This window comes from uncultured Clostridium sp. (assembly GCF_910588715.1).
Classification (GTDB): domain Bacteria; phylum Bacillota; class Clostridia; order Clostridiales; family Clostridiaceae; genus Clostridium.
The window spans coordinates 464,101-694,786 of the sequence record NZ_CAJURG010000001.1; the positions used below are offsets into that span (position 1 = coordinate 464,101).

212 protein-coding genes, 4 tRNA genes, 1 other RNA gene, 3 pseudogenes and 1 CRISPR repeat array (1 of these 221 cut by a window edge) are annotated in these 230,686 nt (G+C 26.7%); of the genes and pseudogenes, 34 read left to right on the forward strand and 186 right to left on the reverse strand.

The window, feature by feature from the left end:
- Nucleotides 1–208: 208 nt before the first annotated feature.
- From cas2 (QZ321_RS02335) to cas6, 8 genes are all read right to left on the reverse strand, one after another.
- Nucleotides 209–487, reverse strand: a complete 279-nt coding sequence (gene cas2 / locus QZ321_RS02335) for a CRISPR-associated endonuclease Cas2 (RefSeq protein WP_291746156.1) — start codon at nt 485–487, stop codon at nt 209–211.
- Between the two features lie 13 nt (nt 488–500).
- Nucleotides 501–1,493: a type I-B CRISPR-associated endonuclease Cas1b gene (cas1b, locus tag QZ321_RS02340; RefSeq protein WP_291746159.1), complete on the reverse strand. Its 993-nt coding sequence runs from the start codon at nt 1,491–1,493 to the stop codon at nt 501–503.
- A 25-nt stretch (nt 1,494–1,518) separates the two neighbouring features.
- A complete protein-coding gene (cas4, locus tag QZ321_RS02345) occupies nt 1,519–2,013 on the reverse strand; it encodes a CRISPR-associated protein Cas4 (RefSeq protein ID WP_291746160.1) in 495 nt (164 codons plus the stop codon).
- 11 nt (nt 2,014–2,024) lie between these two features.
- Nucleotides 2,025–4,253 carry a CRISPR-associated helicase Cas3' gene (cas3, locus tag QZ321_RS02350; RefSeq protein ID WP_291746162.1) on the reverse strand — a complete coding sequence of 743 codons (2,229 nt, stop codon included), beginning with the start codon at nt 4,251–4,253 and terminating at the stop codon, nt 2,025–2,027.
- 63 nt (nt 4,254–4,316) lie between these two features.
- Nucleotides 4,317–5,402: a CRISPR-associated protein Cas5 gene (cas5, locus tag QZ321_RS02355; RefSeq protein ID WP_291746164.1), complete on the reverse strand. Its 1,086-nt coding sequence runs from the start codon at nt 5,400–5,402 to the stop codon at nt 4,317–4,319.
- A gap of 22 nt (nt 5,403–5,424) precedes the next feature.
- Complete coding sequence (gene cas7i / locus QZ321_RS02360; protein WP_291746166.1) at nt 5,425–6,327, reverse strand: type I-B CRISPR-associated protein Cas7/Cst2/DevR; 903 nt, start codon at nt 6,325–6,327, stop codon at nt 5,425–5,427.
- On the reverse strand, nt 6,320–7,699 hold the full coding sequence (cas8a1, locus tag QZ321_RS02365; protein WP_291746168.1) for a type I CRISPR-associated protein Cas8a1/Csx8: 1,380 nt from the start codon (nt 7,697–7,699) through the stop codon (nt 6,320–6,322). The genes cas7i and cas8a1 overlap by 8 nt, the downstream gene beginning before the upstream one ends.
- A gap of 13 nt (nt 7,700–7,712) precedes the next feature.
- A complete protein-coding gene (cas6, locus tag QZ321_RS02370) occupies nt 7,713–8,456 on the reverse strand; it encodes a CRISPR-associated endoribonuclease Cas6 (RefSeq protein WP_294196105.1) in 744 nt (247 codons plus the stop codon).
- 808 nt (nt 8,457–9,264) lie between these two features.
- Here cas6 and selD point away from each other — a divergent pair.
- The gene (selD, locus tag QZ321_RS02375) at nt 9,265–10,302 is read left to right on the forward strand and encodes a selenide, water dikinase SelD (RefSeq protein WP_291746174.1); all 1,038 of its coding nucleotides are present in this window, start codon (nt 9,265–9,267) and stop codon (nt 10,300–10,302) included.
- A gap of 118 nt (nt 10,303–10,420) precedes the next feature.
- On the opposite strand, the gene yedF is transcribed toward selD, so the two are convergent.
- From yedF to QZ321_RS02405, 6 genes are all read right to left on the reverse strand, one after another.
- The gene (gene yedF / locus QZ321_RS02380; protein WP_291746177.1) at nt 10,421–11,017 is read right to left on the reverse strand and encodes a sulfurtransferase-like selenium metabolism protein YedF; all 597 of its coding nucleotides are present in this window, start codon (nt 11,015–11,017) and stop codon (nt 10,421–10,423) included.
- 15 nt (nt 11,018–11,032) lie between these two features.
- Nucleotides 11,033–11,827 carry a selenium-dependent molybdenum cofactor biosynthesis protein YqeB gene (gene yqeB, locus QZ321_RS02385; RefSeq protein WP_291746180.1) on the reverse strand — a complete coding sequence of 265 codons (795 nt, stop codon included), beginning with the start codon at nt 11,825–11,827 and terminating at the stop codon, nt 11,033–11,035.
- A gap of 25 nt (nt 11,828–11,852) precedes the next feature.
- Nucleotides 11,853–12,599 (reverse strand): selenium cofactor biosynthesis protein YqeC, encoded by a 747-nt coding sequence (gene yqeC, locus QZ321_RS02390; protein ID WP_291746183.1) that lies wholly within the window; start codon nt 12,597–12,599, stop codon nt 11,853–11,855.
- Nucleotides 12,600–12,666: 67 nt separating this feature from the next.
- Complete coding sequence (locus QZ321_RS02395) at nt 12,667–12,831, reverse strand: hypothetical protein (protein WP_291741544.1); 165 nt, start codon at nt 12,829–12,831, stop codon at nt 12,667–12,669.
- A gap of 60 nt (nt 12,832–12,891) precedes the next feature.
- Entirely contained in the window at nt 12,892–13,089 is a 198-nt protein-coding gene (locus tag QZ321_RS02400) for a hypothetical protein (protein WP_291741542.1), read from the reverse strand.
- Nucleotides 13,090–13,103: 14 nt separating this feature from the next.
- Nucleotides 13,104–13,730, reverse strand: a complete 627-nt coding sequence (locus tag QZ321_RS02405) for an HAD family hydrolase (protein WP_291746186.1) — start codon at nt 13,728–13,730, stop codon at nt 13,104–13,106.
- 136 nt (nt 13,731–13,866) lie between these two features.
- On the opposite strand from QZ321_RS02405, the gene QZ321_RS02410 reads away from it, so the two are divergent.
- Nucleotides 13,867–14,346: a hypothetical protein gene (locus QZ321_RS02410; RefSeq protein WP_291746189.1), complete on the forward strand. Its 480-nt coding sequence runs from the start codon at nt 13,867–13,869 to the stop codon at nt 14,344–14,346.
- A 162-nt stretch (nt 14,347–14,508) separates the two neighbouring features.
- On the opposite strand, the gene glgA is transcribed toward QZ321_RS02410, so the two are convergent.
- A complete protein-coding gene (gene glgA / locus QZ321_RS02415) occupies nt 14,509–15,957 on the reverse strand; it encodes a glycogen synthase GlgA (protein WP_291746191.1) in 1,449 nt (482 codons plus the stop codon).
- Between the two features lie 298 nt (nt 15,958–16,255).
- Here glgA and QZ321_RS02420 point away from each other — a divergent pair, with 298 nt between their 5' ends.
- A complete protein-coding gene (locus QZ321_RS02420) occupies nt 16,256–16,450 on the forward strand; it encodes a hypothetical protein (protein WP_291746193.1) in 195 nt (64 codons plus the stop codon).
- Between the two features lie 55 nt (nt 16,451–16,505).
- On the opposite strand, the gene yjeM is transcribed toward QZ321_RS02420, so the two are convergent.
- From yjeM to QZ321_RS02435, 3 genes are all read right to left on the reverse strand, one after another.
- Complete coding sequence (gene yjeM / locus QZ321_RS02425; RefSeq protein WP_291746194.1) at nt 16,506–18,026, reverse strand: glutamate/gamma-aminobutyrate family transporter YjeM; 1,521 nt, start codon at nt 18,024–18,026, stop codon at nt 16,506–16,508.
- Between the two features lie 357 nt (nt 18,027–18,383).
- Nucleotides 18,384–21,524 (reverse strand): DEAD/DEAH box helicase, encoded by a 3,141-nt coding sequence (locus QZ321_RS02430; protein ID WP_291746196.1) that lies wholly within the window; start codon nt 21,522–21,524, stop codon nt 18,384–18,386.
- Nucleotides 21,525–21,745: 221 nt separating this feature from the next.
- Nucleotides 21,746–24,082, reverse strand: a complete 2,337-nt coding sequence (locus QZ321_RS02435) for a TIM-barrel domain-containing protein (RefSeq protein ID WP_291746199.1) — start codon at nt 24,080–24,082, stop codon at nt 21,746–21,748.
- Between the two features lie 135 nt (nt 24,083–24,217).
- Here QZ321_RS02435 and QZ321_RS02440 point away from each other — a divergent pair, with 135 nt between their 5' ends.
- Together QZ321_RS02440 and ytaF are read left to right on the forward strand one after the other, a co-directional pair.
- Nucleotides 24,218–25,114, forward strand: a complete 897-nt coding sequence (locus QZ321_RS02440; RefSeq protein WP_291746202.1) for an AraC family transcriptional regulator — start codon at nt 24,218–24,220, stop codon at nt 25,112–25,114.
- 206 nt (nt 25,115–25,320) lie between these two features.
- Nucleotides 25,321–25,956 carry a sporulation membrane protein YtaF gene (ytaF, locus tag QZ321_RS02445; protein ID WP_291743765.1) on the forward strand — a complete coding sequence of 212 codons (636 nt, stop codon included), beginning with the start codon at nt 25,321–25,323 and terminating at the stop codon, nt 25,954–25,956.
- A gap of 48 nt (nt 25,957–26,004) precedes the next feature.
- Here the strand turns inward: ytaF and QZ321_RS02450 are convergent, their stop codons facing one another.
- Nucleotides 26,005–26,646 (reverse strand): pentapeptide repeat-containing protein, encoded by a 642-nt coding sequence (locus tag QZ321_RS02450; protein ID WP_291746206.1) that lies wholly within the window; start codon nt 26,644–26,646, stop codon nt 26,005–26,007.
- 149 nt (nt 26,647–26,795) lie between these two features.
- On the opposite strand from QZ321_RS02450, the gene QZ321_RS02455 reads away from it, so the two are divergent.
- Nucleotides 26,796–27,338 (forward strand): NADH peroxidase, encoded by a 543-nt coding sequence (locus QZ321_RS02455; protein WP_291746210.1) that lies wholly within the window; start codon nt 26,796–26,798, stop codon nt 27,336–27,338.
- A 30-nt stretch (nt 27,339–27,368) separates the two neighbouring features.
- Entirely contained in the window at nt 27,369–27,686 is a 318-nt protein-coding gene (locus tag QZ321_RS02460) for a DUF1540 domain-containing protein (RefSeq protein ID WP_291746212.1), read from the forward strand.
- 53 nt (nt 27,687–27,739) lie between these two features.
- Here QZ321_RS02460 and QZ321_RS02465 read toward each other — a convergent pair whose 3' ends face one another.
- From QZ321_RS02465 to QZ321_RS02495, 7 genes are all read right to left on the reverse strand, one after another.
- Nucleotides 27,740–28,630, reverse strand: coding sequence for a tetratricopeptide repeat protein (locus QZ321_RS02465; RefSeq protein WP_291746215.1), 891 nt, complete (start codon nt 28,628–28,630; stop codon nt 27,740–27,742).
- 107 nt (nt 28,631–28,737) lie between these two features.
- A complete protein-coding gene (locus tag QZ321_RS02470) occupies nt 28,738–29,517 on the reverse strand; it encodes a PHP-associated domain-containing protein (protein WP_291746217.1) in 780 nt (259 codons plus the stop codon).
- A 113-nt stretch (nt 29,518–29,630) separates the two neighbouring features.
- The gene (truA, locus tag QZ321_RS02475; protein WP_291744151.1) at nt 29,631–30,380 is read right to left on the reverse strand and encodes a tRNA pseudouridine(38-40) synthase TruA; all 750 of its coding nucleotides are present in this window, start codon (nt 30,378–30,380) and stop codon (nt 29,631–29,633) included.
- Nucleotides 30,381–30,458: 78 nt separating this feature from the next.
- A complete protein-coding gene (locus tag QZ321_RS02480; protein WP_291746220.1) occupies nt 30,459–31,415 on the reverse strand; it encodes a patatin-like phospholipase family protein in 957 nt (318 codons plus the stop codon).
- 32 nt (nt 31,416–31,447) lie between these two features.
- Nucleotides 31,448–32,458: a dipeptidase gene (locus QZ321_RS02485; protein WP_291746223.1), complete on the reverse strand. Its 1,011-nt coding sequence runs from the start codon at nt 32,456–32,458 to the stop codon at nt 31,448–31,450.
- Between the two features lie 95 nt (nt 32,459–32,553).
- Entirely contained in the window at nt 32,554–32,961 is a 408-nt protein-coding gene (locus QZ321_RS02490) for a UDP-N-acetylglucosamine pyrophosphorylase (RefSeq protein WP_291746226.1), read from the reverse strand.
- 94 nt (nt 32,962–33,055) lie between these two features.
- Nucleotides 33,056–34,750 carry a M56 family metallopeptidase gene (locus tag QZ321_RS02495; protein ID WP_291746229.1) on the reverse strand — a complete coding sequence of 565 codons (1,695 nt, stop codon included), beginning with the start codon at nt 34,748–34,750 and terminating at the stop codon, nt 33,056–33,058.
- Between the two features lie 199 nt (nt 34,751–34,949).
- Between QZ321_RS02495 and QZ321_RS02500 the strand changes: the two genes are divergently transcribed.
- The gene (locus QZ321_RS02500; RefSeq protein ID WP_291746232.1) at nt 34,950–35,336 is read left to right on the forward strand and encodes a BlaI/MecI/CopY family transcriptional regulator; all 387 of its coding nucleotides are present in this window, start codon (nt 34,950–34,952) and stop codon (nt 35,334–35,336) included.
- A 159-nt stretch (nt 35,337–35,495) separates the two neighbouring features.
- Here QZ321_RS02500 and QZ321_RS02505 read toward each other — a convergent pair whose 3' ends face one another.
- The 14 genes from QZ321_RS02505 to QZ321_RS02570 form a co-directional block, all read right to left on the reverse strand.
- Nucleotides 35,496–36,551: an ATP-binding cassette domain-containing protein gene (locus QZ321_RS02505; protein ID WP_291746235.1), complete on the reverse strand. Its 1,056-nt coding sequence runs from the start codon at nt 36,549–36,551 to the stop codon at nt 35,496–35,498.
- A gap of 2 nt (nt 36,552–36,553) precedes the next feature.
- Nucleotides 36,554–37,231 (reverse strand): molybdate ABC transporter permease subunit, encoded by a 678-nt coding sequence (gene modB, locus QZ321_RS02510; protein WP_291746237.1) that lies wholly within the window; start codon nt 37,229–37,231, stop codon nt 36,554–36,556.
- Nucleotides 37,232–37,245: 14 nt separating this feature from the next.
- Nucleotides 37,246–38,022: a molybdate ABC transporter substrate-binding protein gene (gene modA / locus QZ321_RS02515; RefSeq protein ID WP_291746240.1), complete on the reverse strand. Its 777-nt coding sequence runs from the start codon at nt 38,020–38,022 to the stop codon at nt 37,246–37,248.
- 200 nt (nt 38,023–38,222) lie between these two features.
- Nucleotides 38,223–39,512: a family 10 glycosylhydrolase gene (locus QZ321_RS02520; RefSeq protein ID WP_291746243.1), complete on the reverse strand. Its 1,290-nt coding sequence runs from the start codon at nt 39,510–39,512 to the stop codon at nt 38,223–38,225.
- A gap of 99 nt (nt 39,513–39,611) precedes the next feature.
- Nucleotides 39,612–40,943 carry an FAD-dependent oxidoreductase gene (locus tag QZ321_RS02525; protein ID WP_291746246.1) on the reverse strand — a complete coding sequence of 444 codons (1,332 nt, stop codon included), beginning with the start codon at nt 40,941–40,943 and terminating at the stop codon, nt 39,612–39,614.
- Between the two features lie 305 nt (nt 40,944–41,248).
- Complete coding sequence (locus tag QZ321_RS02530; RefSeq protein WP_291746249.1) at nt 41,249–41,626, reverse strand: TIGR04086 family membrane protein; 378 nt, start codon at nt 41,624–41,626, stop codon at nt 41,249–41,251.
- A 54-nt stretch (nt 41,627–41,680) separates the two neighbouring features.
- Entirely contained in the window at nt 41,681–41,956 is a 276-nt protein-coding gene (gene yajC / locus QZ321_RS02535) for a preprotein translocase subunit YajC (protein WP_291744107.1), read from the reverse strand.
- A 152-nt stretch (nt 41,957–42,108) separates the two neighbouring features.
- On the reverse strand, nt 42,109–43,248 hold the full coding sequence (gene tgt / locus QZ321_RS02540; RefSeq protein ID WP_291746253.1) for a tRNA guanosine(34) transglycosylase Tgt: 1,140 nt from the start codon (nt 43,246–43,248) through the stop codon (nt 42,109–42,111).
- A 30-nt stretch (nt 43,249–43,278) separates the two neighbouring features.
- On the reverse strand, nt 43,279–44,304 hold the full coding sequence (gene queA / locus QZ321_RS02545) for a tRNA preQ1(34) S-adenosylmethionine ribosyltransferase-isomerase QueA (protein WP_291746256.1): 1,026 nt from the start codon (nt 44,302–44,304) through the stop codon (nt 43,279–43,281).
- A 12-nt stretch (nt 44,305–44,316) separates the two neighbouring features.
- A complete protein-coding gene (gene ruvB / locus QZ321_RS02550; protein WP_291746259.1) occupies nt 44,317–45,348 on the reverse strand; it encodes a Holliday junction branch migration DNA helicase RuvB in 1,032 nt (343 codons plus the stop codon).
- A 10-nt stretch (nt 45,349–45,358) separates the two neighbouring features.
- Nucleotides 45,359–45,964, reverse strand: coding sequence for a Holliday junction branch migration protein RuvA (gene ruvA / locus QZ321_RS02555; protein ID WP_291746262.1), 606 nt, complete (start codon nt 45,962–45,964; stop codon nt 45,359–45,361).
- 260 nt (nt 45,965–46,224) lie between these two features.
- Nucleotides 46,225–46,644, reverse strand: a complete 420-nt coding sequence (locus QZ321_RS02560; RefSeq protein WP_291746264.1) for a hypothetical protein — start codon at nt 46,642–46,644, stop codon at nt 46,225–46,227.
- A 193-nt stretch (nt 46,645–46,837) separates the two neighbouring features.
- Entirely contained in the window at nt 46,838–47,479 is a 642-nt protein-coding gene (locus QZ321_RS02565; RefSeq protein ID WP_291746266.1) for a hypothetical protein, read from the reverse strand.
- A gap of 96 nt (nt 47,480–47,575) precedes the next feature.
- Nucleotides 47,576–47,806, reverse strand: coding sequence for a hypothetical protein (locus QZ321_RS02570; RefSeq protein ID WP_291746269.1), 231 nt, complete (start codon nt 47,804–47,806; stop codon nt 47,576–47,578).
- A gap of 673 nt (nt 47,807–48,479) precedes the next feature.
- Between QZ321_RS02570 and QZ321_RS02575 the strand changes: the two genes are divergently transcribed.
- Nucleotides 48,480–48,980, forward strand: a complete 501-nt coding sequence (locus tag QZ321_RS02575; protein ID WP_291746271.1) for a QueT transporter family protein — start codon at nt 48,480–48,482, stop codon at nt 48,978–48,980.
- 66 nt (nt 48,981–49,046) lie between these two features.
- Here QZ321_RS02575 and QZ321_RS02580 read toward each other — a convergent pair whose 3' ends face one another.
- From QZ321_RS02580 to hflX, 9 genes and pseudogenes are all read right to left on the reverse strand, one after another.
- Nucleotides 49,047–50,423 (reverse strand): dicarboxylate/amino acid:cation symporter, encoded by a 1,377-nt coding sequence (locus QZ321_RS02580; RefSeq protein ID WP_291746274.1) that lies wholly within the window; start codon nt 50,421–50,423, stop codon nt 49,047–49,049.
- Between the two features lie 256 nt (nt 50,424–50,679).
- On the reverse strand, nt 50,680–52,623 hold the full coding sequence (locus tag QZ321_RS02585; protein WP_291746277.1) for a 5'-nucleotidase C-terminal domain-containing protein: 1,944 nt from the start codon (nt 52,621–52,623) through the stop codon (nt 50,680–50,682).
- 254 nt (nt 52,624–52,877) lie between these two features.
- The gene (locus tag QZ321_RS02590; RefSeq protein WP_291746281.1) at nt 52,878–53,162 is read right to left on the reverse strand and encodes a GIY-YIG nuclease family protein; all 285 of its coding nucleotides are present in this window, start codon (nt 53,160–53,162) and stop codon (nt 52,878–52,880) included.
- A 119-nt stretch (nt 53,163–53,281) separates the two neighbouring features.
- Entirely contained in the window at nt 53,282–54,022 is a 741-nt protein-coding gene (locus QZ321_RS02595) for a YebC/PmpR family DNA-binding transcriptional regulator (RefSeq protein WP_291746283.1), read from the reverse strand.
- A 140-nt stretch (nt 54,023–54,162) separates the two neighbouring features.
- A complete protein-coding gene (locus QZ321_RS02600) occupies nt 54,163–54,810 on the reverse strand; it encodes a YigZ family protein (RefSeq protein ID WP_291746284.1) in 648 nt (215 codons plus the stop codon).
- Nucleotides 54,792–56,210, reverse strand: coding sequence for a PLP-dependent aminotransferase family protein (locus tag QZ321_RS02605; RefSeq protein ID WP_291746287.1), 1,419 nt, complete (start codon nt 56,208–56,210; stop codon nt 54,792–54,794). Before QZ321_RS02605 ends, QZ321_RS02600 begins: the two co-directional genes overlap by 19 nt.
- 132 nt (nt 56,211–56,342) lie before the next feature.
- A complete protein-coding gene (locus tag QZ321_RS02610; RefSeq protein WP_291746289.1) occupies nt 56,343–57,455 on the reverse strand; it encodes a polymer-forming cytoskeletal protein in 1,113 nt (370 codons plus the stop codon).
- 42 nt (nt 57,456–57,497) lie between these two features.
- Nucleotides 57,498–58,952: pseudogene (locus QZ321_RS02615) on the reverse strand (alpha-amylase).
- 38 nt (nt 58,953–58,990) lie between these two features.
- Nucleotides 58,991–60,787 carry a GTPase HflX gene (hflX, locus tag QZ321_RS02620; protein ID WP_291746291.1) on the reverse strand — a complete coding sequence of 599 codons (1,797 nt, stop codon included), beginning with the start codon at nt 60,785–60,787 and terminating at the stop codon, nt 58,991–58,993.
- A 321-nt stretch (nt 60,788–61,108) separates the two neighbouring features.
- Between hflX and hpt the strand changes: the two genes are divergently transcribed.
- Entirely contained in the window at nt 61,109–61,636 is a 528-nt protein-coding gene (hpt, locus tag QZ321_RS02625; protein WP_290459384.1) for a hypoxanthine phosphoribosyltransferase, read from the forward strand.
- An 82-nt stretch (nt 61,637–61,718) separates the two neighbouring features.
- On the opposite strand, the gene QZ321_RS02630 is transcribed toward hpt, so the two are convergent.
- The 7 genes from QZ321_RS02630 to QZ321_RS02655 all read right to left on the reverse strand — a co-directional run bounded on the left by QZ321_RS02630 (nt 61,719) and on the right by QZ321_RS02655 (nt 66,203).
- Nucleotides 61,719–62,249 carry an N-acetylmuramoyl-L-alanine amidase gene (locus tag QZ321_RS02630; RefSeq protein WP_290459385.1) on the reverse strand — a complete coding sequence of 177 codons (531 nt, stop codon included), beginning with the start codon at nt 62,247–62,249 and terminating at the stop codon, nt 61,719–61,721.
- A gap of 192 nt (nt 62,250–62,441) precedes the next feature.
- Nucleotides 62,442–63,170 carry an ABC transporter ATP-binding protein gene (locus QZ321_RS02635; protein ID WP_291746294.1) on the reverse strand — a complete coding sequence of 243 codons (729 nt, stop codon included), beginning with the start codon at nt 63,168–63,170 and terminating at the stop codon, nt 62,442–62,444.
- Nucleotides 63,171–63,180: 10 nt separating this feature from the next.
- Nucleotides 63,181–64,074: a glycine betaine ABC transporter substrate-binding protein gene (locus tag QZ321_RS02640; protein ID WP_291746296.1), complete on the reverse strand. Its 894-nt coding sequence runs from the start codon at nt 64,072–64,074 to the stop codon at nt 63,181–63,183.
- A gap of 19 nt (nt 64,075–64,093) precedes the next feature.
- Nucleotides 64,094–64,729, reverse strand: a complete 636-nt coding sequence (locus QZ321_RS02645) for an ABC transporter permease (protein WP_291746299.1) — start codon at nt 64,727–64,729, stop codon at nt 64,094–64,096.
- 3 nt (nt 64,730–64,732) lie between these two features.
- On the reverse strand, nt 64,733–65,596 hold the full coding sequence (locus QZ321_RS02650) for a nitroreductase family protein (protein ID WP_291746302.1): 864 nt from the start codon (nt 65,594–65,596) through the stop codon (nt 64,733–64,735).
- Nucleotides 65,593–65,733, reverse strand: a complete 141-nt coding sequence (locus QZ321_RS12470) for a 4Fe-4S binding protein (RefSeq protein ID WP_366512900.1) — start codon at nt 65,731–65,733, stop codon at nt 65,593–65,595. The genes QZ321_RS02650 and QZ321_RS12470 overlap by 4 nt, the downstream gene beginning before the upstream one ends.
- The gene (locus tag QZ321_RS02655; RefSeq protein WP_366512901.1) at nt 65,670–66,203 is read right to left on the reverse strand and encodes a pyridoxamine 5'-phosphate oxidase family protein; all 534 of its coding nucleotides are present in this window, start codon (nt 66,201–66,203) and stop codon (nt 65,670–65,672) included. The genes QZ321_RS12470 and QZ321_RS02655 overlap by 64 nt, the downstream gene beginning before the upstream one ends.
- A gap of 183 nt (nt 66,204–66,386) precedes the next feature.
- On the opposite strand from QZ321_RS02655, the pseudogene QZ321_RS02660 reads away from it, so the two are divergent.
- Nucleotides 66,387–66,703 (forward strand): annotated as a pseudogene (locus QZ321_RS02660) (helix-turn-helix domain-containing protein).
- 204 nt (nt 66,704–66,907) lie between these two features.
- Here the strand turns inward: QZ321_RS02660 and yunB are convergent.
- Nucleotides 66,908–67,588: a sporulation protein YunB gene (gene yunB, locus QZ321_RS02665; protein WP_291746305.1), complete on the reverse strand. Its 681-nt coding sequence runs from the start codon at nt 67,586–67,588 to the stop codon at nt 66,908–66,910.
- Nucleotides 67,589–67,679: 91 nt separating this feature from the next.
- Here yunB and QZ321_RS02670 point away from each other — a divergent pair, with 91 nt between their 5' ends.
- Nucleotides 67,680–70,403 (forward strand): transglycosylase domain-containing protein, encoded by a 2,724-nt coding sequence (locus tag QZ321_RS02670; RefSeq protein WP_291746307.1) that lies wholly within the window; start codon nt 67,680–67,682, stop codon nt 70,401–70,403.
- Nucleotides 70,404–70,703: 300 nt separating this feature from the next.
- Entirely contained in the window at nt 70,704–72,128 is a 1,425-nt protein-coding gene (locus QZ321_RS02675) for an alanine/glycine:cation symporter family protein (protein WP_291746311.1), read from the forward strand.
- 167 nt (nt 72,129–72,295) lie between these two features.
- Here the strand turns inward: QZ321_RS02675 and QZ321_RS02680 are convergent, their stop codons facing one another.
- The 12 genes from QZ321_RS02680 to QZ321_RS02735 all read right to left on the reverse strand — a co-directional run bounded on the left by QZ321_RS02680 (nt 72,296) and on the right by QZ321_RS02735 (nt 84,391).
- Nucleotides 72,296–73,192 carry a dihydroorotate dehydrogenase gene (locus QZ321_RS02680; RefSeq protein WP_291746314.1) on the reverse strand — a complete coding sequence of 299 codons (897 nt, stop codon included), beginning with the start codon at nt 73,190–73,192 and terminating at the stop codon, nt 72,296–72,298.
- 18 nt (nt 73,193–73,210) lie between these two features.
- Nucleotides 73,211–73,948: a dihydroorotate dehydrogenase electron transfer subunit gene (locus QZ321_RS02685; protein ID WP_291746316.1), complete on the reverse strand. Its 738-nt coding sequence runs from the start codon at nt 73,946–73,948 to the stop codon at nt 73,211–73,213.
- 14 nt (nt 73,949–73,962) lie between these two features.
- Nucleotides 73,963–74,835, reverse strand: a complete 873-nt coding sequence (gene pyrF, locus QZ321_RS02690) for an orotidine-5'-phosphate decarboxylase (protein ID WP_291746318.1) — start codon at nt 74,833–74,835, stop codon at nt 73,963–73,965.
- 42 nt (nt 74,836–74,877) lie between these two features.
- Entirely contained in the window at nt 74,878–76,074 is a 1,197-nt protein-coding gene (locus QZ321_RS02695) for a dihydroorotase (RefSeq protein ID WP_291746320.1), read from the reverse strand.
- 4 nt (nt 76,075–76,078) lie between these two features.
- Complete coding sequence (locus QZ321_RS02700) at nt 76,079–76,510, reverse strand: aspartate carbamoyltransferase regulatory subunit (RefSeq protein ID WP_290459393.1); 432 nt, start codon at nt 76,508–76,510, stop codon at nt 76,079–76,081.
- Nucleotides 76,511–77,431 (reverse strand): aspartate carbamoyltransferase, encoded by a 921-nt coding sequence (gene pyrB / locus QZ321_RS02705; protein ID WP_290459394.1) that lies wholly within the window; start codon nt 77,429–77,431, stop codon nt 76,511–76,513. It lies immediately after the preceding gene.
- A gap of 191 nt (nt 77,432–77,622) precedes the next feature.
- Complete coding sequence (locus tag QZ321_RS02710; RefSeq protein ID WP_291746322.1) at nt 77,623–78,402, reverse strand: serine hydrolase; 780 nt, start codon at nt 78,400–78,402, stop codon at nt 77,623–77,625.
- Between the two features lie 221 nt (nt 78,403–78,623).
- Nucleotides 78,624–79,724, reverse strand: a complete 1,101-nt coding sequence (locus QZ321_RS02715) for a 6-phosphofructokinase (RefSeq protein ID WP_290459396.1) — start codon at nt 79,722–79,724, stop codon at nt 78,624–78,626.
- Between the two features lie 234 nt (nt 79,725–79,958).
- Entirely contained in the window at nt 79,959–81,599 is a 1,641-nt protein-coding gene (locus tag QZ321_RS02720; protein WP_291746324.1) for a tetratricopeptide repeat protein, read from the reverse strand.
- Nucleotides 81,600–81,771: 172 nt separating this feature from the next.
- Nucleotides 81,772–82,566 carry an ABC transporter permease gene (locus QZ321_RS02725; RefSeq protein WP_290459435.1) on the reverse strand — a complete coding sequence of 265 codons (795 nt, stop codon included), beginning with the start codon at nt 82,564–82,566 and terminating at the stop codon, nt 81,772–81,774.
- The gene (locus tag QZ321_RS02730) at nt 82,559–83,326 is read right to left on the reverse strand and encodes an ABC transporter ATP-binding protein (RefSeq protein ID WP_290459398.1); all 768 of its coding nucleotides are present in this window, start codon (nt 83,324–83,326) and stop codon (nt 82,559–82,561) included. Before QZ321_RS02730 ends, QZ321_RS02725 begins: the two co-directional genes overlap by 8 nt.
- A gap of 42 nt (nt 83,327–83,368) precedes the next feature.
- Nucleotides 83,369–84,391 carry an ABC transporter substrate-binding protein gene (locus QZ321_RS02735; protein WP_291746326.1) on the reverse strand — a complete coding sequence of 341 codons (1,023 nt, stop codon included), beginning with the start codon at nt 84,389–84,391 and terminating at the stop codon, nt 83,369–83,371.
- Nucleotides 84,392–84,699: 308 nt separating this feature from the next.
- Here QZ321_RS02735 and QZ321_RS02740 point away from each other — a divergent pair, with 308 nt between their 5' ends.
- Both QZ321_RS02740 and QZ321_RS02745 read left to right on the forward strand, forming a co-directional pair.
- Nucleotides 84,700–85,089: a CidA/LrgA family protein gene (locus tag QZ321_RS02740; protein ID WP_291741368.1), complete on the forward strand. Its 390-nt coding sequence runs from the start codon at nt 84,700–84,702 to the stop codon at nt 85,087–85,089.
- A gap of 4 nt (nt 85,090–85,093) precedes the next feature.
- Nucleotides 85,094–85,795 (forward strand): LrgB family protein, encoded by a 702-nt coding sequence (locus QZ321_RS02745; protein ID WP_291741370.1) that lies wholly within the window; start codon nt 85,094–85,096, stop codon nt 85,793–85,795.
- Nucleotides 85,796–85,991: 196 nt separating this feature from the next.
- A CRISPR array of direct repeats spans nt 85,992–86,357; the repeat unit is 36 nt; unit sequence GTTATAGTTCCTATTAAATTCTCGATATGCTATAAT.
- A 51-nt stretch (nt 86,358–86,408) separates the two neighbouring features.
- On the opposite strand, the gene cas2 (QZ321_RS02750) is transcribed toward QZ321_RS02745, so the two are convergent.
- The 6 genes from cas2 (QZ321_RS02750) to QZ321_RS02775 all read right to left on the reverse strand — a co-directional run bounded on the left by cas2 (QZ321_RS02750) (nt 86,409) and on the right by QZ321_RS02775 (nt 94,429).
- A complete protein-coding gene (cas2, locus tag QZ321_RS02750) occupies nt 86,409–86,732 on the reverse strand; it encodes a CRISPR-associated endonuclease Cas2 (protein WP_291741372.1) in 324 nt (107 codons plus the stop codon).
- A 167-nt stretch (nt 86,733–86,899) separates the two neighbouring features.
- Nucleotides 86,900–87,034, reverse strand: a complete 135-nt coding sequence (locus tag QZ321_RS02755) for a hypothetical protein (protein WP_290459402.1) — start codon at nt 87,032–87,034, stop codon at nt 86,900–86,902.
- The gene (gene cas9 / locus QZ321_RS02760; RefSeq protein ID WP_294196151.1) at nt 87,031–90,231 is read right to left on the reverse strand and encodes a type II CRISPR RNA-guided endonuclease Cas9; all 3,201 of its coding nucleotides are present in this window, start codon (nt 90,229–90,231) and stop codon (nt 87,031–87,033) included. Before cas9 ends, QZ321_RS02755 begins: the two co-directional genes overlap by 4 nt.
- Nucleotides 90,232–90,449: 218 nt before the next feature.
- Entirely contained in the window at nt 90,450–92,618 is a 2,169-nt protein-coding gene (locus tag QZ321_RS02765; protein ID WP_294196154.1) for a type IA DNA topoisomerase, read from the reverse strand.
- A 243-nt stretch (nt 92,619–92,861) separates the two neighbouring features.
- Nucleotides 92,862–93,416 carry a TspO/MBR family protein gene (locus QZ321_RS02770; protein WP_291746332.1) on the reverse strand — a complete coding sequence of 185 codons (555 nt, stop codon included), beginning with the start codon at nt 93,414–93,416 and terminating at the stop codon, nt 92,862–92,864.
- Nucleotides 93,417–93,478: 62 nt separating this feature from the next.
- The gene (locus QZ321_RS02775) at nt 93,479–94,429 is read right to left on the reverse strand and encodes an alpha/beta hydrolase (protein WP_291746335.1); all 951 of its coding nucleotides are present in this window, start codon (nt 94,427–94,429) and stop codon (nt 93,479–93,481) included.
- Nucleotides 94,430–94,777: 348 nt separating this feature from the next.
- On the opposite strand from QZ321_RS02775, the gene QZ321_RS02780 reads away from it, so the two are divergent.
- Genes QZ321_RS02780 through QZ321_RS02790 form a run of 3 tightly spaced genes read left to right on the forward strand, consistent with a single transcriptional unit; the run spans nt 94,778 to nt 98,190 of the window.
- Nucleotides 94,778–96,136 carry a Mur ligase family protein gene (locus tag QZ321_RS02780; protein WP_290459436.1) on the forward strand — a complete coding sequence of 453 codons (1,359 nt, stop codon included), beginning with the start codon at nt 94,778–94,780 and terminating at the stop codon, nt 96,134–96,136.
- A gap of 14 nt (nt 96,137–96,150) precedes the next feature.
- Entirely contained in the window at nt 96,151–96,876 is a 726-nt protein-coding gene (locus tag QZ321_RS02785) for a type 1 glutamine amidotransferase (protein ID WP_290459407.1), read from the forward strand.
- Nucleotides 96,877–96,909: 33 nt separating this feature from the next.
- Entirely contained in the window at nt 96,910–98,190 is a 1,281-nt protein-coding gene (locus tag QZ321_RS02790; RefSeq protein WP_291746339.1) for a serine hydrolase, read from the forward strand.
- Nucleotides 98,191–98,253: 63 nt separating this feature from the next.
- Here the strand turns inward: QZ321_RS02790 and QZ321_RS02795 are convergent, their stop codons facing one another.
- From QZ321_RS02795 to glsA, 6 genes are all read right to left on the reverse strand, one after another.
- Nucleotides 98,254–99,114: a 50S ribosomal protein L11 methyltransferase gene (locus QZ321_RS02795; RefSeq protein WP_291746341.1), complete on the reverse strand. Its 861-nt coding sequence runs from the start codon at nt 99,112–99,114 to the stop codon at nt 98,254–98,256.
- 15 nt (nt 99,115–99,129) lie between these two features.
- A complete protein-coding gene (locus QZ321_RS02800) occupies nt 99,130–99,912 on the reverse strand; it encodes a flavin reductase family protein (RefSeq protein ID WP_290459410.1) in 783 nt (260 codons plus the stop codon).
- A 108-nt stretch (nt 99,913–100,020) separates the two neighbouring features.
- Nucleotides 100,021–100,563: a lytic transglycosylase domain-containing protein gene (locus QZ321_RS02805; protein WP_290459411.1), complete on the reverse strand. Its 543-nt coding sequence runs from the start codon at nt 100,561–100,563 to the stop codon at nt 100,021–100,023.
- A 24-nt stretch (nt 100,564–100,587) separates the two neighbouring features.
- Nucleotides 100,588–101,184: a dephospho-CoA kinase gene (gene coaE / locus QZ321_RS02810; protein ID WP_291744454.1), complete on the reverse strand. Its 597-nt coding sequence runs from the start codon at nt 101,182–101,184 to the stop codon at nt 100,588–100,590.
- A gap of 9 nt (nt 101,185–101,193) precedes the next feature.
- Nucleotides 101,194–103,806 carry a DNA polymerase I gene (gene polA, locus QZ321_RS02815; RefSeq protein ID WP_291746344.1) on the reverse strand — a complete coding sequence of 871 codons (2,613 nt, stop codon included), beginning with the start codon at nt 103,804–103,806 and terminating at the stop codon, nt 101,194–101,196.
- Between the two features lie 64 nt (nt 103,807–103,870).
- On the reverse strand, nt 103,871–104,791 hold the full coding sequence (glsA, locus tag QZ321_RS02820; RefSeq protein WP_291741260.1) for a glutaminase A: 921 nt from the start codon (nt 104,789–104,791) through the stop codon (nt 103,871–103,873).
- Nucleotides 104,792–105,012: 221 nt separating this feature from the next.
- Between glsA and QZ321_RS02825 the strand changes: the two genes are divergently transcribed.
- Complete coding sequence (locus QZ321_RS02825) at nt 105,013–106,242, forward strand: aminopeptidase (protein ID WP_291746347.1); 1,230 nt, start codon at nt 105,013–105,015, stop codon at nt 106,240–106,242.
- Nucleotides 106,243–106,341: 99 nt separating this feature from the next.
- On the opposite strand, the gene QZ321_RS02830 is transcribed toward QZ321_RS02825, so the two are convergent.
- From QZ321_RS02830 to QZ321_RS02850, 5 genes are all read right to left on the reverse strand, one after another.
- Complete coding sequence (locus tag QZ321_RS02830) at nt 106,342–106,518, reverse strand: small, acid-soluble spore protein, alpha/beta type (RefSeq protein WP_291746351.1); 177 nt, start codon at nt 106,516–106,518, stop codon at nt 106,342–106,344.
- 153 nt (nt 106,519–106,671) lie between these two features.
- A complete protein-coding gene (locus QZ321_RS02835; protein WP_291746353.1) occupies nt 106,672–107,868 on the reverse strand; it encodes an NADP-dependent isocitrate dehydrogenase in 1,197 nt (398 codons plus the stop codon).
- A gap of 111 nt (nt 107,869–107,979) precedes the next feature.
- Nucleotides 107,980–108,252 (reverse strand): hypothetical protein, encoded by a 273-nt coding sequence (locus QZ321_RS02840; protein ID WP_290459418.1) that lies wholly within the window; start codon nt 108,250–108,252, stop codon nt 107,980–107,982.
- Nucleotides 108,253–108,392: 140 nt separating this feature from the next.
- A complete protein-coding gene (locus tag QZ321_RS02845) occupies nt 108,393–109,853 on the reverse strand; it encodes an amino acid permease (RefSeq protein WP_291746356.1) in 1,461 nt (486 codons plus the stop codon).
- A 76-nt stretch (nt 109,854–109,929) separates the two neighbouring features.
- Entirely contained in the window at nt 109,930–110,943 is a 1,014-nt protein-coding gene (locus QZ321_RS02850; RefSeq protein ID WP_291746358.1) for a pyruvate kinase, read from the reverse strand.
- Nucleotides 110,944–111,153: 210 nt separating this feature from the next.
- Here QZ321_RS02850 and QZ321_RS02855 point away from each other — a divergent pair, with 210 nt between their 5' ends.
- Nucleotides 111,154–111,645 (forward strand): DUF4883 family protein, encoded by a 492-nt coding sequence (locus tag QZ321_RS02855; protein ID WP_290459421.1) that lies wholly within the window; start codon nt 111,154–111,156, stop codon nt 111,643–111,645.
- A 74-nt stretch (nt 111,646–111,719) separates the two neighbouring features.
- Here the strand turns inward: QZ321_RS02855 and folK are convergent, their stop codons facing one another.
- The 7 genes from folK to QZ321_RS02890 all read right to left on the reverse strand — a co-directional run bounded on the left by folK (nt 111,720) and on the right by QZ321_RS02890 (nt 117,207).
- A complete protein-coding gene (gene folK / locus QZ321_RS02860; protein WP_290459422.1) occupies nt 111,720–112,523 on the reverse strand; it encodes a 2-amino-4-hydroxy-6-hydroxymethyldihydropteridine diphosphokinase in 804 nt (267 codons plus the stop codon).
- A gap of 9 nt (nt 112,524–112,532) precedes the next feature.
- On the reverse strand, nt 112,533–113,342 hold the full coding sequence (folP, locus tag QZ321_RS02865; RefSeq protein WP_291746362.1) for a dihydropteroate synthase: 810 nt from the start codon (nt 113,340–113,342) through the stop codon (nt 112,533–112,535).
- Nucleotides 113,343–113,355: 13 nt separating this feature from the next.
- Nucleotides 113,356–113,829 (reverse strand): HD domain-containing protein, encoded by a 474-nt coding sequence (locus QZ321_RS02870; RefSeq protein ID WP_290459424.1) that lies wholly within the window; start codon nt 113,827–113,829, stop codon nt 113,356–113,358.
- A 102-nt stretch (nt 113,830–113,931) separates the two neighbouring features.
- Nucleotides 113,932–114,486 (reverse strand): GTP cyclohydrolase I FolE, encoded by a 555-nt coding sequence (gene folE / locus QZ321_RS02875; RefSeq protein WP_290459425.1) that lies wholly within the window; start codon nt 114,484–114,486, stop codon nt 113,932–113,934.
- Entirely contained in the window at nt 114,476–115,231 is a 756-nt protein-coding gene (locus QZ321_RS02880; protein ID WP_291746365.1) for an aminotransferase class IV, read from the reverse strand. The genes folE and QZ321_RS02880 overlap by 11 nt, the downstream gene beginning before the upstream one ends.
- A gap of 8 nt (nt 115,232–115,239) precedes the next feature.
- A complete protein-coding gene (pabB, locus tag QZ321_RS02885) occupies nt 115,240–116,583 on the reverse strand; it encodes an aminodeoxychorismate synthase component I (protein ID WP_291746368.1) in 1,344 nt (447 codons plus the stop codon).
- 27 nt (nt 116,584–116,610) lie between these two features.
- Complete coding sequence (locus QZ321_RS02890) at nt 116,611–117,207, reverse strand: aminodeoxychorismate/anthranilate synthase component II (protein WP_291746372.1); 597 nt, start codon at nt 117,205–117,207, stop codon at nt 116,611–116,613.
- Nucleotides 117,208–117,409: 202 nt separating this feature from the next.
- On the opposite strand from QZ321_RS02890, the gene QZ321_RS02895 reads away from it, so the two are divergent.
- A complete protein-coding gene (locus QZ321_RS02895) occupies nt 117,410–118,240 on the forward strand; it encodes a PHP domain-containing protein (RefSeq protein ID WP_291746375.1) in 831 nt (276 codons plus the stop codon).
- A 109-nt stretch (nt 118,241–118,349) separates the two neighbouring features.
- Here QZ321_RS02895 and QZ321_RS02900 read toward each other — a convergent pair whose 3' ends face one another.
- From QZ321_RS02900 to QZ321_RS02940, 9 genes are all read right to left on the reverse strand, one after another.
- Nucleotides 118,350–119,738 (reverse strand): aminopeptidase, encoded by a 1,389-nt coding sequence (locus QZ321_RS02900; protein ID WP_291746381.1) that lies wholly within the window; start codon nt 119,736–119,738, stop codon nt 118,350–118,352.
- A gap of 13 nt (nt 119,739–119,751) precedes the next feature.
- A complete protein-coding gene (gene hprK / locus QZ321_RS02905) occupies nt 119,752–120,666 on the reverse strand; it encodes an HPr(Ser) kinase/phosphatase (protein WP_290459430.1) in 915 nt (304 codons plus the stop codon).
- A gap of 13 nt (nt 120,667–120,679) precedes the next feature.
- Entirely contained in the window at nt 120,680–120,874 is a 195-nt protein-coding gene (locus tag QZ321_RS02910) for a DUF896 domain-containing protein (protein WP_290459431.1), read from the reverse strand.
- A 597-nt stretch (nt 120,875–121,471) separates the two neighbouring features.
- Nucleotides 121,472–121,650: non-coding RNA, 6S RNA (gene ssrS, locus QZ321_RS02915), on the reverse strand.
- A gap of 61 nt (nt 121,651–121,711) precedes the next feature.
- Nucleotides 121,712–122,113, reverse strand: a complete 402-nt coding sequence (locus QZ321_RS02920; RefSeq protein ID WP_290459432.1) for a hypothetical protein — start codon at nt 122,111–122,113, stop codon at nt 121,712–121,714.
- Nucleotides 122,114–122,132: 19 nt separating this feature from the next.
- On the reverse strand, nt 122,133–122,405 hold the full coding sequence (locus QZ321_RS02925; RefSeq protein WP_290459433.1) for a DUF1292 domain-containing protein: 273 nt from the start codon (nt 122,403–122,405) through the stop codon (nt 122,133–122,135).
- A gap of 189 nt (nt 122,406–122,594) precedes the next feature.
- Entirely contained in the window at nt 122,595–123,035 is a 441-nt protein-coding gene (locus tag QZ321_RS02930) for a VanZ family protein (protein ID WP_291746379.1), read from the reverse strand.
- A 156-nt stretch (nt 123,036–123,191) separates the two neighbouring features.
- On the reverse strand, nt 123,192–124,784 hold the full coding sequence (locus tag QZ321_RS02935) for a cell shape-determining protein (protein ID WP_294196172.1): 1,593 nt from the start codon (nt 124,782–124,784) through the stop codon (nt 123,192–123,194).
- 117 nt (nt 124,785–124,901) lie between these two features.
- Nucleotides 124,902–126,065: a clostripain-related cysteine peptidase gene (locus tag QZ321_RS02940; RefSeq protein ID WP_291749413.1), complete on the reverse strand. Its 1,164-nt coding sequence runs from the start codon at nt 126,063–126,065 to the stop codon at nt 124,902–124,904.
- Between the two features lie 268 nt (nt 126,066–126,333).
- Between QZ321_RS02940 and QZ321_RS02945 the strand changes: the two genes are divergently transcribed.
- Both QZ321_RS02945 and QZ321_RS02950 read left to right on the forward strand, forming a co-directional pair.
- Complete coding sequence (locus tag QZ321_RS02945) at nt 126,334–126,609, forward strand: putative Se/S carrier-like protein (protein WP_291749411.1); 276 nt, start codon at nt 126,334–126,336, stop codon at nt 126,607–126,609.
- A 21-nt stretch (nt 126,610–126,630) separates the two neighbouring features.
- Nucleotides 126,631–127,767 (forward strand): aminotransferase class V-fold PLP-dependent enzyme, encoded by a 1,137-nt coding sequence (locus QZ321_RS02950; RefSeq protein ID WP_291749408.1) that lies wholly within the window; start codon nt 126,631–126,633, stop codon nt 127,765–127,767.
- 206 nt (nt 127,768–127,973) lie between these two features.
- Here the strand turns inward: QZ321_RS02950 and QZ321_RS02955 are convergent, their stop codons facing one another.
- Nucleotides 127,974–129,842, reverse strand: a complete 1,869-nt coding sequence (locus QZ321_RS02955) for a hypothetical protein (protein ID WP_291749405.1) — start codon at nt 129,840–129,842, stop codon at nt 127,974–127,976.
- A 170-nt stretch (nt 129,843–130,012) separates the two neighbouring features.
- Between QZ321_RS02955 and QZ321_RS02960 the strand changes: the two genes are divergently transcribed.
- On the forward strand, nt 130,013–130,942 hold the full coding sequence (locus QZ321_RS02960) for a hypothetical protein (RefSeq protein ID WP_291742553.1): 930 nt from the start codon (nt 130,013–130,015) through the stop codon (nt 130,940–130,942).
- An 84-nt stretch (nt 130,943–131,026) separates the two neighbouring features.
- On the opposite strand, the gene QZ321_RS02965 is transcribed toward QZ321_RS02960, so the two are convergent.
- From QZ321_RS02965 to QZ321_RS03055, 19 genes are all read right to left on the reverse strand, one after another.
- Entirely contained in the window at nt 131,027–132,007 is a 981-nt protein-coding gene (locus QZ321_RS02965; protein ID WP_291742551.1) for a calcium/sodium antiporter, read from the reverse strand.
- A 29-nt stretch (nt 132,008–132,036) separates the two neighbouring features.
- The gene (helD, locus tag QZ321_RS02970; RefSeq protein ID WP_291749401.1) at nt 132,037–134,319 is read right to left on the reverse strand and encodes an RNA polymerase recycling motor HelD; all 2,283 of its coding nucleotides are present in this window, start codon (nt 134,317–134,319) and stop codon (nt 132,037–132,039) included.
- 230 nt (nt 134,320–134,549) lie between these two features.
- Nucleotides 134,550–135,905, reverse strand: coding sequence for a PFL family protein (locus QZ321_RS02975; protein ID WP_294196178.1), 1,356 nt, complete (start codon nt 135,903–135,905; stop codon nt 134,550–134,552).
- Between the two features lie 28 nt (nt 135,906–135,933).
- The gene (locus QZ321_RS02980) at nt 135,934–136,203 is read right to left on the reverse strand and encodes an ACT domain-containing protein (protein ID WP_291742542.1); all 270 of its coding nucleotides are present in this window, start codon (nt 136,201–136,203) and stop codon (nt 135,934–135,936) included.
- Between the two features lie 202 nt (nt 136,204–136,405).
- The gene (locus tag QZ321_RS02985; RefSeq protein ID WP_291742539.1) at nt 136,406–136,861 is read right to left on the reverse strand and encodes an S-ribosylhomocysteine lyase; all 456 of its coding nucleotides are present in this window, start codon (nt 136,859–136,861) and stop codon (nt 136,406–136,408) included.
- Entirely contained in the window at nt 136,858–137,751 is an 894-nt protein-coding gene (metF, locus tag QZ321_RS02990) for a methylenetetrahydrofolate reductase [NAD(P)H] (protein ID WP_291749394.1), read from the reverse strand. Before metF ends, QZ321_RS02985 begins: the two co-directional genes overlap by 4 nt.
- Before the next feature lie 231 nt (nt 137,752–137,982).
- Nucleotides 137,983–138,936, reverse strand: coding sequence for an MraY family glycosyltransferase (locus QZ321_RS02995; RefSeq protein ID WP_291749391.1), 954 nt, complete (start codon nt 138,934–138,936; stop codon nt 137,983–137,985).
- Between the two features lie 153 nt (nt 138,937–139,089).
- Nucleotides 139,090–139,734: a V-type ATP synthase subunit D gene (locus QZ321_RS03000; protein WP_291741850.1), complete on the reverse strand. Its 645-nt coding sequence runs from the start codon at nt 139,732–139,734 to the stop codon at nt 139,090–139,092.
- 3 nt (nt 139,735–139,737) lie between these two features.
- Entirely contained in the window at nt 139,738–141,120 is a 1,383-nt protein-coding gene (locus QZ321_RS03005; protein WP_291741848.1) for a V-type ATP synthase subunit B, read from the reverse strand.
- On the reverse strand, nt 141,113–142,888 hold the full coding sequence (locus tag QZ321_RS03010) for a V-type ATP synthase subunit A (protein ID WP_294196180.1): 1,776 nt from the start codon (nt 142,886–142,888) through the stop codon (nt 141,113–141,115). The genes QZ321_RS03005 and QZ321_RS03010 overlap by 8 nt, the downstream gene beginning before the upstream one ends.
- A 17-nt stretch (nt 142,889–142,905) precedes the next feature.
- On the reverse strand, nt 142,906–143,217 hold the full coding sequence (locus tag QZ321_RS03015) for a V-type ATP synthase subunit F (RefSeq protein ID WP_291741842.1): 312 nt from the start codon (nt 143,215–143,217) through the stop codon (nt 142,906–142,908).
- On the reverse strand, nt 143,210–144,211 hold the full coding sequence (locus tag QZ321_RS03020; protein WP_291749387.1) for a V-type ATP synthase subunit C: 1,002 nt from the start codon (nt 144,209–144,211) through the stop codon (nt 143,210–143,212). Before QZ321_RS03020 ends, QZ321_RS03015 begins: the two co-directional genes overlap by 8 nt.
- Before the next feature lie 11 nt (nt 144,212–144,222).
- Nucleotides 144,223–144,807 (reverse strand): V-type ATP synthase subunit E family protein, encoded by a 585-nt coding sequence (locus QZ321_RS03025; RefSeq protein WP_291741836.1) that lies wholly within the window; start codon nt 144,805–144,807, stop codon nt 144,223–144,225.
- A gap of 49 nt (nt 144,808–144,856) precedes the next feature.
- Complete coding sequence (locus tag QZ321_RS03030) at nt 144,857–145,339, reverse strand: V-type ATP synthase subunit K (protein ID WP_042396194.1); 483 nt, start codon at nt 145,337–145,339, stop codon at nt 144,857–144,859.
- A gap of 12 nt (nt 145,340–145,351) precedes the next feature.
- Complete coding sequence (locus tag QZ321_RS03035) at nt 145,352–147,301, reverse strand: V-type ATP synthase subunit I (protein ID WP_291749385.1); 1,950 nt, start codon at nt 147,299–147,301, stop codon at nt 145,352–145,354.
- Nucleotides 147,288–147,614, reverse strand: coding sequence for an ATPase (locus QZ321_RS03040; protein WP_291741825.1), 327 nt, complete (start codon nt 147,612–147,614; stop codon nt 147,288–147,290). Before QZ321_RS03040 ends, QZ321_RS03035 begins: the two co-directional genes overlap by 14 nt.
- 220 nt (nt 147,615–147,834) lie before the next feature.
- Nucleotides 147,835–149,511, reverse strand: coding sequence for a B12-binding domain-containing radical SAM protein (locus QZ321_RS03045; protein ID WP_291749382.1), 1,677 nt, complete (start codon nt 149,509–149,511; stop codon nt 147,835–147,837).
- A gap of 20 nt (nt 149,512–149,531) precedes the next feature.
- Nucleotides 149,532–150,029: a hypothetical protein gene (locus QZ321_RS03050; protein WP_291741818.1), complete on the reverse strand. Its 498-nt coding sequence runs from the start codon at nt 150,027–150,029 to the stop codon at nt 149,532–149,534.
- A gap of 211 nt (nt 150,030–150,240) precedes the next feature.
- Nucleotides 150,241–151,518, reverse strand: a complete 1,278-nt coding sequence (locus QZ321_RS03055; RefSeq protein ID WP_291749379.1) for a hypothetical protein — start codon at nt 151,516–151,518, stop codon at nt 150,241–150,243.
- A 181-nt stretch (nt 151,519–151,699) separates the two neighbouring features.
- Here QZ321_RS03055 and spoVB point away from each other — a divergent pair, with 181 nt between their 5' ends.
- The gene (gene spoVB / locus QZ321_RS03060; RefSeq protein ID WP_291743723.1) at nt 151,700–153,199 is read left to right on the forward strand and encodes a stage V sporulation protein B; all 1,500 of its coding nucleotides are present in this window, start codon (nt 151,700–151,702) and stop codon (nt 153,197–153,199) included.
- Between the two features lie 96 nt (nt 153,200–153,295).
- On the opposite strand, the gene QZ321_RS03065 is transcribed toward spoVB, so the two are convergent.
- The 5 genes from QZ321_RS03065 to QZ321_RS03085 all read right to left on the reverse strand — a co-directional run bounded on the left by QZ321_RS03065 (nt 153,296) and on the right by QZ321_RS03085 (nt 159,718).
- Complete coding sequence (locus tag QZ321_RS03065) at nt 153,296–154,897, reverse strand: polysaccharide biosynthesis protein (protein WP_291749377.1); 1,602 nt, start codon at nt 154,895–154,897, stop codon at nt 153,296–153,298.
- Between the two features lie 21 nt (nt 154,898–154,918).
- Nucleotides 154,919–155,887: an RluA family pseudouridine synthase gene (locus QZ321_RS03070; protein WP_291749374.1), complete on the reverse strand. Its 969-nt coding sequence runs from the start codon at nt 155,885–155,887 to the stop codon at nt 154,919–154,921.
- A gap of 82 nt (nt 155,888–155,969) precedes the next feature.
- A complete protein-coding gene (locus tag QZ321_RS03075) occupies nt 155,970–157,154 on the reverse strand; it encodes a M20 family metallopeptidase (protein WP_291749371.1) in 1,185 nt (394 codons plus the stop codon).
- Nucleotides 157,155–157,273: 119 nt separating this feature from the next.
- On the reverse strand, nt 157,274–157,666 hold the full coding sequence (locus QZ321_RS03080; protein WP_291743558.1) for a hypothetical protein: 393 nt from the start codon (nt 157,664–157,666) through the stop codon (nt 157,274–157,276).
- Between the two features lie 57 nt (nt 157,667–157,723).
- Complete coding sequence (locus QZ321_RS03085; protein ID WP_291747681.1) at nt 157,724–159,718, reverse strand: ATP-dependent helicase; 1,995 nt, start codon at nt 159,716–159,718, stop codon at nt 157,724–157,726.
- Between the two features lie 124 nt (nt 159,719–159,842).
- Here QZ321_RS03085 and QZ321_RS03090 point away from each other — a divergent pair, with 124 nt between their 5' ends.
- Nucleotides 159,843–161,309 carry a nicotinate phosphoribosyltransferase gene (locus tag QZ321_RS03090; RefSeq protein WP_291743569.1) on the forward strand — a complete coding sequence of 489 codons (1,467 nt, stop codon included), beginning with the start codon at nt 159,843–159,845 and terminating at the stop codon, nt 161,307–161,309.
- Nucleotides 161,310–161,353: 44 nt separating this feature from the next.
- Here QZ321_RS03090 and QZ321_RS03095 read toward each other — a convergent pair whose 3' ends face one another.
- Nucleotides 161,354–161,578 (reverse strand): hypothetical protein, encoded by a 225-nt coding sequence (locus tag QZ321_RS03095; protein ID WP_291743571.1) that lies wholly within the window; start codon nt 161,576–161,578, stop codon nt 161,354–161,356.
- A 219-nt stretch (nt 161,579–161,797) separates the two neighbouring features.
- Nucleotides 161,798–162,127, reverse strand: a complete 330-nt coding sequence (locus QZ321_RS03100; RefSeq protein ID WP_291747678.1) for a hypothetical protein — start codon at nt 162,125–162,127, stop codon at nt 161,798–161,800.
- 220 nt (nt 162,128–162,347) lie between these two features.
- Here QZ321_RS03100 and QZ321_RS03105 point away from each other — a divergent pair, with 220 nt between their 5' ends.
- Entirely contained in the window at nt 162,348–162,755 is a 408-nt protein-coding gene (locus tag QZ321_RS03105) for a Fur family transcriptional regulator (protein WP_291747675.1), read from the forward strand.
- 77 nt (nt 162,756–162,832) lie between these two features.
- Nucleotides 162,833–163,756 (forward strand): hypothetical protein, encoded by a 924-nt coding sequence (locus tag QZ321_RS03110; protein WP_291747672.1) that lies wholly within the window; start codon nt 162,833–162,835, stop codon nt 163,754–163,756.
- Nucleotides 163,757–163,907: 151 nt separating this feature from the next.
- Here QZ321_RS03110 and QZ321_RS03115 read toward each other — a convergent pair whose 3' ends face one another.
- The 12 genes and pseudogenes from QZ321_RS03115 to QZ321_RS03170 all read right to left on the reverse strand — a co-directional run bounded on the left by QZ321_RS03115 (nt 163,908) and on the right by QZ321_RS03170 (nt 176,162).
- Nucleotides 163,908–164,402, reverse strand: coding sequence for a hypothetical protein (locus QZ321_RS03115; RefSeq protein WP_291747669.1), 495 nt, complete (start codon nt 164,400–164,402; stop codon nt 163,908–163,910).
- Between the two features lie 109 nt (nt 164,403–164,511).
- Nucleotides 164,512–164,805 carry a hypothetical protein gene (locus QZ321_RS03120; RefSeq protein WP_291747666.1) on the reverse strand — a complete coding sequence of 98 codons (294 nt, stop codon included), beginning with the start codon at nt 164,803–164,805 and terminating at the stop codon, nt 164,512–164,514.
- Nucleotides 164,806–164,828: 23 nt separating this feature from the next.
- Entirely contained in the window at nt 164,829–165,170 is a 342-nt protein-coding gene (locus tag QZ321_RS03125; protein ID WP_291742799.1) for a hypothetical protein, read from the reverse strand.
- Between the two features lie 247 nt (nt 165,171–165,417).
- Nucleotides 165,418–166,017 (reverse strand): ribosome biogenesis GTP-binding protein YihA/YsxC, encoded by a 600-nt coding sequence (gene yihA / locus QZ321_RS03130; RefSeq protein WP_291742797.1) that lies wholly within the window; start codon nt 166,015–166,017, stop codon nt 165,418–165,420.
- Nucleotides 166,007–168,337, reverse strand: coding sequence for an endopeptidase La (gene lon, locus QZ321_RS03135; RefSeq protein ID WP_291747664.1), 2,331 nt, complete (start codon nt 168,335–168,337; stop codon nt 166,007–166,009). The genes yihA and lon overlap by 11 nt, the downstream gene beginning before the upstream one ends.
- 151 nt (nt 168,338–168,488) lie before the next feature.
- Nucleotides 168,489–170,141 carry an ATP-dependent protease LonB gene (gene lonB / locus QZ321_RS03140; RefSeq protein WP_291747661.1) on the reverse strand — a complete coding sequence of 551 codons (1,653 nt, stop codon included), beginning with the start codon at nt 170,139–170,141 and terminating at the stop codon, nt 168,489–168,491.
- Nucleotides 170,142–170,305: 164 nt separating this feature from the next.
- Entirely contained in the window at nt 170,306–171,601 is a 1,296-nt protein-coding gene (gene clpX / locus QZ321_RS03145; protein ID WP_291742788.1) for an ATP-dependent Clp protease ATP-binding subunit ClpX, read from the reverse strand.
- 36 nt (nt 171,602–171,637) lie between these two features.
- A pseudogene (gene clpP / locus QZ321_RS03150) lies at nt 171,638–172,240 on the reverse strand (ATP-dependent Clp endopeptidase proteolytic subunit ClpP); the annotation flags it as partial.
- Nucleotides 172,241–172,392: 152 nt separating this feature from the next.
- Nucleotides 172,393–173,676: a trigger factor gene (gene tig, locus QZ321_RS03155; protein WP_291747658.1), complete on the reverse strand. Its 1,284-nt coding sequence runs from the start codon at nt 173,674–173,676 to the stop codon at nt 172,393–172,395.
- A gap of 290 nt (nt 173,677–173,966) precedes the next feature.
- Nucleotides 173,967–174,158: a hypothetical protein gene (locus QZ321_RS03160; protein ID WP_291742783.1), complete on the reverse strand. Its 192-nt coding sequence runs from the start codon at nt 174,156–174,158 to the stop codon at nt 173,967–173,969.
- Between the two features lie 417 nt (nt 174,159–174,575).
- Nucleotides 174,576–175,817 (reverse strand): hypothetical protein, encoded by a 1,242-nt coding sequence (locus tag QZ321_RS03165; RefSeq protein WP_291747655.1) that lies wholly within the window; start codon nt 175,815–175,817, stop codon nt 174,576–174,578.
- A gap of 6 nt (nt 175,818–175,823) precedes the next feature.
- The gene (locus QZ321_RS03170; RefSeq protein ID WP_291747652.1) at nt 175,824–176,162 is read right to left on the reverse strand and encodes a hypothetical protein; all 339 of its coding nucleotides are present in this window, start codon (nt 176,160–176,162) and stop codon (nt 175,824–175,826) included.
- A gap of 225 nt (nt 176,163–176,387) precedes the next feature.
- On the opposite strand from QZ321_RS03170, the gene QZ321_RS03175 reads away from it, so the two are divergent.
- Both QZ321_RS03175 and QZ321_RS03180 read left to right on the forward strand, forming a co-directional pair.
- Nucleotides 176,388–176,978: an ECF transporter S component gene (locus QZ321_RS03175; RefSeq protein WP_291744240.1), complete on the forward strand. Its 591-nt coding sequence runs from the start codon at nt 176,388–176,390 to the stop codon at nt 176,976–176,978.
- A gap of 230 nt (nt 176,979–177,208) precedes the next feature.
- Nucleotides 177,209–177,391 (forward strand): alpha/beta-type small acid-soluble spore protein, encoded by a 183-nt coding sequence (locus QZ321_RS03180; RefSeq protein WP_133015732.1) that lies wholly within the window; start codon nt 177,209–177,211, stop codon nt 177,389–177,391.
- Between the two features lie 77 nt (nt 177,392–177,468).
- Here the strand turns inward: QZ321_RS03180 and QZ321_RS03185 are convergent, their stop codons facing one another.
- The 15 genes from QZ321_RS03185 to QZ321_RS03255 all read right to left on the reverse strand — a co-directional run bounded on the left by QZ321_RS03185 (nt 177,469) and on the right by QZ321_RS03255 (nt 190,187).
- A complete protein-coding gene (locus tag QZ321_RS03185) occupies nt 177,469–178,263 on the reverse strand; it encodes an endonuclease/exonuclease/phosphatase family protein (RefSeq protein ID WP_291744242.1) in 795 nt (264 codons plus the stop codon).
- Between the two features lies 1 nt (nt 178,264).
- Nucleotides 178,265–179,932, reverse strand: a complete 1,668-nt coding sequence (locus QZ321_RS03190) for a PTS transporter subunit IIBC (protein ID WP_291747649.1) — start codon at nt 179,930–179,932, stop codon at nt 178,265–178,267.
- Nucleotides 179,933–180,275: 343 nt separating this feature from the next.
- The gene (locus QZ321_RS03195) at nt 180,276–181,292 is read right to left on the reverse strand and encodes a LacI family DNA-binding transcriptional regulator (protein ID WP_291747647.1); all 1,017 of its coding nucleotides are present in this window, start codon (nt 181,290–181,292) and stop codon (nt 180,276–180,278) included.
- A gap of 127 nt (nt 181,293–181,419) precedes the next feature.
- Complete coding sequence (gene asrC / locus QZ321_RS03200; protein WP_291743006.1) at nt 181,420–182,478, reverse strand: sulfite reductase subunit C; 1,059 nt, start codon at nt 182,476–182,478, stop codon at nt 181,420–181,422.
- Nucleotides 182,479–182,491: 13 nt separating this feature from the next.
- Nucleotides 182,492–183,283 carry an anaerobic sulfite reductase subunit AsrB gene (gene asrB, locus QZ321_RS03205; RefSeq protein WP_291743004.1) on the reverse strand — a complete coding sequence of 264 codons (792 nt, stop codon included), beginning with the start codon at nt 183,281–183,283 and terminating at the stop codon, nt 182,492–182,494.
- Nucleotides 183,283–184,320 carry an anaerobic sulfite reductase subunit AsrA gene (asrA, locus tag QZ321_RS03210; RefSeq protein WP_291747644.1) on the reverse strand — a complete coding sequence of 346 codons (1,038 nt, stop codon included), beginning with the start codon at nt 184,318–184,320 and terminating at the stop codon, nt 183,283–183,285. The genes asrB and asrA overlap by 1 nt, the downstream gene beginning before the upstream one ends.
- Nucleotides 184,321–184,935: 615 nt before the next feature.
- Nucleotides 184,936–185,727, reverse strand: coding sequence for an ABC-2 family transporter protein (locus QZ321_RS03215; RefSeq protein ID WP_291747641.1), 792 nt, complete (start codon nt 185,725–185,727; stop codon nt 184,936–184,938).
- Between the two features lie 6 nt (nt 185,728–185,733).
- Nucleotides 185,734–186,552: an ABC-2 family transporter protein gene (locus QZ321_RS03220; RefSeq protein WP_291742986.1), complete on the reverse strand. Its 819-nt coding sequence runs from the start codon at nt 186,550–186,552 to the stop codon at nt 185,734–185,736.
- A gap of 1 nt (nt 186,553) precedes the next feature.
- Nucleotides 186,554–187,552, reverse strand: a complete 999-nt coding sequence (locus QZ321_RS03225; RefSeq protein ID WP_291747634.1) for an ATP-binding cassette domain-containing protein — start codon at nt 187,550–187,552, stop codon at nt 186,554–186,556.
- 331 nt (nt 187,553–187,883) lie between these two features.
- Nucleotides 187,884–188,213 carry a hypothetical protein gene (locus QZ321_RS03230; protein ID WP_291747632.1) on the reverse strand — a complete coding sequence of 110 codons (330 nt, stop codon included), beginning with the start codon at nt 188,211–188,213 and terminating at the stop codon, nt 187,884–187,886.
- Between the two features lie 357 nt (nt 188,214–188,570).
- Nucleotides 188,571–189,443: a MerR family transcriptional regulator gene (locus QZ321_RS03235; RefSeq protein WP_291747630.1), complete on the reverse strand. Its 873-nt coding sequence runs from the start codon at nt 189,441–189,443 to the stop codon at nt 188,571–188,573.
- Between the two features lie 418 nt (nt 189,444–189,861).
- A tRNA-Lys gene (locus QZ321_RS03240) sits at nt 189,862–189,937 on the reverse strand.
- An 8-nt stretch (nt 189,938–189,945) separates the two neighbouring features.
- Nucleotides 189,946–190,020, reverse strand: a tRNA-Gln gene (locus QZ321_RS03245).
- A gap of 3 nt (nt 190,021–190,023) precedes the next feature.
- Nucleotides 190,024–190,099: transfer RNA gene (locus tag QZ321_RS03250), tRNA-His, on the reverse strand.
- An 11-nt stretch (nt 190,100–190,110) separates the two neighbouring features.
- Nucleotides 190,111–190,187: transfer RNA gene (locus QZ321_RS03255), tRNA-Arg, on the reverse strand.
- A gap of 184 nt (nt 190,188–190,371) precedes the next feature.
- Here QZ321_RS03255 and QZ321_RS03260 point away from each other — a divergent pair.
- Together QZ321_RS03260 and QZ321_RS03265 are read left to right on the forward strand one after the other, a co-directional pair.
- Nucleotides 190,372–191,289, forward strand: a complete 918-nt coding sequence (locus QZ321_RS03260) for an aldo/keto reductase family oxidoreductase (RefSeq protein ID WP_291747629.1) — start codon at nt 190,372–190,374, stop codon at nt 191,287–191,289.
- 158 nt (nt 191,290–191,447) lie between these two features.
- On the forward strand, nt 191,448–192,623 hold the full coding sequence (locus QZ321_RS03265; RefSeq protein ID WP_305084197.1) for an MFS transporter: 1,176 nt from the start codon (nt 191,448–191,450) through the stop codon (nt 192,621–192,623).
- A gap of 76 nt (nt 192,624–192,699) precedes the next feature.
- Here the strand turns inward: QZ321_RS03265 and clpB are convergent, their stop codons facing one another.
- A complete protein-coding gene (gene clpB / locus QZ321_RS03270; RefSeq protein ID WP_291743966.1) occupies nt 192,700–195,300 on the reverse strand; it encodes an ATP-dependent chaperone ClpB in 2,601 nt (866 codons plus the stop codon).
- Between the two features lie 203 nt (nt 195,301–195,503).
- Between clpB and QZ321_RS03275 the strand changes: the two genes are divergently transcribed.
- Nucleotides 195,504–197,570, forward strand: a complete 2,067-nt coding sequence (locus QZ321_RS03275; protein ID WP_291747621.1) for a helix-turn-helix domain-containing protein — start codon at nt 195,504–195,506, stop codon at nt 197,568–197,570.
- A gap of 340 nt (nt 197,571–197,910) precedes the next feature.
- On the opposite strand, the gene QZ321_RS03280 is transcribed toward QZ321_RS03275, so the two are convergent.
- From QZ321_RS03280 to QZ321_RS03410, 27 genes are all read right to left on the reverse strand, one after another.
- On the reverse strand, nt 197,911–199,170 hold the full coding sequence (locus QZ321_RS03280; RefSeq protein ID WP_291747618.1) for a transcriptional regulator: 1,260 nt from the start codon (nt 199,168–199,170) through the stop codon (nt 197,911–197,913).
- A gap of 16 nt (nt 199,171–199,186) precedes the next feature.
- A complete protein-coding gene (locus tag QZ321_RS03285; RefSeq protein ID WP_291747615.1) occupies nt 199,187–200,488 on the reverse strand; it encodes a helix-turn-helix domain-containing protein in 1,302 nt (433 codons plus the stop codon).
- 165 nt (nt 200,489–200,653) lie between these two features.
- Nucleotides 200,654–200,827: a YtxH domain-containing protein gene (locus QZ321_RS03290; protein ID WP_291739888.1), complete on the reverse strand. Its 174-nt coding sequence runs from the start codon at nt 200,825–200,827 to the stop codon at nt 200,654–200,656.
- A gap of 75 nt (nt 200,828–200,902) precedes the next feature.
- On the reverse strand, nt 200,903–201,535 hold the full coding sequence (locus QZ321_RS03295; RefSeq protein WP_291747613.1) for a ribonuclease H family protein: 633 nt from the start codon (nt 201,533–201,535) through the stop codon (nt 200,903–200,905).
- 11 nt (nt 201,536–201,546) lie between these two features.
- Complete coding sequence (locus QZ321_RS03300; protein WP_291747610.1) at nt 201,547–202,506, reverse strand: YkvA family protein; 960 nt, start codon at nt 202,504–202,506, stop codon at nt 201,547–201,549.
- 184 nt (nt 202,507–202,690) lie between these two features.
- Nucleotides 202,691–203,500, reverse strand: a complete 810-nt coding sequence (locus tag QZ321_RS03305) for a MetQ/NlpA family ABC transporter substrate-binding protein (RefSeq protein WP_291739892.1) — start codon at nt 203,498–203,500, stop codon at nt 202,691–202,693.
- Nucleotides 203,501–203,559: 59 nt separating this feature from the next.
- Nucleotides 203,560–204,216 carry a methionine ABC transporter permease gene (locus QZ321_RS03310; RefSeq protein ID WP_291739893.1) on the reverse strand — a complete coding sequence of 219 codons (657 nt, stop codon included), beginning with the start codon at nt 204,214–204,216 and terminating at the stop codon, nt 203,560–203,562.
- Entirely contained in the window at nt 204,217–205,176 is a 960-nt protein-coding gene (locus tag QZ321_RS03315; RefSeq protein ID WP_291747607.1) for a methionine ABC transporter ATP-binding protein, read from the reverse strand. It lies immediately after the preceding gene.
- 192 nt (nt 205,177–205,368) lie between these two features.
- Complete coding sequence (locus tag QZ321_RS03320; protein ID WP_291739896.1) at nt 205,369–205,656, reverse strand: DUF503 domain-containing protein; 288 nt, start codon at nt 205,654–205,656, stop codon at nt 205,369–205,371.
- Nucleotides 205,657–205,845: 189 nt separating this feature from the next.
- Nucleotides 205,846–207,063: a putative lipid II flippase FtsW gene (gene ftsW, locus QZ321_RS03325; RefSeq protein ID WP_291739897.1), complete on the reverse strand. Its 1,218-nt coding sequence runs from the start codon at nt 207,061–207,063 to the stop codon at nt 205,846–205,848.
- 24 nt (nt 207,064–207,087) lie between these two features.
- Nucleotides 207,088–209,298: a stage V sporulation protein D gene (locus QZ321_RS03330; RefSeq protein ID WP_291747604.1), complete on the reverse strand. Its 2,211-nt coding sequence runs from the start codon at nt 209,296–209,298 to the stop codon at nt 207,088–207,090.
- Between the two features lie 378 nt (nt 209,299–209,676).
- Complete coding sequence (locus tag QZ321_RS03335) at nt 209,677–211,053, reverse strand: cation:dicarboxylase symporter family transporter (RefSeq protein WP_291747601.1); 1,377 nt, start codon at nt 211,051–211,053, stop codon at nt 209,677–209,679.
- A gap of 227 nt (nt 211,054–211,280) precedes the next feature.
- The gene (locus tag QZ321_RS03340; RefSeq protein WP_291747597.1) at nt 211,281–211,928 is read right to left on the reverse strand and encodes an HAD family hydrolase; all 648 of its coding nucleotides are present in this window, start codon (nt 211,926–211,928) and stop codon (nt 211,281–211,283) included.
- 193 nt (nt 211,929–212,121) lie between these two features.
- On the reverse strand, nt 212,122–212,442 hold the full coding sequence (gene hisE, locus QZ321_RS03345) for a phosphoribosyl-ATP diphosphatase (protein WP_291739903.1): 321 nt from the start codon (nt 212,440–212,442) through the stop codon (nt 212,122–212,124).
- 1 nt (nt 212,443) lies between these two features.
- Nucleotides 212,444–212,782, reverse strand: coding sequence for a phosphoribosyl-AMP cyclohydrolase (gene hisI, locus QZ321_RS03350; RefSeq protein ID WP_291747593.1), 339 nt, complete (start codon nt 212,780–212,782; stop codon nt 212,444–212,446).
- A 14-nt stretch (nt 212,783–212,796) separates the two neighbouring features.
- Nucleotides 212,797–213,561, reverse strand: coding sequence for an imidazole glycerol phosphate synthase subunit HisF (gene hisF, locus QZ321_RS03355; RefSeq protein WP_291747590.1), 765 nt, complete (start codon nt 213,559–213,561; stop codon nt 212,797–212,799).
- A 32-nt stretch (nt 213,562–213,593) separates the two neighbouring features.
- On the reverse strand, nt 213,594–214,310 hold the full coding sequence (hisA, locus tag QZ321_RS03360) for a 1-(5-phosphoribosyl)-5-[(5-phosphoribosylamino)methylideneamino]imidazole-4-carboxamide isomerase (protein ID WP_291747587.1): 717 nt from the start codon (nt 214,308–214,310) through the stop codon (nt 213,594–213,596).
- A 1-nt stretch (nt 214,311) separates the two neighbouring features.
- Entirely contained in the window at nt 214,312–214,920 is a 609-nt protein-coding gene (hisH, locus tag QZ321_RS03365; RefSeq protein WP_291747584.1) for an imidazole glycerol phosphate synthase subunit HisH, read from the reverse strand.
- 37 nt (nt 214,921–214,957) lie between these two features.
- Entirely contained in the window at nt 214,958–215,542 is a 585-nt protein-coding gene (gene hisB / locus QZ321_RS03370; protein WP_291747689.1) for an imidazoleglycerol-phosphate dehydratase HisB, read from the reverse strand.
- Nucleotides 215,517–216,590: a histidinol-phosphate transaminase gene (hisC, locus tag QZ321_RS03375; RefSeq protein ID WP_291747581.1), complete on the reverse strand. Its 1,074-nt coding sequence runs from the start codon at nt 216,588–216,590 to the stop codon at nt 215,517–215,519. The genes hisB and hisC overlap by 26 nt, the downstream gene beginning before the upstream one ends.
- A complete protein-coding gene (gene hisD / locus QZ321_RS03380) occupies nt 216,574–217,869 on the reverse strand; it encodes a histidinol dehydrogenase (protein ID WP_291747578.1) in 1,296 nt (431 codons plus the stop codon). The genes hisC and hisD overlap by 17 nt, the downstream gene beginning before the upstream one ends.
- A 35-nt stretch (nt 217,870–217,904) precedes the next feature.
- Entirely contained in the window at nt 217,905–218,531 is a 627-nt protein-coding gene (hisG, locus tag QZ321_RS03385) for an ATP phosphoribosyltransferase (RefSeq protein ID WP_291739913.1), read from the reverse strand.
- A gap of 15 nt (nt 218,532–218,546) precedes the next feature.
- Nucleotides 218,547–219,638 carry an ATP phosphoribosyltransferase regulatory subunit gene (hisZ, locus tag QZ321_RS03390; protein WP_294196318.1) on the reverse strand — a complete coding sequence of 364 codons (1,092 nt, stop codon included), beginning with the start codon at nt 219,636–219,638 and terminating at the stop codon, nt 218,547–218,549.
- A 232-nt stretch (nt 219,639–219,870) separates the two neighbouring features.
- A complete protein-coding gene (locus tag QZ321_RS03395) occupies nt 219,871–220,812 on the reverse strand; it encodes a siderophore ABC transporter substrate-binding protein (protein ID WP_291747575.1) in 942 nt (313 codons plus the stop codon).
- Nucleotides 220,813–220,933: 121 nt separating this feature from the next.
- Nucleotides 220,934–221,689 (reverse strand): ABC transporter ATP-binding protein, encoded by a 756-nt coding sequence (locus QZ321_RS03400; protein WP_291747573.1) that lies wholly within the window; start codon nt 221,687–221,689, stop codon nt 220,934–220,936.
- Nucleotides 221,686–222,642 carry an iron chelate uptake ABC transporter family permease subunit gene (locus QZ321_RS03405; protein ID WP_291747571.1) on the reverse strand — a complete coding sequence of 319 codons (957 nt, stop codon included), beginning with the start codon at nt 222,640–222,642 and terminating at the stop codon, nt 221,686–221,688. Before QZ321_RS03405 ends, QZ321_RS03400 begins: the two co-directional genes overlap by 4 nt.
- Nucleotides 222,632–223,585 (reverse strand): iron chelate uptake ABC transporter family permease subunit, encoded by a 954-nt coding sequence (locus QZ321_RS03410; protein ID WP_291747569.1) that lies wholly within the window; start codon nt 223,583–223,585, stop codon nt 222,632–222,634. Before QZ321_RS03410 ends, QZ321_RS03405 begins: the two co-directional genes overlap by 11 nt.
- Nucleotides 223,586–224,218: 633 nt before the next feature.
- On the opposite strand from QZ321_RS03410, the gene pflB reads away from it, so the two are divergent.
- On the forward strand, nt 224,219–226,450 hold the full coding sequence (gene pflB / locus QZ321_RS03415; protein WP_291739920.1) for a formate C-acetyltransferase: 2,232 nt from the start codon (nt 224,219–224,221) through the stop codon (nt 226,448–226,450).
- A gap of 99 nt (nt 226,451–226,549) precedes the next feature.
- Here pflB and QZ321_RS03420 read toward each other — a convergent pair whose 3' ends face one another.
- Both QZ321_RS03420 and nifJ read right to left on the reverse strand, forming a co-directional pair.
- Nucleotides 226,550–227,047 carry a GNAT family N-acetyltransferase gene (locus QZ321_RS03420; RefSeq protein ID WP_291749564.1) on the reverse strand — a complete coding sequence of 166 codons (498 nt, stop codon included), beginning with the start codon at nt 227,045–227,047 and terminating at the stop codon, nt 226,550–226,552.
- Nucleotides 227,048–227,151: 104 nt separating this feature from the next.
- Nucleotides 227,152–230,686: the 3' portion of a pyruvate:ferredoxin (flavodoxin) oxidoreductase gene (gene nifJ / locus QZ321_RS03425; protein ID WP_291749568.1), read on the reverse strand. The gene runs 5 nt beyond the window's last position; the window shows 3,535 of its 3,540 coding nt (coding positions 6–3,540); its start codon lies beyond the right edge, outside the window — the gene reads right to left on this strand; it ends in the stop codon at nt 227,152–227,154.

Below are 230,686 nucleotides of genomic sequence, written 5' to 3' on the forward strand. Positions count from 1 at the left end.
ATTTACATTCCAATATGGTTCTACTTTAATCCGACCTATACTAAGCCGCTATTTTCCTATAATTCATAGATACATTCTGTCCACCTAAAAAATTTTTAACTATTTTAAATATTTTTTTATTCATATATATTAATATTGTATCTTTAATATAAGAATAAATCAGCTATTGTCTATCCCCCTATATTTTAACATTATGTTAGGTCGACAATCAAATAAAATTACTAGTTTTATCTTCTTGTTTTCCCCACATATCTTTTTGCAACCATCTTTCATTTCTACTCTTAAATAAAATTACAGAATCAATATCATCTCTAATTATACTATCTAGCTCATATTTTAACTTAACAATTTGAGATTCTGATAGCTCTCCCTCAAATACTGAATTTTGAATATGACATAAATATTTTTTACAAGTTTTAAAGGTTTTATTTAATACTCGTTGTCCACCATTATCACTCTTTATATCGTAAACTAATATAACATACATATAATTCTTCCCCTTACCACCAAATTTTAAATGGATCATAATCCTTTTCACCAAGTAAATGTTTAATTAATTTATAACATTCTAATCTCATTAAATATTCATATGATACACTTTTATTTAATTCTTTATGCTTTATTGTTGTTTGCAGTCTTTTATCTAATTCAACTACAATAGTTTTTGAAGCCTCTTTAGTAAGATGTAAATAATTTAATTCTTTTGTAAAACTTTTTTCCGTTATTTGTTTTTTGTTTAAAAGAGAAAATATAAGTCTATCAGCTAATATCGGTTTAAATATTTCTGATATGTCTAGGCTTAAAGAAAATCTTCTTTCCCCTGGTTCATGTAGATAACTTACCGTAGGATCTAATTGAGTATGGTATATTGCTCCTAATACTTTTGTATAAATTAAAGTATTTACAAAAGAAATCAATGTATTTATCATATTATCTGGTGGATTTTTAACTCTTTTTTTGAAATCTATATTTTGATCTATCAATATATTCCATGCTTCATAATATATCTTTCTAATATTTCCTTCATACCCCATAAGCTCAGTTATACTATTGCATTTATATATATGTTTTCTTAACGCTTCTACTTTATCCATATATTCTTGTACATTCTTTCCTCTTCCATTATAATACCTTAAATTTCTATAAATATTATAACTTGCTCCATCTATAAATTTTTTAGCTATCTCTAATCTCTTTTCATCATCAATATAATGACTTACTTGATTAACCAATAAGTTTCCTGATATTAATTTTTTTCTAGGTTGAAAGCTTCCAGTATAAAAACTATAATAATTAAAAAAATGTACTATAATGTCATATTGTGATAAGTAATTAACTAAATTTGTATTGAAATCCATTTCAGACATTACATATATTTCATTTACTGTTTCTATAGGCATATATCTTTTTTTACCTTCTTCATCTATAAATTGAATAGAATTATCTTTTCTTTTTAATTCTCCATTATTGTATATATAATAACTTCTTTTCATAAGATCCCCCTTTAATTTTTATATTTTATATAAAACATAAATCATAATAAGCACAAGACTTGCATATTTTTTTCTTATCTAAGCTTGGTGGATTATTAGCTTTAACTATAACTTTTATATCATCTAATATTTTCTTTATATCTTTTATATCATCCTCTACTAACTCTATGTCTACGCTTTGCTTAAGTAACGGATAGTCTATTTTTCCTTTTATATTATTAACTCCTCTTTTTTTAAGAAAATATAAATAATACTTTACTTGTAATATACTAGCTTCTTCTATTTTTTTACTTTTCTTAACCTCATGTAAAATTCCTTTTGATCTTATAAAATCAATATTTATTATGTTATCTATATTTATATGTTTTTTATCTCTTTTATAAGTTTCTTCATCAATAGCTTTACCTATTAAAACATTTTCATTTCCTTGTTCCATTTGTATTTCATTATAAAAATACCAAAGTTTTCTCTTACAAACCTCATAATAATAAATCATTACACCAGTAACTTCTTTTTTCATATTTTACCTCTCTAACTATCCCAAATAACCGAATTTCTTGTTTCATTATTATATTTAATACTTTTATATCCTACATCACCATACTCACACTCAATGACTTTTATATAATCATTTTTATATTTACTTAATAATACCCTATCATAATTGTTAATATCCCATAAACTTACCGAAACTGTATATTCCATCAATTTATTCCTTAATTTTCGTTTTTCTTCTTTACTAGTATTAATACTATTTAAACCTTCTTCTATCTTCTTTATCTCATCTATATATTTTATATATATAGGGCTAGGAATAACATCTTCTGATAATATATCTCTTAAATTCTCTTCATTTTTCTTAAACTCATAAGTTTTTATCTTATTTATATATCGATATTTCTCTCTATATTTTTTTAAATAATCACTTTCTTTCAAGTTATCCGTAGTTAGATAGGTATTGATTAAATTAATCTTATCTTTTTCCGAAATTTTACCATCAAAATAACGTATAGCCTCTTTTGATAAATCAAATAGTACTTTATCTACATTTCCATTAATCAAATCAACATAATCTATTTTGGTATATATATAACAGTTATAATCTTTATTTTCCTTCTTACCCTTTCTATTACACCTGCCTAATCTTTGAAAAAGTGAGTTTAAATCTCTAAGTTCTGTAAATAAATAATCAAAATCTATATCTAAACTTGCTTCTACTATTGATGTAGAAATCCATATACCATTTTGTTTATCTATATTTTTATTTTCATCGTAAGTTCTTCCAAATCTTAAAATTTCACACTCTTTTTTTGCTCTATCTTTCCTTATAAACTTACTATGAAGTATATTAACTTCTTCTGTCTCATCAATTAAACTAATTAACTCTTCATATAAATTTATTGATTCCCTTATACTATTACATACTACAAGTATCTTATTACTTTTATTTAATTTCTTATTTTCTATATACTTTTGATAAATATCATTAACATTTAGTTTTTTATCTATAACTTTTAAATTATGCCTCTTCATGTCATTAATAAATTCAGTTTTATTTTCCTTAAAATTTATATTCTTTTTTAATAAGTCTTTTATAAATGGAGGTAAAGTAGCTGTAAGTATTGCAACTTTCCCACCAAACTCTACTATTTTTTCAATACCACATATTAAATATGCTAATAAATCTGGTCCATAAGCTTGTATTTCATCTATTACTATTTTAGAGTATGATAATATAGTTAATTTTAGCTCATATTCAGGATATTTATATAAAAAATCAAATATCTGATCCATAGTTGATATATTTAACGGAATTGAAAGACTTTTCCCCATATTATTATATTCATTTAAGAATTCGTTACTCTTATCAAAAATCTTCATATAGTACTCCAATGAACTTGAATGTAATATCGCAACTCTCTCGTCTATTGATTTATTTTCTAATATATCATTTCTTACTCTATCATATATTGCATTTATAGCAGCTCTTACAGGTAAAACAAAAAATCCTTTTGTATCCCCTATCCACAATAAACCTGCTTCTGTTTTTCCCATTCCAGTTTGTGCTATTGCAATTATATTTTCATCTTTATTTTCTTTACAAAAATATTGTAAGTCATTCCAACTTGCTTTTTTATTATCAATTTTCCATTTATTTAAAAGCATTTCTAATGATTTACTTAAAAAATCATTTTTATATTCAGCTACTCTTTCTGCACTTGCACTATAATCACATTTATGAAGATATCCCTTTATTTTTATAGCATCATTATCTTCTACCATATCTGCTAAATCTGATTTTATAAAATCATCTAATTCATATATTTTAAAATTTTCAATTAAAATTCTTATTAATTCTTCTTTCTTTGTCATTTCATCAAAGTTATTACAATAACTATGGTGATTAAACACACTAATAGCTACTTTTAAATAATCCTCTGTACTTTTAAATTTCTTACTATCAATAAAATATAATGATAAAATATTGTGTACAACTTCCTTTTCTTCATTAAATCTTATTTTTTTACTATTTACTCTTTTTTGAAACTCTTTATTTAATTTTCCTAAATCATGATATATACAAGCTTTTTCAACTAAATCATATATAGTATAATTTTTTATATATCCAAGCTCTAATAAAAGATCTAAAACTTCTAATAAATCTAATATATGTTCTTCTATTGTCTTATTTGGTTTTGCATTATTTTCTTTAATCAACTTTAATATTTCTTCATCTAATATATCTAATCTATTTTTCATAAATCCTCCTAAACTTAAAGCAGCAGAAAAATTTTCTACTGCTTTAATTATATAAGTTGTTTATTATATAAAGTTTACAATATACTCCTTGCCATCTTCATTATCTATAAATATATTCTCACTTGTCTTTTTTATAATATATTGAGAGGCATAAATCACTTTCTTCTTTTCTTTAAAATATCTTTTTCCATTTTCTAGTTCATATCTTTTATTTAACCAATATTTGGTTCCTGTAATAGCTCTTCCATAGTCTACATTTTCAAACGCTATATTTCTATTTTTAACGTCATTATAGTTTATATAAGCTGAATAATTACTTTTAGCCCTATATACATTGAACTCTCTTAACTCTATAATTTTTATTTCCTCTACATTAACAAAATCTTCACTTCTACCTATTGATTTTAAATTATATATATTATCTTTTATATCATTAAGTATATTTTCATCAGCTCTTACATGTAGAATAAGCTCTATATTATTTAATACTTCATAATATTTTAAAGATGTCACTAAACTTCTAAACCTCGATATTGGAATAGTATAGTGTTCAGCTTCATAAGACTTCAAACTTTCCTTAAGTTCCTTTTCCTTACTCCTTAGCTCTTTTGCCTTTTCTGTCAATTCTATAAATTCTGATGATTTTTTATCTAATTTCTTCTTTGCATCTGCTAATTGTTTTTTTTCAGTCTTAATAGTTTCAAGCTTTATCTTATAATCTGTACTCTTATAATTATCTATTTTATCTTTTAAATCTTTTAAATCCCTATATTCCTTTAATAGCTCTTCATTATATACTTGTATAGTTACACCTTTTCGAAAGTCATTTCCTTGTGATTTTTTAGCACTAGCAACTTTGTCAAAGGCACTTGATAAAAGGTTCCCATTTTTCATTTTAACTAAAATACCTCTATCATCCATTAAGTAATTATAAAAACAATAATCAGTATATGGCTCTTTGCTCATTGATTCAAATTTACCCTGTATGCTTATATCCATTTCCTTATATTCCTTATATCCACAAGCGTTGTGTAATGCACCAATTACAGTCGAAATAGGCGGAAGGGGATAGGTCATTTTATTATCTATTGTTTCTTCTTTCCTATAATTAGCACTACTTTGAGTAATAACTATCCTTAAAGCTTTCATATATTTACCTACTTTCTCTTAATTACTCTACTCCAAAGTAAACATTTACTTCATTTCTAACGTTATCAAAAAATTTAGATATGGATATAGGAGCTAACTTTTCTTTAACTTCACTTTCGTTTCTTAAAGTCCTTCCTTCTAATAATCCAACATAAAATCCTTTTTTAATTTTATCTTGTAGATCTTCAGATAATATTAATTTACCCTCTTCAACTTTTACTACATTCTCAAAATAATGTGTCTTTCTATCTGATAGTCCCCCTACAATAAATACTGGTTCTGCATTATCTAAATTACCTTTTACAGTTAAACTTAAATTTTCTATAGCATTTAATAATGAATTTACTCTATCTGCCTTTTCTTCATTACTAGCCTCTTTATAGTTTTCCTCATGTTCAAAGTTTTCATCTTTTCCAATCATCTCTAAGTCAATAGTTATACTATATATTTTTAGTGATTTGTCGTATTCGTATTGATATGGCATTAATCCTGAATCTTTAGGATTTGACTGTATGTTTATTCCTTTACTTTTTGCAACATTTGTAGCTAAATATAAATTATTATGAAATCTAGTTTCATTTATAAATCTATCACAAGCTATAGCATCAGTTAAATAAAATGAACTTTTTCTAATATTTGTAGCTTCTAGTGTATTCATATATCCCCCTTCAAGAGCTCTACAGTTAGAAGCATTTAACTCTTTATTAACCATTTTTTGAGTTGTTTTTTTATCAACTTCTGTTTTTAAATCGTCATACATGCCACTTTGAACCATAATTGCATTTTTTAAACTTTCTCTACTTCTCATTGTGTACACCTTTCCATTTTTAAATACCTTTTGTACACTTGCAATATTCCCTAATCCCTCAGAATAATTTGAAGTCATATTTGCTATTACTGTTAATGTTAATGCTTTTTTATTCATTTTCTTTCATCTCCTTATTATTGTTTAATTCTTTATTAGGCTTTTTTGATAAAGCATTTATAAATGTATATACTAAATCTTTATTTTCTTCAAAATCATCATATAAATCATATACAAATCCAAATTCTATATCTACATAATTTGATAATTGAAGCAATATTTGATATACCCTATCATAATCTTTAAATATAATTGCACTAGTTAATTTTTGTTTATAAGTATCTATTTTGTTTTCTAACTTTTTTTCCTTCATAAATGCAGAAACTTGCTTTGCACATTTATAAGCTCCCTTTAATTTTTCATTCATATTTTTACCACCCCTTATTAATTGATTTACCTTTATTAATTGTGATACTAATAATCCTCTATCAGCCTTTAATAAAGTTTCTATTAAATTATCTAGATATATATTATTTACAATACTGTCTGTTACCACTTTTTCAATATCTATATAATATTTATCAGTTACCTTATGTGAAGTACATAAATCTTTATAAGATATATTACACTTAGTAAAATTTTTAAATATATCTATACTTTCTTTTCTTAAATATAATGTTTCAAAATATCCATTATCTCTATTTTTTATAATTACTTCTACATCTCTATTTATAAAATCTGATGATTCTATAATTCCTTTAAATAAAGAATATCTAGGTCTTTTAATTTTGGTTTCTTTATTTAAATCTTTTAAGTCATTTAATATTTTTGATTTAAAGCTATTATTAGTTTTCTCTATATTTTCTATTGTTGAATTATCATTTATAAAAAATGATTCTCTATCTCCATTAAATGAGAATATGACGAAATCCATTTCTATATCATCTTGCCCTATAAAAGAATTAGTATTAAAATTAAATCCTGTAGACTTTCCTTTTCTTCCTACATCTATACAATATCCAAGCAACCTACAAAACTTTTGTTTTCCATTAAACAGTTGGTATTTATTTGCATAATTATCATACATATTACTAAAGGTTTCTTTTATTATTTCATTTCTATTTTTATCAATTAAATCTAATATTTCTTTTTTATTTTCTTTATTAGCTTTAATTTTTTTCATTATCGTATTTGCTGATAACTTAGTATTTACTACTTTAATATCCTCATCACTTAATTCTTCCTTTGAAAGAATATTCTCAATATCTTTAAGATGGAATTCTTCCTTATATCTATTTTCTACAAATTTTAAATATCTTTCTTCTGTAATATCTTCACTATTGTATAAAATGCAGTCATTATTATAATCTTCTTTAAATTCTATATCATGATAAGTAAAGTATTGAATTAATCCATAAATTGCTGCTGAAAATCTCCAATCTGATGCTTCTAACTTAGTGTTGTAATTATCAATTTCTACTCTTGTTTTCATTTGTCCTCCTTTCTTATATTAAATCCTGAGTAACTAGATCGACCATTCCAAAACCTGCGCTTGATCTTGATCCAATTCCAGAATTATACAAATATTGCAATATTCTTTTATTAGCTTGAATTTCAAACATTCCAGTTGTAACATCTATATATTTTCCATAATGTTTAACCACAATTTTCTTACAATTTAAAGGATTTACTTTTATTTCATCTATTTCATCTTTAGTAAATCCGAATTTAATTAACTTATTACTTAATACAACATTAAGTTTTTCCCTAAACTCCTCATCATTATATACATAATAAATATCTTTATTGCTTTTTCTATCGTGATCTCTTACACATATTCCACTACCTATAGAAGTTTTAAATACGGCTTTGTAATTTATAATTTCTTCTTGTTTTTTGTTTCTTATATTTTTTAGTGTCATAAAATTATCATTTTCTAATGGATAAGCTTTATTTTTTTGACCTATAAATGCACTAAATAAAATGAATCCTATCTTTTCTTTATCATCTGTAGAAAAAAGTATCTCTATTTGATTACTTTCTAATTCTATATACTTCTTATTAAATTTTGCTTTTGGTAATATTACTGAAAAGCAATAATCTTTTTGTATAGTATTATTAAAAAATTTCTCATAATATTTTCCATTATTACAATTAGATAAAGCATTTTTAATATAACTTAATATAACTCTTCTATAATCATCAGGAAAAATATTCTTTTTTAATTCCAGTGTTAATACAATTCTCATTTCATCCTCCTTATTTTTAAATTTCATATGTTTATTATTGTTATTAGTATTTTAATAAAAATTTTTAAACATTTGTTATTTATTAAATACCTTAATTTTATTATACTAATATATATTCATGGTTTTAATATAAATTTAAAAAAATTTACATAAATTTCATAAAAAATTCATGTAAATTTTTTTATTTCCAATATGGATATACTATACCTTAATTTTATATACTTATATAAATTCATTTTACATTCCAATATGTAACTACTTTTATTTATAATATTATTCTTGAGTACTTTTGTCAATATCTTATTTATTTTTTAATTATCATGTATTTTTTCCAAAAATATTGCCATACTATAATTAAGAAGGAGATTCCAAAAGCTTCTTCTTCTGAACAAAATAGAAACTATTATCACATTGCTCTTATGATGATAATAGTTTCTATTAATTTATTTTCAAACAAAAAATTAAAGTCAACTAAAGCTGACTTTAACTTTTATATTTTTATAACTATTATAATTCTTCATTATTAGCTATTTTAGCCTTAGCTTTTTTATTTTGCTTAGGCTTTTTTTCATTTCTGTTTTTAGCCAAAATATTTTCACCTCTTTATTAATAAAGTAAACCTTTACAAAAGTTCATTTATAGTTTTTCTTTAACAAGTTAAAATAATACTGGCAATTATATGACCTAAATCCAACTTATACTTATAATGCATATTTATTTTAATTATATTATTTATACTATTGTTTTTAATATTTTCTTATTATAATTGTTAATATAAATATATTTTATAATCTAAAAGGAGAATAATATGAAAAATACTATAAAACTCACATCCTTAACTAAAACTTCTGGATGTGCTTCAAAAATCGGCCCAGCTATTTTAGATTCCGTCTTATGTAATCTACCAATATTTGAAAATCCTAATTTATTAGTAGGTTTCGATAAAAAAGATGATGCTTGCGTATATAAAATTTCTGATGATAAAGTTTCAATACAAACAGTTGATTTTTTTCCCCCAATGGTAGACGATCCTTACACCTTTGGACAAATTGCTGCTACAAATGCCTTGAGTGATATTTATGCAATGGGTGGAGACCCTGCTGTTGCTATGAACTTATTATGTTTTCCATCATGCTTAGACCCATTTTTAATACATGATATATTATCTGGTGGATATAGTAAAATATCTGAAGCTGGTGCTGTTGTTGCAGGCGGACATACTATTGCTGATCCTACACCTAAATACGGACTTTGCGTTACTGGTTTTGCTCATCCAAAAGAAATCCTTACAAATAGTAATGCACAAGTTGGTGATCTACTTGTTTTAACTAAACCTATTGGTATAGGAATTTTAAATACTGCTGCAAAGGCTGAATTATTATCTTCTGAAAAAATAAAAGAAGTTACTAATATTATGATAACTTTAAATAAATACGCAAAAGAATCTCTTAAAAATTTAAATGTTAATTCTTGTACTGATATAACTGGCTTTAGTTTAATTGGTCATAGTTATGAAATGGCAAGTGGAAGCAACAAAACTATTAAAATATTTACTGATTATCTTCCTATAATTGATGATGCATTATCCTTTGCTAAAATGGGAATAATTCCAGAAGGAATGTATAACAATTTAGAATATCTTAAAGATTTATTCAAATGCGATAATAATATTTCTCAAGAAATGAAAGACCTACTTTTAGATCCCCAGACATCTGGTGGACTTTTGATATCAATGCCAGAAAAAGATGCTCTTGAATACGTATCTCGTATGGAATTACATAATCCTTGGACAAAAATCATTGGTGAAGTAACTTCTAAAAAGGATTATTCAATTATAATAAAGTAATTTAAAATATATTATTTTAAAACAACTTTTTATAAAAAAATCCAATAAAAATTACATATAAAAAAGGAGCTATATTATATTGAATTAAAAAACTTCAATTAATATATCTCCTTTAACACTATATTGTTATTACTTTTGAGGCTTCTTTCATAGCATTAGTTATATCATACATATTACTAATTTTTCCTACCCCTAACTTTTCTTCTAATCCATAAAAATTAAGACATGCTCCACAAACTAGAAGTTCTACTCCTTTATCCTGTAAAGTTTTTAAATGTTCTACTGCTTGTTCATTTAAAGTAGGAACTTTTACTCCACCATTCATAAATAAAATCGATTTAGGCAAATCTTCACCTTCTGAAATTGTATAAATGAACATTTTCATTAAAGATTTTCCTAACTCTTTACTTCCATCACCAATAGTTTCCCTACTAATAAATATACTCCAATTGCCCAAAGACTTTTTTCCTAAGGTTTTATTTAAAACTTCTTCGCATTCTTCACATCCATTTGAAAAGTTAACTTTAAAATTACCATTTTCCTCTTTAATTATAGTTTTAAAACCTTGACTATTTGCTAATCTTTTCAAATTTTCAACAGCAATTTTATTATCAACTTCAATTTCAAAAAATTTCACACCTGAATCTATTTCTTTTTTTGCTATTATTACCGGCATCGGGCAAGCTTTACCTTTAGCATCTATAAATTTACTCACTTATTCTTTCCTCGCTTAATTTAAATTTTTACTATTCATGTACATTATAGCTTCTAAAACTCCACCACCAATTGATCTTGCTTTATCTGATATAGTAAAACAATGATCTTTTTCACATCTAGGGTCTATATCACCACTTTTCATTCCCTTAAAAACTTCTATTCCTTCTTGTAACATTCCCCTTACTATACCATCTATTTCAGCTACAACTTCAACACCATCAATATAAGCGATTACTTCACCTTTCTTAACATAATCACCTATTTTTACTACAGGTCTTATTTTCCCATTACTTGATGCCCTAATTATTCTCTCCTTTGTATATCCACCTATATTTCCTGGTATACCAGTGTTAGGTATTGCACTTCCTTCCTCTATTACTTTTCCTAAATAATGTCCTCTTTTAGTTTCAATTACTAAATGACAATCCTTTTTAGCTTCAAATCCCGGTCCAACTCCAATAACTATTGGTGCATCATTTATACTTGTTCCTAGATTTTTTTTAGCAATTATAGCATCTACTACAACCTTAGGCTTTAATTTTTTTATAATGTTTGCTTCTTTATCAATTATTATTGGTATATTACCTTTTTTTATTTCTTTATGTATTTCATTAATATTATTAACTTTAATGCCTTTAATACCTTCAATTTCAATTTCATTATCAAATATTGCTTGTGAAAATGCTACTGTTCTTCTAACTGTAGTTGGATTATCAATTTCAGTCATAACAATATCAAAGCCACTTTTTTTTAACCTATAAGCTATTCCAGTAGCTAAATCACCAGCACCTTTTATAAGTACTATCATAAAGTCACCCCTCTAAAGTTTAAAATTAACCTCTATAGCTTGTAATAACACCTTGTACACCTTTTTCACTTAAATATTTACATATTATCTCTGCCTTAGATAATAGCTCTTCGTTGTCAACCTTATTAATAATAGCTCTATATTTAGCATTATTACACTTATCTATATATTTTTTTTGCCCATTTTCACTACTTAATAAAATAGCAATATCTTCTTCACTTATTTTATCATCAAAATTTTTTCTAAGTATATTGCATACATGCTCTGGTCTATGGCATATTTCTTTTATACTCTTTCCTAAAGAATCTATTCCTGCAACCCCTATAATCATAGTTGTATTTTCTAAAATTACAGGTTCATGACTAGCTGGCGCCTTTAATGGTAACATTTTTGATCCATCTGCTTCTATAAGTAAAAAATCACATAACTCTATTAATATTTTTGCAATTTTATTTCCTACAGATGATATTTTTTCATTTTTATCTTTAATTCCTACTGTAATTAAATTGTCCTTTTTAAATCTTTCCTCTATTTCCTTTAAGTCTCCCTTAAAATCAATAAAATCTTTAGGCATATGCATATGTGTAGTAGTTGTTACTAATACCCTTTTTCCTAAAGAGCTTAATTCATTTGCTAAAGTATACATAGATGTAGTTTTTCCCCCACCACCTACAAATGAAATTATGCCTTTTTTATTAATATCAATTTCTAAAGACTCATGTAAATATTTCTTTTTATTTATATTATTATTTTTATAACAACAAACTCTCATATTAATTCCCTTACACTAAGTTAACTTTTAAAATTTAATAAATTAAAGAATTTAAAAAAATTCCTTTTTAATCATCACTACAAACACACATTGAATGCTGTAAATTTATATATTCCTCTTTACTTAAACTTTTTAAATATCTATCATAATGATTTTCACTACAAAACTTACCTATTTTATTTTCATAAAAATCTTTTTCTAAATTCTTTTTGCAAAATAAACATTTATCCATGGTTTTGCTCCTTATAATTTAAATTCTAATTAATACTTATAATTAATTATTTTATAAAACTTATTCCTCATATAAATTATCTTCAATGATTTTATTTGCTAAAATTCCTATATTAACTTCTTTAGTATCCATATAAACATCAATAATTCTATCTACTAAAGTAACTTCAACATATTCAATAATTTTTCCATCTTCATCTTTATATTTAATAATATCATATGTTATAATATCATCTTTAAGTTGTTTTTTAGTAATCATAACTTTCTCCTTTGTTATTTTATAATCTTTAATATGTTTTCAAAAGATTCAATTTTATCTTGAAAATCTTTTACTTCTCCAAATCCATACTCTGCATATATAAATGGTACATTTGCAAGTTTTGCTGAATTTGCATCGCCTTGTGTATCACCTACATAAACTGGATTTTTTAAGTTATTTCTTTCTACTATTAATTTAATATTTTCTGCTTTAGGAAGAGCTGTTCTACCTGGGCATTCATAATCAATAAAATATTTATTTAAACCATGTGATTTGAAAAAACTTTCAATATAACCATCTTGACAATTACTTACTATAAATAACTTATAATCTTTTACTAATACTTTTAATGTTTCTTCTAAATTATCATATAATGTTGCGCCATACTTTGCTAAATATTCATTTTCATACTTATAACATTCATTCATTATTTTCATTTGCATTTCTTCATCTAAATTTGGAAGCAAAATTTCAGCTATTTCATTTAATAATTTCCCCATACAAGGTTTTAAATCTTCTACCGTTATCTCTTTTCTATTTAAATTATATTTTGAAATTACATAACTCCAGGTTTTTGCAACTTCCGCCGTAGAATCCCATAATGTTCCATCCAAATCAAATATTATACCATCAAACTTCATATTATCCTCCTAAAACTTAGCTTACTATTAATTATTATATCATTATCTATAAAATTTGTTATATAATTTTATTTTTATGTAACATATTTAAATTTTACTTAATAAAATATATTATACAATGACAAAGGTGACTATTATGAAAAAATCAAAAAACAACTTTTTAAGTAATTTGATTCAATGTTGGCAAGAAGTTTCTATTAGTGATAAAGCTCTTATTATACTAATGTCATTCTTATTAGTTCAAAGTATATATAACTTATTTATCCCCGAATCTACTGGTGCTAATTCACTTACTATAAATCTTGCAATTCGTGCTTCTATTGCCTCAATATTTGGATATTTTTTAAGCGAAAATTTTTTAAAAAATAAAACAAAAAATAAAAATTCTAAAACAGGTTCAAAAGGTTACATTTGCAATAAAACAATACAAATTTTAATTGCCCTAATTGTTTGTACAATAACTTTAATTTCTTTAATTATAGCAAATAATATAAATATATTATCTTCTGAAATTAATCCTACAGTAATTCAATTTAGAGACTTAATAGGTAATTGCATAGGTTTTTTGCTTGGTCATTCTAGTAGCTCTATAAAAAATAATTCATCTAATAATTAAATTTTATAAACAAATAAGCTACATTATATTGATTTTTAAACTCAATATAATGTAGCTCTTTTTATATAAATTTTCTATTTATAAATTAACATTAAACTTTATATTTTTACATACTTACAATTAACATTAAAACCTTAATTAAATCTAAAACTGAAGCTTTAATTAACCAATTAATTGTCTGTATAATTTAGCATACTCTTCTGCTGAATTTTTCCAAGAGAAATCTTTCTCCATTCCTCTAAGAACTATTCCATTCCATCTATCTCTTTCTTCAAAATAGATATGTTTTGCATAATTTATTACATTAAGCATATCGTGTGCATTATAATTTGTAAATGAGAATCCAGTTCCTTCATCTTCATATATATTATATGGTTCCACAGTATCCTTTAATCCACCAGTTTCTCTTACTATAGGAACAGTTCCATATCTTAATGCTATTAATTGAGTTAAACCACATGGTTCAAATCTTGATGGTACAAGCATTGCATCTGCAGCTGCATATATTTTATGAGCTCTATTATTAGAAAAGTATATGTTTCCAGATACCTTTCCTTTTAATTTCCACTCATAATGTCTGAACATACTTTCAAAATGTTCATCACCAGTTCCTATAATAACTAATTGAGTATCTTCATCTACAATTTCTTCTATAACACATTGTATTAAATCTATACCTTTTTGATCTGTTAATCTTGATATTAAACCTATCATAAATTTATTTTCATCTTGTTCTAAACCTAATTCTTTTTGTAATTCAAGTTTATTTTTAGCCTTATTTTCTACAAAATTTTCTTTATTATATTGCTCAAATATTTCTTTATCAGTTTCAGGATTATATTCATTATAATCTATACCATTTAATATTCCAAATAATCCTCCACTCTTTTCTCTTACAACACCATCTAAACCTTCCCCATAATACTCACTTTGTATTTCATCTTTATAAGTATTACTTACTGTTGTAATATAATTTGAATATACTAATCCACCTTTTAACATATTAGCATCTCTTTTATATTCCATATCTGATGTTCTAAATACATGATCTGGGAATCCAGTAATCCATTTAAGTGTTTCAATATTCCAAATGCCTTGGAATTTTAAATTATGAATTGTCATAATTGTGCGTATGTTGTGATAGAAAGGATTATCTTTAAATGTTGTATGAAGATATACTGGTAATACTCCTGTTTGCCAATCATGACAGTGTATTATATCTGGTTTAAAGTTTATAGTAGGTAAAATTGATAAAGCCGCTTTACTAAAGAAACAGAATTTTTCTATATCAAATTTAGTATCACCATAAGGTGTACTTCCACCAAAATAACGTTCATTATCTATAAAATAAAATGTTATACCTTCATGTTTAATAGTCATAATCCCTACATGTTCACTACTACTAACATGTCCAAAATCCATATAGAAATGTGTTACGTATTCAAAATCTCCTCTGTATTTCCAAGGAATACATTTATAATTTGGAACTATTACCCTTACATCAAATTCCTCCTTTGGGAATGACTTAGGAAGTGATCCTACAACATCTGCAAGTCCACCTGTTTTTATAAAAGGTACACATTCTGATGCTACAAATAATATATTTTTCATAATTTTATCCTCCATTTTTTCTCCACATCTTTTTCCATTTTTAATATAATTATATTATATTAATTATTAATAATATTTTAACATATTTCTACTTTTTTTAAATATTTTTCTTTAATATTTGTCAATTAATTCTATGTAAACCTTTTTATATAATTATTTTTAATTATTTGTTTTACAAAATTATCAATTTATTAATATATTTACTATTAAGTATAAATAACTATATTTCTTAATATAATTAAAGCAAATTAATATATTAATTATTTATCTATTTATAAAGTATAAAGAGGGTGATTTCATGAAAAATAATGCTTATGAAGTTATGAAAAAAATGTTATCAATTGATGAAGAAATTCAAAGACTTACAGCAAACTTAAAAAATATATCTCAAATTGCAGAAAGAGAAACTATGGAAAAGCGAATTGATAATTTATATGCTGATTTTTTAAATTATAAGCATATATTAGAAAGTGTCGAAGTTATAATCTTATAAATTATAATATAAAAAAAGTAGTAATCCTAAACTAAAGATTACTACTTTTATTTTATTATGCGATTTTATCTATTGAATCTTCCTTGCTTCCATATTTTTTCTCATATCTTGAGATTAAGTAGAATGCAACTAAACTAAATACTATTGGACCAGCTAATTGGAATCCAGTAGAAACATAATCTTTACTTTCAATTGCTGGTTGTAATATTGTAAATATATTTGCAAATCCAACTGTAACAGTTACTACTATTGCCCATACTGTCGCCATAGTTTTACTTTTGAAGAAGATAAATGGCTTTTCAATATTATCATTTTTCTTAAAGTAAATAAATGCAATTGCTAAGAACATTGTAGGAATTGTCATTGCAACATTTCCCATCAGTATTAAGTAATCTAAGAAACTTGAAGATTTACCACCAGTTATCACTGCAATTATTATTATTCCAACAACAGCAATACATTGAATCCACATCGCTGTTACAGGCATTCCATTATTACTTAACTTAGTCCACTTTTCTGGCCAAATTTCTTTTGGAGTACCTTCTATTAATTGTTTTAATGGTGAATAAATTAATGTAAAGAATGCACCAAGTAATGCTAAGAACATTGCTAGTCCTATATATCTAGCAAACCATGTCCCCATTATTTCAACACCATGAGGAGATAATCCAAATACTTCTCCAAGTTTAATACCTAAATTTTTAATAACAACATATGATACATTTGCCATTCTTACATCAGGATTTGAAAGAACTTCTTGCCAATTTGTAAATAAACCAACCATTAATATAGCTAAAGAGTATCCTACACCAATAACAATTGCTGATATTTTAATTCCCTTTGGAAAAGTTTTATTAGCATTTTCAGTTTGATCAACTAGACCTCCAACTGCTTCTAATCCACCATATGCAAAAATTGCAAAAACTAAAAATCCTAATACAGCTAAAACTGTCCCATATGCTGGATTTGGAGAATGTGCAAATTCTGATAAATTTAATGGTTGGGCTGCTGTAAATCCATTAGCAAAGAATACTATTAATGAACCAACTATTAATAATACATTAGCACTAGTTACAAATATACCACCTATAGATGCAACCTTTGAAATACTATTTAATCCTTTTGAAGATAAGAATGTAATTAATATAACAAATACTGCTCCTAAAATTCCTAATGTTTGTGATGAAGTTAGTCCAAATAAAGACCATGATGAGGTTTGATCTGAACCAAAAATTAAGTTTGAAAGGGGAACCCAAATTGATGATGATACACTAACCATCCAAACTATGTATGAAGCAAACCACATAAATGTACCAATAAATGCAAATTTTCTACCTACTGATTTTTGCATCCAAACATAGATACCACCTTTTTCTTCTTTAAATGATGCACCAAATTCAGCCATCATAAATGCATATGGTATAAAGAAACATACTGCTCCAAATATATACCATGGAATTGCAGAATATCCCATAAGGAAAAACGCTCTTGGAATATTGTTAAAACCAAATACTGATGTAAAAATCATAAGTATTAATGCTACTAGAGTTAATTTACCTGTTCCATTTTTACTCATAAAAAAATTTCCTCCTTTGATATAATTCCTATTAATTTTAAATAATATATTTGTCGAATTTTACAACAAATGTATTATAGCATATTTTTCTATATTTTTCTATGAGAAATTTTTTACATTTATATTATATATCTATTATTTTTAAAAATTTATCATGAAAATATATATTTTTTTAACTATTACATATATTTATTTTTTATATTTTGATATATATTAATTCTAAGATAATACATTAAATCTAGTAATTGAACATTTTTATATATTATTATTTCAAAAATTATATTTTAAATTCATATTTTAAAATATTAATATTTATTTTATTTAACTTTCTACAAAAATAAATATAGCAAATTTAAATTATTTAAATAAATTTAAAATTTCATCATTAGTTAACCTTGAAATATTATTTATATTTAAACTTTCATCATCCATAATGCTATTTATTATTTCTCGTTTATCCTCTTGCAGGTCAATAATTTTTTCTTCAATAGTGTCCTTAGCAATAAGCTTAATCACTTCAACTATATTTTTTTGTCCTATTCTATGTGCTCTATCTGTCGCTTGGTCTTCTATTGAAGGATTCCACCAAGGGTCCATATGCATAACAAACTTTGCTGATGTTAAGTTTAATCCAGTTCCTCCTGCTTTTAAAGAAATTAAAAAAATCTCCGCTTCTTTACTTTCATTAAATTTAGAAACAAGTTTTATTCTTTCTTTAGCATTTGTAGTTCCATCTAAATATTTAACTTCTATTTTTCTTTTATTTAATTCCTCTTTTAAATTTTTTAATACGGAAGTAAATTGAGAAAATACTAGCATTTTATTATTACTTTTTATAATATCTTCTATTATCTCTATAGCTGCGTTTATTTTTCCACTATCTCCTTTATAATCTTTATTAACTAATATAGGGTCTTGACATATTTGTCGTAACCTTGTTAAATAAGATAAAATTGTTATGTTATCCTCTTCTCCAGTTTTTAATTTCAATTTAACTTCTTTCATATAATTTTTATAGGCTAACTTTTGAGTTGTAGTCATTGAAATATAATACTTTTTTTCAATTTTTTCTGGCAATTCAGTTATAACATCCTTTTTCAATCTTCTTAATATAAATGGCTTTACTAAATTTTTTAACTCTTGAATTTCTTTTTCTGTTTTGTTAATAAACTTTTTCTTAAATTTCTTTTCGTCAAATAAATATCCAGGCATTATAAAATCAAAAATAGACCATAATTCAACTAAAGAATTTTCTATTGGAGTACCTGTTAATGCAAATTTCACCTTTGCATTTATTTCTTTTATAACCTTAGTATTTTGTGCTTTTGGGTTTTTTATATTTTGTGCCTCATCTATAATTAGATAATCAAAAATTTCATTTTTATAAAATTCCATATCATTTTTAATTGTCCCATAAGTAGTTAATAAAATATCGTAATCTTTTTTGTTATCTATAACTTTACCTCTAACACTTTTGCTTCCATGAATAATACCAACTTTTAAACTTGGTGCAAATTTTTCAAATTCATCTTTCCAGTTATATATAAGTGAAGTTTGTGTAACAACTAGCGATTTACTATTTTTCTTATATAATAAAAAAGCTATTATTTGAATAGTTTTACCAAGCCCCATTTCATCAGCTAAAATCCCTCCAAAATTCATTTCACTTAAAGATAACAAATAATTTACACCAGCAAGTTGATAATTTCTTAATTTTCCCTTTAGCCCCTCTATTTTATTAATTTTTTCTATATCCCTATTTTCTAACCTTTTAGAAACTATCTTTAATGTTTCTGCTCCCCTTATAAAATTTAAGCTATAATTTTTTATATTTTCATCTATAAATAAAGCTTTACTCTCATCTACTTCTATTTCACCATCATATATTTCTTGATTGTAAATTAAATTATCAAGTATATTAAAAAAATTTATTATTCCTAAATCTCTTAAATTTAATATTTTTCCTTTCTTTGTTTTATAAAAATCTCTGTCCTCTTCTAAAGCCTGTAATACATTTATATATTCACTATAACTTAAATCATCTATAGAATACTTAAAAATGATTTTTTCGTTTTCATTTTCAAATTTAGCTACTATATTATCACTATCTATAAGATTAATTTCATCAAAACTTTTATCAAACTCAACTATAGAAAATTCATTAAAAAACTTTACCCCATCTACTAAAAACTTATAATATTCTTCATCATCACCAATGAACAAAAATTCATTTTCCTTCTTTATAAATCTATATCTTTCTAACTTCATAGATATTTCTTCTTCAAAATTATTATCCCTCAAAAAGTAATTTATGTTTTTATCTAATATATTTATAATTTTCCCAAAATAATTAATATTAACTTTACACTTAATACTGTTATTTTCATTTTTAATTAAAGTTTTAACCTTGTAATACTTTCTACAAAGACTTTTAACACCTTCTCCTAATATTATTTCATTACTAATATTTCCTAATAAATTAAATAAATTACTAATATAATTTTCTTGCTTAGGATATTCTATTTTTCCATTAACTTTTAAAGTGTTGTATAATATTTTATAATTATCTATTTGATTATTGCTTGGTAAATAAATTTTTCTATCATTTAAAAATAAAGTAAAGTCATCATTTAATGGTATAGGTAGCTTTTTCTTTGTAGTTAAAATTACTTTATCTAAATCTATTTTTACTGTAAATGATAGAGGCATATCCCCTTTTATTACATAACTTTCATAATTAATATATTCATAATTTAGCTTAACCTTTTTATTTTCATCTACTAATTTTAATATTTCCTCTATATACTTTTCCTTAATTCTTAAAACCTTACCATCTATGATATTAAATGACTCTTTATTTTTTAAATTCAAATCTATATAATTTAAAAGCTCCTTATCCTTATCATTTAACTTCATACAGGAACTATTATAAAGAAATTCACCATTAATTCTAAATTGACCATTTGTTTTAATACATTTTAAAAATTCACTTATTTTAGAAATTAAATATGTAATTTTTTCTCCTATTTTTAGTTGTATATCAAATGTATTATTATCATTTTTTTTAATATCTAAATCTAAATTTATTATTTTCTTTTCAACATTTCCCTTAGCAATATTAATTTCTCTACTTTTATTTAATTTTTGATCTTCTTTTAACTTTTTCTTTAATTTACTTTTTCCTATAATATAAAAATAAAATATAGTTGCAATTATATGCTTACATATATAATTAGATTTATATTTTGAAAATTCCTCATATGTATTACATGTACACTTTGCACTTATTAATTTTTTATTTTTTAAATTATACTTTATATGACAACTATACTCTTTCCCATTATCGCCAATTATCCTTGAATATATATGATAAACATCATCAATTTTTTTACTACTTAAATTTGATACTAACCTTTTTTTATAAATTTCCTTTCCTTCTTTTATACTAATATTAGACCCTAAAGCTAATACCTCATCTAATAATTTTTTTAAATTCATGTTTTTCACCTCATTTCCTAGTAATTTAATTTAAATATTATATCATAACTTATTAAATTGAGTTAATTTTTATAAATAAATTTAATAATTAAACATTAATTACAAAAAAATATAAAGTAGTTCATAAATATTTCATTATGAAACTACTTTATATTTAAATTTAAAGTGGAAATTTTAAAAATTAATCTCTTATTTAAAACTGTAAAATTAACATTACTATTTTATAGTTTTGCTATAAACTCATTTTCTTTAATTTCAATTTTCATATCATTAAAGAATACTTTCTTAGTATTATCTAAATTGTTAAAAATTATTTTTACTTTATTATAAATTTTAGAATATCCTAAACTTTTATTTATTTTTATGTCTAAGCTTTCTCCTAACTTACAATTAATTATATATTTATTTAACTTTCCATCTCTATAATCAAAACTTTCTCCATCATCTAATATATGAGTATAAGTTGCTTCTCCCTCTTCTTTACCTAAATATATTTTTATTGTTAATATATCCTCATTATTTTCTCCAACATAATTTTGCTCTTTTCCTATCGGAATTATAGATAATGCTTTTATGAATATAGGACAAATATCTAATGGAGCATCTTTAATTATATACTTGCCACCTTCATGCTCTTCTCCAGTCCAATAATCAATCCAATTATCTCCCTTTGGTAAATATACTAACCTTTGTCTAGCACCTTGTTCAACAACTGGAGCTACTAAAATATTATCACCAAAATTAAATTCATCATTTATTTCATATGTCCTTTTATCATTTTGATAATTAAATAATAATGGTCTAATTATTGGTTCTCCAGAATTTTCGCATTTATACATCATGTCATATAAATATTTAATTAAAGTATATCTTAATTTAATATATTTTCTATTTATATCTTCTGTAATCTTATCAAAAGCCCAAGGCTCTTGTTCTCTACTTCCAATAGTTGAATGATTTCTAAATAATGGAGTAAATGCTCCAACTTGAACCCATCTACTTAAAAGCTCTGGTGTACAATCATGTCCAAAACCACCAACATCAGTTCCACAAAAAGCCATACCACTAAGTCCAAGATTCATTAACATAGGTAAGGACATTCTTAAATGCTCCCATGTACTTTGATTATCCCCAGTCCAAACTGTAGCATATTTTTGTGTTCCTGCATAACAAGCTCTAGTTACTATAAATGGTCTTTTATTAGTAGCTTTTTTAATACCTTCATAAGTAGCTTTATCCATCATATGTCCATAAACATTATGAATTTCCTTATGAGTAACCAATATTCCATCATTATCAAACACTACATCATCAGGAAGTGAACCATTAAAACTAGCTGGTTCATTCATATCATTCCATATTCCTGATACGCCTAAATCCATCATTATCTTTTGATTTTCAGCCCACCATTTTCTTGTTTTAGAATTCATAAAATCAGGAAATACAGATTCTCCTGGCCAAACATAATTCTTATAAACTATTCCATCTTTATCTGTTGCAAAATAGCCTTCCTTTAACCCTTCATCATATATTTTATATCCCTTATCCACCTTTACTCCAGGATCTATAATAGTAACTACCTTAAATCCCATTTCTTTAAGCTGTTTTAGAAATTCCTTTGGATTTTCAAACTTTTTATTGTCCCAAGTAAAAACTCTAAATCCATCCATATAATCTATATCTAAATAAATTGTATCACAAGGAATATCCTTTTCCCTAAAACATTTTGCAATTTCCATAGCTCTTTCTTGTGGTGCATAAGACCATCTACATTGTTGATATCCAAGTGTCCACAATTGAGGTAATGGTGTTTTTCCTGTTATATTAGTATACTCATTAACTACCTTATTTACTGTTGGTCCATACATAAAGTAATAATCTAAATTACCATCCATAGCTCCAAAGTAATAATACTTAGAATTTTCCTTTCCCATATCAAAATGGCTTTCAAAATGATTATCAAAGAAAATTCCAAAGGCCTCTTTATCTTTTAATCCTATTAAAAAAGGAATTGATTTATATAACTGAGAATATGTTTCGCCATGTGGTGTTGGATCATCTGTATTCCAATTTCTATATTGGTATCCTTTCTTATTTAAATAACCAGTCCTCTCCCCTAAGCCATAAAAATACATATCTTCTTCCATAACCTTAGATATATAAATTTTATATTCTTCATGACCTTCTAATTTATGTCCTTCCTCTTTTGCTAAAGTTGAATTTGTACCAAGTCTTATAAAAGGGTCTCTTTTATCTCTATAATCTCTACATAAAACTTCTCCTTTTAAATTATATATATCAACTTTAAATTCATCATAAACATTAATATCTAAAATATCTGTTTTAATATTTAAAATATTATTTTCATATTTTACCTTAAAATTCACCTTATCATTTAATACGTTTTCAACAACCTTAGAATTTCTCTCTTCTCTATGAAATGGAACAAAAAAATTAACAACAGAGTCATTTATCACAGTAATAGTACTTTGTATCTTTTCATAATTTACTAAAATTTTATTTTCAATAATTTCATAATTTAATATTTTGCCAAACATACTCTCATCCTCTTATTTATAAAAATAATTTATTTTAAAAATATAATATAAATGTTATTATATTATTAAAATAAATTTAATACTTGTAACATACTAACATTTTATAAGACAATACTGCTATAATTAGGAGATTTAATGAATACTTTAGACTTTACAAATTTAAAAGAAAATACTATACATGGTGATTTTATATTACCATTTTCAATTTATAAAGGGGTTATGAGTCCAAGCTTTCCATCAATTTCACCTCATTGGCATGAAGAAGTAGAAGTTATTATAGTTTTAGATGGAAGTTGTGAATATAGAATAAATTTAGATTCATTTATCATAAATAAAGGAGATATTTTAATTATTAATTCTCAAAGCTTACACTCATTAACATCTATTCAAAATAAAAATATGAGTTGGATTTCTTTTGTTTTTAATATGAATATGTTAAAAAGCTCTAATACAGATGGTACATTGTTAAAATATATAGCACCTTTATTAAACCATGAACATCAATTGCCTATTATTCTTAAAGATAATATAGAATGCTACTATAAAATACTTGATGTTATAGAAAATATATTATTCTGTTATTACGAAAAAGATATTGCTTATGAACTTGAATTAAAATCTTTATTATTTAAATTCTTTGCATTACTTTACAAAAATAATTTAATTCAAAAGCACAAAACTAAAAATAATCTTACAATTAATACTACTGATAAAATTAAATTGATTTTAAATTACATAAACGACCATTACTTTGAAGATATATCTATAAATACTTTAGCTGAGCTTTGTGAATATAGTGAATATCATTTTATGAGATTTTTTAAAAAACATATTGGATTAACTTGCATACAATATATAAATAATTTAAGATTAGAAAAATCATCTATTTTATTAACTTCTACTAATAATTCTATAATGGATATTTCTCTAGAAGTTGGATTTGATAATTTATCTTATTTTAATAAATTATTTAAAAGAAAATATAATTTAACACCTAAAGAATTTAGAATAATAAATACTTCAATTTTATAAATAAAAATTATCTTTAATATTGAATTTAATTTTTTTACTAAATATATAATTTTTAAATTTACATATATAAAAATTTTATGTTTTTATTAATATATTATTAATTTCTTATATATTTATATAATTTAATTATCATTTTTTGTCTAAGGAACGAACTTTTTAGCTTTGAATATAATAAATTAGTATAATAAATATATAAGGAGCATAATATGCATATAATTCCTTCTATTTTATTAGCATTTTCTGCAAGCTTAGACAGCTTAATAATTGGAATTGCTTATGGAATAAAAAATATAAGAATTAAATTTTCTATTAATATAATAATTGCATTAATTATTACTTCAGGAACTTTCATTTCTATGATTTTAGGTGCTTTTTTAAGTAAATTTATCCCAGCATATATTTGTAACTACATTGGTGGTATAGTTTTATGTGGTGTTGGATTATTTATGACTTGTGATTTTATCAAAGAGCAAAAAAAATTAAAGAAAAATGAAATATATAAAGAAAATGAAAATAAAGATATTATTGAATCACTAAATTATGATGAGATATTAACTAATAACAAAACTGCTGATACTAACGGCTCTGGTAATATAGAAGTCAAAGAAGCTGTTTCACTTGCTATAGCACTTAGCTTAAATAATTTTGCCCTTGGACTTGGAGCAAGCATGTCTGGAATAAGTATTCCACTAACAACTATTTTTACATTTATTTTTAGTATATTAATATTGATTTTAGGCTTAAAAATAGGCAATAGCTTTTTATCTAAAATTTTTGGTAAATATTCTGATTTATTATCAGCTATTATAATTATAGCAATGGGAATATTCCAACTATTATAATAAAAAAATGCTTCTTAATTTATTTTAAAAATTAAGAAGCATTTTTTATTATAATACCTTTTTTATAAGCCTTATAATATAACTTATAGTATAAAAATCTCTATCTATTTGTGATTTTATTTTATCAAATCCATTAATAAGCTCTTCTTCCGTAAAACTCTCTTTAAGTATCATAAGCGTTAAGGTATTAATACCCCCATCTTTTGTATCAAAAATTCTAGAGCTTTTAACAAACTTATTTTCCATTAAACTCTTTAATGAATCTTCTAATTCCATACTTATATCTATTTTAGGCATCTTTTCAAATATTCTTACACCATCAATATTACTATTAAAATTTTTAGTTTTTTCTAATTTACATCCTAAAAATATAGTATTTTCAAACTTTGCATCTTTAAAGTCAGTACCATCTAAATTTGCACCTTCAAAAATAGCATTTTTAAATTTTGCATTTTTAAATTTGCTATTTTTTAAATTAGTTCCAATAAACTCTGTTCCTTCAAAACTTCCATTCATAAAACTACAAGTTTTAAAATGTGCTCCTCTAAAGGTTGCAAAATTAAAATTTGAATTAGAAAAGTTACAATTATAGCAGTTGCTTCTTTTAAAATTCTTATACATAAAGTTTTTATCTTTTTTTTCTATATTATTATAGTGAAAATTTTCACTTCCGTTATTATCTTTACCCATCTTTTATCCTCTTACTTTCTAGTATATTTTACAATCTTATATATTTTAAATTAAAAAGTCAACTATATTTTATAAATGAATATTAAATTTTTAAGTGAGAAATACTAATAAAGATTTGTATTTGAAACATAAAAAAGGAGGATTTTTAAGTGAAAAAATTTATTTGTACAATATGTGGATATGTTCATGAAGGAGATGCTCCACCAGAATTATGTCCAGTATGTAAAGCTCCAGCTAGCAAATTTGAAGAAATGAAAGGTGAAATGGCTTGGGCTGATGAACATAGAATAGGAATTTGTGAAGGTGTAGACCCTGAAATTATAGAAGGTTTAAGAGCTAATTTTACTGGAGAATGTACTGAAGTTGGTATGTATCTTGCAATGTCACGTGCTGCTGACCGCGAGGGATATCCTGAAATTGCAGAAGCATATAAAAGAATTGCATATGAAGAAGCAGAACATGCAAGTAAATTTGCTGAAATGTTAGGAGAAGTTGTTTCTCCTAGTAGTAAAGCAAATTTAAAAGCTAGAGTTGAAGCTGAATTTGGTGCTTGTGATGGTAAAAAGAAACTTGCAACCTTAGCAAAACAAAATAACTTAGATGCTATACATGATACTGTTCATGAAATGTGTAAAGATGAAGCAAGACATGGAAGAGCATTTAAGGGATTATTAGATAGATACTTTAGTTAAAAAAATTTTTATAAAAAAGGAGATATTTAAATGTCAAAAATTAATTGTGATGTAAATAATTGTTCATATAATAGCTCAGGTATTTGTTTTTCAAACCGTGTTGATATTGGTGGAATGGCTTCTTGTGGAGAAAATGATACATGTTGTGGTTCATTTTTAGATAAAAAACAATATAGTGATTTAGCTAACTGTGCTGAAAATTCTAGTCCTTGTGATTGTTTAGTATGTAAAGTAAGCAGTTGTGCACACAATGAAAACTGTCTTTGTAATCTTTCATCTATACAAGTAAATGGAGATAATGCTAATCTTTATACTGAAACTAATTGTGGAAGTTTTGATGAAAAATAACTATATTTTTAGGCAAATGATAAAACATTATATCATTTGCCTTTATATGTATTTTAATCTATCTTTTCATCTTTTTCTTCATTTTCTAAGTCTATAATTAAATTATTAATTTCTTCACTATTATTACTATCATCTATTATTTCTTTAAAATATTCTATAGCTTCATTATTTCTTCCTTGCCTTAATATCTCATAAGCGTATTCTTCAATAATTCTAGTATCTTCTGGTTCTAATTCATTTGCCTTTATTAAATATTTTTCAATTAAATCATATTTTTTTAATTCTTTATAACAAATTGCTAAAGCAAAATAATTTTCACCATCATTTTTATTTATTTCTATGGCCCTATTAAAATATTCAATTGCTTTTTCAAATCTTCTATTATTTGCCTCATATATTCCAAGACCTGTATATGCTCTATCACATTTTTCATTTGCTTCTATTGCTTCTATTAATGCCTCTCTACCTAAGTTTTCATCATTTAAATCAATTAAATAAGTCCATCCAATTATACATTTAAAATTTGCTATTTGCACATTATCACATTCATAATTTTCTATATAATCTATACATCTATTTATTGCATCTTCATAATATTTTTCTCTAATATCTAACTCAATCAAAAAAGTATTAGCTAAATACTGTTCCGGTTCTTCCTTTAAAACTCTTTCAAAACATCTTCTACTTTCTACATAAAGTCCTAAACTAAGTAATGCTTCCCCCTTTATGTTATAACCATATACAATATAATCACAACCTAATTCAAAAGCTAAATCTACAGCAGCAATTGCATCTTGAAAAAAGCCTTGAACTAAATAACAATGTGCTGTATATAATAAATATTCTGGATTTCCACTTTTTTTAAACCCATCATTGCTATATTTTAATGCTTCATTAACATCATACATTAATATTTCATTAAATATTTCTTCTATGTTCTCCATTTTCCTATCTTCCTTACTTAAAATATTTTATTATTATTCTTGCCATAAATTTATTTTTTAAATAAAATTTGGAGCCAAAAAATATAGCTCCAAACTTAAAATATAGTTTAAATTTTAAACTCTGTGCTTTTATCGTAGGTTTGAGTCTTTAATAAATAACGTTTTAATATCTTAGAAGAAAATATCTTAAAGTTTAGTGCAGACATTATTTCAATAGTATAATCACCTTTTGTTATACAGTCTCTTAATTCTTTTATAGTAGAACATTCTTTGTTTAAGCTAGTATATATTCCTCCAATTTGAATAGGAGTATGACTATCACTACCAGTAATAATATTAATACCTAATTCTTGAGATAAATTAATTAATTCATCCCTAGCAACACTTTCTCCCTTTTTAAATATATCTTTTCCATTTAAATCTAACGCATCTAATCTCTTTAATAAATCATGAGACTGATTGCATAATTTATGTCCTCTTCTACAGGGATGTGCTCCAAGCTTTAATAAATTAAATATATCTGCTTGATCTAATAAGTCCTCTAAGTCTATTAGGTTATCCTTTTCCCTAAATTCTTTTAATAACTTATAAATATCAATGATATTATCTTTATCACCAGCTAAAATTACATGACCCTTGTTCTTAACACTAACCTCCATTGCAGGAAATACTGATATACCTTCTACAATATATCTATCTCCCTCATAAGTAAAATTATTTTCTAAAAAATCATAAATAGCTAGAAAATCTTTTGCATTAAAGTGCTCGCAAAGAATTATTCCATTTAGGCCACTACTTTTTGCAAAATAAATTTCATTCATGAAAAATTCCTTATTAAAATCTTTTCTTTTGCTTAGTAAGCCATGGACATGAAAATCCATATTCATTTATTTTTCACACCCTTATTTTTATTCCCAATATTGCTAAGAGTAATCTAATTACCCTATATTTATTAATATATTAAGATTATATCTTTTATGTTAATTAGTAATTTAAATTTTTAATATTTTACTTCCTTCATACAAAGTCCTTTAGCTGGAGCTTTTTCTGCTAATTCACTTCTATTTTTTTCTTCTAATAATTCTTTAACTTTTAATGGTTCAATTTCACCCTTTGCAACCTTTATTAAAGTTCCACTTAAAATCCTAACCATATTTAATAAAAACCCATTTCCATTATATTCAATTTTTATAATGTTATCTTCTTCAGTAATGTTTATGTAATTTATTGTTCTTATTGTTGATTTTTTTGATTTATCCTTAACTCCACTAAAGCTCTTAAAATCATGTGTTCCTATTAAATATTTACTTGCCTCTATCATTTTTTCTATATTTAATTTTCCCTCAACATGATAAGCATATTTTTTTAAAAATACATTTGCAAACTTATTATTATCAATTGTATATACATAAGTTTTTGATATTACATTTAATCTTGAATGAAATCTATCACTAGCTTCACTTAATGAAGTTACAGATATATCCTCTGGTAAAAACTCATGTAAATATTTAGATATATCATGTAACTTTTTTGTGCTATTAGTTTTAAAATTTGCTATATATTTATCTGCATGAACTCCTGTATCTGTTCTGCCACAACCAATTACTTGAATTTCTTCTCCTGTCATTTTTGACAATACTTTTTCAATTTTATCTTGTATAGTTGATACGCTATTTCCTTTTATATTTTGCTTTTGCCAACCCTTATATCTTGACCCATCATATTGAATTGTCATTTTTATATTTCTCATCTTATATCTCTCTTTTCTTTAAACTTCTTTTTTGTTCATTAATATAATATTTATTTTAAATTTATCTTAAAATTTTTCTTATAAATGTTTATTTTTTGCTAATAAACTTTCATTATATTTCTCATGTCTTTTTATTAAATTTTCTATTGGCTTTCCTTTTATCATATCTATAATCATAGGAGAAAGGACTACTAATGCATCCCTATATCCAAGTTCAATATGCTGATTTAATACATTTTGTCTTATATTTAATGTGCCAATTCCATTTATTAATTCTAATTGAGTTGAAGGATATATTTCTATTATATGCGTATTTTCAAAACCTTTTCTATTTATTGGTTGCTTATAAGATAAATGTACAACTATTATAATATCGCAATTATAGTCTTTTAATGGGAAAATAGGTACATTATCTGCATTTTGATATCTATACTGTGGATTATTTATTCCTCCATCTGCATATCTATAATTATTTATTATAATTGGCTTAAATAAAAATGGGACTGCACAAGAAGCCATACAAATATCTAAAGCTTTTTTATCATCATAATCATTTAATTTAAAATATTCTGGCTTTTCTAAATCAATATTATAAGCACAAGCATATAAAGTTTTCTTGCTTGCTCTAATTATATTAAAATCAATATAATCTTGAATAAAACTTTTAATTCCACTTTGTGATAACAAACCAATATCGTTTCTTTTAAATATATCTGATAACCTTTTTTCCTTATCCACGTTAGAATCTCTTCTAATTAAATTTTTAATATTAATATCTCTTGTTTTATTTTCATTGTTAATAAATCTAGAATAAGAAATATTAGACCAACTTTCATCCATAACTTTTCCATCATTCATTGAAAGCATAAGACCATTTATTGTACCTATTGATGTGCCTGAAACAACAGTAATTCTTCTTATAATATCTAAATCCCAAAGAGCCTTAAAAACTCCTGCCTCATATGCCCCCTTAGCTCCACCACCAGCTAAAACTAATCCGATATTTAAATTAAACAAATTTTCAATATCTATCACTTAACCTCATCATCCTTCATCAATTTTATCTATTATAATAGCTCTTTATATACTCTAATTGCATTCTTATAAAATATTTTTTCTACCTCATCATAAGTTAAACCACTTTTCAATAAATCTTCTGCTAATAATTGAATCTTTGAAGCATCATTAATTTCTAATGTACTTTTTACTCCATCAAAATCAGTTCCTAAAGCAATCACTTCTATTCCACCAATATTTTTTATATGATTAATATGCTTTACTAAATCCTCAATATAAGTAAAAGTTAACCCATTATGTGGAGTAGGCTTAACAAAATCTGAGCAAAAGTTAATTCCAGTAATTCCACCTCTATCAGCTATTTTTTTTATCATATCATCAGTTAAATTTCTAACAGAGTTTGTTATAAATCTTGAATTGCTATGACTTGCTACAAATGGTTTTTTAGTATATTTTAAAACATCATAAAATCCAGCATCTGATAAGTGAGAAACATCAACTATAATTCCTAATTGTTCCATTTCTCTAACTAAATCAATTCCAAACTCAGTAAGTCCAAATTCAGTGTTTGGCATTGTAAAATTTGGCTTTTCAATTATATTACCAACTTTATCTATATTCAATTTAAAATTAGGAAATCCAATACCATTTACATGATTCCATGTTAGTGTTATAAGCCTAACCCCTTTATTATATACTGTTTTTAAATTTTCTAAAGACCCTTCAAGAGCTCCACCATCTTCTATAGTTAATAATGCACCTATTTTATTTTGCTTTTTACAATTAATTATATCATCATATGAATATACTGGACTAATAATATCTTTATTATCTTCTATTTCTTCGTAATAAACTTTTATAACCTCTTGTAATATTTTATATGGATTTTTATATTTTTTTATATCTATAAATATTGCAAAGTTTTGAAGTAAATAATCTCCATCCACTAATTTATTTAAATCTACATGAAAATTATTTTCTTTTAATTTAGAATCATTACCCAAAAGTTTACTTTTATAAATTTCCCAAATAGTATCACAATGCATATCAATAACTTTCATACTAAATCTCCTCCAAACTTATATATATAATTATATCATATACAAGTTAATATAAAAAAAGTGACAAACCTAAGCTTGTCACTAAACTCATAAAATTATATTAACTTTTCTATTACTTCAGCTGGTGCCGAAACAGTAAAAATTAAATCTTCATCAATTCTTACCTTACATTCTTCTTTACTATTTTGAATCTTATCCATCGATAATCCACCAATATTAATTTCCTTAAACTTCGTTGGAGCAATTTCTACCTTAAATAATGTATCTTTAATACCAGTTATTTTTAAATCCATTTGTCCAGCATAATTTTTAACTTTTAATCCAATAATATTATTTCCCTTTAAAGTCTTTTTATCAGTTGGAATATAATCTACATCTACCTTACCTGTAAGTGTAATAAATCCTCCACTTAACTTTCTCTTTACTAATAAGCTTGTATTATAATTACTAGAAAGTTCTGTTAATAATTTTCCTAATTTATATATTGTTAATTCATGTACCATAATAATTATTTCCTTCTTTAAAAATTTATTTAATAATTATTATACAGAGTTACTATATTATTTCAACTAATTTTATATTATTTTTATAAATTATCTATATTATTGCCATTATTGCTTCACTAACTACATCCATTAGCTCATTAACTTTAATATTAGTCATATTTTCATCACCAATATTAATAAACAATGATTTTTTAGATAAGTGTAAATTAAAATTATTTATTCCCTCATCGTAAATAACTATCCTTGCCTTAATTCCCCTACTTTCTATCTCCTTACTAAAATTTTCAGCAAATCTTAAATTTTCTTCATAATTTATACTATTTTTTGATAAATCAATGACTATATCTTCTAAATCACTATTTTCCTCAAAAGCATCTAATCTATGAATATCAATTAATACAGAATTTGAATAATCTTTAATATTATTCTTTATTATATTTTCTGAATTTTCAAAAGAATTTTCATATTCACTAGGTTTTTCACATATTAAAAAAGTAGAATTTATATTAAGATTCTTTAATTTATTATCTAGCTCCATACTTGCATCTATTATAGAATATCCATCTTTATATTCTTCATTAACATGAGAATTATAAATAACAACCTTTGATTTTTCTTCATTAATATAATTTTTATCTAGTATATTTTCTTCCTTCATATTATTACTATTATAATTTTCTTGACTATTTTTAATATTAAAGCCAACACTTTCTTTTGCATTATTAACCTTACTACTTAATGTGACAAACCCTAATACTAAAACTAATATTAAACCAATTATTATCTTTCTAATATTAAATTTTTTATTTTCACTAATCATTTTAATTCTCTCCTTTAACCCCTTTTTATTACTAATCATAGAAGTTGTTCCTAAAATATTTTTATTATTTTTTACATATCTAAGAACATTAATAATTGTATATCCATAATGTAAAGTTTCTTTTTTATTTAACTTTGAAATCACCATATCATCACAAGCTATTTCTAAATCTTCTTTCATAGTATCTAAAGCAAAGTATATTATAGGATTGAACCAATATATTATTTTTAATAAATGTATAATAAAATTTAACTGCAAATCTTTTCTTTTATAATGACATAATTCATGAAGAATTATATATCTTATTTCTTCATTACTTAAATCATCAATTATATTTTTAGGAATTAAAATTTTAGGATTTATAAAACCTGACAGAGCTGGAGCATTAATGTTCTTTACTACTAATATCTTTATATTTTTCTTTATATTTAATAATTCTAAACAATCTTCTAATATATTAAATGAATGTTTATCATATTTATATAACCTATTTTTTATTATCTTAAATAGGTTATAATATGAAATTATTGAAATACATACAAAAATTAATATTCCTAAAATCCAAATTATAAGAAAAGTATTTTTTATATTATTATATTGATTTATGTTATTATTACTTTGTTTTGGAGAGTTTATAATACTACTTTGAGTTTCTGATGAGTTTTTAAAAGAATCATTTATTATTTCAGTACTTAACTTTATTTTTGAATTGCTTTTTATTACTTTTTCTTCATAAGAATTGGAGGTTTTTACTGTATTAAATATATTATAAATACTTGCTTTGCTTTCAGGTCCATACGGAACAATAAGTTTTATAATTACTAATAACCATAATAAATATAAAATATTAACTCCAAAGGCTTTTTTTATTATAGGTCTTAAAATCAAAACAATAGAAGCTAGTACACTCGCAATTAACGATATTTTGAAAATACTTTCTAATATACTTATAAAGTTCACCTCCATTTAAATTACAAACGTAATCTATAAATTTAGTTTACACTTGTAATCAATAATAGTCAATATGTTTTTTGTAAATTATTTCTAATTTTTTTGAATATATCTTGTAATTTCTATTTTATATAAAATTTAATATTGACAAATAAAATTTACATTTGTAAACTTAAAATATAAATTACAACGGTAATCAAAAGAGGTGTTAAAGTTGAAAAAATTACCTAAAATATCTGATGCTGAATGGGAAGTTATGAAAATTATCTGGAAAAATGATTCTATAACTTCAACTAAAATAATAAAGAAACTTCAAGAAAAAACTAATTGGAAAGCTTCCACAATTAAAACATTAATTAATAGATTATTAAATAAAGAAGCCATTAATTTTACTAAAGAAGGTAAAGAATATTATTATTTTTCAATTATTTCAGAGAAAGATTGTATTAAAGAAGAAAGTGAAGGTTTTTTAAATAAAGTATTTAATGGTTCCTTAAATTCAATGGTAATTAATTTTGTTAAATCACAAAAACTTACTGAAGATGAAATAAATGAGCTAAAATCTATTTTAGATAATTCTCAAAATACAGTAAAAAAATAATTTTTTATCTGTATTTTGATAGAATAAAAAATATGCTCCATAATGAATTTTAATATTTTTTCATTTTGGAGCAATTTATTTAAATATTATAATTATTTACACAAAATATAAATGAATTATACAAAATATCTTATAAATAAAAATATGTAAATACTCTTACTATTCATCTTTAAATGTAAATAAATATTTTTCTTTAAAGCTAACTTTTATTACATCATTAACTTTAAATTTCATCTCCTCTTTAGAAATACTAAAATTAATTAAATTAGTATTTAAAGAGTTAACCTCTCTTATATATAAAGTATAGTCAAAAGGATTTTCAACTATATTTTCAATATGCATATTAAAACTATTAATATTATCCTCCTTACTATTAAATAATTTAATATTATGAGCTCTTATTGCAATATAATTAAAATCTATATTATTACTTAGAATTTTTAACTTTAAGTTCCACTCACTAGCAAATACAAAATTATCATATAACCTTTTAGCTTTTGATATATTTTTACATCCAGTAAGCTTTGCCTCAGCTAATGATTGAGGATTTTCAAACAATTTATTTTTTTCCTTTAAGGATTTTGCCTTACCATTATCAAACACTATTATTTTATCACAAACTCTGTATGCCTCTTCTATATCATGGGTTACAAAAATCACCATTCCCTTATAATCTTTTAAAATCTCAATAAGCTCTTTTTCCATACTTGCCCTTAAATGATTATCTAATGCTGAAAAAGGCTCATCAAGAAGCAATATTTCTGGTGATGTGATAAGTGCTCTTGCTAGAGCAACTCTTTGCTGTTGTCCTCCTGATAGTTGCCAAGAGTATCTATTTTCAAGACCTTCTAATTTAAATTTCTTAATGTAACTAGATGATAATTTATTTTTTTCAAGTTTACTAACCTTATCTAATCCTATTTCTATATTATCTTTTATAGTCATATGAGGAAATAAAGCGTAATTTTGAAATAAAAATCCTATTTTCCTATCCTTAGTCTTAATATTAATATTTTTTTCCGAATCAAAAATAATTTTATCATTTATAATTATTTTCCCTTTTGATGGATTTTCAAGACCTGCTATACATTTAAGTGTCATACTTTTTCCTGAGCCAGATGCCCCCAAAAATCCTATAATCCCAGAACTATTTTTTATAGAAACATCTAAATTAAAAGAAGATAAATTTTTAGTAATATCTATATATAAATTCAAAACTATCTCCCCCTATTACCTATTATTTTTTGTTGAGTATCACACCAATAATTTAATAAAAATATCATAAAGAATGATATTAAAACTATAATTAAAACCCAAAACATTGCTCTATTCATATCTCCACTCTCAACAGAAAAGAATATTGCAATTGGCATAGTTTGAGTTTTTTTAGGGATATTCCCTGCTATCATTAATGTTGCTCCAAATTCTCCTAATGCTCTTGAAAAGCTCAATACTAATCCACCAATTATACCTGGCCAAGCAAGAGGTATTGCTATTTTGAAAAATATTTTAATTTCACTTAGTCCTAAAGTTCTTGCTGCTAAAATCATATTTTTATCAATTTGTTCAAATGCAGAGCGGCAAGTTCTATACATCATAGGAAATGCAACAACAGTTGCTGCTATAACTGTTGCACTCCAACTAAAAATAATGTTTTTATCAAAACTCATAAAAATCCTTCCTATAAACCCATTTTTTCCACAGATAAGTAACAAGAAAAATCCTATAACAGTTGGTGGCAATATTAGAGGAAGAGTAAGAATTCCATCTATAAATCCTTTACCTCTTCCTCTATAATTAGCCATTTTATAAGATATAAATATTCCTATTATAGAAGTTATAATTGTTGCAATAAATGCTGTTTTAATAGATATCCATAAAGGTGAAAAATCCATACTTATAACCTCTCTTAATTTATTGATTTATATCCATACTTTTCAAATATTTCTTGTGCTTCATGCGTAAATAAAAAGTCTTCAAAATTCTTTGCATCTTCAATATTTTTTGAATCTTTTATAACTGATACTGGATAAACAATTTTTGAATGATTATTTACTTCATCAATATTTTCAACAATTTTAACATTACTATTATTTAAAGCATCACTTAAATATACAAAACCTACATCAGCATTTCCAGATGCAACCCATGCTAAAACTTCCTTAACATCTTTAGCAAAAACAAGCTTATCACTAATATTATCTTTTATTCCTGTATTTTTTAATACTTCATCTGCATATTTTCCAGCTGGCACACTTTCTGGCTCACCAATCGCTATATGCTTAACTTTATCATTTTTTAACTCATCAAAATTATTAACTTCAACTCCATTTGATTTTATAAGAACCAATGTATTTTCAACTAAATCTTTAGTTGTATCATCTAATAATAATCCTTCTTCTTTTAAAGTATTCATTTGCTTTTGTCCTGCGGATATAAATAAGTCACATGGTGCCCCTTGTTCTATTTGTTGTTGCAGAGAACCTGATCCCCCATAATTTATGACTAATTTAACATTTTCATTGATATTTTTATATTCTGTTTCTAAATCAACCATTACTTCTTTTAAACTTGCTGCTGCAGAAATATTTAAATCTACTACATTTTTATTATCATCTTTACTACAACCAATAAAAAGCAAACTACATCCTAGTAATATTGATATAATTTTTATTTTTTTTATCATTTGCTACTCCTATTCTTCTTATTTTTAATTAAATTTATTATCTACAATTATAACTTAAACATTTTAATATTATCATACTTTACCATTAAGTTCTACTTGTATAATTTCATTTATCTCACAATAATATACACGTTCTTTAAGAACGTGTATATTTTAATTAAATAAAATTAATTTAAACTAAATTTATTAAAAGCATATATTTATCTATTATATAATTTCTTTAAATTATCCGTAAATTCTAATCTGTTTTCTTCTAATGTCTTTAATCTAAAGAAACAACCACCATTTACATTACCATTTGCATTAGAATATCTTACTTGATTTATTACTTCATTACCATTAAGCCATGCTTCCCCATAACTTGAATCATTTATTTTGTAAGCTGCATATCCAATATATAGTTTTACATTATTATCTTCAACTTGCTTAGCCCACCAATCAACTAATGTTGCAAAAGGTGCAGCTTTATAATCAAATTGCCAATATATTTGAGGAATAATATAGTCAATCCATCCTTCTTGAATCCATTTTCTAGAATCTACATAAACATCATCGTAACTACTTAATCCTCTTGTATTACTTCCACCTACAGACTCACCATTTCTCCATATTCCAAATGGACTAACTCCAAATTTCACTTCTAGCTTAGTCTCTTTTATCTTACTATATAATTCTTTTATAAAAGAATTAATATTATCCCTTCTCCAATCATCTTTTGAATTAAAACTTCCTCCATACTTTTTATAAGTATCATTATCTGGAAATTCTAATCCTCCGGAAGGATATGGATAAAAATAATCATCTAAAACAATACCATCAATATTATAATTTTTAACAACTTCTATTATTGTATCAATAACATATTCTCTAACCTCTGGTATTCCTGCATTAAGATATTGATAATTACCATATTTAACTATCCATTCTGGATGATTTTTTAATGGTGATGAAGCTGGTAACTCTGATATATAATTATTTATATTAAAAGTTTTTGAATTACTATCTATTCTAAAAGGATTAAACCAAGCTTGAAGCTCTAATCCCCTTTTATGTGCTTCATCAACTGCAAATTCTAATGGATCATATCCTGGATCTTTTCCTAAGCTCCCTGTTAAATACTTAGACCATGGAGAATAACTTGATTTATATAAAGCATCTCCCATAGGTCTAACTTGAAAAAATATTGTATTCATATTTGCTTCTTCTATAAAATTAAACTTTTCTTTTAACATCTCCTTTTGAAATTTTGAATCATATTTTCCTGCTTCTGGCCAGTCTAAATTACTTACTGTAGATACCCAAACGCCTCTCATTTCTCCATCTTTTATAAATTTATTTTCTATAGCTTCCTCACCTTCACTTTCACTAATATCTATACTTTTACTTTTTGAATCATTATTAAGTTTACTTATCTTTATTTTTATTACTATGCCTGCAACTAAACATATTGCTATAAAAGTTGCCATGAACTGAATAAATTTATTTCTCATTTTTCACCCCCTTTAAAATATTACTATTATTTTTTTGCTAATATAACAAAATTTTAAAATTCCAATAAAAAAGTAACCTATTTCTAGGTTACTTTTTTATTATAGAGCTTTTAACGCAACTGCATTTAAAATGCTCCATGGTTTATTAAAGTGTGGTTGGAAGAAGAAATCTGTCATTGCAAGTTCTTCTATAGTCATTCCATTTTGAATAACTACTGATAAAGTATTCATAAATTGAGTTAAATCTATATCAGAAATTATTTGACCTCCAATTACTCTTCTTGTATCTTTATCAAATACTAACTTAACAGTTGCAGGCATATAAGTAGGCATAAATTCTGGTCTATAGTTATCAGTTAATGATACAGAAGCAACATTCATTTTAGTTGTAGCTTTTGCAACATCTTCAGTTAATCCAGTTGAAGCTATACATTTTTCATAAATCTTAATTCCTGAAGTACCTTGAGTACCCATATATTTAAGAGTTGGTTCAACAATATTTCTAGCAACTAATGTTCCCATTCTTACAGCATTTGTTGCTAAAGGAATATATCTTGTATCATTAGCTGGATTATACTTAACTACACAGCAATCTCCTGCTGCAAATACATCTTCTCTGCTAGTTCTCATATATTCATCGATTATAATTGCTCCATTTGGAAGTGTATCTAACTTACCTTGAACAAGTTTAGTGCTTGGTGCAAATCCAATACATAATACAACTAAATCTCCTTCGTAGCTTCCTTTTTCAGTAACAACTCTGCTTACTTTTCCGTTTGAACCTTCAAATCTAGCTACTTTTTCTCCTAAAACTAAGTTTACACCTCTATCAGAAAATTCCTTTTCTGCTACATCTGTAAATTCCTTATCAAGATATTTAGCCATAATTCTTTCTTCTGCATCTATTAATGTAACATTTTTTCCTTGCATTTCAAAAGCTTCTACAAGCTCAACACCAATATATCCAGCTCCAATTATTATTACATTTTTAGCCTCTTTAGACTTTTCAATTATTTCAAGTGCATGATCATGATTTTTACATAATAAAATATTTTCTAAATCTCCACCTTCAAATCTTGGGACTATTGGCCATGATCCTAAAGTTAAAACTAGTTTGTCATAATTATCTTCAAACTCTTCATTTGTTAAAAGATTTTTAACCTTTAAAGTTTTATTTTCAAAATCTATATCTAAAACTTCATGTTTCATATTAGTTATGACACCCATTTTAGCAAGATTTTCTGGTGAGTTATAGAAAAGATTCTTAGTTTCTTTAATTACTCCTCCAACATTTAAAGCTATTCCACATGATAAGAATGATAAATTATCATTCTTTTCATATACTGTAATTTCACTTTCTGGGTGAAGTTCCTTTAAATTTACTACTGCTGCTGTTCCTGCATGTGTACATCCAACTACTACTATTTTCATAATAAATTCCTCCTAAAAATGTATATTTCAATCATAAATAATTTTTCTTAATTAATAATTATTTTCCTTAATTAAATAATACTACTTTACTCGGAATTAGTAAAGAGTTTTTGTGTATTTTTTAACAAAAATTTTATTATATATTTTTTAGATAAAGCTATACACTTATTTTTTCTTTTTTATCTTATATTATTTAATTTTTTACAATTATTTATCTAAAATCATTATAAAAAAATAAGTTATTATTAGTAGCTTATAACTATCAATAATAACTTATAAATTTCCCTATAAATAATAAAAGTTATTTAATCCCTTCCTAAATTAATTCCTAACATTCCTGAAAGAATTCCCACAACAACACAAAGTAAAAATTTAATTAAATCATTTAAACCTAGAGTAGCTTCAGCTCCAAATAAAATTCCTATGCCATATAATGCTATGTAAAATAATATACCGACTGAAAGACCTACGAACCACCCTTTACGTCCATATAACTTAGCTGCTAATATTGTTCCAAATATTAGACTCAAACTTGTTATTATAACATTAATAGCACTATCTATACTTGGACTAATTTCTACAAAGCTCATAACTAATGAAAAAATAGCAGTTAATATTATAACTATTGCACCAGCTCCAACAACTCCCTTTAAAACATTTGTAAAATAATTTTTCCAATCCATAAAAACACCCCCTTTTAGTTCATTTTATGAACTAAAAGGGGGTATTATTCTTTATTATGCAACGTCTTTATTTAACTTTTGAGCTATAGAGTTTTTTGTTACTCTAAATCTTACTCTATCTGGACCTGATTGAATAACCATTTGATCTTCTTCAATTGTTATAATCTTTCCAATTATTCCGCCTCTAGTTAAAACTTCGTCATTTACTTTTAACTCTGATAACATTGTATTATATTTCTTAGTTCTTTTCTTTTCTGGAAGTATTAATAAGAAATACATAATTGCAAACATTGCAACTAAAGGTAATAATGTAGCTAGTAATTGTGCCATTAAAGTCCCTTCCCTTCACATTTATACTTAAACAATACATTGTAATATTTACTATGTATTAAATACTATACTTTATTTAAATTTATATGTCAATTCTATGAAGACCTCATATTAAAACTTTAATAAATTATTCATAAAACAACAATTAAAACTTATTTTTTTATATTCCATTCTCTAAGTTTTTGTTCTTTAAACTCACTATAGTTTCCATTATCAATAGCATCTCTAATATCAGCCATTAATTTATTATAGAAATAAAGGTTATGTAAAACACAAAGTCTTAATGCAAGCATTTCTTTAGCTTTAAATAAGTGTCTTATATAACTTCTTGTATAATTTTTACATGCAGGACATTGACATCCTTCGTCTATTGGCCTTTCATCTAACTCAAATTTAGCATTCATTAAGTTTATTTTCCCTTGACCAGTAAATACATGACCATGTCTACCATTTCTAGCAGGAAGAACACAATCAAAGAAGTCAACTCCTCTATCTACAGCTTCTAATATATTTTCTGGAGTACCAACCCCCATTAAGTATATTGGTTTATCTTCTGGAAGATGTGGAACTACTGCATCAATAATTCTATACATTTCTTCATGAGTTTCACCAACTGCTAAACCACCAATTGCATATCCGTCCATATCTAATTTTGCAAGATGCTTTGCATGTTCTATTCTTATATCTTCATAACATCCACCTTGGTTAATACCAAAAAGCATTTGTTCTTTATTTATTGTATCTGGTAGTGAATTTAATCTATTCATTTCAGCTATACATCTATCTAACCATCTATTTGTTCTTGCAACTGAATTTAGTACATATTCTCTAGTTGATGGATTTGGTATACATTCGTCAAAAGCCATAGCTATTGTTGATGCTAAATTACTTTGAATTTGCATAGATTCTTCTGGCCCCATAAATATCTTTTTACCGTCTATGTGTGAATTAAAGTAAACTCCTTCTTCTTTAATTTTTCTCATTGATGATAATGAAAATACCTGAAATCCTCCTGAATCAGTTAATATTGGTCTATCCCAATTCATAAATTTATGTAATCCACCCATTTTAGCAACAACTTTATCAGATGGTCTTAAATGTAGATGATATGTATTTGAAAGTTCAACTTGACACCCTATTTCCTTTAAATCCATAGAAGAAACTCCGCCTTTAATTGCAGCTAAAGTTCCAACATTCATAAATACTGGTGTTTCTATTGTTCCATGAGGTGTTTCAAATCTTCCTCTTCTTGCTTTACCGTCTTTTTTTAACAGCGTATATCTTTTACTCAAAACTTCACGTCCTTTTAACTTATGTTTTTATTATTTTATTATCATTGAATCACCAAAAGAGAAGAATCTATACTTTTCTTTTACAGCTTCATTATAAGCATTCATTACCTTTTCTTTTCCTGCTAAAGCTGAAACTAACATTATTAATGTTGATTCTGGTAAATGGAAATTAGTTATAAGCTTATCTACAACTTTAAACTTATATCCTGGATAAATAAATATATTAGTCCATCCACTTTGAGGTTTAACAAAACCATTTTCATCTCCAATTGTTTCTAATGTTCTTGTAGATGTTGTTCCAACAGAAATAATTTTATTTCCACGTTTTTTTGTTTCATTAATTATCTTTGCATCCTCTTCTTCTAAATGATAAAATTCAGAATGCATAACATGTTCATTTACATCATCAACTTTAACTGGTCTAAATGTTCCAAGTCCTACATGTAATGTAACATAAGCAATATTTACCCCTTTTTCTTTTACTTTTTCTAAAAGCTCTTTGGTAAAATGTAATCCAGCAGTTGGAGCTGCTGCTGATCCTTGCTCTTTAGAGTAAACTGTTTGATATCTTTCCCTATCTTCTAACTTTTCAGTTATATATGGTGGAAGTGGCATTTCTCCTAAGTCATCTAAAACTTGTTCAAATATTCCATCATAAGAAAACTCTATAATTCTATTGCCTTCTTCTACAATATCAACTACCTTGCATTTTAATTTACCTTCTCCAAAAGTAAATTCAGTTCCTATTTTAGCTCTTTTCCCAGGCTTAGCTAAGCATTCCCATTTATCTCCTTCGATTCTTTTTAAAAGTAAAAATTCTATCTTACCTCCGCTTATAGCTTTTTCTCCTATAAGTCTTGCTGGCATTACTCTAGTATTATTTAAAACTAATGTATCACCTTTATTTAAATAATCTATTACATCATAAAAATGTTTGTGTTCTATTTCTCCAGTAGCTTTATCTAAAACCATAAGTCTAGAATAGTCTCTCTTTTCTAATGGATATTGTGCTATAAGCTCCTCTGGTAAATAAAAATCAAAATCACTTGTCTTCATTAAATATATCTCCTAACCTTCAAAAAAACTAGTTTGTTTTTTTGTAACTTTTTTTCCTCTTACTCTTCCTAAGTGATTATATGCTTTATCTGTAGCTGTTCTTCCCCTAGCTGTTCTAACTATAAATCCTTTTTGAAGAAGATAAGGCTCATAAACATCTTCTATTGTTCCAAGCTCTTCACCTATAAAATAAGATAATGTTTCTATTCCTACAGGTCCTCCATTAAAATTATCAATAATAGCTTCTAATATTTTGTTATCAACTCTATCAAATCCTTGGGCATCTACTTCTAAAAGTTCAAGTGCTGCCTTTGCTTCTTTATAACTTATTAAAGAATCTGAATACACTTCGGCATAATCTCTAACTCTTTTTAAAAGCCTATTGGCAATTCTTGGAGTCCCTCTTGAACGTCTTGCTATTTCATATGCACCCTCGTCAGTTATATTACAACCCAATACAAAAGCAGAACGAACTATTATTTCCTTTAATTGCTCTTCGGTATAATATACCATGTCACAAAGAACGCCAAATCTATCTCTTAATGGTGATGTTAACATACCAATTCTAGTTGTTGCTCCAATTAAAGTAAAATGAGGCAAATCAAGTCTAATTGATTTAGCTGCTGCTCCCTTTCCTATTACTATATCTAAAGCATAATCCTCCATTGCTGGATAAAGTATTTCTTCAACACTTCTATTTAATCTATGTATTTCATCAATAAATAAAACATCATTATCTTTTAATGTTGTTAATATAGCTGCTAAATCTCCAGCTCTTTCAATTGCAGGTCCTGAAGTTATTTTTAAATCTCCACCCATTTCTTTTGCTATAATATTAGCTAAAGTTGTTTTACCTAAACCAGGTGGCCCATATAAAAGTACATGGTCTAATGCTTCATTTCTTCTTTTAGCTGCTTTAATAAATATGTTAAGTCTTTCTTTTACTTTATCTTGCCCTATATACTCATTAATCTTTTGAGGTCTTAAACTTAATTCACCATTTCCATCTTCCAGAATTTCATCTGGAGTGATAATTCTTTCCAATATATCACCTCTATCCCATCAATACTTTTAAACATTCCTTAATAATATTTTCTACCGATTCCTTTTTATTTACTTTTTTTAATGCACTTTCAGCTTCTTTTTCTGAATATCCAAGAGCAAGCAATGCTCCAAGTGCCTCTCCTATTGCATTAATATTATTTTGTGAAATATCCTCAAAGCCTTGTTGAATATCAACACCTTCAGTTACTTCATCTGTTTTAATCTTATCTTTAAGTTCTAATATAATTCTTCCTGCTGTTTTTTTCCCAATTCCAGGTGCCCTACATAAATGTTTATCGTCTTCCATAATTATTGCATATTTTAAATTATTTATTCTACTTATTGAAAGTAAAGATAAAGCAGCCTTCGCGCCCACCCCACTTATTGAAATAAGTAATTTAAACATCTCTAATTCTTCTCTATCCTTAAAGCCATATAATCCAATAAAGTCTTCCCTTACTATTTGTTCTAAATATAATTGAACTTCCTCAGATACCTTAGGCATTTCTGCCATAGTTGCTCCTGAAGTAAAAATTTTATATCCAATGCTATTATTTTCTACAATAACATAATCTTTATTAATCCCAATATATCTTCCCTTTATATATTCGTACATATATATCCCCCTTAACCTAATTAAAAGTTAGATTATTTTTTCTTCGTAGTAATTTAAACTCCAGTAATTTAAAATTATATATACCTTTTTAATCTACCTTATACTTTACCATTTTAAATTAATTTTTTCAATAATAAAGAAAATATATCAAAATAACTTTTTATACAACAATTAATAAAAACTTTTTATAATTAAAAGAAGCTATATTACATTGAATTTAAATTTTTCAATATAATATAACTTCTTTACATATATTACAATTATTGCCCTGTTATCGGATCTCCGTAAGGTTCCATAATGTCAATTGAATCTGAATTAGTAAATATATTATCTATTGCATAGTCAAATGTATTTATTTCATTAGGTTTATATAGTAATTTTGAAATCAACTCTTCCTTTTCATCTTGAAAAATAACTTCATCTTGTATTTTTTCAATTATATCTCTAGTATTATATAGCCTACACTCTCCCTCTTCTACTCCAATTTTATAACAAATTACATTAGCAATATCATCAAAATCTTCTGTTAAATCCTCATATGCTCCAACTACATCATTATTTCTTGTCCTAAAATAATAGTAGTTATTAATATATGCCTTAGCTGTTTCTTGATCATTAAAACCTTTAATATTTCCACTTGGCATAACTAATAAATATTCAAAGCTTGGCATAATACTCATTTTCTCGCCTCCTTAGTTGCTTATAATGATATTTTCTCCTCTTATCTTAAATGTTATACAAGCATCTATTTTCCTATAATGAAAGAGATTATAAATAAAAACCAAATTCTATTTATAATCTCCTTCAAGTAAAAATATATAGTTTAAGGGTATATTAAAAATCACTTTAAAAAGCGATTATATGGGATAAGCATTATGAAATATATGCAGTTAATTTTTCTACTGCTTCATCCTTTGTATCATAACAATGTTTTAAATTTTTAATATCTTCTAAATCTTTGCCTTGCAAAAAATTTACTGTTCTATTATTTCTATATACATCATTTTCATTTTCAATTGTTAATTTGCCTTCACTATCTGTTTTATAAATTGCAAAATATCCTTCTTTTTCACCTATATAATATTTATTAGGTTTTAATACATTTATAGTTCCATCTTTGCTAAAAACTACTTTCTTATCTTGCAATTCCTCTAAATTATATCCATTTGCTTCAAAAAAGTTTACTATGAATTGTTGATTAATATCAGTTACTATAGAGTTTTCTTTTTTAAAGTCTGAAATACTTTGCTCCTTTTCAATAACTCCTTGATTAGTTAAAACTAAAATCATATCATCATCTAAAGCTTTTGTATTGTTATATACTGCTTTATCTTCTTCTTTTGTCTCATTTGCATATTTAGGATTAATTAATTTATCTGCAACTAAATATGTTCCAAAAAAACAAATTATAAGTGCTGTTATAATCATTCCTGAAATTATTGCTATTTTTTTATTTTTATATCTATTTTCATTATTTATTTCTTTTTCATTATTATGTTCAAATTTATTATCCATAAACATCACTCCTTAGTTGTAATTTTTGACAACTTTACAAATGATATTCATGTAATTAAAAAATTTTTAAAAAAATAAAAGCTCACTTATGAGCTTTTACCATTCAATCGTTAATATACTAAAATCCTCTTTTTTAATAGAGATTCTATATCCTTCTACTAATAACCAATTTACTAGCAACTTTTGAATTTCTTCACTTTCATCATCCATGGCAAGGATTGCACTAATTTTATTAACTCCCATATTCTTTCCGATATCAATATTTTCTTGTATCTTATTTTTATGATTTTCAAACTTACTTTTTAAATCCTCATTTAAAAATCCCACAAAAACTCCCCCTTATAACAATGAAAAAATCCTCAATTTTTAATATTAAACCTTTGTCCCATCTATGTATATTAATTTTTAATCATAGTATAATAATTCTCTTATTATACTATGATTAAATTTAATAATTAACCACAAAAAATTATATTTTTTTATGAATAAAATTACATTTTAATTAATGTAACATTTTAAATATAATATAAATTAATCCAATAATAATTAATGCTTTAATACTTATTTTTATATATAATCTAGATATTTCTATTCTTTCACTATTCATAAACTTTTTCATTCCTTTTAAACCAACTTAAATTTTATCTACTAATTTCTAACTTCCTAATATTATAATAACAAAATATAAACAAAATTCACATCCTATTAAAATAATAAATTGTTTATATCAATAATATATTTAATAAGTATAAACAATATATTTCTTGCATTATATTGCTTATATATATTAAAATAATCTTTGTGGTTTTATTATGAAAGGTATTATAAAGTTTAATCCAACCTTTTTTAAATACCTTAAATATTTAAAAACCTTAGACAGTTCGGGAACCTCCTGTCTTAAAACAAAACTAGGTAAAAGTTTTAACTTAAAATAATAGATAAAGTTTTATCTATTATAAGCCTTAGGTTCCTAATAATTTTTATTAGGAGGTTTTTCAAAATGAAAAACGATTTAACAAAAAGACTATCTAGGACTGCAATCATTGCAGCAATCTATGTAGTTATAACTATTGCTATTGCACCTTTATCTTACATGGGAGTTCAATTTAGAATTTCTGAAATTTTAGTTCTATTAGCTGTATTTGATCCACTATATATAGGAGGATTAACACTTGGATGTTTAATTGCTAATTTACTAGGTCCTAATGGCCCTATGGATGTATTATTTGGAACATTAGCTACATTTATTAGTGTATATGCTATTTACTTAACTGGTAAGATAATAAAAAATTATAAAACTAAGCTTTTTATAGCATCTATTTGGCCAACAATCTTTAATGGCCTTATAGTAGGTTGGATGTTAAATAAGCTATATGGATTACCACTAGTTTTATCTATGGGACAAGTTGCATTAGGAGAATTAGTTGTAATAACATGTATTGGAGTGCCTATATTCCTATTGGCTGAATCTAAATTAAAAAATATAATTACATTTAAATAATTAAAATATAAAAAGGACAACGTAATGTTGTCCTTTTTATATTAACTATTATAATATAATAATTAATTACTCTGCTAATTCAGCAATTAAATTTATTTCACTATTATAAACTTCTTCATCTAACATTCCTTCTGATTTTGCAACAACAATACTAGTTGCTGCATCCCCAACTACATTTAAAGAAGTTACTAACATTTCTATTGGTCTATTTATTGCAAGTATTAATGAGTAAGCAAGTATAGCTGCATCATTATTATATCCCATTCCAGTTAATACAGTAAATAATATTATTGCTCCAGCACCTGGTGCTGCTGGTGTACCAATAGATGATATTAAAGCTAATAAAGATATAACTACTATGTTTCCTATTGTTACATCATATCCAGCACTTGTTGCTATAAATATCGCTGCTATAACTTGCATTATTGCTGTTCCATTCATATTTATAGTCATTCCAAGAGGTAAAATAAATGATGCAATATCTTCGCTAACACCTAATTCCTCAGTTACAGTTTTAGTATTTAAAGGTAATGTTGCTGCTGAAGATGAAGTTGAAAATCCAAATAAAGCAACTTTTCCAATCTTTTTTATAAACTTAATTGGATTAAGTTTAGCTCCAACCGCTATAAAAATTGCATATCCAAATACTAAAAATACTAGTAATGTAAATATTGTAGTCATTACATATACAAGTGCTGGTTTTAAATTATCTACTCCATATATTGCAAATGTTCTTGTTATTAAAATAAATATTGCTATAGGTCCAAACTTTGTTATTATAAAACTTAAAAATACTGTTATAATTGAATTTATTTCTTCTAACAAAGTTTTTAATACTTTTATTTTTTCTCCTAATGTATTTATACAAAGTCCTAATACCACTGCTACAAAAACTACTGCAAGAATACTTCCATTTGAAGAAAATGCTGCTGTTATATTGTTTGGTATTGCTTGTACAATTATTAATAATGGATTTGTAGAACTTGCAACTCCTGCTTGTGCTGTAACATTTTCAATATTTGCTGTAAATAATCCTAAATTTTTAATTATAAATCCAACAGCACCTGCTAAGGCTAATGCTAAAACTGATGTTGATAAAAATCCTAATATCGTTTTATACGAAATACGACCAAGCTTTTTAGTATCACTTACCTTACACATAGCTAAAGCTATTGATGTAAACACCATTGGTACTATTACTAATTGAAGTGAATTTATAAATAATTGTCCTACTATGTAAAATACCCCTATAGCATTTTTTGCTCCATCTTTTGAAATATCTTGGAATAAAATATTATTAATAGTTGTCCATATATGAGAATTTCCACTATTGCTTAAGTTTTCTCTAAGTACTATACATCCTATTCCTACTATTAATCCTAAAATAAGAGCTATTGCCATTTTTATGGCTAATTTGTTACTACTATTAACTTTTACTTTCATTTGTTCTAATCTCCTTACTAGTTTATTCCCTAATTCAAATAACTAAATAAGGTATAGTAAACTTTAATAACTCATACAAAAAAACCTTCCTAATAAAAGGAAGGCTAATATAATACAAATTATTTATCTTTAATTAATAATTATATTAACAAAAGATAAGTCTATAAGCATACTATAACTTCCTTACTGATTTCTCGAATCAATTTAAAGGGATTTTTTTCTTTATGCTATCATTTAAATATAATTATGTCAATATTTATGCAACATTTTCTTTTTTCTTAATAATTAAAACTCCTACTGCACTTAAAGCTAATGCAATAAATATAACTTGAGTAGGTGAAATTGGCTCTCCTGTTTGAGGTAATTTATCATTTTTATTTTCAGAATTTTCACCTTCACTTGGTAATACTTCTGGTTTTACCTCTGGCTTTATCTCAGGTTTAACTTCTGGTTTTGTTTCCGGCTTTATTTCTGGTTTTTCTTCAGGTTTAACCTCAGGTTTTGTTTCTGGTTTAACCTCAGGTTTTGTTTCTGGTTTAACCTCAGGTTTTATTTCAGGTTTATCAATTGTTGTATCTTCACCATCTATTAATAAATTATAATTTAATTCATCAATACCATTTTTCCATTCATTAATAATAATATCTCTCATTTCTCCAATAACAACAGGTTCAATATGTCCATCAAAGTTATAATTATCCCCACCTGTCATTAAGAAATCTATACTTGTTAAAGTGTAATATTCATTATCCTCAATCTTAGTTCCATCAGATAATCTCATTGAAGTTATTTCATCAGTTGAAGAGTCATACCACACTGTTAAACCTGAATATTGTCCCCAACCAAAACCATCTGGATTAATTCCATGTTGAATTAATTCTTTTAATTTAGCTCCAGTTACCTTCATAGTAACTACATTATTGTCAAATGGTAATATTGTATACATATCTCCAAGTGTTAATGTCCCTTTTGATAAAGGTGCTCTAATTCCACCACCATTAACTATTGCTACTTGTGTACCAGCAGATTTTCTCATTGCTTCTGCAACAGTTACTCCAAGAGGTGTAACCCCTGCATATCTATCATGGAATAAATCAAACTTTAATTCTGTTACTTCCTCTAATAATGTTGGTGCTAAATCATCATTATATTTTTCTATTATTTTCTTAACATTTTCATCAACTGGGAAGTCATTTGTTTCACTTTCTTCATAAAATCTTCTTGTATTAGCATCTACATCTAAAATTTCTTCATTTTCATCAATAGTAAATGTAAGTACTGATAATCCTCTACCATTATTTCCCGCTTGAACAACTGGTATATCTTTTCCCATTTTATTATTTTTTACAAATCCATCAACAAATTTATGATTATGTGCTGCAATTACTGCATCAATATTAGAAGCATTTGCTGCTATTTCTGCCGCTTCCCCAGTTATTGTTCCATCGCTACTTTCTTCCGCTCCTGAGTGCGTTAATGCAACTACTATATCTGCACCTTCAGCTCTAACAATTTCTGAATACTTATCAACTGTTTCAACTATATCTAAGAATTTTAAACCAACAACATTTTCAGCCTTTGTACTTGATAAAGTTTCTGGTGTTGCAATACCTATAAATGCAATATTTATACCATCAACATTAGTTATAATATAAGGCTCTGCATATTCTGGTGTCTCTCCAGTACTCTCATCAATTAAATTTGCTGCTACAAATTTAAATCCAGCTTCATCTGCCCATGGTTTTATTTTATCTGACCCCCAATCATATTCGTGATTACCTATTGCTGATGCTACTACCCCTATTTCCTTTATCATTTCATTAACAGGAGCCCCTTCTAATATATTAGAAATTGCTGTTCCTTGATACATATCGCCACCTGAAACTGTAGCTACTCCATATGTATCACTTTCTTTATCTTTCTTTTGATATTCTTTTATAATACCTGCTAATTTTGCCGCTCCAATGTTTTTACCACTTTCTAATACATTTCCATGAAAATCATTAAAGCTTAATATTTCTATAACTTTATTTGATGATTTATCATCATTTTCCCCATCTTCATTTGAAATTACATTTTCAATATTATGTACTGATTCATCGTTAACTTTTTCTGCCTTTACTAATTTTGCTGGTGTCATTAATCCAGTACTAATCGTAAATGCAGTTAAAAGTACTAATAGTTTTTTGTTTCTTAACATCATTATCCCCCTTAATATATAAGATGAATAGCCCTTCATCTTTTCCTACATTAAGAATAATATAATATACGAACATTTTTTGCAATAGTTTTTTTATAATTCGCATATTTACCGAATAAACTTAATTTTTAAAAATGTAAGTTATCTATGATAAGAATATCTCCTTTTTCCCTTACCTAATAATTTAATTACTTTAAATTCATTTTCATTAACCTTTATTCTTTCCACAATATTCCTTCCCCTTATATTCTTAATTATTTAGTTTTATATTTTGGAATTCTGTTATATCCAATACTAGGATTATTTGATTCATATTTTATAATTAAATCCATTTCTTTTTTATTTACTTCTTTATCTGTAGCATTTTCTGATTCCCATAATATTTCTTTGCTGATTGTAAAATTTCTCTTTTGTTCTCTAGTAAAATCTTTTTCTATCAAATCATTATTTGCACTACCAAAATAATTTATACTATCTGTTAAATCTTTTCCAATATATATTTTCCCATTTGGATATGTTATTTTATAAATTACTTTCATATTAATATTACTCCTTAATTCTTTTCTATATAATTAAATTCAATATATAATAAAAAATACCTTTTGATTTTAAAATATAAAAACAAAAGGTATCTTAAATAAATTTACTTTTTTAAATTTTAATCGTCCCATCCGTCTGGAAATTCAGCATTGTGATAAACTTCTTGAACATCATCATCATCTTCAAGTAAATCTAACATCTTTTGGAACTTCTTAGCTGCATCCTCATCAATTTCAGTATATGTATCTGGAATCATTTTAACTGCTGCTTCTAAAAACTCTAATCCTTCAGCTTCTAAAGCTTCTCTTACCACACCAAAATCATCTGGAGAAGTAGTAATTATAAATACTTCCTCTTCATCACTATTAAAGTCTTCAGCTCCAGCATCTAATGCCATCATCATTAACTCTTCTTCATCAAGGTCTCCCTTTTCTATAACAATTTCACCTTTTTCTTGGAACATGAATCCTACACAACCTGTAGTACCCATATTTCCTCCCCCCTTAGTGAAAGCACTTCTTACATTTCCTGCTGATCTATTTTTATTATCAGTTAAAGTATCAACAATAACAGCAACTCCTGATGGTCCATATCCTTCATAAACTATTCTTTCATAATCAACTGCTCCTAATTCCCCTGAAGCCTTCTTTATTGATCTTTGTACTGTATCATTTGGCATATTAGCTGCTTTTGCCTTTGCTATTGCATCTCTTAATTTAGGGTTGTTATCAGGATCTGGTCCTCCATTTTTAACAGCTATCATTAACTCTCTACCGATTTTTGTAAAGATTTTCCCTCTTTTAGCATCAGCTTTACCTTTTTTATTTTGTATATTATGCCATTTTGAATGTCCTGACATTATTTTGTCCTCCTAAATTCTTTATTTTTATTAATAAAAATCTTTTATATTATACCATAAAGATTATTATTTAACAATTTTCTATTAAAAGCTTGAACTTTTAAAAAATTTAAATTTTTAATCAAACTTTAATATTAAAATTATATTATAGAATACAATCTATTTTCTTCTTTAAAATATAGTTCTGGCTTACTCTTTTCAACCACTATCTTTCCATTACTTGCTTCTATAGCTTCTTTTTCTATTTCTTCTGCAACTAAAACCTCTGCAAGAATATGAATTATAACTTTATCAGTATATTCCGTATCTTCAATATGCCAATTATTTTGACCACAAAAATATTGTACCTTTCCTATCATATCATAATCTAATATTAAAGATACTTTAACTCCTTCAACCTTTTCCACTACTCCTCCAGCTTTTAGTGCAATAGATGCCCCTTTAGTATAAGCTCTAGTTAATCCTCCAGTTCCTAACAAAACACCTCCAAAATATCTTGTTACAACAACTGCACAATCTGTAATATTAGATTTTTTCATTACTTCTAAAATAGGAATTCCAGCTGTTCCTTGAGGCTCCCCATCATCACTATACCTTTGTATTCCCATATTTTCACCAATTATATAACCCCAACAATTATGTCTAGCTTGCTTATGTTTTGATTTAATTTCTGTTACAAAAGCTTTTGCTTCTTCTTCACTTTCTACTCTTTTTGCATATCCAATGAATTCAGACTTTTTTTCAATAAAACTATCTTCTCCATATTCTCTTATTGTAATATATGCCATCTGTAAAATACCTCCTTAATCATTTCAATTCCATTTATTATTTCTTTTTCACTAACTTGAGAAAAACTTAACTTAAAATACTGCTCACCTATATTAGCACCTTTATAAAATAAAGTTCCTGGAGTAATAAAAACACCTTTTTCTTTAAGTTTATAAAATAATTCCTTTGATTTAATGTCTTTATCTCTAATATTTAAATAAAAACTTAACCCACCTTTTGAATCAAAAAACTCTACGTATTCTTTAAGATTTTCATTAATTAATTTTTTCATCAATTCATATCTTTTTATATATTCAATCCTTAAGTTGTTTATATATTCAATCCAATATCCTTCTTTAATATACATTTCTAAAGCTCTTTGCATTAATGTTGAGGTAGCAATATCTGTATTAATCTTTGAATTTTGAATACTTTCTCTAAAACCTTCTGGAGATATTATATATCCAAGTCTTATTCCTGGCAGAAATATCTTAGAAAAACTTTTAATATAAATTACTCTATCATTTTTATCTAAATCCTTAAATGGTTCGTGCTTTATATTATCATCAAATATTAACTCTGACAAATAATCATCTTCAATTATATAAAAATCATATTTCTTTGCTAGTTCCAAAATAGCAAGTTTCTTTTCACGACTATAACTAATTCCAGTTGGATTTTGAAAGTAACTCATTGTATAAAAGCATTTAATTTTATTTTTCTTTAATACTTCTTCAAGCTTTTTTATATTTATTCCATCTTTTTCAATAGCTATTTCAAATACATTTGCTCTTCTAAATTTAAATACTGATAATGCACCCATATAAGTTGGCTTTTCAACAATTACATTATCATTAATATTTACTATTGCCTTTGATGCAATATCAATTCCTTGTTGGGCTCCAGATACTATTAATAAATTTTCTATATTTAAAGAATTATTCCAAAAAACTTTATTTATAGTTTCTCTAAGTTTTGTATATCCAAAAGCCTCTTCATTAATTAATGCATCTGCTCCATCTCTATTTAAAACATTATTTATAACCTTTTTAAATCTATCTATCGGAAAATTTACATATCTCGAGCTTTCCCCTGTAAAATCAATTATATTTTCATCGCAACTATTTTTTATTAATTTAATTGCCTTAGAATATTCCTTTTTAAAATAATCATTAATCTCTCTTTTCTTTGCATAAGTTCCTGAACCCATTTTTTGATAGGCATAACCTTCACTTACAAGTTTATCATAACAACTTACAATAGTAACATTATTTACACTTAATATTTTTGATAAATTTCTTATAGCTGGTAGCTTATCCCCATCCTTTATTATATTAGAATTAATTAAATTTTTTATATTATCTGCAATTTGAATATACTTAGGTTCATAGCCATTAAATTCTACATTAAACTTTTCCATATTGTCCCATTCCCTTTGACACTAAAATTATATTAATGGATTTAATTATAGAAAATGTAGTAAATATAGTCAAATTTATATAAAAATAACCCAGAATTATAAATTAAAATAATTCTGAGTTATCTATATTTTTTATGCTTGTTTTTCAGTTAATATAGCAAAAATATTTTGTATAAATAATCCTAGTGATAATAATAAACATGCTAAACTAGCTATTACCCCAACAAATGGAATAAATGTTATAAGCTTAATAATTAAAGTAAACACTATTGCTGAAAGATATTTATTCATATTTCTAAATACAATTCTTCCAATTACTATACCTGATATTATTGGTGCAATATATATTAAAACACTATATATTAATATACTAATTATAGAAATAGGTATACAAACAACAGTGAAGCATAGCATCATTGATAATATTGGTACTATTATAAGAGTTGCAAACCCAATTAAGAAAGGTAACCAAGGTTTATTAACTAATCTATCATAACTATTTGATAAATATTTTTTACACAACAAAGTTATTAATAAAACTAATATTATTGCTGTTATTAAGCTCATAACCTTTCCTAGAAGTTCTACTCCTAAAAAACTTCCCATAACTGTTGATCCTAAAAAATTATTATTTTTATTATTAGTTTCTATTTTTTCAAAATTAATCTTACTAGTATTAAAGCTTCCTAAAACTGTTGGTTCATTTTCTGACTTAACATCAAAACTTCCATCTACTCTAGCATTTTCAGCAATAATTAATTCATCACAAATTATCTTTGCATTACCTGTAACTACTCCATTTAACTCTACTTTACTAGCTACTATATATAAATCTTCAACTTCCCCTAAAAGGTTAACACTTTCTGCAAAAACATAAACTCCCTTAGCTTTTGAATTAGAGTTAATATTTATAGCATTTGCAAAAGCAGTTATGTTCCTATTTATTTGTGAATTTATATTTATAACATTACCTGCTGCTCTAACACTTCCACCAATACTATTAACATCAATATTAATAGTATTTCCTGCAACAATAACATCACCTTCTACAGTTCCATTTAAACTTATAGTATTTCCTGCCATGTATACATCTGATTTTCCATCTACAGTTTTATTAATATTATTTCCTGTATAAAATAAATTTCTTGCACTTTCCGCTGTATCTGCAAATACATTAATTGAAATACTCATTACAAAGAAAAATGTAACTGCAAACATTAAAAATCTTTTCATAGTTAATTTCATAATTATTACCTCCCATAATTCTAAGTATATTAATATATAAATTTATATATTTACTTTATCTAATACCCAAACCGATACACTACCATTTCTCACCATAAAATTTCCAAATCCATTTTCATCAATAACAATTCTTTCCTCAAAGTTTGAAAATAAGTCTCTAAACCTTTCTCCTGAAAAATGCTTTCCTATATACATTTTCTTTTCTCCACCCAATTTATTTGTTAATACCACAGCTAAGCCTGAATTATTATGTTCCTTATCTCCTTCTCTTGTCCATCCAATTAAGTTTTTATCATCCAAATAATCATTTTGCTTTCCATATGATAATTCTTTTCTTGCTCTTAATAATAAATCTAAGGCATTTCCCATTCCATAATAACTATGACTTGGTATTCCATAATAGTCTCCATAAAAAACACATGGATAACCTTCAACTCTTAATAATATTAAAGAATATGCTAACGGCTTAAACCATGGTTCTATCCAGGATTGAAGAGAACTTCCTAATTGAGTATCATGATTATCAACAAATGTTACCGAATTTATAGGACATCTTTCAATTAATGTTCCTTTAAATATATTTCTCATATCAAAATTTCCATTGCTATGAGAAGCTTCATAAAAATTAAAATGCAATGGTACATCAAATAGAGACATTATATACTTCGTATTATTTAAATAATTTAATAATACATCTACATTAGAATGCCAATATTCACCTACAGCAAATAACTCCTTCTTAGTTTCCTTTCTTAAATATTCTAACCACTCTACAAAGAATTCATAACTTATATGTTTGACAGCATCTAATCTAAATCCTTCTATGCTAGTAAAATAAATATACCATTTACCCCATTTTTTTAATTCTTCTACAACTTCTCTATTAGAAAAGTCTAAATCAGCTCCCATAAGATAATCATAGTTTCCATTTTCTTTATCTACTTCATCACTCCATCTTTTAGTTAAAAACTTATAAATACTATTTCTCTTTGTTTTATCATCATAGTCTATTCCATCAAAGTCATTCCAATCCCACTTAAAAGATGAATATTTATTATTTCTTCCTGGAAAGTTAAATTTAGTTCATGCCCTTATAAGTTTACTTCCACTAATATCGATATTCCTATTAAAAAATTCCTCTTCATTTGCCATAACTTCTTCAACTTCATCAGCACCCATCTTATGATTTAAAACTATATCTCCATAGCTTTGAATATTATTTCCCTTTAATATTTTTATTGCTTTTAAATATTCATCTTTGCTACCATACTTAGTTTCTATAGTCCCCTTTTGATTAAATTCTCCTAAATCATATAAGTCATATGCACCATAACCAACATCATATCTCCCACCAATTCCCTTATACGCTGGTGGCATCCATACTGCTGTTATTCCTAGATTTTTTAAGTTATTTGCCTCTTTAGCTATTTCATTCCACAACTTACATTTCGGTAACAGAAACCATTCAAAGTATTGCATAATTGTTCCATTAACCATTTAAATTCCCCCACTTTAATACCATGCTTACTTACTATTTACATTAATATTTTTATGATATAATCCTTAGTTTTATTATAACTTTCATCATCAACCTCAACAATCATAAAGCTTCCATCTTCTTTATAATCTTCTTCTAAAACTCTGCCATTTCTATGAAGAAATGAACTTATATCACTTCTATCATATGGTATTAAATATTCACATTTTTTCATTTTGTAAGGAAGATTTTCTTCTATTAAACTTAATAGTTCATCTAAATTTATACCTTCTCTTGCTGAAATTTCAATTGTTTCATATTCATTTACTGCTTCTTTAATAGTATTAAGTTGCTCCTCTGTAGCAGTATCTATTTTATTTAAAACAAGTAAAGTTTTCTTATCCTTAGCTCCTAATTCAAATAAAACTTCTTCTACTGCTTTAATTTGCTCTAAAGCTGTACTACTTGAAGAATCAACAACATGACATAAAAGATCAGAGTAAATTACTTCCTCTAAAGTTGATTTAAATGCTTCTACTAAGTCATGTGGTAATTTTCTTACAAATCCAACTGTATCAGTTAAAGTTATTACACCTTTATTTTTTAATACAATAGCTCTAGTTGTTATATCTAAAGTTGCAAATAACATATCTGCTTCAAATACTTTTTCTTTTCCCAAAATTTCCTTTTGAGCAGCAACATCACAAAGAGCATTTCTTAAAGTAGATTTTCCTGCATTTGTATATCCAACTAAAGAAACCTTTGGAATACTTTCTTTATTTCTTTTTTCTCTTTGAGTTTCCCTAATTTTTTTAATTTTCTTTAATTCGTCATTTAAATCATAAATTTGTTCTTTTATATGTCTTCTATCAGTTTCTAACTTCTTTTCCCCGGGACCTTTAGTACCAATCCCACCACCAGTTCTTGACATTATTGTACCAAGACCTTGAAGCCTACTCATTCTATATTTAAGTTGTGCTAATTCAACTTGAATTTTAGCTTCTCTGCTTTTTGCTCTTCTAGCAAATATCTCAAGAATAAGTGTAGTTCTGTCTATAACTTTAGCACCTATAGCTGCTTCTAAATTTCTAACTTGTGATCCTGACAATTCATCATCAAATATAACTACATTTGCTCTTAATTTTTGTCTTAATTGAGCAATTTCTAAAACCTTACCTCTACCAATATAAAAAGCAGAATCTATTTTATTTCTGCTTTGATAAACACTATCAAGCACAGGAATATCACAAGCTTTTGTTAATTCCTTAAGCTCTTCTAAGCTTTCTTTTGTATCAGATCCAACTAGTATAGCTTTTTCCTCATTATCTTCAATTATATCCTTTTCTTTAATTAAAGAATCTATATAACTAATTTTATTTAATATATGTATTTTAGATATTTCTTCTAAAGATATGTGAGAAGTTTCTTCATAATCTAATGTATCATTAAAAACTGTCAACATTCCTAAGGAACAATCTAATATTTTCCCTTCATATATTCCAATAGCTACAATAGCATCTAATTTTAACTTTAATAATGCACTAATATCTAATGCTGATAAGTTACTCATTCCATTAGGATGTGTATGAATTATTCTAACACCAGCTAATCTTTTTTCCCTTATATCTAAAGTTTCTATTTCTACTGAAGTAGAATCCCCTATTGCTATAGTTTTAATAGTTCCTCTTCTATCTATTGCAACACTTATTTCTCTTTCTATAAAAGATGAAACCCTAGAAATAACTTCAATTATTTCAATAGAGCAAACTTCATCCTTAGGACATTTAGCTTTATAAAGTCTTTCTAGTTCTTCTATTGCAGACTTTTTTACACCATCTACATTTCCATATATCATAATTATCACCTCAACTAAATAATTCTTATTTAGTATATACTAAAAAGTATAAAATTAATTTTAATCATCTTATTAATTTTTCCTATATATACTATTATTGCTGATATTTCACTATATTTTATCTTATTATAAAACAAATGTAAACTTAGTTGTTTTTTATTTTTAAGTTGCAAAACATCAGTATTATTGTTAAAATTTATATTAATATTGTATTTTAAATCGAAACATATTAAGTTTTATATAATATAATATGTCAACTATTATGATAATTTTTTCATACATAAATTAATAATTTAAATATTAATAGTGGAGGTTTTCTACATGGACGATAAAAAACGTAATATTCTTTTTTCAGAAGAACAAATTAAAACTAGAGTAAAAGAATTAGGTGAAGAAATAACAAAAGATTATGAAGGTAAAGAATTATATGTATTACCACTTTTAAGAGGTAGCTTTGTTTTTGGAGCTGATATTTTTAAAGCTTTAGATGTAAAATCTAGAATTGGATTTATGACTACTTCAAGTTATGGACATAGTGAAGTTAGTTCAGGTACTGTTACTGTTGTTAATGATATTCCAGATAATATAGAAGGATTAGATGTTTTAATAGTTGATGATATAATTGATACAGGCTACACTATGCAATTTGTTATAGAACATGTAAAAAAATTAGGAGCAAAATCAGTAAAAACTTGTGTATTACTAGATAAGCCTTCTAGAAGAAAAGTTGATTTAAAGCCTGACTATTGTTGTTTTGAAATAGATGACTTATTCGTAGTAGGCTATGGACTTGACTACGAAGGTTATTATAGAAATGTTCCTTATGTTTTTAATTGGGAATCTAAGTAATACCTAAACTTTAAATAATAATTACTAAAAAGGGATAAAGACTAATACTTTATCCCTTAAAATTTTCCTTCAATTTAATAATCTATATTTTTTTATTTGAAATAGCTTCAGCTATAGTCTTTCCAATCAAATCTGGTCCTAATTTCCTATAAAGTTCAATATCTTTACTTGCTTCAACAAAACAAGTTTCAACTATCATAGACTTCATGTTTGTATGCTTTAATTCATACAATCCCTTTCTAATCTTTTGTCCTCTATTTTTAAATCCTAAAGCTGAAATAGCATTAACTACTCTTCCTGCTACATCATATTCATAATAAACACAAACTTCTGTTCCTAATGCTCCATTATAAACATTATAAGCTTTATTAAAATGAATAGATACAAATAAATCTGCTCCCCAACTATTGGCTTTATTAACTCCATAAGCTAAATCTCCAGTTGAACTATTCATGCTATCTGGAGGAGTTACATCTAATACTTCATGTCCTAATTTTCTTAAATATTTTATAACTGCATCTTTAACTAATCTATCTTCAGTTAGTTCATCTAATACAGCTCTTGCTCCTGGAACTCTTGGACAATGTCCACCTCTTACTGCAATTTTACTCATAAATTAACATCTCCTCAATAACATATTATGGAAATTAATATGTTGTTGATAACAAAAATATAGCAGATTTTTAATTATATTTTTATAAATTTTCAATTAAAGAGTTATTTTATAATATTTGACAGAATTTTATACTTTAGAATATAATCACATAAACTTTTATAACTTCTTATATTTTCCTTTCAGAAATTATCATGGCAAACGAGATAACAAAGCAGTTACAAATTCATTAGCAGGTTTTTCCCTAATTAAATTAGGAGTATCATACTGTTGAATTTTACCATCATCCATAACCAAAACCTTTGTACCGAGCTTTAACGCTTCGCTTATATCGTGAGTAACAAACATAACTGTAATATCTGTTTCCCTATGAATACGCATTATTTCATCTTGAAGCGAACTACGAGTGATTTCATCTACAGCTCCGAAGGGCTCATCCATAAGTAATATGTCAGGGGAAGCCGCCAAAGCACGTGCTATGCCTACACGTTGCTGCTGACCTCCCGAAAGTTCAGAAGGATAACGACTTCTTAAAGAATTATCTAGCCCAACGATTTTCAACCACTTTGAAACTATTTGTTCTGTACATTTTTTATCTGATTTATTTAATAAATTAGGAACATATGCAATATTTTTTTCAACTGTCATATGTGGAAAAAGCACGTTGCCTTGAATTGCATAGCCGATATTGCGGCGAAGCGTTGTTAAATTAACCTCTTTTGTATTTTTTCCATTTACTATTATATCACCGCTTGTCGGATTAACAAGCCCATTTACCATTTTTAATACAGTAGTTTTTCCACAGCCCGAAGAACCTATAATTGTAATAAATTCACCTCGCTTTATTTCAAGATCGAAGTTCTCTATAATATTCTTGTTACCATATGACATATAAACACTTTTATATTTGATTGCGTCCATAAACATTCTCCTACTTTAATAATCCCTTTTTCTTTAAAAATGCAAGCGCTACGTCCTCCGGTTCTTTTCCCTCTGATTCTACCTGATAATTCATATCAGCCATTTCCAAATCACTTATCATATTTTTCATTTTATCAAATATATTTTGAATTTCAGGATGTGCTTCCAATACCTCATTACGAACAACAAAACCACATACATATGACGGATAAAGCCTCTTATCATCCTCTAGAATAACAACATCTGAAACAGAAAGTTGTCCATCTGTTGTAAAAATATTCATTACATCAATCTTCTTTTGATTTATTGCATCGTATTTCAGACCAATATCTAAATCCATTGTATCTTTGAAATTAAATCCGTAAGTATTACAAAATGCATCATACCCGTCCTCACGTTCGAAAAAGTCATATTCTGCTCCAAATGTTAATTCTGATGCCACTGCAGCAAGGTCTGAGTATGTTTTTAAATTATATTTTTCTGCAGCTTCTTTTGTAACCACAATTCCATAAGTATTGTTAAAACCAAGAATCCCAGTCCAAGTCATATTTATTTTATCATATCCTGCTTGAAGTTCACTAAACATATTATCATTATACAAGCTTTCCTCTTTAAGCACAGCATTCCAGCCTGTCCCAGTATATTCAGGATAAAAATCAAATTCGCCCCTTTCCATAGCAGGCTGAATATTAGATGTTCCTCCACCTACACCCTCTGTTACATTAACTGTCAAATCTGTGTTCTGTTCAATAAAATTTTTTATCATATAAGCAAGAATAAACTGTTCTGTCATTGGTTTTGTTGCCATATTTATAGTAGTGTCATTTTTTCCACAGCCTGAAAATAAAGTTATTACCATAACCGAAGCTAAAATAATACCTAAAATTCTTTTTGTATTTTTCATCATAAATTCCTCCATTTTCTTATACTTTGTGTTTTTGAGTTTGTCTTTCTAAAACTCCTATAATAAAATCTACAATAATCGCAAGTATTGCAATAAGAAGGCTTCCAGCTAATGTCATACCCTTATTATTCGTTGTAATTCCACGATAAATCGCAACACCTAATCCGCCAGCTCCTATAAATGACGCTATACCAGCAAGTGCAATAGTCATTACTGCCATATTTCTTAATCCCGCAATTATTATCGGCATCGCAAGTGGCAATTTGATTTTAACAAGCGTCTGAATCCTTGTACTTCCCATTCCTGTAGCTGCCTCTATAAGCATAGGATTTACATTAGTCAATCCCGTGTGGGTATTTCTAACCATAGGTAGCAAAGCGTAAATCGTAAGTGCTATTATTGCTGTTGTGTCGCCTATACCCGAAAGTGGTATTAAAAATCCTAACATAGATATTGACGGAATAGTGTATATAAAGTTAATAACACACATCACTATTTTAGAAATTTTTTTAAATTCACTTATCAAAATTCCCGTTAAAAGTCCTATTATTAAGGCTATACCAATAGCCATTAACGAAATTTGTATATGCTCTATGAGTAATTTTAAAAATAACTCCTTTTTATTTATAAAGACTGTCCACATTTCATTTATCATATTTTACTCCTCTTTAAAGACTAAACGATGTATTCTACTGCTTTGCATTTTTTTCTGTACACCTCTTACATATTGAATTTCAGGATAACCGAATCCAATTATCATACCAACATAGTGATTTTCAGGTATTCTAAGTTTTTCTTTTATTTTAGGCATTTGCTCTAATACCGCCAATGGAAAAGTAAGCATTACTGCACCAAGTCCACGTGAAGCGCATAATAGCTCAAAATATGTTCCCGCAATTATTACATCTTGTATCGGTTCTCCTTGCCCAAGTGGCGCATGAGGAATTAGAATATGAGGTGCTCCGCAAAATAACATGTCTGGACGAACTGTATTCTCCCAACGTTTCATATCTTCAAAAGACTTTTTATCAAAACCTTTAGGATAGATACCATTTTGGGATAATGATTCCATTTTAAAATATACAAGCTGACGAAATATCCCCATTTGTTTTTTATCATCAATAATAGTAAATTCTACCTGCTGTTTATTACCACCATTAGGGGCATTGGCGATACAATCAAGCATATCACTTATAATAGAGCTATCAACATTTTTATTTTTATATCTTCTACACGAATGTCTGTTTGCAACCAGTGAATTTATAATAGGTATTGTATCTTCATATTTAGGAACAGGCAAACTGTTTTCAGGAAGATATCCAAATATAGAAATTGCGCCGACAGGACAGACTGCAAGACAATGCTCACACTGCCAGCACCCATTCCATCCAAATTCCGTAAAGTTAGAAATTGTAGCCTTGCGCAATTTATTAATAGAAATAATATCTCCTGGACAAACTTTTACACATTTTCCGCAGCCTATACATTTTTCAATATTAACCTTAAAATTCGCCTTATTCATGAACTTCTCCTCTTGATTGCATTAACAGGACAAGTTTCAAAACATAATCCGCAGTGCAAACAATTATTTTGTTTTATTTCATAGGGTTTACCACTTTTAATACATTTTTGAGGACAATATTTTTTACATCTTCCCAACCAATACATAAATCAATTATTTTAAATCCTTGTTCATTGATTTTGCTATTCCCAATACAAAAGCTTTCTCTAAATATAGGTGATGTGCTTAAATCAAAAAATTCAAGCTGACCTTCCTGTATCATAAATGGTTCTAAAATATATCGACTTGATCTCGGATAGACATCATTCATAGACATATTTTCTTCAAATATGCGGTCAATCCACTTTTTTTGCTCCGTCAATTTTTCAACTTTTCCATTTAATCGTATCATTTGATATGATTTTGTCATAGCAGTTATTGCCACATATGGTGAATCACATAACTGGTTGTAAAAATCTTTTCCCCTTGCCGTGCAAAAGTAGAGTTTTTCATTTTCAACAAACATAACATCAATAATACGGTTTTGAGGTAATCCGTTTTTATCAACAGTAGCAAATGATACATCTTTAATTTCACACAATATATTCAAACATTTTTGAACATTCATAATCTGTACCTCCTCTCATTCAATGGCAACATTTTACAATCGTTTCTTTACTCATGCAAGTACGCACTTTTTTATTATATAGTTACTTTTTGTAACTATTGGAAAATAACTTGATTCCTAAACCAATATAATGTATAATTTAACAAAATAAATGTTACATTTAAATATTGTGGGGGTATATTTATGCTAACAAAAAATGAGCTCCCTGATTGCCCAGTTGCGACTACTGTTGGGCTTATCGGTGGTAAATGGAAGCTCCTTATAATGAGAAATCTTTTACAAAGACCGCATCGTTTTAACGAATTGCATAAATCCTTAAAAGGAATAAGTCAAAAGGTACTAACCGATAGTCTTCGTTCTATGGAATCAGATGGAATTATAACAAGAACTGTTTATGCAGAAGTTCCACCAAGAGTAGAATATGCTTTATCAGAATTAGCCCGATTATTAAATCAATGGAAGTATGGGGAACTGAATATAAGAAAAGACAAAATATATAGAGTAAACAATCAATAATCTAAAAACCGACATACAAAAATTACTTTTAATATTCTCGTGTTTCAATACTTTTTTATACAAACTATATTTTTATATACAAAAATATAGTTTAAGTTACCTTTCTTAATTATAAAGTTTGTATTCTTGCATTTATAATTATGTAAAATCTCTATTCTTTTTAAATAAAAAGTGGTAAATACCACTTTTTATTTGTAATTACTTCTACTCATATTTATAGATGTTTCAGGAATTTTTCCAACTATAATAGTATCTGAAACAGGTATTTGGCAAACTACATCAACTTCCTTACTATTAAAAGGTACGATAACTTTCATAGTTGCCTTTAAATTCAAATATATTCTATGTCTAGTTTGATTTATTCCAGCACTTTCAAATTCTGACTCATAAGAAGTTGTTATATTACCTACTTGTTGCATCTTAACAGTTATTTTAGGTCCCATATTATAAAACATAACATTGTTCGTTAAATATCCTAACGGAATTTTAATTCCTAAATCTTCAAGCTCTGAAAGTCTTTTATCACACTTTAAAACTACTTGAGATGCTAAGTAATTTTGCTTTACTGTATCAGCTCTTATCATTGTTATATTACCATCAGAATCTTTCTCTATATTAATTATATCATCATACTTAAAATTTTCTGAATAAACATTAACACTCTCTTCATTAATAATTTTTATTGCTTCAGCTTTTATTTTAGTCTCCCCAACTTCAAGTACAGTGGGAAGTATTCTTTTTCCAAAAACGTATATCATAAAGTTAAACACAATAATTATAAAAAGTATTATCAAAAAATTTGAAGATAATTTAAATTGTTTAAAATTAATATTTTTTCGTTGTTTAGGTCGCTTTGTATAATATCTCATACATTCACCTTAATAGTTATTATTTTACTATTATAATTAATATGCTATAATTGTATAGAATATTATATAAATAAAATAAAAGGAGGAACAAATGGATAAAGGTTCTAACAAATCAAAAGGTCCTAAAGAAAAAGTAAAAAAATCAAAAAATATCAAGAAAAAAACTAATACAAAGCAATCAAATATTAAAAAATTTTTTAAATACTTTTTCCTTACAATTTTAATAATAGGATTATTAATAGGTGTTGTTGGAGTTGGTTATATCGTTGCTGTTATTAGAACAACTCCACCATTAGATGTAAATGCTATTTATAATTTAAATCAACCTTCTATGTTATTTGATGACCAAGGTGAATTTATAGATGACTTACCCTCTACAGAAATAAGATATGTTATTTCTCATGAGGAAATTCCTCAAAATTTAATTAATGCTTATATATCTATTGAAGATGAACGTTTTATGTCTCATGGTGGTATTGATATTAAAAGAATTTTAGGTGCTGCTGCAAGAGATGCTATGGTTATATTAGGAAAGAAAAATGGTATCCATGGTGCATCTACTATAACACAACAATTAATTAAAAATACTATATTAGCTACTGAAGCTTCTTCAGAAACAACTCCACTTGATAGAATTAATAGAAAGATTAAAGAAATAGCTTTAGCTGTTCAACTAGATAGAAAATTAAGTAAAGAAGAAATAATTACATCTTATTTAAATACTATACCTCTTAGTGGATATATTTACGGTGTTGAAGCTGCTTCTAGATATTTCTTTGCTAAAAACGCTAAAGATTTAACATTGCTTGAATGTGCTTATATTGCTGGAATTACTCAAGCTCCTACAACATATAGTGCTTATAATACAAGTGCATCAAATTATCCAAATGGATATATTAGAAGAACTCAAGTTGTATTAAGCAAAATGTTAGAGCTTGGATATATTACTCAAGAAGAATTTGACGAAGCATATGCAAAAGCTGAGGCAAATGACTTTAACTTTTCTAAACTTGATACTAATTATGGAGTAAATCAAGAATGGTTTGTATACCCAGCTTTAGATCAGGTAAAAGATGATTTAAAAGAAAAGTACAAGTATACTGATGAAGAAGTAAATAAATTATTAGTTAATGGTGGTTTAAAAATATATACAACATTAAATACTAAAATGCAAAATTCTGTTCAAGAAATATTAAACGAAAGAACTAATTTGCAAGTTGATAATACTTCTTCTGATCCTAAAGATAGTTATGATGTTCCTAAGCTTCAAGCTTCTGCAACAGTAATAGACCCTAAAACAGGTCAAGTAAAAGTTCTTATTGGTGGACGTGGAAATCAACCTCCTGCTTCACTTAATAGAGCCTATTTTGATTTAAAATCAATTGGGTCTACAACTAAACCTTTAACAGTATATGGTCCTGCACTAGATACTAAACTTATAACACCTGGAACGCCTTTAGATGATTCTTCTGTTTCATCTGAAATATTAAAAAAATATAATTTTGGAAGCGTTAATCCTAAAAATGCAGATTATTCAATGTCAGGATTCATAAATACAAGAGAAGCTTTAACTTATTCTAAAAATCTAACATCTATAAAGGTTGTTGATATGCTGGGATTAGATACAGCAATTGAATACGGTGAAAGAGCTGGATTAAAATATGCTCCAGAATCTCGCACTATGTCAGCTTTATCTCTTGGACAATTTGATCAACCTCAAGGCAATCGTGATGGTGGAAATACTACAATCTTAGCTTCTGCATATGGTGCCTTAGTAAATAATGGTATAATATATGAACCTTGCCTTTATACAAAGGTTGAGGATGCTAGTGGAAATGTTTTATTAGAAAAAAAACCTAAGGAAACTACTCTATTCTCACCTCAAACATCATATATACTTTATGATATGCTTAAAGGTTCATCAAGTAAAGCTCAATTTAATGATATACCTGTAGCTGGTAAAACAGGTACAACTGATGATTCTGATAGTTTCTGGTTTGCAGGAGCTACACCTTATTATTCTGGCTCTGTTTGGATTGGATATGATATACCACAAAAAATGTACGGTAATAGTGGTAGTGCTTCTTCATTATATGGAAAAATAATGAATGTTGTACATTCTGGATTAAGTTATACTGATATAGAAGCTCCATCTGGGCTTGTTCAAGTAAAAGTTTGTGAAGACTCTGGTAAATCCCCTAGTGATTTATGTTATAAAGACCAAAGAGGAAGTAGAGTTAAAACAGAATACTTTATTGAAGGAACAGAACCTAAATCAGTTTGTGATGTTCATGTGAAGCTTTCTGTTAATAAGTCTAATAATAAATTAGCAAATAAAAATACACCAAAAAGGCTTCTTGCTGATAAAGTATTTATTAAAAAAGCAAATCCTGATCCTAATGCTGCTGATTATCCATTTGTGGTACCTACAAGTAGTGATGATACTAAACCTGAAGAAAAGATAAAATTAGCTGAAATAGGATTAAGAGAAAATATGGATTTATATGATGCAATTGTTATATTAAATAACAGAGGCATTAAATACTCATTTAAAGGCTTATCAGTCTCTGGTGCTATTAATCCTGGTCAATATACATTAACTTCATTTACATCAGAAATTAAAGATGGAGATACAGTTAAATTAACTGTAAAAACTACGACTAATACACCTGATGAAAGTATTGGAGATAATCCTCCACCAGAAAACTCTAATGATAATAATGACAATAATAATGAAGATAATTCTGGTGACGAAGAAAATAATAATCAACAAAGAAGTATTTTAGATAACTTATTAAATAATATATTCAATTAATAAAACAATAAAAAAGCTGTATAGCATTGATTTTTAAAAGTCAATTGTTATACAGCTTTTTATTATGAAATTAAATTTTTATCAATATTTTTTAGCTTCAAATACACAGTAAATTTTATATGAATAAGTATGAATCAAAAATTTCATTTTATCTTATTTAAAAGCGTTTTTTGATGGTATAAACATCATTTTATGAATAAACTAAATAAAACTCTTGCACACTTTCCATTTTTATGTTATATTATAATAAAATACATAATAAAAATATAAAATTACAAATAAAAAGGGGGATAAATTATTATGGAATTTTTAAATGAAAAAATACTATTAGTTAATGATTTTATATGGACTTATGTTCTTATAGCAATGCTAATAGTGTTGGGACTATATTTTACTTTTAAAACAAAATTTGTTCAATTTGTAAACATTAAAGATATGTTTAAACTACTTGGAGAAGGAACTTCTTCAAAAGATAAATCTAAAGGAGAAGTTTCATCATTTCAAGCATTTTGTATTGGTACTGCATCAAGAGTTGGTACTGGTAACTTAGCAGGAGTTGCATCTGCTATAGCAATTGGAGGACCTGGTGCTGTCTTCTGGATGTGGTTAATTGCATTAATAGGTTCTGCCTCAGCTTTTATAGAATCTACGCTAGCTCAAATTTATAAAGTTAAAGATGGAGATAACTTTAGAGGTGGTCCAGCTTACTACATGGAAAAGGGGCTAAACAAAAAATGGATGGGAATAGCCTTTTCTGTTCTTATAATAATCTGTTTTGGATTTGCATTTAATTCTGTACAATCTAACACAATAACAGCTGCTTTCTACTCTACATTTAATACAAATAAACTTTTAGTTGGAGTTATACTAACAGTATTAACATTAATAATTATATTTGGTGGAGTAAATAGAATTGCTAAAATTTCTAGTATACTTGTTCCTGTAATGGCTGTAGCATATATAATTATTGCTTTATTTATAATAATTATGAATTTAAATCAAATTCCTACATTATTAAAAACTATATTTGAAAATGCTTTTGGACTTAAACAAGTAGTTGGTGGTGGTATTGGTGCTGCACTATTACAAGGTATAAAGAGAGGTTTATTTTCAAACGAAGCTGGTATGGGTTCCGCTCCTAATGCTGCTGCAACTGCAACAGTTTCTCATCCTGCAAAACAAGGATTAATTCAAACACTAGGAGTCTTTACTGATACATTAATAATATGTACTTCTACAGCATTTATAATACTTTTATCTGGTGCACCATTAGATGGTTCTCTAAAAGGTATAGAACTTACTCAAGCTGCTTTAGTATCTCAAGTTGGTTCTTGGGGAGGAATATTTATATCAGTTTGTATACTATTATTTGCTTTTAGTTCTATAATTGGTAATTATTATTATGGAGAAACAAATATACAATTTATTACAAATAAAAAATCTATTTTATACGTATATAGAGTTTTAGTTGCTACTATGGTTTTATTTGGATCAATTGCTTCAATGGATTTAGTTTGGAATATAGCTGACGTATTTATGGGACTTATGGCCATATTAAATTTAATAGCTATAGCATTATTAAGTAAAATTGCTATTAAAGCTTTAAAAGATTATACATCTCAAAAGAAAGCTGGAAAAAATCCTGTATTCTACGCTTCTTCTATACCTGAGCTTGGTAATGAAGTCGAAGAATGGAGAGATAACGAAAAAGAAAAAATAGCATAATGTAAAAAGATTAATTAAAGTTATAACTTTAGTTAATCTTTTTTTATTTATCTTAATTTTCCCCTCCTAAATTATAAATAAATAACACTTGAAGATAATTATCAATATAATTAATATAAAATAAAAGAGTTAATCATATTTAATTTAATATGATTAACTCTTTTATTTTATATTATTCCTACTATTTCATTAATATCTTTAATCCCTTGTGACTTGCAGAAATGTTCCATTTCTTCAATTATTTCTTTACCTGCCATAGGATTAAAGAAATTAACAGTTCCAATTTGAATTGCTGAAGCGCCTGCCATCATAAATTCTACAGCATCTATTCCTGTAGTTATTCCCCCAAGACCTATTACAGGTATTTCAACTGCCTTAGCTACTTCATGAACCATTCTTAAAGCTATTGGCTTAACAGCTGGCCCAGATACACCTGCATATACATTGTTAAATATTGCCTTTCTTTTATATGGATCTATTGCTAAGCCCTTTAATGTATTAATAAGTGATAATGAATCTGCTCCTGCTTCTTGGCATTTTACAGCCATATCAACAATATCCTCAGCATTTGGAGATAATTTAACCATTAATGGTTTATCTACTATAGCTTTAGCCTTCTTAACAACATCATATGCTACTTCTGATTTAATTCCAAAGGCCATTCCACCTGATTTTACATTAGGACAAGATATATTAAGCTCTATCATATCTATATCAGTTCCTCTAAGTTTTTCTAATGCTATTTCATAATCTTCCATGCATCCTCCACCAACATTTGCAATAATATTAGTGCCTAATTTCTTCATCTTTGGAATCTCTTCTGATATAAATCTATCTATTCCAGGGTTTTGCAGACCAACTGAATTCATCATCCCTGATGGAGTTTCAAATACTCTTATTCCATCATTACCAGCTTTTTCGTTTAATGTTAACCCCTTAGATGAAATTCCACCTAAGATTCCTACATCATAAAAATTATTGTACTCTAAGCCAAAACCAAAGGTTCCTGATGCTGCTATTACTGGGTTTTTAAAATCTAATCCATTTATATTAACTTTTAACATTTTTCTTTCTCCTTTGGTTTATAATTCTACATAGTATCCATCAAATACTGGACCATCTTTACAAGTTCTTTTATTTCCATCTTTAGTTTTACAAGTACACACAAGACAAGCACCTACTCCACAAGCCATATGCTTTTCCATTGAAACATATACTTTTACTTGTTTTTCTTTACACATTTCAATTACTTTCTTCATCATTACTTCTGGTCCACAACAAAGTACTGTATCATATTTATCTAAATCTAAAATTTCTGTTACAAATCCCTTATGTCCATGTGCTCCATTATTAGTTGAAACATATGTATTATCAACATATTCTTTTATTTCGTCTATTAAATATATATCATCTCTAAATCCTGAATAAAGATCCATTTTAATATCTTTTCTATTTTCTCTTAATTTTTTAGCTACTTCAAGCATTGGGGCTATTCCTATTCCCCCACTTACCAATGCAACTTTTCCTAAATCATCAGTTACATTAAATCCATTTCCAAGAGGACCATTTAAATTTATTGAATCTCCTATCTTTAAACTAGAAAACTCCTTAGTTCCTGTTCCAACTACTGCATATACAAAAGTTAGTGTTTCTCCACTTGTTTCACAAACGCTTATTGGTCTTGGAAGTAATGTAGCTCCATTAAGCTTTAACATATAAAACTGTCCTGCTTTAGCTTCATTTTTATCTTTTACAACCATTTTATATATTCCATCTTGAATTTCTTCATTTAATAGTATTTTACCTTGTGTGTACTTCATAAATCCTCTTCCTCCTAAAGCTTATTAACTGCGTTTCTTATTTCATCTCTCATCCTAATTGCTTCTCTTCTTGCACACGCAGCAAATTCTGTTGGATTATTTTCTTTTTTATAAGCTAAAAGGATTGCTCTTGACGAATTTACTACTCCACCGTTTCCATTTGTTAAATATAAAGCTACATCTTCAGCCTTTCCACCTTGAGCTCCATAACCCGGTATTAAGAAAAACATATTCTTATATCTTTCTCTTATTTCCTTACCCTCTTTAACATGAGTACATCCTATAACTCCACCTATTGCAGAATATCCACATTCACCTTTAACACTTTCACCCATTTTAGTAAGTTTATCTCCTACAACTTTATAAACCTTACTACCATCTTTAGTATCTATATTTTCAATATCTTCAGCTCCAGGATTTGAAGTTCTAACAAGTACAAATACACCTTTATCTCCATTCTCCATATAAGGCATATATGGTTCTATACTATCCATTCCCATATAAGGACTTAAAGTTATAAAATCTACTTCAAAATCACCAGTAAAATGACCTTTAGCATATTGAGTTGCAGTTGCCATTATATCTCCTCTTTTTATATCAGCAATTATAATAGCATCTTTTTCTCTTAAATAATCTAAAGTTTTTTTGTAAGCGATAAGTCCTGCTAATCCTAAAGCTTCATAATATGCAATTTGCACTTTATAACAAGCTACAACATCTAAAGTTTCATCTATGATAGATTTATTATATTCAAATATTGCTTCTTCAATAGACTTTCCTTCTAAAATATGTTCTGGTATATATTCAATTGCTGTATCTAAGCCTAAGCAAACTACTCCTCTTTCTTCAACTCTTTTATATAATTTATCAATAATTGAATTTTTCATAAAACTTACGTCCTTTCAAATCTTAGTCTTTAAAATTATCATTTATTTTTTATATATTACTTTGCCACCTTTTATAGTCATCAAAACTTCCCCAAAATATTTTTTTCCGTTAAATGGAGTATTTTTACCTTTTGAAGTAAATTTTTCTTTATCAATTACTACTTTTTTATCTAAGTCAACTAATACTAAATCTCCTTCTTTACCTATAGTAATAGTTCCTTTGTTCATTCTTAAAATATTAGCTGGATTTTTTGACATTAATTCACTTAACTTATTTATAGAAATACCATTTTTCTTTACAAGTTCTGTATAACAAATACTAAATGCAGTTTCAATTCCCACCATTCCTGGTGCTCCATTTAATTTATCCTCTTCTGTATGTGGGGCATGATCTGTTCCTATACAATCTACTGTTCCATCTTTTATTCCCTCTATTATAGCAACTACATCATCCCTTTCTCTTATTGGAGGATTTACTCTATAATTACTTTCTTCAGTAGTTAAAGCAATATGATGCGGTGTTACTTCACAAGTTACATTAGCACCCTCTTTTTTAGCTCTTCTTATTGCTTCAATAGAATCTATTGTGCTTACATGAGCCATATGAAGTCTTGCTTTTGTAACCTTAGCTAAATATAAGTCTCTTATAGTCATTAAATCTTCTGCTATTCTCATATCAATTTTAGAAAATGTTTTGTCTTCTGCATGAGACATAACTATCCAATTATTTTTTTTAGCCTTCTCCATGGCCTTCATCATTATGCTAGAATCCATTACTCCCACACCATCATCTGTAATTGCAACTAAACATTTATCATCATCAAAAGCATTTAAATGTTCTATAGATTTTCCACCAAAGTTTTCTGTTATAGAAACACATTGATGTACATCTATTAATCCAACTTTTTTAGCCTTGTCTCTTACATAACTTACAACTTCTTTAGTTGAACATATAGGATTTGTGTTACCCATAAGGCAAACCCCAGTATATCCCCCCTTAGCTGCTGCTTTTGATCCACTTTCTATATCTTCTTTATGAGTTAAACCTGGATCTCTAAAATGTGCATGTGTATCTATAAATGAAGGCATTAAAGTTAAACCTTTTGCATCAATTATATCTATTTTATCCTTATTTATTTCTTTTCCAATTTCAGTTATTATTCCATCTATAATTAATATATCGCCATAAAAGCTTTCATAAGCATCTATTATATTGGCGTTTTTTATTAATAAATTCATATGTTTACACCTCACTAAGATTTACTATCTGTTCACAGTATTCACATTTATAGCTTCCCTTTTCTTTATCAACTAATGTGAAACTATGTGGTACATACTTTTCTTGCAAAGTTATACAGTTTGGGTTTTCACATATTAATATATCCTGAATTTTATTTGGTAATTCAGGATTTACCTTGCTAATTATTTTTTCATTTCTAACTTCATTTATAGTAATTCCTGGAGATAATAATCCTAGTACCGTATAATTTATCTCTTCAATATTTTCAATTTTTATTATATCCTTTTTGCCCATCTTTTTACTGTCTGCATTTATTATTAATGCAACTTGATGTCCTAACTTATCTAAGTTTAAATACCTAAATATCTTAACTCCCATTCCAGCATTTATATGGTCTAACATAAACCCGTTTTTTATACTAGTTATTTGTAGCATTTACATTACCCCCAGTAACTTAACTATTAAAGCCATTCTTACATACATTCCATATTCAGCTTGCTTAAAGTAAACTGCTCTACTGTCATTGTCTACTTCTATTGCAATTTCATTTACCCTAGGGAGTGGATGCATAACAATCATGTCCTTCTTTGCCTTATTCATTTTTTCATTATCTAATATATAAGAATCTTTTAATCTTAAATACTCTTCTTCATTAAAAAATCTTTCCTTTTGTATTCTTGTCATATACAAAATGTCTAATTCATCTATTACTTCTTCTATATTTTCTACTTCTTTAAATTTTATATTTTTTCTTTTTAATATTTCTTCCCTAATATATTGTGGTACAACAAGCTCCTTAGGAGATATAAGAATAAATTCTGTTCCCTTATATCTAGACATAGCAGCAATTAATGATTGTACTGTACGTCCATTTTTTAAGTCTCCACAAAGACCAATTTTATGTCCTTCTAAAGTTCCTTTTTGGGATTTTATAGTTAATAGGTCTGTTAATGTTTGAGTTGGATGCTGATGTCCTCCATCTCCTGCATTAATAACTGGTACTGACGAGTACATACTTGCAACCTTTGCTGAACCTTCTTTAGGATGTCTCATTGCAATTATGTCTGAATATATAGAAACCATTCTTATGGTATCTGCTAAAGTTTCGCCCTTTGCACTTGAAGTTGAGTTTGGCTCTGAAAATCCTAAGATCTTACCGCCTAGTCTCATCATTGCAGCTTCAAAACTAAATCTTGTTCTTGTGCTTGGCTCATAAAAAAGTGTAGCTAAGATTTGTCCATCACAGATATGTGAAAATTTTTTAGGATTTGAAATAATTTTTTCTGCTAAATCAAATATTTCATTAAGCTCTTCGGTTGAAAAGTCCATAGGACTTATTAAATGTTTATTTTCCATCTATTGTCACTCCTTTTTAACATCACAGTGTTAAATTTAAAGAATACAAAAAACCTTCCTTAAATTATATAAGGAAGGTATAGTAATCTTATAATATGGGTATTATTACAACTTCCTTATGAATCTCTCGGATTCCTTTAAAGGTTCTTTGTGTTAGAATAACATTTCATTAAAAATTTGTCAATATATTTTTAGTTCCAATTATTCATTACACCATCCCACATCATCTTACCACATTTAGCTAAAGATACTGTTCCATATACACTATTAGGTATATCTTGAGATAAAACAGTAAATGCAAATTTACCTTTTGGAAGCTCTAAATATGCTGTATCATTTTCAACACCCTTTTTATCTCCTGTTTTACTTGATATTTCAATTTTTAAATCATCAGGAATATATAAAGCTAACTTATTTTTTATTTGTTGTCTTCTTAAAATATCTATAAGCATTTGCCCATTGTCTTTACTTAAAAAAGTTCCATTTGCTAAGTGCTTCCATATTTTTGATAAATCATAAGCTGTTGTTATGTTTTCAACATCTGTTATAGCTGTTCTTTCATCATTTGTCTTTCTATTTAATCTAGTATTTTTTAATCCCATAGCTATAATATCTTCATTTATTTGCTGCATTCCTAATATATCAATAATCTTATTAGTAGCTGTATTATCACTTTGAATTAGCATAATTACCATAAGCTCAAATACTGTGTATTCTCTTTCATTAAATTCATGGATTATCCCTGTTCCATAAACCTTGTCAGAAGTTTCTATTTTTATTTTATCCATAAAATCAATTTTTTTATCTTCAACTGCTTTTATTAGAGAAACAGCTATTGGAAGCTTCATACATCCCGCTGCTGTCATAGAAACATTTTCATTGTATCCATACACATATCCGCTTTTTAAATCTTCAAAAAAGAAACTGTACTTTCCAATTCTTGATTCTAAATACTTCTTTATCTCTTTCATAATACCCTCCTAAATCCAATTACTCAAATATTTCTTTTACTTTAATATAATTATATCATATTGTCAGAATATTTTGAAGTATTATCCTTTAAATATTACATTATTATCCATAAATAAAAATAGTGGTAAGATTTAAATATAGAAATTAGTTATATTTAAACTCACTTCTATATTATTTCCTCTTACCACTAATAATATTTAAATTTTAAAAATATTATTACTTATTCAGCAAAAGTAATACCTATTTTCTTAGCAACTTGAACTAATTCACCATCCACATTAACATTTTTAGTCTTTTGTCCAATTACATTTTCTAAACTATCACTACTTATAGTGTCACCCTTTAAACAAACCATTTCTCCAAACTTACCATTCATCATAAGCTCAACAGCTGCAACACCATATCTTGTTGATAATATTCTATCATACGTTGAAGTGTTTCCCCCTCTTTGTATATGACCTAATACTGTACATCTAACTTCGTGATCATTAATTAACTTTTCTAAATCATTTGCTATCTTGTTTCCTATTCCACCTAATCTTATAGGATCTGGACTATCTGCAACAATTTTTGCTACAACAACTTCACCATCTTTAGGTTTAGCTCCCTCTGATACAACTATAATTGTAAAGTTTTTACCTTGCTCTTCTCTTTCTCTTACCTTTTCAGCAATTTTATTAATATCATATGGAATTTCTGGTAAAAGTATAATATCTGCTGAACCTGCAATTCCAGCTTCTAATGCTATCCATCCAGCATTTCTTCCCATTACCTCACATAACATTATTCTATGGTGTGATTCTGCAGTTGTATGAAGTCTATCTAAAGACTCTGTTACAACATCAATTGCAGTATTAAAACCAAAAGTTACATCTGTTGATGCTAAATCATTATCAATAGTTTTAGGAACACCTATTACTTTAACACCTTTTCTTGCAAAATCCCTTGCAGATGTTAATGTACCATCTCCTCCTATAACTACTAATACATCAACGCCTTCCTTTTTTAAATTTTCTACAGCTACATCAGAAACATCTCTTTTTACCATTTCCCCGTTTTCTTCAACGAAATAATCAAACAAATTATCTTTATTTGAACTATAAAGAATAGTACCTCCTCTATGTAATATTCCTGATACTGTATCTAATGTTAATGGAATAAAATCATTATTATAAAGTCCTCTATATCCAAATTTATATCCAATTACTTCAATCCCATAATTTAAGATTGCTGTTCTTGTTACAGCTCTTATTACTGCATTTAAGCCTGGACAATCTCCACCACCTGTTAATAAAGCTATTTTTTTAATTTTTTGTTCCATTTGAAAATTCCTCCCTACCCCATTATCTAATAATTTTCAGCAATTTTCTTAGTTAAACCTTTTCTTTCTACACTCTTATTCATAAAATTCTGAATATTTATCCTGTATTTATAATATCATAATTTCAAATATCTGGAAAGCATTTTTTGAACAATTCACTTTTTAATTAATAAATATAAAAGGTAGATTATAAAAATCTACCTTTTATATTTCTATATTATTTACTTGTGTTTATTAATATGACAACTTTAAGTTTTCAAGATTAATAATTGTATTTTCATCATTAACATATTTATCATATACTTTTTTAATTGCTTCATAGTTACTTGTAATTAATTCCTTTGATTCTTGATCTAAATCATCTTGCATATCATTATATGCAGACTCTATATTTGAATATCCTCTCCATATATCTTTATCTACCATTACATAGTAACAAGCAGCATTATTAAGAATTAAAGCATCTTTTTCATTTAATGAATATGCTTTTCTTATATTTTCAATTGCTTTCTCATAATCTTTATTATTAAAATATACAGTTCCTAGACTTCTATAATATTTATAGTTATCTTCATTTATAGATATTGCTTTTTTTAAGTTTACAACAGCTTCATCATTATCTCTCATAGCTAAGTTAACAAAAGCTAAATCATAATATATTGCATCTTCATTTTTATTTAAAGATAATGCAAAGTTAAAGCTTTCTTTAGCTTTTTCATAATTTTTCAAATCATTTTCATATATTTTTCCTATGCTCGTAATTAAATTATAATTAAATGGCTCATTATATAGAGCTGTTCTAAAATATCCTTCAAGCTTATCTAAGCTTCCTTTTGCAATTAATATTTCAGGAATTAAAATTCCATATACATTAGAATATAAAGGATTATCTATAATAGCATTATTGCAATATTCTAAAGCCTTATCATATTCTCCATTATTGTAAAGTTCTAAAGCTTTTACATAATTGTACACATATGATTTTTCATCTAACTTATCAACTTCTATTGTGCTATTAACTTCATCATTTAAAATATTTATTAAATTCATATTAGATTCATATAAGGAATTAATTTCATTTAACCAAATCTTATAAACTTCTTCTTGTGGATTTTCTTCTAATAATTTTTTAACCTTTTTTAATAAATTATTTTTATCAAATTCACAAGTTTCCATTATAACATCAAATGACTTTATTTCATTTTTATCTAATTCATAAGATTTCTTTAAATTATCTAAACCATCATCATAATTACCTAACATAATTTGCATTTTAGCTAAAATTGCTAAATCATATGCACTTTTAGTGTCTACTGAATAAAAATTAACAACTTCTTCTGCTAATTTTTTATCATCATTACCTAAATACACTGCAAACATAGTTTTTAATAATGGTTTATATGTATTATATAAATCTAAATAATATTTTCCAAAACTTTCTGCTTGTTCTAATTCATTATTTATATAAAAAGTAAATATAACTTGATTTATTAACTCTTTATCTTGTTCTATATACTTATCACTATCTTCTGCTATTAACTTATCTCTTTTTACTATAGCTTCTCTTAGTAAATTATCTGATTTAGTTATATCACCTTTTACAGAATAAACTTCTGCTTCTTTAACAGTCCATATTGGCCACTCATCTTTACTTTGCATTAACTTATATTCATTAATAGATTCATCAAACTTTCCATCATAATAATATTGTTCAGCTTTATTATCGCTTAATGTTACTGTTTTATCACCCATTATAGCTTGTATTGATACTAGTATTACAAATGCAAAAGCTATAGATAATATTAAGGTTACTATAGAGCCTATATATTTATTTTCTTTATTTTCCTTTAAGGAGTCGTTCTTTTTTCTTTCCATAAATTCCTCCATATTGGTTTAATATTTTTCATTATACACTATAATATTACCAAATTCCTTAATATTTTTCAAATATTTATTAAAATCAAAAAATATTCTGGAATTTTACTTAGAAATAGGAGTTAAAAAATATATTTTTAACTCCTAAATAAGCTTTTCTACTTTTTTAATTTTATGAATCTTCTTTTTTTATTAATCTATTTTCAACAACTGCTACTATTTCATACATTATAAAAGCTATAACTGATAAAATAACTATACTCATCATTACCATATCTAATTGGGCAATTTGTCCACCATATACAATTAAAAAACCTAATCCTTCTCTAGCAACTAAGAATTCTCCCATAATTACTCCAACCCATGATAATCCTACATTTATCTTTAAAGCTGAAATTATAACTGGAATACATGCTGGAAAAATTAAATATCTTAATGTTTGCCATTTACTTGCACCAAATGTTTTCATTAATAATATTTTCCCCTTATCTACCTCTTTAAATCCAGTTAAAACACTTATTATGGTTGTAACTATTGAAATCAGTAAAGCAATAGTTATAATAGCTGATGTTCCATTTCCAACCCAAAATATAATTATAGGTGCAAGTGCAACCTTAGGAAGAGCATTTAAAACTACTAAATATGGATCTAATACTTTACATGCAGTTTCTGATGACCACAGAAATACAGCAACTATAACACCAAGAATTGTTCCTAAAACAAATCCTAATATAGTTTCATAGCAAGTTACCCAAATATGTCTTGCTAATGTTCCCCCTTCTATAAATTTAACTAGTGATTTAACTATTCTACTAGGGCTTGATGTTAAAAATGGATCAATCCATTTAAGTTGTGCTGCTATTTCCCATAGTGAAATAAAAATAACTAATATAGAAATCCTAAGAATAGTAATTTTAATTTTTCTTTTTTTTATACTTTTTAAATATAATTCATGTTCCTCATTCATTTGCATCCTCTATTTCCCCCCATAATTTTTTAAAGTACTCATTATATTCATTTTCTTTTCTCTTATCAAATGGAGTTAAATAATCTTTTTCAAATGAAATTGTTACATCATCTTTAATTGTTGCTGGTCTAGCACTAAGCACTAATACTCTTTTAGACATTGTTATAGCCTCACCTAAATCATGAGTAACCATTATTGCAGTTTTACCTTCTTTTTTTATTATCTCATATACATCATCTGTAACCATTAATCTACTTTGATAATCTAAGGCTGAAAAAGGTTCATCTAATAATAATACCTCCGGTTTTAATGCTAATGTCCTTATAAGTGCTACCCTCTGCCTCATTCCCCCTGATAATTCAGTTGGTTTATGCTTCTCAAACCTTTCTAATCCGTAATCTCTTAATAATTCGCATGCAAACTCTATGTTTTCTTTAGTATATATTTTTTTAATCTTTAGTCCTAACATTATATTTTCTCTTACTGTTAACCATGGAAATAAAAAGTCCTTTTGAAACATATATCCCATTTTATCTAAATTATTTTTAACTTCTGGATCATTATATTTAACTTCTCCTGAAGAAGGTTTTAAAAGCCCACTAATTATATTTAAAAGAGTAGATTTCCCACAACCTGATGGCCCAATTATACTTATAAATTCTCCATTATTAACAGTAAAATTTATATTTTTTAAGGCTTCCGTTACTCCATCTTTCTTATGATAATTCATATTTACATTTTTTATCTCTAAGAGACTCATTTTTTACACCTCCTCTAGTTAATTAAAAGTTTTTAATGTTAATTATTTCATAGCCTTATTTGCAAAATCATTATTTACAATAATATCAAAATCTGGTCTTGTTTTTATTAAAGTAGAATCATAACCTTGTATTATATCCATTAATCTATTTAATCCCTCTTCACTTACAACTGGATTTTCTGAATAAGCATCTATACTCTTATAATTATCAATAACTTGGGCTATAACATCTACATCTGTTCCAGGAAAATATGAAGATATTGATTTCGCAACTTCTTCATTTGTATGTTCTTTAACCCATTGTTGAGCTTTATATATTGCATTTGTAAATTTTTGTACTACTTCTGGATTTTTATCCATGTAAGATTTTGTTGTATAAAAACATGTATATGATATATTACCTGCTGATTCTCCAACAGAAGCTACAATACTTCCACCTTCATCATTTTCAAGCATTGTTGCTGTAGGCTCAAATAATGCTACATAATCACCAGTACCTGACTTAAATGCTCCTGAAGTTGCAGTAAAATCAATATTAGTTACCATATTAACATCTGTTAATGGGTTTAATCCATTTTCTCTAAGAACATATTCTAATGCCATTTCTGGTATTCCACCCGGTCTTCCACCAATAAGCTCTTTTCCTTTTAGTGATCTCCAATTAAAATTTTCTTCTGCTTCTCTTCCTACTAAAAATGAACCATCTCTTTGAGTAAGTTGTCCAAATACTACTGGATAATCTTCTCTTCCTTGATTATAGATATAAACTACTTGCTCTGGCCCTGAAAAACCAATATCAGCATTTTTACTTAATAATTGTTGCATAGTCTTATCTGCACCTTGTCCAGTAGATAAATCAATTTTTAAACCTTCTTCTTCAAAAAATCCTTCACTAATTGCTACATACATAGGTGCATAAAATACAGACCTAACAACTTCATTCAATCTAACAGTTTGTAACTTATTATTACCTTTATCTGTTGATTTTTGACATCCAACAAAGGAAATTCCCACAATAACTACTAATGCTATAACAGTAGCAAATCTTTTAAAGAACTTACACATCTTTACTCCTTTTTTAGATAAACTAATTATATTATTATAATTCATATTATGATTTGTAATTATCTTTTGTTAATTAATGATAGTTAAGATTTATAGAAGTTTTTAAAGTTATTCCTTAAATGATATTAAGCAATATAAATTAAAATTATGAAGTACTTATAAGTATTTACTATTCTTTTTTTAAATGTTAAAGTATTTTGTATATAACTTTTTAAATTTAAGTTTTAACTTTTTATAAGGTTTTAAAAATAATTTATTAAAATTTTATAATGAAAAACTGTAAGATAAAAGAAAGGACTGATTTATAAATGAAATTTTTTAGAGAATCTATTTTACTTCTTAGCATTTATTTTGCAGGTGAAATAATTTCAAAATTACTTAACTTGCCTGTTCCAGGAAGTATAATAGGAATGGTTTTACTATTTGTTTTGTTAACATCAAACATAATAAAAGTTGAAAAAGTTGAAAATTTAGCTAATTTCTTTTTAGATCATTTAGCATTTTTCTTTATTCCAGCTGCTGTTGGACTTATGACATCATTTGCATCTCTTAAGGGAAGCATTTTAAAAATAATAATTTTATGTATATTAACAACTATAATTGTTATTGGTATTACAGGAATTATAGTTCAATTTATATGCAATAAAAAATCTCCTAAAGATAACAAAAAAAACTTAATTAACAAAAAGGGGGCTTAATTAAATGGATGTGTTTACAAATAATATGTTCTTTGGAATATTCATTTCTTTAATTGCTTTTGAAATAGGTTTATTTATTTATAAAAAAACAAAATTTCCACTTTTTAATCCACTTCTAATAGCTACAATACTTGTAATTGGATTTTTAAAAATATTTAATATTGATTTTGATACTTATAATAAAGGTGGACAATTTATAAATGTATTTCTTGGGCCAGCTACAGTTGTTTTAGCTGTTCCTTTATATAAAAATTTATCATTACTTAAAGAAAACTTTTTACCTATATTTACTGGAATTTTTGTTGGAAGCTTAGTTAGTGTGTTATCAGTTATTTCAATTTCACTTTTCTTAGGATTAGATAATAGTTTAACTGCTTCTTTATTATCAAAAAGTGTTACCACACCTATAGGTATTGAAATAACTAATAGTTTGGGTGGAAATTCATCAATAACAGTTTTAGCTATTGTTCTTTCTGGAATAATGGGGGCTGTAGTTGGGCCTACTGTTTTTAAAGTTTTAAGAATCAATCATCCAATTGCTAAAGGTATTTCTTTAGGAACAGCTTCTCATGCAGTTGGAACAAGCAAGGCTTTAGAAATTGGTGAAACTGAAGGGGCTATGAGCTCATTATCAATTGGGGTTGCAGGAATATTAACTGTATTTTTAGCACCTGTTTGTTACTCAATTTTATCAATATTTATGTAAATAATTATAGTGATTTTAAGATAATAAATCTGTCTAATACTTTAAATTTAATATTAGGCAGATTTACTTTATAAAAATTGCTTAAATCATATTAAGGATTTTTTTATTTAACTTTTGATTCTCCACTTAATAGGTTTTCTAGTTTTCACAATATCAAAATTTTCATAAATCTATGTAACAGTATATTTCATAAAATTATACTTTTCTAAGTAAATTCTAGATATGCTATAATAAGTTTAACAGGGACAAGTATTATAGAAGGGTTATAGTTCCTATTAAATTCTCGATATGCTATAATATTTTAAAGAAAATAAATTTGATAAAATGAGTTATAGTTCCTATTAAATTCTCGATATGCTATAATGGTGAGGGGATAGGCAAAACGTGCAAGGTTGTTATAGTTCCTATTAAATTCTCGATATGCTATAATGAAGGCGACAATGAAAAAGCTATAGAAAGAGTTATAGTTCCTATTAAATTCTCGATATGCTATAATTAACCAAAGAAGCATACCTAATACTATCACGTTATAGTTCCTATTAAATTCTCGATATGCTATAATAGAAAGTCTAAAAGTCCTTAGAATCACTAAGATTTAAGGACTTTTAGTTTATTAAAAAACATTTAATTGGCTTGAATTTATCTTTTTTTCCTGCGTTTTTGGAGAGCCTACCAAAAATTTCATTTCACTATACTGCTTTTCTGTCAACTGAAAATATCTAACTGAACCTTTTGGTGGTAAATTAGCTTTTAATCTATTAATATGTTTTTCAACACCATCAGCACCATTACAAATTCTAGAATATACTGAAAATTGAATCATTAAATATCCATCATTTAATAAAAAACGTCTAAAACTTTGATACTCTTTTCTATCCTCTTTTTTAACTACTGGTAAATCAAAAAATACAATTATTCTCATAAATCTTCTACTCATAAAAATGATATTCTAAACTCTTTATTTTTGGTAATTTTAATAATCTAAAATCCTTTTTACTACAAGCAGTTGTATAAGAAGATATCATTTTATCAATAGCATTTAAAATAGAATGATTTTTCCCATCAATAATACATTGATAATTTAATAAATTAACTAATTCAATTCTATGTTCTCTTTATAACAAGTACTGATATATCTTCTATTGGAATTTTAAACTCTTCTCCATTATTGATAATTAAATTATTATTCTTAACACTTAAAGTAGCCGAATTTGAAATAATTACACTTCTAAAGCTCAACTTCTTTCACCTTCTTTAACTTTATGATAATAACCTAAAACATCTACTTCATATTTATTAAGCAATGTAACTTCCGATTTTATGCCAACTCCTCTATAGCGCTTTGAATTGTCATGATTTTCTATAACTAATGTAGCTGTTGATCTATCAAATCCATCATAATATCCAAAATATCCTTTTTTCTTCCTATACTCTATTCTAATTAAATCATTTTTATATATAGAATACTTAAAATTAAAGCTTTCATCTATAATTGTCCATTCATCTTCTCTTTTTGCTGCAGTTGCAGCTCTATTTGGAATAATTCCATTTAATAATTGGTATCTATATATAGGAACCACAAAATATTTATCTTCCTTTTTATAAATATCAATTCTAACCATACCTTCTTTAGCTGATAATCCCCCATTTACCTCAATTCCATCCTTAAACGGAACAGTGGTTTTAACCTTAATACTTCTTACAATTGGTCCTAATTTTCCATTCTTTGTCGGCTTTCTAAACTCTTCAGAAAAAGCTTTTTTCCCATCATAATTAAACACTTTCATTCTCTCAATGATTGCATCATAAAGTCTTTTATCACACTCATAATTATATAAATTATCTAAATCCTTCTCTTTAAGATCACTTAACTTTTTCTTACTAACAAAATAACCTTCTTTAAAATCTTTCTTAGAATATATGGTTTCCTTAAATAGTTTTCCTCCAATTTTTCTAAAAGGAACTCTAGAAACAAATATAGGTCTTAATGAATTTGAAATAAAGTCCTTATCATAAGAATTAATAGATATTTTTTTAAGTTCTTCTTTAGGATCATCACTTAATCGTAGCATTAACTCTTGACTGAACCCTTGCCATGGCCTTGGTAAAATTCCATTTCTTTCAGCTTTATATTCTTCTAAATTTACAATTTTACCTGTTTCAACATCTATATAATCATCATATTTTCTAATATACTTAAGCTCATTAGCTTTACTATAATGTGATATCTTCTGAACCATCCCTTGAGTTGCTACTGCAACTATAGTTGCATCTAATGCGTGATGCTTATCACCATCTTCCCTTATCTTAGACAGTCCCCATACAGCTCTTAAATAAGCTGTTGCTCTACCATTTATAGTTATTACCTTTTGTTTTGATTCACTTTCCTTAAATTCTAATCTACTATTTACAAAATTAGAAATATACCTACAAATATACTTAGTATCATATAAATTTCTAGGTTTCCATTCTTTTTGTTCTTCTTTAGAAAACTTCTTTTTTAATAAATTATTCTTTTTCTTATAATTTAAATAACTTCCTTTAACCCAAATCTCATATTTATTCCAACGCTCAATATCTGAACCAAAGTATTCATACGGAGTTCTATTTCCTTTTCTTTGGTTTTCAGTGCCCATAACTAAAACCTTGTTAGATAAACTGTCATCAAAACATCTACTAAATGGTATAATATGATCTATTTCACAATATCCAGCTTCAAATAACCTTTCAATATATATTGGTTGTTGAGTATATGCACATTCTCCTCGTTGCTGTTGCCATAATCTATACTTTAATACTTCTCTGGCTGTTGGTACCTTCCCCATAAGCTCTTCAAGTTGTTTTTTTATTTTATCTATATTATCTCTATTTTCTTTTTGTTCTTTTTCAATAGCTTTTCTATCCTTAAAATTCTTAGATAATTCTCTAGCTAATTCTATATTAATTCTTATTGGTGATCCATATCTATCAATCACTGCATTAATTACCTTTCTAGTTTGTGCTAAAGCTCTAACAACTACTGGATTAACTATTTCATCTATTTCAATAACAGGTAGCTTTTTACACCTTTCACCTTTATATATAGCTTTAAAATCATATCCAGCTTTTTCACAAGCTTCATTATACTGATATCCCTCTTTCATAAAAGGTAGAATTTTATCTATAGCTTCTATAGATAAATTATTAAATTTACTAAATGATATATCACTAACTGCTTCTATTATTTCAGTTGGAATATCTCTTAACCTTAATTGCTTTTCAATTTCTTCATCCGCTTTACCTAAAGTAAGAACATATGCAATATCATTTAACATCTTTTTATTGTCTTTTATATTTTTCCAATATTCCTTATTTACACCATCTTCTATTGTTTTTTTTATTTCATGATACCCCTTTAAAGAAATGAACTTAGTATTTTCAGTTTTACTTATTTCTTTATCTATACCGTAAGTTAAAGTTGAAAATCTTTCTTCATCATTTAGAGATAATAACTTCCTCAAACCTGAATACTTTATTTCTTTTTTATTAAAAGCTTCATTAACAATTAAATTTCTTTCTCCATTATTTAATTTTCGCTTTTCTCCATTACAAACTATAGATAATTTATTTATACTCTCATATAATACAAATTCCTCTGCGGAAATACAATTTTTAGGAGCTCTTTTATATCTTTTCTTTTCAAAAGTACACCATCCAACTTTCTTTTCAAGTTCTTCAAAATTTGAATAAGGTCTTTGAGAATTAAATATCTCTAAATACTTATCCTCAACATCAGTTGATGCATTTTTATTACCAAATTTTCTTTGCTGTTCAAATAGTATATGTATTTCATTTCTTATCATATCTCTAGAAACACATCTATTATATTCACCTGATTTATTCCTAAAAGCTTTATATTTATTCTCTTTTGATATTGTTTCTTTATATATTAATTCACCTATAGTTCTTGATTTAGTTTTTTCAATCCTTTCAGCATTAATCTTTATACTTTTTAAGATTTGTCCCATTTCCTTATCTTTAGCTTCATTTTTTCTATTTGATTTAAACCCTCTTCTTTTACATAAATTAATTAATATCTTTGCCCATTCCTTATTAGAAAGCATTCTATCTAACCCTTGAACTCTTGCTTCCCACACACTAATTATATCTTTATTAGTAAAAATATTATTAAGTTCTGATTCTGTTAAAATGCTTTCAGATACTATAAGCTTTTTTACTCTATTAATTCTATAGGCCTTTCTTCTAATTAATCTTCTTCTCCCTCTAGCCATTCTTCTTGGCAAGGAAAGAGATGCCCCATCCTTAGGATTTTCTGCTGCATTAAATATTCTAACACCTAAATCCTCTATTCTATTTAAGTCTAAGTTAATTATTGACCATCCAACTGAAGTTACCCCTATATCCAAACCTAAGGCGTAGTTAATTTCTTTGTTCATATTTTTACCCCCTTGTTATATTTTTACATACAACTATAAAAAGATACCCCTATATTCAAAAGAACATAGGGGATACTTTACGGCTTAATGCCTTGTTATAGTAACTAGTTAAACTCTCGATATGCTATAAAAACATTTTATCTAGTTATTAATTATATTTTATATAATATTTAAATATTATGTCAACATTTTTCTTATTTTACATACATATAATTTTCCTAATTTATAAATTCAAGTTTCCAATTATAATATCCTGATTCTTCATTTTTTTCATATCTTAAATATGCAGAGAAAAAGCTTCCTTTTTTGCTCTTTAAATTTCTAAAACCTACTTTTCCATTTTTAAGAAGCAATTCAACCATTTCTTTAGTTACCTTTTTTCCTAAGCCCTCTATAAATCTATCATTTTTCCAAATAGTAAACTTACATCCATTTTTCCAATTAATACATCCAAATCCTTTTTCACCTTCAATAATATCATTTCCACATACAGGACATTTACCTATACTCTCTATACCTTCTGGTAATTCAACCTTAAATATTTTTAATCCACCTGTATCTTTCTTAATATCATCTACAGCCTCAATAGTAAACTCTTTTATCATATTTAAAAAATCATCTTTTTTAAATTTTCCCTTTTCAATATCAGATAAAGTTTTTTCAAGCTTCCCTGTATATTGAAGATCTAAAAGTTCTTTGACAGGAAATATTTCGACTAAGTTTTTTCCAAGTTCAGTACAAGTTAAGCTTTTCCCTTTTGATTTAATATATCCAGTATCTTTTAGCTTCTTAATAGTTTCTGCCCTTGTTGCTGGTGTACCTATACTAAATCCGCTTAATATAGCTTGCATCATTTCTTTAGAATCCTCTTCATCTTTAAAACTCTTTCCACAAGTCTCCATAACTCTTAATAAAGTTTTTTCATTATGAAGCTTTGGTGGCTTCTTAGTTACAGTATTGACTTTTCCATCAACCACTTGTACTATTTCCTTCTTATTTACAAAAGGTAAAATAGTATCTTTTGTTTCTATTTTTTCAACTATTCTCCAACCTTCAATTATTTGAACTCTACCTTTAGCTACAAAAACTCCCTTAAAGCTTTCATCATGAACTTTTACTGTTAACTTAGTTTCTTCAAATTCTGCTACTTGCATAAATTGCATTATAAACCTATTCTTAATTGCAATATATACAATTTCCTCATCCTTATTTAAACCTGTAGGTTTTATATAAGTTGGTGTTATAGCACTATGACTTTCTACTTTAGAATTATCAAATATTCTTTTATTATCTATAAATTTAATTTTATCCTCATAGGATAATCCTTGTTTTACTATTTCTAAAACTTTTCTTGTCTTATCTTTTAAACTTTCATCTAAAGCCATACTTCCTGTTCTTGGATAAGTAATAAATTTCTTTTCATAAAGGCTTTGTGCTACTTTTAATACTTTATCTGAAGTCCACCCCTTATACTTACTTGTTATATATCCTTGCAAACTAGATAAATTAAATAAAAGTGGTGCATATTCTCTTTTTTTCTCCACTTGCTTATCTACTATTTCACCTTGTTTATCTTTTAAATGCTTTTTTAATTCTTCAACAACCTTTTTATCTTCAAACTTTTCATTATTTTTTTCATTATAATAGGTTCCCTCAAACTCTTCATTATTTATTGTTTTAAAGGTTACTAGTAACTTATAATATGTAGATGCTTTAAAATTTTCTATTTCTTTATCTCTATCATATATTATTTTCAATGTAGGAAGTAAAACCCTTCCTATATTAATCATTTTACTTTCCTTTCCTGCTTTACCATACCTTAATGTTGATACTGAAGTTAAATTTATTCCTATAATCCAATCTGCCCATTGCCTACTTATCCCTGCATCTTGAAGAAACTTAATTTCTGAATTTTCCTTTAAATTATTCATTCCCTTTTTTACTTCATCTGGTGTCCATTCATTTAATAGTAATCTATATATAGGTTTATTTTGATTTAGATACATAAATACTTCTAGTGATATAAGCTCACCTTCACGGTCTTGGTCTGTTGCAGATATAACACCATCTACATCATCACGCTCTATTAAGGTTTTAATTATATTAATTTGCTTTTCTGCACCTTTATCTGTAACACTTCTATTTACATTATCACATTTAATTTTATATTTAAACTCTTTGGGTATAAATGGAAATTTATCCATCCTCCAGCCTTTCATATTTTCATCATAATCTTTTGCATCAAATAATTGAAATAAATGACCAAAAGCCCATGTTACTAAATAATCATCACCTTCAAAAAATCCATCTTTTCTATTTTTGATATTGTATGCATCTGCAATATTTTTAGCCACAGAAGGTTTTTCTGCAATTATTACTTTCTTCATATAAGTCTTCCTCCTTAAAGCCTTTTTCTATAAATACTACATTTTTCTTATTTTTAGCTATGTACATATAATAATATAGCATTTATATATTATCAACAATCTATAATACAATCAAAATAATTATATGAGATAAAAATTAATAGTAAAAAATAATAGCTAACAATATTATATAAAATATGGCTCATCCATAGATTTAGTTTATTAACTAAACTTTCTTACTATAAGATGAACCATTTTTATTTATTACATTTCATTAAATATCCATACATAAAGAGTTAAGTATGAAGAAAATGTAACCCATAATATATAAGGTATCATAAATATACCTGCTCTTTTATCACATTTAAAAAACTTTATAGTTGTAATTATAATTAAAATTAATAATAAAATTGTTAATATAAAAGAAATACCATATAATCTTAAATTAAAAAATATTATTGCCCATAAAAAGTTTATTAATAATTGAATAAAATAATAAAAATATCCATTATAATCATTTTTGCCATATTTATTATTCATGTAAATTCTATATGAAGCAATACCCATTAAAAAATATAAAACAACCCAAACAACTTGGAAAACAATAGCTGGTGGATTAAACATACTTTTTCTAAGAGAATCATATGTACTCATTGAACCTTTAGTAATTAATCCTATTAAAACCCCCCCAATTACAGGTATTAAAATATTTCTTAATAATGCAATAAAATCAAACTTATTATTTACACAAAATATTTCTTTAATAAAATTTTTTCTTTTTCCCTTTGGAATTTTTTTATCTTTTAATTTTTTATTCATTATAATCACCTCTTATTATTATTAATAAAAATATATGTTTCATAATAAGAAATAATGTTTGCTTAGTTTTTTAACGCTTTATTCTTTGTATCTTTATTAATTTTTTCATTAATCCACTTTACTATATCAAAAATGACTTCATCTTTATTTTTTTCATTTAACATTTCATGTCTTCCATCTTTATATAACTTATACTTTAAATCTAATATCCCTACTTCTTTATAAGTTTCATACAATCTAATTATTCCTTTTCCAAAGTCTCCAACTGGGTCTTTATCTCCAGCAAAAATAAATATAGGTAAATTTTTAGGAATACTTTTTAAATTATCTTTTTTATTTATTTCCCATAATCCTCTAATTAAATCGTAATAATAAGACGTTGTACAAATAAACCCACACATTGGACTTTCTATATACTTGTCCACTTCTTCTTCAACAGAACATAACCAATCATATTTTGTTCTATTAGGTTTAAAATTAGAATTAAAATTTCCAAAGGATAACTTATCCATTAGATGACTTTTAGCTCTTCTTCCTCTTACTTTCATTTCACATTTAGAAATTAAAATTCCAAGTTTAGTGATTTTATCTGGTCTACCATTAGTTCCTGATAAAATTACTCCATCTATTTTATCTCCATATAATTCTATATATCTTTGGCTAACAAAAGAACCCATGCTATGTCCAAATAATATTATTGGTACATTTGGATTCTCTTCCTTTATTATATTTGTTAATTCTTGTACATCTTCAACTAATAAATCAAAACCTTCATTATCTGCAATATAACCTCTTTCTTCATCTTCCATTGAAGTTTCACCATGTCCCCTATGGTCATGGGCATAAACATTATATCCATTTTCACAAAGTTTTTCTGCAAAATAATTATATCTTAAAGCATATTCAGTCATACCATGTACAATTTGTATTATGGCTTTTGGTTTTTTATTAAAATTCCATTTATAACACTTAATTTCTTTTCCTTCTATATCTGTAAAACAAAACTTTTCCAAAACTATAATCTCCTTTTTAGTTTTCTTGTCTATATTATTATCCTATATTTTAATAGTGTCAATTATAAAACTATAATTTTAATTATTTTTTAAAAATTAACTTTTTACCAAAAAATTTTTAAATTTAGGTTAAATATAATAAAAAGATAGATTTGTTAAAGTGTAACTTTGTGTTATACTATTTTAGTATTGATATGTCATTTAAGATAGTTATACATTAAAGTAAAAAAATTTCTTTACATAAAAATTTAAAAGTAACTAACAATTATTTTTTAATTTTTGTATAATTATTTAAAATGTTTATATCTAAAAATTATTGTTAATAATGTAAATAAATTATTGTAGGTGGTGAAAAAAATTAGTATTAAATCAATTTTAAGTATATTAGGAGCAAAATTCACATTATTTCTTACTAAAACTATTTTAAAAGGTGGAACTACTTTTCCAGGAAAGGTTGCTTTAAAACTAGATAGCAATATATTAGCTAAAGTTTCTAAAGGGTATAAAGTAGTTTTGGTTACAGGAACTAATGGAAAAACTACTACTACAAGCATGATTTATAACATCATTAAAGAAAAGGGCTATCCTGTTATAACTAATAATACAGGTGCAAATCTTTTCCCTGGTATAGTTACTACATTTATTGAAAACTATAAGCTTTTTAAAAGAGATGAAAATAAATATGCAATTATTGAAGTAGATGAAGCAAATTTAAAATATATTACAAAATATATTACTCCTGAAATAATAACAGTTACTAATCTTTTTAGGGATCAACTTGACAGATATGGAGAAGTGTACACTACTTTAACTAAAATTTTAGAAGGTATAACTCTTGTACCAGAAAGTAAGCTTGTTCTTAATGGAGATGAATCTCTTCTTGGAAAGTTAGACATCAAAAATAAGTTAGTTTTTTATGGATTTAAAACTCCAATAAACAAAAATAAAACAATAGATGTAAATGCAGATTCAAAGTTCTGTAAGTTCTGTAAAACTCCTTATAGTTATAACTTCGTTACATATAATCATTTAGGTGATTACTACTGTACAGGCTGTGGCTATACTCATCCTAAAATTAAATATGGTGTAGATGAAATTTTAGACTTAACTGCTGAAAGTTCAACTGTTAAGTTTGGTGATACAGAAATTTATATTGGACAATCTGGTGTTTATAATATTTACAATGCACTTTGTGCTTACTCAATTGCAAAGGAACTTGATATTGATAATAGTACAATAAAAAAATCCCTTGAAAGTCAAAGCTCTAGTTTTGGAAGACAAGAAGTAATAAATATAGATGATAAAGAAGTTAAAATAATACTTGTTAAAAACCCAGCTGGATACAACCAAGCATTAGAAACTTTATGTCTTAATAAAAATTCTTTTTCATCAGCATTTTTACTTAATGATAATTATGCAGATGGTACAGACGTTTCTTGGATTTGGGATGTTAATTTTGAAAACTTAAAAAATTCTGATATAGATGAAGTATATGTATCAGGACTTAGAGCATTTGATATGGCAGTAAGACTTAAAACTGCTGGTATTCCATCTTCAAAGCTTATTATTGAAGAAGATTATGAAAAACTAACATCTAAAATTAAAAATGGTAAAAATAAAAAACTATATGTTTTAGCAACTTATACTGCAATGATAAACTATAGAAAATATTTATACTCTAAAGGATATATTAAAAACCTTTGGTAATATAGGAGGTACTTATGGAATTAAATATTTGTCACCTTTATCCAGACCTTTTAAATGTTTATGGAGATGTAGGTAACATATTAATTTTAAAACACAGAGCTGAAGAACGTGGAATTAAAGCTAATATAATAAATGTTTCTTTAAATGATGAATTTAATGCTGATGAATATGACATTGTATTCTTTGGTGGTGGTCAAGACTATGAACAATCAATAGTTTCTAAAGACTTAATGAATAATAAAAAAGATGAATTATCTAGATATATTAATAATGGTAAAGTTTTAATTGCTATTTGTGGCGGTTATCAATTACTTGGAAAATACTACACTGCTCCAAATGGAGAAAAAATAGAAGGCTTAGGAATCTTAGATATATATACAGAAGCTGGTGATACTAGATTTATTGGTAATACTGTAATATATAATGAAGAGTTTAATGAAACTTATGTTGGATTTGAAAATCATTCTGGTAGAACATATCTAAATGGTCTTAAACCACTTGGAAAATGTATACACGGATATGGAAATAATGGCTCTGATGGATATGAAGGTTGTATATATAAAAATACTTATTGTACTTACTTCCATGGTTCACTTTTAGCTAAAAATCCTGAACTTGCAGATAGATTTATAAAAATGGCACTTGAAATTAAATATTCTGAAGTTGCACTTGAAAAACTAGATGATAGTTTAGAATTAAAAGCTAAGGAAGTTATGATTACTAGATTAAATACAAAATAAAAATTTTTTATTATAAGAAGGACGGAGAGATTTATGTCGAAAAACTTTTTTAAATCACTGATATTAATTCTTTGCTTAACTTTAGTTATACCATTTTTAAATGTAACTAATGCTTTTGCAGCAACAGAACCTCAAATAATAGGGGCTTCTGCTATAACAATGGATATGGACACTAATGAAATAATTTATTCTAAAAATGCTGATGTTCAACGCTCACCAGCTAGTACAACTAAGTTATTAACATCTTTACTTTTTGCGGAAAATAAAAATAAAAGTGATGTAATTCCTTATACTAATGTATCTGCTGCTGTTACTGAAACTTCATTAACTAACTTTATAGGTAATGCAGCAAAAGCTGGTGATACATTAACTGCTGATGAAGTTATGGATGCCGTAATGGTATATTCAGCAAATGATGCCGCTGTAATGATGGCTGAATCTGTAGCTGGTTCTGTTGATGCTTTTGCTGAATTAATGAACCAAAAAGCTAAGGAACTTGGTGCTTTAAATAGTAATTTTGTTAGTCCAAACGGATTAGAAGGAAACTCTAATAATCATAATGTAACTACTGCATATGATTTAGCAATGATTGCTAAAGCTGCATACCAAAATGATTGGGTAAGAGAAGCTAGTGGTTTAGACAAGACTTCTGTAATGTTAGATGGTAAAAAAATATATATAGAAACAAGAAATAAAATTCTTGGTGTTGATGGTAATGTTGGTGGTAAAACTGGTAACGAAACTAAATCTGGACATTGTTTTGTAGGTTTCTATAATAGAAATGGTAGAAATTTAATTACTGTAGTTCTTGGATCTGAATATGGTGCAGATGGAATGAATGTATTTAATGATACTAAAGCAATTGCTAATTACAGCTATGATGCTGAAAAAACAACCTATAAATCTGCTGGAGATGAAATTTCAACTGTAGATTTAAGTTATAAATTATTTAAATTCTTTGGTCCTACTAAAACAATAACTGTTCCAGTTGTATTAGATCAAAATATTGAATATTATCAAAATGACTTTAATGATAAAAATGCTACTCTTGAAGTTCCTTCTAATGAATTAAATGCTTGGAAAGTAGCTTCAAATAATAATGTCGATTTAGTTTTCACTTCTGGAAGCTATAAAGAAACAGTTAAAGCATCAATTAACTTAAAAGTTGGACAATTATTAAAAGCTAATATAGGAATTTATGTTCTTGCTTTATTAATAACAATTTTAGTAATTGTATTAATATTAGTTGTAATTAAATTAATAATTAATTCAAATAGACGTAGAAGAAGTAGAAGTAGATATTCTAGATATTAAAAATAGGCTATAACCAATTAATTTAAATTGGTTATAGCCTATAAATTTATAAAACTATATTATCTAATTAAATATTGCAGTAACCCATTCATTAGTTTGATGTTTACTTATAAGTTTAAATCCATAACTTTCTACATTTTCTTTAACTTCATCAAAACTCCATTCAACAAGTCCAGAAACTAATATATTTCCTCCACTTTTTAAATGTTCTTTTATATATTTCATAAACATTTTAGTTTCCTCTCCTCCAATGTTTATAAATATCCAATCAAAGGTTTCATTAACTAAAGTTTCATCATCTAATATATTTCCAACCACAGACTTTATATTGCCTAGATTATTTAATGAAGCATTTAACATTACTTCATCATAAACATCCCTTATATCTACAGCTGTAACCTTTGAAGCCCCAGATATGGAAGCAGCTATAGAAAGTATTCCTGATCCTGTTCCAATATCTAATACTGACTTTTCTTTAAGGTTTAACTTATTTAAGATTAATTTTAATATATCTTGTGTTGTTTCATGTAATCCAGTTCCAAAAGCACCTTGAGAAATAAAGTTTATCTTTGTTTTCCCATCAAACTCTTCATCAGGACTCGCTATTACATAATTATCATCTATATGTATTGCAGGAAAATCATATGTAGTATAATCATAATTATTTTCTTCAATATTTATGTAATCCATTTTTAAAATATCTTTTAATTTTTCTTTAAATTTTTCTAATTCTTCCTTTCCTTCTTCAAAAGCAACTTTAAGGATTATATCCTCATCTTTTTTTTCTAAATATCCATATCCATAATCATCAGTTGTTATTTCTAACGGATTTTCATAAAAAACATTATATATATCATTTATAGCTAAAAGTTCAATTGTAGCATCTAATTTTTCATATGGTAATTTATAAGAAATTATAAACATAAAATCAACCTTTCTTTATTTAGTTTTTCTTATCTTTTTACTTCCATTTTTATAACTCTTTTTTGGAGTTAAATTTTTCTTGCTCTTATTTTTATTACTATTTTTATTCTTCAAATATTTTTTTCTTACTTCTTCTTCTTTAGAATCATTATTTGATTTTTCTTTAGCTTTTTTCTTATCTTTATTTTCTTTAGCTTTATGTTCTTTATTATTTTTTTCCTTAACTATAGGATTCTTTGCTACAGAATATCCAAACTTCCCTAAAGCTTTAGTATCCATTTTAAAATATTCACCATGACAATATGTAATTAAATTTGCTTCTTCAAAATGTATTTTTCCCTTTTCATCAATTAAATCTTTATCTATATGAGAACCAACTACATCTGCAATAAATAAATCATGAGTTCCAAGAGGAATTATATTTTTCACCTTACATTCAATAGAAATTGGACATTCATCTATATAAGAAACATCAATATTGCTTCCCTTTCTCATTGTAAAATTCATTTCTTTTATCTTATCAAATTTTCGCCCTGGTCTTACACCACAATAATCAACTGCTTTTGTCATATCTATACTTGGTAAATTAACCGTAAATTCCATAGTTTCTTTTATATATTCATAGGATAATCTTTCTGGTCTTATTGATATTGACAACATTGGCGGTTTAGTGCATACTGTCCCAATCCATCCTACAGTAAAAACATTTTCTTTTCCTTCTTTATTTTTAGATGTTATTAAAACAACTGGTACTGGATTTAAAACCACACTGCCTTTAAACTCTACCTTTTCTTTCATATTATTTCACACCTTTTTAAAAATTGTCTTAACGATTATAACATAACTTCAACTAAATTGCGAAAAGTAATTTAAATTAATATAAAAGGAAGCCATTAAGGCTCCCTTTTACTCATAAAGAAATTTATAAATGTTATATCTTGTACTTACTTTATCAACATACTTTTTAGTTTCTTTAAAAGGAATATATGTTAAATTTTCTCCGTCACTTGAATATTCTGGATCATTAAGCCACTTTGTTACATTACCACTACCACCATTATAAGCAGCAAGTGCTAAACTTAAATCTCCAAATTCCATTAATAAGTTATTTAAATACCAACATCCAAATCTAATATTAATTTCAGGTTCATAAAGCATATTAGGATTAAAGTTATCAACTTCTAATTTTTCTGCAATCCATTCTCCAGTAGAGTCCATGATTTGCATTAATCCCTTAGCTCCCTTTATTGATTCAGATTCTATATTAAAATTACTTTCTGTTTTTATAACTGATAAAACTAAAAGTGGATCTAAATCATATTCATAACTATATTTATTTACTATTTCACTATACTTATACGGATATATATAATTTTTAATACTATACTTTCCACCAATTAAAATCACAATAGCAATTATAAACCATATTATAAATTTTTTAACCTTCATTCCCTCTCCCTACTTTTAAATATATTACATAGATTTTAAAAATTCTATTAATAAATCAACTTGCTCTTTAGTTTTAGCTAAGGTATCATTATTTTCTATAATTATATTAGAAAAATCTTTTTTTCTCTCTAAAGGCATTTGAGCATTGATTCTATTTATAGCCTCATCTCTTGATAATGTATCTCTAGCTCTAACTCTTTGAACTTGAGTATTATTATCTATCCAAACTAAGATAACATAATCCATATCTTTATGCAAATCGTTCTCTATTAATGTAGGAGCATCTACAATAACAAAATCTGCCTTTTTCTTCTCTAATTTGTCTATATTGCTATATATTTCTCTTTTTATATATGGAAGTATAATTTCTTCATATTTTTTTCTTTGCTTAGGAAATCTAAATATGTGATTACCAAATTCTTTTCTCCTAAAATCTCCTCTCCAGTCAAAAAAACCTGCTCCAAATTCAATCTTAACTCTTTCTAATATTTCTGGATATTTAACAAGTACCTCTCTTGCTATTAAATCAGCATCTATTATATTAAACCCTGCTTCTTTTAACATAAATGATACAGTACTCTTTCCTGACCCTATTCCTCCTGTTAATCCTATTTTAATCATATTATCCCCCTACTTTGCTTCATACCATGTTTTTCCTATATTTGTGTCAACTTCTAATGCAACTGACATCTTTAATACATTTTCCATTTCTTCTTTTACTAATGATTTGACAATTTCTAACTCTTCTTCTTTAACATTTAAAATCAGTTCATCATGCACCTGAAGAATAATTTCACTATTTAAATTCTCTTTCTTTAATCTATTATAAACTTTAACCATAGCAAGCTTAATAATATCTGCTGCACTTCCTTGAATTGGTGCATTCATAGCTAATCTTTCTCCAAGAGATTTAACTATTTTATTTGAAGATTTTATTTCAGGTATAAATCTTCTTCTATTTAAAACAGTTAAAACATATCCCTTTTCTTTAGCTTCTTCTTTAACACTTTCTAAATATCCTTTAATTTTTGGATATCTATCAAAATATATTTCCATATATTCTGAAGCTTCCTTTTTAGTTATCTTTAAATCTTGAGATAAGCTAAAATCACTAATTCCATATACTATACCAAAATTAACAGCCTTTGCTCTACCTCTCATAAGAGATGTAACTTCATCAACCTCTACTTTAAATACTTCTGATGCAGTTTTAGTATGAATATCACTGTGATGATTAAATGCATCTATCATATTTTTGTCATCTGACATATGTGCAAGTACTCTAAGTTCTATTTGAGAATAGTCACAAGATAATAATATATCTGTATTTTCTTTTGGTATAAACACTTTTCTTATTTCTCTACCCATTTCATATTTAACAGGTATATTTTGAAGATTTGGTTCTGTACTTGATAATCTACCTGTTGTTGTTACAGTTTGATTAAAGCTTGAGTGTATAGCTCCATCTTCATCTATAACATTTTTAAGGCCTTCTACATATGTAGAATTAAGCTTTGTTATTTGTCTATAATAAGTAATCTTTTCTATAACAGGGTGCTTATCCATTAACTTTTCTAATACTTCTGCATTAGTTGAATATCCTGTTTTAGTCTTTTTAATTACTGGTAAATCTAATTTTTCAAAAAGTATTTTTCCTAATTGCTTTGGAGAACTTATATTAAATTCCTCTTCACAAAGCTCATATATTTCTTTTTCAGTCTTAGCTATTTCCTCTTTAAACTTAACAGCAAGTTCATCAAGCTTTTTCCTATTTACATTAAAACCAACGGCTTCCATACTTGATAAAATAAATATAAGAGGATGCTCAACTTCATAATAAAGTTTCTCCATTCCTTCTCTGCTTATTCTTTCTTTTAAATATTCATAAAGCTCTTTCATATTTGAAATTGCATTACATATTAACTCTTCATTTTCTCCCTTAACTTCTTTCATTAAATACTCATTAATTAAAGTTTCTAAAGGATAATTGCTTTTAGCAGAATCTATAAGATAAGCAGCAACTACAGTATCAAATATAAATGACTTTATTTCTATATTCATTTTAGTTAATATAGTTACTAAGTTTTTACCATCATGTATTACCTTAGCTATATTTTCATTTTCCATAAAGCCTTTTAATAAACTTACAGATTCAATACTATTTTCCATATTTATAAGCTTAAAATCAATTATACTAACCTTTTCATCATAGCTTAAATATAATTTATCTAATTCAATTTTAGAATAAAGCTTTGAATTAGTTGTAGTATAGGAGATAAATGCAATATTCTCTTTTTCTTTTAAAGCAGTCCTAAACTCCTCTAAAGTATTTACCCTATTTATTTCCACCCTTTCAGTTTCTTCTTCCTCTTCAACATCATCACCAGGCAATTTTGCAAGTAATGATTTCATTTGAAGTTTTAAAAATAACTTTTTAAGCTCTTCTTTATTATAATTTTCTTGACTTTTAATATCTTCTAAATCAAACTCTATAGGAACTTCCGTCATAATTGTAGCAAGTTTTTTACTGAAAATTGCTTGTTCACTATAGTTTTCTAAATTCTCTTTAAGCTTCTTACCACTTATTTCATCAATACTTGATAGTACTCCTTCAATAGAACCATAAGTAGAAATAAGTTTAAATGCTGTCTTTTCCCCTACCCCTGGCACTCCTGGAATATTATCTGACTTATCACCCATAAGCCCTTTAACATCTATATATTGAGTTGGTGTAACTCCAAATTCTGTTTCAAAAGTTTCTCTATTATATACAGCTGTTTCTGTAACACCCTTCTTAGTAATTACTACCTTAATATTATCAGTAGCAAGTTGCAGAGCATCTTTATCTCCTGTAACTATAAAAACTTCAATTCCATTACTTTCAGCAAATCTTGCTAATGTTCCTATTATATCATCTGCTTCAAAGCCATCTATTTCATAAATATTAACTGCTAGTAAATTAAGCACGTCTTTAATAATTGGAAATTGCTCTGCTAATTCTGGAGGCATTTTTTTTCTACCAGCTTTATAATCTTCATACTCTTTATGTCTAAAGGTTGGAGCTTTTCTATCAAAAGCTGCCACTATGTAATCTGGCTTTATTTCTTCCTTCATTTTAAATAGCATATTTGTAAATCCAAAAACTGCATTAGTATGAGTTCCTTCATTATTTGTTAATGTTGGTATTGCATAAAATGCTCTATTGAGTAAGCTGTTTGAATCTAAAATCAGTAACCTTTCCATGTACTCCCTCCAGTATTTTTTATATATTTTTTAAGTATCATTTAGTAATTATAACATATTAAAGCTAAAATATACTAAGTTCTAATTCATCTGATAAATCCTTTAATATATGAACTCCGCCAATACTATTTCCCTTATCATCTAAAGCTGGTCCATATATTCCTATTCCAAATCTTTTAGGAACTGTGGCTATTATTCCTCCTCCAACTCCTGATTTTGCTGGAACTCCAACATGAACTGCAAATTCTCCTGAAGAATCATACATACCACAAGTAACCATTATTGTTTTTACAATCCTACAAACCTCCCTTGAAACTAAAACTTCATCACTCCAAGGTGCTACTCCATCATTTGCAATTACTGCTGAAAACATTGCTAAATCCTTTGCTGTAGCTTCAATTGAGCATTGCTTAAAATAAAGGTCTAAGACTTCCTCTACATCTCCTTCTAATATGTTAGAACTTTTCATAAAGTAAGCTAAAGATCTATTTCTATCACCTGTAGCTTTTTCACATTCATATACTTCTTTATTTATATCTATTGTAGGATTATTTGTTGCTCTTCTTAAAAAGTTTAATATTCTTTGTAATTTATGGTCTTCATTTTCACCAAATATAAGAGATGTTGTTACTATAGCTCCAGCATTAATCATAGGATTATAAGGTCTATTTTGATCCCTTATTTCTAAGTTTACTATACTATTAAAGCCCATTCCAGTTGGTTCAACATTTACCTTTTTAAATACATTTTCTCTACCATTATCATTAAGTGCAATTATTAACCCAACAACCTTTGAAATACTTTGGATAGTAAATTTAACTTCGCTATCTCCAGCCCAATATTTTTCATTATTTTTTATATCATATACACAAAGTCCTAAAGCTTCTTCATTTGCCTTTAAAAGCGCTGGTATATATGATGCTAACTTTCCATCCTTTGTGTACTTTTTATTTTTTTCTACTAAGTTAATTAATAAGTTTTTCATTCATCTTCTTCCTTTTCATTTTATATGTGCTTTAATAATTATAGTTATTTTTATAACTTCTTACAAGTTTATTCATAGATTAAAAACACAAATAATAATTTTTTAATAAAAAATAATAAATAAAAAATTAATACAAATAACTAACATATACATATAAAATTTATTTAATTTAAAATATTATGTGGTATAATTTACTATTATATAATATAGGAGGCCTTTCTATGGATAAAAATCTTTTAAAAAAATATGCAATGTTAGCTGTAAATACAGGAGTTAATATAAAAAAAGATAATATATTAGTTATTACCTCACCAATTGAAACAGCAGAATTTGCTAGGCTTATTGCTAAAGAAGCTTACAACTTTGGTGCTAAAGAAGTAATTGTACATTATAGCGATCAGCAATTAACTAAAATAAAATTAGAAAATAGTTCACTTGAAACTATTTCTGATTATCCTTCTTGGATGGCAGAAGGATACAACTATTATGCTAGACAAGGTGCTTGTTTTATTTCAATAGCTGCAAGTGATCCAGATGGATTAAAAGGAGTTTCTGTTGAAAAAATAGGTGAATCTCAAAAAGCTAGAACTACAGCTTTAAAAGAATATTATGATAACTCTATGTCTAATAAATGTCGTTGGTGCGTATTATCAGTTCCTACACTTTCATGGGCTAAAAAAGTTTTCCCAAACCTTAGTGATGAAAAAGCTTTAGAGTCTTTATGGGATGTTATATTTAAAACAGTTAGAGTTGATACTAAAGACCCAATAAAAGCTTGGGAAAATCATAATGCTTATTTAGAAGAAAAAATTAAGTTTATGAATGAAAATAATTTTAAAAGTGTTCATTTAAAATCTTCAAATGGAACTGATTTAAATATAGAACTTCCAGAAGGTCATATTTGGGCTGGTGGTTCTGAAGAAGATGTTAAAGGAATACCTTTTAATGCAAATATGCCAACAGAAGAAATATTTACTTTACCTAAAAAGACTGGTGTTAATGGTATAGTTTATTCCTCTAAACCGTTAAGTTATGGTGGAAATTTAATTGATAATTTCTCTATTACATTTAAAGATGGCAGAGCTATAGATTTTACTGCTGAAACTGGATATGATATATTAAAACAAATGCTTGAAAGTGATGAAGGTGCTAAATATTTAGGAGAAGTTGCTTTTGTTCCTTATAACTCACCTATTTCTAATTCAAAGTTAATATTCTTTAATACATTATTTGATGAAAATGCAGCTTGTCATTTAGCCTTTGGTAGAGCTTATGAATCTTGTGTAAAAAATGCTGATAAATATTCTGAAGAAGAACTTGAAAAAATGGGAGTTAATAATTCAGTTATTCATGTTGATTTCATGATTGGAACTAGCGACCTTGAAATCACAGGAATTAATAAAAATGGAGAAACTATTAAAATTTTCTCTAATGGTAATTGGGCTTTTTAATATTACAAAAGGAGTGTTTCTTGCTATACACTCCTTTTTTACTATTCATTATGTACTTTCAAAGTTTAATATTATCATTACCAAATTTTAATTAATATTTTATTGTCCCATTTTTTGAGCACTATCAACTCTTTCTTTATTCTTACCTAATTTTCTTGATTCTTTAGAGTATCCAACTTCATTTGCAGTTTCTACTCTCATTTTTTGTAATTCTGCTTTAGTCTTTTGTCCTGCTTTTTTATTATCTTTTGAATTTTTATTATTTTTATGTGACATTTTTAACTTATTCACCTCCTTCTTTATACTTTTATAATTATTTTATACTTTCTTTAATAAATTATACTTTAAAGATTATCCAATAAATAAATATACCCCTAAAGTTAATCATAATATTAGATTAACCTTAGAGGTATAATAATTTTTTATTTTTTATAATCTACTTCTTATTTCTTTAATAAAGTCATAAGTGTTAACAGTCTTAACATTCTTTAAATCAGTAAGCATTGCTAAATCCTTAGTCATTACTCCATCTTCAATTGTTTTTAAGGAAGCTTTTTCCAACCTTTCTGCAAACTCAACTAATTTATAATTTCCATCTAATTCTCCTCTTTTTCTTAATGCACCTGTCCATGCAAAAATAGTAGCTATTGAATTAGTTGAAGTTTCTTCACCTTTTAAATGTTTATAATAATGTCTTTGCACTGTTCCATGAGATGCTTCATATTCATAATAGCCTTCTGGTGATACCAAAACAGAAGTCATCATTGCAAGAGAACCAAAGGCTGTTGCAACCATATCACTCATAACATCACCATCATAATTTTTACAAGCCCAAATAAATCCGCCCTTAGATTTAATTACTCTTGCAACTGCATCATCAATTAATGTATAAAAATATTCGATATTTGCTTCTTTAAATTTTTCCTTATACTCTTCCTCAAATATATCATTAAAAATATCTTTAAAAGTATGATCATACTTTTTAGAAATAGTATCTTTAGCTGCAAACCAAACATCCTGCTTTGTATCTAAAGCAAAATTAAAACAACTTCTAGCAAAGCTAGATATTGATTTATTAGTATTGTGCATTCCCATAACTATTCCACTATCTTTAAAATCATAAATAGTTTCTCTAGTTTCTTTTCCTTCTTTATCAGTAAAAACTAATTCGGCTTTTCCCTTATCTTCAATTTTCATTTCAACATTTTTATAAATATCACCATATGCATGTCTAGCTATTGTAATTGGTGATTCCCATGTTCTAACAAAAGGCTTTATTGAGCTAACAGTTATTGGTGTTCTAAAAACTGTACCATCTAAAATTGCCCTTATAGTTCCATTAGGACTTTTCCACATTTCTTTTAGATTATACTCTTTTATTCTCTCTGCATTTGGAGTTATTGTAGCACACTTTACTCCTACTCCATATTTTTTTATAGCCTCAGCTGCCTCAACTGTTACCTTATCATTAGTTTCGTTTCTATATTCTATTCCTAAATCATAATATTCAGTTTTTAAATCAATAAAAGGGTTTAATAATTCCGCCTTTATCATTTTCCAAATAACTCTAGTCATTTCATCTCCATCCATTTCAACTAATGGAGTTGACATTTTAATTTTTTCCATAAATATAGCCCCCTTAGTAAATATTTATAACAATAATATTTATACTAATTTTTTCTATATTTATGTTTTATTATGTTTTAATATTAATATAGTTATAATTTATTTAAAATTTTATTTATCTACTTCCTTATAATCTACATCAATTATTTCTCCAGTATTGTTATCTATGCTACTTTCTTCAAAAACCTCTCTATTTTGATTGTAAGAATTATAGTTTCTATTTATATTATTTTTCTTATTAAATGTTTTTCTTGCTTTAACTATAATATAGCTTATTAATCCTATTACTATAACAAAAGGTAAAAGAAATATAAAAAATTTAACTACAGCAATAAAGATTACTATCCCAACTATTGCCCATAATATAGATTTTAAATTATACATTTAAACAAACCTCATTTACATTATAAAATTTAACTTATGTTCTTATTATACTATTAATTAAGTATTTTTGCAATATGAGTTATTTAATATTTCGTTAAAAGGTTGTTAATACCTTATAGTTTTTATTAATAATTTTTATATTATGCTATATTTTTAGAATCTCTAAAACCTTCTAATTTTTTATTTGTCTTTTTAGCTATCATAGGTAATATAAATCCTAAGCCTATTAATATAAATGGTGTAATAATATTTAATGATACTTGGAACCACCATTCACTAGAAAACTTTTCTACACTGCTTGGGAACATCCCCATTATACAAGCAAATGCTGTAAATGCAAAACACCAAATTCCTATTATCATTGCAAGTTTATCATTTTTAACAAACTTATAATTTGATTTATATTTATCTGCTGCCTTTTTAAGACCTATAAATGCTAAGAATACCCAAAGGTATCTCATTGGCATAACTACAGAATTTAATTGAAGTAACCAATCAAATAAAGAGTTCATATCTCCAATACCAAGAGCTGGTACTATTATTAATATTCCAACTAAAATAGCTGTCATAATATAACCATTAATAGGTGCACCATATTTATTAGTTTTAGTTAAAGCCTTAGGTATAAACTTTTTATCTCCATCTGCTAAAAGAACTTTTAATGGAGCATCTATAGAAAATACTAATGCAGATATTTGTGCTAAGAAATTAGCTAACGCATAAATTATTATAAATAATTTTCCAACTCCATAATATTTACCTAACATTTGGAATGCATAATATTGTCCATTCATTTTTAAATCTGATGGTATATTATTAGCATCAAACATCATTGCCATTGCAAAAGAGCCTAGTAACGCAGATACTGCAACCATAATAGCAAGTACAATCATTCCCTTTGGAAAATCTTTACTTGGCTTTTTCATTTCATTTACATACGGAGATATTTTTTCAGCACCTCCAACAGCAAATATTAACATTGATAGTGTAGTAAAATATGAAAAATTAAAATTCGGCATCATATTTTTAATATTAAAATCCACTGTTGCTGATTGTATTCCTCTAATTGAAGGTGCAGCTAACATTAATACAACATATAAAATAGACATAACAAATACTGATGTACCAGCTATTGTTCCAATCATCTTTAAAGATGTTACACCTCTTGATGCAATCCATAAAAATAATAAAAATACTGCTAATGTTAATAATTGAGCCACTATTGGGTCCATATCTTTTATAAAATTACCATTTTGCTTTACAGTCCATCCTAATGCAATTAAAGCCGATTGTGGCTTTTGTGCTAAATATGGAATGTGAACAACCCAGTATGTCCATCCGGCAAAATAAGCTAAAGTAGTTCCAAAGGTTCCTCTTATCCAAGAGCTTACCCCACCTTTACTATCTTTAAAAACAGACCCTAATTCTCCTACCATTAATGCATAAGGTACAAAATATAATCCTATTATAAGTACCCAGGATACAACTACTTTTAATCCTTGATTGGCAAAGTTATTTACAACATTACCAAATCCCCATACTGCTACAAAAGCCATCATAGCTAAATTATACCAGCGTAAATTCTTCTCTTGTTCACTCATTTAATTTCCTCCTTAATATAGATTTGCTATTTTATAATACCTATTAAAAAATAGCTTGTCTATACTTTAACAGTTATTACTTTTTATACATTTTAATTAATTTATTTAGTAATTGAACTACTTGTAGTGGATATTTTCCAATAGAAGTTTCTCCTGCTAATAAAAAACCAGTTACTCCATTATTTATAAATGAATATATACTTTCTATTTCGCTTATACTATTATTCAAAGTATTTTTCATACTATCTAAAACATGAGTTGCTATTATTATTTCTTTATCATAATTTTCATTTCTTAAATTATTTAATAACTTAAATTCCTCTTCTACAGATACTTCCATACTACACTCTGGAACCAAATCACCTCTTGCAATAACAATTCCATCACTAAAACTCATTATTTCTTTATAATTATTTAATCCTGCCATAGTTTCTATCTTAGAAAATATCTTAATATCTTTTTTACTTCCTTTAAATTTTTTTATGTATTCTCTTACATGTAAGATATCTCTAGAACCTTCAACATAAGATTGTCCAATTATATCTATACCATTATCAATAGCCCACTTTAAGTTTTTCTTATCATTATCATTTAATAAATTTTCTCCTAAACAAGCATCTGGAATATTACATCCCTTTCCCCCTCTAATTACTCCAGTATCTTTTGCTATAGCCTTTAAAAATACTTTATCTTTATCGATAATTTCAAAATTCATAGTGCCATCTTTCATAGATATTTTTTTAATATCATTTTTCTCTATAATATCTGACTTTATATTAAGCGGAATAATTTTATCATTAGTATTATTAATTAATAAATATACATCACTACTGCAAAAATAAACTATTTCATTTTTAAAAACTTTAAATACAGTTTTTAAGTTTTCTGATACTCTAACCTTTTTTCCACATAAATCTGCCATAAAGGTTATATTTTTATTTAAACTTCTAGAATATTTTAATATTCTTATAAACTCTTTTTCATAAAAATGTGAAAAATTTAACCTAAAAATATCAACTCCATTATTAATTAGTTCTTCTAAAACCTTTTTATTAGAGGAGCTTGGTCCTATGGTTGCAATTATTTTCATTAATACCCTACCTATACATTGCTTATAAATTATACTATTATAATTTTTTTCTTTTTATTACATATTGTTACTTTTGCATTTAAATAAATTATATTTTATAAAGAATTTACTTAATATAAATTTTAAGAAATAAATCTTTAAATTTGCCTTTGTTCTAAATTAAGCTTTTACAGAATAATTATTTATATAATCATTTTCTAGGAGGATAAGATGAAATACTTAAAGTTTATTTATATATTGTTATTAGTTACTCTTTTATCTGGCTGTGTTTTTAATGATCCTAAATACATAAACTTAAAAACTAAACCTAATCTTTATTACTACTCAAATGAAATTTATGAGAAAATTAAAAATAATGAAAGCTATTCTCTTAAAGTTTTTGACGTTAACTTTTATGAATATCATGAGGTTTTAGAAGAAGATGAAGATATTCTCCCTTGCTTTTTAGCTTCATTAAATGCTGATAACTATGTAAGTGAACTTAATTTAGAAGATGATAAAGTTAAGTATAAGCTTATTATTGAATTTGATAATGATAAATCTAAATATGTTATAAATGTTTATGATAAAAATTCTATAACACTTTTCCCTTGGGATGGAAACTTAAAAGAAGATATGATAACTATGGATAATGTTCCTATAAGAAATAATATTTATTCATTTTGTGTTTATATAATAAATAAAGCTAACTCTAATAATTAATTTTTACCTACTAAAAATAAAAATACACCCAAAATATTTAAAAAATTCATAAATATTTTGAGTGTATTATTTTTTTAATCTATAAGTTCAAAAATTCTCTTATTTTTTAATGGATGTAGTGCATAAGGTGCTATTTCCTTTAATGGCTTTAAAACAAAATCTCTTAAATGCATTAAAGGATGTGGAAGTATAACAAATTCATCATTACTTATTACATCATCATATAAAACAATATCTAAATCTATTATTCTTGGTCCCCACTTTATTTCTCTAACCCTTCCAAGGTCATTTTCTATTTTAAGAAGAGTGCTCATAAGCTCTCTTGGTGTTAAGTATGTTTCTACCTTAATAACTCCATTTAAAAATTCTTCTTGATTTTCATATCCCCATGGCTCTGTCACCATAAAAGACGAAACCTTAGAAATTTTTACTCCATTAATTTCTTCAATCTTTTTTATAGCATTTTTAAGATTTTCTTCTTTATTCCCTATATTGCTTCCTAATGCAATATAAGCAAAATGTCTTTCTCTATTAATTTCAACTGCTGCGTAATCTAAATGTCTTCCTATAGGTGCCCAAGGCTTTTTTAATAATACTTTAACAGCTTTAACCATTGGATAAGTATCTAAAATAAAATTAGCCACCTTATTTACAACACTTTCAATTAAATCTAAGGACTCTTCTTTAAAAACATCTATAACTTTATGGCACAACTCTCCATAATGAACTGACTTAGTTAAGTCGCAAGTAGTTGCAGGTTCTTTAATATCTAGCGAAAGTTCTATGCTTAAAATAAACTTTTGCCCTAAATCTTTTTCTTGACTAAAAACACCGTGATTTGCAAAAATCTCAATATCTTTTAAATATATTTTATCCATTTATCTTCCCTACTTTGCTTTTAATATAGTATCTGTCATAATAGCTACTCTTTTATTTTCTAATACATCATGAACTCTAATAAACTCAAATCCCTTAATTATTCCCATAACACTAGTTGCAAGTGTTCCCTCTACTCTTTCATTTACAGGTAAATTTAAAGTTAATCCAATCATTGATTTTCTCGATGTACCTAAAAGCATTGGATAACCTAATTTTTTAATAACTTCACAATTATTCATTACAATTAAGTTTTCCTCATAAGTTTTAGCAAAACCTATGCCGGGGTCTAAAATTATATTTTCTTTTTTTACTCCAGCTTTTAATGCAATATCAATACTTTCTTGTAAATCCCTTACTACATCTTCCATTAAATTTTCATAAGGCTTATTTTCTCTATTATGCATTAAAATAATTGGAGTATTATATTTTGCAGCTACCTTAGCCATATTTTTATCATATTTAGCACCCCAAATATCATTTATAATATCTGCCCCTGCCTTTATTGATTCTTCGGCTGTCCTCGCTTTATATGTATCTATTGAAATAGTAACATCTAACTTTTCTTTTATAGCTTTAATTATTGGAACTACTCTTTTTATTTCCTCTTCTTCTGTTACATATTCTGCACCAGGTCTTGTTGATTCCCCACCAATATCTATAATATCAGCACCATCTTCTATTAACTTTCTAGCTTGATTTACAGCTTCATCTATTTCATTAAACTTTCCACCATCTGAAAAGGAATCTGGTGTTACATTTAATATTCCCATTATATAAGTTCTCTTTCCTAACTCATATTCCTTATTTCCTATTCTCAATTTCCTTCACTCCTTAATATTTTATAGCAAGGTTTTTCTTTTCATCTTTCCAATAACACTCCCTTTTAACCTTACAATTAAAACATTGTCTTGATAGTTTATCAGCCTTATATATTATTTCTTCTAATCTTTTATCACTTTCTTTTCTATGACTTGCAATTCCACTTAAAATAATATTAATTTCATCAGCTGTAAAGTTTGTTTCTTTTAATATTTCTTTGCTCATTTCTACACTAGCAATATCATGACTAATTCCTTCTTCATATTGCTTTACTCTACCTATGTCATGTAAAAGCCCAATTGCATAAATAACTTCTTTTGAAATATTTAAATTTTCTTCAAGGACCATTATATATGCAATTCTAGCCACATCTATAAAATGCTCTATAGTATGATTACAAAACTCTCTATCTTTTTCATATTCCTTTAAGCTTTTTAGAGCATTTCTATACTGAACATTGTTAAAAATTATATCTATATTTTTCATATTTCACCTTCTTTAAAGTTAATAGCTATTGTTTAAACTAATCCTATTAGGTTTAAATCCTAACTTATATATATCCCAAATAAACTATTAAACTTAGAAAAATTATTTTATAAAATTCATAACTTCTCTTCTTAGTTCTATATCTTCTCTAAATATTCCCCTATAAGTAGTAGTTACAGTTTTAGCACCAGGCTTTTTAACTCCCCTCATAGTCATACATGTGTGTTCTGCTTCAATTACAACCATAGCTCCTTCTGCATCTAAATATTCCATTATGGCATCAGCTATTTCTGTTGTTAATCTTTCTTGTAGTTGAGGCTTTTTAGCATAAACCTCAACAGTTCTTGCAAGCTTTGAAAGCCCTGCTACTTTTCCTTTAGGTATATAGGCTATATGTGCCTTTCCAAAGAAAGGAACTAAGTGATGTTCACACATAGAAAAGAATGTTATATCTTTTTCTAATACTAAATCATTATTTTCTACAGAAAATGTTTTAGAAAGCACCTCTTTAGCATCTTTTCCTAAGCCTTCAAAAATCTCCATATACATTCTTGCTATTCTATCTGGTGTTTCTATTAATCCTTCCCTGTTTACGTCCTCTCCTATACCTTCTAATATTAGCTTTACACCTTCCATTATCTTTTCTTTATTCATCATTTTGCCCTCCATTTATTTGCTTATCATATTGCTTTTTTATTTTTTCAATTACTTCATTTTTAAATAGTTTGTTTTCTATATTAGAAACCTTTATAACCCCAACTAATGAATTAGTTAAGAAAACTTCATCACTATTTAATAATTCTTCTTTTGTTATATTTTTTTCTATTACATCAAAGCTATCAATAACCCAGCTACGAACTATTCCTGGTAATAATCCACATTTAGTTGGTGGTGTATAAATAAATTTATCCTTAACTATAAAAATATTACTTGTACACCCTTCACATAAATTACCTTCTTCATTAAAGAATATAGATTCATTATATCCATTTCTTTGACATAATTCATATTCTATAATATTTTCTAAATAATTTAAAGTTTTAAAGTTAACTATCCTAGAAGTTGAATTTCTTAAAACCTCAGAAATAGAGACCTTAAATCCCTCTTTATAATCACTATCTTTATACTTTATCTCCCTTATTGAATAAATTAAGTTTTTTTCAGTTACAACAATTTTTAATGCTTTGTTTTTTATATTATATTTATTTATAAAGAAAGCTACATCTTCGATAGATATTAACTTACCTAAATTGAATTCTAAAATTGCATTATTTAATCTTTTTATATGCTCCTTTAAAAATACTGGAGTATTTTTTACTAATATAGTTTCAAAAACTCCTCTTCCAAAAAATATACCACTATCTATATTTATAGTATCATTTTCATATATAACTTTTCTCATTAATTCACCTATAATACTCTCATTAAAGCTCTTGCTTTATCTAGCGTTTCATTGTACTCATCTTCCTCTATTGAATCGTAAGTAATTCCACCGCCAACTCCAAAATAAGCCTTATTATCTTTTTTTACTATTGTTCTTATGACTATATTAAAATCACAGTTTCCTCTAAAATCAAAATATCCTATAGAACCTGTATAAATATTTCTCTTAACCTTTTCTAACTCTTCAATTATTTCCATAGCTCGTATTTTAGGAGTTCCAGTTATAGAACCACCAGGAAAACATTCTTTTATACACCTTACAGAAGAAACATTATTTTTTAATTCTCCTTCTACTGTAGAAACTAAGTGAAACACTGTAGCATATTCTTCTAACTTAAAGTTTTCAGTAACCTTAACAGTATGTGGTTTACATACCTTACTAAAATCATTTCTCTCTAAATCAACAACCATTAATAATTCCGCTTTATCTTTTTCACTATTAATAAGTTCTAACTTATTTACCTCATCTTCTTTTTTGTTATTACCTCTAGGTCTTGTCCCTTTTATAGGTCTTGTATGTGCCTTATTATTAATAACTTGAACAAATCTTTCTGGAGATGAGCTTATAATTTGAAAATCATCAAAATTTAAATAAGCCGAAAAAGGTGCTTTATTTATGCTTCTTAATTTCTTATAAATATTAAAAGATTCATCATCATTATAACACCAAAATCTTTGAGTCATGTTTGCAATATAAACATCACCAGATACTATATAGTCTTTTAGCTTAGCTACTGCTTTTTTATAATCCTCTTTAACAAAATTTGAATAAAAAATATTTTCACTTTTTTCATAAACTATTTCATCAGCAATTTTTTCTCCATTATCTATTACTTTTAAAATGTTATGTATATTTTCAATATGACCATCTAAATCAGTTATGTATTTTTTATTATTTATTAAATCAAATATTATTATATTTTTATAAAAAATAAATCTCATATCTGGTATACTAAAATCTTCTGTTGCTGTATTAGGTAGACTCTCTAATAATCTTCCAGTATCGTAAGAAATATAACCAATAGCTCCACTTAAAAATGGTATAGTATCTTCAATATCATTTTTATATTCATTTATTAAATTTTCTAATATATTAAAGGCATCACCTTCAATTATATTTCCATTTATATAGGTAGTTTCATTTTTTACTTCAAATTTCAAAAATGGATTTATTCCAATAAAAGAATACTTAGAAAGCTTTTTATCTTCTTTAGAACTATCTAATAATATAGTATTACTTTTATCCTTAAACAAGTTATAAATTTCAAATACATTTAAATTACTATTAAACTCTATTTTAACTAACCCCACTTACAACTTTCCCCCTTATAAAATTTATTAAAACTTATTCAAGTTTTTATTAAATTCTTTTGTTATATTTATAAAATTATTTAAAATTTTATGACCCTCTTCTGTCATTTCTGCTTCTGGATGAAATTGAACTCCGTATATAGGATATTTTTTATGCTTAATTCCCATTATAATATTATCTTCTGTCTCACTAATTATATCCAAATCAACTGGAAAATTTTCCTTATCTACTATTAATGAATGATATCTTGTAACTTTTAAAGTATTTTTTACATCCTTAAATATATCCTTCTTATTATGAGTTATATTAAATATTTTCCCATGAACTGGTTCACTTCCTTTTTTAATAACAGCATTAAAATAATGCCCTATACATTGATGTCCTAAACAAATACCTAATATAGGAATTTTCCCTTTAAACTTATCAATAATATCTAAGCTTAATCCAGCTTCTTTAGGAGATTTTGGTCCTGGAGAAATAACTATTCCATCTATATTCATATTTTCTATTTCTTTAAGTGTAATTTTATCATTTCTATAAATAACAATTTCTTCGCCTAACTCTTCAAAATATCTAACTAAGTTATATACAAAAGAATCATAGTTATCAATCATTAAAAGCATACTATTCCTCCAATTTCATTTGTAAATTTCAAACTTTATAATTTAAGCTATATTTTTTTAAAATAAACATAAATTATTAATAAATAATGCTCTATAATAATAAATTTAGCTTAATTTATTATTATTGCATTATCAATGAATAAATTATATCATAGCTTTATATACTACAAAACACTTACTTGAAAGGAGAAAAATTTTTAATATGATTATATGCGATTTACATACACATTCTACTGCATCAGATGGAAAATATTCACCTAAAGATGTTGTAAGAAAAGCTTATGATAGAGGAGTAAAATATCTAGCATTAACTGACCATGATACCTTATCAGGAATTGAAGAGGCAAAAAGTGAAGCTGAAAAACTAGATATACATTTTATTCCTGGAGTAGAATTATCTACAACTTACAAAGGAGAAACTATTCATATTTTAGGATACTTTAAAGGTGATGATTATAAAAATCCTGATTTAAATAACTTTTTAGAAGGATTAAAAGAAAAAAGAATTGCTCGTGCTCATGAAATAGTCAGAAGATTAAAGAAATTTAATGATATTGAAATAGATGTTAATGAAGTCCTTAAAAACGGTAAGGATACTATTGCAAGACCACATATAGCTAAAGCTATAATAGATGCTGGATATAACTACTCAAAAGAATATATATTTGATAATTTCCTTGGAGATCATTGCCCTGCATATATACCAGCAAATAAATTATCTACAGAAGAAGGAATTAACTTATTAAGAACTTATAATGCCCTTGTGGTTTTAGCTCATCCTGTATTATTAAAAAAATTACATGTGCTAGATGTTCTTCATCTTAATTTTGATGGAATAGAAGGTATCTATGGGCTTAACACGGAAGAAGATACTAAAAATTTCTTAAAAATTGTAGATAAAAAAGATATATTAACTTCCTGTGGCTCTGACTCTCATGGACATGAAGAAGATGATACAAAGCATGGAATATTAGGTTCTCAATCTATGGAAAAACATAGACTGGAAAAGTTTTTAAATAAACTAAATAACTAATTAAATATTAAAATAAGTTTTTATATAACTTATTAATAAAAATTATTATAATAAAAAGGAGCATATAATACTAAATTTAAAAAATTTTAATATTATATGCTCTTTATATTTATTCTTCAATTAAAAATGCTTTATATCCATTTTTAGTTTCATAAACATCAACTTTACTTGATACTTCCCATGGAGCATGCATGTTTTGTAAAGCAACACCACAATCTATGACTTCCATATTATATTGAGCTAAAATATAAGCGATAGTTCCACCGCCTCCTTGGTCAACCTTTCCAAGCTCTGCTGTTTGATATGAAACATCATTTTCATCCATGATTTTTCTAAGCCATGCAATAAATTCTGGATTTGCATCATTACATCCACTTTTACCTCTTGCTCCAGTATATTTACTAAATACAAGACCTCTTCCAAAATAAGCTGTATTTTTCTTTTCACAAACTCCTGGATAATTTGGATCAAAAGCAGCAGTAACATCAGCTGATAACATTAATGAATTTTGAAGAGCTCTTTTTAATTTTAATTCAGAATACTCTCCTCTTCTATCCATTACCTCAGCTAAAGAATTTTCAAAGAATTTTGAATGCATACCAGTAGCACCAATACTTCCTACTTCTTCTTTATCTACTAACAAAATAACAGATGTTTTTTCTACGCTATCAACCTCTAATAAGGCCATTAATGAAGTATATGCACATATTCTATCATCTTGCCCATACCCCATTATCATACTCTTATCTAAACCTAAATCTCTTGCTTTACCTGCTGGTACAATTTCAAATTCTGCTGAAATAAAATCTTCTTCTTCAAAATCGTATTTATCCTTTAAAAGAAGTAAAATATTTTCTTTAACAGCTTCTTTTTCCTTACCCTCTAATGGAATATTTCCAACAAGAACATTTAAATCTTCTCCAGCAATAACTTCGTTTGCCTTTTTTTGCAATTGGTCAGCTGAAAGATGAACTAAAAGATCTGAAATTCCAAGTACAGGATCATTATCCTCTTCGCCTATTACAACATTAACTTTTGTTCCATCCTTTTTTACTACAATACCATGTAACGCAAGTGGAAGTGCAACCCATTGATATTTTTTAACTCCACCATAATAATGAGTGTCCATTAATGCTAAATCACTATCTTCATATAATGGATGTTGTTTTAAATCAAGTCTTGGAGAGTCAACATGAGAACCTATAATTCTCATTCCATTTTCAATAGAATCTTTTCCTATTAAATATAAAACTAAACCTTTATCTTTATTATTAAAGTAAACCTTATCTCCTGTCTTTAAAGCTTCATTATTTTTTATTATTTCATCTAAGTTTCTATAACCATTCTTTTCTGCTAATCTTATAGCTTCATGGATACATTCTCTTTCAGTTTTTCCTATTGAAAGATAATTTTTATATCCTTCACAAAAATTAAAAATTTCTTGTTTTCCATTTTGATCATATTTTAGCCATGAATTTTTTTTAGAAATTTTGCCCATACTATCGCCTTCCTTATTCTTCTTCAACAACTTCACTCATTCTTTGCTCGATAATATCTACTGGTGTAACATCAGACATCAACGAATGTCTATAATTACCAGCTGCTGCTTCAATTATGACTGCAATATTTCTCCCTGGTCTAACAGGCACTCTTAGTCTTCTAAGCTTTACTCCAAGTATATCTTGAGTTTCTTTATCAACGCCTAACCTATCATAATCACCATCATCTTTCCAGTGTTCAAAATGCATTAATAAATTTATGTCCTTTGATGGCAATATAGAACTAAGACCGTATAATGAAGATATATCAATAATACCAATTCCCCTAACTTCTAACATCCCAATAGTTATTCTAGGGGATGTACCTATCAAACTACCATCTATTTCTTTAATATCAACTGCATCATCAGATACTAATCTATGACCTCTTTTTATAAGCTCTAAGGCCGTTTCACTTTTTCCTATTCCACTTTCTCCAGTTATAAGTATACCTATACCATATACGTCCATCAAAACACCATGCAATCTAGTTTCTGGAGCAAGTTTACCTGCAAGATACATGGTAAGCTTACTTATAAATTTTGTTGTAACCACATTTGTTCTTAATAACCATGATTTTGACTTTTTAGCAGCCTTTAAAAATTCATTATGTGGCTCTAATCCTCTAGTCATAATTATACATTTAGAATTAAAACTAAAATATTTATTAATTCTTTTTCTCATTAACTCTATTCCCATATCATCTAAAAAGCTCCATTCAGCCTTTCCAATAACTTGGATTCTTTCAGGTGCAAAATAATTATAAAAACCAGCTAACTGTAATCCCGGTCTATTTATATCGTTAACAGATATCTTTACATTCTTTTCGCCCTCAACTAAAACTTCTAACTCAAAATCTGATATTAACTTCTCTACAGTAACTGACAATACTTACCACCCTTTACTTCTTTTTATTCTTAGGTTCAATTCCTTGTAATTGTGCTCTAAGATTATCTTTATAACTATCTATGTATCTTCTTCTTAAAACTTGTTGCTCTTCTTTTTCTTGATCATTTAATCCTTCTTCTTTGCTCTTTTTATATAATTCATTTATCCTAGTTATTACATCCTCAATTTTTGCATTTGTATAATCCATTTTTTTACTTCCTTTCTTTTATAAAATTATAAAAGTTAGCTTAATTTAAAATACAAATTAAGTTTCTTATCATAAATTTTATTTTTTAATAATTATTATTTTACATTTATTTCTTTTTAATATCAACTTTAATTATTTTTTATTTCATATTTTTTATATTTTCGTCAAAATATCTGCTTTTTATTAGAGGTTAATACATCATTTATTATTAGCAAATTTCACTTTAAAGATACTCATGTTTTTTAATCGAATATTTTGTATTATTTTGATGAACTTTATTATTTTACTTTTATGCCATTTATGGTATAATAACCCATATACTGTTAATAAGAATCAAAAGAGGTAACTTATGAATAAAAAAAGTCTTAAAAACAAAATTATTCTACAAAAGATAACTTTAAATTTGCTTTTAAAATTTCTATCTCCTCAAAATAAATTCGTTATATACATATCACAAAATTTGGACAAACATCTTTGGCGATATCAACAACTTATTTATAAAAAATATAAAAGAAAGCATTCAAATAAATATTATATTTCTAAATCAAAAGCTGCTTAACGCAAAAAACACCTCAAAATTGAGGTGTTTTCTTCTAATTAATTCCCAACATGCCGGTCGCTTAAATATTCACACCTGCAACTCGCAGGTGGGTTTCGCTCAACTTGCTTCTGCCATCTTCTGATTTAATGAAGCCCGACATCTACAAGCCTGTTGCAAATCCCGTAAATATAATGTAGGTTGAACATCATAAGCTAAACGCACATCTCAGGATTTCATGCTTTTATTATATCAAACTATTTTAAAAGTTCAATAGTAATGTTTGCCTTTTTTAAAATTTATTTAGACATATAATCCTTTACTACTTCTTCTATTGATATATTGCTATCTTCTTCTGTAAATAAGGCCATAAATTGCACATAATCACTAGTTTTTTCAGTCATTTGAATAGCCATCATTTCGCCTTCGATATTTAATTGCTCTATTACTTCTTCTATAATTTCTAATACTTCATCATTAGCAAAATCATATAAATAAGGGAAGTAATATTCACTATACCACTCTTTACTATATTCTTCCAAATTGCTTTCTTCGTTAGAATAAGCCTTAGCAGCATCTAATACATCTTTATCAAAATCAAAATAAAAATTTATTAAAGCAAATTCATTTTCACTTTTTAAAACTTCAACATCTGATAAATCATTTTCATTTAATATTTTTATTATTTGTGATTCTTTCAACTTTTATTCTCCTTATAAATTAATATAATAATTTGTTATATTCTTTCTTTACAGCTATGAATTCTTTATCATCTTCTACAAGATTTAATTCTTGCTTTCCATCTACTTCATCTATTCTAAATACATAAATATCTTCGCTATCTTTTTCATCTACTGGTGCTAATAATAAATATTCTTTATCTTCTAAATAAATTCTAGCAATAGCTTCAAATTGAACTTTATTTCCTTCTTCATCTAAAAAAGTCATTATTTGAACTTCTTCATTTTGAACCTTTTTTATTTCTTCACTCATTATTTATTATGCTACTCAAAACATTTATGTAATTAATTTTAATATTTTTTGAGTAGCCCTCCCTTCTTAATAATTTATTATTTTATAATTTTTATTCAGTTACCATTTTATCATATATACATTTAAAACCAATATCAAATTATTTTTTACTTTAATTACTATATATATTTTTTTTAAAATTAAATTATATTATTTTTTTATAAACCTAAACAGTATAAATCCTACTATACTTCCAAAAGTATTTAAAATTATATCATCAATATCGCAAGATCCTATCTTAAATACAAATTGAAGTATCTCTATTAAAAAACTAGATAAAAATCCTATTAATATTGCTGATTTTAAAGATCTAAATTTATTAAATATCAATGGAATCATAAATCCTAATGGTATGAAAATTATTATGTTTCCTAATAAATTAGAAAAAGCATTACTTTCAGCAAATGATAAACCACTAGTAAAATAAGATATTATAGTTTTAAAAGGAATAAAATTCACCCTAGACAATCTTTCTATAAATGAACCCCTATGTAAAATTCCTATTCTACCTCCTTTTAATAAAAGTACCCCTACTAATCCCATTATATAAATACCAAGTATTATCTTTAATAAAATTTTACTTTTTTTCATTCTAACTATCCTTTCTAAATATAATAATATACTTTAATATTTACTTATATTTAAACTTTTACACCTTTTAAATAATAATTTATATTTATTATTAATAAAAAAATAAAGGTATTAAATTTAATACCTTTATTTTTTATAAATATATTTTTAAATATCCTACTGTTCTAAAGTTAAATTTTCAAAAGAATTAGTTATTATATATTCTCCATCTCCAACCTTTATAAACTTAATAGAAACAGTATCACCAACATTTGTTAATGCTACTTCTCTTGATGTTTCTGTTGATACTGAAAAATAACTATTTTGTCCTTTTATTTTTATATCATAAATACTTGAACCTTCTTTAACAACCAATCCTATTCTTTCAACTTCACCAACTAATGATTCTTCACTATTACTTCCTTCTAATGAAATATTGGTATTAGTTAATGCTTCTAAATATCTGTTTAATGTAGATTGTAAGCTATCGCCTACTGCAACTGTATTATAGTTTTTAACATTAACCATAGCATATTGCTTAACAAGCCCATTAGAATCTTTTAAAGTCATAAAATATGTCGGTTCTGATTGTATATTTATTAAATAAGGGAAAGTTGCTCTATATCCATATTGCTGAACTTTACCTTCTGCTGATTTCATACTTGCCTCTTCAGTAGCCCCTGAAGTTTTATACATTTTTGCTTCACCAGTTCTAGTGTTAGTTAACATAAATCCGACTAAACCTTCATCATTTCCTACTGAAGTTATTCCAGTATAATAATAACATTCATCATTATTAAATATTATATTCATTCCTTGTGTTGGTTTTAATTTATCTTTATCACTAAAGTTTAATATACCATGAACTAATTCTCCCCATTTATATAAATAATTATTTATATAATTTGATGGTTGAATTCTATCTACCCATTTTGGTGTATTTTCTATATCATAAATATTTGTTTCACCAGTTTGTGCATTTATTATTTCTGTACCTATTGCTTTTTTCTCTGTTATTCCAATAGCATTATCATATCTTGTAATGACCCAATAAGGATTTCCTTCATCATCTAACTCAAATGTATAATCTGTATGCCCTGCTTTCATATCATTTAAATAAGCATGTCTATCTAAATCACTAAAAAGATAAGCTGATGGAAGATATTTTAGGCGTATCTCTTTTCCATTTAATTCTGTAACTAATTGTACATCATTTTGATTAGTTGCACTTACTTTAATATATCCTTCTGTTCCTTCTCTATTTGTAAGCCATTTGAAAAATGATGAATGCTCTAATGGTCCAACATAATATAACTGTCCATTTACACTTTGCAAAGATAAGTCTCCTATTGTTACTTGACTTCCTAGACTTGGTATTTCCCCTAGCTTTTTATCTGCGAGTTTATATGCTAATTCCTTATCAATAATAGGTAATTGCTTTAAGTCCATATGATCTATTTGGCTTGAAAATTCTATTTGTTCTACATTTCCAATTAAATTTCTATGAGTTTTTGCCATAAATATTGGACTAAAAATTATTTGTGAAACAAAATATAATAATCCAACAACTACTCCACTAATTATATATTTCTTATTTAATGTTAAAACTCCATACCCTGCTGTGCATAATACAAATGGTCCTATAAATATTCCTAAACTTAATGTAAAGTCTAAAATAAGTTTACTATTAAATGCTAATAATACACCCATTATTAGGTAAATACCTATTAACCATTTTAAATATTGCTTAAAACTACTTTGAAATTTCATTTTTATCCCTCCATAATAATATTATAAAGGGATATTTAATTGAATTCAATACTTTTTTAAAAGATTTATACTATCTTTTAATAAGTTATTTTATAACTTATTAAAACACTTAAAATCTTATATCCACTTATTATATTTATATATTTTATTTGCTATCTCTTCAATATCTCTTTCATCTATTTTATCTTCATTAAAATTTCTAATAAATAATTCTATATCCCTTTTATCTAAAATTTCCTGCTCTACCTTTGATTTTTGTATATTAGGTTTTTCACTACTACCTTTTTTTGCAATTACATTGCTACAATAATTATTTTTAGTAAATGATAATTTATAATAAAACCTAGTAAATGATTCAATATCTTCTATTTGATATTTATTATAAAACATCAAATGTAATACTGCTTTTCTTTTTTCTATATTATTTTTAGCTATTACTAATTTATTTATAACTTTATCTATTGTGTGATGAAGTTCATTGTATAATTTTATTTCTCTATCTGTTGCTTTTTTTTCATTTATTAAAAGCCAATAAAAAGATAATTTATTACTAAGCTCTTTTATTTTTTCTAATTTTCCATGCTTCACTTCTGAAACTACAATATTATTCATGCTACTATTAGTTATGTCTATTAAAATATCCTTCGTGTTTTTATTATTCAAAAAATATATTATATCCTTATAATTCATTCCTTCAATAGGTCCATTATTAATATAGGTCATTAAATACTTTACTGTATTATTTTTATTTTTCCCTAGTTCATATAATAGTTCTACTGTGTTCATATTACAAATATCTAAGGATAATATATCTATATCTATATTTAAATCTTGTTTTAAATTATTTATAGCAAAGCACATTTCATACATGCCCATAATATATGGGTTATCTCCACATAAATCTGATAAGCTAGCTACAATAAATCCATGCCCTGAAATAACTAGCATATACCTTTCTGCTGGATAATTTTTTATTGCCCATTCTGAAAATTTATATAAATTTTTATAATCTGCCATATTTATATGAGAATACTCTTCTATTAAATTTAAATCTCCATTTGTTATTGCATATCTTCTTGTTCCTACCCATTCATCTTTATATTTACTTTCATCTTGTCTTATTAGATTAACTATTTCAATGGGAGCTTTACTTAATTGTATAACTATATTTACTTCATTATTTTTAACTTCACATACTTCCTTAAATGTATTTTCCATTTCTATTCCTAATTCGTTATTTCCATTTAAGTACATTATAACTGTCCACTTTTTCTTAGCCATATTTTAAAATCTCAACCCCTAATATAAAATAGCACTCCCTTTTATATTTATGATTATATAAAGCTATAATAGACTAAATTATTCCAATATCTATTTTATTTATATATTTATAATTAACTTTGTATTTTAACTTAAAAGTTTATTATAAAATAATAAACTTACCTTTTTATTGATTATTTAATATTTTCTTTATTTAATATGATTTACACTTTATACAGCGCTTTTGAATATAATATTAAAAGTAAAGATAGGCTAGGAGGAAACAAAAATGATTGAGAAACCAATATATATAATAACTTTTGACTCTGCAAATAATAGTATGCTTTTATATAGATTATTAAAAAGTAATAAATTAAATATTTATATGATTCAAACACCTTGTTGTTTGTCTGCTGGTTGTGCAAGGTCTATTGAAGTTAGTGAAGAAGAAATTGAAAAAGTAATTGAATTAATAAAGAGTAATGATATTTCAATAAGAGCTATTCATAAAAAGTTTGTAAATAAAGAAATAAGACGATATTGTTATGAAGAAATAACATTTTAAATGTAATTTAAAGGAGGACCTATGATATATTTAGATAATGCTGCTACAACATTTCCTAAGCCAAATGAAGTATATAAAGAAGTGGATAAATGCCTAAGAACTTATTGTGCAAATCCTGGTAGAGGCTCCCATAACATGTCTCTTCAATGTGAAATGAAAATTTTTAATTGCAGAGAAATGCTTGCAAAGTTATTTAATATTGACGATCCTCTTAGAATAATTTTTACCTCTAATACAACTGAATCTTTAAATATTGCAATTAAAGGTATACTAAAACCAAATGATCATGTAATAACAACTATGATTGAGCATAATTCCGTATTAAGACCACTATATTCTTTAAAAAAACATGGTATAGAAACAACTTTTTTACCTGTAAATTTAAAAGGTTATTTAAATTTATCTGATATTAAAAAAGCTGTTAAAAGTAATACAAAGGCTTTAATTGTAAATCACGGTTCTAATGTATTAGGTACAATACAAGATATTGGAGCTATAGGAAAGCTAGCAAAATCCATTGGCTTAATATTCATTGTTGATGCAGCTCAAACTGCTGGATATTGTGATATAGATGTTAAAAAAATGAATATAGATTTATTAGCCTTCCCTGGTCATAAATCTCTTTTAGGTTTACAAGGAACTGGTGGATTATATATAAATAATGGTTTAACACTATCTTCTCTTAAAGAAGGGGGTACAGGAAGCAATTCTGAATCAATGATTCAACCAGAACTTTATCCTGATAAAATGGAAAGTGGTACTTTAAACACTCCTGGAATAGTTGGATTAAATGAAGGGGTAAGCTTTATTTTAAATAAAGGAATAGATAAAATACGTAATCATGAAATTCAATTAATGGAATATCTTACTTTTGAGCTTAAAAAATTATCTTATATAAAATTATATGGAGAAACATCTCCTAATTTAAAAACTCCTGTTTTATCTTTTAATATGGAAAGGTTTGATAGCTCTGAAATTGGTGAAGCTTTAAATAAAAAAGAAATTTACTTGCGTACAAGTTATCATTGTGCTCCTCTTATTCATAAAATTATAGGAACTGAAGGAATGGGAACTGTTCGTATAAGCCCAGGATATTTTAATACATTTAATGATATAGAAGCTTTAATAAATTCATTAATTGAAATTTATAATAGCTAATATAAATTTTTATTTTTACAATAACTTAAATTATATTTCTATAATAAAAATAGCTATATAATAATTTGAATAACATTCTTACAATAAAAATAGCTATATCCTTCTAATTTTTTAATTTAATAAGATATAGCTACTTTTATTTTTTTATATAGAATTTTTATTAATAATTCCTATAAATTTTTTATAAATTATATTTTTATTAACTATCATTCATTTTTAAATAATTTTCTTATAAAAGACTCACTACTCTTTGCTCTTTCTTCCAAGAATAAAATATCCTCTTTTAAAGATTCAATTTCATTATTTAAAGAATTAATTTTATTATTATTATCTTCTATAACTTGATTTAACTCATCAATATTGTTCTTTAAGAAATTAATTTCATCGTTATTACTATTTATTATTTGATTTAAATAATCGATACTTTCTTCTAAATTGTTTATTTCATTTAAATATTCATTTCTTTCCTTATCTGCTGCATTATAATCTTCTATAAGGTCTAAAACTTTCTTATTTAATTTTGATATTTCTTGCTTACTTTCATTTTCTATCTTTTTATTTTCTTTAATTAATACTTGTAATGCTTGAAAATCTTTTTCTTTAATTTCTAAATTTTCATTTATACTTTTTATTACTTCCTCTTTTTCTTCAATAGTTTTAATATAATTAGTTTTTTCAATTTCATTTTTATTTATTATCTCTTTAAGATCAATAACTTCCTTTTCAATTGAATTATCTTTTTCATTTAGCTTCTGTGTTAATTCATTTATTTCATTTTCATATTTCGATAAAGATACTTCGTTTTCTTTTAAAGAATTTTGCAAATCACTTACTTCATTATCTTTTTCAGTTAATTGTGTATTTAAATCTTCTATATTATCCATTAATTTTTTCTTTTCGTCTTGAGATATATTAAGCTTTTCTTTTATTTCATTAATAGAAGCTTCATATTCTTCTATCTTTGTAATATATGGTTTTATATATTCATCTAAATTAAAAGTACAAATATTTTCACTTAAATTTTCCTCTACTATAAGAGAATCCTCTTCATCACTTGATAATTTAGTTTCAGCCGCATTATCTTCACTCAATATGCTATTAACAAAGTTACTATCTGTAAAAATATTTAAATCTTCTGCTTTTACATTTATAATGGTATTTTTTGATATTTCTTTATCACAAGAATAACTATATTTATTATAATAAGATATATTTTTAAGGCTAATATCCTTAATTGTTTTTATTTCTCTATTTATTTCTAACTCCATTATTTTTAAAGTGTCCTCTAAAAGATATATTAAGCATAGCTTATTATCTTTTGATATATATATATCACTTAAATTTACTTTTGGGCTTGATTCTTGTATAAGATTATTTTTAATATTTTCATTTTTACCTATTCCACATATTAAATTTTCTTTTCTGTAATTAGCAAAGGTATATGAATATGCTATAATATCATCTTTAATAACAAAATCAAAATTGCTTATTGGAAAATTACACTTAGCTAATTCCTTAAAGTTTGACCAAAGGCTTTTTTTAATATCATAAGTTCTATAACCTATAGTATGTGGATAACCAATTTTAACATAGCATATTGCTAATTTATCATTATCTGCACTTATTATGTATGGAATATCACATTTAGTATCAATTCCATCTATAATAACAGCAGGAGTTAAAGTTAATCTATTACTTAAAACTCTAAAACAAATAGTACTAATATCATTAACTTCATTTATATAAAATATATTTAAAGAATTATTTACTGAAGCAATTTGCATATAACTATTTTTAGGTGCTTCTCTAATTAAAATAATGCTATTTTCTAACTTTCCATTAATAAAACTGCTTAAAACTAATTCTCCATTTAAATTAATATATATAAGTGAAATATCTCCATTTGAGCTTAAAATTACAGTACTTAGTGTATCACAATTATCATATATAATCTTTTGTTCTACTAATTTATACTTTTCATACTTGTCTAAATATATTTTATTTTCTTTATTATAAAAGTTTAATAATGTATTATTTACTTCAATCCAATAGTTTTCCTTTTCACAACAATACATAACTTCTCCCCCATGATATTACTATTATTAAAAATATGAAAATTCCCCTCTAAATATTACAATAGCTTGTATCCATAATCATTGCAAAATGATTTTTTTCACACTTTATATTGCCTCTCATATTATATTATTAAGTTAGTTGCTTAATTTATTAATAAGGAGGATTATATATGTCACAAGACAATTTTAACGTATTACAACCAGAAGCACTTTCTGATGAGTGCTTGATTGCAAAAAAAATATATGGTCGTTGCAAACAACAAGACTGTTTAAGACCTATTGATTGTTCACAACAACCACTTCCACCATGTCCTAATGGAAGCTTACCACCTGAGGCTTCTGATTTTATAAAAATAAGTTCAAGTTTGTATAATGGAGCTACATCGCTTTCAAATTTACCTGGAGAAAATGGACCTTTAACAACATCTCCTATTACAAAAGGAAATGTTATTGCATTTAATAATACTGTAAATAATATTAAAGTTTCTAATTTTTCTACTGCAATTACTAATATTTCTGTATCATCACCAGGACAATTTGGACTTCCTGGATTTTACGATGTAACAGTTCAATATACATTCTCATATGATTTAACATTCTACAATTCAAACAATACTGCAATCCAATTTTTAGTAGCTGGTGCAACAGCAACTTCTAGTAAAACTACAACAACAGTACCTGCTTATACAGTTTATACAAAACAAATTTCATTAGAAGGTGGAATAGTTGACCCTAATACTTCTATAGCTATTGGAGATAGCGCACTTGCTCCTAACTATAATGTTCCTCAAAATACAAACAATGTGCCTTATGCTTATGTTCAAGCTATAGCTAGCCCACTATCTTCTAAGATAGGACAATATCCTGCAAACCAATCTACTCCTTGCATTACTGCAACAAATTTTGTTTACCATGCTGATATAGTAATTGGATTATTTACAATAATTGAGTTATACAGAATTACTAACATGACTGTCGCTTCTAGTGGACCAATCGAAGTTCCTCAATGTCAACCATCTGTAATTAATGATCCATGTGTTGGATTTAATCAATTACTATTCCCATATGATGATTTTGATCCACCATATAGAAAATGTTAATATTCTGAATAATATTTAATATTATAGGTATATAAAAAATCTCTACATGAAAGCAATTACTAAATTCTTTCACGTAGAGATTTTTTAATTTCTAATTATTATATAAATCATATAAATTACATAAAACGATACTAAGATAACTCCCTCTTTTCTACCAAAACGCTTTTCTTCACTTTTACTTGTAAATATCATAATTCCAATTATTAAAGTTACTATAATTAAAAATACAAAATCAAATATTAAATTACTAGATACGGCTATCGGACTTATAGCTGATGATACTCCTATAATTAATAAAATATTAAATATATTTGACCCTAATATATTTCCAAGTGCAATATCCTCTTCTCCCTTAAGTGCAGCAACTACTGATGTTACTAATTCCGGAAGAGATGTTCCCATTGCAACTATTGTAAGTCCTACAAGCTTTTCACTCATTCCAAGTGAAGTTGCAATAGTTGTTGCTGAATTTACAACGCATTGTCCTCCAATAACAATTCCTAAAGCACCTATAATTAAATTTGCTATACTTTTAATAATATTTATTTCAGCCGTCGATTCCACCGCTAACTCTTCTTGCAATTCTATGCTTTCTACTTTACCTGTTTTTACTGATAATATTAAATAAACTATATAAGAAATACATCCAATTAATAGAATAATTCCATCACCTCTTGATATGTAATTATCCTTTCCACCTAAAATCTTAGTAAAAGTTAAAATTAAGAATAATATTGTTACTATCATATTTATAGCAAAATCTCTTTTTACTTCGGATTTTTTAATTGTTAGTGGCATTATTATAGTAGTAACTCCAAGCACCATTAAAGTATTAAAAAGATTAGAACCTAATACATTCCCAACTGCAAGTTCATTGCTACCTTTAATTGATGAAATAATACTTACTGCAAGCTCTGGTGCACTTGTTCCTAATGATACTATTGTTAATCCTACTATAACAGATGGTATCCCTAATTTTTTTGAAATATTAGATGCACCATTAACAAAAATATCTGCTCCTTTAATTAATAGAAAAAAACCTATTATCAAAAATATATAACTCACCTGTTACCCTCCTATTTATTAACCTTCACTTAAACTATTATATTTTTAGAAAGTGCTTCTTCTGCAATTATATATTCACTATGAAGCGCCCTAGTTAAGGCTACATAAAGTAATCTTTGATTTAATATATTATCTGGATAATTTTTTTCTGTTGGATTATATATGATAGTTCCATCAAATTCTAATCCTTTTGTTAAATAAGCTGGTATTATAATTATATCAGTCTTTGGAGTTTCTTTTTCATTTCCCTTAATTAAAGCAAAATCTAAATCAGTATATTTTTTTAATTCTTTTTCTAAAACTTTACCTTCATTATAAGTTTTTGTTATTATTGCAATACTATGTTTACCTTTAGAGTTAAGTCTTTTTATAATTTCCTCAATTAATCTTATAGATTCTCTTATTGAAACAGATTTAATTACCTCTGGCTTTTCTCCGTGTCTTAGTACTGGCTTTGCAGCCTTTAATCCTAAATTTTGTGCATTTAATATAGAATTAGCAAATTCAATGATTTCAACTGTAGAACGATAACTTTGGCTTAATGTTATAAATGTAGCTTTTCCATTAAATACACCTTCCGTAATGTCATTCCATGTTCTAATTCCCTTATAATGATAAATTCCTTGAGCTAAATCTCCAACTAAGGTTAAGGAATTTCCCATTGATAAACAATTAATTAAATAAATTTGAAATGGACTATAATCTTGTGCTTCATCTACTACTATATGCTTGTATTTTGACTTTTCATCAATACCTTCTAATAGCATGTGTATATAGAAAAGTACAGGTAGATCATCTTCATCAATTATGCCCTTTTCATAATTTGATATTTCTTCTGATTTTATATATTCAGCTAATGCACTTGGAATTTTATTTCCAGTTGCAATTTCAAAAACTTGGTCATCTTTGAATAAATTAATATAAATATCGCTACAGGTAATTCCTCTCCAATTTTTAAAATATTCATTCATTACCTTTTTTGCATCATGCTTAATGTAACTTTTAATATTATCCCTTTCATTATATATTTCTATTAATTTATTTCTCCTTTGCTCTCCATCTTCCAATTGACTTTTTATTTCTTTAATTTTTACGTCCCATTCCCTATCAATTTGAATAATAAGACTTTCTATTCTTTCCTTTAACTTTAAAGATAAGTATCTTTTAATTTCATCTTTTCTCTTATTTATAGGATAGCTCTGCAAATCTTTTAAGTATAATCTCATTATTTCTCTCTTTGAAAATAATACATAATTTGCTATTAAAATATCCTCTATTTCTAAAGAGCTACTTTCTAATAAAGCTATATATCTGTCTATTATAGTTTTAAATATTAAATTTCCTTTTACTCTTGAAGAATTTACAATAAATTGCTTTTCCCTATGGTCTTCTATTTCTATTAATTCTTTTAGCTTATCATCCTTAGTCTTAATTTTTCCCTTTAATTTAAGAAATTTCATCACAAGTTCTTGAAAGGTTGTTTGCTTTACATCGTTTGATCCTAAAGTAGGTAAAATATCAGAAATGTAATCTAAAAATAATTTATTTGGTGCTAATACTAATATATCTTTACCATCCATAGATTCTCTATATCTATATAAAAGGTATGCTAATCTATGCAATGCAACTGTAGTTTTTCCAGAACCTGCTGACCCTTGAACTATTATTGGAAGATTCTTTGGCCATCTTATAATATCATTTTGCTCTTTTTGTATAGTTGCAACTACTTCTTTAAGTTTTTTTCCCCTACTTTCTTCAAGATTAATTTTCAAAAATTCATCAACAAGCTCTGAACCTTCTTCTCCATTAATAATTATTTCATCAGTACTTTCATCAAAAATTTTATCTAACTTTTCATTATTAAATAAAAACTTTCTCTTTAAATTAAGTTCTCCTTCAACTATCCCCATAGGAGCTTTATAATATGCTTCCCCACCAGTTCCACTATAATAAAGGTCTGCTACTGGTGCTCTCCAATCAACAACAATTTCCTCTCCATCTACTGTAGATGTTATTCCCTTTTTGCCTATGTAAATCTTTTCTTCTAATCCAAACTTTTCATTAAAATCGACTCTACCAAAATAAGGACTTTTTAATGCTTCTTCATAATTTTCTATTTCTTTTTTTAATAAATTATATATCTTTTCCGTGTTTTCTTTTTCCTCATCATAATTACCTTTAGCTTCCTTTGTTAATATTCTTAACTTTTTAGCTATTTCTTCTTGATATTTTCTCTTTTTTTCAACTTCATTTAATATATCCTTACGTTTTTGTTTAAGGATACTTCTTTCTAGAGCTAAATTTTCACTCATTATTTCCTCCTCATAATCAATCTATATTATTTTATGCAATATTCAATAATACTCTACTGTAACAATTTTATATAGTCATAATTATTTATATTATTGCCTTGATTAGAGATTTTTATTAAATATATTTTGAATTTTACAACATAAATATTTAATTTTATCTAATAAAATAGGGCTAGTCAATAATTAATTTTATAATTATTGACTAGTCCTAAATAAATACTATTATTTATTTAATTTTTAAATGAATGAATTGGTGCTGGTATTCTTCCACCACGATTAATAAAATCAAAAGAAGAATTCTTATTTACAGCCATTACAGGTGCTGTTCCTAATAGTCCGCCAAACTCAACTAAGTCTCCTACTTTGCAATTTGGAGCTGGAATAATTCTAACTGCTGTAGTTTTATTATTGATAACCCCAATTGCACTTTCATCAGCTATAATTGCAGATAATGTTTCTGCTGTTGTATCTCCTGGTACTGCTATCATATCTAAGCCAACTGAACAAATAGCTGTCATTGCTTCAAGCTTTTCTAAATTTAACGAATTATTTAATACAGCATCTATCATTCCTGCATCTTCAGAAACTGGAATAAAAGCTCCACTTAATCCTCCAACATGACTACAGGCCATTACTCCACCTTTTTTAACTGCATCATTTAAGAGAGCCAAAGCTGCTGTTGTTCCGTGAGTTCCAACAACTTCAAGCCCCATTGCTTCTAAAATATGTGCAACAGAATCTCCAACTGCAGGGGTAGGTGCTAATGATAAATCTACAATTCCAAAAGGAGTATCTAATCTTTTAGATGCTTCATGTGCAACTAATTGACCTATTCTAGTAATTTTAAAAGCAGTTCTTTTAATAGTTTCAGAAACTACATCAAAGCTTTCACCCTTAACCTTTTCTATTGCTCTTTGAACTACTCCAGGTCCACTAACTCCAACATTTATAACTCTATCAGCTTCTCCAACTCCATGAAAAGCTCCTGCCATAAATGGATTATCCTCAACAGCATTAGCAAATACCACAAGCTTTGCACATCCAAATCCCTTTTTATCTGCTGTTAATTCAGCAGTCTTTTTTATTACTTTTCCCATTTCCTTTACTGCATCCATATTAATTCCACACTTACTAGAACCAACATTTACTGATGAACAAACCTTATTAGTTTTTGCTAAAGCTTCTGGTATTGAATTAATTAAAATTCTATCCCCTTTAGTATATCCCTTATGTACTAAAGCTGAAAAACCACCTATAAAATCTATTTTTAATTCATGTGCTGCTTTATCTAATATTTCTGCAAATTTTATATAATTACTTTCATCTGTTGCTCCTGCAATTATTGAAATAGGAGTAACAGAAACTCTTTTATTTACTATTGGAATACCAAATTCATTTGATATTTCATTTCCAACCTTAACTAAATCTTTAGCATACGTAGTTACTTTATTATATATTTTTTCCCTTGCCTTATCTCCATTGCTATCAATACAATCTAAAAGAGAAATTCCCATAGTTATAGTTCTAATATCTAACTTTTCCTCTTCTATCATCTTTATAGTTTCTAATATATTATTTGCATTCATAAATACCTCCATTTAAATAATTAATATTTTATACAGTATACATAGAATTAAATATTTCTTCCCTTTGAATTTTAACTTCAACTCCTAATTCTTTTCCCTTTAGCTCTAAAATGCCTTTAATATTATCAAAGTTATCATTACTCAATTTTAAATCCAGCATCATTATCATTGTAAAAAATTCACCCATTATAGTTTGATTAACATCTAAAATATTAATATTTAATTTTTGAAGCTCACTACTTACACCTGCTATAATTCCTACCTTATCCTTACCTATTACTGTTAAAATAGCCTTCATAATAACCTCCCAAATTAACCTTATAAATTTTCATAAATTATATTAATTCTAACTTTTAATCAGCCAATTGTCAATTTATTCCTTTTTGTCATTTCATTACTATTTAGCTATGAAGATTAAATTAATTAAGATATTTAATAAACAAAAAAATATAAAATAAAACAAGATTAAATAATAAAAATCATTTAATCTTGTTTTATTATTACTCACCATAAATATTTAAAGAAAAACCTTTTTCTAATGCTTCCCTTGCATATTCCTTAGCTCCAAATAAAGATAAATCTCTATAATTTCCACATTGAATTTCATTAGCTGCTGGTATTTCTTCGGCTTCTAAAACCTTATTTAAGGCATTTTCTAAAGCAATTTTTATTTCCTTAGTATCTCTATTACCAAAAATACTTAAATAAAATCCTGTTCTACAGCCCATTGGTGATAAATCTATAATTCCATCTAAATTATTTCTAAGCTCATGTGCTAATAAATGTTCTAACCCATGCATTGCTGCGGTTCCAAAAGCCTCCTTATTCGGCTGTAAAAATCTTATATCAAACTTTGTTACAAAATCTCCTTTTGGACTACTTAATAAACAACACTTTCTTATATATGGTGCCTTAACCTTTCTATGATCTAATTCAAAACTTTCTACCTTATTCATTTTTTGCCTCCTATATCTTTATTAATTGAATTTATAATTGTATTTATGTTACCATGTATTCTTCTTGCTACATATGGATTATTCATAGTATATAAATGAATTCCATCAACACCACTAGAAACTAAATCCACTATTTGTTCAACAGCATATGCAATTCCTGCTTCTCTTAATGCTTCCTTATCGTGTTCATACTTATTCATTATCTTAATAAACTTTTCTGGAACATAAGCTCCACATAAAGATGTTATTCTTTCTATTTGATTTTTATTTACAACTGGCATAATTCCAGCTTGAATTGGTGATTTAATTCCCAACTTTTCTTTTTCCTCTAACATATTATAAAAAAAATTATTATCAAAAAATAATTGAGAAATAAATTGAGTAGCACCCATATCTTCCTTTAATTTTAAATGCATCATGTCCTCCTTAAAGTCTCTCCCTTTAACATGACCTTCTGGATAACATGCCCCTAAAATATTAAAATCTCCCCTTTTCTTTATATGAGAAATAAGTTCATAAGCATAATTAAATTCTCCCTTAGGTTTTTCCCCAACAGGAATATCTCCCCTTAAAGCTAGTATATTTTCTATTCCTTTATTCTTTAAATCATCTAATATAATATCTATTTCCTTTTTACTAGATGATATACATGTTAAATGTGCAACAGATTCCACACCATATTTTCCTTTTACAACTGATGATAATTCAGTTGTCCTATTATTAGTTAAACTTCCTCCTGCCCCATAAGTTACACTAATAAAATCTGGCTTTAAGTCCTTTAATTCCTCTAAGGTTTCATAAATTGTATTAATGGATGATGTAACTTTAGGCGGAAATATTTCAAAGGAAAATACTAATTTCTTACTATTAAATAATTCATTAATTTTCAAAGAAATGCCCCCTTTTAATTATTTATCAGTTTTTAAACTATAATACATTGAAATAATTAAAACTCTTTAATAAATTTTTATTCTTAAATTTAAGTCTTATTCTTTTTTATAAAATAAAAAGGAGCTATATCCTATTGAAAATTTTTAATTCAATAGGATATAGCTCCTAATTTTTATTAATATATCTTATAAAAAGTTATTTTAATTTATCCTTTAAGAAACTTTTATAAACTAAAATTTTATTAGTAATAATAATATAGAAACAATACTACAAGTTAAACTAATTATACTTATAAAAGTTACTATTTGTTTATTATTTAATCCCTTTTCTTGAAGTCTATAATGAATTTGACTTCTATCTGCTTGATATATAGGTTTTCCTTCTGAAAATCTCTTAAATATAACAAATATATTATCAAATATAGGAACAGCTAAAGCTAAAATTGGTATCATTAAGCTTAATATAGTTGCACCCTTAAATGCACCATCTAAAGCAATTATACTTAAAATAAATCCTAAAAAGTTTGCACCAGAATCACCCATAAATATTTTTGCTGGATATTTATTATAATATAAAAATGCCAATACAACACCGGCTGTTATAAGAGAAAATAATAATGATGGAGGTTGACCTAATATAATAGCTGATACTGCAAAAGTTATTGCTGAAATAAATGATACACTTCCTGCTAACCCATCCATTCCATCAGACCAATTTATTACGGTAGTAACACCAAAAATCCAAGTTATAGTAAGAATAAATTGAACTATAGGTACTAATGTTATGTACTCATGAGTAAATGGATTTGTAAATCCTTCAAATGAAATTCCAGACTTAAAAACAATTACAGCAGCTAAAAGTTGAACTGCAAGTCTTGGAGTAATTCCAAATTCTCTTCCTACGCTTTTATAATAGTCATCTATTATTCCTATGATTAATATTAATAATGACCCTATAAATATTCCATACTTTTCATCAAAGCTATAATTATAAAAAACAATAAAATATGCTATAAAAAATCCAATAAACATGGCAATTCCACCACAAAGTGGAGTTTCACCCTTATGTTGTTTTCTTTTAGTAGGCTTATCAGTAAAATTATATTTAAAAGCTAATTTCATAAATATCGGTGTTAAAATAAACACACTAGAAAAAGCTATTATTATTGCTAGTAAATATTTCATCAAGTATCTCCTTAGAAATTATCATAATATGCAATATTATGTATTATATTAGCATTATACTATTAATTTAAATCATTATCAAATATATAATTAAATAAAAATTAAGGGAGCTACTTTATAAAAAGTAACTCCCAATTGTGATAATGTAAAGATTTATTCAGCTCTTGCGTTAATTATATCTTTAACCTTCATTAATCTAGTTAAAGCTCCTCTTTCATTTTCATCAAGTTTCATTCTAATAAACTTAATTGTTTCTTGTAATTGAGGAATTGTCATATACTCAAGGGCATTAACTCTTCTTCTTGTCTTTTCAATTTCATCAGCCATAAGCTGTGTTGATTTTTCAACTTCAGCTAACTCAAGTAGCTTTGGAAGTATTGATTCAAGCTTTCCTATAGCATCATCTAATTCAGAAGATGTATTGGCAAACCCATATGGATAAATGCTTCCTTCACTATCTTGTAATTGTCTGTGGAATTTCATTTGTGGAACATTAACACTCATTATGTTTTTTGTTCCTACTTCAACAGATACACTATCTTTTGGATAAGCAACTGCTTCTTCTAAGAATTCCGAACTCATTACAGCACTTGCCATAACGAAATCTTTAAACGAGCCTTCTAGTTCAAATTCAACTGATTTTCTAAGCTCATTATTATATTTAACAAGATTAATAAATTGTCTCATTAACTCGTCTTGTTTATCTTTAAGAAGCTTATGTCCTCTTGCTGCAGTAGTTAATCTTTTCTTCAGCTTAGATAGCTCCATTCTAGTAGGATTGACATTTAACTTTGCCATATTCTACTCTTCATCTCCCTTTGGCATATACTTTTCAAGATATTCATCTCTGATTCTCTTAAGCTCAGTCTTAGGAAGAATCTTAAGTAATTTCCAACCTAAATTTAAAGTTTCTTCTATTGATCTATTTGTTTCAAATCCTTGAGAAACATATTGTTCTTCAAATGCTTCTGCAAACTTAGCAAACTTCTTGTCTGTTTCTGATAATGCAGATTCACCTAAGATAGCTGATAATTCTTTAGCTTGCTTACCTTGTGCATAAGCTGAGAATAATTGGTTCATTGTATCAGCATGATCTTCTCTAGTCTTACCTTTTCCAATCCCCTTATCTTTAAGTCTTGAAAGTGATGGAAGTACATCAATTGGAGGTACAATTCCCTTTTTGTATAATTCTCTTGAAAGAATTATTTGTCCTTCTGTGATATATCCAGTTAAGTCTGGAATTGGGTGAGTCTTATCTTCTTCAGGCATTGTTAATATTGGAATTTGAGTGATTGAACCACCTCTACCATTAATTCTACCTGCTCTTTCATATAATGTAGAAAGGTCAGTATATAAGTATCCTGGGTAACCTCTTCTACCTGGAACTTCCTTTCTAGCTGCTGATACTTCTCTTAATGCTTCTGCATAGTTAGTTATATCAGTCATTATAACAAGAACATGCATATCTTTTTCATATGCTAAGAATTCAGCTGCTGTTAATGCCATTCTTGGTGTAGCTATTCTTTCGATAGCTGGGTCTGATGCAAGGTTCATAAATAATACAGCATTATCTATAGCACCAGTTTTCTTAAATTCATCAACGAAGAATTGAGATTCTTCGAAAGTTATACCAATTGCTGCAAATACAACGGCAAAGTTAGCATCTGAATTTAAAACAGTCGCTTGTCTTGCTATTTGTGCAGCTAATTGTGCATGAGGAAGACCTGATGCAGAGAAAACAGGTAACTTTTGTCCTCTTACTAGTGTATTTAATCCATCAATAGCTGATATTCCTGTTTGAATAAACTCTGATGGGAAATTTCTTGATACTGGGTTAATTGCTTCCCCATTTATATCTAATTGCTTTTCTGGTATTATCTTTGGTCCTTTGTCAATTGGATGACCCATACCATCAAATACTCTACCTAACATATCTTCTGATACGCCTAATTGAAGTGGCTTTCCTAAAAATTTAGCCTTAGTTCCTTTTAAGTTAATTCCTGAAGAACCTTCAAATAATTGAACCATTGCTTTAGAACCATTAACTTCAAGAACCTTACCTCTTCTTAATTCACCAGTTTGTATTTCAACTTCAACTAATTCATCATACTTAACTCCGCTAACTCCTTCAACAACCATTAAAGGACCAACAACTTCTGTAACCGTTCTGTATTCCTTAAGCATTAAGAACCCCTCCTTCGTTGATTAAAGCATCAATATCAGCTCTTAATTCAGCAGCAATATCATCCATCTTAGCTATATCATCTTCATGGATATACTTACTTCTTGCAATTTTATCTCTTACTTCTAAGTTTAAGATTTTATCTAAGTAAACTCCTGCATCTAAAGCTCTTTCAGCTTCTTGTCTGAATAATAATACAAGCTTTAACATTTTATATTGTTTATCTAATGAAGTATAAGTATCTATTTCATGGAAACCATTTTGTTGTAAATAGTCTTCTCTTATAGATTTAGCAACTTCTAATTTTAATCTATCTTTTTCTGATAATGCATCTATACCAACTAAGCTTACGATTTCTTGAAGACCTGATTCTTCTTGAAGTAAAGCCATTGCTTCTTGTCTTAAAGAAGACCAATCTTCAGCAACTGTTCTATTTAAGTATCCATCTACAGTATCAGCATATAAAGAATATGAGTTAATCCAGTTTATAGCTGGGAAGTGTCTCTTATATGCAAGTTGTGCATCTAATCCCCAGAAAACTTTAACTATTCTAAGTGTTGATTGTGTAACTGGTTCTGAAAGGTCTCCACCTGGAGGAGATACCGCACCAATTGCTGTAACTGCTCCTTGTCTTCCTTCTTTACCTAAACAAACAACTTTACCAGCTCTTTCATAATAATCTGAAAGTCTTGAACCTAAGTATGCTGGGTAACCTTCATCCCCTGGCATTTCTTCAAGTCTACCAGACATTTCTCTTAATGCCTCTGCCCATCTTGAAGTAGAGTCAGCCATTATTGATACTGAGTATCCCATATCTCTAAAGTACTCAGCTATTGTAATACCTGTATATATACAAGCTTCTCTAGCTGCAACTGGCATGTTTGAAGTATTAGCTATAAGTACTGTTCTTTTCATTAATGATTCGCCAGTTTTAGGGTCTTTAAGTTCTGGGAACTCATTAAGAACGTCTGTCATTTCGTTACCACGTTCACCGCATCCAACGTAAACAACTATTTCAGCATCTCCCCATTTTGCAATTTGGTGTTGAACAACTGTTTTACCTGCTCCGAAAGGACCTGGTACAGCAGCAGCTCCACCTTTAGCTACTGGGAAGAATGTATCTATAACTCTTTGACCTGTAGTCATAGGAGCTTCTGGTTTTAATTTTTGAGCAAATGGTCTACCCTTTCTTGCAGGCCATTTTTGCATAAGCTTTACTTCTTTATCACCTTTAGCTGTTTCAACAATACAAACTGTATCTACAACTGTAAAGCTTCCAGATTTAATTTCTTTAACTGTTCCTTCTATTCCAAATGGAGCCATTATTTTGTGTAATACAACAGGAGTTTCTTGAACTGTTCCTATTACATCACCAGCTTCAACTTTATCTCCAACTTTAACAGTAGGATTAAAGTCCCAAACTCTTTCTCTATTTAATGAAGTAACTGATACACCTTTTGTTAAAAATGGTGATTGAGCTACTTTTTCAAACGCATCTAGTGGTCTTTGTATTCCATCGAACATTGACTCTATAAGTCCTGGTCCAAGTTCAATACTTAAGGGTTCTCCAGTTGTAACAACTGGGTCCCCTGGCCCTATTCCTGTAGTTTCTTCGTAAACTTGGATAGATGCCTTATCGCCTCTCATTTCAATGATTTCTCCGATAAGACCTTTTTCTCCAACCTTAACCATATCATAAATATTTGCTTCGTCCATTCCTTCAGCAACAACTAAAGGACCTGCAACCTTGATTATTCTTCCGGTCTTCAAATTTCTAACCTGCCTTCCTATAAAATATTGACACCAACAGCTTTTTCCACGCTATCGCTTATTCTCTTTGAACCTATGTTTAAAGTTCCTTGATTGCTTGGAATTAATATTACAGCAGGAAGCATTTGTTTGTTATAACGCTCAATTGTTTCTTCAATTTTTGCTGCAACTTGCTCTGTTATAAAAATAACTGCGTATCCATTCATAGCCATTCTATCAACAGCAATTCTAGCTTCATCAGCTTCTACTACAGGAAATACATCAATTCCTATAGCTTTAAATGCTAAAACTGAGTCTTTATCACCAACTACCCCAATCTTCTTATACATAAATATCACGCAGCCTTTCTCTTATTACTTCCTCAGCAATATTATTAAGCTTACCTACCATAATAATTCTTATTATTTTAATTTCTGTTTCTTTAGCATAAATGTATGATAAAATTCTCTCAGGACCAAATGTTACTAGCTTACCAGTTTTCATAATATCCATAATATAATTATCACTTAACTTTTCTAAAAGATTCGCTGAATTTGTAGCTATGTATCCTTCAACACCGTCTTTTATTAAATCAGAATATACACTTGTGCTTAATTTTGAGATAATATTTTCTGGTGTTTCATTTAATATAGATACTAATGTATCTTTACTTATAGCTCCACCACTAACTAATACTTCAGAAGCAAATTCTCTTCCCTTACCTTGTTTTTTAATTCTTAGTAAAGTTCTAATATTTGTAGCATCAATAATTGCATTTACAAGTTTATCCGTAAATTTATAGTTTAAAGATTTTTTTATTTCAACTAATTCTTTAAACATATATCTATCTACTATAATATCAATATTTTGAGGATCTTTACTTTCTTCAAAATCAGCTAAAACCTCTAGAACTGCCTTTTCAACATTTCCTTTTAAGTCTCTGTAATTATCTGTATCAATTTTTCTTTTTAAATCGCTTAAATCTTCTTTTCCTAAATCTATAAGCATATCAGAAAAATCTTTATTTAAAAATTTTCCCTTTAATAAAACCTTAATATTATGGTATTTATATTTAATGCTCATTAAATCTACGATTTCTTTTACTGGGCATAGTTCATAAACTAATTTATAAACTCTCTTAAGTTCAGTGCTTAGAATTTCTTCATAATCAGCTGCTCTTTTTACATTACCCATTATATTTGCATACTCAGTTTCCCCAAGTATTTTTAAAACCTCATCAGTAGAATTAGCTTCTAACATTCTTTCTACTTTGGCTTTATCAAGGAGTCTTGTTTCCAATACCCAAATTCTTGAAAGAGCTTGAGTAAATTGCATTACATCCATACTACCCCTCCTTAATTAAATAACACCTTTGCTACTTCAAACTCTAACTCATCTCTTAATGAGCTTACTAAAGCTTCATAAGTGCTATTTATTTCTATGCCATTATTTTCTAAGATGAAACCACCCTTAAAGTTTCCTTTAGTTTCACTTAAAGTTATTTGTGCATCTATTTTCTTATTTAATTTTTCAATGAAAGCTGGAGTTACAGACTTTAATCCTGCTTCATTTAAAATTAATGTATGCTTTCCAGTTAAATTCATTGATAAAATTGTATTTTCTACAAAGCTTAAGAATTCTTTCTTAGATAACTTTGTTAATTTATCTATACTTTTTTCAAAAACTTCGTCAATAATTTCTTGCTTAGCTGCTAATTTATTATTTCTAACCTTTAATTTAGCACTAGATATTACTCTTTCTTTTTTAGATTTTGCTTCAACTTCAGCCTTATCTAAAATTTCTTGAGCAATTTCATTAGCACTATTTACTTTTTTAGAAATAATCTTATCTTTTTCTTCAGCAGCAACAGCTAAGATGTTTTCCTTTCCAGCTTCTGCATCCTTAAGGATTTTAGAAGTTATATTTTTTACATTTGACATAATTTTATATCTCCAATCTTTATGTTGCTAATGTTATTGCATGTATTAATTACATTGCCATACTTACTAGCATGAATGATATAACGAATCCTAATAATGCATAAGTTTCAACCATTGCTGATAAGATGATTCCCTTAGTGTTGTGTTCTGGTCTTTTTGCTAATATTTGAATACCTGATGCAGCAACTCTACCTTGAGCTATACCTGAGAATAAACCAGCTAAAGCGATTGGAAGACAAGCACCTATTAAGTATAAACCTTGTTCTAAAGACATTCCTGAAGACATCTTAGTGTAAGCAACGAAACCAACAACGAAACCGTATAAACCTTGTGTACCTGGTAATAATTCTAATACTAACGCTTTACCGAACTTTTCTGGCTCTTCTGTAACTAATCCTGAAGCTGCTTCCCCAACTAGTCCAACACCTTTAGCTGAACCTATACCTGATAAACCAACTGCTAATGCAACACCTAAAGCTGCAAATATTAACCCACCGTTATTTTCCATAAAAAATTGTATCCATGTATTCATTTTTTAATCCTCCTAATTTTCCTTTAAATTCATATATTTTTCTGATGCTTTAAATGGAGCAAATGCTTTTCCTCCACCTTCGTAGAATTTTGAGAAATATTCTACATATTGTAATCTTGCTGTATGAACATATGCACCTAATAAACCTAATAATAAGTTAAACACATGTGCTGCAACAAATAAGAATGGTAATAATATTATTGCAGGTCCAGTTAATGACTTCATTAATAAGTTTAATGCTCCTGCTATACATCCACCTGATAATCCTAATGCCATAAGTCTTGTATATGAAACTAAGTCTCCAATATAACTTGTTATTCCATATAATGCATATAAACCTTGACCTATTTGAGCACCTTTTGTTTTTTCTTGTCTACCACCAGTTAATACTATTACAATCATACCAAAAATCATTGCTGCTATTGCAATATATTTAACTACTGATGGCCATCCTAACATAATACAACCTGCTAATACACCAATTGATATTAATGTTATAAGCCATGAACCAACATCATAAAATGCATCTTTTGGTTTTCCTGCTTTAATAAGTGTATATGCTTTTACACATAAACCAAATAATATTTGAATAACACCAAATACTATAGAAGCAACTAAAAGAGTATTAACATCTTCAGTTGGATTTATAAGTCCAGGTATTTTTACTGCATCACCAAAGAATGAGCCGTAAATAAATCCTATAACTATTGTTGGTATACTTAAGAATAAGAAAAATCTAGCAAAATCTCTATTTTTCTTATCTAAGTTTAAGAATTTCATTGCAAAAAATGCACCAATTAACATTACTAGTCCATATCCAACGTCAGCTACCATCATACCAAAGAATATTAAGTAAAATGGAACTAATAATGGAGTGGGATCAACTTCATTATACTTAGGTAAACTATACATTTCTGTAACAGATTCAAATGTTTTATTTAGTAGTCCATTTTTTAACTTAACTGGTACTATGTCAACTTCATCTTCTTTTACGTCTTCAAATGTTATATAGTAATCACCCTTTAAAACTTCTTTACATATATTTTGTAATTCTTCGTTCTTTTCTACTTCACACCATCCTTGAATTGCAACAGTATTAGTAGTTCTTAAGAAATTATTTGAAGCTTTATATCTTAATACAGCATTTGTAAGATAATCATATACCAGCTTCATTTTTTTGTAGTCTTCTTCAAAAGAAGTTATTTCTTCTTTTACAAAGAAAGTTTTTGACTTTAACTCTTCTATTTCATGAGCATGATTTGTTATAACTACTTGTGGTAATTCATCAAACTCTGACTTAAAAGAACTAAATCCAAATCCTCTTAAAACATTTAAAACTTCATCATGTCTTTCTTTTAAAGCCACGACTATTATATTTATGTCGTTATTACCTCTTGAGATAATTTCAACATATTCAGAATTTAAACTTTCATTTAATTGCATTTCATATTGCTTTGAAATACTTCCAATAAAAGTTGATACTGAGTTTAGCTCATTTAGAGCTTCAAAAGAAATATCTAAGGCTTGCCATGGAGTTAAAACTTCAATTTCACCTTCTAGCTTAGTAATCTTACTTTCTATGCCATGAAGCTCTTCTTCCTTTTCCTTAACTTTACAATAAATTTCATTCCAGTTAATTTTCTTAACTTCGTTTTCTAATTCATCAATAGTTAAGTTTTCCTTGTCATCCTCTAATGATTTTAAACCTGACTTTTTAGGCATATAGTTAGTTAAAAAGTCTAGAGTAGTTTTAGCCTTTGATAAATCTTCTTCATACTTTGCAATGTTTGAATCTACTTCATCTTTATTAAGAGACTTTAGCTCTTCATTAGCTTCTAACAAATTTTCATCTTGTAAATTTATAAATTCTACATTTGAAAATCCTTGTAGCTTACGAAGAAGTTCTTCCTTTTTAGATTCAAAAGTAAGCAAAGTGAATTTGTTCATCTTAACTATTGCCATGAATCTTCACTATCCTCTCAACAACTATATTAATAGCATTATCTTTTAAATCTTGAGACATATTTTTTATAGCCTCTATTTCTTTTTCTCCCATCTTTAAGATAGGTTTTGCATTACTATTTCCTTCTTCTAAAGCAGCATTTAATAAGTTATTAGCTTTTGTCTTTGCATTACTTACTATTTCATCATATTTGATGTTAGCTTCTTTAGTAGCATTATTAACAATTTCTTTTGCATTTTGCTTAGCACTTGAAATTATTTCTTCTGCTTTTTTCTCAGCTTCTTTTATCTCATTAATTGCTTCTAGCGCCAAAATCTCACCACCTTTACTATATACAACTTGGATAATATAAACATTAATACTTTATATAGTATTAATTACTTTTTATCTTAATTTTAATTATACACTGTTTTTACAAATTTTCAACTTTTTTTTGTTAACATTTCCTAAACAAGCTTTTAACATTACAATAAATATACATTTTTCAACAATTATACATTTATTTAATTATTTGTACTTAACTTGTGTAGTATTAGTTTGATTTTATTTTGCTAGTTATATCAATCATTTCGCCGTTATATGAACATAAGAAATATGTTTTTTCCTTATTTAAAAAGTTATTGTTAACAAAATCATTTATATTTATATCAAAGCTTTCAATATAATAATCTCTAAAAGAATATTCTTCTCTTAGGATATCCTTAATTTCGCATTCTACTCTCTTTTCTAATCCCCTTCCTAAAAATTCTGGCATACCTCTTCTTTTATTAAACCTTAAATAATCATACTTTATTATGTCACGTAGTATTTCATTATCTAATTTTGTTATTTCCACATTAAAATCTAAAAATACTTTATAATATTCGCTATTTCCTATATTCCTATCAAAGTATCCCCTTTTATCAAAATATTCCCCTAAGCTTAAGTAAAAGTCATATGGAGTTTCAAAACTCTTTATTAAATATTTTATTATATTATTAAATTTTTGAGAGTTATAATATTTATCAACCATTCCTTCTACTTTTTTTAGTATTAATAATTCATCATATGATATATCTTTAGTTTGTAATATTTCATAAGGAGGATAGGGTGAATATTTCATTCCATAATCTTCAGCTTCTTCTCTCATAGATGAGCCTCTAAGTAGTTTTAAAAATCCTAATTGAATTTCTTCTGGTTTTATACTATAAACATCATTAAATGATTTTTTAAAAGATATTATATCTTCTCCTGGTAATCCTGCTATTAAATCTAAATGTTGCTTAATATTTTTAATTTCAAGTAATTCTACTACTTTTTCTTTTATATCACTAAAATTAACAAATCTGTTTATTTTATTTAATACCTCATCATTAGTTGTTTGAACTCCAACTTCAAATTGAAATCTATCCTTTGGTGCTTTTCTTAATAACTCTAATTCTTCTTGCTTTAATATATCTGCTGAAATCTCAAAGTGAAATTGTGTGCTTGTATCTGCATTTATTAAAAATTCCCATATAGCCATTGAAAATTTAGAATTACAATTAAAAGTTCTATCAACAAATTTAACTAATCTAACCTTTTTATCTATAAAATATTGTAACTCTCTTTTTACTCTTTCTATATTTAAAAATCTAACACCATGAGTAGTAGAAGAAAGACAATACTTACAATTAAAAGGACATCCCCTAGAGGCTTCATAGTATACTATTTTATTATCTAAGTTTTCATCTTTTTTATATGGAAACACTATTTCATCCATATTCATAAGCGGTCTGCTTCCATTACTAAAAACTTCGTTGTTTTCTTTAAAATATAAGCCTCTAATATCTTTTAGGTTTCTATCTCCAAGTAAATACTCTATAAATTCTCTATATGTTTTCTCTCCCTCTCCTTGAATTATATAATCTCCTGAAAGCTCTTTTAACATATTTAAGCTATCATAAGAAACTTCAGGACCACCATAAACAATTTTTATATTTTCATCTACCAATCTTATTAAATTAGATAATCTTTTTATCACTTCTATATTCCAAATATAAGTTGAAAAAGCTACTACATCAGCTTTTTCCTTAATTATCTCTTCTAATATTTTTTCATCTCTATCATTAATTGAAAATTCTCTTATTTGACAATCGTAATTCATATCCTCTGTAAATGCTTTTAAATATCTAACTGCTAAATTACTATGAACAAACTTTGAGTTTATTGCTGTTAATAAAACTTTCATGTTTTTCTTCCTTCCTTTTGTTATTTTATTTTTTCAGCTCTTATAAAGAAAATATCCTCCCAAACCTTTTCTTCTTTTATATCATATATATTACTTAACATTTTTTTTGTATCATCTATATTAGATTTAGAAAGTGGATTTAAATTCTTAAATTCAAATTCCTTTGTCTTTCCTGATGGTAATACTGCCATGACCTTATTATTTGATACTTCTCCAATTTCTTTATTTATATCCCATATATATATTTCTCCTCCAACCTTAACAAGCTTACTTGCTTCTTTAATTAAATTAAATTTATTAGAATCTCTCCATATGCTACTTAAATAAAAAAATACTGTACAAGTATCGTATTCTCCATAAGTATTTTTCTCATCAATTGTACCTTCTAACATATCAACTGAAACTTCATCTATAGTATCCTTTGAAAGATTATAAATTACACCATAGCTTTCTCCAACATCTAAAACATCACCTGTTAATTTTACACCACTTAAATTTAATATAATTGTTTTTCCCATAAATACCACTCCCAAAAATAAAATTTTAACCTTTATACATTTTACTATTATATTTATATAATTATGTAGCTTCTTTTAAGTTATAATCATGTTTTTTATTATGTATTCAAATGAAGTAGTATTTATTCTTACCTTTGTTATATTACATCATTTATCTATATTAATGCAAAAAAATATTTTGAAAATAAATTTCAAAATATTTTAAATACATCTATTTATTTTTTATAATTTTATTTTTATACATTAAAGCTACTACTATTGTTATTATAAAAATTACAATAAATATCCAAATTACATTGGGTAAATTAAACATACTTGCATTTTCTTGCCCTGATATTTTATATAAACATCCTCCTGCACTGTCTAATATATATATATTACTATCATTATACTTTATCTTTTCTATATGAGCTTCTTTATCTAATGCTAATATAGCTTTTGAAGTATCATTTTCAGTTAAAACATATATATAATTTTCTACGTTATCTGCAAATATTACTGTATCTTTTGGAAAACACTTTCCTTCATAATCAATAGTTAAACCACTTAACGCTGATACCTTATCATGTTGGTATCTTGGTCCTAAAGTAACTTCTGTTGGATGATTTGCTATAACAAAGGATAATTTGTTAGTTCCATCTGAAAATCTTGGAGATGTAATTGGATCTCCTCCACTAAAGTCTGGCCATCCATACCAAGATTTTTCTTTTATATCATATATATAGTCTACATCATCTTTAACAGGTCTTAAACCTACATCTTCCATCCCACCAACTATAGCTGTTAATTTTCCTATGCTATTTACAGCTAATCCTTCAATATTTCTAATTCCTGTAGCATATGTTATAAATTCATTACTATTTAAATCATATCTTAAAATACTTGCATTACTTAAAATACTTTCTTTAATTTTTTGACCTTCAATAGCTACTTGTCTAAATGGCATAAATCCATAATTATTATTATAGCCTATTCCAGTTGAATTCCATTCAAAAGAAGCCTTATCTTCAATTTTATTATTTTCATCAACAATGCCTGAATTTGTATTAGAACCTATGGTAACATATAAATATTCTCCATTTAAAATAATATTTGTTTTGCAATTTAGTCCATTATTAGGCAATCCAGTAATAAGCTCTACAAATGACTTTTCATTTATGTTATATAGTAATATTCTGTTATCACTAGCAATTATAATACTTCTGTTATAGCAAACTATATCATATATATTTAATTTATTGTCGTAAACTAAAATTTCTTCCTTATTATCTTTATTTATAACCTTGATAATATCTTTAAAGGCTATGTATAAATTATTTTCCTTATCAAAATCAAAAGATACTGCCCCATCTAATCCCTTTGTATTTATAGACCAATCTACATTTTTATAAATAAGATTTAAATCATATCTATTACTAAGTTTATAAATTCCAAAGGATAAAGTCACAACTATTATCGAAAACACTAAAAACTTAAAAAACCTCCACATTACTCCTTCCCCCTTTATATTTTTATTTATATTTTTTCACTAATAAAATATTACTTAATAATTAAATAATAAATACTTAATATCATATTATCTTATTTTACCGAATAAGTATTAATGTAATTAACTAGAAAGCTTACACTTAAAAACTACTTGTAAACTTTACTTAAGGGGGCTAATTAACTTGGAGAAAGATATATTTTTTAAAAATTCATTTTTTCTTACAGCAGCTAATATAACAACTGGAATACTTGGCTTCATCTTCTCTATGTATTTAAATAATTTAGCTGGACCTGAAGGTGTTGCCCTTTATGGTTTAGTAATGCCTGTATATAATCTTTTTATTTGTTTAATGACAGCTGGTATTATTGCTGCTATTTCTCAAAGAGCTGCAATATATAGTTCTAAAGGAGAATATAATAATTTATTTAAAACTATTAGATCTGTTGCTTTTTTTAACATAATTTGGTCTATCGTCATAGGATTTTTAGTTTTTTTTCTAGCTCCATACATAAGTCAATATGGTATAAAGGATGCAAGAACATTAAATGCTATTAAAGTAACTTGTCCTGCAATGGTATTTATTGCCCTTTCTAATATATTGAAAGGATTTTTTTATGGAACTTCTAAAATTACAGTACCTGCCATTGTAGATATTTTTGAAAAAGCTATGAGAATTATAACTATTGCTTTATTAATATATATTTTTAAAGCTCAAACATTATCTTCTCTCGTAACACTCGCTTATGTATCCCTTGCTTTAGGAGAATTGCAAAGCTTACTATTATTATTTTGTTATTATAAATATACGAAAAATAAAATGCCTTCTAGTAATGAAATGCCAGAAAGCAGAGCTCAACTTATTTTTAATGTTTTAATAATATCCTTACCCTTATGTTTGAATGGATTTTTAGGAAATGCTTTTTCAACGGTTTCAACTTTAGTTGTTCCAAGACAGTTAGTAGCATCTGGACTTGATTATAGTTCTGCTCTTAATTTAATTGGTAGATTTAACGGAATGGCTTTAACTATTGTTACCTTTCCACTTATAGTTGTTAACTCAATTAATACATTACTTGTTCCAGATTTATCTCAAACTATAAGCAGTGGTGATTATTATAATGCTTCTACAAGAATTAAAACAATTTTAAAAGTTGCATTCTTACTAGGTATGGCTACAACAGTTATATGTCAAATAATTCCTGACTCCCTTGGAAAAATGTTTTTCCAAAGAGATGATTTAGGCTTATATATTAGGCTTGCTTCTTTAGCAGCACCTATTTTCTTTGTGGCTAATACAATGTTTGGAATATTAAATGGGTTAAATAGACAAAGTATTATTTTAAGAAATTCTATAATTATTTCTATTACTGAAATATTATCTCTTTACTTTTTTACTGCAATTCCAAGTATAAATATTTTTTCTTACGTTATAACAATATTTCTTACCTCTACTCTTGGGCTTATAATAAATTTGCATGAAGTAAAAAAGCACATTGAATTAAATTTATCAATTTTTAATATAGTAATTTTTGCACTTACAGGAATTTTGGTTTATTTAACATTAAATTTATTCACTAATAGATTTTTAAGTGATTTATTTTTAGTTAAAAATATACTTATAATAACATTAACCTTTAGTATTTTTGCTTACCTAAGTAGATTTGGACTAGATGAAGATTAATAAATAAAAAAATAATCTCTATGATATTTATATAGAGATTATTTTTTATTAACAATATATTATTATTACTTTTAAATATCTAATTTTTATTTGCTATTACATATTTTTTCTTAAAAATCTTGGTAACATTGTAAATATTCTTGGTGAAATCATATCTAAATCCTTTTTATTAATTCCACCTAACATAATCATACTAATAAAATATACCGCTCCTCCAATAGATACCAATATTAAAACAAATATGCTAGTTAATAATCTACCACCTTCAAGAATATTCATTATTCTTTCAACTGGAATCTTACATAAGTAAATTGTTAACGCCATTATGCAAGATGATATAACGGGCATTATCCCTAATTTAATTATAGGAATTCTTATTTTAAATATTTTTCTTAACCTATTATGATTTATTATCGTAGGAACAAGGAATGCAAAGAAGCTTGCAAAAACTGCTCCTAATATATTAACATCTTTTATTCCCACTAAAATATAATTAATAACAAACTTTATTACAATACTTAAAAAAGCTGTACTTAAAACTAAATATAGTTTGTTCATTCCTTGAAGAATTGTATTTTGAATAGCTGATAAAGACATTAAAACTAATACAACTGAACCATACATAAGTAATTGATATCCTTCAGTGCTACCATAAATCATTGTATATACATCTTTACTTAACATAGATAGACCAAATGCAGCTGGAATTGTAACTAAGTATGTTAATCTAAAGCTATATGATATTTGTGACTTTAATTCTTTTCTATTTTTGACTGTAAAAGCTTGAATTATTCTTGGAAATACAGCTGCACTTAAAGCTGTTACAATCGATAATGGAACATATAGTAAAGTATTATAACATCCTAATATTCCAAATAGTTCTTCTGCATTACTATCGGAAAATCCTGAAGAAAGAAGCCTTGCCTTTACATTAATTGTATCTATCATTCCACTTGAATTTTGCAATGCTGCAACTAATATAATAGGAACCCCATATTGTATAAGCTTTTTTAAAATCTTCCTATCACTAAAATGACTTTCAGAGCTTTCATTTTCTATATTTTCTGCAAATCCTTTTTTATCATAAACTATAAGTATGAATATTAGTGCAACAACTGCTCCTATAGTAGTACCAACTGTTCCTCCTGCACTTCCCCATTCAACACTTATGCTTATAAAAACAAATGCAAAAGCTAAACTTAATACTACATTTACAATTTGCTCTATAACTTGAGATACTGCTAAAGTTTTCATTTCTTCAATTCCTTGAAGATATCCCCTGTATGTTGCTAATATACAACTAAAAAATACTGTTGGAGCTAAAAACATTAACGATAATGTAACATTTTCCCATTGTGTTAATTTGGCAATAGGCTTTATAAGTAGCATAAATCCAATTGTAATTATTGCTCCTATTATAGCTAAATACCTTCTTGATAACCTCATAGCCCTTAATGCATCTTCCTCATGCCCTAAAGCTCTTAACTCTGATACAACCTTTGCAACAGCTGGTTGAGCACCTAGACTTGTAATAGCTAATATAAATACAAAGTAACTATAACTTGCATTATATATTCCTATTCCTTGTTTACCAATTATAGCTCTTAATAATGGTATATATGCAGCTGAAAGTATTTTAACTAATATTCCAGCTACAGATAAAATAAGAAAACTACGCCCCACTGACTTCTCTTCCATAACTTTCCCCTTTATATTTTCTTATATAGTAAATTTAAATACATCCTTCTTTATTTTCTTAAACATTGGTGGAAGGGATTCTGCTATTGTTTTATTTTTTAAGTATTCTAACTTTCCATAAGCACCCTTAAATATTAATTTATAAGCATAAAGGAATTGATAGTTTAATCCAAACTTATTATCAAAAAATGAATTTAATTTTCTATCCCCATATTTAAAATCACCTATGATAGGATTTCCTAAGTGAGTTAAATGTGCTCTAATTTGATGGCTTCTACCTGTAATAAGATCAATTTCAAGCAGTGAATATGCTCCATTAGTTTGAACTGTTTTCACTTCCATAGAAATTTCTTTTGTGTTAGGTCTTTTTTCATCATATACTTTTGATATATTTTCATTTTCATTTTTTGAAATATAACCTTTGTATATTCCATCTTTTATTTTTCCTTTAACTAAGGCATTATAATATTTTTTTACATTTCCTTCTCTTATCATTTCATTCATTGTTCTTAATGCTTCGAAGTTCTTTCCAAATATAACAACACCTGAAGTATTTCTATCTAATCTATTACATGGCGCTGGTGTAAATGTCTTTTCTTTTTCTGGCATGTAATCACCTTTTCCATGTAAATATGATAATACATAATCAGTAAGTGAAGCATTAGCTCCCTTTTGGTCTGGATGAACTAAAACACCTGGCCATTTTTCAACTATTAGTATATTATCATCTTCATAAGTAATCATAAGTCCACTATAATTTACTTTTATAAATGAGTCTTCTTTTTTTTCTTGTTTGCTTTGGATGTATTTTATTTCAATAACATCACCTAATTCTAATGAATAATTTTCTTTTTTCTTAATTCCATTTACTCTTATGTCGCCTTTTCTTAATCCTTTAAATATAGCACTTAAAGGTACATCTTTTAAATATTTTCTCAAAAACTTATCTAGTCTTTGACCTGCTTCATTTGTTCCTATTTCAATTTTCAAAAAATCAACTCCTATATTGTTTATATGAAACAATTTATCTTCTTTGGATACTTTTTCATTATATTAGATTAATATTATTTTTTTAAGTTGTCAAATAATTTATAGCAACTGCGCATTGAATTGCTACTCCAATAGGCAATGCATCTTCATCTATATCAAATAAACTATTGTGTGCTGGATGGATTATTCCTTTTTCTTCATTCCTAATTCCTAAAAAATAAAATACAGATGGTACTTCATTTGCAAAATAAGCAAAACTTTCTACACCTAATTTAGGATTTTTTTGAAGTTTAACATTTTCATCTCCTATAATGCTTTTTGCAGAATCTTCTAATATTTTCACCATATTGTCATCATTATATAAGCAAGGATACGACTCTTCTATTTCAATTTCTGAACTTCCTCTAAAAGCTAAGCAAACTCCATTTACTATTTCTTTTAATCTTCTCTTTGCAAATTCTCTGTCTTCGCTTGTCATTGTTCTTATTATTCCTGCTAGTTTTACTTCATTAGGTATTATATTTTGTGCTGTTCCACCATGAATACTTCCTATTGTTACAACTGATGGATTTACAGGTTTTATTTCTCTACTAACTATACTTTGCAAAGATGTAACAACATGACTTGCCATAACTATTGGATCAACTGCTGTATCTGGATAAGCACCATGTCCCCCAGAACCTTTTATTGTAATTTTAAATGGATTAGAAGCTGCATTTACTGTTCCTCTTTTTACCATTATCATTCCAGCATCTAAAGTTTCTTCTACATGTAATCCACACATAACATCTACTTTAGGATTATTTAAAACACCTTCTTCTATCATTACACGTGCTCCACCTGTAGTTTCTTCAGCTGGTTCAAATATAAGCTTTACAACTCCATTAAATTTATCTTTATTTTTATTTAATAGCTTTGCCACACCTAATAAAATAGTAGTATGTCCATCATGTCCACAAGCATGCATTTTCCCATTAACTTTTGAAGAATAACTACAACTTTTTTTATCCTGCATTGGTAATCCATCAATATCGGCTCTTAAGCCTATTACCTTTTTATTTTCTCCTTCTTTAGTTCCTCTTATAATTCCACATACACCAGTACCAGCAAATTCATTAAATTCTATACCTTCTCTTGTTAAAAACTCTTTTATAAATTTAGATGTATTAGTTTCTTCAAATCCTAATTCTGGATATTGATGTAATGTTCTTCTTACTTCTATTAATTCATCTTTAATGTTATTTGCTTCTATAATAAAATCTTTCATAAATCCAAAAACTTCTCCCATAAAAATTTACAGGCTTATATTTTAAAATATAAGCCTATTTAGATTAATTATATATTATGAACTCTTTTTATTCAATTAATTTGATAATCTATCTCATTTTAATTTTGTCTTAACATCTTTTCTAATTCATAAAGTCTAAATCTATCCGGTTGCTGAAATTCTGCATCTGAAGATCTTTTTTCTATAAGTTTTTTATATTCTTCAAATTGAGCATCTCCTAGTTTTTTTCTTATTATATTTAATTCACACTCTTGAATATATTCTCTCTCCTCTTGAGATAGTGCCATATATTTATTTAATTTCGAAATTATTTCATTTAAGTTTTTTTTCTCTTCTTCACTAATTAAGCTATTATTTTTTTCAATAAATTGTTCTATTTTTTTACCCTCTTCTGGAGAAAAAGCATAAGCTTTATTTATAAACATATTTAAGCTTAAAATAATAATAATCATAGATAAAGGCATTTTTATATATTTTTTATAATTACACATAGTAAATCCACCTTTTACAAAAGATTTTATATATTTATTATTACCCTTTTTTTAATATTAATTTATTAATATTATTAAGTTATTTTCCATTAATACTCTTAAAGAAAAGCTTCTATCTATATCATTTGTAAATTTTAAAGTTATTTTATCTCCATTTATTGACTTTACCTTTGCATCTCCATATTGCCTATGATATAAAGTATCACCTTTTTTAATTCCATAATCTACATAGCTACTTTCCTCTTCTAAACTACTTTCTAATATAAATCTAGATACTTTACTAAACTTTCCTCTAATAGTCTTAGGCGAAAATACATAAAGATTTTTTATAGCTCTAGTGATTGCAACATAAAAAAGTCTTCTTTCTTCTTCTAAATTTTCTTCTATGGATGACTTATGCGGAATTGTTTCTTCTACACAATTAATAATAAATACATTTTTAAATTCCATTCCCTTAACACCATGTATCGTGCTTAAAATTACACCATCTTGAACTATCTTACTTTTTTCTATTTCTTCTTTAACATTATTAACATGCTTTAAAAATTCTGGTATAGTTCTAAATCCTTCTATAGATTCTTTAAATTCCTCTAATACATCTTCTAAATCGCTAAAATTTTGATTAAATTTACTTGAATACTCTTTTAAATAATCAATATATCCTAATGAAGAAATTATGTACTGCACAGCACTTCCTAAAGAAATTTTATTTAAATATAAAATTTCTTTTTTTAAATCGTCTAATTTTTTTGCTTGAAAATGTGGTGTATCATTTTTATCTATAAGAATATCAAATACATTTTTATATTCTTTATAATTATTTACATAGCTTAAATTACTTTTACTAATATATCTAAAGGGTTTATTTATTATAAAGCTAAATGCTTCTCTATTATATGGATCTATTGATAATATTAAATAATTTATTATATCTTTACATATAAAATGCTCAAAAAAATTATATCCCTTATCTAATAAAACAAATGGAATTTTTCTTCTTGTAAAAGTATCTATTAAACTTCTTGCTTCCATATTTGTTCTATATAATATTGCATTATTACTATATTCCTCTCCAATAAAACCCTTAATTATTTTTACTATCTCTTCACCCTGCACAAACTCATTGTAAGGTTTTATAAATTTTATAATTCCTTTTTCAGCTTCAAAAGCTAATATCTCTTTATTATTTCTACCAAAATTATTAGAAATTAAATTTTTAGATATATCTATTATGTTCTTTTTACTTCTATAGTTCGTTGATAAGTATACTTTTTCTCCATTTAAAAATACTTTATTAAAATTAACCATATATTCAGGTTTTGACCCTCTAAAGGAATAAATACATTGATCTTCATCCCCTACTGCAAATAATTCATTCCCACCATTTATAATTCTTAAAAACTCTATTTGAAGCTCATCACAATCTTGAAACTCATCTACTAAAACATATTTAAATAAACATTTATATTTATTTAATATATTAGGATTATTTTTAAATAAATATAATACCCTCACAGATAAATCATCAAAATCCCAAAGTTTTTCCTTCTCCTTTTGCTTTTCATATTGTTCATAACATTCTTTAAAAATTTCTATAGATATTGATGGCGAAAAGTTTTCTAAGCTTCCTAAGGAAGTTTTAAATAATGATATATTGTTTAAAACTTCTCTAACTTTATCATCATTTACATCATCAAAATATCTTCCCAATACGTTTTTTATTATTCCATGGCCCTTTCCATTTTCAATTATTTTTATATCAAAACCTTCTCTTAATAAAATCTTATAAAACAATCCATGAAATGTTCCAAAAAAAGGTGCTATATCCTTTTTAAAAAATCTCTTATATCTTGACTTCATATTTTCCGCTGCTGCTCTTGTGAATGTTATAACAATTATATTTCCAATTCTTACTTTTCTTTCTTCAATAAGATGATTAACTCTATTTATTATAACTGTAGTTTTTCCACTTCCAGGAGCTGCTACTACTAAAGTATTTTTACTCTTAATATTTATTGCTTTCATTTGGTGATTATCTAATTTTAGCTTCATAAAAACTCCTTAAATTTAATATATCTTAATCTTTACCATTATTATAATAATAAATAACTATATTGTAATAATTTATATATAGTTGTACAATATTCTTAGGTATTTTTCAAAAAAGGAGATAAAAATGGAAAATTTAATGAGATTTGATGTTACTAATGAAAGAAATCTTACAATGCTTGTAGATTTTTACGAATTAACTATGGCTAATGGGTATTTTAATAAAGGAGTACAAAATAGAATTGCATATTTTGATATGTACTTTAGAAGAGTACCTGATGGTGGTGGATACTGCATAATGGCTGGAGTTGATCAACTTATTCAATATTTAAATAATTTATCATTTACTGAATCTGATATTAGATATTTAGAAGAAAAAAATATTTTTTCACAAGAATTTTTAGATTATTTAAGAAACTTTAAGTTTGAATGTGATGTTTGGGCTATTCCTGAAGGAAATCCAGTTTTTCCAAATCAACCACTAGTTACAGTTAGAGGTCCTGTTGTACAAGCTCAATTTATAGAAACAATGATACTTTTAACTATAAATCACCAAACATTAATAGCTACAAAAGCTAATAGAATTTGTAGGGCTGCTGATGGTAAAACAGTTATGGAATTTGGTTCAAGACGTGCACAAGGTTATGATGGTGCTATATATGGCGCAAGAGCTTCTATAATAGGAGGTTGTGACTCTACTGCATGTACAATTGCTGATAAATACTTTGATGTTCCTGCTGTTGGTACAATGGCACATAGCTGGGTTCAACTATTTGATACTGAATATGAAGCTTTTGAAGCTTGGGCTAAAACTTATCCTGACAATTGTTCATTATTAATTGATACTTATAATGTGCTTAAATCTGGATTACCTAATGCTATTAAAGTTTTTGATGAAATTCTAAAACCACTTGGTAAAAGACCTAAAGGAATAAGAATTGATTCTGGAGATATAACTTACCTAACTAAAAAATGTAGAAAAATGCTTGATGAAGCTGGGTATAATGATTGCAAAATAATAGTATCTAACTCTTTAGATGAACATATAATAAGAGATGTTTTAGCTCAAGGTGCTTGTATTGATGCATTTGGAGTTGGAGAAAGATTAATTACTGCAAAATCTGAACCTGTATTTGGTGGAGTTTATAAACTTGTAGCTATTGAAAAGGGTTCTGAAATTATTCCTAAAATAAAGATTAGTGAAAATAGCGAAAAAATTACTAATCCTGGTTTCAAAAAAATCTATAGGTTATTTGATAAAAATACTGATATTGCAATAGCTGATATTATTTCTTTAAATAATGAGAAAATAGATGAAAATTCTGAACTTGAAATTTTCCACCCAGTTCATACATGGAAAAGAAAAGAAATAAAGAACTTCTATGCAAAAGAATTATTAGTTAAAATCTTTGAAAAAGGAGAACAAGTTTACTCTTCTCCTTCAGTATTAGAAATTAAGGAATTTTCTAAAAAAGAAACAGCTAAATTATGGCCTGAAATTTTAAGATTTGAAAATCCTCATACTTATTATGTTGATTTATCTAAAGAACTTTGGGAATTAAAAAGAGAGCTTTTAATGGAAAAGGGTCATTAAAAAAACAATAGTCACTGATATTTTTTCAGTGACTATTACTATTTTTATTCATCTTTGTAACCAACATATGATGGAATTATATAATCTAAATTCATATCTTGTGAATACATAAAATCATCATTAATAATTTCTTTAAAAACAATCTTTTCTCCTACTAAATGTTCAACAAAAGGACAAGTCTCATTGCAGTTTTTTTCTGGACTCATTGGACAATCATTACTACAACTAACCTTCTCCTTTTTGCTTGACCAAAATGGACATCTACTCATAAACCATACCCCCACTTTATCTAAAAATAAAACTAAAGTCTACCATTCTATATTTTTATACATAAATAAACCTTTATTCCATTTTTATAATGTTTTATACCATTCACTTATAATATAACATATTTTCACATTAAATCAATATTTTTATATTTTTTTGATAAAAAAATATCAATTTCTTCATAAAAGAAAGAAATTGATATTTTAAAAATTATATAGTTTTTATCTTTTAATAGCAGAGTTTTTAACAACTGATATTTTTATTATTTCATTTTGGAATGCTTTTAATAAAGCCTTTTCTAAAACCTTTTGTTGATCGAAATTTTCAATATCTCTACATTCTGCAAAAACCTTATTTAATTCACCGTCAACATTAGTATATGTTAATGTAACATATGGCTTATCATATTCAACCTTTACTATTTTTAATCCCCAAGAAATTTGAGCGTAATCACCTTCAAGTGTTAATTTAGTTAAAGATTTTAACTTTTCATTTTCAGCATTTGGATCATTTATAATTAATAATTCATCTCCAACTTTATATTTTGACATATAACTTCTCCTCCTTAAATATCTGTATAATTACAAATTATAGTTTTTACAAGCTACATAGTAAATATTCAGTTTTTACTCTTATTATAAAATAGCACAATATGGATAAATTTACAATGGAATTTTTCTGAATTTTCTTTATTAAGTGATAAATATTATTGACAGATAATTATAATTTTTAATATAATATTATTAAATAATTAATGGGATGGTGTACATTATGGATGATATAATTTTAACCTTTAAAGAAAAAAAATTAAAATTAACTCCTCAAAGATTAGCAGTTTACCAATATCTAAAAAGCACTACTGAACATCCTTCTGCCGAATCTATTTACAAAGCTCTGCAACCTAACTACCCAACTATGAGTCTTGCAACAGTATATAAAACATTAAAAACTTTGGTAGAAATTGATCTTATTCAAGAAATTAATGTAGGTGAAGGCAATTTTAGATATGATGGAAACTGTAAAGAACACGGACATATTCAATGTGTTAATTGTGGTACAGTAGAGGATTTACATGATGTTGATTTTTCATCTTTAAATAAAATTGTTGAAGAAAATACACATTATAAAGTTAAATGGAATAAACTTTTCTTTTATGGTTTATGTAAGGATTGTCAGTAGAATTCTCTACTGGCTTTTTTTATTTTATACAAGTATTTATTATATAGTATCTTCATATATTTAACTGAGGTGATACTATGTTCAATTTTTTAACATCAAAAAAGAAAATTTTTTTGACTTTTATTATAATGACTTTTATTATATGTTCAATTATAGTAACTATAATTAATACATATTACAAAAATATAGAAACCATATCAATTGAATCTTTTGAAAATAGTAATGGATATGACTTTGATTTAGATGGTGAAAATGATCAATTAACAATTGTATCTACTAATTCAACTTATTCAATAAAAATTAAAAATTCTATTGGTGAATTATTATTAAAAAGTAATGAATTTGCTTATTCATTACTAGATATAAATCCATCTTGTAATATAAGCATTTTCTACATAGACCTAGATAGAAATAAAACACCTGAAATAATTGTTAGTGGACTTAAAAATAATAAACCTACATTTTACGTATTTCAATGGAAGGATAATGCTTTTCAAGAAATTCTTTTTTCCCAAAATAACATATTAGGAATATTAGACTATCATAATTCAAGAACCCCTAAAATATATTCAACAAATTCAAGTACTGGCGATAAGGGAACTAATGGATATATATTAACTGCTAATTCATTAAAAAATATAAATTTTAGTAATCCATCAATTCCATCTTTAAGTGCTGTTCAAACACTTATAAATCTTATTGAAGCTGATTATGAATTAGATGAAGCTCCAGATATATTTACTTCATATATTCCAAGCGAAGAACTTGGAATACTTTGGAACCTAGATAAATCTAGTTACGGATATTCCTTCCAAAAAGGTTATTTTTACGATACATCATGGAATGATTTAGGTATGCCTACTTCAATATATTGGGTACTTTCTTTTGAAAAAACTAATTTTATCGATTCAAATACAAATCCTAAGGAACTAAATATATATGTAAAAGCAGAACTCGATGAATCTGGTGATTATAAAATATCTTCAATAATAAAAAACTAAAACAAAAGGCCGCTAAAAAGCGGCCTAAAAGGGGGATGGGGGGGTTTAGCTTTAATGAAGATTCCTCTTCATTAGCTATAGGAGAATACTCTCCGGTACACTAATAGTATTAACCTTTAAGTAAATTTTATTCATATATTAACATTTAATATTACTCATCAAAAACCCCATCATTATACATTAAAATAACCTTATCTATAAACGCTAATCTATCTCCATTTACAATACTTCTAATAGCCTTTAACATTTGCATATTTTCATCATTTCTATCAATGTTTTCACTAAATACACTATTATTAGTATTAGTATTTCTATTTTCTTGTTTATCTTCTATATCATTATTTACATTAATACTATTGTTATTTTGATTCATAGAAGATGCCATTGGGTTCATATTTCCCATTAAATTTCCTAAATTTAAATTATTAAAATCAAACCCTTGTGTATTCATAGATTGCAGTAAACCATTTATTTGATTCATATCTATATTTCCGAACATACTGCTTAATAATTGACTAGGATTTATTCCAAATGGAGAATTATTATATGTTTGCCTATTATTCATATTATTATTTGCATTATTCATGTTTTCACTTGTAACTTCACGCCTAGTATCGCCCCTGCTTTTATGCTTACGCTTAGACATTATAGCTTCCTCCAATTAATTTCTTTACTCCATTATATGTAATTAAATAATATATGTTTATAAATTTGGACATTTTTTTGGAGGGTCATAAGGCCCTCCATCCTCTTAACTAGCAGCAACAGTTACTTTCACAGCAACAATTGTTTCCTACGTTGTTTCCTCCAAATAGGCTACCATAGGATCCACCACATAGTAAGAATAATAAGATTATTAGATATGAACAGTTGTTATTTAAAAGACCTGAACCACAAGCAATTAATAAGAATATAATTGGTGCTACACAATTATTTAATCCACCAAATATATTTCCACAGCATCCTGAATTATTAGCTACATTATTACAGCAGCAAGGTTCACAACAACTTTCTTGGCAACAACATTTATCATGTTTTTTCTTTGACATAACTACTCCTCCTTCCTACTAAACTACATTTGATATGGAGCTACATTAGGTCCCATATTTCCGCATCCAAAGCTACCATTGCATAGGAATAAGATAACTAGTAAGAATAAATATCCTCCACCGCAGTTTCCTAATCCACCAAATATTCCGTTATTTCCAGCATTTCCACAGCAAGAGTTAGTGTTTGTGTTACAGCAACCTGTATTTCCACCTTGTCCAGCATAGAATAAAATTAATAATATCCAGATCCAGCTACCAAAGCCACATCCAAAATTACCACAGCCTCCAAAGCCATTACAACCTGAGTCTACTGGAGGATAGCTTGGACATTCAATGTCATTTAATTCATCAATCATATCATGCATACTAGGCATATTAACATTCCTCCTAAGGATTTGATTTTTTGTTTTTATACTATATACTATTCTTCTCAATGTTATTTGACACTATTTTTATCTTTTTATTGATAATTTTTATTAAAATTTTTTAATTTTAATTTTCATGTCTCCTAACATTTTTCCCTCTATACTAATTATTCCGAAACTCTCTAAAATGTGATAAACCCCTTAAAAAAAATAAAATAGTTACCCAAATTTTTGGGCAACTATTTTATTAATCTCTAGCTTCTTCTGATAAATCTTCAAATATATTATCTATAAGCTCATCTTTACCTTTTTTATTTAAAGATGAGAAGAAGTAAAACTTATCAGTACTTCCTAGACCTAATGTTTCTTTTATTAATTTTCTACTTTTAGCAAGTTCATTATTAGAAAGCTTATCACTTTTTGTTGCAATAACTATACAATCATAATCAAAATGCTTTATCCATTCATACATCATAATATCATCTGCTGTAGGTTTATGTCTTGAGTCAACTAATAGTATAACTCTCTTTAACTCTTCCCTATCAGTAAGATACATTTCTATTGTTTTTCCCCAACTTTCCTTTTCCTTTTTAGATACCTTAGCATATCCATACCCAGGTAAATCTACTAAATAAAAATCATCATTTATTAAGAAAAAGTTTATAAGTCTAGTCTTACCAGGTGTTTGGGATACCTTAGCAAGTTTTCTTCTGTTTGTTAAAGCGTTTATTATAGAACTTTTACCTACATTAGATCTTCCGACAAAGGCAATTTCATTTCTACTATCAGTTGGGTATTGATCCCTTTTAACAGCAGATATAATAAACTCAGACTTTTTAATTATCACTTTTATCAACTCCGATTAATGCATTTTTTAATACCTCTTCAACATTATCAGCAAATATTAATTTTAATTTACCTTTAATTGATGATGGTATTTCATCCACATTCTTTTTATTTTCTTTTGGTAAAATTATAGTATCTATTCCTATTCTATGGGCTGCTAAACACTTTTCTTTAACTCCACCTATAGCTAAAACTCTTCCTGTTAAAGTAACTTCTCCAGTCATAGATATACTTCCCTTTACCTTTTTCTTAGATAAGGCTGATACTAAAGCTGTAACTAATGTTACTCCTGCTGAAGGCCCATCCTTTGGAACTGCTCCTTCTGGAACATGAATATGAATATCATTTTTCTTATAAAATTCAGGTGATATTCCATACTTTTCACTATTAGCTCTTACATAACTATAAGCTGCCTTAGCTGATTCTTGCATTACTGAACCTAATTGTCCTGTTAATTCAAGTTTACCATTTCCCTTCATAACAGCCACTTCAACTGGAAGTGTATCTCCACCATATGCAGTCCATGCAAGACCAGTAACGACTCCTACTTTATCCTTTTTTTCATCATTTTCAAATTCAAACATAGAAGGCCCTAAATATTTTTCTAATTTGTTTGATGAAATTGTTAGGCTTTTCTTTTTACTTTTAATTAATTCAGTAATAGCCTTTCTAATTACTTTATTAATTTGTCTTTCTAAGCTTCTAACACCTGATTCTTTAGTATACCCATTTACTATTTCTTTTATAGTGTTATCTGAAATTTTCATTATATTTTCATCCACACCATACTCTTCCATAGCCTTTTTAATTAAATGATTTTTAGCAATATGGACCTTTTCTTCATAAGTATACCCAGAAACTTGAATTATCTCCATTCTATCAAGTAAAGCTCTAGGAATAGTATCTAATGAATTTGCTGTTGTAATAAAAAGTACATTAGATAAATCAATTGGAACTTCCATATAAGAATCCCTAAATTCTTTATTTTGATTTTGGTCTAAAACCTCTAATAATGCATCTGCTGGGTTCCCTTTATAGTCTGCACTTAATTTATCAATTTCATCTAATAAAATTAATGGATTATTTACTTTAGCTTCTTTTAAAGCATAAACTAATCTACCTGGCATTGCTCCAATGTAAGTTCTTCTATGACCTCTTATTTCAGCTTCATCACGAATACCACCTAAAGAAATTCTTACAAACTTTTTATTTATAGATTTAGCTATAGACTTAGCTATAGAACTTTTTCCAACTCCCGGAGGACCAACTAAGCATAAAATAGGTCCTTTTAAAGACTTAGTATATTGCTTTACAGCCAAATATTCTAGAATTCTTTCTTTAACTTCCTCTAATCCATAATGTTCTTCATCAAGTATCCCTGAAGCCTTTTCTATATCAAAAGAATCCTTAGTAGCTTTATTCCATGGTAATGCAACTACCCAATCTAAATAACTTCTGATATTATTCCCATCACTTGAATTAGATAACTTTAATCTTGATAGCTCATACTCTACCTTTTCTTTAACTTCTTTAGACATTTTAAGCTTTTTCAATTGCTCATTATACTTATTAAATTCTCTTTTTTCCTCATCTTCTCCAAGTTCCTCTTGGATAGCCTTAATTTGTTCTCTTAAGAAATATTCTTTATTGCTTTTATCAATTTTACTTTTAACCTTATTACCTATCTCTTTTTCAATCTCAACTATTTGTATTTCTTCATCAATAAAAACAAGTAATTTTTCTATTCTTTCATGAACATTAATAGTTTCTAATATTAATTGCTTTTTTTCATCTTCTAATTGTATATATGCAGCAATTAAATCTGTAACCTTACCTAAGTCTTTTTCTTGTTCCATCATTTTAAGAACTTTACTATCATCACCTTCTGTTGAATGAATATATGCAGCAAAAGCCTTACCTAGTTGATTTCTAAAAGCTAAATCTTCATTATTTTCAACGTTCTTTTCAGATTCTGATATTTTTTCAATAACTCCTCTTAAATGGTTATCTTTTTCTTCAAATTCTAATAATGTGGCTCTCTCTATTCCCTCAACTAAAACTCTTGTAGTTCCCTTTGGAAGCTTAAGTATTTGTTTTATTTTACATATAGTTCCTATTGAATACATGTCCTCTTTTTGAGCTGGTGCTTCAACCTTAGGATCTTTTTGTGTAACTAAAAATATATTACCCTCTTGTAACATTGCCTCTTCAAGTGAAGCAATTGACTTTTCTCTACCAATATCAAAATGTATAATCATATTGGGAAAAATAGTAATACCTCTTAGAGGAATTAACGGCAATAAAATTGAATTTGTGTTCATTTTCCCTCTCCATTCTAAACATCATCTTATTAATACATTTAACTTTTCCATTATACACATAAATATTATTTTTTTCAACTTTACACTAAACAACTAAATTGTATACTGCCATAAAAATTTAATCTTTTTATTTTTATGGCAGTATACAATTTTATTCCTTTCCCTTTGCAGATAAAATATCTATTTTAGAACTTAAATCATCTATTATACATAAATTTAAAACATCTCTTATATTGTTAACTTTAATTATTGATATTCCTTCATAATCATAAAAACTATTGCTCCAATTTGCTTCTGGAATCAATACTTGTGTTGCTCCTGCTTTTTTAGCTGCTAATATTTTTGCATTTACTCCTCCAATAGGATTAACAGCTCCAAGTAAACTTATTTCACCAGTCATTGCAATTTTACAATCGATAGGCTTTTTAACTATTGCACTATAAATAGCACTCGCAATTGCTATTCCTGCAGATGGCCCATCTACTGGTATTCCTCCCGGTATATTTACATGAAGATCATATTGTTCACATTTTAAATCAAAAATATTATTTAAAGCAGTTAATACATTTTGTATTGATGAATATGCAGTACTCTTTCTTTTAATCTTTCTATTATTCATCGTAATTTCTTCTTCTTCAATAATACCTGAAATTTTAAGTTCACCTTTTCTATTTAACACCTTTTTAGCTGTTGCTTCAATTTTCATAACCATACCTATGTTCGCTCCATGTACAGCTAATCCATTAACTACTCCAATTTGATGTTTATCTGAAACTCTTATATCCGGAATTTCAGTGTATTGACCATTTTCAATAACCCATCTTATATCTTCTTCTGTAATATTTTCTCTATCTTCATTAATAGCAACTCCTGCACACAATTGAACTAAATTAACAACTTCTCTACCATTAGAACAATGTCTGCTAATTATTTCCAAACCTCTATCTGTTGTTTTTAATCCAACACGCTCTATAGCTCTACTTGCTATTTCTCTTATTTCACCTATTTCTAATCCTTTAAAAAAGACCTCTACACACCTAGACCTTATTGCGGGAATAATTTCCTCAGGACTTCTAGTTGTTGCACCTATAAGTCTAAAATCTGCTGGCAATCCATTTTCAAATATTTCTTTTATAAATGTAGGCATATTAGGATCTTCTGAACTATAATATGAACTATCTAAAAATACCTTTCTATCTTCTAATACCTTAAGAAGTTTATTCATTTCTATTGGATGCAATTCACCTATTTCATCTATAAATAATATTCCTCCATGAGCCTTTGTTACAGCTCCAGGTTTAGGCTGTGGTATTCCAGCTACTCCTAATGCTCCAGCCCCTTGATAAATCGGATCATGAACTGAACCTATTAAAGGATCTGCAATACCCCTTTCATCAAATCTTATAGTAGTAGCATCTATTTCAACAAATTTAGCATCTTTCTTAAAAGGTGATTTTTCCCTTTTTTTAGCTTCTTCTAATACTAATCTAGCTGCTGCTGTCTTTCCTATTCCAGGTGGCCCATAAATAATCACATGTTGGGGATTAGGTCCACATATAGCAGCCTTTAATGCCTTTATTCCCTCTTCTTGTCCTATAATATCCTCAAAATTAACTGGTCTACTTTTTTCTGTTAAAGGTTCTGTTAACTTGATTCTTCTCATTTTAAGAAGATTTTCCATACCCTTTTTATTTTCTTTATCAACTACAGCATCTCTAGAATGATTCGTTTTATTACTATTAAATAGATATATTATAAATAGAATCATCATTATAAATTGCAGTATTATCATTATTTCATTCATAAAGATTTATCCTCCACTTTTGCAAATTCTATTTGTATTATTAACCTTTAATAGTTGTATTATTCCATAAATGGTTGCAATTAATTATAAATTTTATAGTATATTTTCATATTAATTAAAAAGTAAAAAAATAAAAACACCTCTAGAAATCTAGAGGTGTTTTATTATGCTGTTTCCATACCTTTTCTTTTTTTAGTTTTTTTAGATTTTAAAACTGGTCTAACTTCGTTTTCACCTAATCTTACTAATTCAGGTAACTCCTTAGATTTAATTGTAGATTCTGTTATAATAACCTTGCTTATATTCTCATCTGATGGAATATCAAACATAATATCAATCATTATATCTTCAACAATTGCTCTTAATCCTCTAGCACCTGTTTTTCTTGCAATAGCTTCATCTGCAATAGCCTTAAGTGCATCTTCAGTAAACTCTAATTCTACATTGTCAATTTCAAATAATTTATTATATTGTTTAACTAATGCATTTTTAGGTTGACTTAAAATATTAATTAAGGCATCTTGATCTAAAGATTCTAAAGAAACTACCATAGGTAATCTTCCTACAAATTCTGGTATTAAACCAAATTTTAATAAATCTTCTGGAAGAACATTCTTTAAAGCTTCTCCTACATCTTTAGTTTCCTTAGATTGAATTTCAGCACCAAATCCCATAGTGCTTACTCTTGTTCTCTTTTGGATTATTTTTTCTATACCATCAAAAGCCCCACCACAAATAAATAATATATTTGCAGTATTAATTTGAATAAACTCTTGGTGTGGATGCTTTCTTCCACCTTGTGGTGGAACAGAAGCTGTTGTTCCTTCTAATATTTTTAATAATGCTTGTTGAACTCCTTCACCTGAAACATCTCTAGTTATAGATGGATTTTCAGACTTTCTAGCAATTTTATCAATTTCATCAATATATATTATTCCTTTTTCTGCTTTCTCAACATCGTAATCAGCATTTTGTATTAGTTTAAGTAAAATGTTTTCAACATCTTCACCTACATAACCTGCTTCTGTTAAAGTTGTAGCATCAGCTATTGCAAATGGAACATTTAAAAATCTAGCTAATGTTTGAGCTAATAACGTTTTACCAGAACCTGTTGGTCCTAATAATAAGATATTACTTTTTTGAAGCTCAATATCATCATCTACCATATTAGCTTTAACTCTCTTATAATGATTGTAAACGGCAACTGATAATGCTTTTTTCGCTCTATCTTGACCTATTACATATTGATCTAAATATGCTTTAATTTCTGTTGGTTTTGGTAATGCTGTAGTATCTAATTCCACATTATCTTCAAATTCATCTTGAATTATGTCAGAACATAAATCTATACACTCATCACATATATATACTCCAGGTCCCGCAATTAACCTCTTTACTTGATCTTGATTTTTACCACAAAATGAACACTTTAATTGCTTTTTATCTTCAAATTTAGCCATAACATCACCTCACTTTGGCCATACTGCCAAAATTAATTATTTTTTATTTTTAACTATTACTTCGTCAATTAATCCAATATTTAATGCTTCATCTGCACTCATGAAGTTATCTCTTTCACACATTTGAACCATTGTTTCATAATCAACTTTTCCATTAGTAGATTCTGCCATTGTCCTAGTTAAAGTTTCTTTTATCTTTAATATTCTTCTAGCATGAATATCAATATCAGTAGCTTGACCTTGGAAACCTCCTAATGGTTGGTGAATCATTATCTCACTATTTGGAAGCGCAAATCTCTTTCCTTTAGCACCACTTGATAATAAGAATGCTCCCATAGAAGCTGCCATACCAATACAAATTGTACTTACATCACATTTTATATATTGCATAGTGTCATAAATAGCCATTCCTGAAGTAATTGATCCACCAGGACTATTTATGTAAAGATAAATATCTTTATCTGGATCTTCACTTTCTAAAAATAATAACTGAGCTACAACTAAATTAGCAGTAACATCATTAACTTCCCCACTAAGCATTATAATTCTGTCTTTTAAAAGTCTTGAAAATATATCGTAAGACCTTTCTCCTCTTCCTGTTTGCTCTACAACGTATGGAACATAATTGCTCATTTTTGTTTCCCTCCTTTTCTCTTCAAAACCCTTCTTACTTTATAATATATCCAACTAATCAAAAGTAATTATATTTAAATTATATAAAATTTACTTTATTTTGTTAAATAAAATATTTTAATAATTGCCAGAATTTCTTCTGGCAATTAATTTAAAGACTATTTATTGTTTTCAAGTAATAATTTCATTGTTTTGTTTGTAATAACATCAGCTCTTAATGCAGCTTGTTGGCTTTGCATTAATAAATCAATCATTTTTTCATCTTCTGATTGAGAGTACATTTTAGCAACTTCTATAGCTTTTGCTTTTATTTCTTCTTCAGTTGCATCAATGTTTTCAGCTTTTTCTATAGCTTCTAATACTAAATCTACTTTTACTTTAGTTTGAGCATTAGATCTCATATATTCTCTCATTTTTTCTTGATCAGTTCCAGTAAATTGGAAGTATTGTTCTAAGCTTAAACCTTGATATTGTAATCTTTGTTGTAAGTTTTGAACCATTTTATCTACTTCTTTTTCAACCATAACTTCTGGAATTTCAACTTTAGCATTTTCAGCTACAGCAGTAATTACAGCTTCTTCAAATTCTCTTTCAGCTCTTTCATTGTTAGCATCTTCTAATTTTTTAGTTACATCAGCCTTTAAATCAGCTATATTATCAAACTCAGATGTTTCTTTAGCAAATTCATCATCTAATTCTGGTAATTCTTTAACCTTTATTTCTTTTATAGTAACTTCAAATTTAGCTGGCTTTCCATTTAATTCTTCTTTTCCATAGTTTTCTGGGAAAGTAACATTAACTTCTACTGTATCATTTATTTTAGCCCCAACTAATTGTTCTTCAAATGTATCGATGAAAGTCTTTGATCCAATTTCTAAAGAGTAATCTTTTCCTTCTCCCCCTTGGAATGCTTCTCCATCAACATATCCTTTGAAATCAATAACAGCTATGTTTCCATTGTCAACTGTTCCTTCAGTTTTAGCTTCAATTCTTGCATTTTTTTCTTGCATTTCTTTTAGCTTCTTTGAAACTTCTTCTTCAGTTACTTCATAAGTTTTCTTTTCTATTGATAAACCTTTGTATTCACCTAATTCAACTTCAGGATATACAGTAACTTCTGCAGTGTAAACAAAATCCTTGCCTTCTCCTACTTCAACTACATCTATCTTTGGATAGTCCACTGGTATTATGTTATTTTCTTTTAATACCTCACTATATGATCCTTCTATTGCAAAATTAACAGCATCTTCTAAAAGAACTTCTATACCATAATATTTTTTAACCACATTCATAGGAACTTTTCCTTTTCTGAATCCTGGTACATTGAAATTCTTAACATTTTTCTTATAAGCTCTTGTTAATGCAGCATCAAATTTTTCTGCTTCAACCTTTACTTCAAACTTAACGATATTTACATCGATTTTTTCCATTTTAGCTTCCATTGTATATTCCTCCTAAAAAAGTATCTCTTGTTTGATTAATACAACTAGCTTATTATAACACATTCAAGCTATTTTTTACAAATGTTTGTTCATAAACTCACTTAATATTTTGCCTTTAACTAGTAATATACATAATATTGCCAACAATTTCAACCTTTAATTTATTTTAATAAATTTTATAAAATATTTCTATAAGTTTTATTATTTTTAAGCATAATTTTAATTTACAATTTTCTTTTAATATCTTATCTATTTTCCAACCTTTTTCATACCTATTATTCGACAATAAATCATTTTGATTTGCAGCATTTTTTTGACTTGTTGCATCCACTACATTTATTATTTTTGTTACTTTTTTTACTGCAACAGCCACCACACCTCAATATCCCTAATTCTCTCATTTCTTCTATGCTTAATTTAGCTTCATTTTCACTATAATCTTCATAATCTGGTTTATCTTTTAAAATATCATCTCTATTCACTACGTATACCCCTTCCTTATTTAAGCCATATATTAACATTATTTTTTACTAATTTTATTATAAATTTATACATAAAAAAATTTTTTTCAACTTTTTTTGTAAATAATATTTGATTTTATGAAATATTATTGTATAATATTAATATAGTATTTATAAATTAAATACTTTAAATAGCCCATACCACTCTATATTATAAATAATTTTAATTATAGAGTTTTAATAAAACCCCACACAATCACTTATTCCCTTTCTTAAGTGATTGTAATCCCTTAGGCCTGTGCATTTATATGCACAGGTTTTTTATTTCTATATATAATTGTTAACAGTATATTATCTTACTAAAATTGTATTATACAAATATTATATTTTTTATCCATTACTTCAATAATATCAATATTAAAACTCTGTAATTATAAATTATATTTCTATTTTCTGTATTCCATTAACTATAAATTTATTATCTTCATACTCTAAATTAATAATAAATGATGCTTCATTATAATTTTTAGCAAATGGGAATATTTTTTTATACACACTATATTCAACCTTAGTAAGTAAACTAGCTTTATATATCCCTTCTTCATATTTAAAATCACTTTTTTCAATTTCAACAGCTAAATCACTTATTTCATAACTATTGCTAAATAAGAAAGCTTTTTCATTCATATAATTGTAAACTACTTCTTTCACTAATTCTATAGATCCAGAAATTAAATTTTTATCCTTATTATTAAGTGCATTAAATACACTACTATAAAAACTATCTACTGTTTCATTAATCATATTATTCAATCTGTCATTTACCATATCTATATTAAGATTAATATATTGATTATTACCTATTGATATTTCCTCACTTTTAATAATTCCCCAAGGAAATTCTCTTTGAATAAATACTTTAATATCTTTATCTTTTGGAAGAGGTCCATAATTTTTAATTTCCTTAGAAATAAGACCTGTATCAACATTATTTATAAATACTTTTGCATCATCATAATTTGAATATACTGTAATATAATTAGCATCTATATTTACTTCAACTATTTTATCTTCCATTAGATTTATAATTTTACTTTCACTTATATCACCATATTTAGTTTTATATTTATATGAAAGTGAATATTCTCCGGGAATAATATTAAACTCAGCCTCATTAATCAAATTAAACCTTTTATTTAAAAACTCTACATTAACATCACTTATGTTTGTAGTAAATTTAACATTAATAGTATTAATATCAATATAATACTTATCATAAAGAAAACCTTTTTTAATTTTCAATTTAAAATTTTCACTTTCCCCATTTCTTCTAATTTCATTAACTATTTTATTAATTCTTAATTTATTTTTATCGTATCCATCAATTAAAGGTTTTAACTCTTTAGATGCTATATCTTTATCCTCTAATTTAACACACTTAGCTAATGAATTAGAGTTTCCATTAATTAAAGCTAACTCAAACTTTTTTAAAAGCTTTTCCTTTGATAACGTAAAACTACTAAATAAAAATATTAAAATAACAAATATAACTACACTAATTATACTTAACTCTAACTTTCTTTCTTTAAATAAACTCTTAAATTCCTTACCCTTAATATATTTAACATACTCAATAAAAAGATTATAATTAGACTTTATCATTTCTTTGAAGTTTTTCATAAAATATTACTCCAAAATATCTATAATCCACTTTCCACAATCTGCACATTTATATAATCTAATAACAAATAAATCCATTACTTGCCCATTTACCAAACTAGGATTTTCTTCAATTTCTTTTTTAGTTATAAATTCATCTTCTTGATTTAAAAATCCTTGAATCTCAACTATATAATTTTTATTACTTTTATTACAACAATCATTTTCACCAACACATTCTATTTCATCATATGTTAATTCATCTTGTAATTCTTCTATTATTGGTAATAAATCTTCAAACTCATTTATATCATCTAAAAAATCCTCTTTATTAAAAGTTAAGTCTTTAATTTTAAATAATCTCATATCTTTACTCCTTAAACAAATAATATACTATCTTCATAATATATCATTTCTTTTATATTATTCAATATTTTTCATACTATATTTATTTAAAATATACTATTATAAATTATTTATTTACATAAATTTATATAAATAACTTATTTTCCATTGAAAAATTTGTATTTTTATATTAAATTAAAACTTGAACATTGTTTAAAATATTATAAAGCACAAGGAGAAATTCTAATGAAAAAAAAATCTAATTCTAGTTCTAAAACTAGAAGACTTGTTCTTATAGGGGCATTAGGGGGAATCTCTATATTTCTTGGTGTAAGTGGTTTAGGATTAATTCGTCTTCCTATTTTTAATCTTACTATAATGCATGTACCAGTAATTATAGGTGCCATATTAGAAGGGCCTGTCGTTGGTATGACTGTAGGATTAATTTTTGGACTATTCTCAATGTACCAAAACATTACAGCTCCTGGATTAACGTCATTTATATTCTGGAATCCCATAGTTGCATTAATTCCTAGAATACTTATTGGAATAGTTGCATATTATTCATTCACTCTACTTAAAAGCAAAATAAAAAATACTGGAATTTGTGCAGGTATTTCAGCTCTTTTAGCTACATTAACTAATACAATTGGTGTGTTAGGCCTAACTTATATTTTATATTTAGATAGGTATGCACAAGCAAGAGAAATATCAAGAGAAGCAGTAGCTGGAACTTTGCTTACTGTTGGTTTAACAAATGGTATTCCTGAAGCTATAGTTTCAGCATTAATAACAATTCCAATAGTTGTTACCATGTTAAAAATAAAAAGAAATTAAATTGTATCTTTAATACATACTTAGGTTAATCCATCTAAGTATGTATTATTTTTATATTTACTTTAAACTCACACAATTATCCATTTAATTCTATAAGTATTCTTTTTTTCCTATATTTCCGTGTTTTTAATAGATTATATAAATTAACTCTGCACATAATACTAGTGTAAGTAAAATAACTTTACTTACAAGGTAACATAAATATTAATTTATTTAAAGGAGGGTCTTTTATGGCTCAAAAGTTAGTACCAGAAGCAAAAAACGGATTATCAAAATTTAAAAATGAAGTAGCAAGCGAAATGGGAGTTCCTTTCACAGACTACAACGGAAACTTAACTTCTAAACAATGCGGAAGCGTTGGCGGAGAAATGGTTAAGAGAATGGTTGAACAATACGAACAAGGAATTAAATAATCTAACTCAAAAAATAAGTTAATAAAAAATCAGAGAGTGTAAATATAAAATTTATATTTACACTCTCTGCCTTTATTTTATCTTTCTTCAATAACTACTTCTACGCCGTAATGGTCAGAAATTATATTTTTGTTTATATCATTAAATATTACATTAGACTTTGTAACAGTTATATCTTTATTGCTTAATATCAAATCTAACCTTTTGTCTTCAGATTGATTTTTCCATCCAGCAATTGCTCCTTTAACAGTTACTCCTGTATCTTTTTCCTTTGCAATACAGTAAGTATCTATAAGTCCGTTACTTATTAAATAATCATACCCTTCATTTCTAACTAGAGCATTATTATTGAAATCTCCCATAATAAATGATAAATTTTCATTTGATATATTTTCAAGCAACCTTTCAGCTTGGTATTTAAATGGCTCTACCTCATCATTCCACCAACCAGCATGACAACTATAAAAATCAATTAATTCTCCATTAATTTTTACTTTTATATTAATTATATTTCTGCTCCTATAATTAGTTTTATCATCACTTTTTGAAATATAAAAAGATTTAAAATCTTCAATTTCATGCTTTGTAAGTATTGCTAATCCTTCTTCATATATATCATAACCTATATGAGAGTAATCCCATATAAAATTATATTTATACTCATCAAGCTTATTTAATTCATCAATTAATAATTTAGCAAAATTATCTTCTTTAATAATTGAATTAACTAATTTAGCATCAATGCTTTGACTTACTTCTTGAAGCGCAATCACATCATATTGCTTTTCTTTAATTACTTCTGCTAAATATTTAATTTTTTCAACTTGATTTTCTTCTTGCCACGAATGACAATTTAAAGTTAAAAGTTTCATATTAAACTCCTAATATATCTTGAATGTTTGATTTTAATACATCAGCCTTTGGTCCATAAATTGCTTGAACTCCACTGTTTTTAACTATTAATCCTAAAGCTCCATTTTTCTTCCACTCTTTTTCATCTGCAACTTTTTCAATATCTTTAACAGTTACTCTTAAACGTGTCATACATGCATCAACATCTTCAATATTTTCTTTTTCACCTAATAAAGATATTATTCTTAAAGATAATTCATCTCCAGATATAGTCTTGCTTACTGCTGCTTCACTTTCTGAGCTATTCGTTTCTTCTTCATCATAATTTCCTAAACGTCCTGGTGTTGGAATCTTAAACTTCTTAATACAGAAGCTAAATACACCAAAGTTAATTCCAAAGAATGCTAAACATGCTATAACAAAGTTAGTAACATCACCAATTAATCCTGCATTAATTAACATAGGAATACGTGTTATAACTTCTATTGCACCAAAAGCATGAACTCTTAAATTAATTATATCAGCTAAAGCAAATGCTAATCCTGTTAATATTGCATAAACTACATAAAGTACTGGTGAAATAAACATAAATAAGAATTCTATCGGCTCACTTACACCTGTTAAAAATACAGCTAAACCAATTGATATAAACATTGATTTATACTTCTTCTTTTTATCTGCATCTACATTTTTGTACATAGCTAATGCAATACCTAATAATGATGCAGTTGATAATATTACTTGACCTGCTTTAAATCTTGCTGGAGTTACTGTTGTTAATAAATTATTGTATTCTGCCATATTTCCTGCTGATTTAAAGTTAATTAAATCTGTTATCCAAGCAAACCATAATGGATCTTGACCTGCAACAACTGTACCAGCAGCTGCTCCTGTTAATGTTGTATAAACTCCACCTAATTCAGTATAGTTTACTGGAACAGTTAACATATGATGTAATCCAAATGGTAATAATAAACGTTCTAAAGTCCCATATATAAATGGTGCTAATATTGGTGCTGTATCCTTTGAATTTGCAAGCCAAATACCAAAGCTATTTAAAGCACCTTGTGCAAAAGGCCAAACTATAGATAATACAATAGCTGTAATTGTTGACCATAAAATAACAACAAATGGAACAAATCTTTTTCCATTAAAGAAATTTAATGCTTGTGGTAATTTATTATAGTTATAATATTTATTAAATAATGTTGCTCCTAAAAACCCTGAAATAATTCCTATGAATACTCCCATGTTTAATGCTGGAGATCCTAAAATACTTGTAAAGTAATCTGGAACTGTTAATGTAGCACCTAATAATGATTTAACTGTTGCAGTACTATCTGCTAACATTTCAGCGCTTACCCCAAATATAGCTCCAGTAATACGATTAATAAGAATAAATGATAATAATGCTGCGAAAGCTCCACCAGCTCTTTCTTTAGCCCATGAACCACCTATTGCAACTGCAAATAATATGTGTAAATTTCCAATTATTGCCCAACCTATATTATCCATAATTCTTGATGCTGTTTGTATTATCTCAGCATCAAAATACATTCCTAGCAGCTTTCCTATACTTATCATTAATCCTGCTGCTGGCATAACAGCGATAACTACCATTAATGCTTTACCAAATTTTTGCCAAAAGTCAAAAGATAATAATTTACTACCTTTTTTTGTTTTACCCATTTAAATCCCTTCTTCCATCTTCATAATAATCTCTAATAATACCTATTTTTGTTATTTTAAAATCTTCTCTTTAAAGTTTTTTATATAAATTATCACCCCTCAGTGCAACCGATTGCATAAACAATTAAATAATTATGTACAGTTTAATTCTGTACATAAATCTATAAACATACTGTTTATTTATTTTATTTTTACAAACCGTTACCAGTTCCATAAATTTACTATAGCATCTTATAAAAATGTTTACAAGCATAAAAGCATATCATTTTTAGCCATTTTTCAAGATTATACCTAAATATCTTTATATATCTTTAATTTTCTTCATTTTATACAAGTAATTCTATTAAATTTTTATATTATTTTTTATTAACGACTCTCTTTCAATCAATCTAGTTTCAATAACATAATATCCATTATTTTTTCTATTCTCTAATTTATCAATTAATAATTTAATAGCATAAATCCCTAATTTTTCTGAATTAATATCAACAGATGCTATTGGTGGATTTTTATATTGTGTTAGAGGTATATTATTAAATCCCACAATAGATATATCATCATATTTAAGTTCTTCTACAGCCCTTTGAACTCCAAAAGCAATTAAGTCATCTGTTGTTACAAATGCTGATACATTATTATTTTCTAATATATGCTTAGCTGCTGTATAGCCATTTTCTTCAGAGAAATTATCCATTTCTACAATTAACTTATCATCAATTTTTATATCCTTATTGAATAATGCTTGTTTATATCCATTTAATCTATCTTTAGACACATTCATTTCAGATTTAGCTCCTATAAAGGCTATTTTTTCATTACCTAATTCTACGATCCTCCTAGTCAAATTATACATAGCTGTAAAGTTATCATTGTCTACCCATAAAATATCCTTAATTTCATCAGGCCTTCCTATAACAACAAATGGAAATTCCTTATTTTTTAAATAATTAATAGTTTTATCATTATCCTTTACATTAAATAAACATATTCCATCTACAAGATTTCCCTCTGTAAATTTTTTTATCCACTCTTCCTCATTTTCTTTATTTTCATTGAAAGCATACATTATATAATAATCTTCCCTTTGTGAACACATACTTATTCCCTTCATTGCCTGAACAAAGAAAGGATTTTCAAACGAAACCTCTGCTTCTCCTGGTAATAAAACTGCTAGTATCCTTGTCTTATTTTTAGCAAGCCCTCTTGCAACAACACTTGGTATATAATTTAATTTCTTTATTGCTTCATTAACCCTTTCTTTCGTTTCTTCACTTATTCTATTACTATTTGCTAAAACTCTTGATACTGTAGACGTTGCCACTTTTGCTTCTCTTGCTACATCCTTTATTGTTATTTTCAAAACTAATCCCTCTCATTTCATTATATTAAAAATTATTATAATATAAATTTCTAATAAAATAAACAAAGCATAGTATAATATTAAACATTAAAGTTTAAATATTATACTATGCTACTTATTGTATTATTTAATTTTCATTACTTCTAATTGGTCTTGTAGTGCTAATTGATTTATGTTGTCCTATTGGCTTAACATTTATATTTGATCTATATTCTGTTTCCGCCCAATATACATTTTCTGCAACTAGAGCTTCTTTATTAAGTTCAACCCCATCTAAAATAATTTCTTTAAACTTATTGTATCCGGCCCTATCTATTAAATGTCCACCATGTAAATATTCAGGTTTATAATCTAATGCCCAAGCAGAGAATTTTTGCCAGTTAGCAAACACTCCAAGAACTGTTTCTTCACTTGCAAAATTTATAAATGTTTTACCCATTCTAGGATTTTGCTTACCAGTTCTACCACCTATAAGTATTCTATAGAATTTTTTAGGACTACGAGTCCATGCACTTGTTGGACATGCTAATACACACTCACCACAACCTACACAACAGCATGGATCTTTATCTACTAATCCATTTTCGTTTAAGCTTAAAACTCTTGTTGCATGATGTTCACAAGCTTTTACACAAGCTCCACATCCAATACATCTTTCCTTATGGTATTCCATTCTAGCTTGACCAATTATACCAAAATCTTGGAAATGAGCCTTACCACAGTCATTTGGGCAACCTGCTATTGAAACCTTAATATGATAGTGTGATGGGAATATTAAGTTTTCCACTTTTGTTGCTAATTCCTTAGTATTTATATTTCCCTTTATACAATGTGAATTACCTATACATGCCATTATATTTCTAGCACCTATTGTAGGATATCCTTTTTCATCTATAGGCATATCACAGTTACATTCATCTACTTCTACTTCTTTAATATAGTCTTTAATGTATGCATTGACAGCTTCTATATTTTCATATTTTATTCCTGGAACATTAAAAGTTTGTCTCATTCCCATGTGGAAAGTTCCATTTCCCCAAGTTAATGCTATATGTTCTACATCGCTTAAATATTTTGCATTTATTGTTCCTCCTGGAATACGCATTTGTAACATGAATTCTCCTGGAACCTTTGATTGACGGAAACAATTTATTCTAGTCTTCTTTATATCTATATCGTGATTCATAATGTAATTCCTCCTAATCTAATAAATTTTTTGCTTTAGTATAATTAAATACAGGACCTTCTAAACAAACGTAAGTTTCATCTACTCTACAATGTCCACACTTACCTACTGCACAAGACATTTTTCTTTCAAAAGAAACATATATTTTATCTTCTGGAACTCCTAATTTTACAAACTCTAAAGCTGTAAATTTCATCATCATTGGTGGTCCTACTATTATTACTTCATAGTTATCTCCAAATTTATCAAATGGTAATTTACTTAAATGAGTTGTAACTAATCCATTTTCAAATCCTTCTTTTTCACCTTTATCTAATGTGTATATAGTGTCAAATTTTTCTTTCCATAATTGTAATTCATCTTTGAAAAGAACTGAATTTTCATCTTTAAATCCACATATTAAATTAACGCTTTCTGCATATGTTTCATCATTATAAAACATATTTATCATACTTCTTACTGGAGCAACACCTGTTCCCCCTGCAACTATGATTACATTTTTACCCTTTAACTTTTCAACTGGCCACCCTTTACCATAAGAACCTCTTAAGAATAATGTATCCCCTGGTTGTAAAGTGAAGATTTTATCTGTTACTTTTCCTACAGAACGAATAGTAAATTCTAAATATCCATCACCAAATCCACTAACTGATATTGGAGCTTCTCCAACTTTAGGAATTGATAATTGTAAAAATTGTCCATGCTCAACTTTAATATCAGTTGCAACTTTAAATGTATATTCTAAATTACTTTCTTTTCTTATTTCAATAATTTCATATGCTTTTGGTGTTAATATATTACTCATTACTTTTCTCCTCCAACAATTTCCTTAACTGCTTTATCTACTTTGTTTATAGTTGCTGTAATAGAAATATTTTCTGGACATCTATCTGTACATCTTCCACAACCTACACACATATGGCTATCTCCAAATTGTTCTTTGTAATCATGTATTTTGTGTAATACTTTATATCTCATCTTGTCTCCAGCAGTAGTTCTAAACTTATGTCCCCCTGCCATTTCATCAAATCCATCAATATGACAAGATGCTTGTACTCTTTTTCTTTCTCCAACATTAGCATTTTCATTATAAATTATATCTCTAGTTGTATAACAAGAACATGTAGGACATGCTACAGTACAACTTCCACATTGAATACATCTTTTATCATATTCTCTCCATACAGAGTGCTCTTTTAATTTATTTAATACTTCCTTACTTTCTATTTCTGGAAGATTAACTTCTGCCATATTCTTTTCTATAAATTTAAGTTCAAATTCTTCTTTAGTAGAATCTGTGAAATACTTGTCAAACTCATCATCATTAACATTAAATAATGCTGAATTTTCATCAAATCTAACTGCTAAACTATAATCATCTGTCTTATTGCTATCCATTATTGTACAGAAACAAGTATCAAATCCTTCAACACATTCCATACATACAAATTTAACTTTTTCTCTAATTCTCTTATAGAATATATCTTCAAATCCACCATTTTCTAGGTAAATCTTATCTTGTCTTTTTTGTGCATTTATATCACAAGGTCTTGCAAATATTAATATCTTTTTATCACCATGTGGGTTTTTGCTTTCTCTAAATTCATCTTCAGTAAAGAAGTATAATGTTTGGTTTATTGGTGTAATTATCTCCTTTGCTGGATATGTTGACTTTTTATCATAAACAATTTCTTCAAATGAGCTTATCTCATCATACTTAATTATATCTGTATCTGAATATCTTCCTTGCTTTGAAAATCTCTTTGGCGCATATATCTTGTATTCTTTTTTTAATTCTTCAAATAAGTTGTTTATCTCATTTGATAATAATTTATATCCCATATGTATTCCTCCAAAACTTAGTTTAACGATATATAAAATTTTATTTTTTATTTTTGTACTTCCTACAATCTCACTATACTACTTTTGTTATTAAATTAACAATTGAATTTTGTCATAGTTATCATTTAAAAAAATTATGATTGATTAATTTTTTACTAATAATTTTCTAAAATTACATTTAAAGTATATTTAAACCGTATTAAAAACATATTTATTTGATTTGTTAGTTATCCAAACACCTTTTATAATGCCTCTTTAGTTCATTTAAGCTTTATTCTTATTAATTTTAAAAACAAAACTCCACTAATTCCATCAAATTCAAAATTTACTTAAAAAAACATTTTAAAATTTTATTATTTTTATAAAATTAAATGAAACCAATCTTTAATTTGAGTCGTCTAATCTATGAATCGATTCAAAAGAAAGGAAATAAATATGATTAACGAAATACTATTAAAAAAGCAATTGATGGTGATAAGGAAAGTTTTTATAAGTTAATAGCTATAAAATATATTTAAAATAAATGGATACCTAATATAGGCATCCATTTATTTTGTTGTTAAAAAGTAACTACCACTATAATACTTTTTAATACTAATATTAAATACTTATAATTTAACTACCACTACTTTCATATTTACTCATTCCAATTAACCAAATCCTATAAGCAACAATTAAACTAATTGCTCCTACTATACAAGTTAATAAAATACCACTTAAAAAGCTTTCTCTACCTAAAAAATACGCACTTGGAAAATACCCTGTAAAAGCAAATGGTATTATAAATGTTAATATTCCTTTAATCCAATTTGGATAAATAGTAATTGGATATTTAACAAATGTACTTAATTGATATACCATAAATAAATAACTTTGAGCAAACTTAACCCAAAATGCAATAGATGTTACTGCAAGCTTTATAGCAGTATATATAAAACTTGCAAATATTATAACAATTATTAACGAAATGATCTTACCTAAGGATATATCTAAATTTAATTTTATCCATGAAGTAACTAAAAGAATTGTACCTATTATTATTTCACCAAATCCATCTGGCTGAAACTTTTCTACTATTACTTGAAACAATGGATTTAATGGCCTTACTAAATATTTATCAAATTTACCCTCAACTATAGTTTGCCAACTAAATATCCAAAGTTGATCTGTAAATACATGGTCTATCCCCCTTGGAATTTGTGCAAATCCATATATAAATAATATTTCATAAAAACTCCATCCCTTTAAAGATGGTATTGCATTAAATATTAATGTTATAAAAATTACTCCTATAGATTGTACAAATAAAAATCCTATAAGCCCTAATATAAAATCGGCTCTATACTCTATTAAGGTCTTGATATACTGTTCTAAAAATTTAAAATATAGTTTAAAATATCTTTTCATATATATCTATCCCCCTAAAATTGTTAAACTTTTTATTAGAGCTTTCCACATTTTCTTACTTACAAACATTAATACAACTACCCAAAATATTTGAATTCCCAAAGAAAATAAAATATTCATTCCATTTATTTTTCCTAAATAAATCATAGATGGTGTATATATAGTAGAGCTAAAAGGAAATAAATTAGTTATAGCTTGTGCCCATTTTGGGAAGAATGCTATTGGTATTAATGTTCCAGATAATAAATTTACTATTGCTTGCATTATTTGAGATAATCCCCACATATTTGTTATCTTAAAAGATATAAGTCCAAATATATAACTAAAATAAAAATTAATAAATATACCTAAAATAATACTTATAAAATATATAATTATTCTAAATATACTTATATATCCAAAAAACTTATAAAATAAAAATGTAGTAGCAAAAAAAGCTATTATAAATATAATTACAAAATTATATAATATATTTCCAAGCCCTTGAAAAAACATTCTTTTTCTATAACTTATTGGTCTAACTAAATTAATTGCAATAGAACCATCTTTAACCTCACGTGAAATATCATAACTTATATCAACATTTATCATTATTGATGTTAAAAATGATATAAATAAATATATTATCATTTCATTAAAATTAAATCCATTTAATATATTTTGAGAACTACTTTCATAAATTGCCTTCCAAAGATAATAAGTAACAGCTAACATAAGAAAATCCCCAAACATAAATATTATTGCATTAGCTTTATATGAAATTAATCTTTGAAATACGTTTCTTGTAAAAGGTAAGTAAGGTCTTATACCTTTTATTTCTTTCATTTTACACCTCGTTTCTATACATTTTCTTAACTATGTCCTCTATACTTGTTTCTTTTACTGCAAAATCAATAACACTTAATTTTTTCATAACTCTCCCTATAATTTCTGATGAAGAAATTTTATTTTTATTAAATGTTATAGATAATTTATTTTCATTAAAATTTAATTTAAACTCACAATCATATTTCATTTCATTAAATTCATTAAAACTTTCTAAATTTATCTCTTCTTTTATTTGTATTTCAACCGTAGTTAAATATCCAAATTTTTCTTTTACCCCATTAATTTCTCCATCATATATTTTTTTACCTTTATCAATTATAATTATCCTGCTACAAAGCTCTTCTATATCATTCAAATCATGAGTTGTTAATATAATTGTAGTATTATATTTCTCATTTATCTCTTTTATAGCTTTTCTAACACGCTCCTTTACAACAACGTCTAAGCCTATAGTTGGTTCATCTAAATATATTACCTTAGGATTATGTATAAGAGCTGCTGCTAAATCTGCCCTCATTCTTTGTCCTAATGATAAAGTTCTAACAGGACTTAAAAAGAACTCATCTAATTCTAATACTTCTTTTAAAAAATTCATTCTTTCATTAAAATCCTCATCACTCACGTCATAAATATCCTTTAGTAAAGAAAAGGTTTCAGATATAGGCAAGTCCCACCACAATTGTGTCTTTTGTCCAAAGACTACTCCAATATTTTTAGCATTCTTTTCTCTATTTTCATAAGGAACTAAACCATTTACAGAAACAATCCCATTAGTAGGTTTTAAAATTCCTGTCATCATTTTTATTGTTGTTGATTTTCCTGCTCCATTTGCTCCTATATACCCTACTATTTCTCCATCATCTATTTCAAAGCTAATATTATCTACTGCCTTTTTAATAGTATATTCTGATGTAAAAAATGACTTTATAGCACCCTTAAAACCTGCATATTTTTTATTAATTTTAAAATCCTTACTTAAATTCTCTACCCTTATCAAGAAACTCACCTTCTTAAATTTTACTTTAGTTTATATTATACCATTTATTTCCTTTTGATCACTCTATTTTTATTCTTTTATATTTTTTCATAAAACAAAAAGACAACTAAGAAATTTATATTTATAATAAAAAGGCTAAATATCCATTTTGAATATTTAGCCTTTACAAATTATTTAATTACTATCTACAAATTAAATTTTATTATTTACTTACAACTTAATTTAATTTTTAATCCCTCATTCACTACAGACATATCTGTATCTAATATGTTAGCAACATCTTTAGCATCCATGTTCTTTAATAACATTTTTCCATTGCATTTTTTATACCTTATAATATTTCATCTTCTTCAAATAGTTTTGCTGATTCTTTTGCTAACTTTTCTGCAAGGTTTTTAGCTTTTTTTGATAATTCTTTTATCTTCTTTAAGTCATTTTTATTGTGAGCTTTTTCTAATTCTTTTCTTAAATTAAATAATTGAAGAGGCATCAAAGGATACATTTTCTTTTCTTTAAGCTCTTTATCTGTATATTTCCAATATTTTATTACATCTAATGTATAAATTATTTCTTGTTCATCTGAAAATATTATTTTTAACTTTAATTGATTTTTAATACTTTTGTTTTCTTCAAAATCTAATTTTACTTTCTCCTTTTCCAAATAAACATCAACTTTTTATGTTATATTATAGCCTATATTTTTTATTCTTAAACTAAAAGGAGTTGCATCATATTGAAAATTTTAAATTCAATATAGCTACAACTCCTTTTAAATTAATTTAAATTTTTTAACACTTCATTCACTAAATATTTTAAATTAATCAATTAAAATTTCAATATTGAACTATAGTTTAATATCCCCCTATTGAACTATAGTTCAATATTCATTTTTTTAAATTTTTTTCAATTATTATTTAATTAATTCTCTCTTAAATGCTCTTTGCATTAATGAATTAAAGTTATCTTCTAATTCTTTTAAACTATTCTCCATTTCAAATTGTAATTTGTGTAATAGATACTATTCTGTATATTCAGGATAGTTCTTGATAAATTGTTCATTTGCTTTTATCATTTGCTCATAATATTCATTATATAATGGACTTAACTTTCTCATTGCAGGTATAAATCTTTCATAATATCCATTGGTACTACAAACTTGTTTCATTAATTCCATTATTCTATTTGTAGGTAAATTTTTAAATTCTTCTGTTTTTTTATATTCATTATATTTATCTAGTGATTCTTTATTTTTCTTTACAAACTCATCTATATTCTTTATATTTTTATCTCTAGCTTGAAGAATATTATTTATTCTTTCTTGACCTTCTTTACTCGAGTATTCTTTTAAATACTCATCCAAATATTCTTGCAAATCTTTCGGTATTTCAATATTAGGTACATTATCAAAAAAATCAATAATTTCTTTAAATGCTTCCATTTGTTCTTTTGTTTCAATTCTTCCTGTAAGATACCTAGAAAAATTCAAACTTATAAATTTTCCATAATAGCTAGGAAATAAATCCATCAGTTTTTTAATAATAATTGTTTTAGAATTTATATTATTTATTTCTTTTTCTAATTTTTCTAAATTTTCTCCATTACATAGCCTTTGTAGAATATCCTTTTTTGTTTTTTCTTGCTCTAATTCAAGAGTTTTCTTATATAGAATACTTTTTAATTCTTCTGTATTATCAAGAACACTTTTAATTTCAGATATACTTAATCCTAATCTTCTATATAAAGCAATTTGTTTTAGTATTTCTATATCCTGCTCTGAAAAATCCCTATATCCATTTTCTAGGATATTTGGACGTATTAGCCTTTGCTCTGCATAATATTCAACTGCTTTTTTAGTTAAATTACACAATTTTGCAACTTCATTTATTAACATTATAATCACCTCTGTTATAATTGTAAGCTAACCTGTAAGGTTATAGTCAAGTAATTATTCAAATAAATTTTGCTTTTACTTTTCTTTCTTATTTTCATAATCATTCCTCCTCGACAGATTATATTTATCTGTTAGTTAATTATACTGAATTCTGGGTTTTTTCCCACTATTATTAAAATGTTTCAATTTAAATGATTTGATTTTTAATTCTCTAAAATTTCGTAAGGATATGTGACATTAGAATGATTTATTAAACTTATAAACCTTTTGAAGTTCTGTTACAAAGCTAACTCTTTTAAATTATTGGCAAAAGGAGTTTTTTTATATACTCATTACTTAAGCTAATCTGAACATACCTGCATAGCAGGTAGTATTCTTTTATATAAAAAAAAGCAACTAAGAATTTTCTTAGTTGCTTTGGTGGCTTACCGGGGAATCGAACCCCGGACACCTTGATTAAAAGTCAAGTGCTCTACCGACTGAGCTAGTAAACCAAAATAAATGGCAGGGATAGCAGGATTCGAACCTACGAATACCACAGTCAAAGTGTGGTGCCTTACCGCTTGGCGATATCCCTAAGTGGGGTGAACGATGGGACTCGAACCCACGACAACCAGTGCCACAAACTGGCGCTCTACCAACTGAACTACGTTCACCTCATTTTTAATGGTGCGTGTTAAGAGATTCGAACTCCTGGCCCACGCCTTAGAAGGGCGTTGCTCTATCCAGCTGAGCTAAACACGCATATTAAGCATTGCTTACTACGTTGTCTAGTATATTATCTTTGTCGACTTTTGTCAACACTCTTTTTTAAATTTTTTTATTTATTTTTCAAAATTTATTATCATAGACTATTAACCTCTTTAAATGCTATAATGTAAATGATTAAATTAAAAATTATTTTTATAGAGGGGATTGAAATATATTTATGAATAAAATAATAATGGCAAATGGTAATATCAAAGCATCTGAAATAGGACTAGGATGTATGAGAATTTCAGAAATGGACAAAACTTCAGTTAATAGTTTAATTAATACAGCTTTAGATTGTGGAGTTAATTTCTTTGATCATGCAGATATTTATGGAAATGGAAAATCAGAAGAAATTTTTAGTGAAGCTCTTTCTATGTCTCCGTCTCTAAGAGAAAAAATTATTCTTCAATCTAAATGTTCTATTAGAGCTGGATTTTATGATTACTCTAAAGAACATATTATAAATTCGGTGGATTCTATATTAAAAAGATTAAAAACTGAATATTTAGATATATTATTATTGCATAGACCAGATACACTAATGGAACCTGAAGAGGTAAATGAAGCCTTTGAAAAATTATATAATGAAGGTAAGGTTAGAAATTTTGGTGTAAGTAATCATAATTCAATGCAAATAGAATTATTAAATAAGTATTTAAAAAATAAAATTACTATTAATCAACTTCAATTTAGTATTATGCATACTGGAATTATAGACTCTGGATTAAATGTAAACATGAAAATATCACCTTCTATAGATAGAGATGGATCAATTTTAGAATATTGCCGCTTAAAAGATATAAATATTCAAGCATGGTCACCTTATCAATATGGATTTTTTGAAGGTACATTTTTAAATAATCCAAAATTTCCTGAGCTTAATAAAAAACTTGAAGAATTAGCTGAAAAATATAGTGTAAGTCCTACTGCAATTGCAACAGCATGGATACTTAGACATCCAGCTAAAATACAAACTATTGTTGGTACAACAAATAAAAATAGATTAAGAGATATATGTACTGCTTCTAATGTTAAATTAACTCGTGAAGAATGGTATTCAATTTATTTATCAGCAGGAAATAAACTTCCTTAAAAATTAAATTATAAATTTATTTACAATTAAAAGTGAAATATTTATTTTTTGTAGATTTTAAATTATTATATAAAATTTACTTTAAATTTATATTTCATTTTTCTTTTTACTATTTTATTATTATAAATATAAATATTTTTTTAAAAACGGAGAAAAAAATGAATCAAAAAAATAAATCATTAATATTTATCATAGTTTTAAATATGTTTAGTTCACTTGCATTTAACATGGCCCATCCAGTTACTCCTATGTTTATAAATAAACTTGGGTTACCAACATTTATGTTTGGATTATTCTTTGCAACAATGTCTGTTGGTAATTTTATTGGCTCACCCTTATTTGGTAGTTTATCAGATAAAAAAGGAAGAATTAAATTTTTAATATTAGGAGCTATAGGATATGGTATAAGTCAGCTTGGATTTGGATTTAATACAAATCCATTTATAATACTTATATTTAGATTTACAGGGGGATTTTTTGTAGTAAGTTATTTAACTACATCAATGGCATATTTAACTGATATTACAACAAAAGAAAATAGAACAAAATATATTACATATTATGCAGCTGCAAATACAATTGGTTCTTCTTTAGGATCACTTCTTGGAGGTGTGTTAGGTAAAAATAATTTTAAATATACCTTCTTTTCACAATTTATTTTATGTTTAATTTTAGGTATATTAGTATATTTTCTACTAGAAGAACCAAAAAAAGAAAAAACTTCAATAAATCTAAAATCAAATATTTATAATAAAAATAACTATTTAAAACTTTTAAATAAAAACTTAGTAATTATGTTTATAATAGTTATAACCTTTTACTTTGCTTCTACAAGCTATAATTCCACTATTAATTATTATATAGAAGATGTTTTAAATCTTCCTCCAACATTCATAGGTGGCTTTTTAGCTCTTGTTGGAATAATTGGATTTATTGTTAATTTAATTTTTACTCCATTGCTTGGAAAACTATTTAGGGAAATTAATGTATTTAAAACAATAACTTTATGTATTATAGTTTCACTATTTCTTATGGTAATATCAAATAATGTTATTTTATTTTTAACATATGCAGTAATATTTACATCATTTGCAAGTATACATATTCCACTGCAACAAAGTATAATAACAAAACTTTCACAAAAAAATTATGGCTCTATTATGGGTATTTTTAATTCTTCTAAAGCAATAGGTCAAGTTACAGGCTCATTAACTGCAGGGTTTATCTTTGATATAGGAAATAAGTTACCATTTTTAATTTCTGCAGTTTTAGTTTTTATAAGCTTTATAGTTTTAATTCCATTAAACTCTAATTTAATTTCAAATAATAAATAAAAAATTAAAAAATACTCAAGATTTAAATATCTTGAGTATTTTTATACTACATATAGTTAATTATTTTTAGTTTATGTTATTCAGTTTTAATTATGATTTCATCATCTTTACCATCAATTATAACATGAGAACCATAATTAATTTCTCCTGCAATAATTAATCTTGCTAATTTATTTTCTAAAGTATTTTGAATATATCTCTTAAGTGGTCTTGCTCCATAAATTGGATCATAACCTTCAACTGCTAATATATGCTTAGCTTCTTGTGTAATATCTAAACTTATATTTCTATCTTTTAATCTATTAGAAACTTCATTTACAAAAATATCAATAATCTTAGTTATTCCTGCTTCAGATAATGGTTTAAACATTATAATATCATCAACTCTGTTTAAGAATTCAGGCTTAAACCTCATTTTCATTTCATTCATTACTTCTTCTCTTATTTGCATATCTATACCATCTTCTGATTTATTCTCTAAAAGATAGCTACTTCCAATATTAGAAGTCATAATAATAATTGTATTTTTGAAGTCAACAGTTTTACCTTTATTATCTGTAAGTCTACCATCATCTAGTATTTGTAAGAACATATTAAATACATCTTCATGTGCTTTTTCAATTTCATCAAATAATATTACACTATAAGGCTTTCTTCTAACAGCTTCAGTTAATTGACCACCTTCTTCATATCCAACATATCCTGGAGGCGCTCCAACTAATCTAGATACGGCATGCTTCTCCATATACTCAGACATATCTATTCTAATAATATTATCTTCAGAATCAAATAAGTTTCTTGCTAAAGTTTTTGCAAGTTCAGTTTTACCTACTCCTGTTGGTCCTAAGAAAATAAATGAACCTATAGGTCTATTTATATCTTTTAATCCTGCTCTTGCTCTAAGAATTGCAGATGTAACAGATGTAATTGCTTCTTCTTGACCAATTACCCTCTTTTGCATTTCATCTTCAAGTCTTAATAATTTTTCTCTTTCACCTTCTAATAAATTAGATACAGGTATACCGGTCCATCTTGATAAAACTTGTGATACTTCTTCTTCAGTAACTTCCTCTTTTAATAAAGCACCTTCATAATTTTCTCTAACTTCAATTTCCATTTGTTCAATAGCAGCTTCTAAACTAGGAATTTCACCATATTGTATTTCTGCTGCTTTATTGTAATCATATTGTCTTTGAGCTGCTTCAAGATTTCCTCTAGCTTCATCAAGTTTTGCTTTTAGCTCTTTTAATTTTAAAATAGCTCCCTTTTCTCTATCAAATTTAGCTGTCATTTCATCATTTTTAGCTTTTAGCTCTGAATATTCCTTTTCTAAAGCTTCTAACTTTTTCTTAGAAGATTCATCTTTTTCCCTTGTTAAAGCTTCTTTTTCTATTTCAAGTTGTACAAGTCTTCTTCTAATTGCATCTAACTCTGCTGGAAGTGAATCTATTTCTGTTCTTATCATAGCTCCAGCTTCATCAATTAAATCAATAGCCTTATCTGGTAAATATCTATCTTGAATATATCTATCAGAAAGTTTTGCTGCTGCAACTATAGCTGAATCATGGATTCTAACACCATGATGAATTTCAAATCTTTCTTTTAATCCTCTTAAAATTGAAATTGCATCTTCTACTGATGGCTCATCAACAATAACTGGTTGGAATCTTCTTTCAAGTGCCTTATCTTTTTCAATATATTGTCTATATTCATCAAAAGTAGTTGCACCAATACAATGAAGTTCACCTCTTGCAAGTAATGGCTTAATTAAATTACCTGCATCCATAGCACCGTCAGTTTTTCCTGCTCCAACAATAGTATGAATTTCATCTATGAATAATATAATCTTACCTTCACTGTTTTGAACCTCTTTTAAAACAGCTTTTAATCTTTCTTCAAACTCACCTCTATATTTTGCACCTGCTATAAGAGATCCCATATCTAATGAAAAAATTATTTTATCTTTTAATCCTTCTGGGACATCCCCTCTTACTATTCTTTCAGCTAATCCTTCAACAATAGCAGTTTTACCAACACCAGGTTCACCTATTAATACTGGATTATTTTTTGTTCTTCTTGAAAGTATTCTAATAGTTCTTCTTATTTCATCGTCTCTTCCTATTACAGGATCTAATTTATGTTTTTTTGCAAGTTCAACTAAATTAGTACCATACTTAGCTAAAGCATCATAAGTTCCTTCTGGGTCTTGAGTATCAACTCTTTGACTTCCTCTAACCTCTGATAAAACCTTCATAAAATTATCTTTAGTTACGTTATATTTATTTAATATTTGCTTTACAGGTCCATTTTTATCTACTTCTATAATAGCTAACATTAAATGCTCAACACTAATATAAGAATCTCCAAATTTTTTTGCTAAATCATCAGCTTTAACAAGAACTTCATCTACTTGTCTTGTTATATAAACTCCTGATCCATTTGCTCCATCACCTGTAACTTTAGGCATTTTGTCTAAAACATTTTTTATATCAACCCTCATCATCTTTACGTTTATACCCATTTTTGTAAAGATATTTGGAATTAAGCCATCCTCAGCTTCTATTAATGCAGAAAATAAATGAATAACATCTATTTGTTGATGATTATATTTTACTGCAGTTAAATTTGCATCATTTAATGCTTGTTGTACTCTTAATGTCATTCTTTCAACATTCATTTATATTCACCTCTTATTAATATTCTTAACTTTAATTTTATTTTAATACAAAAGTCAAAGAAAGTCAAAGTAAATTTTACTTTTATTTTATGTTAATTTTTACATAATATAGTATAAAATTTTTATATATTATTTTGTTTTTGATGGTAGTTATTGTTATAATATTTACAAAGGACATTTATATAGAAATTAGAGGTGAAATTTTGAGAAGAGAGTATATAAATTATCCCTTTGATTTACCTATAAAAATCTCATATTTTAATATAAAAAATTATCCAACTCATTGGCATAATTCAATTGAGATTATATATGTTTTAAAGGGTTCTTTACACATTAAAATAGATACAGATTCATTTACATTAAATGAACGTGAGGTTGAAATAATAAACTCAGATGAATCTCATGAAATTCAAGGAATAGGCGATAATAAAGTATTAATTTTTAATATAGACCCATTTTTTTTCGAAAAATATTATAAAGATATAAATAATATATTTTTCTATACAAATTCAAATGATGATGAAGATCAAAATGGGCCTGAATATGAAGAGTTAAAATCTATTTTATCTCAAATGCTTTGCGAATATGTTCAAAAGCTAGAAGATTATGATGAGGAAATAGAAAAGCTTCTTATAACACTTCTTTATCATCTTGTTAATAACTTTCATTATTTAACTCATGAAAAGGAAGAATTAAAAGAAAAAAAGGATCAATTAGATAGATACCATAGAATTTCTAAATATATATATAATAATTATAATAATAATATTACGCTTCAGGAAATTGCAAAAAAGGAATTCTTAAGTCCTCATTACTTATCACATGAAATAAAATATGCTACAGGCTATAGCTTTACGGATTTAATTAATTTAACTAGAATTGAAGAATCTATAAAACTTTTATTAGATAGTGATATGAGTATATCTGAAATATCTGATGAAATAGGTTTTTCACATGTGCGTTATTTTAATAAAAACTTTAAGTATTATTATGGTTGCACTCCTCTACAATATAGAAAAAAATATGCTACTTCTGAAAAAGAATATGAGCTTTCAAAAAAGCTTATAGAACTTTCTCTTAATGATGCTCTTGAATCACTTTCTTATAGCTTAGAAAATTATAATAGATTTAATTTTGAAAATAAACTTTGGAATATCCATGTTGATGTTGATAAAGTTTTAAATCCATTAGAAACTAGCTTTAAAGAATATATTAATCTAGGGGAATCCTTTGACCTTTTAATCGAAGATAATAAAGACATATTAGAAGAAATACAAGAAGAAATACATTTTGAATATGGTCGTCTTGAAAAAATGTTTCATAGTGATATGGGAGTATTTTTAGATTCTGATTTTTATAATTGGAATAAAGCAAAAGGTGTATTAGAATTTTTATCTAATATTTCACTAAAGCCACTTATATTACTTGATAATTTAGATTATTCTTTTGAAAAATATATTAATATTTTAAATAGTTTTTTAGAATATTTTAAAGAACTTGATATAGTAGATATAACTGACTTTAAATTTCAATTTGACTCTAGATTATCTGAAGAAATCAAAAATAATTTACGTGATTATATAAAAAATTATCATGAATTAGATGTTTGTGAAGTTGATTTTACAGCTAACTCTAATTTAAATTCAATTTATGATACTGCCTATATGCTTCCATATATAATTCACAGTACTATATTTAAAACTAATTCTTTAAATTTTCTTAAAGCTTTTGATGTTCTTGGAAAAGAAATAAATATTACAAATGAAGTTTTTATAGGTGCTCCGGGAATAGCTAATGATATGGGAATTAGGAAACCATCATATTATGCATATTATCTATTAAGTAAATTAGGAAATTTTATAATTGCTCTTGATGATGGATATATTGTTACAAAGTCAGATAATTATTATGCTATCCTTTTATATTCTCATAATGATGATGTTAATAAATTAGCTAGTTATGAAGATATATATCAAAAAGGTGAAATAAAAAAATCCTTTGAGAGAAAATATTCACTTAATATAGTAAATATAAAAAATTCTACTAGAATTATTACCTATGAAGTTAATGAATCTACAGGATCATCTTATAACTATTGGTTAGCTATGGGGTCCCCTGATAGACTTAGTAAAGAAGAAAAAGAAATCCTTCATAAAGCTTCTTATCCTAAAATAGAATTTAAATATTCTAAAAAAAGTTCAGTTTTAAATATAATTACTAACCTTAAAGGTTATGGTGCTAAGCTAATAGTTTTAAAAAATATAAAATAGTGTACTTAAAACAGCTTTTTTATGTGTTTTTATGCTTTTTATATATATTTAACTTTAAATAATTAGCACTTATTGTACTAAAACTACAGCATCTACATGAATACATTATTTTTATTTTTTAGCTATAATAATAGTATAAATTTGTTTTTATGAAAGGATGTTTTTATGAGGGGGCTATTTTTCAATCCGTCACTATTAAGTGATACCAAATCAAAATGGGCTTTTTGGATTTGGATTTCTAATTTCTTGCATCATGATAACTAAATTTTTATTATGACATTAAATAATTAATTATAATATAAAAAAATAGAGAAGTTTTAAACTTCTCTATTTTTTTATATTATAATTTTTTTTCAATATTTACTGCTAATGTAAAATATTTAATAGACTCTTTTAATTCCCCTAAATTATAATAAAGTTCAGCCATTTCATTATATCTCTTATATCTTTCTTCGCTACTAGCAAATCTAAATAAAAAGTCAGTTGCTAAATTCATGTACATTTCAGCTTGTATAAATTCGCCCTTCTTTTGATATATCATTCCTTTAAAATAATATCCTTTTTCAATAAGCTTTATCTCATCTATATCGATAGCTAAGTCTAATGCTTCATCAGCATATTTAAATGCTTCTTCATATTTCCCATTATTATATAATGAAGTAATGCACTCTACTAAAAATTCAGCACAACCTTTTTTATCTTCTCTTGGATAAATTTCTATAGCATCATTTATTTCTCTCATAGCCTTTTCAAATTGTTTAACTTCAAAGTATATATTTCCATTCTTACCTCTAAATTTAGCTAATTCCTTTAAGTCATCTTTTTTATATTCAAAAGCTTTATTTAAATATCTTTCAGCTTCAACCTTATATAATAAAATATTTAAAATAGCAAACTCATGGTAAAAGTCCCCTCTTGACTTATCATCAAACATATCCACAAATTCTAATACTTTTTTTAAAGATTTATATGCCTTTTCTATTTCTTTAATATTTTTATAACAAATACCTTCATAAAAACATGCATAAATATAGCTTTTTTTATCTTCTATATAACTATTTTCATAAACCTCTCTTGTCCTACAAAAATAACTTATTGCTTCATGATATTCTTCAGTTTTCATAAAGAATGTTCCCATATCATTATAATAAACAATTATTTCATCATCAGATTTACTTGATTGATATAATTCATAATATTTAGAAATCAAAAGCTGAATATTTTCTATACTATTATTATTAATATATATTTCAAATAAAAAGTGAGTTAGTATTAATGATAAATCATTAAATCCATATTTAGAAGAATACTCTAAATTATAATTTAATATTTTTTTTAATTTTTCAACTGAATAAGCTGATTTTTTTATATCTTCAATATTATATTTTATCTGATCATATACATCTCTTACTAAATAGCTATAATCTACTTTTAACTTTTCAGCAATATATCTAAGAGACTCATCATCAACTTTAATTTTTCCATTTTCTATGCAACTCATCTTTGAAATAGAAATTTTATCGCCGCATAATTCTTTTAATGTTATTCCTTTATAAATCCTAGATCTTTTAATTTTTTCCCCTGTTGATAATATTTCCATGTCTACCCCCAGATAATTAATTATTTAATATGCCTAAACTTCTAAAAATACCTACACCTTCAGCTAAATACCTAGCTGCCTCAGCCTCTCTTTTTTCTCCAATATAATATCTTCCAATAAGTATTGATATTTCAGCTGCTTTTTTATCTAGTGAATTTGATTTTGCTATATTAAATGTTTTTAATAATATACACTCTGCTTCATCAAGATCACCTTTTATTATATATAATCTATAATGCAAGATATTTTTTTCTATTATTTGTTCTAAGTTGCTTTCATCAATAAGATTATCAATTTCTAAAAGAACTTCTTCACATTTTATTATTTCCTTTAATTTAATATATCCTTCACATATATTAATTAAAGTTTCTATTACGTTAGTATCTCTATTTTTAATTCTAATTTCTTTTGCTATTTGATAATGTTTAAATGCTTCTTCAATATTATCAAATTCAAAGAATAGCTTTCCTAAGTTATTTTCAATAGTTGATACTTTTTTTTCTTCTTGCAACTCATTATACACTTCTAAAGTCTTTTTAGAATATTTTATAGCATTTTCTATATCACCTTTTTTATTATATTCTTGTGATAATAACAGTAATATCTTACCATACTCTTCTCTATTTTGAACTTGTTCAAACTTCTCTTTAGCTAAAAAGGCATAATCTATAGCTTTTTTTATATTATCAACTTTAAAGTAGCTTTCAGCCATTTGATAATATATTTCTCCCAAAATGGAATCATTTCCAATATTGTTGTCTAAATATAATCTCTCTGCTTGTTTTAAATAACTTGTGGCAGAATTATATGCCTTTAATTTTAAAGTTATTTTACCTAAATTTAAAAATGTATTAATAATTTGCTCATAATTATTTTTCTTTATAAAAATTACATTTGCTGATAAATATAATTGCTGAGCTAAAACTAATTCATTTTTTTCTTTATAAATATTAGCTCTTAAAAATAAATTTTTAGCTCTTCTATATTCTAAATTATACTTCTCTGCATAATATAATGCATTTTCTATGTATTTTTCTGCTGTTACATAATCAGAATTTAAAATATATGTTTCTGCCATTTGCTCATAATAAACACATATTTTTTCTGCTTGTGTTTCCTCAGATTCCATTAAATATTCTACTGAAGTTTGTAGTGAATTTGATAAATACTCTAATAAATCCATAGATGGGTTAGATCTTCCAGACTCAACTAAGCTTATTTGTCCTGGTGTAATTCTATCCCCTGCTAAATCCTTTAGTGTCATTTCTAATTCTTTTCTACGTCTTTTAATCTTTTCACCTAAAGTAAGTATCTCCATTGCATAATCTTCCTTTACAAATATTTATATAAACTCAAAGATTTCTTATTATACTTACCATTATATCACACAGAGTACTAAAAAGAATATATTTTCGAGTATTAATTTCAATTATACTTAAAATAATACAAAAAACTGCTATAGATTTCTATAGCAGTTTAAATATTAATTTATATAATCTAATATATTATCACAAACATCTCCAGCTGCACATCTTAGTCTCTTGCTAGTTCTTTTTATGTTTCTTTGAGTCTTTTTATCTAACTCTGGTACAATCATCATTCCTATTGTTACTCCTAAAATAGTTCCTATTGCTAAACTCTTAATTACTTTTCCCACAAATAACACCTCTTTATGTTTATTTATAAAAATAGTATGTGTATTTTAAATTAAAATAATCATATATTATTCTAATTAAATATTTATATCAAGAGCTTCCTTTGCTAATCTGTCAGCTAAATCGTTATACTTATGTCCACTATGCCCTTTTATTTTTTTAAATCTTATCTTTATTTCTTTCATTTTGCCTTGCATAAATTCATTATATTCAGAAGTAATTCTATTATTTCTTTTCCAAGTCCCAATGGCCCAAGACTCAACACCTTGATAATCATATCCTATTGTAACCTCTTTAAATCCATTTTTAAGAGCATATTCTACTGCCATTTTTGCTCCTAAAACTTCCCCAGAAACATTTCTTAAAGAAACAGCTTCTTTATCAAAACCTATTCCCTTATCTTTATATATTATTTCTCCATCTTTAACGGCTACTAATCCATAAGAATAATTTCCTTTAGAAACTATAAAACTTCCATCTACGTATATAAACAATCCATCTTCATTTTCTGTTTTCTCTTTGTTATTTTCATTTTCTTTTCCTTCTGAATTTAATTTAATAAAATTAAGTGCCTCTTCCTTTGTAGTAAAGCTTTTATATATAGCTCCCTTAAAACCTATAACTTCCTTTTTACATTCATCCCAAGATGTAAATATCTTAGGTTCTCCTGTTTTCCCTTTATAAACAGCATAGTATTTCAAAACAATCATCCTTTCAATATTTAAACTGATAAAATTTCTTCCATTACCCTATAAATACTATCTATATTTTTAGCTCCAGTAAAATTAGTTGCATATTCAATTGCATTTTTAACTATTACTAATATATCATTTTTCCCTTGCCAATTTTCCATTATTATATTTAATGGAACATCAGTCATTATTACATTTAATGCAAATATCCCAATTGCTATATCATCAATTTTACCCATAAATGGAAGCTTATCTGGTATTAAATCACTTGGAACTGTAATATATGCAACTGCTGCTGATATTATAAGCTTAGTTTTTATGCTTACTCTCTTATCTTTAAGCAATCTATAAATTAATGCAGCTACATCAGGTAAAATAAATATATAATCTTTATATTTTTTAACTTTATCAGGTAATTTATTACTTATCTTCTCTCTTCCTTTAGTATAACAATCTTCTGTTTTCTTTATTTCTTCCTCTTTAAATTCAAGCTTCTTTTCTTTTTCAAAATTTAAAAGTTCTATTTCTTTTTTTATTTCTCCACCTAAAGATACTTGTATATTTTTTAATTCCACATTTAAAGCTCCAAAGGAACAACTTATACTATGTATATCGAAATCTACATATGGAACGTCTTTTAATAAATATTTATATTGTATAATTACTTTACCACTATCATAGCTTATCCCCATATCCTTTAAAGATTTTAGTGCAAATTTTAATGCTATTTTTCTTAAAAACGAGGCTATTTTTATATTTAAAACCTTAAATCCAGTAACCTCACCCTTTATTAATCCATTTTCCATAGAAGTTAATCTAACCTGACATTCAAACCTTATAACAATTCCCTTAGTAAATGAACCTACTATTTTTATAGCTTCTTTTATTTCTATACTATCTATATTTAACTCTTTTATAGATATAAAGTCATTATATATACTTAATAAATTTTCTCCAGTTAATCCAACATTAATATTTGAAATATTCATAGCTTGTCCTTTTCCTTCCTTTAAACTTTCTTATATTGTAATATTTTTCTATGTATTCAATTTATAATATAAAGTATACTTTATATATTAACTTTTTTAAAGGTATTATCTTCCATATAGAAAATATTAAGGTCATTGCTTTTTTATACAACGACCTTAATAATTTATTTTTTAAAAATTCATTCTAAAAAGCAGGAATTACGCTTCCATCATATTTTTCTTCAATAAATTTTCTTACCTCTTCTGAAGTTAAAGTATCAGATAATGCTTTAATTTTATCACTCTCTTTATTTTCTTTCTTAACAGCTAAAATATTAGCATATGGTGAATCAGTTGATTCAATAGCTAAAGAATCTTTTAGTGGATTTAAGTTTGCTTGTAATGCCCAATTTGTATTTATTACTGCTGCCTCAACATCTTCTAAAACTCTAGGTAATTGCTCTGCTTGTAATTCTTTAACCTTTAAATTTTTAGGATTTTTAGTTATATCTTTAACTGTAGGAAGCTCAGAATCATTTAATTCTATTAAGTCATTATCAGCTAATAACTTTAATGCTCTTGCTTCATTAGATGGATCATTTGGTACAGCTATTTCAACTCCATCAGCTATATCTGAAATATTATTAACCTTCTTTGAATATAATGCCATTGGTTCTATATGAACCTTAACTGTATAATCTAAATCATATCCTTTTGCTTCAATTGATTCTTCTAAATAAGGTATATGCTGAAAAAAGTTTGCATCTAAAGACCCTTCATCCACAGCTGGATTTAATAAAGAATAATCATCAAATAGTTTTATTTCTAATTCATATCCCTTTTCTTTTAATATTGGTTTAATTTCTTCTAAAATTTCTGCATGTGGTACTGCTGTTGCTCCAATTATAATTTTCTTATCATCTTCTAAGGAAGTTTCCCCTTTACTTCCACATCCAACTAATGATAAAACTAAAGCCCCACTTAATATGCTTGCTAATAAATTTTTAAACTTCATATTTATTTCCCCCTTATTTACTTATATATAAAATTTTTATTATTGCCTATTTAACCCTATTATTTTAATTTTTTATAAGCTAAATTACCTGCTCCTTGTAATAACTGAACAATTATTATAAGAGTTATTACAGTATATATCATTACTGCATTATCAAATCTTTGATATCCATACGTTAATGCTACTGCCCCAACTCCACCTGCACCAACAGCACCTGCCATTGCAGAATAGCCAATTATTGATATTATAGATAATGTTATCCCTGATATAATAGAAGGCATGGCTTCTTTAATCATAACTTTAAAAATTATTTGAAAATCTGATGCACCAAAAGACTTTGCAGCTTCAATAAGCCCCTTATCAACTTCCTTTAATGCTCCTTCTATAACTCTTGCAATAAACGGAGCTGATCCTATTGTTAAAGGAACTAAAGCTGCTGTTTCTCCAATACTTTTTCCAACTATCATTCTAGTTAAAGGAATAATAGCAACAACTAAAATTATAAATGGAAAACTCCTTAATGTATTGACTATAAATCCTAAAATTGAATTAATAACCTTGTTTGGCTTCAATCCATCTTTTTCTGTTATTACTAATACAATTGCTAATATAAATCCAATTAGTGTAGCCAATATAGTAGATATACCTACCATATATAATGTTTGTCCTAATGCTTCTATCAATATTTCAGTAAAAAACGTTAAAAATTTATCCATTTAAATCACCTCCCAAGGCATATTTTTAGATGTTAAATATTTTTCAACCTCATTTCTTTGATTTTCTTTTATATTAATAACTAATGAACCTAATACATCATCTCTAAATCTTTCTAACTTTCCCCATACGATTGAAAAATCTATATCTAAATCTCTTGCCATTGCAGTAATTATACTATCATTTGAATTATCCTTTGGAAAAAATAATCTAATATTTATTCCTTCATTAGGTAATACTTCTTCTTCACCAATTAATGACTTTAATACTTTAGAATTTTTTAAAAATAAATCTTCAGTTTTTCCAATTGCCATAACTTGTCCATTCTCCATAATAGCAACTCTTTGGCAAATTTCTTTTACAACCTCCATTTGATGTGTAACAATAATTATTGTAATTCCTAACTTTTCATTAATATCTCTTAATAAAGCTAATATAGATTTTGTTGTATTTGGATCTAAGGCAGATGTAGCTTCATCACATAAAAGTATATCAGGATTTAATGCTAATGCTCTTGCTATTGCAACCCTCTGCTTTTGTCCACCACTTAACTCTCGTGGTTTACTTTTTTTCTTATCAGATAATCCAACTAATTCTAAAAGTTCTGAAACTCTTTTTTCTATATCATCTTTTGAATATTTAAAACATTCTAATGGCAGTGCTACATTATCATATACATTTCTTCTTTCAAGTAATGAAAAATGTTGAAATATCATTCCTAAATTTTTTCTAAAGCTTCTTACTGACTTATTATCTAGTAACTTTACTTCACTATATTCATTTACTATTATACTTCCCTTATCATATGTCTCTAAACCATTTATACATCTTAATAATGTAGATTTTCCCGCCCCACTATGACCAACTAATCCAAAAATCTCTCCTTTTTTTATTTCTAATGTAATATCTTTTAAAACTTCTACGTCATTAAAGCTTTTATGTACATTATTTATCTTAATCATAGCTTATTATCCCCCTATTTTTAGAAATAAAAAACGCACTAGAGGATTAACTCAAGTGCGTATAAAAATCACCTTTTTCTGTGTCGTTTATATAAATATATATTAACACAAAACTTTTGTCAATATTTTCCTTATATTTTTTGTACTAAAACAAGTTTTCATATTAAAAAATCTATAAAATAAAATTTAATTTTAATAATCAATTATTTCTTCTTCAATTTTTATTAATTCTGCATCAGTATTATCTTCAACAAAGTCTATTATTTTTTCTTTTAAAGAATATAATATTTCTTTAGTAGTTCCAACTGATACGATACCAATTCCAATTTTCTCATGTACATCTTGATAATTAACTTCTGAAACTGATACATTAAATTTATTTGAAAGGCGCTTAGTTAAACTTAATACTATCATTCTTTTTTCCTTCAATGAATTTACCCATTCTGCTCTAAGTTCTAGTCTCATTATTAATATTTTCATATTGTACACCTCAACTTTAGTTTTAAATAGCAATTTAATATTATATTAATATTTTATCCATCTTACCTTTAAATATTGCTTATTATATCCTTGTAAATACTTTAAAAAAAAAGAATTGTATAATATCTAATTTTTAAATTAAATATTAATACAACTCTTTTTTATAAACTTTTTATTTATAAAATACTGTTAAAATTTATTTTGATAAAGTATTTCTTTATTTATTTTATCCTTTGTTGTCTTTTCTTTAATTTCATCTTTAGGACTATTACATTGACGTGAAATATTAAGTAATACTCCCATGGCAGCTAAATTAAATACAAGGGAAGTTCCTCCATAACTTATAAATGGCAAAGGAACTCCTGTAACAGGCATACTTCCAGTAACAACAGCAATATTGATTATTGCTTGTATAGCAATTACCGAAGTTATTCCGGTTGCTAAAAGCTTACCATACCTATCCTTAGCCCTAGATGCAACATTTATTCCAGCTACTATTAATATAATAAATATAGCAATAACTATTAAACATCCTATAAGACCTAATTCTTCACCTATTATAGCAAATATAAAATCATTATGTGGTTCTGGCATATACAAAGCTTTTTGCTTTGAATTTCCCAAACCTACGCCAAATAATCCACCTGATCCTAAAGCATAAAGAGAATGTACTAATTGATATCCCTCATCATCTGCATATTTCCAAGGATTTAAAAAACTTATAAATCTCTTTATTCTATAACCTGCACTAAAAATTCCAACTGTTCCAATTACTAATCCACCACCTATTAAACTAAATGTTTGTTTAATATTCATACCTGATACAAAAATCATTATAAATGCTACGAACATTATAACAGCTGCGATACTTAAATTATTTTCTTTATATACCAGTAGTGAAAATATAGCTGCTGAAAATAAATATAGACTCGGTATTTTCCAATTTTTACTTACCCCTCCATACCTATCTATAATCATAGCTAGGAAAAATACTATAACATATTTAGCAAGTTCAGATGGTTGAAAAGAAAGCCCCCCTAAATCTAACCAACGCCTAGCTCCATTTACCTCTTTTCCAACAAATAATACCGCTACTAAAGTTGATAGAGTACCCCAATAAGCAATCCAACTTAAATTTTTTAATTTATGATAATCTACTAGCATCATAATTACTAATACTAATAATCCAACAGGAACCCATGTAAGTTCCTTCCTTAAGAAGAAAAATACATCTTTATGCTTATATAAAGCATCATAATAACTTGCTGAAAATACCATGATTATTCCTATTGCTACAAGTGCTAATACAGAATACAGTATGTACAAATTAACAGAACCTAAATTAGATTTTCTATTTATTTTCTTTTTACGTTGCCCTTTTTTTAACCTTTTTCTATTACTACTCATATTATCCTCTCCAGCATACAATATTTAATATTCATATTCTTTATTTAACGTTATTGTAACTTCTGTACCTTTTACAATCTTATTTCCAGCAGTTATGCTTTGAGAGTGAACAATTCCTTCTCCCTCAAATTTATAAACCAGTCCAAGATTATCTAAAATAGAGCTTGCAAATTCCTTAGTAGTTCCCTTTAATTCTGGCATTATAACTTCTTTTCCTACTTGTCCATTATCCTTAGCTGTAATAGAAATAGTAGTTCCCTCTTTTACTGTAGCTCCTGGATATGAGTCCATTGAAACAATAGTTTTTCCTTTTCCTTTAACTTCTGCTTCTAATCCATTTTCTTTTAATAATTTTTTTGCATCTTCTATAGATTTTCCTCTTACATCTGGAATTATAACATTTTTATAAATAGAAAATCTCTCTTTTGCAAGTGGTGAATCCATATATTTAAATACTTCTTCAAATAATTCCTTCATTAATGGTGCTGCTACCTCTCCACCATAATACAATCCATTACTTGGCTCATCAACAGCTATAAATACTGTTATTTGAGGATTTTCTACTGGTGCTAAAGCAACCATAGATGATATATATTTATTAGTTGAATACGTTCCTGTATTAGGATCAACCTTTTGAGCTGTTCCTGTCTTTCCTCCAAAATTATATCCTTGTACAAATGTTCCTTCTGGAGCATCCTTAGTAACTGCTCTCTCTAAATAACTTCTAAGTAATGCTGTATTTTCATCTGATAATAAATCTTTTTTTATTGTTGGATTTATAGTTTCATCAATAACTCTATTTCCACTTTCATCTTCATGTGAAATTTCCTTAACTATATGTGGTTGAATAAGATCCCCCCCATTAGCTATAGCATTAAATGCTGACATAAGTTGAAGTGCTGTGACAGTATTAGTTTGTCCAAAAGATATTGTTGCTAAGTCAATTGCTGATACTGTATCAGTTGTTTTAACTATTCCAGATGCTTCTCCTGGTAAATCAATTCCAGTTGTTTTTCCAAACCCTAATTTATATATATACTCATTTAAAGTATCAATACCTAGTCTCTCCCCTATTTCCATCATACCAACATTACAAGAGTTTTTTAAAACTTCTGCTAAAGTTTGTGTTCCATGTCCTTCATGCTTCCAACAATGAACATTAGTATTTCCAAACTTAACAGACCCATTACAAGTAAAAGTATCATTATCATTAACTAACTTTTCTTCTAAAGCTGCAATCATTGTTATAGTTTTAAATGTTGAACCTGGCTCAAATGTATCACTTACTAGCCAGTTTCTCCACATATTTTGAATTTTATCATTGTCAGTTTCACCATCAAATCCTTCATATCCTGAAAACGGATCATTAGGATCGTAATCTGGCTTATTTACCATTGCTAAAATTTCTCCATTATTAGGATTCATAATAAGTACATGAACCCCTTTTGCATTATGTTCATCTAATCCCTTTTGTGCAATTTTTTCAGCTATGTATTGTAAATTTTCATCTACTGTTGTTACAATATCGCTACCATCTATAGCAGGAGTAAATTTATAAGTATCAAAAGGAAGTCTATTTCCTCTACTATCATAAGCACCTATTTTCATTCCCGCAATTCCAGCTAAATATTCATCATATTGTAATTCTATACCTGTTAATCCTGCTCCTTCAGAATTAATTCCACCTAATGCACTTGCCAAAAAGTTTTCATTTGGATAATATCTCTTTACATCCCTTGAAACAATAAGGCCATATATACCTAAATCACTTGCACTATCAGCAACTGCTTTAGTAACTCCTCTAATTAAAGGAGAATAGCTAGCATCACTTCCGTCTGAATTTTTTCTATTTAATGCTTTTAACACATTATCAACTGATAATTCTGTTACCTCTGCAATTTGAGTTGCTATATCATTCATAGTTAAATTTTTCTTTTTAATATCATTTCTAACAGTATCTAAATCAAAATCTATTCTATATACATTAGCTGAAGATACTAATACAGAGCCATTTCTATCTAAAATATTTCCTCTTGTCGATGTTACACTAACTTCCTTTTGCCATTCTGAATTTGCTTTTGCTTCCAAGGCACGTCCACTTACTAACATTACCCAAGCTAATCTTAATACAAGAAATCCTAATAAACAAAATACAATAATTGAAACAATATACAATCTACTTCTATATCCAATTGATTTTTTGCTCTTTTTGTACTTTTTCTTTTTATATGCCATTTTCTTATCTCCTCTCATAATATTTAATATAAACCACTATTAAATGTAACATTGTAGACTTTAAAATAAAATTATAGTTTTAAAATCATAATTTTTACACTATTTATATTAATTTATATATAATTATTAAATAAAGTTAATTATAAAAATATTCTGTATTACATAAATTATATTTTACTATATTTTCACTTATATCAAAAGACGCTAGAATTAAATATTATCTAATTTTTGATAAAAATTTATAAAATTTCATCTTTAAAAATTCAATTTCTATAATATTCCTGAACATTGTTTCCATAGTTTTAGTATTCAAAGAAAAAAATAACCAATATCAAAACTATAAAGTAATTTTAATATTGGTTATCTTAAATTTTTACATTAATCTTTATTTAACTTTTCCTTATCTATCTTATTACAGCTTTTTCCTACAACTACAGCTGTAACCATAGTTCCATTTACATTTAACATTGTACGCCCCATATCTAGTATAGGATCAATTGCTATTATTCCACCTGCTAATGGGAAATATGATCCCATTCCCATACCAGATATAACTACCGAAACTGCCATAGTAGCACTACCTGGTAATCCTGCAATTCCTAAAGAACCTATCACTATTATTACTATAAGCATTCCATAAAAACTTATATCCATTTTTGTTCCTGACATGTTTGCTAAAGTTATTGCCATTAAAGCTGGATAAATAGCAGCACATCCATTCATACCTATATTTGAACCTAAACTCCCTACAAAAGAAGCTATTCCATTATCTACTCCAATTCCATCTGTTAATGTTTCAATCGTAACTGGTAATGTCCCTAAACTTGAGCGAGAAGTAAATGCTAGTATTAGTGGTTCCATAGATTTTCTAACATATTTAACTGGATTAATTCCTAATATTGAAAGAATTATTAAATGTATAATAAATACAATAACTATGCTTAAATATAAAGCTACTATAAATCCCATAACCTCTTTTAATGCAATTAATCCTCTTCCTGCTATTGTACTAGCAAGTAATGCCACAACTGCATAAGGCATAAGCTTCATAATAGTCATTGCCATACTAGTTATTATTTTATAAGAAGCATTAACTAAATCAACTACCGGTTTAATAACATCACTATATTTTTTGTTTAGTATCTTCATTGAATTTCCAATGAATGCTGCAAAAATTACTACCGCTACTACATTTCCTTCTGCCATTGAAGCTATAGGATTCGCTGGAAGTAATCCTCTTAAAGTATCAACTACTGGTGTTATTTCTCTTATTTCATTTGTACCTTCAACTATATTAGCTGAAACTCCAAGCTTAAATAAATTTCCTACTATAATTCCAACAATTGCAGCAATAGCTGTTGTTCCTAATAATATAAGCAAGGATTTACTTGTTAACTTTCCAAGGTTTTCTCCCTCTTTCATATTAATAATAACTCTTATAATAGATACAAATATTAAAGGAACTACAAGCATTTTTAATAAGTCCATAAATCCATATCCAATAAGACCATACCATTTATTTACTTCATTAATCCATTGAACTTCCCCCGGATTATTTGGAAATCCTGCTGATACTTGGATTATTACTCCTAATATTAATCCAGCAATAGTAGAGACTATCATTCTCATTGAAAACTTAATTTTCTTTTTAGCCATAATATTTACTCCAAATAATATAGCTACAAGAAGAATAATAAATAATATTGTTTTAAAATTTGTTATCATTATAAAATCTGATGAAAAAGTGTTATTCATTTTATCCCCCTAACATATTTATATACATAAATGTATACTCAATTTAAATTTTAAATAAATACTATATTTAGTTTACCTATTTGTTAGTATTCTAGTTTTATTATATTTATTGATAATAAAGGCTTTAGTTTAGATTGTCAATATTTTTCTATTAATACAATAAAATTAAAATAGATGTATAAAATAACTCTTATACATCTATTTTAAAAAAATATATTTAAAATTAATTATAGTATTTCTAATAACTCTATTGGAGCTTTTATTATATAATCTGCACCAGCTTCTTTTAACTCTTTCTCTCCCCTAAATCCCCAAGCTACTCCTACAGACTTAACTCCAGCATTTTTTGCAGTATGTATATCTACATCAGAATCACCAACATATATACACTCATCCTTCTTAATGTCTAAAGAATATATTACTTCATAAACTGTTTTAGGATCAGGCTTAGTTGGATGGTTTGGTCTTTGTCCATATGCTATTTCAAACAAATCTCCAAAATATTTTTTTACTACAACTTCTGCAAACTCATGTGGCTTATTTGACACTACTGCCATTTTTATATTTTTTTGCTTTAACTCATTTATCATTTCAATAATTCCATCATAAGGCTTAGTCATATCAATCATATGAGCTTCATAATACTCATCAAATAATCCTAAAACCTTATTTATAGTTTCTTTATCTTTTTTATAATTCTCTGGTACTATACGTTCAATTAATTTATATCTTCCATTTCCCACAAATCTAATATAATCCTTTATATTATGAGTTTTAAAACCAGAAACCTTTAATGCATAATTACATGCATTTGCTAAATCTTCTAATGTATCTAGTAATGTTCCATCTAAATCAAATATAACTGCTTTAATCATTTTTACTATTCTCCTATTAAAAATTTATAAAAGTTATGTAATAAAATTATTATAACATAAGGAGCCATATCATATTGAAAATTTTTAATTCAATAATATAATAGCTCCTTTTAAATATATAAAGCCTGTAATAACAAATCATATAAAATTATATTTATATATATTTTCTTATACAAATTTTATAATTAAATATCTATAATTTTTCTATATTTTTTCTTTCACCCTTAAAATTATTAATTTTGTTTCTTCTATTAATTAACTCACCTTTTATTTCTTCAATATCAATATTTTTATCTGCCATTAACACTAGTACATGATAAGTTAAATCACATATTTCATTAACAATTTCCTCTTTGTTATTTCCCTTTGATGCAATAATAACCTCGGTGCATTCTTCTCCAACCTTTTTTAATATCTTATCTGTACCTTTTTCAAATAAATATCTAGTATATGACCCTTCTTCTCCGTTGTTTTTTCTCTCCTTAATTATTTCATATAAATCATCTAATACCATTTTAAGTAATCCTCCTAAAAAAACAACTCATTTTTCCCGTATGGCAAGCTACTCCATTTTGCTTTACCTTTATTAACAAAGTATCATTATCACAATCACAGAAAATCTCTTTTACTTCTTGAAAATTACCCGAAGTTGCTCCTTTATTCCATAATTCATTTCTACTTCTACTATAAAACCAAGTTTTGTTTGTACTTTTTGTTAATTCAAAGCTTTCTTTTGTCATATATGCTAACATCAAAACCTCATTACTATAATAATCTTGAATTATAGTTGGTATAAGTCCATTGCCTTTTTCAAAATCTAATACAATTTTACTAGCATCAACTTCACTATTCATAATTCCCCCTAGTATTATATTGTTCTAATTTCAACCTTGTTTTCTTTAAGGTATTCTTTTACTTCTTTTATTGTAAGCTCCCCATAATGAAATAATGATGCTGCTAATGCTGCATCAGCATTTCCTATATTAAATACCTCTTTAAAATCCTTTAAACTTCCACATCCACCTGATGCAATTATAGGCACATTTATAACTTCACTTACCCTTTTAGTTAACTCTAAATCAAATCCATTTTTTGTTCCATCTGCATCCATAGAAGTAAGTAATATTTCTCCCGCTCCAAGGTTAACAGCTTCCCTTATCCACTTTATAGCATCTATTCCTGTATCTATTCTTCCACCATTTATAAATACATTCCAACCTGAATTATCTTTTCTCCTTTTAGCATCTACTGCTAATACTATACATTGACTTCCAAAATATGTTGCACCTTCACTTATAAGATTTTTATTTTTTACTGCTGCCGAATTAAGACTAACCTTATCTGCTCCTGCCCTAAGTATTCTTCTTATATCATCAACACTTTTTATCCCTCCGCCAACTGTAAATGGTATAAATATTTTTTCTGCAACCTTTTCTACTACACTTTCAATTATTCCTCTATCTTCATGACTTGCTGTTATGTCTAAAAAAACAAGTTCATCTGCCCCTTGCTTATAATAATACTCACCTAAATCTACTGGGTCGCCTACTTCTTTGATTCCTACAAAATTTATCCCCTTGACAACATTCCCATTTCTAACATCTAAACAAGGTATAATTCTTTTTGTATGCATTTCTGCCCCCTTATTTTGATAAAAATTTAAACCTACTTATTACATAAATTTATTGCTTTCTTTAAATCAATATTTCCTGAATACAATGCTTTACCTATAATTACACCATATAAGTCTAAATCATTAAGCTTTTTAATATCATAATAATCTTTAACTCCACCTGATGCAGTAATATTCATTGATACATACTCTTTAAGTTGCTTTACTAAAGATATATTACTTCCTTCTAATGTTCCATCCTTGCTTATATCTGTTAAGATTATATTTTTAATTCCTAAACTCTCCATCTTTTTGCAAAAGTCTATATAATGTACATTACTTTCTTTTAACCATCCCTTTGTACATATATATCCGCTTCTACAATCAACTCCAACTGCAATTTTTTCTCCAAAATCTTTTACTACCTTTGAAACAAACTCTTCATTTTCTAAAGCTGCCGTACCTAAAATTACTCTACTTATACCATGATTAATCAAGTCCTCAACATCTTTATATTTTCTAATTCCTCCACCAACTTCTATTTTAGTATTAAGTTCTTTAGCTAAATTAAATATTATTTTTTTATTTACAAGTCTTCCTCTTTTTGCTCCATCTAAATCTACTAAATGAATATATTCTGCCCCATCTTTTTCAAATTCTTTTGCTATTTTAAGTATGTCATATCCTACAACTTCTTTTTTTCTATAATCACCCTGATATAATCTAACTGCATTTCCTTTAATTATATCTATTGCTGGAATTACAATCATTTTATTCACCCCCAAAATTCTTAAGTATTTTAAGTCCTACTTCACCACTTTTCTCTGGATGAAATTGAGTACCATAAACATTACCATTAAAAACCATTGATGGTACCTTAATTCCTCCATAATTTGAAAACCCTATCAAATTTTCATCTTTTATATTTGTCACAGCATAACTGTGTACGTAATATACAAAACTATTTTCATCTAAACCATTAATTAAATTATTCTTTTTATTATATTCTAATTTATTCCATCCTATATGAGGTATCTTAACCTTTTCCCTAGGCTCTAAAAGCTTAACTTCCCCATCTATAAAACCTAGCCCCTCACAAATTCCATTTTCATATCCCTTTTTAAATATCATTTGCATACCTAAGCATATTCCTAGTAATGGAGTTCCACTATTAACTTTTTCTTTTATAACATTACTTAATCCTAAATTATTAAGATTATCCATAGCTTTATTAAAAGCTCCAACCCCTGGCAAAATTAATTTATCTGCCACCTTTATATCTTTTATTTCATTAGATATTTTTGATTGTATATTTAAATATTTTAATGCATTATAAACATTTTTCAAATTTCCCATACCATAATCAATAATAACAATCATATTAATTTTCAACCCCTAAAAACTTTTATTTAAATATCTATATACACCCCTTTGATGATGGTATTATATTATTTTCTATTTTTACTGCTTCTTTTAATCCTCTACCAAAAGCTTTAAAAATTCCTTCAATTTTATGGTGATCATTTTCTCCATATAACACTTTTATATGAAGAGTTATTTCTGAATTAAATGCAACAGCTCTAAAAAACTCCTTAACCATTTCTACAGAAAATCCACCTATATTTTCACGCTTAAAATCGCCTTCAAAGTGTAAAAATGCTCTTCCACTAATATCTATAGAAACCATTATTAAAGCTTCATCCATAGGAATAAAAACTGTACTATATCTTTTTATGCCTTTTTTATCTCCTAATGCTTCCTTTAAACATTTTCCTAAACAAATACCAACATCTTCGATTAAATGATGATCACATACATATAAATCTCCATTAGCTTCTAAGTTAAAATCAATATTACTATGAAATGACATCAAAGTTAGCATATGATTAAAAAAACCTATTTCTGTTTTAATACTACTATTTCCATCACCATCTAAATTAATATTTAAATTTATATTAGTTTCTTTTGTATCTCTTTTAATTTTTGATACTCTCCCCATAATCTTCCCCCATATTTAATACATACTCTTCTAATGCATCAAAAACTAGCTCATTTTCCAAAGCTGAACCAATACTTATTCTAAAACTATCATCATTAAAATATCTAATTAATATATCTCTATCTTCTAAAATTTTTTTAATTTTATCCTTTTTATCCGATCTACCAAAAATAAAATTAGTATTTGATTTATAAAATCTTATTTCATTATTACTTAACTTTTCTATATACTTTAAGTTTTTATATAATTTTTCCCTTTCAAAAATTACTTCCTCTATATTTTTGAATACTTTTTCTTGTTTATTTAAAACATAACATGCTATAGCTTGTGAAAATGAATTTAAGTTATATGGTGGCTTTCCCTTATTTAATTCTTCTACTAACTTCTTATTTGCAATTAAAAAACCTACCCTTAAAGCAGCCAATCCCCAAGCCTTAGATAAAGTTCTAGTTACAACTAAATTTTTATACTCTTCTATATACTTAACAACACTTTGTCCATAAAATTCATGATAAGCTTCATCAATCACAACTAAACTATCTTTAAAAGAATCTAATATATAAAGTATTTCTTCATTACTAATTGCATGTCCTGTTGGATTATTTGGATTTGAAAATATAATAACCTTTGGAGAAATTACTTTTCCAAACTTAACAAATTCTTCAATAGAAAAATCTCCATCTTCTTTTGTATTATATTTTTTTATTATTCCATCATTAATAGATGTATAAAAATCATACATTGAAAAATCTGGACTTATAGTTAATACAATATTTTTGCTAGTAATTTGAGAACTAATAATTAAGGAAATCATTTCATCAGAGCCATTTCCCGCAATTAAATTTTCCTTACTTACTCCAATTATCTTTGCATAGCTTTCTCTTAACTCATTGCTTTCACTATCTGGATACCTATTAAAATTAAAGCCTTCAATACCCATAATAATTTCTTTTAAGTCATCATTACTTATATTCTTATAGCTTTCGTTTGCATTTAATCTTATTTTCATATTATTATTTAATTTATAATTATAACTATTTATCTTCTTCATTATCTAATCTTACCTTTATTGAATTTGCATGGGCAGTTAAACCTTCCTCATTTGCAAATCTAATTATCTTTTCTCCATCTTTTTGTATAGCATCTTTTGAATAATATAAAAATGATGATTTTTTCATAAATGTATCTACTGATAATGGTGATGAAAATTTTGCAGTACCACCTGTTGGTAATACATGATTAGTGCCTCCAAAGTAATCACCTATAGGCTCTGGAGTATATTTTCCTAAAAATACTGAACCTGCATTTTTAACTTCTGATAAATATTCCATAGGATTTTCTACTAAAAGCTCTAAATGTTCTGGAGCTATTAAATTTGCAACTTCAATACCTTCTCTTATAGAATTGCAAACTATTATTTTTCCAAAATTAATAAGAGAATTTTCAATTATTTCTTTTCTATTTAATTTTTCAATTTGTAATTTAATTTCTTCATTAACTTTCTTAGCTAAATTTTTAGATGTTGTAATCAATATTGATGATGCTAATTCATCATGCTCTGCCTGAGACATTAAATCCGCTGCAATATATTTAGGATTTGCTTTTTCATCTGCAATAACTAAAATTTCACTAGGCCCTGCTACCATATCAATTCCAACATCACCATAAACCTGTCTCTTAGCTTCAGCTACAAAGGCATTTCCTGGTCCTACAATCATAGAAACACTATCTATACTTTCAGTTCCATAAGCCATAGCTGCTATCGCTTGTGCTCCTCCTAATTTATAAATTTTATTTATTCCACATAATTTAGCTGCAACTAATATTTTATTATTTATAAAACCATTTTTATCTGGTGGTGTAACTAATACAATCTCTTTTACTCCTGCAACCTTTGCTGGAATCGCATTCATTAAAACAGAGGAAGGATAAGCTGCCTTTCCTCCAGGAACATATATAGCTACAGTATCTACAGGTATTAATCTTTGTCCCATATATACTCCTAACTCTTTGTTATATATATAGCCTGTCTTTTTTTGTCTTTCATGATATTCTTTTATATTTTCTATACTTTCTTTTAATACTTCTATAAATTCTACATCAACTTTATTATAAGCCTTATTTATCTCTTCCTCTTCTACTTTAAAAGTTTCAATATATACCTTATCAAAATTTAAAGTATACTCCCTTAAAGCTTTATCCCCAAAATCTTTAACGTTCCCTATTATATCTTCTACACTTTTTCTTATATTTAAAGTATTACTTCTTTTTTTTATAATTGATATAGTATCACTTATACTTTTATTATTTAATTCTATTATGTCCATCATATTAACTTGCCCCCTTTAGTTTTATATAATAAACATTAACTTTTACATGCTATTCTTATTTTATCTATAACTTCATTTATTTCATTTCTTTTTAACTTAAAGCTTGACTTATTAACAATAACTCTTGCACTTATATCACAAATTTCATCAACAACAACTAGTCCATTTTCCTTTAATGTTGTTCCGGTTTCCATTATATCTACTATTCCTTCGCTAATTCCTAATATAGGTGCAAGTTCTACCGAACCCTCAATTTTTATTATTTCAACATCCATTCCCTTTCCTTCAAAATAATTTTTAGAAACACTTGGATACTTACTTCCTATTTTTATATGGCCAATTTTATTAAAAATATTAGTATCTGGCATAGTTGCTACTATAAACTTACACTTACCTATTCCTAAGTCTAAAACTTCATAATAATTTTCACCCTTTTCTAACAATGTATCTTTTCCTACTATTGCTATATCTGCAACACCATGTTCAACATATGTTACTGCATCATTTGCTTTTACTAAAAAATATCTTATTTCCTCCTTAGTGTCTTCAAATACCAACTTTCTTCCCTTATCCTTTAATTCTTCTATTCCAAAACCTGCTTTTTCAAATATTTTTACAGCATCTTTTTCTATTCTACCTTTGGTAAGTGCTACACTAATCAAACTAAATCACCTACTTTAATGTTTATACATAATTTCTAAATATTTACCATTCCTTGTTTTCTCTATTGATTCCTTTAGCTTTGTTAAATAATTATCTTTTTCTAATAAAATAGAACTTTTATCAAGCTTTCTATCATAATCACAAGAATCAATTAATAAATTTACATCAACTGAAAATCCAATTGCTGAAGTTTTTCTTCCAAAGTTCTCTAATAAACTATTATACCTTCCACCTTTTAATACAGTAGACCCTATGCCTGATACATATCCTTTAAAAATAATTCCTGAATAGTAATTGACTCTTGGAACCATACTCATATCTACTGATATATATTTTTCATATCCTAGTTCTCTTAAATTTAAAAATATACTTTCTAAATATAAAATATTTTCTTTAACTTTATTACAAAAAGCTAACCTTTTGGCCTTTTCTATCATCTCATATCCTCCAAAAAGCCAGGGCAAGGTAGTTAAAAATTCTTTATATTCATCTTTTATATTTAAATTATTTAAATAATCTTTCAAATTTATTAAACTTTTCCTATTAATAAGGCTGATTACATTTTCTTTATCCTCTTCATTTAAATTCATTTCATCAATTGCAGAGGTTAAAATATTTACATCTCCAATTTCTAACTTAAAATTTTCCCTTGTATTCAATGCCTTTAACACTTCTAATGCTGTTACTAAAATTTCTAAATCTATTATTTCTCCATCTCCACCAACTAGCTCTACTCCACAATCTAAGTGTTCATTTGTCTTTCCTTCTAAACTTTCATGAACCCTAAATACATTTGCAGTATAAAAAAGCTTTAAAGGCAATGTCATATCCTTTAATTTAGTATTTATCATTCTAGCTACTGGTACTGTCATATCTGGCCTTAAGACAAGTATTTTCCCATTCTTATCAAAAAACTTATACATTTCTTCTTCTTTTAAACTTTGAGTTTTATGATTAAAGGTTTCATAGTACTCTACGGTAGGAGTTGAAATTTCTTCATATCCCCACTTTTCAAAAACATTAGTTATAGTTTTAATAATCTGACGTCTTTTTTTACATTCATCAATAGTAAAATCTCTAGTTCCTTCTGGTACTATATTTTTAATTTAAATCTCCTCCCTTAGCACTTTAAAGTGTTAAAATTAATAATAATATACTCTTTATGGAATTATATGTCAATTTCTATTTTACTATCTTGTTTTAATAAAATAGAATACTTATATTAATTTTATTTTATTGTTTATTTTTATATTTCAAAACATCAAATATTTTATTTAAATTTAAAAATAAAAATAAACTAGCTACTAAAAAGTAACTAGCTTATTTTAATTATTAATTTTATTTTATTGCGTTATCTATTTCTTCTACCATTATCATAGTTGATGTAAATCCACCTGTTGCTGTATACCAAATGCTTGGATTTAAATATACTATATTGTTATTTTTATAAGCATCTGTTTTTTTCATTAACTCATTTTCAAATAATTCTTTAGCAGAAGTTGTACCTCCAGCAACAGCAGCTCTATCAACTACAAATAAATATTGTGGATTTTTTTCTAAAACATATTCAAATGAAGCCTTTTGGCCATGAGTTGAAGCTTCTATAGTATTATCAATAGGAGTTACACCAAAACTATTATGAATTATTCCAAATCTTGATTCTGCTCCATATACACTAAATGAACCATCATTAGCAAGTGTTATAAGTCCATTAACACCTTTTTCTGTAACCTTGGAATTTAATTTTTCAATTGCTTCTGTTATATTTGTAAGTTCAGTTTTAACTTCTTTTTCTTTACCAAATATTTCACCTAATACATTCATATTTTGAGTAAATGATTCTAAATAATTTTCATTATTTACACCTAAATGTATTGTTGGCGCAATTTTATTTAACTCTTCATAATAATCAGCTTGTCTTCCAGAAATTATTATTAAATCTGGAGTTAATTCAAATATTTTTTCCATATCTGGTTCTTTTAAAGATCCAACACTTGAATAATCCTTGCTTGAAAACTTATTTAAATGTTCTGGAAGCCCATCTTGAACTAAACCAACTATGCCTTCAACACCTAATTTATCTAATGAATCTAAAATTCCATAATCAAATACAACTATTTTTTTAGGATTTTTGTTAACTGACGTTTGACCTAATTCATGACTTACTAAAACTTTTTCTCCTTCATTATTTCCTTCTGCTCCAACAAACTTTGTAATTCCAAATATCCCAAGAACTACTACTAATAAAACTAATATTGATATAATTGTCTTTTTTTTCATTATGTTCTACCTCTCTTTTTATAATTTAATTGTCAAGCTTTTAAAAATTATAATATTGATATTCATTATCAATAAATCTTTTTATTTAAAAATAAAACTTCTTAATTTTCTAACTTATCTTTTAGAAATATACACATATATTTCTATTGTTTATATTTTCAATATGGAAGTCTATTTCATAAATATTTTCCAGCTCTTCTTTTTGTATGGTTTCTTCAGCTACTCCATTTTTAACAAGATGTCCATCCTTTAATGCTACTATATAATCTGAATAGCATGATGCAAAATTAATGTCATGTATAACTATTACAACTGTTTTATTTAAATCATCACAAAGCTTTCTTAAAATTTTCATAATTTCAACAGAATGCTTCATATCTAAATTATTTAAAGGTTCATCTAAAAATATATAATCACTATTTTGAGCTATTACCATTGCAATATATGCTCTTTGCCTTTGCCCACCACTTAATTCATCTAAATATCTATCTTCAAATTCTTTAAGCTTCATATATTCAATTGCTTCATCTATATACTTATAATCCTCTTCCTTCAAATTTCCTTGTGAATGTGGAAATCTCCCAAAACTAACTAATTCCCTAATTGTTAATCTAATATTAATATTATTTGATTGCCTTAAAATTGCTATCTTTTTAGCTAGCTCTTTATTATCCCATTTTAATATATCCTTACCATCTATTAAAACTTCTCCAGAATCTCTTTTTAAAAGCCTACTCATTATTGAAAGAAGTGTACTTTTACCTGCTCCATTCGGTCCTATAAATGAAGTGATTTTTCCTTCTTCAATTTTTAAAGATACGTTATCTACTACTTTTTTATTTCCATAAGCCTTACTTATATTCTTTACTTCTATCATCTATTTCTCTCCTTCATTACTAAGTAAATGAAATAAATTCCTCCAATAAAATTAATTATTACACTTACTGAAACTCCAAAATCCATTAATTGCTCAACTAATAATTGTCCACCTATTAATGCAATTACACTAATTAATATAGTTGCTATTCCTAACATACTATGTTTATAGCTTGAAATAAGCTGTCTTGATATATTTACTACAAGTAACCCTAAAAATGTTATAGGTCCAACTAAGGCTGTAGCAACTGATGTTAATAAAACTATAACTACTAACATCTTTTTCATTATCTTGTCATAATCTACACCTAAGTTTATAGCTTGTTCTCTTCCAAGGGACATGACATCTAATATTTTTAAATAATCATATACATATCCCATACAAATAATTATTACTATACTTGATATAAATAGTAAATCTGTATTTACATTATTAAAACTAGCTTGCATTTTGTCTTGTACTACTTGAAATTCTACTGGATCAATTAAGACTTGCATAAATGTAGTTAAGCTTTCAAATAAAGTTCCACACACTACCCCTACTAACAATAATGTAAATATATTTTTGCTACTTTTTTTAAATATAAATTTATATATTAAGCTTGAAAATAAAAGCATTGCTGATATTGTAATTATAAAATTTATATTTCCATCACTTATTATCACCGAAGATGATCCTAATAAAAATACAACAGATGTTTGTAATAATACATATAAAGAATCTATACCTAAAATACTAGGTGTTAATATTCTGTTATTTGTTACAGTTTGAAATATTAAAGATGAAAAACCTATTGCCCCACCAGTTAATATCATTGCATATATTTTAGGAATTCTTCTATATAAAGCATATTTAAAATTAATATTATTTACTCCAATAAATAGAAATGCAACTACTAATACTAAAGTTAATATTGATAAAATAAATATACTCTTTTTATCCTTAGCCTTCATTTTTTGCCCCCCTTATTATCATATAAAGGAAAATTATACTTCCAATTACACCAACAGTTAAACTTATTGACATCTCAAATGGGAATATTATTATTCTACCTAATATATCACATGCAAGTAAAAATATTGGTCCTAATAACACTGTGTGATATAATGTCTTCTTTAAGTTATCTCCACTATATAAACTTACTATATTAGGAATAATAAGACCTAAAAAAGGTATATTTCCAACAGTAATAATTGTTACTGCACATATCAATGAAACTATTGCTAGTCCAACATTTACTACTAAGTTATAATTAAGCCCTAAATTAATAGCAAAATCTTCTCCCATTCCTACTATAGTAAATTTATTAGCATACAAAAATGCTATTATTACCATTGGAATACTTAAATAAAGTAATTCATAGCTTCCTTTCATTATTAATGACATATCTCCTTCCATCCAAGAAGAAATATTTTGAACTAAATCATATTTATAAGCAAAAAATGTAGTAATTGATCCAACTATTTTCCCTAACATCATACCAATTAGAGGAATAAAAACTATATTTTTTATTTTTATAGACTTTATCATTTTCATAAATAAAACTGTACCTAAACCTGCAAAAATAAATGATACAATCATTTTTTGCATTGTTGTTGCATTAGGAATTATCATTATACAAAATAATATACCTAATTTTGCAAAGTCTGCTGTAGCTGCTGTTGTTGGTGAAACAAATTTATTTTTACTAATTTGTTGCATTATAAGTCCACTTATACTTAGTCCAATTCCTGCAACTAATATAGCTATTAATCTAGGAATTCTACTTATAACTAAAACATGTATCTTATCTGTATTAAAGGTTAATATATCATTTAAGTTAATATTTGATACACCAATAAATATTGATGCAATTGATAATATTATTAAAATTATAACCAAATATCTTTTCTTCATCTATTTTCCTCCATAATTTACTTTTGTTTTAAAGCTAATCTTAAAAGATAAGCATTTTCTATTGATATTAATTATCATTTTCTTTGTTTATCTTATCATTATTATATTCCATTGTCTACATTTTTTTATGTTTTTTCTAAATTAATCTATTTTTATGAAAATTATAACTTTAATTCAATATAATAGATTATATTTCTATATCCTATATTTTTTTGTTTAAAAAATAATAATTAAATAAAATAACTCTTTCTAAAATATAAAAATAAATTTTTATAAATTTATAAATTCAATTTATATTATTGTTATTTTTTTAACTATCTATTTTTCATAATGATATTTTTTTTACATTTTATTAAAAATAAATTTTTTTTCTACAATATCGTTTTCTATTTTCTATATATCTCCTTTGATTATAAATAAATACTATGTTATTATATTTAATGAATTACTAAGTAAAAATTAAATTTGGACACTAAAAAATTTTCTTATTTTTACTATTGAAAATTTTTTAATTTAGTGATATAGTTTAATCATGCCATTGTTAAATAATAACAATTATTATTTAAATAAAATTATTATTTAATTTTAAATGACATTACTGATGTAATAATTTTAAGAAAAGAGGCGCTATATATGAGAGAAGAATGGAATGATTTCAAAACAGGTTCGTGGACAAAAAGTGTTGACGTAAGAAACTTTATTCAAACTAACTATACTCCATACGAAGGTGATGATAGTTTCTTAGCTGGAGCTACTGAAGCTACAAACAAACTTTGGGCTGAAGTTAGTGAATTATTCAAAAAAGAAAGAGAAAACGGTGGAGTTTTAGATGTAGATACAGAAACTATATCTGGAATCAATGAATATAATCCTGGTTATATTGACCAAGCTTTCGAAAAAATCGTTGGTGTACAAACTGATGCTCCATTAAAAAGAGCTGTAATGCCATACGGTGGTATCAGAATGGCTGAAAATGCTGCTAAAGCTTATGGATATGAAGTAAGCCCTAAAATTTCTGAAATATTCAGCAAATATAGAAAAACTCACAACCAAGGTGTTTTCGATGCTTATACTACAGAAATGAGATTAGCTAGAAAATCTGGTGTTATTACTGGTCTTCCAGATGCTTATGGTAGAGGAAGAATCATAGGTGACTATAGAAGAGTTGCTTTATATGGTGTTGATAGATTAATACAAGATAAAGAAGAACAAAAATTAAGCTTAGAAGTTAAGACAATAGATGAAAAAGTAATTAGATTAAGAGAAGAAATCTCTGATCAAATTCTTGCATTAAAAGAATTAAAAGGATTAGCTGCTAGCTACGGATTCGATATATCTAAGCCAGCTACTAACGCTAAAGAAGCTATTCAATGGTTATACTTTGGATTCTTAGGAGCTATAAAGGACCAAAATGGTGCTGCTATGTCTTTAGGAAGAACTTCTACTTTCTTAGATATCTTCATTGAAAGAGATTTAAGAAATGGTGTTATCACTGAAGAAGAAGCTCAAGAATTAATGGATCATTTCGTAATGAAATTAAGATTAGTTAAATTCTTAAGAACTCCAGAATACAACGATTTATTCTCAGGAGATCCAACTTGGGTTACTGAATCAATTGGTGGTATGGGATTAGATGGTAGAACTTTAGTTACTAAGAACTCTTTCAGAGTACTTAACACATTATATACTTTAGGGCCATCACCAGAACCAAACTTAACTGTTTTATGGTCTACTAGATTACCTCAAGGATTTAAAGATTTCTGTTCTAAGGTTTCTATTGATACAAGCTCAGTTCAATATGAAAATGATGATTTAATGGCTCCATACTGGGGAGATGACTATGCTATCGCTTGTTGTGTATCTGCAATGAAAGTTGGTAAGCAAATGCAATTCTTCGGTGCTAGAGTTAACTTAGCTAAGACTTTACTTTACGCTATAAATGGTGGTAAAGATGAAAAGTATGGAATGCAAGTTGGTCCTAAGACTGCTCCATTAACTGGTGAATACTTAGATTACAACGAAGTTATGGAAAGATTTGATGTTATGACTGATTGGTTAGCTAACCTTTATGTTAACACATTAAATGTTATCCACTACATGCATGATAAATATTCTTATGAAAAATTACAAATGGCTTTACATGATAGAGATGTATTCAGAACTATGGCTTGTGGTATAGCTGGATTATCAGTTTGTGCTGACTCTATTTCTGCAATCAAATATGCTAAAGTTAAGCCAATAAGAAATGAAGAAGGTGTTGCTATCGACTTCGAAATCGAAGGTGATTTCCCTAAATACGGAAATGATGACGATAGAGCTGACGAAATTGCTGCTTGGTTAGTTGAAAGCATGATGAATAAGATCAGACAAAACAAGACTTATAGAGATGCTTACCACACTCAATCAGTATTAACAATCACTTCAAACGTTGTTTATGGTAAGAAGACTGGTACTACTCCATGTGGTAGAAAAGCTGGAGAACCATTTGCACCAGGAGCTAACCCAATGCACGGAAGAGACTGTAGCGGATCATTAGCATCATTAAACTCAGTTGCTAAGATTCCTTATGAACATTCACAAGATGGTGTTTCTAATACATTCTCAATTGTTCCAGATGCATTAGGAAAAACACCTGAAAACAGAATCCACAACTTAGGTACTATGATGGATGGATACTTCTCACAAGGTGCTCAACACTTAAACGTAAATGTATTTAATAGAGAAACTTTATTAGATGCTATGGAACACCCAGAAGAATATCCACAATTAACTATCAGAGTTTCTGGATACGCTGTTAACTTTATTAAATTAACAAGAGAACAACAATTAGACGTTATAAACAGAACATTCCACAAATCAATGTAATTTTTATAACATTAAATATAGAGCTTATTGCAATTGCAATAAGCTCTTATTTTTTAATATCCTCAATTATACCTTTATTCTATTTTAAATATACCTTATCTATTTTAAAGTTTTTTCTCTTTTATTTCCTTTATATACTCCATCTATACACTTTCCAACTAAAATATATCCTGAATTTTCATAATAATTATTTAAGAACTCATTATCTTCAGCACAATCAAGTCTTAATTTTTGTTTATTATTTTCCTTAGCTAACTCTTCTACACTTTTTAATATAACTTTTCCTATTCCTTTAACTTTATTATCTGTTACAAAGTTATGTAAATAATATGCTTTATATTTACTACAATCATTCCATCTATAATCATCTTCTGTAAGAACAATTGCTCCTAGAACTTCAAAACTATCATTTAATAATACATATAAATTATTACTTTCTATTTGATTTCTATAATAGCTTTTAGGATAAGCCTCATTATAATTAGTTGTATTCCATTGTTTTATTCCTACTTCATCCATCCATTCAATACGCTTTTCATATAAGTTATATATTTTATCTAATAGAGCTTTATCAGCTAATTTAAATATATATTTCATAATTTAATTCTCCTTTAAAATTATTATATATTTAATATTATTTATTATACATAAAAAACTGTGATATAATCCTAACATTATGATTATATCACAGTTATATATTTTTATTCTTGTTCTGATAATTTCTTTAATTCAGCATATTTTTGTCTAGCATGTTCTTCAGTCATTTGGAATAATTCTTCCGCTTGTTCTGGGAATTGCTTAGCAATTGCTGCGTATCTTACTTGATCCATTATAAATTCTCTAAAGTTTCCTTGTGGTTCTTTAGAATCTAAAGTTAATGGATTCTTTCCTTGTTCTTTTAATTCTGGATTAAATCTATAAAGATGCCAGTATCCAGCTTTAACTGCTTCTTCCATGTTTCTCATAGAGAATCCCATTCCCTTCTTTAATCCATGGCTGATACAAGTTGAGTAAGCAATAATGATTGATGGTCCGTTATGTGCTTCTGCTTCAAGCATTGCTTTAACTACTTGGTTTTTATCTGCACCAATAGCTACTTGTGCAACATAAACATTTCCGTAAGACATCATCATTCTTCCTAAGTCTTTCTTCTTAGTCTTCTTACCTGATGCTGCAAGTTTTGCCATTGCTGCTGCAGGAGTTGATTTAGAAGATTGTCCACCTGTATTTGAGTAAATTTCTGTATCAAATACTAATACATTTACGTCTTGTCCAGATGCTAATACATGGTCTAATCCACCGTATCCAATGTCATAAGCCCAACCGTCTCCTCCAAGGATCCATTGAGATCTCTTAACTAAGAAGTCAGCTCTTTCTTTAATTTCTTCAACTAAAGCTTTTGCATCTTTATCTTCAATGTTGTTTTCTGAAAGTACTCTTTCAACTTCTCTTGAAGAAACCTTTGAAAGCTCTCCATTATCTTTATTTTCTAACCAGTTTTTGAATACTTCTTTATATTCTTCAGCTATATCCATAGAAATTAAGCTTTCCATATTTGAAGCTATTTTCTTTCTCATTTGATCAGCTGCTAAGAACATACCATATCCAAATTCAGCATTATCTTCAAATAATGAGTTAGCCCAAGCTGGTCCTTTACCTTCATGGTTTGTAGTATATGGTGTTGAAGGTGCTGATCCTCCCCATATTGATGAACATCCAGTTGCATTAGCAATCATCATTCTATCACCAAATAATTGAGTTGCTAATTTGATATATGCAGTTTCTCCACAACCAGCACATGCTCCTGAGAACTCGATAAGTGGTTGCTTAAATTGGCTATCCTTAACTGTCTTACCTGGAGTTAAGTGTTCTTTGTTTGATACTTCTTTTGATACTGAGAATTCCCAGTTTGCTACTTCTGTTTCTACTTGAGTTCCAAGTGGTTTCATTTCTAATGCCTTACCTGGAGCTGGACAAATATCAACACAGTTATTACATCCAGTACAGTCTAATGTACTAACTTGGATTCTGTAGTGTAATCCTGCTAATGTCTTACCAGTAGCTTTCTTAACTTCAAATCCAGATGGTGCCTTAGCTAATTCTTCATCATTTACTAGAACTGGTCTAATACATGCATGTGGACAAACAAAAGCACATTGGTTACATTGAATACATTTTGACATATTCCATTCTGGAACTTCTGTTGCAACTCCTCTTTTTTCGTATGCTGCAGTTCCTGCTGGGAATGTACCATCTTCTAATCCATTAAATGCACTTACAGGTAATTTATCTCCTTCTAAAGCATTCATAGGATTCATTATATTCTTAACGAAATCTGTTACTTCCTTAGTTTCAATCTTAACTTCTTCAGTTGCAGTCTTCCAGCTTTCAGGAACATTTATTTTAACTAATGAATTCATACCAGCTTCAACAGCTTCGTAGTTCATGTTAACAATTTTGTCACCCTTCTTACCGTAAGCTTTTTTAATTGAAGCTTTTAAGTATTCAATTGCTTCTTCTTGTGGAATAATTTCTGCTAACTTAAAGAATGCAGATTGCATTATCATGTTTATTCTTCTACCTAATCCAATTTCAGAAGCAATCTTAGTTGCATTAACAGTATAGAAGTTTATTTCATTTTCAGCTATATATCTCTTCATATTAGCTGGTAATTTTCTTTCTATTTCTTCTTGGTTCCAAATTGTATTTAATACGAAGTTTCCACCTTTTTTAAGACCTTTTAATAAATCATATTGATTTACATAAGCTTGTACGTGACATGCTATATAATCAGCTTCATCAATAAGGTAAGTTGATCTTATTGGTGTATCTCCAAATCTTAAGTGAGACATAGTAACCCCACCTGATTTCTTTGAGTCATATGCAAAGTAAGCTTGTACGTATTTATCTGTATTTTCACCTATAATCTTAATAGCTTGCTTATTAGCTCCAACTGTACCATCTGATCCTAATCCCCAGAATTTACATCTAACAGTTCCTGGTGTTGCTATTCTTAATTCTTCTTCTACTGGAATTGAAGTGAAAGTAACATCATCTTCTATACCAACTGTAAAGAAGTTTTTAGAATCATCTTTCTTTAAGTTATCGTATATAGCTTTAATATCTGAAGGAGTTACATCCTTAGAAGCTAACCCATAACGTCCACCAACTATCTTAGGTGCATTTTCTTTTCCGTAGAATGCAGAACATACATCTAAGTATAATGGCTCACCATTACATCCTGGTTCCTTAGTTCTGTCAATTACACAAATCTTTTCTACAGATTGTGGTATAACTTTTAATAAATGTTCTACTGAGAATGGTCTGAATAAGTGTACTTTAACTAATCCATACTTTTCTCCCCTAGCATTTAATTCATCTATAGTTTCTTCTATAGCTTCAGTAACTGAACCCATAGCAACAATTATTTCTTTTGCATCTTCTGCTCCGTAGTAGTTAAATAAGCCATAGCTTCTTCCTGTTTTTTCTTCCATCTTAGCCATGTATTCTTCAACTATTGGAATAATATTGTTATAGAATTTATTTGAAGCTTCTCTTGTTTGGAAGTAAATATCAGAGTTTTGAGCAGTTCCCCTTGTAACTGGATTATTTGGAGTTAATGCTCTACTTCTAAATTCTTTTAAAGCTTCTCTATCAAGCATTTCTGCATAATCTTCATAATCTAAAACTTCTACTTTTTGTATTTCATGTGATGTTCTGAATCCATCAAAGAAGTTTACAAAAGGTAATCTTCCCTTTATAGCTGCAAGGTGAGATACTGGAGCTAAGTCAGCTACTTCTTGTACTGAACCTGCTACAAGCATTACACAACCTGTCATTCTTGCTGCCATAACGTCTTGATGATCTCCAAATATTGATAATGCTTGAGATGCGATTGCTCTAGCACTTACATGGAATACACCTGGTAATAATTCTCCTGCTACCTTATACATGTTTGGTAACATAAGTAATAAACCTTGTGATGCAGTGAAAGTTGTTGTTAATGCACCAGCTTGAAGTGAACCGTGGAATGCACCAGCAGCACCAGCTTCTGATTGCATTTCTACAACGTTAACTGTTTGTCCAAAAATATTTTTCTTCCCTTGTGCAGACCATTCATCAACAACTTCTGCCATTGTAGTAGATGGTGTTATAGGGAATATTGCAGCTACATCTGTAAACGCATATGCTACGTGAGCAGCAGCTGTATTACCATCAATAGTCATCATTTTCTTT

Excerpts from the sequence above, each read along its gene's own strand:
- QZ321_RS02600 (WP_291746284.1), bottom strand. The coding sequence starts at position 54,810 with ATGGCATATATTACAATAAGAGAATATGGAGAAGATAGTTTTATTGAA.
- hisE (WP_291739903.1), bottom strand. The coding sequence starts at position 212,442 with ATGGTATTAGATGATTTATATGAAATAATTAAGGAGAGAAAAAACAAC.
- QZ321_RS02450 (WP_291746206.1), bottom strand. The coding sequence starts at position 26,646 with ATGGGTAAAGATAATAACGGAAGTGAAAATTTTCACTATAATAATATA.
- QZ321_RS02410 (WP_291746189.1), top strand. The coding sequence starts at position 13,867 with ATGAAAAAATCAAAAAACAACTTTTTAAGTAATTTGATTCAATGTTGG.
- QZ321_RS02735 (WP_291746326.1), bottom strand. The coding sequence starts at position 84,391 with ATGTGTAAGTTCTTTAAAAGATTTGCTACTGTTATAGCATTAGTAGTT.
- pyrF (WP_291746318.1), bottom strand. The coding sequence starts at position 74,835 with ATGAAAAATTCAATTATTGATAAATTATATAAAAGAGTTGAAGAAAGA.
- QZ321_RS02435 (WP_291746199.1), bottom strand. The coding sequence starts at position 24,082 with ATGTTTGGCAAAATATTAAATTATGAAATTATTGAAAATAAAATTTTA.
- QZ321_RS03030 (WP_042396194.1), bottom strand. The coding sequence starts at position 145,339 with ATGAATACATGGATACAATTTTTTATGGAAAATAACGGTGGGTTAATA.
- QZ321_RS03280 (WP_291747618.1), bottom strand. The coding sequence starts at position 199,170 with ATGGAAATATTATCAACAGGGGAAAAAATTAAAAGATCTAGGATTTAT.
- QZ321_RS03235 (WP_291747630.1), bottom strand. The coding sequence starts at position 189,443 with ATGTTAATAAATGAAGTTGCAAAATTGTGTAATTTAACTAAAAAAGCA.
- QZ321_RS02605 (WP_291746287.1), bottom strand. The coding sequence starts at position 56,210 with ATGGAAAAGTTTAATGTAGAATTTAATGGCTATGAACCTAAGTATATT.
- QZ321_RS02420 (WP_291746193.1), top strand. The coding sequence starts at position 16,256 with ATGAAAAATAATGCTTATGAAGTTATGAAAAAAATGTTATCAATTGAT.
- QZ321_RS02430 (WP_291746196.1), bottom strand. The coding sequence starts at position 21,524 with ATGAATTTAAAAAAATTATTAGATGAGGTATTAGCTTTAGGGTCTAAT.
- QZ321_RS03065 (WP_291749377.1), bottom strand. The coding sequence starts at position 154,897 with ATGGAAGAGAAGTCAGTGGGGCGTAGTTTTCTTATTTTATCTGTAGCT.
- QZ321_RS03185 (WP_291744242.1), bottom strand. The coding sequence starts at position 178,263 with ATGAAACTTTTAACTTTAAATTGTCATTCGTGGCAAGAAGAAAATCAA.
- QZ321_RS03025 (WP_291741836.1), bottom strand. The coding sequence starts at position 144,807 with ATGTCAAATGTAAAAAATATAACTTCTAAAATCCTTAAGGATGCAGAA.
- QZ321_RS02945 (WP_291749411.1), top strand. The coding sequence starts at position 126,334 with ATGATTGAGAAACCAATATATATAATAACTTTTGACTCTGCAAATAAT.
- hisH (WP_291747584.1), bottom strand. The coding sequence starts at position 214,920 with ATGATTGTTATTATTGATTATGGTATGGGAAATTTGAAAAATGTTTAT.
- QZ321_RS03050 (WP_291741818.1), bottom strand. The coding sequence starts at position 150,029 with ATGGGAAAAACAATTATATTAAATTTAAGTGGTGTAAAATTAACAGGT.
- hflX (WP_291746291.1), bottom strand. The coding sequence starts at position 60,787 with ATGATATATGGAAATGTAGATGGTGTAAAAAAGTCTGCAATAGAAGAA.
- cas8a1 (WP_291746168.1), bottom strand. The coding sequence starts at position 7,699 with ATGAAAACAAGAGTAGAAATTGATAATTACAACACTAAGTTAGAAGCA.
- QZ321_RS02710 (WP_291746322.1), bottom strand. The coding sequence starts at position 78,402 with ATGAAAGAGATAAAGAAGTATTTAGAATCAAGAATTGGAAAGTACAGT.
- QZ321_RS03295 (WP_291747613.1), bottom strand. The coding sequence starts at position 201,535 with ATGATTGTTTTGAAATACTATGCTGTTTATAAAGGGAAAACAGGAGAA.
- QZ321_RS02400 (WP_291741542.1), bottom strand. The coding sequence starts at position 13,089 with ATGATTACTAAAAAACAACTTAAAGATGATATTATAACATATGATATT.
- QZ321_RS02470 (WP_291746217.1), bottom strand. The coding sequence starts at position 29,517 with ATGAATATGGATTTTCATGTCCATGGCTTACTAAGCAAAAGAAAAGAT.
- QZ321_RS03285 (WP_291747615.1), bottom strand. The coding sequence starts at position 200,488 with ATGGAGATACTTACTTTAGGTGAAAAGATTAAAAGACGTAGAAAAGAA.
- QZ321_RS02485 (WP_291746223.1), bottom strand. The coding sequence starts at position 32,458 with ATGAAAGTTATTGATATGCATTGTGATACTATTTGGGAAATTTATAAA.
- yunB (WP_291746305.1), bottom strand. The coding sequence starts at position 67,588 with ATGAGATATTATACAAAGCGACCTAAACAACGAAAAAATATTAATTTT.
- QZ321_RS03410 (WP_291747569.1), bottom strand. The coding sequence starts at position 223,585 with ATGAAGAAAAGATATTTGGTTATAATTTTAATAATATTATCAATTGCA.
- QZ321_RS03305 (WP_291739892.1), bottom strand. The coding sequence starts at position 203,500 with ATGAAGTTTAAAAATTTATTAGCAAGCATATTAAGTGGGGCTTTAGTT.
- QZ321_RS03170 (WP_291747652.1), bottom strand. The coding sequence starts at position 176,162 with ATGAGATTATTTAAAATTAAAGACTTAACTTTTAATAAAGAGGATTTT.
- QZ321_RS03405 (WP_291747571.1), bottom strand. The coding sequence starts at position 222,642 with ATGAAGGCTAAGGATAAAAAGAGTATATTTATTTTATCAATATTAACT.
- QZ321_RS02930 (WP_291746379.1), bottom strand. The coding sequence starts at position 123,035 with ATGAAAAAAAGTAAAATTTTATTAAAGATAATACTTGGTATTTATATA.
- QZ321_RS03125 (WP_291742799.1), bottom strand. The coding sequence starts at position 165,170 with ATGCATGATATGATTGATGAATTAAATGACATTGAATGTCCAAGCTAT.
- QZ321_RS02880 (WP_291746365.1), bottom strand. The coding sequence starts at position 115,231 with ATGAGAAAAGTTATATATGAAAATGATACTATAAATATAGATAGTGGT.
- QZ321_RS03165 (WP_291747655.1), bottom strand. The coding sequence starts at position 175,817 with ATGAAAAACTTCAAAGAAATGATAAAGTCTAATTATAATCTTTTTATT.
- QZ321_RS03045 (WP_291749382.1), bottom strand. The coding sequence starts at position 149,511 with ATGAAAGTTTTATTAACAGCAATAAACTCAAAGTTTGTTCATAGTAAT.
- QZ321_RS02895 (WP_291746375.1), top strand. The coding sequence starts at position 117,410 with ATGATTATATGCGATTTACATACACATTCTACTGCATCAGATGGAAAA.
- QZ321_RS02940 (WP_291749413.1), bottom strand. The coding sequence starts at position 126,065 with ATGGCTAAGAAAAAGTGGACAGTTATAATGTACTTAAATGGAAATAAC.
- QZ321_RS03340 (WP_291747597.1), bottom strand. The coding sequence starts at position 211,928 with ATGATTAAAGCAGTTATATTTGATTTAGATGGAACATTACTAGATACA.
- QZ321_RS03300 (WP_291747610.1), bottom strand. The coding sequence starts at position 202,506 with ATGAATATTTCAAATATTAATGTTGGATTAACTGGAGAAAATTTATTA.
- polA (WP_291746344.1), bottom strand. The coding sequence starts at position 103,806 with ATGGAAAGGTTACTGATTTTAGATTCAAACAGCTTACTCAATAGAGCA.
- QZ321_RS02805 (WP_290459411.1), bottom strand. The coding sequence starts at position 100,563 with ATGAAGGTTAAAAAATTTATAATATGGTTTATAATTGCTATTGTGATT.
- yqeB (WP_291746180.1), bottom strand. The coding sequence starts at position 11,827 with ATGATAGTACTTATAAAAGGTGCTGGTGATTTAGCTACTGGAATAGCT.
- cas4 (WP_291746160.1), bottom strand. The coding sequence starts at position 2,013 with ATGAAAAAAGAAGTTACTGGTGTAATGATTTATTATTATGAGGTTTGT.
- QZ321_RS02490 (WP_291746226.1), bottom strand. The coding sequence starts at position 32,961 with ATGGTACATGAATTAACAATATATAAATTAGGAAAATTATTAACAGAA.
- QZ321_RS03190 (WP_291747649.1), bottom strand. The coding sequence starts at position 179,932 with ATGGGTAAAACAAAAAAAGGTAGTAAATTATTATCTTTTGACTTTTGG.
- QZ321_RS03335 (WP_291747601.1), bottom strand. The coding sequence starts at position 211,053 with ATGAATAACACTTTTTCATCAGATTTTATAATGATAACAAATTTTAAA.
- QZ321_RS02835 (WP_291746353.1), bottom strand. The coding sequence starts at position 107,868 with ATGGAAAAAATTAAAATGTCAACTCCATTAGTTGAAATGGATGGAGAT.
- QZ321_RS02765 (WP_294196154.1), bottom strand. The coding sequence starts at position 92,618 with ATGAAGAAAGTAATAATTGCAGAAAAACCTTCTGTGGCTAAAAATATT.
- QZ321_RS02840 (WP_290459418.1), bottom strand. The coding sequence starts at position 108,252 with ATGTATAATTTAAAATCTATATTATGGGCAATAGTTGGGATAGTAATC.
- QZ321_RS02610 (WP_291746289.1), bottom strand. The coding sequence starts at position 57,455 with ATGAAATTAACTATGAAAAGATTTTTAATGTTTGCAGTTACATTTTTC.
- QZ321_RS02685 (WP_291746316.1), bottom strand. The coding sequence starts at position 73,948 with ATGAAGTACACACAAGGTAAAATACTATTAAATGAAGAAATTCAAGAT.
- QZ321_RS02975 (WP_294196178.1), bottom strand. The coding sequence starts at position 135,905 with ATGAATGCAAATAATATATTAGAAACTATAAAGATGATAGAAGAGGAA.
- queA (WP_291746256.1), bottom strand. The coding sequence starts at position 44,304 with ATGAAGACAAGTGATTTTGATTTTTATTTACCAGAGGAGCTTATAGCA.
- clpX (WP_291742788.1), bottom strand. The coding sequence starts at position 171,601 with ATGGCTAAATTTGAAGATAAAAAGCAATTAAAGTGTTCATTTTGTGGT.
- QZ321_RS03110 (WP_291747672.1), top strand. The coding sequence starts at position 162,833 with ATGTTCAATTTTTTAACATCAAAAAAGAAAATTTTTTTGACTTTTATT.
- QZ321_RS03420 (WP_291749564.1), bottom strand. The coding sequence starts at position 227,047 with ATGAAATATATATTTAAATTAGCTGATAAAGCTCTATTAGATAAAATA.
- QZ321_RS03175 (WP_291744240.1), top strand. The coding sequence starts at position 176,388 with ATGAAAAAAAAATCTAATTCTAGTTCTAAAACTAGAAGACTTGTTCTT.
- QZ321_RS02715 (WP_290459396.1), bottom strand. The coding sequence starts at position 79,724 with ATGGAACAAAAAATTAAAAAAATAGCTTTATTAACAGGTGGTGGAGAT.
- ytaF (WP_291743765.1), top strand. The coding sequence starts at position 25,321 with ATGCATATAATTCCTTCTATTTTATTAGCATTTTCTGCAAGCTTAGAC.
- QZ321_RS03120 (WP_291747666.1), bottom strand. The coding sequence starts at position 164,805 with ATGTCAAAGAAAAAACATGATAAATGTTGTTGCCAAGAAAGTTGTTGT.
- QZ321_RS02595 (WP_291746283.1), bottom strand. The coding sequence starts at position 54,022 with ATGTCAGGACATTCAAAATGGCATAATATACAAAATAAAAAAGGTAAA.
- QZ321_RS02935 (WP_294196172.1), bottom strand. The coding sequence starts at position 124,784 with ATGAAATTTCAAAGTAGTTTTAAGCAATATTTAAAATGGTTAATAGGT.
- QZ321_RS02770 (WP_291746332.1), bottom strand. The coding sequence starts at position 93,416 with ATGAATAAAAAATTAAAAGATAAAAAAATTCCAAAGGGAAAAAGAAAA.
- QZ321_RS03090 (WP_291743569.1), top strand. The coding sequence starts at position 159,843 with ATGGAAAATTTAATGAGATTTGATGTTACTAATGAAAGAAATCTTACA.
- QZ321_RS03055 (WP_291749379.1), bottom strand. The coding sequence starts at position 151,518 with ATGTGGAGGTTTTTTAAGTTTTTAGTGTTTTCGATAATAGTTGTGACT.
- hisC (WP_291747581.1), bottom strand. The coding sequence starts at position 216,590 with ATGAAGAAGATAAATAGTTATAATTATAAATTAAATAATAATATGAAA.
- cas1b (WP_291746159.1), bottom strand. The coding sequence starts at position 1,493 with ATGAAAAGAAGTTATTATATATACAATAATGGAGAATTAAAAAGAAAA.
- cas5 (WP_291746164.1), bottom strand. The coding sequence starts at position 5,402 with ATGAAAGCTTTAAGGATAGTTATTACTCAAAGTAGTGCTAATTATAGG.
- ruvA (WP_291746262.1), bottom strand. The coding sequence starts at position 45,964 with ATGTACGAATATATAAAGGGAAGATATATTGGGATTAATAAAGATTAT.
- QZ321_RS02795 (WP_291746341.1), bottom strand. The coding sequence starts at position 99,114 with ATGTTTATAATTTCTTATAAATTACCATATGAAAAATTAGATGCTACA.
- QZ321_RS02785 (WP_290459407.1), top strand. The coding sequence starts at position 96,151 with ATGGAATTAAATATTTGTCACCTTTATCCAGACCTTTTAAATGTTTAT.
- cas3 (WP_291746162.1), bottom strand. The coding sequence starts at position 4,253 with ATGAAAAATAGATTAGATATATTAGATGAAGAAATATTAAAGTTGATT.
- helD (WP_291749401.1), bottom strand. The coding sequence starts at position 134,319 with ATGAGTGAAAATTTAGCTCTAGAAAGAAGTATCCTTAAACAAAAACGT.
- QZ321_RS02440 (WP_291746202.1), top strand. The coding sequence starts at position 24,218 with ATGAATACTTTAGACTTTACAAATTTAAAAGAAAATACTATACATGGT.
- cas9 (WP_294196151.1), bottom strand. The coding sequence starts at position 90,231 with ATGAACAAAGAAATTAACTACGCCTTAGGTTTGGATATAGGGGTAACT.
- QZ321_RS02995 (WP_291749391.1), bottom strand. The coding sequence starts at position 138,936 with ATGAAATATTTACTAGCAATAATAATAGCTTTTTCTAGTGTGTTTATT.
- QZ321_RS02575 (WP_291746271.1), top strand. The coding sequence starts at position 48,480 with ATGAAAAACGATTTAACAAAAAGACTATCTAGGACTGCAATCATTGCA.
- QZ321_RS03180 (WP_133015732.1), top strand. The coding sequence starts at position 177,209 with ATGGCTCAAAAGTTAGTACCAGAAGCAAAAAACGGATTATCAAAATTT.
- QZ321_RS02695 (WP_291746320.1), bottom strand. The coding sequence starts at position 76,074 with ATGAATTTATTAATAAAAAACGCCAATATAATAGATGCTTATGAAAGC.
- QZ321_RS03015 (WP_291741842.1), bottom strand. The coding sequence starts at position 143,217 with ATGTATAAGAAGATTGGGGTAGTTGGTGATAAAGACTCAGTTTTAGCA.
- QZ321_RS03075 (WP_291749371.1), bottom strand. The coding sequence starts at position 157,154 with ATGAAAGATTTTATTATAGAAGCAAATAACATTAAAGATGAATTAATA.
- hisI (WP_291747593.1), bottom strand. The coding sequence starts at position 212,782 with ATGAATAGTGAAGTTGATGCTAGTAAAATTGTATTAGATTTTGAAAAA.
- QZ321_RS03265 (WP_305084197.1), top strand. The coding sequence starts at position 191,448 with ATGAATCAAAAAAATAAATCATTAATATTTATCATAGTTTTAAATATG.
- folE (WP_290459425.1), bottom strand. The coding sequence starts at position 114,486 with ATGATGAATAAAGAAAAGATAATGGAAGGTGTAAAGCTAATATTAGAA.
- clpB (WP_291743966.1), bottom strand. The coding sequence starts at position 195,300 with ATGAATGTTGAAAGAATGACATTAAGAGTACAACAAGCATTAAATGAT.
- QZ321_RS02855 (WP_290459421.1), top strand. The coding sequence starts at position 111,154 with ATGAAATACTTAAAGTTTATTTATATATTGTTATTAGTTACTCTTTTA.
- yjeM (WP_291746194.1), bottom strand. The coding sequence starts at position 18,026 with ATGAGTAAAAATGGAACAGGTAAATTAACTCTAGTAGCATTAATACTT.
- QZ321_RS02910 (WP_290459431.1), bottom strand. The coding sequence starts at position 120,874 with ATGGATTATACAAATGCAAAAATTGAGGATGTAATAACTAGGATAAAT.
- QZ321_RS02700 (WP_290459393.1), bottom strand. The coding sequence starts at position 76,510 with ATGCTACAAATAACTAGTATAAAAAACGGGTTTATGTTAGACCATATA.
- QZ321_RS02395 (WP_291741544.1), bottom strand. The coding sequence starts at position 12,831 with ATGGATAAATGTTTATTTTGCAAAAAGAATTTAGAAAAAGATTTTTAT.
- cas2 (WP_291741372.1), bottom strand. The coding sequence starts at position 86,732 with ATGAGTAGAAGATTTATGAGAATAATTGTATTTTTTGATTTACCAGTA.
- asrA (WP_291747644.1), bottom strand. The coding sequence starts at position 184,320 with ATGGGATATAAATTATTATCAAATGAGATAAACAACTTATTTGAAGAA.
- QZ321_RS02890 (WP_291746372.1), bottom strand. The coding sequence starts at position 117,207 with ATGCTTTTAATGATTGATAACTATGATTCTTTTGTATATAACTTAGTT.
- hpt (WP_290459384.1), top strand. The coding sequence starts at position 61,109 with ATGGACGATAAAAAACGTAATATTCTTTTTTCAGAAGAACAAATTAAA.
- QZ321_RS03105 (WP_291747675.1), top strand. The coding sequence starts at position 162,348 with ATGGATGATATAATTTTAACCTTTAAAGAAAAAAAATTAAAATTAACT.
- yqeC (WP_291746183.1), bottom strand. The coding sequence starts at position 12,599 with ATGAGAGTTTGTTGTTATAAAAATAATAATATAAATAAAAAGAAATAT.
- QZ321_RS03315 (WP_291747607.1), bottom strand. The coding sequence starts at position 205,176 with ATGATTAAGATAAATAATGTACATAAAAGCTTTAATGACGTAGAAGTT.
- QZ321_RS02730 (WP_290459398.1), bottom strand. The coding sequence starts at position 83,326 with ATGAGTCTCTTAGAGATAAAAAATGTAAATATGAATTATCATAAGAAA.
- QZ321_RS02525 (WP_291746246.1), bottom strand. The coding sequence starts at position 40,943 with ATGAAAATAGTAGTAGTTGGATGTACACATGCAGGAACAGCAGCAGTA.
- QZ321_RS02580 (WP_291746274.1), bottom strand. The coding sequence starts at position 50,423 with ATGAAAGTAAAAGTTAATAGTAGTAACAAATTAGCCATAAAAATGGCA.
- QZ321_RS02725 (WP_290459435.1), bottom strand. The coding sequence starts at position 82,566 with ATGAATGAGGAACATGAATTATATTTAAAAAGTATAAAAAAAAGAAAA.
- QZ321_RS02405 (WP_291746186.1), bottom strand. The coding sequence starts at position 13,730 with ATGAAGTTTGATGGTATAATATTTGATTTGGATGGAACATTATGGGAT.
- QZ321_RS02560 (WP_291746264.1), bottom strand. The coding sequence starts at position 46,644 with ATGAGTATTATGCCAAGCTTTGAATATTTATTAGTTATGCCAAGTGGA.
- QZ321_RS02645 (WP_291746299.1), bottom strand. The coding sequence starts at position 64,729 with ATGATAAATGAAATGTGGACAGTCTTTATAAATAAAAAGGAGTTATTT.
- QZ321_RS02590 (WP_291746281.1), bottom strand. The coding sequence starts at position 53,162 with ATGAAAGTAATTTATAAAATAACATATCCAAATGGGAAAATATATATT.
- coaE (WP_291744454.1), bottom strand. The coding sequence starts at position 101,184 with ATGATTAAAATAGGATTAACAGGAGGAATAGGGTCAGGAAAGAGTACT.
- QZ321_RS02460 (WP_291746212.1), top strand. The coding sequence starts at position 27,369 with ATGTCAAAAATTAATTGTGATGTAAATAATTGTTCATATAATAGCTCA.
- QZ321_RS02650 (WP_291746302.1), bottom strand. The coding sequence starts at position 65,596 with ATGAATAAGGCGAATTTTAAGGTTAATATTGAAAAATGTATAGGCTGC.
- QZ321_RS03220 (WP_291742986.1), bottom strand. The coding sequence starts at position 186,552 with ATGAAAGAAATAAAAGGTATAAGACCTTACTTACCTTTTACAAGAAAC.
- QZ321_RS03080 (WP_291743558.1), bottom strand. The coding sequence starts at position 157,666 with ATGTGTAATTATAAAAAATATATAAAAATGCCTTTATCTATGATTATT.
- QZ321_RS02825 (WP_291746347.1), top strand. The coding sequence starts at position 105,013 with ATGGATAAAAATCTTTTAAAAAAATATGCAATGTTAGCTGTAAATACA.
- QZ321_RS02925 (WP_290459433.1), bottom strand. The coding sequence starts at position 122,405 with ATGAGTGAAGAAATAAAAAAGGTTCAAAATGAAGAAGTTCAAATAATG.
- QZ321_RS02530 (WP_291746249.1), bottom strand. The coding sequence starts at position 41,626 with ATGGATTGGAAAAATTATTTTACAAATGTTTTAAAGGGAGTTGTTGGA.
- QZ321_RS03000 (WP_291741850.1), bottom strand. The coding sequence starts at position 139,734 with ATGGCAAAGTTAAATGTCAATCCTACTAGAATGGAGCTATCTAAGCTG.
- modA (WP_291746240.1), bottom strand. The coding sequence starts at position 38,022 with ATGATAAAAAAAATAAAAATTATATCAATATTACTAGGATGTAGTTTG.
- QZ321_RS02845 (WP_291746356.1), bottom strand. The coding sequence starts at position 109,853 with ATGAGTGAACAAGAGAAGAATTTACGCTGGTATAATTTAGCTATGATG.
- QZ321_RS02670 (WP_291746307.1), top strand. The coding sequence starts at position 67,680 with ATGGATAAAGGTTCTAACAAATCAAAAGGTCCTAAAGAAAAAGTAAAA.
- QZ321_RS02870 (WP_290459424.1), bottom strand. The coding sequence starts at position 113,829 with ATGAAAAATATAGATATAATTTTTAACAATGTTCAGTATAGAAATGCT.
- QZ321_RS02745 (WP_291741370.1), top strand. The coding sequence starts at position 85,094 with ATGGATGTGTTTACAAATAATATGTTCTTTGGAATATTCATTTCTTTA.
- lon (WP_291747664.1), bottom strand. The coding sequence starts at position 168,337 with ATGAACACAAATTCAATTTTATTGCCGTTAATTCCTCTAAGAGGTATT.
- QZ321_RS03020 (WP_291749387.1), bottom strand. The coding sequence starts at position 144,211 with ATGGATGTAATGCAATTTACTCAAGCTCTTTCAAGAATTTGGGTATTG.
- QZ321_RS03100 (WP_291747678.1), bottom strand. The coding sequence starts at position 162,127 with ATGTCAAAATATAAAGTTGGAGATGAATTATTAATTATAAATGATCCA.
- QZ321_RS02655 (WP_366512901.1), bottom strand. The coding sequence starts at position 66,203 with ATGAATGTTCAAAAATGTTTGAATATATTGTGTGAAATTAAAGATGTA.
- cas6 (WP_294196105.1), bottom strand. The coding sequence starts at position 8,456 with ATGAGAATTGTATTAACACTGGAATTAAAAAAGAATATTTTTCCTGAT.
- QZ321_RS02800 (WP_290459410.1), bottom strand. The coding sequence starts at position 99,912 with ATGAAAGAAAAGGTAGAGTTTAAAGGCAGTGTGGTTTTAAATCCAGTA.
- ftsW (WP_291739897.1), bottom strand. The coding sequence starts at position 207,063 with ATGAGTAGTAATAGAAAAAGGTTAAAAAAAGGGCAACGTAAAAAGAAA.
- modB (WP_291746237.1), bottom strand. The coding sequence starts at position 37,231 with ATGGATTTTTCACCTTTATGGATATCTATTAAAACAGCATTTATTGCA.
- QZ321_RS02790 (WP_291746339.1), top strand. The coding sequence starts at position 96,910 with ATGTCGAAAAACTTTTTTAAATCACTGATATTAATTCTTTGCTTAACT.
- yajC (WP_291744107.1), bottom strand. The coding sequence starts at position 41,956 with ATGGCACAATTACTAGCTACATTATTACCTTTAGTTGCAATGTTTGCA.
- QZ321_RS02640 (WP_291746296.1), bottom strand. The coding sequence starts at position 64,074 with ATGAAAAATACAAAAAGAATTTTAGGTATTATTTTAGCTTCGGTTATG.
- QZ321_RS02955 (WP_291749405.1), bottom strand. The coding sequence starts at position 129,842 with ATGTATTGTTGTGAAAAGGAAAACTATTGGATTGAAGTAAATAATACA.
- folK (WP_290459422.1), bottom strand. The coding sequence starts at position 112,523 with ATGGATAAAATATATTTAAAAGATATTGAGATTTTTGCAAATCACGGT.
- QZ321_RS03330 (WP_291747604.1), bottom strand. The coding sequence starts at position 209,298 with ATGGCATATAAAAAGAAAAAGTACAAAAAGAGCAAAAAATCAATTGGA.
- QZ321_RS02950 (WP_291749408.1), top strand. The coding sequence starts at position 126,631 with ATGATATATTTAGATAATGCTGCTACAACATTTCCTAAGCCAAATGAA.
- QZ321_RS02630 (WP_290459385.1), bottom strand. The coding sequence starts at position 62,249 with ATGAGTAAAATTGCAGTAAGAGGTGGACATTGTCCAAGAGTTCCAGGA.
- QZ321_RS02985 (WP_291742539.1), bottom strand. The coding sequence starts at position 136,861 with ATGAATAAGGTAGAAAGTTTTGAATTAGATCATAGAAAGGTTAAGGCA.
- QZ321_RS02740 (WP_291741368.1), top strand. The coding sequence starts at position 84,700 with ATGAAATTTTTTAGAGAATCTATTTTACTTCTTAGCATTTATTTTGCA.
- hisF (WP_291747590.1), bottom strand. The coding sequence starts at position 213,561 with ATGCATACAAAAAGAATTATACCTTGTTTAGATGTTAGAAATGGGAAT.
- pyrB (WP_290459394.1), bottom strand. The coding sequence starts at position 77,431 with ATGGAAAATAAACATTTAATAAGTCCTATGGACTTTTCAACCGAAGAG.
- QZ321_RS03260 (WP_291747629.1), top strand. The coding sequence starts at position 190,372 with ATGAATAAAATAATAATGGCAAATGGTAATATCAAAGCATCTGAAATA.
- QZ321_RS03395 (WP_291747575.1), bottom strand. The coding sequence starts at position 220,812 with ATGAAAAAAAAGACAATTATATCAATATTAGTTTTATTAGTAGTAGTT.
- selD (WP_291746174.1), top strand. The coding sequence starts at position 9,265 with ATGAAAAATACTATAAAACTCACATCCTTAACTAAAACTTCTGGATGT.
- QZ321_RS03320 (WP_291739896.1), bottom strand. The coding sequence starts at position 205,656 with ATGAAAATATTAATAATGAGACTAGAACTTAGAGCAGAATGGGTAAAT.
- QZ321_RS02635 (WP_291746294.1), bottom strand. The coding sequence starts at position 63,170 with ATGGACGCAATCAAATATAAAAGTGTTTATATGTCATATGGTAACAAG.
- QZ321_RS02465 (WP_291746215.1), bottom strand. The coding sequence starts at position 28,630 with ATGGAGAACATAGAAGAAATATTTAATGAAATATTAATGTATGATGTT.
- QZ321_RS03035 (WP_291749385.1), bottom strand. The coding sequence starts at position 147,301 with ATGGCAATAGTTAAGATGAACAAATTCACTTTGCTTACTTTTGAATCT.
- asrB (WP_291743004.1), bottom strand. The coding sequence starts at position 183,283 with ATGAGTAATATATTAACACCAAAAGCATATGAAATTATTGAAATAAGA.
- QZ321_RS02720 (WP_291746324.1), bottom strand. The coding sequence starts at position 81,599 with ATGGAAAGAAAAAAGAACGACTCCTTAAAGGAAAATAAAGAAAATAAA.
- cas2 (WP_291746156.1), bottom strand. The coding sequence starts at position 487 with ATGTATGTTATATTAGTTTACGATATAAAGAGTGATAATGGTGGACAA.
- QZ321_RS03400 (WP_291747573.1), bottom strand. The coding sequence starts at position 221,689 with ATGATAGAAGTAAAGAATATAAGTAAGGCTTATGGAAATAAAAAAGTA.
- QZ321_RS02520 (WP_291746243.1), bottom strand. The coding sequence starts at position 39,512 with ATGAGAAATAAATTTATTCAGTTCATGGCAACTTTTATAGCAATATGT.
- glgA (WP_291746191.1), bottom strand. The coding sequence starts at position 15,957 with ATGAAAAATATATTATTTGTAGCATCAGAATGTGTACCTTTTATAAAA.
- QZ321_RS02850 (WP_291746358.1), bottom strand. The coding sequence starts at position 110,943 with ATGAAAATAATTGCAACCATAGGACCAAGCTCCTCTAATAAAAAGGTT.
- hisD (WP_291747578.1), bottom strand. The coding sequence starts at position 217,869 with ATGATGGACATAATAGAATTAAATAATAAAAGTATAAGTGATACTATA.
- QZ321_RS02675 (WP_291746311.1), top strand. The coding sequence starts at position 70,704 with ATGGAATTTTTAAATGAAAAAATACTATTAGTTAATGATTTTATATGG.
- truA (WP_291744151.1), bottom strand. The coding sequence starts at position 30,380 with ATGAGAAATATAAAAATGACAATTCAATATGATGGGTCAAGATATAAG.
- lonB (WP_291747661.1), bottom strand. The coding sequence starts at position 170,141 with ATGAATGAAATAATGATAATACTGCAATTTATAATGATGATTCTATTT.
- QZ321_RS03215 (WP_291747641.1), bottom strand. The coding sequence starts at position 185,727 with ATGAAAAGATATTTTAAACTATATTTTAAATTTTTAGAACAGTATATC.
- QZ321_RS02830 (WP_291746351.1), bottom strand. The coding sequence starts at position 106,518 with ATGTCACATAAAAATAATAAAAATTCAAAAGATAATAAAAAAGCAGGA.
- asrC (WP_291743006.1), bottom strand. The coding sequence starts at position 182,478 with ATGAATCACGATATAGATATAAAGAAGACTAGAATAAATTGTTTCCGT.
- QZ321_RS02960 (WP_291742553.1), top strand. The coding sequence starts at position 130,013 with ATGTCACAAGACAATTTTAACGTATTACAACCAGAAGCACTTTCTGAT.
- QZ321_RS03085 (WP_291747681.1), bottom strand. The coding sequence starts at position 159,718 with ATGAAGCTAAAATTAGATAATCACCAAATGAAAGCAATAAATATTAAG.
- QZ321_RS03310 (WP_291739893.1), bottom strand. The coding sequence starts at position 204,216 with ATGGATAAATTTTTAACGTTTTTTACTGAAATATTGATAGAAGCATTA.
- QZ321_RS02495 (WP_291746229.1), bottom strand. The coding sequence starts at position 34,750 with ATGGAGGTGAACTTTATAAGTATATTAGAAAGTATTTTCAAAATATCG.
- QZ321_RS02980 (WP_291742542.1), bottom strand. The coding sequence starts at position 136,203 with ATGAAGGCTATTTTAACAGTAATAGGTAAGGATAAGGTAGGAATTATA.
- QZ321_RS03095 (WP_291743571.1), bottom strand. The coding sequence starts at position 161,578 with ATGAGTAGATGTCCATTTTGGTCAAGCAAAAAGGAGAAGGTTAGTTGT.
- glsA (WP_291741260.1), bottom strand. The coding sequence starts at position 104,791 with ATGAAAAACTTATTAATTAACTTAGTAGAAAAAAATAAAAAGTACACA.
- tig (WP_291747658.1), bottom strand. The coding sequence starts at position 173,676 with ATGGAAGCTAAAATGGAAAAAATCGATGTAAATATCGTTAAGTTTGAA.
- QZ321_RS02900 (WP_291746381.1), bottom strand. The coding sequence starts at position 119,738 with ATGGGCAAAATTTCTAAAAAAAATTCATGGCTAAAATATGATCAAAAT.
- QZ321_RS02585 (WP_291746277.1), bottom strand. The coding sequence starts at position 52,623 with ATGTTAAGAAACAAAAAACTATTAGTACTTTTAACTGCATTTACGATT.
- QZ321_RS03115 (WP_291747669.1), bottom strand. The coding sequence starts at position 164,402 with ATGTCTAAGCGTAAGCATAAAAGCAGGGGCGATACTAGGCGTGAAGTT.
- cas7i (WP_291746166.1), bottom strand. The coding sequence starts at position 6,327 with ATGAATAAAAAAGCATTAACATTAACAGTAATAGCAAATATGACTTCA.
- QZ321_RS02565 (WP_291746266.1), bottom strand. The coding sequence starts at position 47,479 with ATGGATAATAAATTTGAACATAATAATGAAAAAGAAATAAATAATGAA.
- QZ321_RS02680 (WP_291746314.1), bottom strand. The coding sequence starts at position 73,192 with ATGTTAAAAGTTAATATAAATGGATTAGATTTTAAAAACCCAGTAATA.
- QZ321_RS03005 (WP_291741848.1), bottom strand. The coding sequence starts at position 141,120 with ATGCTTAAGGAATACAGAACGGTTACAGAAGTTGTTGGTCCTTTAATG.
- hisA (WP_291747587.1), bottom strand. The coding sequence starts at position 214,310 with ATGATTGTAATTCCAGCAATAGATATAATTAAAGGAAATGCAGTTAGA.
- pflB (WP_291739920.1), top strand. The coding sequence starts at position 224,219 with ATGAGAGAAGAATGGAATGATTTCAAAACAGGTTCGTGGACAAAAAGT.